The 228,028-nt window shown below is 63.0% G+C and carries 209 protein-coding genes, 2 tRNA genes and 1 pseudogene (2 of these 212 cut by a window edge); 104 read left to right on the top strand and 108 right to left on the bottom strand.

From position 1 onward, the window contains the following. Positions 1-426, top strand: the final stretch of a protein-coding gene (locus KUW62_RS16420) for a PP2C family protein-serine/threonine phosphatase (RefSeq protein ID WP_224816544.1). The gene continues 846 nt to the left of window position 1, outside the view; the window shows 426 of its 1,272 coding nt (coding positions 847-1,272); the start codon falls outside the window, past its left edge; its stop codon occupies positions 424-426. A gap of 3 nt (positions 427-429) precedes the next feature. Here the strand turns inward: KUW62_RS16420 and KUW62_RS16425 are convergent, their stop codons facing one another. After that, positions 430-873, bottom strand: coding sequence for an NUDIX hydrolase (locus KUW62_RS16425; RefSeq protein ID WP_224816545.1), 444 nt, complete (start codon positions 871-873; stop codon positions 430-432). A 96-nt stretch (positions 874-969) separates the two neighbouring features. Between KUW62_RS16425 and KUW62_RS16430 the strand changes: the two genes are divergently transcribed. Further along, positions 970-1,935 carry an SIS domain-containing protein gene (locus KUW62_RS16430; protein ID WP_224816546.1) on the top strand — a complete coding sequence of 322 codons (966 nt, stop codon included), beginning with the start codon at positions 970-972 and terminating at the stop codon, positions 1,933-1,935. Between the two features lie 55 nt (positions 1,936-1,990). Here KUW62_RS16430 and KUW62_RS16435 read toward each other — a convergent pair whose 3' ends face one another. From KUW62_RS16435 to galE, 5 genes are all read right to left on the bottom strand, one after another. Then, positions 1,991-2,323 (bottom strand): hypothetical protein, encoded by a 333-nt coding sequence (locus tag KUW62_RS16435; protein ID WP_224816547.1) that lies wholly within the window; start codon positions 2,321-2,323, stop codon positions 1,991-1,993. A gap of 270 nt (positions 2,324-2,593) precedes the next feature. Further along, the gene (locus KUW62_RS16440) at positions 2,594-3,898 is read right to left on the bottom strand and encodes a UDP-glucose/GDP-mannose dehydrogenase family protein (RefSeq protein WP_224816548.1); all 1,305 of its coding nucleotides are present in this window, start codon (positions 3,896-3,898) and stop codon (positions 2,594-2,596) included. A 78-nt stretch (positions 3,899-3,976) separates the two neighbouring features. Beyond that, entirely contained in the window at positions 3,977-4,372 is a 396-nt protein-coding gene (locus KUW62_RS16445) for a cupin domain-containing protein (RefSeq protein WP_224816549.1), read from the bottom strand. Between the two features lie 18 nt (positions 4,373-4,390). Next, positions 4,391-5,392, bottom strand: a complete 1,002-nt coding sequence (locus KUW62_RS16450; RefSeq protein WP_224816550.1) for an NAD-dependent epimerase/dehydratase family protein — start codon at positions 5,390-5,392, stop codon at positions 4,391-4,393. Continuing rightward, positions 5,389-6,426: a UDP-glucose 4-epimerase GalE gene (gene galE, locus KUW62_RS16455; RefSeq protein WP_224816551.1), complete on the bottom strand. Its 1,038-nt coding sequence runs from the start codon at positions 6,424-6,426 to the stop codon at positions 5,389-5,391. The genes KUW62_RS16450 and galE overlap by 4 nt, the downstream gene beginning before the upstream one ends. Positions 6,427-6,638: 212 nt before the next feature. Here galE and KUW62_RS16460 point away from each other — a divergent pair, with 212 nt between their 5' ends. Further along, positions 6,639-7,763: a polysaccharide biosynthesis/export family protein gene (locus tag KUW62_RS16460; protein WP_224816552.1), complete on the top strand. Its 1,125-nt coding sequence runs from the start codon at positions 6,639-6,641 to the stop codon at positions 7,761-7,763. A gap of 24 nt (positions 7,764-7,787) precedes the next feature. Here the strand turns inward: KUW62_RS16460 and KUW62_RS16465 are convergent, their stop codons facing one another. Beyond that, positions 7,788-9,035: a glycosyltransferase family 4 protein gene (locus KUW62_RS16465; RefSeq protein WP_224816553.1), complete on the bottom strand. Its 1,248-nt coding sequence runs from the start codon at positions 9,033-9,035 to the stop codon at positions 7,788-7,790. 151 nt (positions 9,036-9,186) lie between these two features. Between KUW62_RS16465 and KUW62_RS16470 the strand changes: the two genes are divergently transcribed. Genes KUW62_RS16470 through KUW62_RS16515 form a run of 10 tightly spaced genes read left to right on the top strand, consistent with a single transcriptional unit; the run spans position 9,187 to position 19,285 of the window. Then, positions 9,187-10,188: an Hsp33 family molecular chaperone HslO gene (locus tag KUW62_RS16470; protein ID WP_224816554.1), complete on the top strand. Its 1,002-nt coding sequence runs from the start codon at positions 9,187-9,189 to the stop codon at positions 10,186-10,188. Then, a complete protein-coding gene (locus KUW62_RS16475) occupies positions 10,172-10,759 on the top strand; it encodes a CoA pyrophosphatase (RefSeq protein WP_224816555.1) in 588 nt (195 codons plus the stop codon). Before KUW62_RS16470 ends, KUW62_RS16475 begins: the two co-directional genes overlap by 17 nt. Then, positions 10,759-11,880, top strand: a complete 1,122-nt coding sequence (locus tag KUW62_RS16480) for a CCA tRNA nucleotidyltransferase (protein ID WP_224816556.1) — start codon at positions 10,759-10,761, stop codon at positions 11,878-11,880. Before KUW62_RS16475 ends, KUW62_RS16480 begins: the two co-directional genes overlap by 1 nt. A 1-nt stretch (position 11,881) precedes the next feature. Next, a complete protein-coding gene (locus KUW62_RS16485; protein ID WP_224816557.1) occupies positions 11,882-12,457 on the top strand; it encodes a LysE family translocator in 576 nt (191 codons plus the stop codon). Positions 12,458-12,495: 38 nt separating this feature from the next. Beyond that, entirely contained in the window at positions 12,496-14,352 is a 1,857-nt protein-coding gene (locus KUW62_RS16490; RefSeq protein ID WP_224816558.1) for an ABC transporter ATP-binding protein, read from the top strand. Continuing rightward, positions 14,349-16,208, top strand: a complete 1,860-nt coding sequence (locus KUW62_RS16495) for an ABC transporter ATP-binding protein (protein WP_224816559.1) — start codon at positions 14,349-14,351, stop codon at positions 16,206-16,208. The genes KUW62_RS16490 and KUW62_RS16495 overlap by 4 nt, the downstream gene beginning before the upstream one ends. 40 nt (positions 16,209-16,248) lie before the next feature. Beyond that, positions 16,249-16,752, top strand: a complete 504-nt coding sequence (locus KUW62_RS16500) for an AAA family ATPase (protein WP_224816560.1) — start codon at positions 16,249-16,251, stop codon at positions 16,750-16,752. A gap of 56 nt (positions 16,753-16,808) precedes the next feature. Further along, complete coding sequence (locus tag KUW62_RS16505) at positions 16,809-17,231, top strand: VOC family protein (protein ID WP_224816561.1); 423 nt, start codon at positions 16,809-16,811, stop codon at positions 17,229-17,231. After that, positions 17,224-18,447 carry a class I SAM-dependent RNA methyltransferase gene (locus KUW62_RS16510; protein WP_224816562.1) on the top strand — a complete coding sequence of 408 codons (1,224 nt, stop codon included), beginning with the start codon at positions 17,224-17,226 and terminating at the stop codon, positions 18,445-18,447. The genes KUW62_RS16505 and KUW62_RS16510 overlap by 8 nt, the downstream gene beginning before the upstream one ends. A gap of 22 nt (positions 18,448-18,469) precedes the next feature. Then, positions 18,470-19,285, top strand: coding sequence for an ion transporter (locus KUW62_RS16515; protein ID WP_224816563.1), 816 nt, complete (start codon positions 18,470-18,472; stop codon positions 19,283-19,285). Between the two features lie 30 nt (positions 19,286-19,315). On the opposite strand, the gene dxs (KUW62_RS16520) is transcribed toward KUW62_RS16515, so the two are convergent. The 6 genes from dxs (KUW62_RS16520) to KUW62_RS16545 form a co-directional block, all read right to left on the bottom strand. Further along, a complete protein-coding gene (gene dxs / locus KUW62_RS16520) occupies positions 19,316-21,235 on the bottom strand; it encodes a 1-deoxy-D-xylulose-5-phosphate synthase (protein ID WP_224816564.1) in 1,920 nt (639 codons plus the stop codon). A gap of 15 nt (positions 21,236-21,250) precedes the next feature. Continuing rightward, a complete protein-coding gene (locus tag KUW62_RS16525; RefSeq protein ID WP_370632902.1) occupies positions 21,251-22,117 on the bottom strand; it encodes a polyprenyl synthetase family protein in 867 nt (288 codons plus the stop codon). A gap of 3 nt (positions 22,118-22,120) precedes the next feature. After that, complete coding sequence (locus KUW62_RS16530) at positions 22,121-22,363, bottom strand: exodeoxyribonuclease VII small subunit (RefSeq protein ID WP_224816565.1); 243 nt, start codon at positions 22,361-22,363, stop codon at positions 22,121-22,123. Next, entirely contained in the window at positions 22,356-23,276 is a 921-nt protein-coding gene (locus KUW62_RS16535) for a histone deacetylase family protein (protein ID WP_224816566.1), read from the bottom strand. The genes KUW62_RS16530 and KUW62_RS16535 overlap by 8 nt, the downstream gene beginning before the upstream one ends. 129 nt (positions 23,277-23,405) lie before the next feature. Beyond that, positions 23,406-24,128 (bottom strand): response regulator, encoded by a 723-nt coding sequence (locus KUW62_RS16540; RefSeq protein ID WP_224816567.1) that lies wholly within the window; start codon positions 24,126-24,128, stop codon positions 23,406-23,408. Beyond that, positions 24,125-24,640 carry a MarR family winged helix-turn-helix transcriptional regulator gene (locus KUW62_RS16545; protein WP_224816568.1) on the bottom strand — a complete coding sequence of 172 codons (516 nt, stop codon included), beginning with the start codon at positions 24,638-24,640 and terminating at the stop codon, positions 24,125-24,127. Before KUW62_RS16545 ends, KUW62_RS16540 begins: the two co-directional genes overlap by 4 nt. A gap of 174 nt (positions 24,641-24,814) precedes the next feature. Between KUW62_RS16545 and KUW62_RS16550 the strand changes: the two genes are divergently transcribed. From KUW62_RS16550 to KUW62_RS16565, 4 genes are all read left to right on the top strand, one after another. Then, entirely contained in the window at positions 24,815-25,684 is an 870-nt protein-coding gene (locus KUW62_RS16550; protein WP_224816569.1) for a branched-chain amino acid aminotransferase, read from the top strand. Between the two features lie 73 nt (positions 25,685-25,757). After that, positions 25,758-26,009 (top strand): hypothetical protein, encoded by a 252-nt coding sequence (locus tag KUW62_RS16555; protein ID WP_224816570.1) that lies wholly within the window; start codon positions 25,758-25,760, stop codon positions 26,007-26,009. Further along, entirely contained in the window at positions 26,006-26,305 is a 300-nt protein-coding gene (locus KUW62_RS16560; protein WP_224816571.1) for a CcdB family protein, read from the top strand. Before KUW62_RS16555 ends, KUW62_RS16560 begins: the two co-directional genes overlap by 4 nt. Before the next feature lie 51 nt (positions 26,306-26,356). Further along, on the top strand, positions 26,357-26,692 hold the full coding sequence (locus KUW62_RS16565) for a DUF2794 domain-containing protein (protein ID WP_224817135.1): 336 nt from the start codon (positions 26,357-26,359) through the stop codon (positions 26,690-26,692). Here KUW62_RS16565 and KUW62_RS16570 read toward each other — a convergent pair. From KUW62_RS16570 to KUW62_RS16580, 3 genes are all read right to left on the bottom strand, one after another. Beyond that, positions 26,689-27,525, bottom strand: coding sequence for an NlpC/P60 family protein (locus KUW62_RS16570; protein ID WP_224816572.1), 837 nt, complete (start codon positions 27,523-27,525; stop codon positions 26,689-26,691). The genes KUW62_RS16565 and KUW62_RS16570 overlap by 4 nt on opposite strands. 3 nt (positions 27,526-27,528) lie before the next feature. Next, positions 27,529-28,890: a M17 family metallopeptidase gene (locus tag KUW62_RS16575; RefSeq protein ID WP_224816573.1), complete on the bottom strand. Its 1,362-nt coding sequence runs from the start codon at positions 28,888-28,890 to the stop codon at positions 27,529-27,531. Between the two features lie 64 nt (positions 28,891-28,954). Then, a complete protein-coding gene (locus KUW62_RS16580) occupies positions 28,955-29,359 on the bottom strand; it encodes a hypothetical protein (protein ID WP_224816574.1) in 405 nt (134 codons plus the stop codon). A 166-nt stretch (positions 29,360-29,525) separates the two neighbouring features. Here KUW62_RS16580 and KUW62_RS16585 point away from each other — a divergent pair, with 166 nt between their 5' ends. The 5 genes from KUW62_RS16585 to KUW62_RS16605 all read left to right on the top strand — a co-directional run bounded on the left by KUW62_RS16585 (position 29,526) and on the right by KUW62_RS16605 (position 32,701). After that, positions 29,526-30,176 (top strand): carbonic anhydrase, encoded by a 651-nt coding sequence (locus tag KUW62_RS16585; RefSeq protein WP_224816575.1) that lies wholly within the window; start codon positions 29,526-29,528, stop codon positions 30,174-30,176. Between the two features lie 44 nt (positions 30,177-30,220). Next, positions 30,221-31,201: a sodium-dependent bicarbonate transport family permease gene (locus tag KUW62_RS16590; protein WP_224816576.1), complete on the top strand. Its 981-nt coding sequence runs from the start codon at positions 30,221-30,223 to the stop codon at positions 31,199-31,201. 3 nt (positions 31,202-31,204) lie between these two features. Further along, positions 31,205-31,516 (top strand): transcriptional regulator, encoded by a 312-nt coding sequence (locus tag KUW62_RS16595; protein WP_224816577.1) that lies wholly within the window; start codon positions 31,205-31,207, stop codon positions 31,514-31,516. Between the two features lie 81 nt (positions 31,517-31,597). After that, positions 31,598-32,128, top strand: a complete 531-nt coding sequence (locus tag KUW62_RS16600) for an SRPBCC family protein (RefSeq protein ID WP_224816578.1) — start codon at positions 31,598-31,600, stop codon at positions 32,126-32,128. 39 nt (positions 32,129-32,167) lie between these two features. Continuing rightward, on the top strand, positions 32,168-32,701 hold the full coding sequence (locus KUW62_RS16605; RefSeq protein WP_224816579.1) for a relaxase/mobilization nuclease domain-containing protein: 534 nt from the start codon (positions 32,168-32,170) through the stop codon (positions 32,699-32,701). Here KUW62_RS16605 and KUW62_RS16610 read toward each other — a convergent pair whose 3' ends face one another. Together KUW62_RS16610 and KUW62_RS16615 are read right to left on the bottom strand one after the other, a co-directional pair. Beyond that, positions 32,702-34,375 carry a DUF4139 domain-containing protein gene (locus KUW62_RS16610; RefSeq protein WP_224816580.1) on the bottom strand — a complete coding sequence of 558 codons (1,674 nt, stop codon included), beginning with the start codon at positions 34,373-34,375 and terminating at the stop codon, positions 32,702-32,704. 150 nt (positions 34,376-34,525) lie between these two features. After that, positions 34,526-35,548 (bottom strand): aspartate-semialdehyde dehydrogenase, encoded by a 1,023-nt coding sequence (locus tag KUW62_RS16615; protein ID WP_224816581.1) that lies wholly within the window; start codon positions 35,546-35,548, stop codon positions 34,526-34,528. Between the two features lie 347 nt (positions 35,549-35,895). Between KUW62_RS16615 and KUW62_RS16620 the strand changes: the two genes are divergently transcribed. Further along, a complete protein-coding gene (locus KUW62_RS16620) occupies positions 35,896-37,188 on the top strand; it encodes a DEAD/DEAH box helicase (RefSeq protein WP_224816582.1) in 1,293 nt (430 codons plus the stop codon). On the opposite strand, the gene KUW62_RS16625 is transcribed toward KUW62_RS16620, so the two are convergent. Beyond that, complete coding sequence (locus KUW62_RS16625; RefSeq protein WP_224816583.1) at positions 37,185-38,360, bottom strand: MFS transporter; 1,176 nt, start codon at positions 38,358-38,360, stop codon at positions 37,185-37,187. The genes KUW62_RS16620 and KUW62_RS16625 overlap by 4 nt on opposite strands. Positions 38,361-38,532: 172 nt before the next feature. Between KUW62_RS16625 and KUW62_RS16630 the strand changes: the two genes are divergently transcribed. Then, positions 38,533-39,552 carry an extracellular solute-binding protein gene (locus KUW62_RS16630; protein ID WP_224816584.1) on the top strand — a complete coding sequence of 340 codons (1,020 nt, stop codon included), beginning with the start codon at positions 38,533-38,535 and terminating at the stop codon, positions 39,550-39,552. A gap of 32 nt (positions 39,553-39,584) precedes the next feature. Here KUW62_RS16630 and KUW62_RS16635 read toward each other — a convergent pair whose 3' ends face one another. Both KUW62_RS16635 and KUW62_RS16640 read right to left on the bottom strand, forming a co-directional pair. Beyond that, positions 39,585-40,811, bottom strand: coding sequence for an MFS transporter (locus KUW62_RS16635; protein WP_224816585.1), 1,227 nt, complete (start codon positions 40,809-40,811; stop codon positions 39,585-39,587). A gap of 22 nt (positions 40,812-40,833) precedes the next feature. Further along, positions 40,834-41,499, bottom strand: coding sequence for a hypothetical protein (locus KUW62_RS16640; protein ID WP_224816586.1), 666 nt, complete (start codon positions 41,497-41,499; stop codon positions 40,834-40,836). 18 nt (positions 41,500-41,517) lie between these two features. Between KUW62_RS16640 and KUW62_RS16645 the strand changes: the two genes are divergently transcribed. From KUW62_RS16645 to KUW62_RS16660, 4 genes are all read left to right on the top strand, one after another. After that, positions 41,518-42,324: a DUF4198 domain-containing protein gene (locus tag KUW62_RS16645; RefSeq protein ID WP_224816587.1), complete on the top strand. Its 807-nt coding sequence runs from the start codon at positions 41,518-41,520 to the stop codon at positions 42,322-42,324. 58 nt (positions 42,325-42,382) lie between these two features. Next, positions 42,383-42,988 carry a 3-isopropylmalate dehydratase small subunit gene (leuD, locus tag KUW62_RS16650; RefSeq protein WP_224816588.1) on the top strand — a complete coding sequence of 202 codons (606 nt, stop codon included), beginning with the start codon at positions 42,383-42,385 and terminating at the stop codon, positions 42,986-42,988. A 268-nt stretch (positions 42,989-43,256) separates the two neighbouring features. Continuing rightward, the gene (locus KUW62_RS16655; protein ID WP_224816589.1) at positions 43,257-44,090 is read left to right on the top strand and encodes a hypothetical protein; all 834 of its coding nucleotides are present in this window, start codon (positions 43,257-43,259) and stop codon (positions 44,088-44,090) included. 20 nt (positions 44,091-44,110) lie between these two features. Beyond that, a complete protein-coding gene (locus KUW62_RS16660; RefSeq protein ID WP_224816590.1) occupies positions 44,111-45,100 on the top strand; it encodes an endonuclease/exonuclease/phosphatase family protein in 990 nt (329 codons plus the stop codon). Here the strand turns inward: KUW62_RS16660 and KUW62_RS16665 are convergent. Beyond that, a complete protein-coding gene (locus KUW62_RS16665) occupies positions 45,001-45,960 on the bottom strand; it encodes an epimerase (protein ID WP_224816591.1) in 960 nt (319 codons plus the stop codon). The two genes, KUW62_RS16660 and KUW62_RS16665, sit on opposite strands and share 100 nt — an antisense overlap. Positions 45,961-46,055: 95 nt before the next feature. Here KUW62_RS16665 and KUW62_RS16670 point away from each other — a divergent pair, with 95 nt between their 5' ends. Then, on the top strand, positions 46,056-46,943 hold the full coding sequence (locus tag KUW62_RS16670; protein ID WP_224816592.1) for a LysR family transcriptional regulator: 888 nt from the start codon (positions 46,056-46,058) through the stop codon (positions 46,941-46,943). Positions 46,944-46,996: 53 nt separating this feature from the next. On the opposite strand, the gene KUW62_RS16675 is transcribed toward KUW62_RS16670, so the two are convergent. Next, positions 46,997-47,425, bottom strand: coding sequence for a hypothetical protein (locus KUW62_RS16675; protein WP_224816593.1), 429 nt, complete (start codon positions 47,423-47,425; stop codon positions 46,997-46,999). 700 nt (positions 47,426-48,125) lie between these two features. Here KUW62_RS16675 and leuB point away from each other — a divergent pair. From leuB to KUW62_RS16710, 7 genes are all read left to right on the top strand, one after another. Then, positions 48,126-49,226, top strand: coding sequence for a 3-isopropylmalate dehydrogenase (leuB, locus tag KUW62_RS16680; RefSeq protein WP_224816594.1), 1,101 nt, complete (start codon positions 48,126-48,128; stop codon positions 49,224-49,226). After that, a complete protein-coding gene (locus KUW62_RS16685) occupies positions 49,223-49,687 on the top strand; it encodes a GNAT family N-acetyltransferase (protein WP_224816595.1) in 465 nt (154 codons plus the stop codon). Before leuB ends, KUW62_RS16685 begins: the two co-directional genes overlap by 4 nt. 34 nt (positions 49,688-49,721) lie before the next feature. Further along, the gene (locus tag KUW62_RS16690) at positions 49,722-50,081 is read left to right on the top strand and encodes a hypothetical protein (protein WP_224816596.1); all 360 of its coding nucleotides are present in this window, start codon (positions 49,722-49,724) and stop codon (positions 50,079-50,081) included. Positions 50,082-50,143: 62 nt separating this feature from the next. Then, the gene (locus KUW62_RS16695) at positions 50,144-51,115 is read left to right on the top strand and encodes a DMT family transporter (protein ID WP_224816597.1); all 972 of its coding nucleotides are present in this window, start codon (positions 50,144-50,146) and stop codon (positions 51,113-51,115) included. Positions 51,116-51,162: 47 nt separating this feature from the next. After that, positions 51,163-51,239, top strand: a tRNA-Pro gene (locus KUW62_RS16700). Positions 51,240-51,306: 67 nt separating this feature from the next. After that, the gene (locus tag KUW62_RS16705) at positions 51,307-52,101 is read left to right on the top strand and encodes a phytanoyl-CoA dioxygenase family protein (protein ID WP_224816598.1); all 795 of its coding nucleotides are present in this window, start codon (positions 51,307-51,309) and stop codon (positions 52,099-52,101) included. A 41-nt stretch (positions 52,102-52,142) separates the two neighbouring features. Further along, complete coding sequence (locus KUW62_RS16710) at positions 52,143-53,819, top strand: iron ABC transporter permease (RefSeq protein WP_224816599.1); 1,677 nt, start codon at positions 52,143-52,145, stop codon at positions 53,817-53,819. Positions 53,820-53,850: 31 nt separating this feature from the next. Here the strand turns inward: KUW62_RS16710 and leuC are convergent, their stop codons facing one another. After that, positions 53,851-55,254, bottom strand: coding sequence for a 3-isopropylmalate dehydratase large subunit (gene leuC / locus KUW62_RS16715; protein WP_224816600.1), 1,404 nt, complete (start codon positions 55,252-55,254; stop codon positions 53,851-53,853). Between the two features lie 259 nt (positions 55,255-55,513). On the opposite strand from leuC, the gene KUW62_RS16720 reads away from it, so the two are divergent. Beyond that, on the top strand, positions 55,514-56,929 hold the full coding sequence (locus tag KUW62_RS16720) for a mechanosensitive ion channel family protein (protein WP_370632903.1): 1,416 nt from the start codon (positions 55,514-55,516) through the stop codon (positions 56,927-56,929). On the opposite strand, the gene KUW62_RS16725 is transcribed toward KUW62_RS16720, so the two are convergent. Further along, a complete protein-coding gene (locus KUW62_RS16725) occupies positions 56,926-58,545 on the bottom strand; it encodes a thiamine pyrophosphate-binding protein (RefSeq protein WP_224816601.1) in 1,620 nt (539 codons plus the stop codon). The two genes, KUW62_RS16720 and KUW62_RS16725, sit on opposite strands and share 4 nt — an antisense overlap. Before the next feature lie 54 nt (positions 58,546-58,599). On the opposite strand from KUW62_RS16725, the gene KUW62_RS16730 reads away from it, so the two are divergent. Beyond that, positions 58,600-59,139, top strand: a complete 540-nt coding sequence (locus KUW62_RS16730; protein ID WP_224816602.1) for an NADPH-dependent FMN reductase — start codon at positions 58,600-58,602, stop codon at positions 59,137-59,139. Here the strand turns inward: KUW62_RS16730 and KUW62_RS16735 are convergent. Then, positions 59,136-60,167: an FAD-binding oxidoreductase gene (locus KUW62_RS16735; protein ID WP_224816603.1), complete on the bottom strand. Its 1,032-nt coding sequence runs from the start codon at positions 60,165-60,167 to the stop codon at positions 59,136-59,138. The genes KUW62_RS16730 and KUW62_RS16735 overlap by 4 nt on opposite strands. Positions 60,168-60,221: 54 nt before the next feature. On the opposite strand from KUW62_RS16735, the gene mnmD reads away from it, so the two are divergent. Together mnmD and KUW62_RS16745 are read left to right on the top strand one after the other, a co-directional pair. Further along, positions 60,222-60,887, top strand: coding sequence for a tRNA (5-methylaminomethyl-2-thiouridine)(34)-methyltransferase MnmD (mnmD, locus tag KUW62_RS16740; protein ID WP_224816604.1), 666 nt, complete (start codon positions 60,222-60,224; stop codon positions 60,885-60,887). Further along, complete coding sequence (locus tag KUW62_RS16745; RefSeq protein ID WP_224816605.1) at positions 60,884-61,756, top strand: DMT family transporter; 873 nt, start codon at positions 60,884-60,886, stop codon at positions 61,754-61,756. The genes mnmD and KUW62_RS16745 overlap by 4 nt, the downstream gene beginning before the upstream one ends. Here KUW62_RS16745 and crtB read toward each other — a convergent pair whose 3' ends face one another. Further along, positions 61,757-62,770 (bottom strand): 15-cis-phytoene synthase, encoded by a 1,014-nt coding sequence (crtB, locus tag KUW62_RS16750; RefSeq protein WP_224816606.1) that lies wholly within the window; start codon positions 62,768-62,770, stop codon positions 61,757-61,759. It lies immediately after the preceding gene. 6 nt (positions 62,771-62,776) lie between these two features. Continuing rightward, positions 62,777-64,330 carry a phytoene desaturase gene (locus KUW62_RS16755; RefSeq protein WP_224816607.1) on the bottom strand — a complete coding sequence of 518 codons (1,554 nt, stop codon included), beginning with the start codon at positions 64,328-64,330 and terminating at the stop codon, positions 62,777-62,779. 122 nt (positions 64,331-64,452) lie between these two features. Here KUW62_RS16755 and crtA point away from each other — a divergent pair, with 122 nt between their 5' ends. Genes crtA through bchO form a run of 4 tightly spaced genes read left to right on the top strand, consistent with a single transcriptional unit; the run spans position 64,453 to position 68,742 of the window. Then, complete coding sequence (crtA, locus tag KUW62_RS16760; protein WP_224816608.1) at positions 64,453-65,181, top strand: spheroidene monooxygenase; 729 nt, start codon at positions 64,453-64,455, stop codon at positions 65,179-65,181. Next, positions 65,178-66,197 (top strand): magnesium chelatase ATPase subunit I, encoded by a 1,020-nt coding sequence (gene bchI, locus KUW62_RS16765; protein ID WP_224816609.1) that lies wholly within the window; start codon positions 65,178-65,180, stop codon positions 66,195-66,197. Before crtA ends, bchI begins: the two co-directional genes overlap by 4 nt. After that, complete coding sequence (locus KUW62_RS16770) at positions 66,194-67,882, top strand: magnesium chelatase subunit D (protein ID WP_224816610.1); 1,689 nt, start codon at positions 66,194-66,196, stop codon at positions 67,880-67,882. The genes bchI and KUW62_RS16770 overlap by 4 nt, the downstream gene beginning before the upstream one ends. Further along, positions 67,879-68,742 (top strand): alpha/beta fold hydrolase BchO, encoded by an 864-nt coding sequence (gene bchO / locus KUW62_RS16775; RefSeq protein ID WP_224816611.1) that lies wholly within the window; start codon positions 67,879-67,881, stop codon positions 68,740-68,742. The genes KUW62_RS16770 and bchO overlap by 4 nt, the downstream gene beginning before the upstream one ends. Before the next feature lie 58 nt (positions 68,743-68,800). On the opposite strand, the gene KUW62_RS16780 is transcribed toward bchO, so the two are convergent. The 15 genes from KUW62_RS16780 to bchF all read right to left on the bottom strand — a co-directional run bounded on the left by KUW62_RS16780 (position 68,801) and on the right by bchF (position 84,784). Beyond that, positions 68,801-69,259, bottom strand: a complete 459-nt coding sequence (locus KUW62_RS16780; protein WP_224816612.1) for a cytochrome c family protein — start codon at positions 69,257-69,259, stop codon at positions 68,801-68,803. An 86-nt stretch (positions 69,260-69,345) separates the two neighbouring features. After that, the gene (gene hemA, locus KUW62_RS16785) at positions 69,346-70,560 is read right to left on the bottom strand and encodes a 5-aminolevulinate synthase (protein ID WP_224816613.1); all 1,215 of its coding nucleotides are present in this window, start codon (positions 70,558-70,560) and stop codon (positions 69,346-69,348) included. Then, positions 70,560-71,369: a putative photosynthetic complex assembly protein PuhE gene (gene puhE, locus KUW62_RS16790; RefSeq protein WP_224816614.1), complete on the bottom strand. Its 810-nt coding sequence runs from the start codon at positions 71,367-71,369 to the stop codon at positions 70,560-70,562. The genes hemA and puhE overlap by 1 nt, the downstream gene beginning before the upstream one ends. Next, positions 71,369-72,487: a magnesium-protoporphyrin IX monomethyl ester (oxidative) cyclase gene (gene acsF / locus KUW62_RS16795; protein ID WP_224816615.1), complete on the bottom strand. Its 1,119-nt coding sequence runs from the start codon at positions 72,485-72,487 to the stop codon at positions 71,369-71,371. The genes puhE and acsF overlap by 1 nt, the downstream gene beginning before the upstream one ends. Continuing rightward, positions 72,484-72,819, bottom strand: coding sequence for a hypothetical protein (locus KUW62_RS16800; protein ID WP_224816616.1), 336 nt, complete (start codon positions 72,817-72,819; stop codon positions 72,484-72,486). The genes acsF and KUW62_RS16800 overlap by 4 nt, the downstream gene beginning before the upstream one ends. 2 nt (positions 72,820-72,821) lie before the next feature. Further along, positions 72,822-73,304 carry a photosynthetic complex assembly protein PuhC gene (puhC, locus tag KUW62_RS16805; protein ID WP_224816617.1) on the bottom strand — a complete coding sequence of 161 codons (483 nt, stop codon included), beginning with the start codon at positions 73,302-73,304 and terminating at the stop codon, positions 72,822-72,824. 16 nt (positions 73,305-73,320) lie between these two features. Further along, complete coding sequence (puhB, locus tag KUW62_RS16810; protein ID WP_224816618.1) at positions 73,321-73,965, bottom strand: photosynthetic complex putative assembly protein PuhB; 645 nt, start codon at positions 73,963-73,965, stop codon at positions 73,321-73,323. A 34-nt stretch (positions 73,966-73,999) separates the two neighbouring features. Next, complete coding sequence (puhA, locus tag KUW62_RS16815; protein WP_224816619.1) at positions 74,000-74,782, bottom strand: photosynthetic reaction center subunit H; 783 nt, start codon at positions 74,780-74,782, stop codon at positions 74,000-74,002. A 13-nt stretch (positions 74,783-74,795) separates the two neighbouring features. Continuing rightward, positions 74,796-76,226, bottom strand: coding sequence for a PucC family protein (locus tag KUW62_RS16820; RefSeq protein WP_224816620.1), 1,431 nt, complete (start codon positions 76,224-76,226; stop codon positions 74,796-74,798). After that, the gene (bchM, locus tag KUW62_RS16825; protein WP_224816621.1) at positions 76,223-76,915 is read right to left on the bottom strand and encodes a magnesium protoporphyrin IX methyltransferase; all 693 of its coding nucleotides are present in this window, start codon (positions 76,913-76,915) and stop codon (positions 76,223-76,225) included. Before bchM ends, KUW62_RS16820 begins: the two co-directional genes overlap by 4 nt. After that, complete coding sequence (bchL, locus tag KUW62_RS16830) at positions 76,916-77,836, bottom strand: ferredoxin:protochlorophyllide reductase (ATP-dependent) iron-sulfur ATP-binding protein (RefSeq protein ID WP_224817137.1); 921 nt, start codon at positions 77,834-77,836, stop codon at positions 76,916-76,918. Positions 77,837-77,889: 53 nt separating this feature from the next. Then, positions 77,890-81,426 (bottom strand): magnesium chelatase subunit H, encoded by a 3,537-nt coding sequence (locus KUW62_RS16835; RefSeq protein WP_224816622.1) that lies wholly within the window; start codon positions 81,424-81,426, stop codon positions 77,890-77,892. After that, positions 81,398-82,954 (bottom strand): ferredoxin:protochlorophyllide reductase (ATP-dependent) subunit B, encoded by a 1,557-nt coding sequence (gene bchB, locus KUW62_RS16840; protein WP_224816623.1) that lies wholly within the window; start codon positions 82,952-82,954, stop codon positions 81,398-81,400. The genes KUW62_RS16835 and bchB overlap by 29 nt, the downstream gene beginning before the upstream one ends. 64 nt (positions 82,955-83,018) lie before the next feature. Next, positions 83,019-84,302 carry a ferredoxin:protochlorophyllide reductase (ATP-dependent) subunit N gene (locus tag KUW62_RS16845; protein WP_224816624.1) on the bottom strand — a complete coding sequence of 428 codons (1,284 nt, stop codon included), beginning with the start codon at positions 84,300-84,302 and terminating at the stop codon, positions 83,019-83,021. Next, positions 84,299-84,784: a 2-vinyl bacteriochlorophyllide hydratase gene (gene bchF / locus KUW62_RS16850; protein WP_224816625.1), complete on the bottom strand. Its 486-nt coding sequence runs from the start codon at positions 84,782-84,784 to the stop codon at positions 84,299-84,301. Before bchF ends, KUW62_RS16845 begins: the two co-directional genes overlap by 4 nt. A gap of 321 nt (positions 84,785-85,105) precedes the next feature. On the opposite strand from bchF, the gene KUW62_RS16855 reads away from it, so the two are divergent. The 6 genes from KUW62_RS16855 (at position 85,106) to idi (ending at position 91,330) form a co-directional block, all read left to right on the top strand. After that, complete coding sequence (locus KUW62_RS16855; protein WP_224816626.1) at positions 85,106-85,918, top strand: B12-binding domain-containing protein; 813 nt, start codon at positions 85,106-85,108, stop codon at positions 85,916-85,918. Between the two features lie 108 nt (positions 85,919-86,026). Continuing rightward, positions 86,027-87,409: a transcriptional regulator PpsR gene (ppsR, locus tag KUW62_RS16860; protein WP_370632904.1), complete on the top strand. Its 1,383-nt coding sequence runs from the start codon at positions 86,027-86,029 to the stop codon at positions 87,407-87,409. A 51-nt stretch (positions 87,410-87,460) separates the two neighbouring features. After that, the gene (chlG, locus tag KUW62_RS16865; protein ID WP_224816628.1) at positions 87,461-88,372 is read left to right on the top strand and encodes a chlorophyll synthase ChlG; all 912 of its coding nucleotides are present in this window, start codon (positions 87,461-87,463) and stop codon (positions 88,370-88,372) included. Further along, positions 88,369-89,619: a BCD family MFS transporter gene (locus tag KUW62_RS16870; protein WP_224816629.1), complete on the top strand. Its 1,251-nt coding sequence runs from the start codon at positions 88,369-88,371 to the stop codon at positions 89,617-89,619. The genes chlG and KUW62_RS16870 overlap by 4 nt, the downstream gene beginning before the upstream one ends. A gap of 2 nt (positions 89,620-89,621) precedes the next feature. After that, the gene (locus KUW62_RS16875; RefSeq protein WP_224816630.1) at positions 89,622-90,803 is read left to right on the top strand and encodes a geranylgeranyl diphosphate reductase; all 1,182 of its coding nucleotides are present in this window, start codon (positions 89,622-89,624) and stop codon (positions 90,801-90,803) included. Next, a complete protein-coding gene (gene idi, locus KUW62_RS16880) occupies positions 90,800-91,330 on the top strand; it encodes an isopentenyl-diphosphate Delta-isomerase (RefSeq protein WP_224816631.1) in 531 nt (176 codons plus the stop codon). Before KUW62_RS16875 ends, idi begins: the two co-directional genes overlap by 4 nt. A 22-nt stretch (positions 91,331-91,352) precedes the next feature. On the opposite strand, the gene dxs (KUW62_RS16885) is transcribed toward idi, so the two are convergent. The 13 genes and pseudogenes from dxs (KUW62_RS16885) to KUW62_RS16945 form a co-directional block, all read right to left on the bottom strand. Next, a complete protein-coding gene (gene dxs, locus KUW62_RS16885; protein WP_224816632.1) occupies positions 91,353-93,275 on the bottom strand; it encodes a 1-deoxy-D-xylulose-5-phosphate synthase in 1,923 nt (640 codons plus the stop codon). A gap of 713 nt (positions 93,276-93,988) precedes the next feature. Next, a pseudogene (gene pufC, locus KUW62_RS16890) lies at positions 93,989-95,098 on the bottom strand (photosynthetic reaction center cytochrome PufC); the annotation flags it as partial. A 3-nt stretch (positions 95,099-95,101) separates the two neighbouring features. After that, complete coding sequence (pufM, locus tag KUW62_RS16895; protein WP_224816633.1) at positions 95,102-96,103, bottom strand: photosynthetic reaction center subunit M; 1,002 nt, start codon at positions 96,101-96,103, stop codon at positions 95,102-95,104. 3 nt (positions 96,104-96,106) lie between these two features. Further along, positions 96,107-97,006, bottom strand: a complete 900-nt coding sequence (gene pufL / locus KUW62_RS16900; RefSeq protein WP_224816634.1) for a photosynthetic reaction center subunit L — start codon at positions 97,004-97,006, stop codon at positions 96,107-96,109. Positions 97,007-97,156: 150 nt separating this feature from the next. Next, on the bottom strand, positions 97,157-97,324 hold the full coding sequence (gene pufA / locus KUW62_RS16905) for a light-harvesting antenna LH1, alpha subunit (RefSeq protein ID WP_224816635.1): 168 nt from the start codon (positions 97,322-97,324) through the stop codon (positions 97,157-97,159). Between the two features lie 14 nt (positions 97,325-97,338). Next, positions 97,339-97,488, bottom strand: coding sequence for a light-harvesting antenna LH1, beta subunit (gene pufB / locus KUW62_RS16910; protein ID WP_224816636.1), 150 nt, complete (start codon positions 97,486-97,488; stop codon positions 97,339-97,341). 211 nt (positions 97,489-97,699) lie between these two features. After that, positions 97,700-97,921 (bottom strand): cytochrome PufQ, encoded by a 222-nt coding sequence (gene pufQ / locus KUW62_RS16915; RefSeq protein WP_224816637.1) that lies wholly within the window; start codon positions 97,919-97,921, stop codon positions 97,700-97,702. Next, positions 97,914-99,398: a chlorophyllide a reductase subunit Z gene (bchZ, locus tag KUW62_RS16920; protein WP_224816638.1), complete on the bottom strand. Its 1,485-nt coding sequence runs from the start codon at positions 99,396-99,398 to the stop codon at positions 97,914-97,916. Before bchZ ends, pufQ begins: the two co-directional genes overlap by 8 nt. Next, positions 99,392-100,966 carry a chlorophyllide a reductase subunit Y gene (bchY, locus tag KUW62_RS16925; protein WP_224816639.1) on the bottom strand — a complete coding sequence of 525 codons (1,575 nt, stop codon included), beginning with the start codon at positions 100,964-100,966 and terminating at the stop codon, positions 99,392-99,394. The genes bchZ and bchY overlap by 7 nt, the downstream gene beginning before the upstream one ends. After that, positions 100,963-101,961 carry a chlorophyllide a reductase iron protein subunit X gene (locus tag KUW62_RS16930; protein ID WP_224816640.1) on the bottom strand — a complete coding sequence of 333 codons (999 nt, stop codon included), beginning with the start codon at positions 101,959-101,961 and terminating at the stop codon, positions 100,963-100,965. The genes bchY and KUW62_RS16930 overlap by 4 nt, the downstream gene beginning before the upstream one ends. Further along, positions 101,958-102,899, bottom strand: coding sequence for a chlorophyll synthesis pathway protein BchC (gene bchC / locus KUW62_RS16935; RefSeq protein ID WP_224817138.1), 942 nt, complete (start codon positions 102,897-102,899; stop codon positions 101,958-101,960). The genes KUW62_RS16930 and bchC overlap by 4 nt, the downstream gene beginning before the upstream one ends. 145 nt (positions 102,900-103,044) lie before the next feature. After that, a complete protein-coding gene (locus KUW62_RS16940; RefSeq protein ID WP_224817139.1) occupies positions 103,045-104,184 on the bottom strand; it encodes a methyltransferase in 1,140 nt (379 codons plus the stop codon). Positions 104,185-104,186: 2 nt separating this feature from the next. Then, positions 104,187-105,059 carry a polyprenyl synthetase family protein gene (locus KUW62_RS16945; protein ID WP_224816641.1) on the bottom strand — a complete coding sequence of 291 codons (873 nt, stop codon included), beginning with the start codon at positions 105,057-105,059 and terminating at the stop codon, positions 104,187-104,189. A 113-nt stretch (positions 105,060-105,172) separates the two neighbouring features. Here KUW62_RS16945 and crtD point away from each other — a divergent pair, with 113 nt between their 5' ends. The 6 genes from crtD to KUW62_RS16975 are packed head-to-tail and all read left to right on the top strand — an operon-like array spanning position 105,173 to position 111,707. Beyond that, positions 105,173-106,738, top strand: a complete 1,566-nt coding sequence (gene crtD, locus KUW62_RS16950; protein WP_224817140.1) for a 1-hydroxycarotenoid 3,4-desaturase CrtD — start codon at positions 105,173-105,175, stop codon at positions 106,736-106,738. Then, positions 106,693-107,562 carry a carotenoid 1,2-hydratase gene (crtC, locus tag KUW62_RS16955; RefSeq protein ID WP_370632926.1) on the top strand — a complete coding sequence of 290 codons (870 nt, stop codon included), beginning with the start codon at positions 106,693-106,695 and terminating at the stop codon, positions 107,560-107,562. The genes crtD and crtC overlap by 46 nt, the downstream gene beginning before the upstream one ends. 54 nt (positions 107,563-107,616) lie before the next feature. Then, positions 107,617-108,174: an ATP-dependent protease subunit HslV gene (gene hslV / locus KUW62_RS16960; protein ID WP_224816642.1), complete on the top strand. Its 558-nt coding sequence runs from the start codon at positions 107,617-107,619 to the stop codon at positions 108,172-108,174. Beyond that, positions 108,171-109,259: a hypothetical protein gene (locus KUW62_RS16965; RefSeq protein ID WP_224816643.1), complete on the top strand. Its 1,089-nt coding sequence runs from the start codon at positions 108,171-108,173 to the stop codon at positions 109,257-109,259. The genes hslV and KUW62_RS16965 overlap by 4 nt, the downstream gene beginning before the upstream one ends. Then, positions 109,256-110,566, top strand: a complete 1,311-nt coding sequence (gene hslU, locus KUW62_RS16970) for an ATP-dependent protease ATPase subunit HslU (protein ID WP_224816644.1) — start codon at positions 109,256-109,258, stop codon at positions 110,564-110,566. Before KUW62_RS16965 ends, hslU begins: the two co-directional genes overlap by 4 nt. Before the next feature lie 22 nt (positions 110,567-110,588). After that, positions 110,589-111,707 (top strand): alpha/beta hydrolase, encoded by a 1,119-nt coding sequence (locus KUW62_RS16975; RefSeq protein ID WP_224816645.1) that lies wholly within the window; start codon positions 110,589-110,591, stop codon positions 111,705-111,707. On the opposite strand, the gene KUW62_RS16980 is transcribed toward KUW62_RS16975, so the two are convergent. The 3 genes from KUW62_RS16980 to KUW62_RS16990 are packed head-to-tail and all read right to left on the bottom strand — an operon-like array spanning position 111,704 to position 113,998. After that, positions 111,704-112,315: a Smr/MutS family protein gene (locus KUW62_RS16980; RefSeq protein WP_224816646.1), complete on the bottom strand. Its 612-nt coding sequence runs from the start codon at positions 112,313-112,315 to the stop codon at positions 111,704-111,706. The genes KUW62_RS16975 and KUW62_RS16980 overlap by 4 nt on opposite strands. Positions 112,316-112,318: 3 nt before the next feature. Further along, entirely contained in the window at positions 112,319-113,335 is a 1,017-nt protein-coding gene (locus KUW62_RS16985) for a murein transglycosylase A (RefSeq protein WP_224816647.1), read from the bottom strand. Positions 113,336-113,338: 3 nt separating this feature from the next. Further along, entirely contained in the window at positions 113,339-113,998 is a 660-nt protein-coding gene (locus KUW62_RS16990) for a Tim44/TimA family putative adaptor protein (protein WP_224816648.1), read from the bottom strand. Positions 113,999-114,148: 150 nt separating this feature from the next. Between KUW62_RS16990 and KUW62_RS16995 the strand changes: the two genes are divergently transcribed. After that, entirely contained in the window at positions 114,149-114,622 is a 474-nt protein-coding gene (locus KUW62_RS16995; RefSeq protein ID WP_224816649.1) for an FxsA family protein, read from the top strand. Positions 114,623-114,677: 55 nt separating this feature from the next. Further along, the gene (gene secB, locus KUW62_RS17000) at positions 114,678-115,193 is read left to right on the top strand and encodes a protein-export chaperone SecB (protein WP_224816650.1); all 516 of its coding nucleotides are present in this window, start codon (positions 114,678-114,680) and stop codon (positions 115,191-115,193) included. A gap of 6 nt (positions 115,194-115,199) precedes the next feature. On the opposite strand, the gene dnaQ is transcribed toward secB, so the two are convergent. The 4 genes from dnaQ to KUW62_RS17020 are packed head-to-tail and all read right to left on the bottom strand — an operon-like array spanning position 115,200 to position 117,917. After that, positions 115,200-115,898, bottom strand: coding sequence for a DNA polymerase III subunit epsilon (gene dnaQ, locus KUW62_RS17005; RefSeq protein ID WP_224816651.1), 699 nt, complete (start codon positions 115,896-115,898; stop codon positions 115,200-115,202). 2 nt (positions 115,899-115,900) lie between these two features. Continuing rightward, positions 115,901-116,488: a dephospho-CoA kinase gene (gene coaE / locus KUW62_RS17010; RefSeq protein ID WP_224816652.1), complete on the bottom strand. Its 588-nt coding sequence runs from the start codon at positions 116,486-116,488 to the stop codon at positions 115,901-115,903. Further along, entirely contained in the window at positions 116,485-117,318 is an 834-nt protein-coding gene (locus KUW62_RS17015) for a shikimate dehydrogenase (protein WP_224816653.1), read from the bottom strand. The genes coaE and KUW62_RS17015 overlap by 4 nt, the downstream gene beginning before the upstream one ends. Next, the gene (locus KUW62_RS17020; RefSeq protein WP_370632905.1) at positions 117,315-117,917 is read right to left on the bottom strand and encodes a nucleoside triphosphate pyrophosphatase; all 603 of its coding nucleotides are present in this window, start codon (positions 117,915-117,917) and stop codon (positions 117,315-117,317) included. The genes KUW62_RS17015 and KUW62_RS17020 overlap by 4 nt, the downstream gene beginning before the upstream one ends. Before the next feature lie 546 nt (positions 117,918-118,463). On the opposite strand from KUW62_RS17020, the gene rho reads away from it, so the two are divergent. Genes rho through KUW62_RS17050 form a run of 6 tightly spaced genes read left to right on the top strand, consistent with a single transcriptional unit; the run spans position 118,464 to position 125,216 of the window. Then, positions 118,464-119,735, top strand: a complete 1,272-nt coding sequence (gene rho, locus KUW62_RS17025; protein WP_224817143.1) for a transcription termination factor Rho — start codon at positions 118,464-118,466, stop codon at positions 119,733-119,735. A gap of 13 nt (positions 119,736-119,748) precedes the next feature. Beyond that, complete coding sequence (mnmE, locus tag KUW62_RS17030) at positions 119,749-121,029, top strand: tRNA uridine-5-carboxymethylaminomethyl(34) synthesis GTPase MnmE (RefSeq protein WP_224816654.1); 1,281 nt, start codon at positions 119,749-119,751, stop codon at positions 121,027-121,029. An 11-nt stretch (positions 121,030-121,040) separates the two neighbouring features. Further along, complete coding sequence (gene mnmG, locus KUW62_RS17035; protein ID WP_224816655.1) at positions 121,041-122,906, top strand: tRNA uridine-5-carboxymethylaminomethyl(34) synthesis enzyme MnmG; 1,866 nt, start codon at positions 121,041-121,043, stop codon at positions 122,904-122,906. Continuing rightward, positions 122,906-123,523 (top strand): 16S rRNA (guanine(527)-N(7))-methyltransferase RsmG, encoded by a 618-nt coding sequence (rsmG, locus tag KUW62_RS17040; protein ID WP_224816656.1) that lies wholly within the window; start codon positions 122,906-122,908, stop codon positions 123,521-123,523. Before mnmG ends, rsmG begins: the two co-directional genes overlap by 1 nt. 11 nt (positions 123,524-123,534) lie before the next feature. Beyond that, positions 123,535-124,314: a ParA family protein gene (locus tag KUW62_RS17045; RefSeq protein ID WP_224816657.1), complete on the top strand. Its 780-nt coding sequence runs from the start codon at positions 123,535-123,537 to the stop codon at positions 124,312-124,314. Beyond that, on the top strand, positions 124,314-125,216 hold the full coding sequence (locus KUW62_RS17050; protein WP_224816658.1) for a ParB/RepB/Spo0J family partition protein: 903 nt from the start codon (positions 124,314-124,316) through the stop codon (positions 125,214-125,216). Before KUW62_RS17045 ends, KUW62_RS17050 begins: the two co-directional genes overlap by 1 nt. A gap of 1 nt (position 125,217) precedes the next feature. Here KUW62_RS17050 and hemW read toward each other — a convergent pair whose 3' ends face one another. The 3 genes from hemW to rph are packed head-to-tail and all read right to left on the bottom strand — an operon-like array spanning position 125,218 to position 127,689. Beyond that, a complete protein-coding gene (gene hemW, locus KUW62_RS17055) occupies positions 125,218-126,372 on the bottom strand; it encodes a radical SAM family heme chaperone HemW (protein ID WP_224816659.1) in 1,155 nt (384 codons plus the stop codon). Continuing rightward, positions 126,365-126,979 (bottom strand): RdgB/HAM1 family non-canonical purine NTP pyrophosphatase, encoded by a 615-nt coding sequence (rdgB, locus tag KUW62_RS17060; protein ID WP_224817144.1) that lies wholly within the window; start codon positions 126,977-126,979, stop codon positions 126,365-126,367. The genes hemW and rdgB overlap by 8 nt, the downstream gene beginning before the upstream one ends. Then, positions 126,976-127,689 (bottom strand): ribonuclease PH, encoded by a 714-nt coding sequence (gene rph / locus KUW62_RS17065; protein ID WP_224816660.1) that lies wholly within the window; start codon positions 127,687-127,689, stop codon positions 126,976-126,978. Before rph ends, rdgB begins: the two co-directional genes overlap by 4 nt. Before the next feature lie 95 nt (positions 127,690-127,784). Between rph and hrcA the strand changes: the two genes are divergently transcribed. Beyond that, positions 127,785-128,852, top strand: a complete 1,068-nt coding sequence (hrcA, locus tag KUW62_RS17070) for a heat-inducible transcriptional repressor HrcA (RefSeq protein ID WP_224816661.1) — start codon at positions 127,785-127,787, stop codon at positions 128,850-128,852. Between the two features lie 9 nt (positions 128,853-128,861). Then, positions 128,862-129,434, top strand: a complete 573-nt coding sequence (locus KUW62_RS17075; protein ID WP_224816662.1) for a nucleotide exchange factor GrpE — start codon at positions 128,862-128,864, stop codon at positions 129,432-129,434. A 6-nt stretch (positions 129,435-129,440) separates the two neighbouring features. On the opposite strand, the gene mutS is transcribed toward KUW62_RS17075, so the two are convergent. Then, a complete protein-coding gene (mutS, locus tag KUW62_RS17080; RefSeq protein ID WP_224816663.1) occupies positions 129,441-132,077 on the bottom strand; it encodes a DNA mismatch repair protein MutS in 2,637 nt (878 codons plus the stop codon). 112 nt (positions 132,078-132,189) lie between these two features. Here mutS and KUW62_RS17085 point away from each other — a divergent pair, with 112 nt between their 5' ends. Then, positions 132,190-134,454, top strand: coding sequence for an NADP-dependent malic enzyme (locus tag KUW62_RS17085; protein ID WP_224816664.1), 2,265 nt, complete (start codon positions 132,190-132,192; stop codon positions 134,452-134,454). A 143-nt stretch (positions 134,455-134,597) separates the two neighbouring features. Here the strand turns inward: KUW62_RS17085 and dnaJ are convergent, their stop codons facing one another. Then, positions 134,598-135,767: a molecular chaperone DnaJ gene (dnaJ, locus tag KUW62_RS17090; RefSeq protein ID WP_224816665.1), complete on the bottom strand. Its 1,170-nt coding sequence runs from the start codon at positions 135,765-135,767 to the stop codon at positions 134,598-134,600. Positions 135,768-135,837: 70 nt separating this feature from the next. After that, on the bottom strand, positions 135,838-137,766 hold the full coding sequence (dnaK, locus tag KUW62_RS17095; protein ID WP_224816666.1) for a molecular chaperone DnaK: 1,929 nt from the start codon (positions 137,764-137,766) through the stop codon (positions 135,838-135,840). Positions 137,767-137,931: 165 nt separating this feature from the next. Between dnaK and KUW62_RS17100 the strand changes: the two genes are divergently transcribed. Beyond that, complete coding sequence (locus KUW62_RS17100) at positions 137,932-138,531, top strand: alpha-ketoglutarate-dependent dioxygenase AlkB (protein WP_224816667.1); 600 nt, start codon at positions 137,932-137,934, stop codon at positions 138,529-138,531. Here the strand turns inward: KUW62_RS17100 and KUW62_RS17105 are convergent. Further along, positions 138,528-139,349 (bottom strand): ABC transporter permease, encoded by an 822-nt coding sequence (locus KUW62_RS17105; protein ID WP_224816668.1) that lies wholly within the window; start codon positions 139,347-139,349, stop codon positions 138,528-138,530. The two genes, KUW62_RS17100 and KUW62_RS17105, sit on opposite strands and share 4 nt — an antisense overlap. A gap of 144 nt (positions 139,350-139,493) precedes the next feature. On the opposite strand from KUW62_RS17105, the gene cysQ reads away from it, so the two are divergent. From cysQ to KUW62_RS17145, 8 genes are all read left to right on the top strand, one after another. Next, positions 139,494-140,291 (top strand): 3'(2'),5'-bisphosphate nucleotidase CysQ, encoded by a 798-nt coding sequence (gene cysQ / locus KUW62_RS17110; RefSeq protein WP_224816669.1) that lies wholly within the window; start codon positions 139,494-139,496, stop codon positions 140,289-140,291. Further along, a complete protein-coding gene (locus tag KUW62_RS17115; RefSeq protein WP_224816670.1) occupies positions 140,288-141,085 on the top strand; it encodes a manno-octulosonate cytidylyltransferase in 798 nt (265 codons plus the stop codon). Before cysQ ends, KUW62_RS17115 begins: the two co-directional genes overlap by 4 nt. Beyond that, complete coding sequence (locus tag KUW62_RS17120; RefSeq protein ID WP_224816671.1) at positions 141,082-142,311, top strand: glycosyltransferase; 1,230 nt, start codon at positions 141,082-141,084, stop codon at positions 142,309-142,311. The genes KUW62_RS17115 and KUW62_RS17120 overlap by 4 nt, the downstream gene beginning before the upstream one ends. 93 nt (positions 142,312-142,404) lie before the next feature. Further along, positions 142,405-143,298, top strand: a complete 894-nt coding sequence (gene galU, locus KUW62_RS17125) for a UTP--glucose-1-phosphate uridylyltransferase GalU (RefSeq protein ID WP_224816672.1) — start codon at positions 142,405-142,407, stop codon at positions 143,296-143,298. A 13-nt stretch (positions 143,299-143,311) separates the two neighbouring features. Further along, positions 143,312-144,565, top strand: coding sequence for a glycosyltransferase (locus KUW62_RS17130; RefSeq protein ID WP_224816673.1), 1,254 nt, complete (start codon positions 143,312-143,314; stop codon positions 144,563-144,565). After that, positions 144,562-145,572, top strand: a complete 1,011-nt coding sequence (locus tag KUW62_RS17135; protein WP_224816674.1) for a glycosyltransferase family 2 protein — start codon at positions 144,562-144,564, stop codon at positions 145,570-145,572. Before KUW62_RS17130 ends, KUW62_RS17135 begins: the two co-directional genes overlap by 4 nt. Further along, positions 145,569-147,269 (top strand): beta-1,6-N-acetylglucosaminyltransferase, encoded by a 1,701-nt coding sequence (locus KUW62_RS17140; RefSeq protein WP_224816675.1) that lies wholly within the window; start codon positions 145,569-145,571, stop codon positions 147,267-147,269. Before KUW62_RS17135 ends, KUW62_RS17140 begins: the two co-directional genes overlap by 4 nt. 3 nt (positions 147,270-147,272) lie before the next feature. Beyond that, complete coding sequence (locus tag KUW62_RS17145) at positions 147,273-148,709, top strand: sulfotransferase domain-containing protein (RefSeq protein WP_224816676.1); 1,437 nt, start codon at positions 147,273-147,275, stop codon at positions 148,707-148,709. Here KUW62_RS17145 and KUW62_RS17150 read toward each other — a convergent pair whose 3' ends face one another. From KUW62_RS17150 to KUW62_RS17190, 9 genes are all read right to left on the bottom strand, one after another. After that, positions 148,710-149,174, bottom strand: coding sequence for a PTS sugar transporter subunit IIA (locus KUW62_RS17150; RefSeq protein WP_224816677.1), 465 nt, complete (start codon positions 149,172-149,174; stop codon positions 148,710-148,712). Positions 149,175-149,227: 53 nt separating this feature from the next. Continuing rightward, the gene (gene hpf / locus KUW62_RS17155; protein WP_224816678.1) at positions 149,228-149,803 is read right to left on the bottom strand and encodes a ribosome hibernation-promoting factor, HPF/YfiA family; all 576 of its coding nucleotides are present in this window, start codon (positions 149,801-149,803) and stop codon (positions 149,228-149,230) included. Positions 149,804-150,001: 198 nt separating this feature from the next. Beyond that, on the bottom strand, positions 150,002-150,751 hold the full coding sequence (lptB, locus tag KUW62_RS17160; protein ID WP_224816679.1) for an LPS export ABC transporter ATP-binding protein: 750 nt from the start codon (positions 150,749-150,751) through the stop codon (positions 150,002-150,004). Further along, positions 150,751-151,233 carry an LptA/OstA family protein gene (locus tag KUW62_RS17165; protein WP_224816680.1) on the bottom strand — a complete coding sequence of 161 codons (483 nt, stop codon included), beginning with the start codon at positions 151,231-151,233 and terminating at the stop codon, positions 150,751-150,753. The genes lptB and KUW62_RS17165 overlap by 1 nt, the downstream gene beginning before the upstream one ends. 9 nt (positions 151,234-151,242) lie before the next feature. Beyond that, a complete protein-coding gene (lptC, locus tag KUW62_RS17170) occupies positions 151,243-151,839 on the bottom strand; it encodes an LPS export ABC transporter periplasmic protein LptC (RefSeq protein ID WP_224816681.1) in 597 nt (198 codons plus the stop codon). A gap of 15 nt (positions 151,840-151,854) precedes the next feature. After that, positions 151,855-152,466 (bottom strand): ribonuclease D, encoded by a 612-nt coding sequence (locus KUW62_RS17175; RefSeq protein WP_224816682.1) that lies wholly within the window; start codon positions 152,464-152,466, stop codon positions 151,855-151,857. 123 nt (positions 152,467-152,589) lie between these two features. Further along, positions 152,590-152,676, bottom strand: a tRNA-Leu gene (locus KUW62_RS17180). 42 nt (positions 152,677-152,718) lie between these two features. Beyond that, positions 152,719-156,306, bottom strand: coding sequence for a translocation/assembly module TamB domain-containing protein (locus KUW62_RS17185; RefSeq protein ID WP_224816683.1), 3,588 nt, complete (start codon positions 156,304-156,306; stop codon positions 152,719-152,721). Positions 156,307-156,338: 32 nt separating this feature from the next. Then, positions 156,339-158,138 (bottom strand): autotransporter assembly complex family protein, encoded by a 1,800-nt coding sequence (locus tag KUW62_RS17190; RefSeq protein WP_224816684.1) that lies wholly within the window; start codon positions 158,136-158,138, stop codon positions 156,339-156,341. 148 nt (positions 158,139-158,286) lie between these two features. Between KUW62_RS17190 and KUW62_RS17195 the strand changes: the two genes are divergently transcribed. Further along, positions 158,287-159,270 carry a complex I NDUFA9 subunit family protein gene (locus KUW62_RS17195; protein ID WP_224816685.1) on the top strand — a complete coding sequence of 328 codons (984 nt, stop codon included), beginning with the start codon at positions 158,287-158,289 and terminating at the stop codon, positions 159,268-159,270. 5 nt (positions 159,271-159,275) lie between these two features. Here the strand turns inward: KUW62_RS17195 and KUW62_RS17200 are convergent, their stop codons facing one another. Continuing rightward, on the bottom strand, positions 159,276-160,079 hold the full coding sequence (locus tag KUW62_RS17200) for an undecaprenyl-diphosphate phosphatase (protein ID WP_224816686.1): 804 nt from the start codon (positions 160,077-160,079) through the stop codon (positions 159,276-159,278). A gap of 205 nt (positions 160,080-160,284) precedes the next feature. Here KUW62_RS17200 and KUW62_RS17205 point away from each other — a divergent pair, with 205 nt between their 5' ends. From KUW62_RS17205 to gltB, 5 genes are all read left to right on the top strand, one after another. Beyond that, entirely contained in the window at positions 160,285-161,781 is a 1,497-nt protein-coding gene (locus KUW62_RS17205) for an NAD(P)-dependent oxidoreductase (protein ID WP_224816687.1), read from the top strand. Positions 161,782-161,868: 87 nt separating this feature from the next. Beyond that, positions 161,869-162,606 carry a hypothetical protein gene (locus tag KUW62_RS17210; protein ID WP_224816688.1) on the top strand — a complete coding sequence of 246 codons (738 nt, stop codon included), beginning with the start codon at positions 161,869-161,871 and terminating at the stop codon, positions 162,604-162,606. Then, complete coding sequence (locus KUW62_RS17215) at positions 162,603-163,061, top strand: GFA family protein (RefSeq protein WP_224816689.1); 459 nt, start codon at positions 162,603-162,605, stop codon at positions 163,059-163,061. The genes KUW62_RS17210 and KUW62_RS17215 overlap by 4 nt, the downstream gene beginning before the upstream one ends. Then, complete coding sequence (locus KUW62_RS17220) at positions 163,061-163,597, top strand: DUF4328 domain-containing protein (protein ID WP_224816690.1); 537 nt, start codon at positions 163,061-163,063, stop codon at positions 163,595-163,597. Before KUW62_RS17215 ends, KUW62_RS17220 begins: the two co-directional genes overlap by 1 nt. Next, on the top strand, positions 163,594-168,129 hold the full coding sequence (gltB, locus tag KUW62_RS17225) for a glutamate synthase large subunit (RefSeq protein WP_224816691.1): 4,536 nt from the start codon (positions 163,594-163,596) through the stop codon (positions 168,127-168,129). Before KUW62_RS17220 ends, gltB begins: the two co-directional genes overlap by 4 nt. A gap of 277 nt (positions 168,130-168,406) precedes the next feature. Here the strand turns inward: gltB and serB are convergent, their stop codons facing one another. After that, positions 168,407-169,282: a phosphoserine phosphatase SerB gene (serB, locus tag KUW62_RS17230; RefSeq protein ID WP_224816692.1), complete on the bottom strand. Its 876-nt coding sequence runs from the start codon at positions 169,280-169,282 to the stop codon at positions 168,407-168,409. A gap of 96 nt (positions 169,283-169,378) precedes the next feature. Between serB and KUW62_RS17235 the strand changes: the two genes are divergently transcribed. Next, the gene (locus KUW62_RS17235; protein ID WP_224816693.1) at positions 169,379-170,863 is read left to right on the top strand and encodes an alpha/beta fold hydrolase; all 1,485 of its coding nucleotides are present in this window, start codon (positions 169,379-169,381) and stop codon (positions 170,861-170,863) included. A gap of 26 nt (positions 170,864-170,889) precedes the next feature. Here the strand turns inward: KUW62_RS17235 and KUW62_RS17240 are convergent, their stop codons facing one another. Genes KUW62_RS17240 through KUW62_RS17250 form a run of 3 tightly spaced genes read right to left on the bottom strand, consistent with a single transcriptional unit; the run spans position 170,890 to position 175,007 of the window. Beyond that, on the bottom strand, positions 170,890-171,942 hold the full coding sequence (locus KUW62_RS17240; RefSeq protein WP_224816694.1) for a lipocalin-like domain-containing protein: 1,053 nt from the start codon (positions 171,940-171,942) through the stop codon (positions 170,890-170,892). Then, positions 171,942-174,332: an FtsX-like permease family protein gene (locus tag KUW62_RS17245; RefSeq protein WP_224816695.1), complete on the bottom strand. Its 2,391-nt coding sequence runs from the start codon at positions 174,330-174,332 to the stop codon at positions 171,942-171,944. Before KUW62_RS17245 ends, KUW62_RS17240 begins: the two co-directional genes overlap by 1 nt. Positions 174,333-174,335: 3 nt before the next feature. Next, entirely contained in the window at positions 174,336-175,007 is a 672-nt protein-coding gene (locus KUW62_RS17250) for an ABC transporter ATP-binding protein (protein WP_224816696.1), read from the bottom strand. Between the two features lie 105 nt (positions 175,008-175,112). Between KUW62_RS17250 and KUW62_RS17255 the strand changes: the two genes are divergently transcribed. Next, complete coding sequence (locus KUW62_RS17255) at positions 175,113-175,910, top strand: alpha/beta hydrolase (RefSeq protein WP_224816697.1); 798 nt, start codon at positions 175,113-175,115, stop codon at positions 175,908-175,910. A gap of 3 nt (positions 175,911-175,913) precedes the next feature. On the opposite strand, the gene KUW62_RS17260 is transcribed toward KUW62_RS17255, so the two are convergent. Further along, positions 175,914-176,348, bottom strand: coding sequence for a MarR family transcriptional regulator (locus KUW62_RS17260; RefSeq protein ID WP_224816698.1), 435 nt, complete (start codon positions 176,346-176,348; stop codon positions 175,914-175,916). Between the two features lie 308 nt (positions 176,349-176,656). Between KUW62_RS17260 and KUW62_RS17265 the strand changes: the two genes are divergently transcribed. The 3 genes from KUW62_RS17265 to KUW62_RS17275 all read left to right on the top strand — a co-directional run bounded on the left by KUW62_RS17265 (position 176,657) and on the right by KUW62_RS17275 (position 180,721). Continuing rightward, positions 176,657-177,823, top strand: coding sequence for a phosphoserine transaminase (locus tag KUW62_RS17265; RefSeq protein WP_224816699.1), 1,167 nt, complete (start codon positions 176,657-176,659; stop codon positions 177,821-177,823). 41 nt (positions 177,824-177,864) lie between these two features. Beyond that, positions 177,865-179,460 carry a phosphoglycerate dehydrogenase gene (serA, locus tag KUW62_RS17270; protein WP_224816700.1) on the top strand — a complete coding sequence of 532 codons (1,596 nt, stop codon included), beginning with the start codon at positions 177,865-177,867 and terminating at the stop codon, positions 179,458-179,460. An 82-nt stretch (positions 179,461-179,542) separates the two neighbouring features. Next, on the top strand, positions 179,543-180,721 hold the full coding sequence (locus KUW62_RS17275) for an acetyl-CoA C-acyltransferase family protein (RefSeq protein ID WP_224816701.1): 1,179 nt from the start codon (positions 179,543-179,545) through the stop codon (positions 180,719-180,721). 36 nt (positions 180,722-180,757) lie between these two features. Here the strand turns inward: KUW62_RS17275 and pbpC are convergent, their stop codons facing one another. Together pbpC and KUW62_RS17285 are read right to left on the bottom strand one after the other, a co-directional pair. Further along, entirely contained in the window at positions 180,758-182,803 is a 2,046-nt protein-coding gene (pbpC, locus tag KUW62_RS17280; protein WP_224816702.1) for a penicillin-binding protein 1C, read from the bottom strand. Then, positions 182,800-188,238, bottom strand: a complete 5,439-nt coding sequence (locus KUW62_RS17285) for an alpha-2-macroglobulin family protein (RefSeq protein ID WP_224816703.1) — start codon at positions 188,236-188,238, stop codon at positions 182,800-182,802. The genes pbpC and KUW62_RS17285 overlap by 4 nt, the downstream gene beginning before the upstream one ends. A 166-nt stretch (positions 188,239-188,404) precedes the next feature. Between KUW62_RS17285 and KUW62_RS17290 the strand changes: the two genes are divergently transcribed. Continuing rightward, positions 188,405-190,609 (top strand): ATP-binding protein, encoded by a 2,205-nt coding sequence (locus tag KUW62_RS17290; protein WP_224816704.1) that lies wholly within the window; start codon positions 188,405-188,407, stop codon positions 190,607-190,609. Here KUW62_RS17290 and KUW62_RS17295 read toward each other — a convergent pair. Further along, complete coding sequence (locus tag KUW62_RS17295; protein WP_224816705.1) at positions 190,606-191,619, bottom strand: asparaginase; 1,014 nt, start codon at positions 191,617-191,619, stop codon at positions 190,606-190,608. The two genes, KUW62_RS17290 and KUW62_RS17295, sit on opposite strands and share 4 nt — an antisense overlap. A gap of 176 nt (positions 191,620-191,795) precedes the next feature. Here KUW62_RS17295 and KUW62_RS17300 point away from each other — a divergent pair, with 176 nt between their 5' ends. From KUW62_RS17300 to rlmN, 3 genes are all read left to right on the top strand, one after another. Next, a complete protein-coding gene (locus tag KUW62_RS17300; protein WP_224816706.1) occupies positions 191,796-192,329 on the top strand; it encodes an invasion associated locus B family protein in 534 nt (177 codons plus the stop codon). A gap of 5 nt (positions 192,330-192,334) precedes the next feature. Further along, complete coding sequence (locus KUW62_RS17305; RefSeq protein ID WP_224816707.1) at positions 192,335-192,841, top strand: invasion associated locus B family protein; 507 nt, start codon at positions 192,335-192,337, stop codon at positions 192,839-192,841. A gap of 88 nt (positions 192,842-192,929) precedes the next feature. After that, positions 192,930-194,108 carry a 23S rRNA (adenine(2503)-C(2))-methyltransferase RlmN gene (rlmN, locus tag KUW62_RS17310; protein WP_224816708.1) on the top strand — a complete coding sequence of 393 codons (1,179 nt, stop codon included), beginning with the start codon at positions 192,930-192,932 and terminating at the stop codon, positions 194,106-194,108. Positions 194,109-194,249: 141 nt separating this feature from the next. Here rlmN and KUW62_RS17315 read toward each other — a convergent pair whose 3' ends face one another. The 6 genes from KUW62_RS17315 to mtgA form a co-directional block, all read right to left on the bottom strand. Beyond that, the gene (locus KUW62_RS17315; protein WP_370632907.1) at positions 194,250-194,447 is read right to left on the bottom strand and encodes a hypothetical protein; all 198 of its coding nucleotides are present in this window, start codon (positions 194,445-194,447) and stop codon (positions 194,250-194,252) included. A gap of 277 nt (positions 194,448-194,724) precedes the next feature. Beyond that, positions 194,725-195,207 (bottom strand): murein L,D-transpeptidase family protein, encoded by a 483-nt coding sequence (locus KUW62_RS17320; RefSeq protein ID WP_224816709.1) that lies wholly within the window; start codon positions 195,205-195,207, stop codon positions 194,725-194,727. 61 nt (positions 195,208-195,268) lie between these two features. Further along, positions 195,269-196,126: an SDR family oxidoreductase gene (locus tag KUW62_RS17325; protein WP_224816710.1), complete on the bottom strand. Its 858-nt coding sequence runs from the start codon at positions 196,124-196,126 to the stop codon at positions 195,269-195,271. Continuing rightward, positions 196,123-197,154, bottom strand: coding sequence for a tRNA epoxyqueuosine(34) reductase QueG (gene queG / locus KUW62_RS17330; protein ID WP_224816711.1), 1,032 nt, complete (start codon positions 197,152-197,154; stop codon positions 196,123-196,125). The genes KUW62_RS17325 and queG overlap by 4 nt, the downstream gene beginning before the upstream one ends. Then, positions 197,151-197,816, bottom strand: coding sequence for a glutathione S-transferase family protein (locus tag KUW62_RS17335; RefSeq protein ID WP_224816712.1), 666 nt, complete (start codon positions 197,814-197,816; stop codon positions 197,151-197,153). Before KUW62_RS17335 ends, queG begins: the two co-directional genes overlap by 4 nt. A gap of 51 nt (positions 197,817-197,867) precedes the next feature. Next, a complete protein-coding gene (mtgA, locus tag KUW62_RS17340) occupies positions 197,868-198,593 on the bottom strand; it encodes a monofunctional biosynthetic peptidoglycan transglycosylase (RefSeq protein WP_224816713.1) in 726 nt (241 codons plus the stop codon). A gap of 120 nt (positions 198,594-198,713) precedes the next feature. On the opposite strand from mtgA, the gene speB reads away from it, so the two are divergent. Beyond that, the gene (gene speB / locus KUW62_RS17345) at positions 198,714-199,670 is read left to right on the top strand and encodes an agmatinase (RefSeq protein ID WP_224816714.1); all 957 of its coding nucleotides are present in this window, start codon (positions 198,714-198,716) and stop codon (positions 199,668-199,670) included. Here the strand turns inward: speB and KUW62_RS17350 are convergent. Continuing rightward, a complete protein-coding gene (locus tag KUW62_RS17350) occupies positions 199,667-200,638 on the bottom strand; it encodes a DNA topoisomerase IB (protein WP_224816715.1) in 972 nt (323 codons plus the stop codon). The genes speB and KUW62_RS17350 overlap by 4 nt on opposite strands. A gap of 53 nt (positions 200,639-200,691) precedes the next feature. Continuing rightward, complete coding sequence (locus KUW62_RS17355) at positions 200,692-201,417, bottom strand: class II aldolase/adducin family protein (RefSeq protein WP_224816716.1); 726 nt, start codon at positions 201,415-201,417, stop codon at positions 200,692-200,694. Between the two features lie 209 nt (positions 201,418-201,626). Here KUW62_RS17355 and KUW62_RS17360 point away from each other — a divergent pair, with 209 nt between their 5' ends. Beyond that, positions 201,627-202,532 (top strand): LysR family transcriptional regulator, encoded by a 906-nt coding sequence (locus KUW62_RS17360; RefSeq protein WP_224816717.1) that lies wholly within the window; start codon positions 201,627-201,629, stop codon positions 202,530-202,532. Between the two features lie 173 nt (positions 202,533-202,705). Here KUW62_RS17360 and KUW62_RS17365 read toward each other — a convergent pair whose 3' ends face one another. The 3 genes from KUW62_RS17365 to KUW62_RS17375 all read right to left on the bottom strand — a co-directional run bounded on the left by KUW62_RS17365 (position 202,706) and on the right by KUW62_RS17375 (position 205,148). Beyond that, positions 202,706-203,515 carry an OmpA family protein gene (locus tag KUW62_RS17365; RefSeq protein ID WP_224816718.1) on the bottom strand — a complete coding sequence of 270 codons (810 nt, stop codon included), beginning with the start codon at positions 203,513-203,515 and terminating at the stop codon, positions 202,706-202,708. A 170-nt stretch (positions 203,516-203,685) separates the two neighbouring features. Next, positions 203,686-204,423 (bottom strand): GNAT family N-acetyltransferase, encoded by a 738-nt coding sequence (locus tag KUW62_RS17370; RefSeq protein WP_224816719.1) that lies wholly within the window; start codon positions 204,421-204,423, stop codon positions 203,686-203,688. Next, a complete protein-coding gene (locus KUW62_RS17375) occupies positions 204,420-205,148 on the bottom strand; it encodes a molybdopterin-binding protein (RefSeq protein WP_224816720.1) in 729 nt (242 codons plus the stop codon). The genes KUW62_RS17370 and KUW62_RS17375 overlap by 4 nt, the downstream gene beginning before the upstream one ends. Before the next feature lie 49 nt (positions 205,149-205,197). On the opposite strand from KUW62_RS17375, the gene sfsA reads away from it, so the two are divergent. The 4 genes from sfsA to radC all read left to right on the top strand — a co-directional run bounded on the left by sfsA (position 205,198) and on the right by radC (position 208,382). Beyond that, complete coding sequence (gene sfsA / locus KUW62_RS17380) at positions 205,198-205,926, top strand: DNA/RNA nuclease SfsA (protein WP_224816721.1); 729 nt, start codon at positions 205,198-205,200, stop codon at positions 205,924-205,926. A gap of 75 nt (positions 205,927-206,001) precedes the next feature. Further along, complete coding sequence (gene map / locus KUW62_RS17385; RefSeq protein ID WP_224816722.1) at positions 206,002-206,811, top strand: type I methionyl aminopeptidase; 810 nt, start codon at positions 206,002-206,004, stop codon at positions 206,809-206,811. A gap of 57 nt (positions 206,812-206,868) precedes the next feature. Further along, positions 206,869-207,558 carry a hypothetical protein gene (locus KUW62_RS17390; RefSeq protein WP_224816723.1) on the top strand — a complete coding sequence of 230 codons (690 nt, stop codon included), beginning with the start codon at positions 206,869-206,871 and terminating at the stop codon, positions 207,556-207,558. 119 nt (positions 207,559-207,677) lie between these two features. Beyond that, positions 207,678-208,382: a DNA repair protein RadC gene (radC, locus tag KUW62_RS17395; RefSeq protein ID WP_224817146.1), complete on the top strand. Its 705-nt coding sequence runs from the start codon at positions 207,678-207,680 to the stop codon at positions 208,380-208,382. Between the two features lie 19 nt (positions 208,383-208,401). On the opposite strand, the gene KUW62_RS17400 is transcribed toward radC, so the two are convergent. The 3 genes from KUW62_RS17400 to secA form a co-directional block, all read right to left on the bottom strand. Next, positions 208,402-209,955, bottom strand: a complete 1,554-nt coding sequence (locus tag KUW62_RS17400) for a phosphate ABC transporter substrate-binding/OmpA family protein (protein ID WP_224816724.1) — start codon at positions 209,953-209,955, stop codon at positions 208,402-208,404. Between the two features lie 21 nt (positions 209,956-209,976). Then, positions 209,977-210,954: a hypothetical protein gene (locus KUW62_RS17405; RefSeq protein WP_224816725.1), complete on the bottom strand. Its 978-nt coding sequence runs from the start codon at positions 210,952-210,954 to the stop codon at positions 209,977-209,979. Between the two features lie 161 nt (positions 210,955-211,115). Next, on the bottom strand, positions 211,116-213,824 hold the full coding sequence (gene secA, locus KUW62_RS17410) for a preprotein translocase subunit SecA (protein WP_224817147.1): 2,709 nt from the start codon (positions 213,822-213,824) through the stop codon (positions 211,116-211,118). A gap of 239 nt (positions 213,825-214,063) precedes the next feature. On the opposite strand from secA, the gene KUW62_RS17415 reads away from it, so the two are divergent. From KUW62_RS17415 to KUW62_RS17425, 3 genes are read left to right on the top strand one after another with little or no spacing between them, the layout of a single operon-like run. Further along, on the top strand, positions 214,064-214,906 hold the full coding sequence (locus KUW62_RS17415) for a peptidylprolyl isomerase (RefSeq protein ID WP_224816726.1): 843 nt from the start codon (positions 214,064-214,066) through the stop codon (positions 214,904-214,906). 25 nt (positions 214,907-214,931) lie between these two features. Next, a complete protein-coding gene (gene argJ, locus KUW62_RS17420) occupies positions 214,932-216,323 on the top strand; it encodes a bifunctional glutamate N-acetyltransferase/amino-acid acetyltransferase ArgJ (protein WP_370632908.1) in 1,392 nt (463 codons plus the stop codon). Beyond that, positions 216,320-216,718 carry a (deoxy)nucleoside triphosphate pyrophosphohydrolase gene (locus KUW62_RS17425; RefSeq protein ID WP_224816727.1) on the top strand — a complete coding sequence of 133 codons (399 nt, stop codon included), beginning with the start codon at positions 216,320-216,322 and terminating at the stop codon, positions 216,716-216,718. Before argJ ends, KUW62_RS17425 begins: the two co-directional genes overlap by 4 nt. A gap of 325 nt (positions 216,719-217,043) precedes the next feature. Here the strand turns inward: KUW62_RS17425 and hemH are convergent, their stop codons facing one another. Next, the gene (gene hemH, locus KUW62_RS17430) at positions 217,044-218,102 is read right to left on the bottom strand and encodes a ferrochelatase (protein WP_224816728.1); all 1,059 of its coding nucleotides are present in this window, start codon (positions 218,100-218,102) and stop codon (positions 217,044-217,046) included. Positions 218,103-218,104: 2 nt separating this feature from the next. Continuing rightward, complete coding sequence (locus KUW62_RS17435) at positions 218,105-218,911, bottom strand: SAM-dependent methyltransferase (protein ID WP_224816729.1); 807 nt, start codon at positions 218,909-218,911, stop codon at positions 218,105-218,107. 115 nt (positions 218,912-219,026) lie between these two features. Here KUW62_RS17435 and KUW62_RS17440 point away from each other — a divergent pair, with 115 nt between their 5' ends. The 3 genes from KUW62_RS17440 to KUW62_RS17450 are packed head-to-tail and all read left to right on the top strand — an operon-like array spanning position 219,027 to position 220,558. After that, a complete protein-coding gene (locus tag KUW62_RS17440; RefSeq protein WP_224816730.1) occupies positions 219,027-219,755 on the top strand; it encodes a ComF family protein in 729 nt (242 codons plus the stop codon). Positions 219,756-219,790: 35 nt separating this feature from the next. Then, entirely contained in the window at positions 219,791-220,051 is a 261-nt protein-coding gene (gene grxC, locus KUW62_RS17445; RefSeq protein WP_224816731.1) for a glutaredoxin 3, read from the top strand. Positions 220,052-220,108: 57 nt separating this feature from the next. Beyond that, the gene (locus tag KUW62_RS17450; RefSeq protein WP_224816732.1) at positions 220,109-220,558 is read left to right on the top strand and encodes a MarR family winged helix-turn-helix transcriptional regulator; all 450 of its coding nucleotides are present in this window, start codon (positions 220,109-220,111) and stop codon (positions 220,556-220,558) included. A 29-nt stretch (positions 220,559-220,587) separates the two neighbouring features. On the opposite strand, the gene ubiG is transcribed toward KUW62_RS17450, so the two are convergent. Beyond that, the gene (gene ubiG / locus KUW62_RS17455; RefSeq protein WP_224816733.1) at positions 220,588-221,334 is read right to left on the bottom strand and encodes a bifunctional 2-polyprenyl-6-hydroxyphenol methylase/3-demethylubiquinol 3-O-methyltransferase UbiG; all 747 of its coding nucleotides are present in this window, start codon (positions 221,332-221,334) and stop codon (positions 220,588-220,590) included. Positions 221,335-221,403: 69 nt separating this feature from the next. Here ubiG and pip point away from each other — a divergent pair, with 69 nt between their 5' ends. Further along, positions 221,404-222,393, top strand: a complete 990-nt coding sequence (gene pip / locus KUW62_RS17460; protein ID WP_224816734.1) for a prolyl aminopeptidase — start codon at positions 221,404-221,406, stop codon at positions 222,391-222,393. A 5-nt stretch (positions 222,394-222,398) separates the two neighbouring features. Here the strand turns inward: pip and KUW62_RS17465 are convergent, their stop codons facing one another. From KUW62_RS17465 to KUW62_RS17475, 3 genes are all read right to left on the bottom strand, one after another. Continuing rightward, positions 222,399-225,386 carry an error-prone DNA polymerase gene (locus KUW62_RS17465; RefSeq protein WP_224816735.1) on the bottom strand — a complete coding sequence of 996 codons (2,988 nt, stop codon included), beginning with the start codon at positions 225,384-225,386 and terminating at the stop codon, positions 222,399-222,401. Between the two features lie 117 nt (positions 225,387-225,503). Next, positions 225,504-226,727, bottom strand: coding sequence for a Coenzyme F420 hydrogenase/dehydrogenase, beta subunit C-terminal domain (locus KUW62_RS17470; RefSeq protein ID WP_224816736.1), 1,224 nt, complete (start codon positions 226,725-226,727; stop codon positions 225,504-225,506). A 135-nt stretch (positions 226,728-226,862) separates the two neighbouring features. Then, positions 226,863-228,028, bottom strand: the 3' portion of a protein-coding gene (locus KUW62_RS17475; RefSeq protein WP_224816737.1) for a uracil-xanthine permease family protein. The gene runs 268 nt beyond the window's last position; the window shows 1,166 of its 1,434 coding nt (coding positions 269-1,434); the start codon falls outside the window, past its right edge; it ends in the stop codon at positions 226,863-226,865.

Below are 228,028 nucleotides of genomic sequence, written 5' to 3' on the forward strand. Positions count from 1 at the left end.
GTGCAGACCGATCGCTATTTCACCCTGTGCCTGGGCTTCCTGAACCTGAAGACCGGCCTGTTGCGGCTGACCCAGGCCGGGCATCCGCACCCCATGATCCAGCGCGCCGATGGGCGGGTCGACATGGTCGGTGACGGTGGCATGCCCGTCGGCCTGATCCCCGATGTCCCCTTCGCCACGTTCGACGTGCGGTTGAATCCGGGCGACCGGGTGCTGCTCTATTCCGACGGCGTCACCGAATGCCCGAACCCCGCCGACATCATGCTGGATGAGGACGGCCTGATCCGCATGATGAAAGGGCAGGCGGACATCCGGGGCCCCGATTACCTCGCGACGTTGCGCGCCGGTCTTGTCAATTTCGCGGAAACCTCGGAGTTTCCGGACGATCTCTCGGCCCTTCTCGTGGAATTCCACGGCCGTGTCTGACGGCTACGCGCCGTTCAAGTACCGCGCTACGAAATGTCGGTCGCCCTCAACCGCAAGTTTGTCCAGCGCAACGTCCCACGACAGGAAGACGGCCGTATGCCCCGGCTCCGTCGGGTCGGACACGCGCGGCCCAAGACGAGCCGCGTAGATGTGACACTGTTTTTGGGCGTAACGGTCGTAATCCGGCATGAAGGTGAAGCGATGGCACATGCCAAGGCGGCGCAAAGCGTGGATGCGATACCCGGTCTCTTCCAGCACTTCCCGGTGCAGGGCCGCCACGGCCCCTTCGCCCGGGTCGATTCCGCCGCCCGGCAATTGCAATTCCGGGTAGGGCCGTTCCTGAAATGACGCCAGCAGCCCCTCACCCACATCAATGATTACGTAGGCCCCCGGACGCGGGGGATAGGCGCGATCGGGCTCTGGCGGGGATCCGAAACGGCGGTTCATGGGCAAGCTCTCCTGTCGCGCCGTTCTGCCATGGTGGGGCCGGGGCGGAAAGCCAATCCTCTCGCCAAGGGACGGCGCTTGGGCTAAAGGGCGCATATGGCTGAGACCCCGACCCATTCCCTGCGCGATACCGGCGCGCGCGTCCTGCGAACGGAGGCACGCGCCGTCCGCGACCTGGCGGAAGCTCTGCCGGACGATTTCGAACGTGCGGCGGAGGCGATTCTTGCCACCAAGGGCCGCATCATCCTGTGCGGCATAGGCAAATCAGGCCACATCGCGCGCAAGATCAGCGCCACCTTTGCCTCCACCGGGACCCCGTCCGCTTTCGTCCATGCCGCCGAGGCCAGCCACGGTGATCTCGGCATGGTCATGCCGGGCGATCTGGTCATCGCGATCTCCAATTCCGGCGAAACGACGGAGCTTCGGGACATCGTGGCGCATGTCGCACGCTTCTCGATCCCGATGGCCGCAATCTCCAAACGGCCCGACAGCACCCTTATGCGCGCCGCAGATTTTCGCCTGACCCTCCCGGATGCGGAGGAAGCCTGCTCCCTTGGCATGGCCCCCACCACGTCCACCACGCTTTCGCTGGCCCTGGGCGATGCGCTGGCCATCGCGGTCATGGAACGGCGCGGTTTCCTGCCGGAGCAATTTCGGACCTTCCATCCCGGCGGCAAACTTGGGGCGCAACTGAGCACCGTCGCGCAATTGATGCACGGGCCCGACGCCTTGCCGCTGGTGCGGTCGGGCACGCCCATGGCCGAAACGCTGATTGTGATGTCGGAGAAGAGCTTCGGGATCGCGGGCGTGGTCGAAGAGGGCGCACTGATCGGCGTGATCTCCGACGGCGACCTGCGCCGCAACATCGCCCACCTGACCGACCAGCAAGCGGGCCAGGTCGCCACCGGCAATCCCCGCGTGATCGGGCCCGATGACCTCGCGGCTGAAGCGATGGCGATGATGTCGGGCAACAAGATCACCGCGCTTTTCGTCGTCGATGCGGAGAGACGACCCCTCGGTATCCTGCATATCCACGATTGCCTGCGCGCCGGTCTGGCCTGACACGAAAAGGCCCCCGCCATATCCGGCAGGGGCCATTCCACGCTTGGGTAAGGTCTTATTCGTCTTCAAGCGATTGCAGGCGCAGGCGCTCAAAGATCTCCGCGCCATGGGCCGGATCGGAGGCGATGACGGTCACGAAGCCCGTCTCGCCCCGCAGGTCGGACATCGTCTCCACGCTCATGTTCAGCTGACGGAAGACGTCCGACAGGGTGGAGTCCATCGTCAGGTCGGCCATCATCAGCTCCCCCACGGGGACCATGCGGCGGTCGCTGGCGCTGTCTTCGCTCATGTTGAAATGCATGATGGCGAAGGCGGTCGTGTGTCCATCCGCGAAGGCCGGAGCGGCGACGGAGGCGATCAGGGCGGTGGCAAGTGCAAGGCGTTTCATTGTGTTTATCCCATTTGTTGAGTGTCCCGGTCGCCGACGTGATGCCGATGACCTGAGCGGACGCTATGGGCCGGAACCGGGCCGGAGACAGAGGATTTCAGTCATCTCTCCGGCAGGTGAGCGTCCGTGATCGGATTTGTCACGGGGTGGTGAAACGGGCCACTCCGGGCGTGATTTCGCCGTGAGGATTCGGGGCGTTTTGTAATCGACGGAAGATTGTTGCGCAGCCGCGGACGCGCCGCGCCGTGCTACGCGATTCGCAGACAGCCCCTACCGCCCGACGCCCGCATAGGCCTCGAACCCCGCGCGCTTGGCATCCCTGGGGCTATAGACATTGCGCAGGTCGGCCATGCGCGGGGTCGCCATCTTGCGCGCGATCCGCTTCAGATCCAGCGCACGGAACTCGTTCCATTCCGTCAGGATCACGACCAGGTCGGCATTCTGCACCGCTTTGTAGGCGTCCTCGGCCCAGATCACGCCGGGCAAGAGGTCTTCCCCTTCCCGCCGCCCCTGGGGGTCCACGACCCGCACTTTGGCGCCACCACCCACAAGCGCCGGCACGATGGTCAGCGACGGCGCGTCGCGCATGTCGTCGGTATTGGGTTTGAACGTCACTCCGTAGATTGCGATGGTCTTGCCGTTGAACGATCCGTCACAAAGGTCGCGCAACTTTTCGATCATCCGGTGTTTTACGTCGTCATTCACGCGGATCACCGTCTCCACGATATTCTGCGGCACCGCGTGGTCCTGCCCGATCCGCGCCAAGGCCGTGGTGTCCTTGGGGAAACAGGACCCGCCATAGCCCGGCCCGGCATGGAGGAACTTGTTCCCGATGCGCCCGTCCATGCCGATGCCCTTGGACACTTCCTTGACGTCCGCACCCACCCGTTCGCACAGCGCGGCAATCTCGTTGATGAAGGTGATCTTCGTGGCAAGAAACGCGTTGGCCGCGTATTTGATCATCTCCGCGCTTTCCAGATCGGTCGTGACAACCGGGAAATCCCGCAAGAAAAGCGGCCGATAGATTTCGTCCATCACTTCCGACGCGCGCTCGGTCTGGACGCCCACCACAACCCGGTCGGGCCGCATGAAATCGTCGATCGCCGCCCCTTCGCGCAGAAATTCGGGGTTGGAGGCGACGTCGAATTCCGCATCGGGGCGAGTCTTGGCCACCACCTGTTTCACCTTGCGGTTGGTGCCGACGGGGACGGTGGATTTGGTCACGATCACCGCGTAGCCGGTCAGCGCATTCGCAACCTCTTCCGCCGCGGCCATCACGTAGGTCAGGTCCGCATGTCCATCTCCGCGTCGCGTCGGCGTGCCCACGGCGATGAAGACCGCATCCGCCCCGTCCACCGCCTGCGCAAGGTCCGTGGTGAAGGACAGCCGCCCGGCCTCCACGTTCTTTTCCATCAGCGCGTCGAGGCCCGGCTCATAGATCGGCACCTCGCCCGCCTGCAACATCTCGATCTTGGCGGGGTCCTTGTCGACGCAGATCACGTCATGCCCGAAATCCGAGAAACAGACGCCCGAGACGAGGCCCACGTATCCTGTGCCAATCATCGTAATGCGCATCGTCGTCTTCCCTTGCGGCAATCTGCTGCGTTTGTCTGAGTCACCCGGGCCGGTCCGGTCAAGCCGTGCGGAATGCCCTCAGCCCAGATAATCAGCATCCGCGACATGTTCGGCCCAATCCGCGGCGCTGCCATCAACGGCCTCCTGCACGGCGATATGCTCCATAGCGGACGTTGCGGTGGCCCCGTGCCAATGGCGCTCTCCCGCCTCGAACCAGATTGTGTCGCCGGGGCGGATCACCTGTTTCGCCTCACCCTCTTTCCGGACCCAGCCTTCGCCCTCCGTCACGATCAGAAGCTGGCCAAGGGGATGGGTGTGCCACGCCGTTCTGGCCCCGGCCTCAAAGCGAACCCGCAAGGCCCCGGCGCGTTCCGGTCCTTCCACCTTGTGGAGCGGTGTGATCGTCACGTCCCCGGTGAAATACTCCGCCGGTCCCGGTCCGCCCGCCATGTCGGATGCGCGTGTGATCTTCATGGGTCGATCCTTTCGCCGTCAAACCTGGTAATAGTCGCGATACCATTCCACGAACCGCGCCACCCCCTCCGCCACGGGCGTCTTGGGCTTGTAACCCGTCAATCCCTGCAAAAGGCTTGCATCGGCCCAGGTCGCGGGTACATCGCCGGGCTGCATGTCCATCATGTTCATCTGCGCCTTGCGGCCCGTCGCCTCCTCGACCGCGGCGATGTAATCAAGCAGCGGGACGGAATTGGAATTGCCGATATTCACGATCCGGTGCGGGGCCACCGGCGACAGGCTGTCATTGTCCAACGGGTCCTGCCCGGGAACCGCGTCGATCAAACGGACGATCCCGTCCACAAGGTCCGTCACATAAGTGAAATCGCGCGCCATGTCGCCGTGGTTGTAGACGTCGATGGGCCGATCTTCGAGGATCGCCTTGGTGAACTTGAACAGCGCCATGTCCGGCCGTCCCCAAGGCCCGTAGACAGTGAAGAACCGGAACATCGTCGTCGGCAAATCGTACAGGTGGGCATAGGAATGGGCCATCACCTCGTTCGACTTCTTTGTCGCCGCATAGAACGACATCTGCGTGTCCGCCTTCATCGTCTCGGCATAGGGCATCTGCGTGTTGGCGCCGTAGGCAGAGGAGGTGGAGGCAAGCAGCGAATGCGCGGGCGGAAAGGCCCGCATCGCCTCCAACAGGCGGAAGGTGCCGATCAGGTTCGCTTCGACGTAGCTTTCGGGATTGTCGATGGAATACCGTACCCCGGCCTGTGCCGCCAGGTGTATGACCGCGTCCGGGCGGTGCTTTTCCATCAGGTCATGCAGGACGCCGGGCGTCTCGATCCGAGCGTTCACGGCGTGGAAGCCCGCGTTTTGCTGCAACATCGCCTGGCGGCGTTCCTTCAGGCTGACGTCGTAATAATCCGTGAGGGCGTCCAGCCCGATAATCGTCCATCCGTCGGACAGAAGCCGGTCGCTCAGATGGTAGCCGATGAACCCGGCCGAGCCGGTGATTAATGCCATGCGGCTCATGTGTTGTCCTCTCCGTCAGGGTCTTCCTGGCTATGGGGTCCGGTGATCCACGCCCAGGAGGATGCGCACATCTCATCCAGCGTTTTTTCTGTTCGGAAGCCCAGGACCTCCTCGGCCTTGTCGGCCTTGGCCACGTAGATCGGCACGTCGCCCGCCCGCCGGTCGACCACGCGGTGGGGAATGTCCCGGTTCGACGCGCGCTTGTAAGCCGCAATCATCTCCATCACCGAATGGCCCTCGCCAGTGCCAAGGTTCACCAGGTGGCTCTGCCCGTCTTCAAGAAGGGCCGCGACGGACAGAACATGTCCGCGTGCCAGGTCGTCGACATGGATGTAATCGCGCACGCCGGTGCCGTCCTGCGTGTCGTAATCATCTCCGAACACCTCAAGCTCCTCCACCTCTCCGGCGGCGACCTTGGCTATGAACGGCATTAGGTTGTTGGGCGTGTCGCGCGGGTCTTCCCCGATCAGGTGGCTCTCATGGGCGCCCGCCGGGTTGAAATACCGCAATATGCCGATCTGCCAGCGATCATCGGCCGCGACCAATTGGTTCAGAATCTGCTCACCACTGATCTTGGTCTGGCCATAGGGGTTCATCGCCCGGAATTCCGCCGTTTCCGGTGTGGGCGTCTCATCGGGGACGCCATAAACGGTCGCTGACGAGGAAAAGACGATCTTCCGGCACCCCGCCGCATCCATCACCCGCAGAAGGTTGATGAGCCCGCTGATATTGACGTCGAAGTAATCCAGCGGACGCTCCACGCTTTCACCCACCGCTTTCAACGCCGCAAAATGCACCACCGCGTCGAACACATGTTCCGCGAACAGGCTCGCAAGGGTCGTGGCGTCGCGCACATCTGCCTCGGCCAAGGTCACGGGCTGGCCGGTCAGGTCCTCCAGCCGCGCGATGACGGACCGGTTTGCGTTTTGAAAATTGTCCAAGATCGTGACGTCATAGCCCGCCTCGACGAGGGCAACGTAGGTATGCGATCCGATATAGCCTGCGCCGCCTGTCAATAAGATGCGCTGTGTCATGCGCGGTTTCCCCTGCCCGGTGCCGCTGAATTGATCCAAGCCATTGCCATGGATCATGGTCTTGGTCAAAGGCAAAGCACCTGCCTGCGGCTTTGGTAATTTTGCACCGCTTGGCCACACAAAACCCTCCGCCGCGATTGACGGGCCAGCGGGAGGCTTGCAAACGTCACCGCAACATCTGCTTGCAACGCGATCTCGGGGGATCATCGACGTTGGCCCATCTGCCCGCTTTCGGCAAACTCATCCTGTGCGTGCTGGCCACCCTCGCGGTCGCCGCCTGCGATAACCTGCCCCGTACCGCCCCGGTGGAGCGTGAGGTCGTGGAAGTCGCCAGCGGGGAGGTTGCCGATTTCGCCGTCTACCCCGTCACGCGGGAGTTTCTGCCCATCGTCGCGGCCTGGCCCGGCACCGGCAACCGGCACCTGGGATGGATTCCGACGTCAGGCGGCGCGCGCACCAGCGTGATCGGCACGGGCGATCAGCTGCGGATCACGGTCTGGGACAGCGACAATGACAGTCTCCTGACGAATTCCGACCCGTCCACCGTGATCGAAGCCCTGACCGTCGCCCCCGATGGTACCGTCTTCGTGCCCTATGTCGGCAACGTGGAGGTCGCGGGCCTGACGGAGCAATTGGCCCGCGTCGAATTGCAGGACCGTGTCGATCTGGTGGCCCCCCAGGCGCAAGTCCAGTTGGAGCTTGTGCAGGGTCGCGCGAATTCCGTCGATCTGGTGGGCGGCGTGAACAATGCGGGCCGCTTCCCGATGCCGGACCGGAACTACACCGTTCTGAACCTGATCGCCGATGGCGGCGGCGTGCAGCAGGGGATGGAGAACCCGCAAATCCGCCTGATCCGGGGCGGCTCGATCTATGGCACGTCCATCGACCGGCTTTTCGCGGAACCGGGCCTCGATACGCTTCTGCACGGCGGCGACCGCGTCATCGTGGAGGAGGATCGCCGCTATTTCCTGTCCCTCGGCGCGGCGGGGGAGCAGAACCAGCACCGCTTTCCGCAGGACCACCTGACGGCGCTCGACGCGATTTCCATCATCGGCGGGGTGGAGGGCCGCAGGGGCAATCCCGGCGGCGTTCTGGTGCTGCGCGAATATCCCCATTCCGCCGTGCGCCCCGATGCCCGTGGACCCGATCAGGCCCGCGTTGTGTTCGCATTGGACCTGACGAATGCCGACGGCCTGTTCTCCGCCCGCAACTTCCGCATCAATCCCGGCGATTTGGTGCTGGTGACCGAAAGCCCGGTGACGGGTGTGCAGACGATCTTCGGCCTTGTCGGTTCCGCCTTCGGGCTGGTGAACGCCGCCAACAACGCGACCAACTGACCACCTTCGGACGCCCCGCAACGCTTACGGCACCGCAATCCGCTTCGCCTTGGGCACCAGCTTGTTGATCTGGCGCAGATGCTCCGGCAGGCAGACATTGGTGAAATCGTAATTCTCCACCACATGGGCACGGGCCGCCGGGCCCAGATGGGCGTAGGTGCCGGGCCGCTCCAACACATCGACGACCTTCTGGGCCAGCATTTCCGGCTGGAAGAAATCGGTCAGCAGCCCCGTCTTCCCGTGCTCGATCGCCTCGCGCACCGGGGGGACATCCGCGGCCACGATGGTCGCTCCCATGGACATGCTTTCCAGCAGGCTCCACGACAACACGAACGGCACGGTCAGGTAGATATGGCAGCGGCTGATCTGGATGATCCTCTGGTAATCCTCGAACGGGACCCGGCCCAGGAAATGCACGCGGGACCAATCTACCCGGTCGCCCACTTCCCGCTCCATCTCGGCCCTGTAACCACCTTCGGAGCCTGATTTCTTCCCGTAGGACACGTCCGATCCGCCGATGATCAGCGCGCGTGCTTTGGGCCGTGCGGCAAGAATATGGGGCAACGCGCGCATGAAGACGTGGAAGCCGCGCGTCGGCTCCATATTGCGCGCCATGTAGGTGAAGATCTCATCCTCGCGCGTCACCGATCGGTTCAAACGGCCAAGCGGCACCTCAGCCTTCGGGTCCGGGATCAGCTTGTCGGTGCGGATGCCATCATGTTTGACATAGATGTTCTCGCGAAAGGCTTCGGGAAACGTGTCGCGCTGCCACCGCGTGGGCGAATGGCCCTGGTCGACGGTCTGGATATTGGCGAAGTTGACCGCATTGCGCGCATGCATGGTGAAGGGCGCGTGGGGGCTGGCCGGGAATTCCGGGTCGAACCCGACCGATCCGCCCTGGGCCAGGAAGTAATACTCGAAATACCCGATGATCGGCACATCCGCCCAGACCTGCTTGAGGAAGGTCAATTCCCCCCACCCGACATGGCCAAGGATGATATCGGGCGTGAATCCATCCTTTTTCAGCTTTTCCGCCGCCAGGGCACAACCGAACCCGTTCCCCGTGCATTCCTCCCAATATTGGGTCAGGGCATAGGCATTCTTCGCCGGTTTGTGGTGCGAATTATACTGGACGACCCTTGCCCCCTCCAGCGGCGGCACGTCCTTGCGTTGGGTCAGGAAAACCAGGTCGTGCCCGCCTTGCGCTCGCAGCCAGGAGAACAATTCCCGATACTGACCGGGGAAGTTCTGGTGCACGAAAAGGATTTTCATCGGTCGCAGCCTGCAATTCTTGCTTTGGGTCAGATGTCCCAATCCCATGCGGCAGACGCAAGGCAGAACTGCGGCCAGATGGGGGTTTGGTGTTGCCCCGACCCGTCCTATATGAAATCGACTTCCCAATTGATTAAAGGGGGATCACCCCATGACCCTGACCGCAAAAATTGCGTGGGACGACACCGTTTTGCCGTTCCAGCTGGACCGCTCCGACATAAGGGGCCGCGTGGCGCGGCTCGACACGACGTTGGACCGCATCCTCGCCCAACACGATTACCCCGCCCCGGTGGAGGCGATGGTGGCCGAAATGGCGCTTCTGACGGCGCTGATCGGGCAAACGATCAAGCTGCGGTGGAAACTGTCCCTGCAAGTGCGCAGCGACGGACCGATCCGCCTGATCGCCACGGATTTCCTTGCCCCCGAGGCGGAGGGGGAGCCTGCGCGCATTCGCGCCTATGCCTCCTTCGATGAGGAGCGTCTGGACGTCGCGGCCCCCGCCTTCCCGCAGCTTGGGAAAGGCTATTTCGCGATCCTGATCGACCAGGGCCCGGACATGACACCGTATCAGGGGATTACACCCTTGGCCGGCGGGTCTCTCGCCTCCTGTGCGGAAGCGTATTTTGCACAATCCGAGCAGCTTCCGACCTCCTTCTCGCTCAGCTATGGCGAGGCGCGCGAACCGGGGCAGGACGCCACGTGGCGCGCGGGCGGCGTGATGCTCCAGATCATGCCGGATTCCGCGCTTGAGGCACAGGGCGGCGGCACCGGTGATGACGGGCTTCTGACGGCGGATGATCTGGTCGACGAGGATGCGAGCGAGGATTGGAACCGCGCCAACATCCTTCTGGATACGGCGGACGAGATGGAGCTGATCGGACCCCACGTCGCCCCCACAGATCTGCTGGTGCGCCTCTTCCATGAGGAGGAGCCGCGTGTCTTCGATGCGCAGCCCGTGACCTTCGGGTGTACCTGTTCGGAGGATCGCGTGCGGCAAAGCCTGTCGATCTACTCGGCCAAGGACATTGCACACATGACCACGGATGCAGGTGATGTGACCGCCGACTGCCAGTTCTGCGGCGCCCATTACGTGTTCGATCCCCTGACCCTGGGCTTCGAAGCGGAGAAAGATGTCGATGGGACGCCCCGTTGATCTGAAAACCCTTATGGCCGCGCTGGAGGTTCGCCCGGCGCGGCCATCGTCGGATTACGACCTCAACCCGGGCGTTGTCCTGCCCGAGGGGCGCAAACTTCGCCCCGCCGCGGTGCTGATCGGTGTTTTGGGCGATGACGTTATCCTGACAAAACGCGCCTCCACCCTCAAACACCATCCTGGCCAGATCGCCTTTCCCGGCGGCAAGCTTGATGGGGACGAAACGCCGGTAGAGGCCGCCTTGCGCGAAGCCCATGAAGAGATCGGGCTGGACCCCGAAAATGTCTCTATCCTGGCTGAATTACCCCCGCACGAGACGGTGACGGGCTATTCCGTGACCCCTGTGCTGGCCCGGATCGAGGCGGATTTTGATCCCCTCCCAGAGGCCGGCGAAGTGGCGGAAGTCTTCCGCGTCCCGCTCGCCTTCGTCATGGAGCCCTCAAACTTCGCGGTGGAGGGCCGACGTTGGCGCGGGATGCGCCGCGAATACTATGTCGTGCCATACGGCCCCTATTACATCTGGGGTGCCACGGCACGGATGCTCAAATCCCTCGCGGACAGGGCGGCGTGATGCGGCTTTCTGCGGATTGGCTCACCCATCCCGGCACCGTCGCGGTATTCGATGCGCTTTGTGATCACAGGGCGTGGTTCGTTGGCGGGTGCGTGCGCGACGGCCTTCTGGGGCGCGCGGTCGATGACATCGACATCTGCACCGATGCGCACCCGCACGATGTGATCACATCGGTGGAGGCCGCATCGCTGAAAGTCGTCCCGACGGGCATCGACCACGGCACGGTCACCGTGATCGCCCACGACAAATCGTTCGAAATTACGACCCTGCGCCGCGACATAGAGACGGATGGCCGCCACGCACAGGTCGCCTTTTCCACCGACATTGCGGAGGATGCGGCAAGACGCGATTTCACCATCAACGCGCTCTACGCCACGCGTGAAGGCGACATTCTCGATCCCAACGGCACCGGCCTTCCCGACCTCTCCACCCGCCGCGTCCGTTTCATTGGCGATCCCGATGCGCGCATCACCGAAGATTACCTCCGCATCCTGCGTTTCTTCCGGTTTCATGCCTGGTATGCAGACCCCGCCCACGGCATGGATGCCGACGCGCTCGCCGCCTGTGCCGCCAACCTCCAGGGCCTCCCGCGCCTGTCGAAGGAACGGATCGGCACCGAACTCCTGAAACTCCTCCGCGCGCCCGATCCCGCGCCCGCAATCGCCGCAATGGATCAAACTGGTGTGCTCACCACGATCCTGCCCGGCGCGTCGTCGCGGATGCTGACGATCCTCAGCGGCTATACCGCATCCCCCCTCGCGCGGCTCGCCAGCCTCGGCGGGGCGGAGGTCGCGGACAACCTCCGCCTCTCGAAGGCTGACGCCAAAACCGTCGCGCTCTACCGCGCGGAGATCGGCACCACCACGCAACCCGGCGCGCTTGCTTATCACCACGGCGCGGATGCCGCGTCCGACATCATCGCCCTGCGCGCCGCCGCACAGGAGATGCCCCTGCCCGATGTCCGCGACGCCATCACCAAAGGCGCTGCTGCGACATTCCCCGTCAAAGCTGCCGATCTTCCGCACCTCAGCGGGCCCGCCCTGGGCCAGCACCTCCGCGCGCTGGAATCGCGCTGGATCGACAGCGATTTCACCCTGACCAAGGCGGAGCTTCTGTCCTGATATGGACCCGCTATTCGCCTTCGTCTTTGTCGGCCTCTTCTCCCCCGGTCCCAACGTGATCCTCCTGACGGCCTCGGGCGCGCGGTTCGGGTTTGCCCGCACCCTGCCCCATGTCCTTGGCGTCGCCCTTGGCGTCGGCATCACCGCAGGGCTTACCGGGTTCGGCATCGGCGCGCTCCTCGCCGCCGCCCCGGGCCTGACCCATTTGCTCAAGATCGTCGCTGCGGCCTGGATCCTGTGGATGGCGTGGACGCTCTGGCGCTCCTCCGCTGCCGACGCAAAGGACACCGATGCGCCTTGGGGCATCGGCAAGGCCGCGCTCTTTCAATGGATCAATCCCAAGGTCTGGGCCATCGCCATCGCTGCTGCTTCGGGCTTTCCCGGCGGCCTTTCGCCTGCGGGCGAAGCCCTTCGCCTCGGGGCGACATTCTCGACCATCAACCTCGGCGTCTGCCTGTTCTGGAGCTTCGCCGGCAGCCTCCTCGCTCTCCTGTTGACGACCCCGCGCGCCTGGACCGTCTTCGCACGTATCATGGCAACCGGCCTCGCCGCTTCCGCTATCATGGTCTTTCTCTGAACCACGCGCTATATCTCCCGTCTGGCACGGGAAATGTCATGTTTCGCAAATTCGAAAATCTGGTCGATCCCTATACCGAATACCCGGAACAGGATCAGCCTCCACGCCGTCTATGGCCGTTCCTTTGGGACTATTCGCAGCCGTTCAAGGGCCTCTTCGCCGTGACTGCCGTGATGTCCGTTGTCGTGGCCGCAGTCGAGATCGGGTTGATCTGGTACATGGGCCGCGTCGTGGATTTGCTGAGCGGTGGGGAACCCGCCCGCGTTCTGGCTGACTACGGGATGGAGCTTTTTCTGGCCGCCGCCTTCATCCTGCTCCTGCGTCCGGCATTGCAGGCGTTCGACGTGGCGCTCCTCAACAATGGCATCTTGCCGCAATTCGGCGCGCTGGCGCGTTGGCGTGGCCACAAGCAGGTGCTGCGCCAATCCGTCGGCTTTTTCGAAAATGACTTCGCCGGCCGGATCGCCAACCGCATCATGCAGACCCCCCGTTCGGCGGGGGAGGTGGTGTTTCAATTCTTCGACGCGATCACCTTCGCGCTTGCCTACCTTGTCGGCGCGGCGATCCTTTTGCTTCAGGCCGACGCGCGGCTGCTCCTGCCTCTGCTGGCATGGTTCGCGCTTTACGCGCTGCTGCTGCGCTGGACGATGGCCCGTGTCGGCCCCGCATCCAAGGCCGCCTCCGATGCGCGGTCCGAACTGACGGGTCGGATCGTCGACAGCTACACCAACATCCATTCCGTCAAGATGTTCGCCCATCACGAGATGGAGCTTGCCTACGCCAAGGACGGCGTCGAAAACACCCGCACGACCATCGCGCGCGAAATGCGCATCTTCACGATGATGGACATCATGTTGGTCTCGCTCAACGGGCTGCTGATCGTGGCTGTCGTCGGTTGGGCGATCCTGCTTTGGTCGCAGGGCGCGGCCTCCGTCGGGGTGGTCGCCGCCGCCACCGCGCTGACCCTGCGGCTCAACGCGATGACCGGCTGGATCATGTGGGCGCTGTCGACCTTTTTCCGCGAACTGGGCGTCGTGGCCGAAGGGATGGAGACGATTACGGAACCGGTACAGTTGACCGACGCACCCGACGCGCAACCCCTGCACTTCACGGCGGGTGAGATCACGTTCGACGGCGTCTCTCACCATTACGGGCGCGGCTCGGGCGGTATTGACGGCCTCAACCTCACGATCAAACCGGGCGAGAAGGTCGGCCTTGTCGGCCGCTCCGGCGCGGGCAAATCGACCCTCGTGAAACTCCTGTTGCGGTTCTACGACGCGGAGGCGGGTCGCATCCTGATCGACGGGCAAAACATCGCGGACGTCACGCAAGACAGTCTGCGCCAGCAGATCGGAATGGTGCAGCAGGACTCGTCTCTGTTGCACCGCTCGGTGCGCGACAACATCCTCTACGGCCGCCCCGACGCGACCGAGGCGCAGATGCTGGCCGCCGCGCGCCGGGCCGAAGCCCATGATTTCATCCTCGATCTGGAGGATCCCCAGGGCCGCAAAGGCTACGACGCCCACGTGGGTGAGCGGGGTGTGAAATTGTCCGGCGGGCAACGGCAGCGCGTGACCCTCGCTCGCGTGATCCTGAAAGACGCGCCGATCCTCGTTCTGGATGAGGCGACGTCGGCCTTGGATTCCGAAGTCGAGGCTCAGATCCAGAACACGCTCTACGGCGTGATGGAGGGTAAGAGCGTCATCGCCATCGCCCATCGCCTCAGCACCATCGCCCGGATGGATCGGATCGTGGTTATAGACGACGGTCGCATCGTCGAAGATGGCACCCACAACGCGCTTCTGGCCCAAAACGGGCTCTACGCGAGCTTCTGGGCACGCCAATCCGGCGGCTTCATCGGCTTCGAGCCGAATTCAGAGGAGGCGGCGGAATGAGCTGGATCAAGCGGGCGGGCATTTGGCTCGGCACACTTATCCCGCCGTTCGCCCCGTCCGACGGCCCGCCGCCGCAAACGCTCTGGGCGTTTATCCAATGGTGTCTTTCTGGCGCGTGGCCCATGATCCTCCTGGCCGCCGCATTTTCGGGAATGGCCGGATTGATGGAGGTCGCTTCCGCCTGGTTTCTGGGCGTGATGATCGACAGCACCACGGGCGACAGTGCCAATTACCTGGCCGAAAACGCCCTGTTGATCGCAGCCTATATCGGCTTCTACATCCTTATCCGCCCACTCTTCTTCGGACTGTCCGCCGCGTTTTCCGGCATCGTCTTGCCGCCGAACCTCGCGCCGCTGATCCAGTCTCGGCTGCACCGCTGGACCCTGGGCCATGACGTGACATTCTTCGACAACGATTTCGCCGGCCGCATCGCCCAGAAACAGGCGCAATCGGCCACCGCCCTCGTCAATATCGTGCAGGAGGTCATCTCCGCCGCTGTCTATGCCGTTATTACCATCCTCGGCACTATCGGCCTTCTGGTCGCAATAGATTGGCGCATCGCGGTGCTGCTGGTGGTCTGGATGTGCGTCTATTTCGCCCTGATCCGATGGTATCTGCCGCGCATCCGCATCCGCGCCAAGGCCCGCGCCGCCGCGCGCGCGAACGTGACGGGGCAGGTCGTGGATACGATCACCAACATCAAGACGGTCAAGCTGTTCGGCCATACGGATCACGAGGATACCGCCGCCATCGACGCGATGTCCGGCTATCGCGATGCGGCGTTGCACTTCGGCTATCTCTCCACCTCCTTCCGGTTCGTGCTGATGGCGGTTGCGGGCCTTCTGCCGGTGCTTCTGGTCATCAGCGCGGTGATGCTCTGGCGCACCGGCGCGGTCACGCCCGGCGACATCGCCGCCATCGGCGCAATCTCCATGCGCATCAGCCAGATGACCGGCTGGGTAAGCTTCACGCTGATGGGCATCTATTCCAATGTGGGGGAGCTTGAGGATGGAATGCGCACCCTTACCCCGGCCCACGGCCTGACCGACGCGCCCGACGCCGCCGCCCTCCCGCGGCTCAGGGGTCGGGTGGAATTCGACGGGGTCAGCTTTGCCTATGGCCAGCGAACGGGCGGCGTAGATGGCATCAATCTCGTGGTGGCGCCGGGCCAGAAACTTGGCGTTGTGGGCGCGTCGGGCGCGGGTAAATCGACCCTCGTGAACCTCTTGATGCGGCTCTACGACGCCGAACAGGGTCATATCCTGATCGACGGGCAGGACATCAGCACCGTCACCCAAGACAGCCTCCGCCAGCAGATCGCCATGGTCACGCAGGAAACCGCGATGTTCAATCGCACCGCCCGCGACAACATCCTCTATGGCCGTCCCGACGCGACGGAGGCCGAGGTCATTGACGCCGCCAAGCGCGCCGAGGCGCATGATTTCATCCTCAATCTGGAAGACTTCAAAGGTCGCACCGGCTATGACGCCTTCCTCGGCGAACGCGGCGTGAAGCTGTCCGGTGGTCAACGCCAACGCATCGCGCTTGCCCGCGCCTTCCTCAAGGACGCGCCTGTGCTTGTTCTGGACGAAGCGACCTCCGCCCTCGACAGCGAGGTTGAGGCCGCCATCCAATCCACCCTCGCCTCGGTGATGGAGGGCAAGACAACCATCGCCATCGCCCACCGCTTGTCCACGCTCAGCGCCATGGACCGCATCATCGTGCTGGATCAGGGCCGCATCGTGGAGGACGGCACCCACGCCGACCTGCTTGCGCGCGACGGCCTCTACGCCCGCTACTGGACCCGCCAATCCGGCGGCTTCATCGGCACCGATGACGTGGCCGCCGCGGAATGAACAATGCAACCGCGCTCAAGTCGCCGAAGGCATAAGCGCAATGAAGCGGGTGATGATCATCGGCCAACCCGGATCCGGCAAATCCACCCTTGCCCGTCTGCTGGGTCAGAAAACCGGCCTGCCCGTCCATCACATCGACCAGATCCACTGGATGTCCGGCTGGAACGAGCGCCCGAAGCCCGAGAAGATCGCAATGGCGCTGGAGGTGCAGGAAAGCGATGCGTGGATCCTCGAAGGGGGACTCGCCGCCACCAAAGATCACCGTCTCGCGCGCTGCGACACCCTCATCAACCTCGACTTTCAGCTTCCCCTGCGTGCTTGGCGCGTGGCCAAGCGCACGCTTCTGCACTACGGCAAGACCCGCCCTGACTTGCCCGATAATTGCCCCGAACGGTTCAGCCTCGAGTTCTGGACCTGGATTTGGGAGACGCGGCAAACGGGCCGGCACGCCAACCTCCGTTGGATGGCTGAGGCCGGGCCGAATGTCACCGTCCATCACCTCCGCAACCCCGCCCAGGTACGCCGGTTCCTCCAAACCGTATAGCCGTCCGGGCTCCGACTGCCTTGCCCCGGGCGCGCGAATGCCGCAATCCTCCCGCCATGGATCTTGAAACCGTTTCTGCAGAGGATTTTGGCCGCTCCCTCACCGGTGTCGGCCTCAACCTGTTGACCCGCGATGTCCGTGCGCTGGCCGCCTTCCTGACCGGGACCTTCGGCCTCACCGCCCATCGCCTGTCCGACGATTTCGCCATCATCCGCCATGGCGAAACGCTCATCCAGCTTCACGCGGACGGCACGTACCACTCCAACCCACTGCCCCAATTGATCCCGGAAAATCCGCCCCGCGGCGGGGGTGTGCAAGTCTACCTCTTCGGCATCGACCCCGACGAAAGCGCGCGTCGCGCCGAAGCCCTCGACCATACGATCATCGAGCCACCCGCCGACAAGCCCCACGGCCTGCGGGAGGCGACGATCCTCAGCCCCGAAGGCTACGCCTTCTCGCCCGCGATCCCCCATGGCTGAGGTCACGATCCAGCGTCTGGGCCACCACGGTGACGGCATTGCGGAAGGGCCAGTCTACGCACCCCTGACACTTCCGGGTGAGGTTGTAGCAGGCGACGTTTCCGGCGACCGCATCCCGTCGCCTTCTGTGATCACGCCGTCCCCTGACCGCGTGAAGGCGCCCTGCCCCCACTACAAGTCCTGCGGAGGATGCAGTCTGATGCATGCCTCTGACGCATTCGTCGCGGCTTGGAAGTCTGATGTGATCACAAACGCTCTCGAAGCCCATGACCTGGCCACACCGCTCCGCCCGATCCTCACCTCCCCACCCCGCACACGCCGCCGTGCCACCCTGGCAGGCACCCGGACGAAGAAGGGCGCGCTTGTCGGCTTCCACGCACGAAAATCAGACACGATCGTGCCGATCAGAGACTGTTTCGTGCTGCACCCAAGCCTGCTTGAAACCCTCCCGGCGCTCGAGCAGATCACCCGCATCGGGGCCTCCCGCTCCGCCACGCTGGCCTTCGCGCTGACCCTAACGGATACCGGCATCGACTGCCGTGTGACGGGCGGCAAACCCCTCGACGGCCCCGTCCGTGCGGCGTTGCCAACCTTCGCGCACGCCTTCATCCGCCTGACATGGGACGATGAGCCCGTGTTCATCGAAACCCCACCGACGCTCAGTATCGGTCCGGCCCGCGTCTCCCCGCCCCCCGGCGCATTCCTGCAAGCCACGGCTGAGGGGGAGGCCGCCTTGCAAGCCGCCGTGATGGAGGCCACGCAAGGCGCAAAATCCGTCGCGGACCTCTTCTGCGGCCTCGGCACCTTCGCCCTGCCACTTGCGCGAACAGCCCCGGTCCATGCCGTCGAAGGCGCCCCGGATCTTCTTGCCGCCCTCACTCAAGCCGCCAACCACGCGATCGGCCTGAAACCCATCACGACCGAAGCGCGGGACCTGTTCCGTCGCCCCCTTCTGCCCGACGAGCTTGCCGGTTTCGACGCCATCGTCATCGACCCACCCCGCGCGGGGGCGGAGGCGCAGACACGGCAGATCGCCCGCGCGCGCGTTCCGACGGTCGTCGCCGTGTCCTGCAACCCCGTCACCTTCGCCCGCGACGCGGCGATCCTGAAACAAGCGGGATACGCGCTCCAATGGGTGCAGCCGGTCGATCAATTTCGCTGGTCGCCGCACGTGGAACTTGCGGCAAAGTTCACCCTGCCCCATATCCACACCTGATTTCACGCGGGAGCATTCCTAGATGGCCGTCCAGACTTTCCGAAACCGCATGGCCGATTTTCTCGACCGGCCCGAGGTTCGGAATTTCATCATCGGCGTCATCATCTTCAACGCCATCATCCTGGGCTTGGAGACGTCCGAGCCGATCATGGAACGGTACGGGCCGCTGATCCTTGCGCTCGACCGCCTGTGCCTCGGCATCTTTGTCGCCGAAATCGCGCTCAAGCTCTTCGCGCTCGGGCCACGCTTCTTCCGCAATGGCTGGAACATCTTCGATTTCATCATCGTGGGCATCGCGCTTGTGCCCTCCGGTCAGGGCCTTGCGGTTCTGCGCGCGTTGCGCATCTTGCGGGTGCTGCGCGTCGTCTCCGGCGTCCCGTCATTGCGCCGCGTGGTGGAAGGGCTTCTGACGGCCCTTCCCGGCATGGGCTCTGTCTTTTTGCTGATGTCGATCATCTTCTATATCGGCGCGGTCATGGCCACGAAGCTCTTCGGCGGCGCCTGTCCCGCCTGCAACGCCGAGCAGGCCGCGAATTTCGACGCATGGTTCGGCACGATCGGTCGGTCGCTCTATTCGCTGTTCCAGATCATGACGCTGGAATCGTGGTCCATGGGCATCGTCCGCCCGGTGCAGGACGTCTATCCCTACGCCTGGATGTTCTTCGTGCCCTTCATCATGGTCACGACCTTTGCCGTGGTGAACCTGATCGTCGGCCTGGTGGTCAATTCCATGCAGGACGCCCATTCCGAGGAAAGCAACGCCGCCACCGACAAGTACCGCGACGAGGTGCTGGTCCGGCTGGAGGCGATCGAGAAGAAGTTGAACGAGAGGCCCTGATCCGGTGGCGGGCCAGTCAGGCGCGCAACCTCAAGCCCGCTGGCTCAACACCTCGACCCCAAGCGTCTGCAAAACCTTCGCCTCGATATCCTCGGCGTTCATGCCCGCAACGGCATACATATCGCGCGGACTGGCTTGGTCGATGAAGATGTCCGGCAACACCATGGACCGGTATTTCAGGCCCGTGTCGAACAGGCCACGCTCCGCCAGAAGCTGCGCGACGTGGGAGCCGAAGCCGCCGACGGCGCCCTCTTCCACAGTGATCAGCGCCTCATGATGGCGGGCGAGTTGCAGGATCATCTCTTCGTCCAGCGGCTTGGCGAACCGCGCATCGGCGATGGTAGGTGTAATCCCCTTCTGCGCCAGCGCCTCCGCCGCCTCCTGCACTTCTTTCAGGCGTGTCCCGAAATTGAGCAGCGCCACACGCGACCCGTCGGAGATCATCCGCCCCTTCCCGATTTCCAGCGCCGTGCCGCGTTCGGGCAGGTCGACGCCCACCCCTTCCCCGCGTGGGAAGCGGAATGCGCTCGGGCGATCCTCGATCTCCAGCGCCGTGCGCACCATGTGCCGCAGCTCCGCCTCGTCGGCGGCGGCCATGACCACGAAACCCGGCAGGTTGCTGAGATAGGCGATGTCGAAACTGCCCGCATGGGTGCAGCCGTCCGCCCCCACCAGCCCGGCACGGTCAATCGCGAAACGCACGGGAAGGCGCTGGATCGCGACATCGTGGACCACCTGGTCATAGCCACGTTGCAGAAACGTCGAATAGATTGCCGCAAACGGCTTCAGCCCGCCCGCGGCCATCCCGGCGGCGAAGGTCACCGCGTGCTGCTCGGCAATGCCTACATCGAAACACCGGCTCGGGAATTGCTCGGCAAACAGGTCCAGCCCCGTGCCGTCCGGCATCGCCGCGGTTACGGCGACCACCTTGGGGTCGTCCTCCGCCTCTGCAATCAGGCTCTGCGCGAACACCTTGGTGTAGCTCGGCGCATTGGAGGGTGCTTTCTTCTGCTCCCCCGTCGCGATATCGAACTTCGCCGTGGCGTGGCCGCGATCGGCGCGATGCTCGGCGTATCCCTTGCCCTTCTTGGTGATCGAGTGGATCAGGATCGGCCCATCGGCGCGGACCTTCACGGTGCGCAAGACCGACAGGAGGCTTTCCATATCGTGCCCGTCGATCGGCCCGACATAGGAAAAGCCCAACTCCTCGAACAAGGTGCCGCCCACGGTCGCGGATTTCAGCAATTCCTTCGCCCGCCGCGCGCCCTCCTGGAACGGTTCGGGCAACAGCGACACGGCCCCCTTGGCCGCCGCCTTGAACTCCTGGAACGGCGCACCGGCGTAGAGACGTGAAAGGTAGGACGACATCGCGCCCGTCGGCGGCGCAATCGACATCTCGTTGTCGTTCAGGATCACGATCAATCGCTTGCCCAGGTGGCCGGCATTGTTCATTGCCTCAAACGCCATGCCGCCCGACATGGCCCCGTCACCGATCACCGCAATCGCATCCCCGTGGCCGGTCTCGCAATCGCCCCCCAGATCGCGGGCCACGGCGAAACCCAACGCCGCCGAAATGCTGGTGGAGGAATGGGCCGCACCGAACGGATCGTAGGGCGACTCGCTTCGCTTGGTGAACCCACTCAAGCCATCCTTCTGCCGGATGCTCAGCATCTGCTCCCGCCGCCCAGTCAGGATCTTGTGGGGATAGCATTGGTGGGAGACGTCCCAGATCAGCTTGTCGCGCGGCGTGTCGAAAACGTGGTGCAGCGCCACCGTCATCTCCACCACGCCAAGGCCGGCCCCGAAATGGCCGCCCGTCTGGCTCACGGTCCAGATCATCTCGGCCCTAAGTTCATCAGCCAGTTTGCGCAGATCATGATCCGACAGGTGTTTCAGGTCGGCAGGTCGGCGCACCTTGTCCAACAACGGTGTATTCGGGCGGTCAGTCATCGGCCAATCGTCTCGCTACTTGTCACGGCTCACTATGTAATGCGCCAGATCGCGAAGGGACTGCGCCTTTTCGCCATAGGGCGCAAGCGCCGCATCGGCCTCCGCCACCAGGTCACGCGCGCGCGCCTTCGCGGCATCAAGGCCCAGCAATGACACGAAGGTCGCCTTCCCGGCCTCCGCATCCTTGCGCAGGGCCTTCCCGGCCTTGTCCGCATCACCCTCCACGTCCAACACGTCATCGGCGATCTGGAAGGCCAGACCGATGGCCCTTGCATAGGCGCGCAGCGACGTGGGATCGGCCCCGCCCAGGATCGCACCGGCATGGGCCGGCCACTCGATCAGGCGACCGGTCTTGTTGGCCTGAAGGGCCGTGATCTCCTCCAGCGTCAGGGACCTGTCGGCGCTTTCCGCCGCGATATCCTGCGCCTGCCCCAGCACCATGCCCTGCGCGCCGCTTGCCCGGGCAAGGCTTGCGACCAGCGCCACGCGCGCCTGGTCCGATCCCGCCCTCACGTCACTCAGCAACTCGAACGCAAAGGTCTGGAGCGCATCCCCGACCAGAACGGCCGTCGCCTCGTCCCATTTCCGGTGAACCGTCGGCTGACCCCGCCGCAAATCGTCGTCGTCCATGCAGGGCAGGTCATCGTGAACCAGCGAATAGGCGTGCAGGCACTCAACGGCGCCCGCCGCATACAACGCGCGGTCGACCGGCACATCGAACAGGCCTGCACTTTCCAGCGCCAGAAACCCGCGCAACCGCTTCCCGCCATGGGTGGCATAGCGCATGCCTTGGGCAATCGTGTCGTCCCCGAGCCGTGTCATCTGGTCCGTCAGGAAGTCACCGATGCGCGTCTGCGCCGCGGTCAGGGCGGTCTCGAACACGCCTTACAGACCCTCAACCGGGGTGGCACCCTTAGGTTGCCCGTTCGCGTCCAGCGTGATCTGCGCGACCTTTTCCTCGGCCTCTTTCAGCTTCGCCTCGCAGCGCGCCTTCAGGGCCGCGCCACGCTCATAAAGCTTGATCGAGTCCTCAAGCGCCACGTCGCCGCGATCCAGCTGCGTCACCACAGTCTCAAGCTCCCGGATCGCATCCTCGAAGCTCATCTCCTCGATGGGTTTATCAGCCATTGCGATCCTCCAATTCCGTCACATGGGCCAGCACGCCACCGCCCAACCCTTGAAGATCATACCCACCTTCGAGTGTCGAGACCACGCGCCCGTCGCAGACCTCTTCGGCGACATCCACCAACGCCCGCGTGACCCAGGCAAAATCCTCGTCCTCCCACAGCAGGTTCGCCAGCGGGTCCCGCGCATGGGCATCGAACCCGGCGGAGATCAGGATCAGGTCCGGGTCGAAGTCGCGCAGTCGCGGGAAGACGTGGCTTTCGTACCGCGACCGCATCGCCTGCCCGTCCGATCCCGGCGGCAGCGGCAGGTTCATCACGTTGTCCGACGCGCCGCGCTCATGCACCGCGCCCGACCCGGGGTAGAGCGGCATCTGGTGGCTGGAGATGAAAAGCGCCCTCGGCTCGTCCCACAGAAGATCCTGCGTGCCATTGCCGTGGTGGACGTCGAAATCGACAATGGCGACCCGGTCAAGACCATGCCGGTCCAGCGCATGTTGGGCCGCGATGGCGATATTGCCGAACAGGCAGAACCCCATCGCGCGGTCCCGTTCCGCATGGTGGCCCGGCGGGCGCGTGGCCACGAAGGCGCGCTTATGGGCGCCCGACAGGACCCGGTCGACAGCCAGAAGGCACCCGCCAACGCCTTTCAGCGCGGCTTCCCACGTACCAGGGGAGGCGGAGGTATCGGCGTCGATCTGAACCATGCCGCTGGTCGGCTGCGCATCGCGCATCGCGTCGATATAGGTCTGCGGGTGGCAAAGCGCGACATCGGCCTCGGCGGCTTCCACGGCCTCCTCGCGAAGGGCGTCGACATCCGACAGAACGGCGAAGACCGTCTCCAGCCGCGCAATCCGCTCCGGGTGGCCTTCGGGCATCTCATGGGCAAGCCCAGACGGGTTATTGACGATCAGCATGGCGCATGTCCGTTCGTTGGCAGCAAAGGCTCAAGGCAGGCTTCGGGGTGTTAAAATTCAGTTAATGAATATGGGGTATTGCTTTCTTTTTAGTGGCTTAGCCCATGGTTGCAAGCGTGCAACCGCCCCTCACTCGGGCGACAGCATATACCCTGCGCCGCGCACGGTCTGGAGGTAGCGCGGCTGTTTCGGGTTCACCTCGATCTTGCGCCTGAGCCGCGTGATCTGCACATCTACCGCGCGTTCCTGCACCGGCTCGCCACCCACCTTGTCGCGGTTGAGAAGGCTGACAAGGTCCGCTCGGCTCAATGCCTCCCCCGTCTGGTGGGCGAAGATCCGCATCAGCGCCGCCTCCGTCGCCGTCAGGCGCACCGGCTGCTGGCCTTCCCACATCTCGCCCCGCTCGATGTCATACCGGATCGGCCCGAGGTAGAGGACCTGCGGCGTCGTGGCATCCTCCACCGGCGCAGGCATCCGCCGCAGGATCGCGTTGATCCTCAGCAGCAGTTCCTTCGGCTCGAACGGTTTGGCAAGGTAGTCATCGGCCCCCGCCTCCAGCCCTTCGATCCGGTCCTCCGCTTCCCCCTTCGCGGTCAGCAACAGGATCGGCGTCGCAGCCTCCGCCCGAATGTCCCGGCACAGGCTCAGCCCGTCTTCACCCGGCATCATCACGTCCAGCACGATCAAATCGAAGCTCAACCCCTCCAACAGCTTGCGCGCATGGGCCGCGTCCCGCGCGCCCGATGCCATGAAGCCGTTCCGTGTCAGGAATTTCTGAAGAAGGACGCGAATGCGCTCATCGTCATCCACGATCAGAAGATGCGCCCCGATATCCATATCTGCGGCATTCATGGGGCTTGCTCCATCCCGTCTGCGTAGTGGCGGCGCATCTCCGGGTCCATCATCTCCTCCAACACCGCGCGGAACCCCGCCACGGCCTCCGGCCCCGCATTGCGAAACGCGGCCCGCATCCTGTTACGCTGCGCCTCCGACAGCGCCTGCTCCAACGCCGCGCCGTCATCCGTCAGGAACAGGTGCCGCTCCCGCTTGTCGCGCGTCCCGACGCGGGCTTCCACAAGGCCATCCTCCACCAATGTCCGCAGCACCCGGTTCAGCGATTGCTTGGTCACGCCGAGGATCGACAAGAGGTTGTTCACGGTCGTCCCCGGGGTTCGGTTGATGAAATGCACCGCCCGATGATGGGCGCGACCATATCCTTTCTCGGACAGGATGCGGTCCGGATCGGCCGTAAAGCCCCGATAGGCGAAGAACATCGCCTCGATCCCGCGGCGCAGCTGTTCGTCGGTCAGGAAAAGCAGCGTCTCCCCCCGCCCCATGCCAGCGTTCGCCAAGCGATCAGCCATGTTGACCCTCTTCCGTCGTTTCGGTCACATTATGTCAGCCTTGTTGACTTTCCAAGAATCAATTGCTAGCCAATCGGGCGTTTTGCGTAATTTTATGTCCGAAGCGGACGTATTTTGCGCAACATTCGAAAACTCAGCCCGGGTGGAAGCGGGCATATTGGGGAGGACGGGACCATGGCAGGTGCTTACGACGATCGCGACGGTTTGATCTGGATGGACGGCAAGCTCGTCGATTGGCGTGATGCGAATGTTCATCTTCTCACCCACGCCATGCACTATGCCTCAAGTGTCTTCGAGGGCGAACGAGCCTATAACGGCAAGATCTTCGAGTCCCGGCGGCATTCCGAACGGCTTCATTATTCTGCCTCCTGCATCGACTTCGAGATTCCGTGGACGGTCGAGGAGATCGAGGCCGCGAAATACGAAGTGATGAAGGCCAATAATCTGACCGACGCCTATATCCGCGCGGTCGCCTGGCGTGGTGCGGGCGAGGACATGGGGGTCAGTTCCGCGCGCAATCCGGTCCGCCTGGCCATCGCCGCCTGGGAATGGGGCAGCTATTACGGCGACGCCAAGATGAAGGGTGCGAAGCTCGACATCTCCAAGTGGAAGCGCCCCTCGCCCGAGACGATCCCGGTCCACGCCAAGGCCGCCGGCCTCTACATGATCTGCACCACCTCCAAGCACGCGGCAGAGGCCAAGGGCTGCTCCGACGCGCTCTTCATGGATTACCGCAACTACGTGGCCGAAGCGACGGGGGCGAACATCTTCTTCGTCAAGGACGGGGAGGTGCACACGCCCATGCCCGACTGTTTCCTCAACGGCATCACCCGCCAGACGGTGATCGGGATGCTGGAAAGCAAGCAAATCAAGGTCCACGAACGCCATATCATGCCGGAAGAGCTGGAAAGCTTCGAGCAGTGCTGGCTGACCGGCACCGCGGCGGAAGTCACACCGGTGGGGCAGATCGGCGACTACAACTTCGAAGTCGGCGCAATGACCCGCGACATCGCGCAGAGCTATGAGGATTTGGTGCGGGCCTGACCCTACCACGATTGTGTTGCGGCCTGTGTTGCACTATGTGTAGCACAGGCCTTTCTTGTGCGGAAAAGAAACTATGTCATCTGCGTTGAACATTCGAGACATCGGGGCGGACCGCAAAGCGGCGTTGGAAGCGGAAGCCAAGCAGCTTGGCCAGTCTACGTCAGAAGTTGTCCGGGCGTATATCGACGCCGGTCTCGACCAAGCTCGACGTGAGCGGGAGAAGCAGGAATGGATCGATGCCTCGCGCGCTGGTATCGAAGAGGAGCACGCTCGGCTCAAACGTGATGGACCGTCACTGGCGCAATACAGAAAACTCCGCCGGTGAGCCAAGGGACCATCTACCACACGCGCGACGGCGAAGGCCTTTTGTGTCGTGTTCAATCGGAACCTGGGCTTGAAACGGCGATGATCCTTTTCGCCCCAGTAATGCACCGATCTTATGTCCAAAACACGGTCAAGAAACTCTACATAGATTGCGTCGTGGGTGGAGAGCCCCACCTTGTGTTGATGACCGAGATGATCGCGCTGCCCGCTTCGGATATCGGCGAAGCCGCCAATGCGTCACGTGTTGATCGCGACGCAATAGTTACGGCTGTCGATCTGCTTGTGACCGGCTTTTGACACCGCACACTTGACCCCCACCCCCTTCGCCATCACCATCCCCCCATGGTGATGCATTTCCAGCCCACGGGCCCCTCATCTTCCCACAAGCAAGTCGCGTTTCATCGCACGGAACTTGGCGTGATCCTCGGGCTTTACGGGCGCATGGTCGCGGCGGGGGAATGGCGGGATTACGGGATCAGCCACCTGAGCGACGTGGCCGTCTTCTCCGTCTTTCGGCGCACGGCGGAAAATCCGATCTACCGGATCGAGAAGCGCCCGAAGCTGCGCGACAAGAAGCAGCAATATGCGGTCATCGGCATGGACGGGCGCATCCTGAAGCGGGGCGATGATCTGAAAACCGTCCTGCGCGTCCTCGAACGCAAGCTGATCCGCGCGGTCGACTAGGGCAGGGCCAACCGCTTGCGCGCCGTGATCGGCCCGAATTCACTTGCCTCGATCCGCGCGGCGGCATCCTTCAGGGGCTCGTAAGCGACGGACATATGGTGCGCGTTGGCGTGCAGCAGCATCCGGTCGCTGGCCATCATGCCGACATGGCCCTTCCAGAAGATCAGATCACCGCGTTTCAGCGCTTCGTCCTGGCCGATGTCGTCGCCCAACGCCGCCTCCTGCTGGTCGCTATCGCGTGGACAGTCCATGCCGCAGGCCAAGAGACACGCCTGCACGAGGCCGGAGCAATCTATGCCCCATCGGCTCGTCCCGCCCCAGAGGTAAGGCGTGCCAAGGAACAGATCAGCGATCCCGACCGGGTCCGAGAACCGCGCCTTGATCGGCATCAGGTGCTGGGACGGCATGAAATGCCCGGTGTGGATCCGCTTGAACCCGTTCTTCTCCACCATGACACGGACCTGCGACCCGAAATAGAGGCAGACATCGGGCGCGGCCTTGACGTCGGGCTTGGGATAAAGATGCGTGGCCGGGGAAATGACCCAATGGGTCGCCTCCTCCGCCCCGGTGAGGGCACCGGACAGGATATAGCCGACATAGCCGTCGCGTTCGGACTGCCCGAAGGCAAAGCCATCCTCGGTGTCGAGCACGAGAAACCGCTCCCCGAACACCAATTGGCTGGCCCGTCCGCCGCGCGGCGTATCGGTCAGGTTGGCGATGGGTTGCTGGATCATCATCCAACGGCCCTCGGTGTACCTTTCCGCCTCCACCACGCCCTTGAGGGACGCATGGGCGACGCGGCCATTCGACGGGGTCGTGCGGGGATCGCTCATGGATCAAAGAACCTCCGGTAGGGCATCGAACAGCGCGCGGATACCTTGCCCGACACCGCCTTTGGGACGGGCGGGCGCATTGGCGCGCTGCCAGCCGTAGATGTCGATATGGGCGAAGCGCGGCACCGGGGCGAAGCGGCGCAGGAACAGCGCGGCGGTTATGGATCCGGCCATCCCACCCGACGGTGCATTGTCCAGATCGGCGATGCCCGGTTCGATCATCGGCTCATAGGCGTCGTGGAAGGGCAGGCGCCAGACGGGATCGGCAATTCTGGCACCGGCGGCGGACAAAGCGGCGGCGAGCGTTTCGTCATCGGTGTAGAACGGCGCGATATCCGGGCCGACGGCCACACGGGCCGCCCCGGTCAGCGTCGCCATGCAGATCAGCAGATCGGGAGCGGCCTCAGACGCGAACGCCAGCGCATCGGCCAGGACAAGCCGCCCCTCCGCATCGGTGTTATTGATCTCCACGCTCAGTCCGTTGCGGGCGGTGTAGATGTCGCCGGGGCGAAACGCATTGCCCGCGACATTATTCTCAACCGCCGGGATCAGGACGCGAAGTTGCACCTTGCGCCCACTGTCCATGATCATGCGCGCCAGACCCAGGACATTGGCCGCCCCGCCCATGTCTTTCTTCATGATCCCCATCGACGCGCCGGGCTTGAGGTTCAGGCCGCCGGTGTCGAAGCACACGCCCTTGCCCACAAGCGTCAGGGTCGGGCCTTCGCTGCCCCATGTCACTTCGATCAGGCGCGGCGCCGTGGCGGCGGCACGCCCGACGGTGTGGATCAGCGGAAAATTCTGCTCCAGAAGGGCGGCACCCTCGATCGTGCGCATCTCCGCCCCGAAGGCTACAGCCAGGTCGCGGACCGCGGCCTCCAGTGCGTCGGGACCCATATCTTCGGCGGGCGTGTTGATCAGGTCGCGCGTCAACGCCTCCGCCGCGGCAATGCTTTCAAGGCGCGTGGCATCGACACCGTCCGGCGCGACCAACCGCGCCTTCGGCCCGGATTGCGCCCTGTAGCGGTCGAACCGGTAGCGGGAGAGCAGGAAGCCCAGGGCGATCTCCTCCGCTTGCCCGTCGGGCAACGCGTCGATCTTGTAGGTGGCCTCGGGAAGGGCGGCGATGGCGGCGCCGATTGCGAACCGTTTGCGGGCACGGTCCCGTTCAGTACCGGTGCCGATCAGCACAGCCGACGGGCCGGGCAGGACAAGCGCGCGGCCGATTTGCCCTTTGAAGTCGTGGAACGCGGCCCACTCGGCCTGCTCATCCGGAAGGCTCGAAAGCGTGTCCTCACAGGCGTCGGGACTGACAAGGACAATGGGAAGGGCGACCGAGCTCGGCTCGGCAAACGTCATCGGCATGGGGGTGCGCACCTTTTTCGAGTGGCGTCACCCTAGCGTCACTGTCCTGCGCTGCAAGGCCGGATCATCCCGAAAGATCCTCCAGATCCCACACGGCGAGGATGGAACGTTCGCCCACCCGCTCCAGCCGGGCAAGGGTCGCGGCGAGCGCCACTTCGTTGTGGCGGGTGAAGGAATCCAGCACGTTTTGCGCGACATTGGCGAGGCTGGCCATCCCGATCAGCTCTGCATCCTCGATGATCTGCTCCACCCCGGTGGAGAAGCGGACAGCATCCGTCAGCAACAATTCCGGCAGGCGCGGCAGCATCTCGGACACGCGGTGCAACGCCAGCGCCACTTCCGCCTCGGCGCGCACCTCTCCGATGCTGTGGCACAGTTCCTCCAGCCGGTCGGGATTGAACCGCGCGGGTTCTTCGGGCCGCAACTCAGCAATATCGGGGTGCCGTCTGGCCCCATATGTCCGGATCATCTCTCACTCCACTTTCCTCCGCCCCCACCACAGGACGCCCATCGCGTACGATGACGGCCCCGGTTTGCCCCTACTCCCTGAAGAAACGATTGATCCGGGGACGAAAAGCGCCTCCAATTTGGCGGGAATTCAGGCTAACACCAGGCCAAGCCATCGGGGGACTAGTATGCACCGCGTCAAATCGCTGCCGGATTATCTGCTGGAACGGTTCGAGGATTGGAAAGAGACGTCGTTCCCGGAAAATCGCGACTGGTTCCGCAAGCTGGCCGATGAAGGACAGCATCCCCGCGCCATGGTTATCGCCTGCTGCGACAGCCGCGTGGCGATCAATTCGGTCTTCGGGCAACGTACCGGAGAGTTGTTCGTGCATCGCAACATCGCCAACCTCGTCCCGCCCTACACGCCCGACGGCAACCACCACGGAACCGGCGCGGCGGTGGAATTCGCGGTCAAGCACCTGAGGGTCGAACATATCCTGGTGATGGGCCATTCCCGCTGCGGCGGTGTCGCGGGCTGCATTGCGATGTGTGAAGGCGATGCGCCAGAATTCGACGCGGATGAAAGCCTGATCGGCCGGTGGCTCGACGTCCTGCGCCCGGGATACGAGGTCGTGGCCGATATCGAGAACCCCGAGGATCGCCAGACCGCGCTGGAGAAGGAGGGCATTCACGTGAGCCTCGAAAACCTACTGGGCTACCCCTTCGTGTGCGAGGCCGTGGACGCCGGAACAGTCAGCCTGCACGGGCTGTGGGCCGACATCGCGGATATGGATCTGGAAACCTTCGACGGACGCATCCGGCATTTCGCCCCCGCATGATCTGTGCCAAAGAACGCTCATTCAGGTGACGTAAGGGGAGATTGATGGACGGAATGCTGGCATTGGCCGCCGACAACCTGCTGTCGCCGATCATCCTGTTCTTCGCGCTTGGGCTGCTTGCCGCCTTCGCCCGGTCCGACCTGTCCATCCCCGAGGCCATCGCCAAGGGCATGTCGATCTATCTGTTGTTTGCCATCGGCTTCAAGGGCGGCGCCGCGGTCGCGGCCAACGGGATCGACGCCACGCTGATCCTGTCGCTCGTCGCGGGCACCGTTCTTTCCTTCGCCATTCCGATGGTCGCCTTTGCGCTCTTGCGGGTGATGACCGGCCTTTCCGTCACCGATGCGGCGGCGGTGGCGGGGCATTACGGCTCCATCTCCATCGTGACCTTCGTGGCGGCCTCCTCCGTGATAACGGCCAGCGGTATGGAGTCCGAAGGCTACATGGTTGCCGTCGCCGCGGTGATGGAGGCACCCGCAATCCTGTCGGCGCTCTGGCTGATCGCGCGCTACGACAAGGGGGCCGCGAAAATGGATGCGGGCCTGATCCGGGAAATCCTGCTGAACGGCTCCATCGTGCTGCTGGTCGGCTCCTTTCTGATCGGTTGCATCACCGGGCCAGAAGGATTGGAGCTGATCGCGCCTTTCATCGTCACGCCGTTCCAGGGCGTGCTGTGCCTGTTCCTTCTGGACATGGGGCTGGTCGCCGGTCGGGGCCTGCGAGAGGCACGCGGCGTCCTCAAGCCCGGGCTGTTCCTGTTCGGCGTTCTCATGCCTGTCATCGGCAGCTCGTTCGGGCTGGCGGCGGGCCTGCTTCTGGGGCTCAGCCCCGGCGGCGTGATGCTGTTCATGACGCTCAGCGCATCGGCCTCCTACATCGCCGTGCCCGCTGCGATGCGTGTGGCCCTGCCCGAGGCGAACCCCTCGATCTACCTCACCCTCTCGCTTGGCGTGACCTTCCCTTTCAACCTGACCCTCGGCATCCCGCTCTATCTGGCGGTCGCCACATACGTGACCGGAGGCTGATCCATGCAGACCCACAAGGCAAAACGCGTCGCCGTCATCATCGAAGCCGTGATGCAATCACGCCTGACCGACGCGATGGAAAAAGCCGGCGTGACGGGCTATTCCATCCTTCCGGTTCTGGCCGGCGGCGGACGTTCCGGCAATTGGAGCCGCGAGGGCCAGATCGGGCGCGGTCAGGGCATGGTGCAGGTGATTTGCATCATCTCCCCCGACAAGATCGACGATTTGCTGAACAAGGCCTTCGCCGTGGTTGAAAAGCATATCGGCGTCATCACGGTCAGCGATTGCGAAGTCCTGCGGGCGGAGCGGTTTTGACCCATTTCCGCGCGATCTGGCCCGATTGACGCAACCTGTGGTAGTCTGTCCCCCGATGCATTGAACCGGGGGGAGGCGAAGATGCGCTTGATCCGAAACATTCTGATTGGGCTTGTCGCCCTTGTCGCAGTGCTGGCTGTCGTGGGCATGCTCTTGCCCCGCCAGGTGGTCGTGGAACGGGACATCGTGATCGACGCCCCACCCGAGGATGTGTTCGCCCACGTCAATTCGCTTCAGGCTTTCGCGGAATGGTCCCCTTGGGGCGATTACGACCCCGACATGGTCGTGACCTATTCGGGCCCCGAGACCGGCGTCGGCAACGTCATGGAATGGACGTCCGAACATCCGAATGTCGGTAATGGACGCCAGGAGATCACCCATGTGGTGGAGAATGAGCGCGTGATGACCGCGCTGGATTTCGGGGACATGGGCACGGCGGATGCATGGTGGCAACTTGCGCCCGACGGGGACGGTACCCGTGTCGTCTGGGGTCTGGATGCGGATATGGGCGGCGGGCCGGTGGGCCGATGGTTCGGCCTGATGATGGATCGCTGGGTCGGTGCCGATTACGAACGCGGCCTCGCCCGCCTGCAAGAGACGGTCGAAAGCTGACTTAACCCCGCGTTAACCGGAATCGTCCGAGCCTGGGGCATGGAAATGAATGCCCCGATCCTGCTCGACCTGCCGCCGGAGGTGCTCTCGGCCCTCCGCACGAAGGCGCGAAACACCGGTCGATCCCCGTCCCTTGAAGCGGCCCGGCTGCTATCTCAGGTCTTGATCGGCGACGCGGCGAGGACGCCCGTCCAGGCGGAGGAGCGGCATGACCTCCTCGCGCCCATCCGGGCGCGCCTCGCAGCTGATTTGGCCCAGGCGACCGGATGGCAAGACCTGCAAGCGCGACTTGCGCGGCACGGCTTCACTTTTCGGGAGCGTGGCGGCGGATTGGCGCTCTATTCCACCAAGACGGCGGCCCGCATCTGCAAGGCGTCGGAACTGGGATGGGCCTATGCCGACCTGGTGCGCCGGTTCGGGGCACCGTTTCCGGGCCATTCCCACACCCATGTCGCGGACCGGGTGCTGAATGGACCCGCCCGCCGATCAAGCCGACACCCGAGCCTGTTTCCAGACCCGGGTACCGCGTGGCCGTCGGACGACGACGATCCGATCCTGTTCGAGGATGAATGATTACGGACGCCAATCGAGCAGTTGGCCTTCGGGGAATTCGAACTCCACCCGCATCTCGATCAGCGTTTCCTCACCCGGGGCCACGTCCATGTCCCAAACATGGACGCCGCGCATGTCGTCCATATCCTCTTCGGTCGGGCGCGGTGTCAGGGTCAGGTCCAGCTCCAGATCCTCCTGCTCGGCAAAGGGTGTGGCGTACATGATGCGAACGCTTTCCGGCTCGGTCCCTGTGTTCTCCACGCCGAAGGCAAGCGCGCGGGCCTGGGTGTTGGAGGACACGAACAGCCCCCGATCCCCCTCCGCCAGCGACCGGTCGATCCAGCGCAATTGCAGGTGGTCGAGCGCGCCGAACGCCATCTCCGCCTCAGCGCCCGCGGGGATCATCGGCAGGTAGCCGTCGCCGATCAACGCGCCGTCTCGGTAGAAGATCGCTTCTCCGGGCAAGATCGGCTCCCCGGTCTCGTTCTCGGTCAGCGCGACAAGGAACGCGGTCTCATCAAAGCGGGGCACGGCGCGGTTTTCGGTCTCCACCGCAAGTTCGATCGTATCGAAGGGCAGCAGCACCTGGTTCGTGGTGCCGATTGTGACCGGCGTAGGGTAGGCATAGGTGATCGACAGCCCGTCGAAAGCGGCGGTGACGGCGACCTCCTCCACGATAACGACCGGCTCGACCGCAACGGCAAATCCGCCCTGTGCCATGGGTGCGGGGGCCGCGTCCGTAAGGGCCTCGCCCTCGGCGAAGCGCCCGACGCCGCTCTCGTTCGCTGCGATCAGCCGGGCGGGACGCGGGAATAACGCGCTCGGCTCCCGCTCCCGAAACGGGGCGGCGGTCGAGAATGTGATGGCCACGTCCTGCCACCGCGCCGCGCCGAAGGTTTGCAGCGTCACGTAGCGGTCGACCGACAGCGCCTCCGCCTCGGTGTCGAGGTTGAGTTCGTAACTCGGTGCCCAAGACGCAGACCCCGTGAGGTAGCTCAACGCGATCTCGCCCGTCACATCCTCCGCGGCATTGACGTCGATGGCGAAGACGTTGATCTGCGGGCCGAACGGGCGCAAATCCTGCAAGGCGCGGCTGGCGTTGGCCAGCGCAGTCTGCGCGTCTGTCACGGCCTCCGCCATATCCCGGCGGTCCACGCGGGCCTCCTGCAACTCGCCTGCCAAACGTGCGGTCTCGGCCCCGAGCGTTGACAGAAATTGCGGCACCAGCGCGGGATCATCGGGCATCGCCACGCCGTTTTCCCCGCCGCGCAGGATGGCGGCCACGTAAGCCTGCTGCGTCTCGACTGCGCGGATCAGGGCATCGCCCTCCGCAAGCGCATCCTGCGCCGCTTGCAAGGCATCCTCGGCGGCCTCAAGGTCAGCGCGCGCGGCGGCTTGGGCGGGATCGTCCAGCGCCCCGTCCTCCAACGGCTGATTGTAGAGCGGTTGCGGCGGGCCGAAGCGCACGCCGTCCGGTCCGGTGACCTGCGGCAGCATCGCCGCATCGAGGTCCGGCATCGCGATCAGCAGGCGATGACGCCCGGCGGGGATCGCAACTTCCCCCATCCGGGTCACGTCGGCGCCTTCACCGTAGACAATCGCCTCCGCCAGATCGGCGCGGATCACGATGTCATCGGCATGGGCGACAAGCGGAAGGGTGGCGCAAAGCGCGGTGCTCAAAAGAAATCGGGTCATGAAATCAGGGTCCTTGGAATTGGGTTGGCGGCCATGTTCGCTGGTCCGGTTCACCCTGCCAAAACGGGATTCCCCTACCAACGCCCAAGGCCGTTGATAAGGGTAGGACGCGGGCCGTTGGGAAATCCTTGGCCCGCGCCGAAAAAAATCTCAGGCCTTCTTCAGGACCCGGTTGCCCAACGTCTCCGCGATCTGCACGGCGTTGAGCGCGGCACCCTTGCGCAGATTGTCGGACACGCACCAGAAGTTGAGGCCGTTCTCAATGGTGACGTCCTGCCGGATGCGGCTGACAAAGGTGGCGAAATCGCCGGCGCATTCGACGGGCGTGGTATAGCCGCCATCCTCGCGCTTATCGACGACCATGATCCCCGGCGCTTCCCGAAGGATGTCGCGGGCCTCCTCCTCGTCGAGGAAATCCTCCGTCTCGATGTTGATCGCTTCGGAATGGCCCACGAAGACCGGCACGCGCACGCAGGTGGCCGTGACCTTGATCGACGGATCGACGATCTTCTTCGTCTCCGCCACCATCTTCCATTCTTCCTTGGTGTCGCCGCTATCCATGAAAACGTCGATATGCGGGATCACGTTGAAGGCGATCTGCTTGGTGAATTTCGATGGCGCCACTTCCTGACCCGGGACATACATACCCTTGGTCTGGTTCCACAGCTCGTCCATGCCGTCCTTCCCCGCCCCGGAGACGGACTGGTACGTGGACACGACAACCCGCTTGATCTTCGCCCGATCATGCAGCGGCTTCAGCGCCACCACCATCTGCGCGGTGGAACAATTCGGGTTCGCGATGATGTTCTTCTTGGAATAATCGTGCACCGCCTCCGGATTAACCTCCGGGACGACGAGAGGGACATCCGGATCGTAGCGGTAGAGCGAGGAGTTATCTATCACGATGCACCCCGCCTTGGCCGCGAGAGGCGCGTATTTCTTCGTCGCGTCCGATCCGATGGCGAACAGCGCGATGTCCCAGCCGGTGAAATCGAACGTGTCGAGGTCCTTGGTCTTGAGCGTCTTGTCGCCAAAGCTGCATTCCGTCCCGAGCGAGCGGCGCGATGCAAGCGCCACGATCTCATCGACGGGAAATTGGCGCTCGGCCAGGATATTCAGCATTTCGCGGCCCACATTGCCGGTGGCGCCCGCGACGACGACTTTATAGCCCATGATCTTTATCCTTTGTTGGGATGTGGCGGCACATAATGGAACCCCGCGCCCATGGAAAGAGGGGTGGGACCAAGATCGCTGAACGGTGCCATCACCACCCGTGATCCGAGGGCGGCCTTGACTTGCAGCCCCACCTACGCCATGTGCCACTCACAGATGCTGCACTGCCGCGTGAGCAGTCGTCCGCAAAAATGGACCCTCGGCATCGACAGATTTCCAAGAACCCCATCACGCAGGGCTCTGACGATCGGCGGATGAGCCGCCCGGTCGCATCCTAGCCAAACCGCATGGATATGCGGTGAACCCTCGGTTCGTGCCTCATCCGCGCGAACTCGAAAGGATATGAATTGTTCGATTTCGATATGCTCGGCCTGAAGCCGATCCTGAGCAAGACGCTCAAAACCGCCGGCTTTTCCGAGCCGACCCCGATCCAGAACCAGGCGATTCCGCTTGCGCTGGACGGGCATGACATCCTTGGCCTTGCGCAGACCGGCACCGGCAAGACGCTGGCCTTCGGTCTGCCGCTGATGGAGCATCTTCTGGCGCTCCACGGCAAGCCCGAGCCCAAGACGGCCCGTGCCCTGATCCTCGCACCCACCCGCGAATTGGTGAACCAGATCGCCGACAGCCTGCGGGTATTCACCCAGAACACGCCGATCAAGGTGGCAACGGTTGTGGGCGGCCAAAGCATCGGGCGCCAGATCAGCACCCTGTCGCGCGGCACCGACATTCTTGTCGCCACGCCCGGCCGCCTGATGGACCTGATGGACCGCCGCGCCATTGACCTGAGCACCGTGAAGCACCTTGTCCTGGACGAGGCGGACCAGATGCTCGACCTCGGCTTCATCCACGCGCTGCGCAAGATCGCGCCCACGCTTGGCACGCCACGCCAGACGATGCTGTTCTCGGCCACCATGCCGAAACAGATGGAGGAGCTTTCGCGCGCCTATCTGACCAACCCCAAGCGGGTTCAGGTCTCTCCCCCCGGCAAGGCCGCCGACAAGGTCACGCAAAGCGTGCGCTTCATGTCCAAGCCCGAAAAGGGCGCCGTGCTGCGGGATATCCTGCGCAAGGACCCCGAGGCGCTGGTGCTGGTTTTCGGGCGCACCAAGCATGGCTGTGAGAAGCTGATGAAGGGCCTGGTCGCCGATGGCTTCAACGCGGCGTCCATCCACGGTAACAAAAGCCAGGGTCAGCGCGACCGCGCGATCAAGGCGTTCCGGGACGGCACCGTGAAGATCCTGGTGGCGACCGACGTGGCCGCACGCGGCATCGACATTCCCGGCGTGGCCTACGTCATCAATTACGAGCTTCCCGACACCCCCGACAATTACGTCCACCGCATCGGCCGCACCGCCCGCGCCGGGCGCGAGGGGGAGGCGATCGCCCTTGTCTCCGCGGAGGAGGTCGATCTGCTGACCCAGATCGAGAAGCTGATGAAAATCTCCATCCCCGTGGCCAGCGGCACGCGGCCCGACCCGGTCAAGGTGGAAAAGCCCCAGCGTGGTGGCGGCGGGCGTCGTCGTGGCGGCGGTGGCGGTGGTGGTGGCGGTCAGCGCAAATCGCAGGGCGCGCCCAAAACCAATGCAGATGGCAAGCCCCGGCGTCCGCGCCGCAATCGCCGTCGCAAGGCCGCCTAGTCCGGCCTCTCCTTCGAGAACATGTAGGCGACGAGCCCCAGAAGGATCGCCGCCGCAAAGATCGCGAACAGCGCCCCGTAGGCGGGCTCAGCCCCCAGGTTGGTGCTGAGCGTGGCATAGGTCGGCCCGCTGGCGAATTGCATGACGCCTACCCCGCCCATACCGAACAGGTTCATCAGCGACACGCCGCGTCCCGTCAGATGCGGCGGCAGGAACGTGCGCCCATGGGCCATCAGCAGCGGATAGGACGCGCCGAACAGGCCAATGATGGCAAAAATTCCGATGGCCAGCGGAAGGCCGGATGGCGGCGCTGCAAAAAGCCAGAGGCACATGGCGGCGACGATCAGGTTCCCGCCAATCGCCGCGCGTTTTCGCGTGCCCACAATCCGGTCGGCGGACCCGTAAAGGAAACTCCCCGTGACCATCGCCAGCCCCATGACCAGCGTCGCCGTGCCCACTTGTGACAGGGTGGCGCCGAAGAACTCCGTCACATAGGGCGTGATCCAAAGGCCGCGAATGCCCGCCATCGGCGCGTAGCAGATGAACATGCCCACAAGGATCGGCCAAAGCGCGCGGATGCGCAGAAGCTCTGCGAACGACCCTTTCGCCTCCCCCTCCGGCTTTTGCGGGTCGCGCACGAACAAGACGATCCCCAGCGCGATAATGGCCGTGAAGGCGGCCGTGGCCCACAACGTCTCTCGCCAGCCATAGGCTTCGACCAAACTGGCGAGCGGTGCGGCGGACAGCAGGTTCCCGAGCGAGCTGACGCCGACGGTCACACCGGCCAACGTGCCGAAGATCGCCGCGGAAAACGTGCGCGCGAAGATGAAATAGCTCGACATCAGGATCGGCGCGCAACCGATGCCGATCAGCGCCATGGCCAGGATGATCGCGCCGGGCCCCTGCGCCATGGCGAAAACGACGCTGCCCCCCACCGCTCCGACACTGAACAACACCGACGACGTCCAGCGCGGCCCGATCGTGTCAAGCGCCCACCCCACCGGCAGTTGCATCACGGCAAAGGCCACGAACCAAAGGCCCGACGCCGTGGCCAGATGGCCCGTGGTGAGCATGAGGTCCGATTGCAGCGCAGGTGCCAGGACGGCAAGAAACGCGCGGTAGAACTGGCTCAGACAATAGGCCACGATCAGGAAGGCCAAGCCCACGCGCATCTTACCCCTCCCCCATTTGCTGACCGGACCTTGGCGGTTTCATCGGGCGGGGTCCAGACATGGCGTGACATCGGGAGTCTGATCGTTTTTGTCGGAAAAGGCTTGACGGCCCACGGAAGACGCGCTTCAAAGCACCTGACTGTTTTAGTCAGATACATCCAGGGAGCTGAAAATGACCCGCACGCTGACCGTCCTTCTGGGCACCACGATCTTTGTCTCCACCGCCCTCGCGGCCCAGGCGCAGGAACTCAACCTCTATTCCTCGCGCCATTACGAGACCGATGAACGTCTCTATTCCGACTTCACCGACCTGACCGGTATCACGATCAACCGGATCGAGGGCAACGCGGACGAGCTGATCGCCCGGATGGAGGCAGAAGGCGCGAATTCCCCCGCCGACGTGTTCCTGACGGTCGATACATCCCGCCTGCAGCGCGCCGCCGATCTGGGCCTCCTGCAAGCCGTGGAAAGCGAGGCTCTCGCCGAGCGTATCCCCGAAAACCTGCGCGACGATGACAACCTGTGGTTCGGCTTCAGCCAACGCGCGCGCATCATCTTCTACGACAGCGCCGATGTCGCGGAGCCGCCGCAGACCTACATGGACCTCGCAGATCCGGCCTATGAGGGGATGGTGTGCCACCGCTCCTCCGGCAACGTCTATTCCCAGACCCTGCTGAGCGCGATCATCGAAAACCATGGCGAGGAAGCGGCGCGCGAATGGGCTGCGGGCATGGTCAACAACTTCGCCCGTGACCCCCAGGGCGGTGATACCGACCAGCTGCGCGGCCTCGTTTCGGGCGAATGCGACATCTCGATCTCCAATACCTACTACTTCGCGCGCGCCATCCGCCGTGACGTCGATGGCCTGAACGAAGCCGACCGCGCCAATATCGATTGGGTCTTCCCCGATCAGGGCGGCAACGGTGCCCATGTGAACCTGTCGGGCGGCGGTGTCGCGGCCAATGCGCCCAATGCAGAGGCCGCCGTGGCGTTCCTCGAATACCTCGCCTCCGACCAGGCGCAGCAATATTTCAGCGCCGGCAACGATGAATACCCGGTCGTCGAAGGCGTCCCGGTGGCCGAGTCGGTCATGGCCCTGGGCGAGTGGGAGGCCGATGACGTCGATCTCGCCGTGGTCGCCAACAACGTGCCGCTTGCACAGCAGATCTTCAACGATGTCGGCTGGGAATAACCCACGCCAAGGCTGACATTACGCGGGCGCCCCTAACCGGGCGCCCGTTCTTCGTTTTGCAGCCGCGCCGTCCACAGCATCACCGGCACCATCCCCGCGCTCACGACAAGGCACCACAACCCCTGCGCCACGCCTTGATCCGGATAGGGAATGCCAAGGTCGATGATCCACCCGGTCAACCCCGGCCCGATGGCGGTCGACACGACCATGATCGCGGTCGCAATCGCCCGCACCGATCCAAGGTGATCCGTTCCGAACAGTGTCGGCATCAGCGTTCCGCCCAGGGTCGCCGCGGTGCCCTGCGTGATGCCCACCAAGGCCAACGCCACGGCCCATCCCAAAGGCGTCTCCACCGGCCCAATCAGAAACATGCCAAGCGCCATGGGGACCAATGCGAACGGCAAGAGACGCGCGGGCCCGAACCGATCCACCAAGCTGCCGGAGGCGAAACTTACCGCAACGCTGGCGATCGCATAGGTCGCGTAGCTGGGGCCGAGGTCGATCAGGTCCCATCCCTTCACCTCCGCCACGTGAACGGCGTGGAAGAATACGACCGTGCCGATGAAGCCGGGGGTCAGGAGGAACGGGATGAACGCATAGAACAACGGGTGAGACAGAACCTCGGACCGCGTCCAGTGTCGCCCGTGAAGCCCCGGCGCACCCCGCCCCCCATTCGATCCTTTCGGCGCGCGATCCTGGGACAGCAGCACGACCAAGGTGGGGATCAGGACGCATAGGATGACAAGCGCCGTCCCGCCCCACGTGGCCCGCCAGCCGATCATCGCGACGCTACCGATCACCAGCAGCGGCAAAAGCACTTCGCCCACCGGAAAGCCGAGATTGGTGATCGCCATCGCCCGGCCTCGTGTCGCCACGAACCAGCGCGCCATGGCGGTCGCCTTCATGTGGGTCATCATGCCCTGCCCGCAAAACCGCAGCAGGAACACGGTGAATACCAGCAATCCGACGGATTGGCCCACGGCCATCAGTAAAGCCGCCAATGCAAGTCCCGACACCACGATCACCGCCAGCCGCGACAGGCGCACAGTGTCGGCCCACCCGCCGAACGCGATCAGAAGCGCCGCGGAGGTGAGGGTCGCCATTGTGTAGATCGCGCCCCATTGTCCGTCCGACAGGCGGTATTCGGCCCGGATCTCTCCGGCGAAGAGCGAAATGAAATAGGTCTGTCCGAAGGACGACCCGAACGACAGGAGAAGCCCGGTGGCCAGCCACCTTGCATTGTCGCGCAGGAAGCTCATGCAGGGGCCGGGGCGCGGCGGGTCACGGGGCGCGTCGCCGCCGGATCACCCAGATTGCGACCAGCGCAAGCACCAGGCCCGCCGCAAGCGCCGCGTATTGTCCGACGGCGAAGCCGCCATCGCCTGCCCCACCGGACTGGCGCTGCAATTCCGGCGTCAGTTCGCCCCCGAACAGAAACCCTTCATAGGCCTCCTCCCCGCCGCCGGTCTGGCGCGGAACGAAAGTGCCGAATTGCGGAGCGAGACCGACCTGAACACCGGCATCCCCGTCCGGAAGGTCGGCACCGATCGTCAGCATGGAATCCCGTGGCAATTCCTCGTCACCCACCGGCGGGATCTGAACCGACAGGATCTCTGTCGGCGCCCGGGTACCACCCGATTGCACGATGAAGCCTTCGCTGATCCGGGGCCATGCCTCCCGCAGGGCCGCCTCCAACGCATCGGGCTCAAGCGCGCGCAGTTGATCGTAGATTTGCGCTTCCGGCGCGTCGTCGGTGTTGCCCACCGCGGTCAGGTCGATACCCGCGATCAGCGCCTCCAGCGTGACGCGCATCGACATCGTCATTTGCGTCTGGCCAACCTCGATATCGGCGATGGTGGGGCGAACCTCGTGCGCGGACGCTGGCAAAACCGTGAAGACAAGTGCCATTGACAGCAGCACCTGCCGCAGCATGCTGAACCGACCCATCGGAAGGACCCTCTTGATATGAAACCCGTCTATCTGGCGCTGACCATTGCGGCATTGGCCGTGGCTGGCAAGGCCGGCGCCCATGAATTCTGGATTGATCCCGTTGATTTCACGGTCGCACCCGGTGACACGCTGGCCGCCGATCTTCGCGTAGGGCAGGAATTCTCGGGCGCCGCGATGAGCTATCTTCCCCGCAACTTCACCACCTTCGATGTGCGCATGGGTGAGGCGATCACGCCGGTGGAGGGGCGCTTCGGCGACATTCCCGCCCTTGCGATGGACGGCCTGTCCGATGGCCTTGCCGTCATCGTCCATCAGACGACCGCCAACCAACTGACCTGGTCGGAATGGGAGCGGTTCCTGAATTTCGCCGATCACAAGGATCTGGGCGACGTCACCGCCATGCATGCCGACAGGGGCCTCAGCCAGGAGGACGTGACGGAGGATTACATCCGCTACGCCAAATCGTTAGTGGCGATCGGCGGTGGGGCCGGGGAAGACAGTCGCGTCGGCATGGTCACGGAACTGGTGGCGCTGACCAATCCCTATACCGACGACATCTCCGGTGGGGTGCAGATGGAGCTCTGGTACGACAACGCGCTGCAACCCGACTACCAGGTGGAGCTGTTCGCCGAGGACGCGGACGGCGAGATCACGATCACGCTGCACCGCACGGACGAAGACGGCATCGTGACCCTCCCGGTGGAGCCGGGCGTCACCTACATGGCCGATGCCGTGTTCCTTCAAGCGGTGGAACCTGCGGAGGAAGGGGATGCGATCTGGATCACCCATTGGGCGAACATGACCTTCGCGGTGCCGGAGTGATCTTGTCGGCGGCAACGGGACGGGCTAATCCCTCCCACGACGTCAAGGAGAGCGCCCCATGGACAAGTTCACCCAGCTGACCGGCATCGCCGCACCCATGCCACTGATCAATGTCGATACCGACATGATCATCCCAAAGCAGTTCCTGAAGACGATCAAACGCTCGGGCCTTGGCGTGAACCTCTTTGACGAGATGCGCTACGACGATGACGGCAACGAGATCCCCGATTTCGTGCTCAACAAGCCCGCCTACCGCGATGCGCAGATCCTTGTTGCGGGCGACAATTTCGGCTGCGGCTCCTCCCGCGAACATGCGCCATGGGCGCTGCTCGATTTCGGCATCCGCTGCGTGATCGCGCCGTCATTTGCGGATATTTTCTACAACAATTGCTTCAAGAACGGCATCCTGCCCATCGTCCTGCCGCAAGAGCAGGTGGATATGCTGATGGATGATGCCGAACGCGGGGCCAATGCCGTCGTCACCGTCGATCTGGAAAGCCAGACGATCACCGGACCAGATGGCGGCACGATCACGTTCGAGGTCGACGCCTTCCGCAAGCATTGCCTGCTCAACGGCCTGGATGACATCGGTCTGACGCTGGAAAAAGCCCCGGCGATCAAGGCGTTCGAGGCAGAAGCCGCACAGGCCCGCCCCTGGGTCTGACCGCTTCGTGCGGTGATGCATTTCTGTGACAGGTCAATCCCTTAACCCCGGCGATGCCGCCGCCGGGGGCCCTTGGCCATTGCCAGATTCCGGCAATTTGGGCAAGAATGTGTCAAAATCGTGCCTGCAATGGGGGCGACCAAACCAATTCACATGAAATTGGACGGTTCCCACCGCAAAGCAGGCCAAAAGGCAGAATAAGGCTGTCGGCATGAACCGGCGCCACCATTGAGGTAGAGATGTGCTGTTAAGGCTGTTTGGTGCGCTTATGCGTGCGATCGTCATTATGGTTGTCCTTGCGACACCGGCGATCCTGATCCCCGGAACAACGACCCAGAACGCACAGCTGATCGCCCTGATCGGCCTGATCATGGGGGCGTTCGTGATCGTCGAATACGCTGCCCGCTTCCCCGTCCTCATCGAATTTCGCGACGCCCCGCCCTTCAACCGGGTCCGCGTGATCTCTCTGTTTCTGACGCTCTACGTGCTCAGCATCATGGTCGGCACCGATGAAGCGTCGGAATCGACGCTTTCCATCGTCGTCAAGACAATCGGCCATTTCGTGGGGCGCGCGCTCGATTTTCCCTACAGCCCCCTGCGCCTTGTCCTCGAACACCTGCCGGACGAGCTCAACAGCGCCACCGCGGCGCTCATCCAATCCATGGCGGGTCTGTCGGTGCTGGTGACGACCATCGCGCTGCTCTTTTTCACCTTCATCATGCGCACCGGTCGCTGGCCCAACCGCGATGCGGCCTTCAACGTCTGGATCAACCTGCCGACCTTCGATCCCACCACCGGCGGCGACGTGGTGCGCCGTCTGACCCAGGACGGGCGGGTCAACATTATCTTTGGCTTCTGTAGTCCCTTCGTTATTCCTGTGGTGGCGGTGATGGGGGCCAACCAGATGGAGGTTCCGGTCCTCGGCTCGCCGCATATTCTGGTCTGGGCCATGACGATATGGATGTTCCTCCCCCTCAGCCTGATCATGCGCGGGCAGGCGATGCTGCGGATCGCGGCGATGATCCGCGCGCGGCGGGCGCGGCTGGTGGCTGGCGTGGACGAAGATCACGCCCATGGGGCTTTCCCGTCCTCCGTTCCCTGATCGCAGCCGCCCTTTCGGCCATGCTCAGCGGCCCGGCGGCGGCCGAGACATTCCGCATCGCCAGCTACCACCTTGACCTGACAGGGCGTGGACCAGGGACGGTCCTGCGTGACATCCTGCGCGGCGAAGACCCCGTTCCTGCGCTTCTGGAGGTGATCGTCGCCGCCGATGCCGATGTGCTGGTGCTGCAAGACATCGACTTCGATGCAAACGGCGCGGCGCTGGGGGCCTTGGCCGATGCCCTGTCGGGTCGCGGGGCGGATTACCCTCACCGCCTGACGCTACGCCCCAATACCGGCTGGCCCACCGGTGTGGACCTCGACGGCAACGGGCGCAGTGACGAGCCGCGCGATGCCCATGGGTACGGGCGGTTCAACGGACAAGGCGGCATGGCGCTCCTGTCCCGATTCCCGCTTGGGGATGTGCGCAATTTCTCGACCTTCCTGTGGCAGGACCTTCCGGACAGCGCCGCACCCGGCGTGACGCCCGAGGCCGCCCTGCCGATCCTGCGCCTACACAGTGTCGGGGCCTGGGATGTGGAGGTTCTGGGGCCCGACAGCGCGTTCCATCTGCTGATGTCCCATGCCACGCCCCCCGTCTTCGACGGGCCGGAGGATCGCAACGGGTTACGCAACGCGGACGAGCTGCGGTTCTGGCAGCTCTACCTCGACGGCTGGACGCCGGAGGGGCCGCCGTTCGATGGTGCGCATTTCGCCGTCACCGGCACCTTCAACGTCGATCCGGAGCGAGGTGAAGGATTGCGGCCCGCCTTGCGCGCGCTTCTCGGTCATCCCCTTCTGCTTGACCCGGAGCCTTCCGGCGCGAACGGCCTTGCGACGGTCGACTGGGACGATCCGGTGCCAGGCGATCTGCGCGTAGACTACGTCCTGCCGTCGCGCACATTCACGCTTCACGGTGCCGGGGTGCTTTGGCCTTCGGATGGTCCACTGGTTGAGCTCGTTTCGGCGGCATCGGCCCATCGGCTTGTTTGGGTCGACGTCTCGTTCTGAATCAAAGGCGCGCAGGCCTGCCTCAGGGCATCGTCCAAGGGTGTCGCGCGCAGGTCCGGCAGAAGGTTCCGTAATACCTGACCGTCGATTCGGTGCGGGCGCTGCCAGAGATAGCGCATTTCCAGCAGGTGCTTCGCCTCGGCCCAGAACGGGCGGGCGATCCGGATCGGGAGCCAGTTCATCGGCTTGGCCCGCACCGGTTTCCCCACAACGCGGCCCAGCGCCTCCGCCAGGTCAACACCGGTCATCGTGAAGCCGTCGAAGGTCAGGTCGCTGAAAACCGGCAGATCATCGAGGCGCGCCGCAAGTCCGGCCGCCGCGGCGGCGAGATTGGGCAGGAAGGCCCAGGCATGGGGGACGTCGACGGGGCCGGGATAGGTGATCTTGCCCGACGCGATCTTCGTGGCGATCACGCGGTCGAACCAATTGCCCGAGGCTTCGGTGTCGATAAAATCGCCCGCGCGTAGGATGATGGTTTTCACGCCCGCCTCGCGGTACGCGCGCTCCATCTCGCGGCGGATTTTGCCAAGGGGATGCGTGGCGCGGTGGGGCGTTTCCGGCGACAGGATCGGCGGCAGGTCGGTGCCGTAGACATAGATGTTGCCGGGGATCATCACCGCCGCGCCGGAGGTCTTGGCGGCCTCGATCACCGATGCCGTGAGGCGCGGCACCTCGGTGGCCCATTTCGAATAAGGCGGGTTCCAGGCGTTGACGATCAGGTCGGCGCCAATGGCCGCATCGGGCAGGGTGTCCTTACTGCGGTCGAAAGGGCGGACGTGCCAGCCGTGGCGCTGGAGGGCTTGGGCGACATGGCGGCCGAAGCGGCCATTGGCGCCGAGGATGAGGGCGGTGCGGGGCATGTTGGTTCTCCGTTAGCAAGGTCTCCGGTATCACGTTGATCATTCATTCATGAATAACAATTGCCAGAATCTTGGGGTCTGCTATTCATCTGTGAATGAGCAACGTGATCGACTGGCCCATGCTGCGCGCCATCTTGGCCGTGGCGGAAGAAGGCTCCATGACCGGGGCGGCGAAAGCGCTCGGCACCAGCCAGCCCACCATCAGCCGCCTGATCCGCGCCGCCGAAGAGGTGGCGGGCGATTACCTTTTCTTCCGCGACGAGAGGGGTTTCACCCCCAGTTCCTTCTGCGACACCCTGATCGCCGAGGCGCGAGAGATCCGGGAGGCGTTGAGCCGAGCGTCCCTGAAAGTCGCCGGCGAACAGCCCAGCGCCGAGGGGCGCGTGCGGATCACCGCGTCGGTCTTCGTGACGACCCATATCCTGCCGCCGATCCTGGCGGATATCCGGGCCGCGCATCCGGCGATCAAGCTGGACGTGGTGGCGACGGATTCAACCGAGAACCTGCTGTTCCACGAGGCCGACATCGCGCTCCGCATGTATCGGCCCACGCAGCTCGACACGGTGACGGTGCATCTGGGGGATTTGCCGCTGGGGCTCTACGCGAGCCGCTCGTTTGTGGAGGCGCACGGGATGCCTTCAAGCGTGGATGACCTGCGCGATTTCGGGATGGTCGGGTACGACCGCGATGATCGGATCATCCGCGCGATGCGCGAGATGGGGATGCTTGTGACGCGCAACTGGTTCACGGTGACGACCGACGATCAGGTGGCCTATTGGGAATTCGTGCGGGCCGGGTGCGGCGTTGGTGTGGGGCAGGGAGTGGTGGCCGAGCGGTCACCGGACGTGGTGCAGGTGATGCCGGAGTTGGAACTGCCCTCGCTGCCCGTGTGGCTGACGGCGCATCAGCGGTTGAGGCACCAGCCGAGGGTTGCGGCGGTGTGGGAGATGCTGGCGGAGGAGGTTGGCGGGGTGTGTGGGTGAGGGGAAAGCATACCCGTCGATTTGAAGCCATCCTTTGTGGCGTGAGTTGCGATCTATTGGACGGGTTCGGCCACCAGGATATCGCGGTGTGAAACCACTTGTCCGTCTTCGATACGCGTCGATGTCACGCCAATAAGGTTGCCCCGCCACGACAACACTTCTACTTCTGTCCAATTCTGGAAATCGCCGTCACTCAAAGTGAAAATGAAGTCTTCGGAACGATTGTTGACGACATTAAGAAACCTGCTTGGACAGTATACGGAGTGTGCGGACAGACAGCTCTCAAGGACCTCTGCGGCTCTTGAGGCCAGTTGAACCGTAGCAGGTGTCATTGACTCCAGTATCTCAGGGCTAGCGACGACACCCCAGACGGCCTGAGCCTCAAAAAAGCTGACTGGGCTTTGCAGCGAATAATGTCTTGCCGACAAACAAAAAGATCGGTCGTCCGAAAGGTTCACATAGAAAATACCAGAGGTGTTCAAGTGGCCAGCGGTGCAACAGCCATCAGGCCCGCGCAATTCTGTACCGGACTGCGAAACATCCAACACAGGCATTTGTCGGGCGACTTGGCATTGGTCAGATGTTGGGTCCAGAAATTGAGCAGTGGCACCACCCGCAAAGGAAATTATTGGTGCGACCACAATTGCGACTGCGCTTGAGAAAGACTTCATTCTTGAGACCAATCGTTAGCCATGGCGAATTAGTGTTTCGGATGTGCCTCTTACTTCGAAGCCAAAACATCGAGGTGTCAGTCAAAAACACCAATTTGCACCATAACCAAGCCTTAGCCGAAAGACAGCATGAACGGCCAAGGTCGACGTTCGAGCAACACACCCAGCGGGTTAACAGCGGGCTTGCCCGCCCCGCCATCGACGGGCCTGTCCGGGGCCCGGCGATTTGGTTGGGCTTGGTGCTCCGCTGGTAGGGAGCGATGGTTTGGCTGGGATAAAGTGCCAAGCTCCAAGGTTCGGATCGCCAGTCCCAGGCCCGTCGATGGCGGTGCTCTGTTGCAGGCGGGGCGGCGACACAAGTCCCGCCCTACGGTCCGTGTTTGCCCTCTCGGGATCTTTTTCTGCGAAAAAGACCCTGCCGGGGCTCGGGCAGGCTTCGCCTACCCTTGCTTGAACTTCCGGCATGTGCGGGATACCCGGTGCGAAACTCAGCCATAAGGGAGTCCAAAACATGTCCGACCGCAGCTTGCTTATCCTTCCCGGTGACGGGATTGGCCCCGAGGTGATGGCTGAGGTCCGCAAGGTGATCGACTGGTTCGGCTCGGCGCGGGGGATCGGGTTTACGGTGTCGGAGGGGCTCGTTGGGGGGGCCTCCTATGACGTCCATGGCACGCCGTTGACCGATGAGACGATGGCGCAGGCGCAGGAGGTGGATGCGGTGTTGCTCGGCGCGGTCGGTGGGCCAGCCTATGACGATCTCGACTTCAGCGTGAAGCCCGAGCGGGGGTTGTTGCGGTTGCGCAAGGAGATGGACCTTTATGCGAACCTGCGGCCCGCGCAGTGCTTTGACGCGCTGGCGGATTTCTCGTCTCTAAAGCGCGAGATCGTCTCGGGCCTCGACATCATGATCCTGCGGGAGCTGACCTCGGGCGTGTATTTCGGGGAGCCACGGGGCATCCACAAGGAAGGCAATGAGCGCGTCGGCATCAACACGCAGCGCTACACGGAGAGCGAGATCGCGCGGGCTGCGCGGTCTGCGTTCGAGCTGGCGCGGCGGCGGAACAACAAGGTGTGTTCCATGGAGAAGGCCAACGTGATGGAAAGCGGCATCCTGTGGCGGGATGTGGTGAACGAGGTCCACGCGGCGGAGTATGGCGATGTGGAGCTGAGCCACATGTACGCCGACAACGGCGCGATGCAGTTGGTGCGCGCGCCGAAGCAGTTCGACGTGATCCTGACGGATAACCTGTTCGGGGATATCCTGAGCGATTGTGCGGCGATGCTGACGGGGTCACTGGGGATGCTGCCGTCCGCGAGTTTGGGCGCGCCGATGGAAAACGGGCGGCCCAAGGCGCTTTATGAGCCGGTCCATGGCTCGGCCCCGGATATCACGGGCCAGGGCAAGGCGAACCCGATTGCCTGCATCCTGAGCTTCGCGATGGCGTTGCGCTATTCGTTCGATCTGGGCGATGAGGCGACGCGGCTGGAACGCGCGGTGGAGGCGGTGCTGGCCGATGGGCTGCGCACGGCGGACCTGATGGGGCCGGATGGCGGCAATGCGGTTTCGACGACGGAGATGGGGGATGCGATTGTCGCCAAGCTGGCGGCATGAGTGACATTCGCGTCCGGGCCTTCGCGGAGGGGGACCGGGATGCGTTCCTGTCACTCTACCGCGATTGCCTGCGCCATTACGGCACCGGACCCGCGCGACCGGACATCGAGGCGGAGATCGTGGCGGACCTTGCGGCCCCGCGTGGCATGTCGGCGCACCTTGCGTGGCGGGGTGACGAGGCGCTCGGGTTCACCACCTGGGTCAGGGTCTATCCGGCGATGGACGGGGTCGCGATCTACCTCAAGGAGTTGTACGTCACCGCCGATGCGCGGGGTCTTGGCGCGGGCAGGGCGTTGATGCGCGACCTAGCGACAACCGCGATGGAGATCGGGGCGGTGCGCCTGGAATGGGGCAGTTTCCAGCCGGACGCGTTGGAATTTTACGACGCCCTGGGCGCGGCGCGGAAGGACAAGGTCCACTATTCCGTCGCCGCAGAGGATTTGCACGGCTTCGCGCAATAGGTAGGCTGCCGCTATTGTTTCAAAGGAGATTGCCATGCTTGCCCGATTGACCCTGTGCCTTGCCCTGCTGGCCACGACCGCCCATGCCGACGGATATGCCGTGGGGGACACGATAGAGGACCCGATGCAGATCGCGCGGGAGGCGTTCGAGGGCTTCCCGCCCGATGATGAAGGCCGCCCCGGTGTCGAGGTCAGCGCCAGCACGGATTTCTTCGGTGCGCTGACGATCCTGGTCGCGCAAACCGGGTTTGCCGATGATTCCGTGGCCGGGCAGCGGGAGCAATACGTGCTGAACCGGGTGGACAATATGTGGGAGATCACCTTCCGACGCACCGATTACCTGTGCCGCCGTGGCGCGAATACCGTCACCTGGCAGGGAGATCTTTGCCCCTGACCCCTTGCGCGCGTCGGTCGGTCCAGTATCGCTCGACCTGAAACAGATGGAAGGGACGATCCGTGACACCCAACCTTCGCGGCGCGCTGCTCGGGCTTCTGGCCTTCGGGATATTCTCCACCCACGATATCCTCGTGAAGACCCTTGGCGGGACCTATGCGCCGTTCCAGATCGTGTTCTTCTCGGTCATGTTCGGCTTTCCCATCGTCACCATCTTGCTTTTACGGGACGAGAAGCGGGCGAACCTGCGGCCGCGGCATCCGTGGTGGGTCGCGGCGCGCACGGCGGCGTCGGTGATCGTGGGGATTTGCGTCTTCTACGCCTTCACGGTCCTGCCGCTGGCGCAGGTATATGCGATCATCTTCGCCTCACCGTTGCTGATTACAATCCTTGCGATCCCGATGCTGGGAGAGACGGTGGGATGGCGGCGGGGCCTGGCCGTCGTGGTCGGGCTGGTGGGCGTGGTCGTTGTGCTGCAACCCGGGGCCACGGACTTGTCGCTGGGTCACGGCGCGGCGCTTCTGGCCGCGGTGGCGGGCGCCATTGCCTCGCTGATCGTGCGCAAGATCGGGCGGGAGGAGCGATCCGTCGTGCTGCTGCTTTATCCGATGGTCGCGAATTTCGTGCTGATGGGGGCGGCGATGCCATTCTATTACCAGCCGATGCCGGGAATGGACCTTGCGGCGCTTGCCGTGATCTCCGCGCTGGCCCTGATGGGAAGCGCGTGCCTGATCTACGCCTACCGCGCTGCCCCGGCGGTGATGGTCGCGCCCATGCAATACAGCCAGATCCTGTGGGCGGTCATCTTTGGGGCGCTTCTGTTCGATGAGACATTGGACCTGCCCACGCTTGCGGGATCGGCCATCATCATAGCATCAGGTATCTATATCGTTCTGCGGGAGGAGCGCGGCGGGCGGTCGACCACCACGCCGGTCCTGCGCACCCGGACGCGGATGGGAACGCCCGGTGGATTGCGCATCGCCCCGTTCCTGTCGAGTGAGCGGCGCGGACCGCAACCAAGCGCCGACGGCTGATCCCCCTTGCCAACCGCGTCCGCCCCCGCTATCCCGCGCGGCACGGTCGGGCTGTGGCGCAGCCTGGTAGCGCACCTGCTTCGGGAGCAGGGGGTCGGAGGTTCGAATCCTCTCAGCCCGACCAGATTTCTGCGGACTTTGTCGGGCAAAGGGGCCATTCTGAGCCTCTGACACCGGGAGTTTCACCGCACATGCATCCCCTGCTGACCGAAAGCACCGTCGCCGCGTTCCAACGCGACGGCGTCACCGTGATCCGCGGCCTGTTCGCGGACCATGTGGATACCATCCGCGCCGGGATCACCCGCAACATGGCCGAGCCGGGACCACACGCGGCGGAGAACCTGATGCCCGGTGAAGATGGGCGCTTTTTCGACGATTACGTGAACTGGCAGCGCATCCCGGAATTCGAGGCGGTCATCCGAACCTCCCCCGCGGCAGAGGTCGCGGCCGATTTGATGCAATCGCAAAATGCGCAGATCTTCCACGATCATGTTCTGGTGAAAGAACCGGGCACGTCCAAGCCGACGCCATGGCATCAGGACGGGCCTTACTATTTCGTGGGCGGACGGCAGAATGTGAGCTTCTGGGCACCGGTCGATCCGGTCAGGGAAGCGTCCCTGCGCTGCGTCATCGGCTCTCACCTCTGGGACAAGCCGGTGGTGCCGACCCGCTGGCTGAACGAGGACAATTTCTATCCCGATGACGAGGCCTATATGCCCGTGCCGGACCCGGATGCGGAAAGCATGAACATCGCGGAATGGGCGTTAGAGCCAGGCGATGCGGTCGCCTTCAACTACTGGATTTTGCACGGCGCGCGCGGGAACGAGGCTGCCACGCGCAGGCGGGCCTTCTCCCTGCGCTTCGTGGGCGACGATGCGCGCTACGTCGAACGCGCCGGCCCGACCTCTCCACCCTTTCCGGGCCATGGGATGCGGGCCGGCGACCGCCTGCGTGAGGACTTGTTCCCGGTGGTCTTTCGACGCTGACCCTTGCAATCGCGGCCATTCCTGACAAAAACGCATAGGTTATGGCCAGATCGTCCCGCATTCCATCGCCCCTGGGGCTCGGCACGCTTGCGTGGATCGCGGCGGGCGTGTGCCTGTTGCCGATGCTGGCCGTGGCGATTGCGGCGCTGACCGGGGGGGTGGAGACGTTCTCTCGCCTCGCGGGGACGGTTTTGCCGCGCTACACCGCGACGACGATTGCCCTTGTCGTGCTTGTCGGGTTTGGGACATCGGTGATCGGCACGGGGGCGGCGTGGCTTGTGACGGCCACGCGCTTTCCGGGGCGCAGGGTGCTTGAGATCGCGCTTGCCCTGCCCCTGGCCTTCCCGGCTTACGTGCTTGCCTATGCCTATACGGATTTCCTAGATCACCCGGGATGGGTTCAGACCACCTTGCGCGACCTGACCGGATGGGGGCCGCGCGATTATTGGTTCCCGGAAATCCGGTCCCTTGGCGGGGCGGCCCTGATGCTGATCCTCGTGCTTTATCCGTATGTCTACCTGCTGAGCCGTGCGGCGTTCCTGCAACAAAGTGCGACAGCCTATATCGCGGCGCGCACCCTTGGCCACGGACCGTGGAGCGCGTTTTTCCGCGTCTCCCTGCCCATCGCGCGGCCCGCCATCGCCGGTGGCGCGCTTCTGGCGATCATGGAGACGTTGGCGGATTTCGGAACCGTGTCCTATTTCGGGGTGCAGACCTTTGCCACGGGCATCTACCAGGCTTGGTATTCGTTCTTCGACCGTGGCGGGGCCGCTCAACTGGCCCTGTGCCTGCTGATCGTGGCGCTTGTGATCGCCGCATTGGAGCGCCGACAGCGCCGTGACCAGCGCCAGCACGGGGCCGGGCGCCGGTTCGAGGCGATGCAGAGTGTGCGGCTGACCGGGTGGCGGGCCGTAGGGGCCGCGTCATTTTGCGGTTTGCCGGTGCTGCTTGGCTTCCTGCTGCCCGTGGGGCTGCTCTTGAGCCTGGGATGGGACAGTTTCGAGAACCTGCTGACCGACCGCTACCTGCGGTTCTTGCGCAATTCCGTGATCCTTGCGTCGATTGCCGCCGTTTTCACGGTCGCGGCCGCCGTCGTACTTGGCTTCAACGCGCGGCTGCATCCCACGAGGGGTGCGAAGGCGGCGGTGCGGGTGGCGGGGCTGGGATACGCGGTGCCGGGCGGTGTGATCGCCGTGGGATTGATCGTGCCTTTTGCGGCCTTCGACAATGCGCTGGATGCCTTCATGGAGGCACGGTTCGGGATTGACACCGGGCTGCTGATTACCGGGTCGATCTGGTTACTCGTGGCGGCCTATGGCGTGCGGTTCATGGCCGCCGCGCTTAGTGCCTATGATGCGGGTTTGAGTACCATCAACCCCAACGTGGACGCGGTGGCACGGACGCTAGGGCGGTCGCCGCGCAGCATGTTGCGGGGGGTGCATTTGCCGATCCTGCGCCCGTCCCTGATGACGGCGCTTCTGATCGTGTTCGTGGATGTAATGAAGGAGCTTCCCGCCACGCTGATCATGCGCCCGTTCAACTTCGATACATTGGCGGTGCAGGCGCACAGGTTGGCGGCGGATGAGCGGTTGGGGGAGGCGGCGGTGCCATCGCTGGTCATCGCCGCCGTGGGATTGCTGCCGGTCGTGATCCTGTGTTTCGGATTGGGACGGGAGCGCAGGGCGCGCCGCTTCGTGCCGGAACCGGCGCAGGTCTAGACGGACGCCGGGTGGCGCCCGCCCCACCCGGTTACATCAGGTCGCGCACATCCGTCAGCTTGCCCGTCACCGCCGCAGCCGCCGCCATCGCGGGCGACATCAGGTGGGTGCGTCCGCCGCGGCCCTGACGGCCTTCGAAGTTGCGGTTGGACGTGGCCGCGCAGCGTTCGCCGGGCGAGAGCTGATCGGGGTTCATGGCCAGGCACATGGAACACCCCGCAAGCCGCCATTCGAACCCGGCGTCCTTGAAGATATCGGCCAGCCCCTCCTCCTCCGCCTGGGCGCGGACGAGGCCGGAGCCGGGGACAACCATGGCACGTTTCACGGCGATCTTTTTGCCCTTCAGGATCTCGGCGGCAGCGCGGAGGTCTTCGATGCGGCCATTGGTGCAGGAGCCGATGAAAACCGTGTCGATCTCCACATCCTTGAGCGCGGTGCCGGGGGTCAGGCCCATGTAATCGAGCGAGCGTTGCGCCGCGCCGACCTTGCCACCTTCAAAGCTGTCCGCCGCGGGCACATCCGCCGTGATCGGCAACACATCTTCGGGCGAGGTGCCCCAGGTGACGACCGGTGCAATGTCTTCGCCGCGGATCGTGACGACTTCGTCCCACTGGGCGTCGTCGTCGGAATAGAGCGTTTTCCACCACGCAAGCGCGGCCTCCCACTGCGCGCCTTTCGGGGCGTGGGGGCGGCCCATGCAATATTCAAACGTCTTCTCATCCGGCGCGATGATGCCGGCGCGCGCGCCGCCTTCGATGGCCATGTTGCAGACGGTCATGCGGCCTTCCATGGACAGATCGCGGATCGCCTCGCCCATGTATTCAATGACGTAACCCGTGCCGCCGGCGGTGCCGGTCTTGCCGATGACGGAGAGCGTGATGTCCTTGGCCGTGACGCCGGGCGCGAGTTTGCCCGTGATCTCCACCTTCATGTTCTTGGACTTCTTCTGGATCAGCGTCTGGGTGGCCAGAACATGCTCCACCTCGGACGTGCCGATGCCGTGGGCGAGCGCGCCGAATGCGCCGTGGGTCGCGGTGTGGCTATCGCCGCAGACCACTGTCATGCCGGGCAAGGTCCAGCCCTGTTCAGGGCCGACGATGTGGACGATGCCCTGGCGCACATCGGACACGGGATAATAGTGGATGCCGAAATCCTTGGCGTTCTTGTCGAGGGCCGCGACCTGAATCGCGCTGTCCTCGGTCATGTTTTCCGGGTTTTCGCGGCCCTCGGTCGTCGGCACGTTGTGGTCCGGCACCGCGATGGTCTTGTCGGGCGCGTGGACCGCGCGGCCCGCCATGCGCAGGCCTTCGAACGCCTGGGGGCTGGTCACTTCGTGGACCAGGTGGCGGTCGATATAAAGCAGGCAGGTGCCATCCTCGGCCTCGTGGGCCAGATGGGCATCCCAGATCTTGTCGTAGAGTGTCTTGCCGGTCATGGGGTCGATCCTTTGTCCGGGTGTGTCTTGCTGGTCGAAATCAGGCGATCTGCGCGGCCCATAGCCCGCCGAGCCGCGAGGTGCGGACGCCGTGGAACCGCCAGGGCAGGCGGGCGCGATCGCCGATGTCGAAAAGGCCGGTCATGGAAGGCTCGTTACACCGCCTGCCGGGGCAGTCGCAAGACCGACCCTGCCCCGCGACGGGTTTTGACGCATCCGGTCTGGCGTGGTTTGGTGGGGTGAGCAGCTTGGAGCGCCCATGGCAGGCCATCTCGACTTTCCCGAACCCCCCGGGAGCACCAGCGGACCGGACCCCGTGCCGGAGACGGCGGAATCGGCGGATTTCGTGACCGAGGTCACGACGCTCGGGCTGAGCCTGCTTGAGCGGCTGATGGCGTTCGTCGATACGTTGTGGCGTGCCTCCGTCCTCTACCAGGTGATCGGCATCGCGGTCCTGTTCCTGCTGGCCCATATCCTGAGGGCGTGGCTGGGCCCGCGCATCCGGGAATGGATGGGGACGCGCGAGGGATGGCCGAAATGGCGGATGCGGGTCCTTGTGGTGGTCCATCAACGCCTACGTGCGATTTTCTTCGTGCTGCTCGTCTGGACCGTCTACCTTGTGATGCTGGAAGTCACCTGGCCCTCGCGATCCTATCTGATCGGCATCGCGGCGACGCTTGCGACCGCGTGGCTGTTCGTGGCCTTCGCGACCCGTTTGATACGGTCGGTCTTCCTGCGCCGGTTGGTGCGGTACGGGGCGTGGGCCTATGTGACGCTCTACATCCTTGGGGTGGTGGAGGATGCCGAGCGCATCCTTGACGCGGCGGCGTTCGAGTTTGGCGAGTTCAGGCTGTCGCTTCTGCTGATCCTTCAGGGGGTCGTGATCCTTGGGGCGCTGATCTTCCTTGCGCGGTTCCTGACCACGACCACGTCCAGCCGCATCCAGTCGAATGAAGACATCTCACCGTCGATGCGGGTGCTGATCGTGAAGGTCGTGCAGATCACCTTCTACGCGATGGCCTTCTTCATCGGGGTGCGCGCCATCGGCATCGACCTGACCGGGTTGGCCGTTCTGTCGGGCGCGATTGGTGTGGGCCTTGGTTTCGGCCTGCAAAAGGTCGTGTCGAACCTGGTCTCCGGCGTCATCATCCTGCTCGACAAGTCGATCAAGCCCGGTGACGTGATTTCGCTGGGAGAAACGTTCGGCTGGATCAACTCGCTTGGCGCGCGCTATGTCAGCGTGGTGACACGGGACGGGAAGGAATACCTGATCCCGAACGAGGATCTGATTACCAGCCAGGTGGTCAACTGGTCCCATTCCAACGAATTCGTCCGGCTCGATATCTATTTCGGCACCGCCTATGACGACGACCCCCACAAGGTTCGCGCGCTTGCCATCGAGGCCGCGAAGGGCGTGGACCGGGTGTTGAGCCACCGCGCGCCCGTCTGCCACGTCGTGGGCTTCGGCGATTCCTCGGTCGATTACATCCTGCGGTTCTGGATCAAGGACCCGACCGGCGGCCTGACGAACATCCGCGGCAACGTGTTTTTGGCCCTTTGGGACACGTTTCAAGCCAACGACATCTCCATCCCCTTCCCACAACGGGAAGTGCGGATGCTGGATGATGCGCAATCCCCGTTCGACGCCAAGCCGATGCCGATGCCGGGGGATTAGAGGCTTTTGGTGGTCGCCAGCATTTTCGGGTCGAGCTTCAATTCGATGATGTGAAGCCCGCCTTCGGACGCTTGGGCGAAGGCCTGCGCGAATTGATCGTTTGCGGTGATCGTGTGGCCCGTCCCGCCATAGGCGCGGGCAAGTGCGGCATAGTCGGGATTGAACAGATCGGTGCCGGACACACGGCCCGGATAGGTCTTTTCCTGATGCATTCGGATCGTGCCGTAGCGGCCGTTATTGGCGACAATCACGATGATGTCGGCCCCGTGTTGGCGCGCAGTCGACAGCTCCTGAATCGTCATTTGCAGGCAGCCATCCCCGGCAAGGCAGATGACCGGAGCGTTCGGGTTATGAAGTTTGGCCGAGATTGCAGCGGGCAGGCCGTAGCCCATGGAACCGGACGTCGGCGCCAGTTGCGTGCCGAATTGGCGGAACCGGTAGTACCGGTGCAGGAAGGCGGCGTAATTCCCGGCACCGTTCGTGATGATCGTGTCGGGGCGCGCGTTGTCGCGCAGCCATGTGATCACAAACTCCATCTGCACGTCGCCGGGCGTCGCCTGCGGCTCCTGCCACGCCTCGTATTCCGCGCGCGCGGATTTGGCACCACGATCCTCAGCAGACCCTGAGATGCTGTTTAGAGCCTGCTGAAGTACCGCGTTCGGCGTGGCGGCAACCGCGAATGTGGCGGGATAGGTGCGGCTGACGGCTTCGGGTTCCGGGTGGACCTGAAGGATCGTGGGGGCGTCCGCCGGGTTCAGCACGGTGAAATCGCCTGTCGTGATGTCGTTCAATTCCGCCCCCAGAAGCAAAATGCAATCGGATTGCCCCAGCCGCTGTTGCAGCGCCGGGTTGGCCCCGACGCCCAGGTCGCCCGCGTAATTCGGGTGGTCGTTGTCGATATAGTCCTGCCGCCGGAACGTGACGGCGATGGGCGCGCCGGTCTTCTCGGCCAGAGCCTGCGCCGATTGGCGGTCCCGATCGCTCCAGACCGAGCCACCGCAGAGGATCAGGGGACGTTTCGCGAGGCGCAACGCCTCCAACATCGGGGCGAGATCGTCGGGGTTGACGCTTGCGGGCGCGCGCGCGCCGGGGCGCGTGGCGGGTGCCTCGGTCTCGGCGGAGAGGATATCCTCGGGCAGCGCAAGCACGACGGGGCCGGGGCGACCGGACTGGGCGACGGCGAAGGCACGGTCGATATATTCAGCGATGCGATCCGTCCGCTCCACCTCCGCCACCCATTTTACGAGGGGGCCAAAGAAGGCGCGGTAATCGACCTCCTGAAACACGCCGCGATCGCGATGCTTGAGGGGAATTTGTCCCACGAAACACACCAACGGCGTGGCGTCGTGCATGGCGATGTGCAGACCCGCGCTGGCATTCGTGGCCCCCGGCCCGCGGGTGACGAACAAAACGCCCGGCTGCCCGGTCATCTTGCCGTGGGCTTCCGCCATCATGGCGGCGCCGCCTTCCTGCCGGCAGACGATATTGGGGATGTCGTGATCGTAGAGCCCGTCCAGCGCGGCCAGGAAACTTTCGCCCGGTACGGAAAACACACGCTCCACCCCATGCAGGGCCAATCGGTCGGCGAGAATTTTTCCACCGTGGTGCTTGGTCATCGCGCGCTCTCGTCCTAGGTCCGGGTTACTGAGTTGTGAGACGGAGGCGCTGTGATGTCCAGCGGCAGACTATTCGGGTTGTGCGGATCGCTACGCGCGGCATCCCATAATCGCATGTTGATGCACGACGCGGTGCGGGCCTTCGACCCCGCGACGTTCGAGGAGGGTGATCTGCGTCTGCCGCTTTACGATGCCGATCTGGAAGAGGCCGAAGGCGTTCCCGCCATCGTGCAGACAATCGCGAAGCAGATCGCCGCGGCGGATGCGGTGATCATCGCGGGGCCGGAATACAACAAGGCCATTTCCGGTGTTCTGAAGAATGCGCTGGACTGGATCAGCCGCGCGGACGGTAATCCATGGCTCCACAAACCGGTCGCGATCATGAGCGCGACGGCGGGGCGATCCGGCGGGGAACGGGCGCAAGCCAGCATGCGAGAATGCCTGACCGCGTTCCGCCCGCATCTGGTCCTTGGACCCGCCGTTCTGGTCGGGACGAGTTCGGAAGCGTTCGAGAACGGGCACCTCACCAACGAGATCAACGTAAAGGCGCTGGACGGATTGATGGCGGAGCTGCGCAGGGCGGCGGGGCTTTAGAGGCTCGCCTCCGGTTTGAAATCCGCCGGGATCGTATCGGCCCCGTCGAGGATGAGGGCGGTCAGCATCTTTGCCATGACGGGTGCCATGGCCAAACCGATCTTGAAACCGCCATTCGCGATAAAGGCCCCTGCCCGCGTCGGATGCGGACCCACCATTGGCGCACGGCTGCGCGCGCGGGGACGCAGACCAGCCCAACGTTCAATCACGCGGGCGTCTGAAAGGCTCTGACAGGCGGTTCGAGCCTGTTCGATGAGGGGGTCGAGCAGGGCGTCGGTCTCGGTTGCGTTATCGAATTCCCGCTCCGTCGTGGAGCCGATGGCGACGGTGCCGTCCGCGTGGGGAACGATGTGGAGACCATCGGTGAAGATCTGTGGCGCGCCGCGCATATCCGCCCGCAAGAGCGCTGCTTGCCCCTTGATCGGTGCGCCGATGGGTTTGCCAAGGGCATTGGACATCTCTTGCAGATCCGCCGCGCCTGTGGCCCAAATCTCCACCCCGCGCGTGGGGGCATCGGCCACGACGCTGACGCCGCGCGCGGAGAGCGCCGCGGCCAATGCGGCGCAAGCCTGGCGCGGGTGGATGCGCGCGCTGAGCGTGTCGTGGATCACGAGGCCCGTGGGGCTTTGGACATGGGGCGCGACCTCATCCGCCGGAACAACGCGCCAGTGATACTTGCCCTGCCATAAATCCTTGGCCGTCTTGGCACGCTGTCGGGCAAGGTCCACGGCGGCGGCGTCCGGCAAGGGCTGCACCCGGCCGGTTCTGCCATAGCCGGAGGACAAGCCGCCCACCCGTTCCACCTCTACCCAGAGGGCTTCCGCTTCATCAAGCGCGGCGAATTGCATCGCCTTTTTCGGGTTCCAGTTTTCCGGCACATGGGGGGCCAGTGCGCCGACGATCCCGCCCGATGCCCCGGCCCCGACGCCATGGGGATCGACCACCTGCACCGACGCGCCGCGTTGCGCGAACATCCAGGCGCAGATCAGCCCGGTGATTCCGGCCCCGCGTATGGTGATTTCGGGCATTGCAAACCCCCCTGGCTTCGCGGATCGTCCGCCGGTCAGGTGATAGGGCGCGGGATGGGGCAGGACCAGCACAAGATCGAATGGCGGGAGGGGGTTCCGATCTCCACCCGCTTCGACGACCCATTCTATTCGCTGGATGATGGCCTGGCCGAGACGCGGCACGTGTTTCTGGCGGGCAACGATCTGCCCGGGCGGTTCGCGGACGGATTTCACGTGGCCGAGCTTGGGTTCGGAACCGGGCTGAATTTCCTGGCGACCCTGGCCGCGTTTCGGGACGCGGGCGTGGCAGGCAGGCTGCATTTCACGTCCTTCGAGGCGTACCCGATGGATATGGCGGATTTGCGCGCGGCGCTTTCACCGTATCCCACCCTCCCCGCGGACGCGCTTTTGGCTGCCGCTGCCGACACGCTTCCGACACGGATCGAGGGCGCGGATTTCGTGCTGAACATCATCCTCGGCGATGCGCGGGACACGCTGGCGCGCTGGGATGGGCGCGCCGATGCGTGGTATCTTGACGGGTTTTCGCCCGCCAAGAACCCCGAGATGTGGGGCGCGGAGCTGTTGCAGATGGTCCGGAACAAAACCACGCCGGGCGGGACATTCGCGACCTACACCGCCGTCGGCGACATCCGCCGCGCGCTGGCATCGGCCGGTTTCACCGTGGAGCGCGTGGCGGGGTACGGGCGCAAACGTCACATGACGCGGGGAAGGGTGGAATGAGCGACGACCTCGCCCGGCGCGGCATTCTTCTGATGGTCGCCACGATGTTCGTTTTCGCGATGCAGGACGGCATTTCGAGACATCTGGCGAGTGAATACAACGTCCTGATGGTGGTCATGATCCGGTACTGGTTCTTCGCGGCGTTCGTCATCACCATCGCAACGCGGCAGGCCGGCGGCATCCGCGACGCCGCGCGGACCGAGCAGCCCGTATTGCAGATTTTCCGAGGTGCGCTTCTGGCGGCAGAAATCTGCGTGATGGTCGGCGGTTTTGTCCTGTTGGGGCTGGTGGAGGCCCACGCGATCTTCACCTGTTACCCGTTGCTGGTGGCGGCCCTGTCCGGCCCGATCCTGGGCGAAAAGGTCGGTTGGCGCAGGTGGGTGGCCATCGGGATCGGGTTCATCGGGGTTCTGGTGATCCTGCAACCGGGCATCGCCGTCTTTTCCATCGAGGCGCTGGTCCCGCTTTGCGCCGCGTTCATGTTCGCGCTTTACAACCTGCTGACCCGATTCGCCGCGCGCAAGGATCGGGCCGCGACCAGCTTTTTCTGGACCGGAACAGTGGGCGCCGTGATGATGACCTGCATCGGGGTCTGGTTCTGGGAGCCGATGACACCGGGTGACTGGATCTGGATGGGTGCTTTGTGCATCACCGGGGCGACAGGGCATTTCCTGCTGATCAAGACCTATGAGATCGCGGAGGCATCCTCCGTCCAGCCGTTCGCGTATTTGCAGCTGGTCTTCGCGTCGGCGCTCGGGCTGCTGGTGTTCGGCGAAACCCTGTCCCTGAATATCGTGATCGGCGCGGCGATCGTGGTTTCCGCCGGGTTGTTCACGCTTTGGCGGGCGAAGGCGACCGGCCGGGGCTGATCACTCCGCCGCCACCCCGTGGTCGTTGGATTTCAATTGGCTGAGCGCGCTGAGCACCGGGTCGGACCAGATCGACCGGTTCGGGGTCGGATGTGCGGCGGCGTCCACGAGGAAGGCGGTTTCCGGAAGCGGGCGGGCGAAGATCACCGGGCTTTCCGGCGTGACGCTGACCCAGGCCGCGCGCAGGATCGAAAGGCCCAGAAGGCCCACCTTGTGCCGCGCGGTCGTGGTCGCACGGGCGGAAATGCTGTCATGGCCCATACGCGCCAGTTTCTGGCCGATGGCGTCATAGCAATGGCGGGCCGCGAATATGCCGGGGCGCGCGGATAGGGGAAGCCGCGCGATGCCCGGTTCACTGCGCAAGTATAGACGGTGGGCTTCGGCCAAGAGGCGCTTGGTCATGCGCTGTATCGGGGCGGAGGGTTCGGGCGACTGGAGAAACGCGTCGATGGACAAGTCCGCCTCGGCGAACCAGTCGGTCGGAAGGTAAAGCCGCCCGGCGCGTGCATCTTCGCCCACATCACGGGCGATGTTGGTCAACTGCATCGCGACCCCAAGGTCGCAGGCCCGCGCGAGCGCCTGTTCGTCACGCACCCGCATCAACACGCACATCATGGCACCCACGGCGGAGGCCACACGGGCGGAATAGCCGCGGAGGTCGGACAGGGTGGCGTAGCGACGCTCCATCCCGTCCCAGGCAAGACCCTCCAACAACGCCTCCGGCAGGGCGCGGGGCATCTCGAAATCCTCAATCAGCGCGGTGAAGGCCCGATCCGCGGGCGCATTGCGGGGGCGTCCCTGATAGGCAAGGTCGAGCCGTTCCGACAGGGCGATCACCGCGGCCGGTTTGTCCACACCGAAATCAACCTCATCATCGGCCAGACGACAGAAAGCATAAAGCGCCAAGGCCGGGTCGCGAACCCTGGCGGGCAACAGGCGGGAGGCCGCGTGGAAGGAATAGGACCCTTCGCGGATCGCGTTGCGGCAATGGTCCAGATCGTCGGGCGCAATCATCAGCCGCTACTCCGCCGCCAACCGGGTGACGGGGCGGTCCAGGGGACGCGGCGCATCGGGCACCAATTGGTTCAACACCTCCGACGAGGTCACGACAGACGGGATGCCAGCACCGGGATGGGTGCCCGCGCCGACAAGGTAGAGGCCCGCGACCTCCTCCGACACGTTATGGGGGCGAAACCAGGCAGATTGGAAAATGCGCGGCTCGAGCGAGAACCCGGCCCCGTGGGGGGACAGGTAGCGCGATTCGAATGTCTCAGGCGTGAAGATATGCGACGCGCTCAGATCCGCTTCGAATCCCGGGATCAGGTGTTGGTCGAGAACGCCGGCGAGCCGCTTGCGATAGGTCTCCCCCATCTCCGTCCAATCGACGGCACCGGCGCCATGCAGATTGGGAACGGGGGAGAGGGCGTAGAACGTATCGTCACCGGTCGGCGCGGCGCTGGGGTCGGTGACGGAGGGGCGGTGGAGGTAGATCGACATGTCGTCGGCCAAGTGACGGCGGATGAAGATGTCATCCAGCAGACCCTTGTAACGTGGGCCGTTAAGGATCGTGTGGTGCCCCACATCCGACCATTTGCCGCGCGTTCCCCTGGTTCCGAAATACCAAACGAACAGGCCCATCGACCATCGCGACTGGTTCAGGCGCTTGGGCGTCCAGCGGCGCTTGGGATGGCGGGACAGGAGTTTTTCGTAGGTCGTGCCCGGATCGGCATTTGAGACCACGATGTCGGCGAAGATACGCTCCCCACTCTTGGTGACGACACCTGTGGCGCGCCCCCCGCTTACCGTGATTTCCGCGATCTCTTCTTCCATGCGGACAGTGCCGCCCTGATCCTCGATCACGCGCACCATCGCGTCGGCCATCGCCTGCACACCGCCCATCGCGTAGTGGACGCCGAATTCCTTCTCCAGATGACTGACAAGGATATACATGCTGGTCACGCGGGAGGGATCGCCCCCGATGAAGAGCGGATGGAAGGACAGGGCCATGCGCAGGCGTTCATCCTTCACGCGCGACGCGGCATGGGCATAGACGGAGCGGTCGGCGCGAAGCCGGACGAAGCCCGGAAGCTCCCGCACCAGATCCATCAGCTTGTTCATCGGACGGCGGCCAAGCCCTTCGAACCCGAACGTGTAACGCTTTTCGCTGTCCTTGAGGAATTTGCGATACCCGGGAAGGTCCTGGGGCGACAGGCGGCGGACCTCCGCCTCCATCGCTGCATCGTCCTGGTTGACCGAGAAGTGCGAGCCGTCGCGCCAGCGGATCTCGTAATAGGGATCGACCGGGCGCAGATCGACGTCGGCCCGAAAATCCCGCCCGCATTCCGCCCAGAGCTGCTCGAACACCTGCGGCACCGTCACGATGGTCGGGCCCAGATCAAAGCGATGCCCGTTTTGCGTGATCGACGATCCGCGCCCGCCCGGTCGGTCCAGCCGATCCAGTACCGTGACCTGATATCCCTTCGCCCCCAGACGCATCGCCGCAGACAGTCCGCCAAGGCCCGCGCCGATGACGATGGCCGTCGATGGGCCGGGGGAAGGGTCGTGCGTCGTCATGCTGGGCATCCGATGTCTAGTCTTGTTTACACTATGGCCTGAACGGGATTTTGCAAAGCGGATTTGGCTTCCAAATCAACAATCAATATGTCAGACTAAGTTGACACATGGAAAGACCGGCCATGCAATCGACGACCTTGAGCCTTTACCATTTCGGCTCTGTCCAAGCGCGCCTTTGGGCGTTCGCGCAGATGGGGTTCGCCCGCATTGGCTTGGCCAGAGTGCGCGATATCGGGATGTGGAAATTGTGCGGATCCGGCGCGGGCGAGGGGTTTGACCTGACGCCCAATACCTCCGTCTTCGCGATTCTCGCCACCTGGCCGGACCACGATTCGGCACGGCGCGCGATGTTCGGGACGCCGGTTTTCCGTCGCTACCGCGATCACGCGGATGAGGTGATGACCATCTTCCTCAGCCCTACATCTTCGCGCGGCACATGGGCGGGTGACGCCCCGTTCGACGATGCGACGGACGCCGTTGAAGGGCCCATCGCGGCGCTGACCCGCGCGACCATCGAGCCGCGGATCGCCGCGCGGTTCTGGGGCCGGGTGCCGGGGATCTCCAAAGTGATCGGCGAAGACCCCAACGTTCTGTTCAAGATCGGGATCGGAGAGGTGCCTTGGCTGCACCAGATCACCTTCTCGATCTGGCCCGATGCCGCATCCATGGCGGCCTTCGCGCGCCATGACGGCCCCCACGCGAAAGCGATCCGCGCTGTGCGGACCGAGGGTTGGTTCAAGGAAGAATTATACGCCCGCTTCAACGTCGATGCTGTCGAAGGCACGTGGAACGGCATTCAACCCATCGGCGCCCCTGCGCGGGTGGAAGACATGAGGATGGCAGCGGAATGAAGGATATGAGCGTCGCGGGCCCCTTCCCCTTCTCGGCCATCGTCGGCCAGGACGAGATGAAGCAGGCGATGGTCCTGACGGCCGTGGATGCGGGGATCGGGGGCGTTCTGGTCTTCGGTGATCGCGGCACTGGCAAGTCAACCGCCGTGCGGGGCCTTGCCGCGCTGCTGCCGCAGATCGAGGCGGTCGCGGGCTGCCCGATGAATTCAAGAATCGTCTCTGACGTGCCGGATTGGGTCGAATTGAAGGACGATACCATCGTTCAGAAACCCACGCCTGTCATCGACCTGCCCCTTGGGGCCACAGAAGATCGGGTCGTCGGCGCGCTGGATATCGAGAAGGCCCTGACGCGGGGCGAAAAGGCGTTCGAGCCTGGTCTTCTGGCCCGCGCAAATCGCGGATACCTCTATATCGACGAGGCGAATTTGCTGGAGGATCACCTGGTCGACCTCCTCCTCGACGTGGCGCAATCGGGACTGAATGTCGTGGAGCGGGAAGGGTTGTCCATTCGCCATGCCGCGAAGTTCGTTCTTGTCGGGTCCGGCAACCCGGAAGAGGGGGAGCTTCGGCCCCAACTGCTTGACCGGTTCGGCCTGTCGGTGGAAGTCGAAAGCCCCCGGGATATCGAGGTGCGGATCGACGTGATCCGCCGCCGCGACGCCTATGATCGGGATCCTGCCGCCTTCTGTGCCGAATGGCGCGGGGCGGATGCGGATTTGCGTGGAAGGATCGTGGCGGCCCGCGCCCGTCTGAATGATGTCGACGCAAGCGACGATGCGCTGCGCGATTGTGCGTCCCTGTGCGTGGCGCTGGGGTCCGATGGTCTGCGCGGGGAGCTGACGCTGCTGCGCGCGGCCCGCGCCCTTGCAGCGTTTGACGGCGATACGGACGTGACCCGCGACCATCTGCGCCGCGTTGCGCCCAGCGCTTTGCGCCACCGGCTGCGACGCGATCCGTTGGACGATGCAGGCTCCACCATCCGTGTGACGCGCACGGTGGAAGAGGTGCTGGGGTGAGCGGGGGGGAGGCGCGCTGGCATGGCGTCAACCTTGCCGTCGCGTGCCTTGCGCTGGACCCCGGGGGCCTGGGCGGAATGTGGATCAGGGCGCGTGTAGGACCGGTTCGCGATCGCCTTGAAGATGGTCTCAAAACGGCCTTGCAGGGTCTGAAGTTGCGCCGGATCGCGCCCACGATAAGCGATGATGCGCTTTACGGTGGTGTTGATCTGGCCGCGACGCTGGAAGCCGGAACGCTCAGGCGCACCGGCGGGGTTCTGGCCGATGCCGATGCGCTGATCCTTCCGATGGCTGAGCGCACGCCCGTCGGGTTGGCCGGACGGCTGGCCCACGCGATGGATGGCGATGGAATGTGCCTGATTGCCCTCGATGAAGGGGCGGAGCCGGGGGAGCACGCGCCCGAGGCGCTGACGGACCGCGTCGGGCTGCATATCGACCTAACTGACCATGCCCTGACCGATGCGCCAGCGCTTGCAATCGACCTTGGCGCGCTGGCGGAGGCGCGCCTGCGTCTGCCCAAAGTGACGGTACCGGACGAGATCCTGGCCGACCTGACGCGGGTGGCCGACCGGCTTGGCATTTCCTCCTTCCGGGCGCCGCTCTTCGCACTTGCGGCGGCGCGCGCGTCTGCGGCCCTGTCGGGAAGCGAGGAGGTGGAGGAGCCGGATCTTCTGCTGGCCGTCGAACTGGTCCTGGTGCCACGCGCCACGATCATTCCAGATCTTGAGGCGGACGCGGCGGAAGAAACGCCGCCACCCACCGACACCCTGCCCGAGGATGCCCCGGACACCGAGCCGCAAAGCGTCGACACGCCACCCGCAGAGATCCTGTTGCAAGCGGCCAAGGCGATGCTGCCCCCCGATTTGCTGGCGCGGCTGAAGGCCGGGAAAGCGGCCCGTGCGGCCAATGCCAGCGGCGCAGGCGCGGCGAAGGCCGGAAACCGCCGTGGCCGTCCGCTGCCCGCGCGCGCGGGGCGGATGGGCAACGGGGCGCGAGTTGATCTTGTGGCGACCTTGCGCGCGGCCGCGCCGTGGCAGCCAATGCGCCGCAGCGCTACGGGAGGAGATCCCGACCGCATTCACATCCGCATGTCCGACATCCGCCTGCGCCGGTATCAGGAGACATCGGATCGCGCGATCATCTTCGTGGTGGATGCCTCCGGCTCTTCCGCGATGGCGCGCTTGGCGGAGGCGAAGGGTGCAGTCGAACTGCTGCTGGCCGAAGCTTATTCCCGCCGGGATCACGTGGCCCTCGTGGCGTTCCGAGGCGACACGTCCGAGGTTCTGCTGCCGCCCACGCGGTCGCTGGTGCAGACCAAGCGGCGCCTGTCGAGCCTTCCGGGCGGCGGTGGTACGCCGCTTGCGGCAGGATTGCGCGCCGCGATCGACTTGGCGGCACTTGTTCGGGGCAAGGGAATGACTCCGTCGGTCGCCCTGCTGACGGACGGACGGGCGAATGTGGACCTGTCCGGCGCGGCCAATCGGCCCCAGGCGGCGGAGGATGCGACGATGCTTGCGCGGGTCATGCGCCATGACGGCCTGCCTGCCCTTGTCGTCGATACCGGCTTGCGGCCCACGCGCGGTCTGGACGATCTGGCACGGGAAATGGGCGCGCCTTACGTCCCCCTCCCCCGAGCGGACAGCCGAAGCCTGTCCCGCGCCGTGGACGCGGCGCTTGCCCCTTGAGTGCCCTGCCCCCGTCCGACTGGCCCAATCGCCAGCACAGTCGCATCGTGGAGGTTTCACCCCATCGCTGGCATGTGCAGCAGATGGGCACCGGCTCGGATGCGCTTTTCCTCCATGGGGCCGGAGCATCGGCTCATTCCTTCGATCCGATCAGTTCTGAAATTCAGTCTCTCTACCGCACATTCGTGCCTGATCTGCCCGGTCATGCCCATACGCGCAGCCCCAAGGGCCGGTCGAAGCTGCCGTTGGTGTCGAGCGATCTGGGGCGCCTTCTGAACAGCGAGAACGTGACGCCGGACCTGGTGATCGGCCATTCCGCGGGCGGGGCCATCGCATTGGAAATGGTGCGCCAAGGGCTGATCGCGCCGCGCCACGTCGTCATCATCAATGGTGCGCTTGAGGATTTCAAAGGGGCGGCGGGCGTCCTGTTTCCAATGATCGCGAAGGTCCTTGCCCTCAACCCGCTGACCGGGTTCTTCCTGTCATCCGGGTCGCAGGCCGTGTCCCAGGCGCGCAGCGTGATCCGGTCCACGGGCACGGAGCTTCCAGATGACAAGATCGCCCCCTATGCCCGTCTGATCGGACAGAAATCCCATATCGACGGCACGCTGGCGATGATGTCGCAATGGTCGCTGGCAGAGCTTAACCGGGCGCTTCCGCAAATCGTCACGCCGACCCTGTTCCTGCACGGGGCGAAAGACAGTGCCGTGGATGTGAGCGTTGCGCGGCGGGCCGCGGCGGCCATGCCGAGGGCCGAATTGGTGGTTCTGGACGACGTCGGCCACCTTGCCCACGAAGAAGCGCCCGCTCGGGTGGCCGCGCATATTCTGGATTTCGCCGGACCCGGTTCCGCAAATTGAAACAGGCGGCCCAAGGGGGACCGCCTGTTCATGTTCGGGCCGTCGGAAACGGTTCGGATTATTCCGATGCTTCCTCTTCCTCCGGGCCGCCAAGCGACACGATATAGGCGTAAAGGTTCAACGCATCCTCTTCGGAGCGGACGCGGAAGCTCATCGCGCCGCGCAGGCTGTCGTCGCCCGCCGTTTCGCGAATCCAGCCGGTCGGATCCTGGACGTAGCCAACGAACGCGGCCTCATCCCATTCCATGCCGTCTTCCATCAGCGCCATGAGGCCGTTGGAATAGCGGAAATCCTCGACCGAGCCGATCACGCGACCGTGGATGCCCCACAGGTTGGGGCCGGTCCGCGCATTGCGGCCCGCCAGCGTCTCACCTTCTGCATCGACCACGACGTGGCAGGAGATGCACTGGCGGAACGCGCGTTCGCCCGCCTCCGCATCACCGGTTGCGTGACCATCGGCGAAAGCCGGGGCCGCAAGGAGCGATGCCGTGGTGGCGAGAATGGAAAATCTCTTCATAGGTAGTCTCCCTTGGAAAGTGCTCATGGTTGTATACCTAATATTACAGCAGGAACGTCCACACCTTTTTGTAACACCACAGGGTGTTAGGCGACTGCATGCGCAATCGCGCACTGCTTCCACAGGGTTTTGAGCGCCATGACGAGGTATTCGATATCTTCGTCACTGTGCAGCGGCCCCGGCGTAAAGCGCAGGCGTTCGGTGCCCTTGGGCACGGTGGGGTAATTGATCGGCTGCACGTAGATGCCGAACTGATCCATCAGGATGTCGGACAGCATTTTGCATTTCACCGGGTCCTTCACCATCACCGGGATGATGTGGGACGCATTGTGTTCGTGGGGAATACCTTCGGCATCCAGCCGTGCGCGCAGGCGGGCGACCTGACGTTTCTGCATCGCCCGTTCCCACCCGCTTTCCTTGAGGTGCTTGATGGAGGCCGTCGCAGCCGCCGCCACGGCGGGCGGAAGGGCCGTGGTGAAAATGAACCCGGACGCGAAAGACCGAATGAAATCCACAAGGGCAGCAGAGCCGGTGATATAGCCGCCGACGCAGCCATAGGCCTTGCCGAGCGTGCCTTCGATCAGGGTGATGCGATCCATCAATCCCTCACGCTCCGCAACACCGCCGCCGCGGGGGCCGTACATGCCGACGGCATGGACCTCGTCGATATAACTCATCGCGCCGTGCTTTTCGCAGACGTCGAGGATTTCGGCGATGGGCGCGATGTCACCATCCATGGAATAGACGCTCTCGAAGGCGACAATGGGCGTCGCGTTCGCGGGCAGGGCTGCGAGCTTGCGGTCCAGATCGGCCACGTCGTTGTGGTTCCAGATTACCTTGTCGCATTTCGCGTGGCGGATGCCTTCGATCATGGACGCGTGGTTGAGGCTGTCGGACAGGATGACGGCATTGGGCAAGCGAGAGCCCAGTGTCGACAGAGAGGCCCAGTTCGAGACGTAGCCGGAGGTGAACAGCAACGCCGCTTCCTTGCCGTGGAGGTCGGCGAGTTCCGCCTCCAACAGCTTGTGATGGTACGCGTTGCCCGAGATGTTGCGCGTGCCTCCCGCGCCGGTGCCGCATTCCTGCGTGGTCTTGACCATCGCGTCGATCACGGTCGGGTTCTGGCCCATGCCAAGGTAGTCGTTGGAACACCAGACCGTCACCTGGTCCTGGTCCCCGTTGCCGTGGTTCTTGACCCTTGGGAAGGCGCCGCAGGCCCTCTCCAGCTCAGCGAAAACGCGGTAATTCCCCTCGTCCTTCAGTTGGTCGATCTGGGTTTGAAACAGCTGGTCAAAGTTCATCACGTTTCCTCGCTTAGTCTTGTCGCTTGGGCAGGCTGGGGCCGTTCGGGCAGCATCCATCGCCATAGTTTCTCATCGGGCAGGGGCAGCACCATGAACCAATGCTCCAGCAGGGCGAGCATGGTGAGGGTGCCAAGAAGGGCGAAACCGATCGTGTCGGCGGTCGTGTCGGCCGACCACACACGCTCAAGCCAGCAGGCGGCGGCGAAAGACAGGCCGGTGATCGACATCGGGAACAGCCAGTTCATCCGCGCGGTGCGGAAATGGCTCGGCAGGTGGTTGAGCGGTTCGGGGATGAATTCCACGTTTACCTTCCGCACGCCGAGATAAAGGTTCAGCTTGGCGCTGATCCGGGCGGCGAACAGCACGGCGAAGGTCCACATGCCGAACTGGTTTTCCGTCCCCCAGGACAGCACGATCATTGCACCCATGACCGCGCCCAGAAGCATCTCGTGATAGGCGACGGTGCCCCAGGCGCGGATGAACCGTTCGCCTTCGGACACGTTCGGAACGGAGTGGGAAGTGACGGGGCCGGTGATCGTGCCGGTCAGGAACGTCAGCTCGATCCAGCCCCAGACGGCGAGGGCCGCAAGGAACGCGACGTAAACCGCCGCGATGGACGTGTCGCCGAGGGTATCAATGAAACCCGCCACGCCAAGCACGACGATGGGCAATGTCATCAGACAGGCCCAAAGCCGTGCATGCGACCCGCCCTGATCGGCGCGCCGCACGGCAAACAGGATCGCCCCGGTGGAGAACCACCAAACGAAGAGGGCCACGAGGGCCGCGATCCAGGGCGACGTGAGCATCAGTAGGCGGGCTCCAACCGGACGGAGGCGGGGGCCGCGTGTGTCTTAACCGGGATCGTGTAGAGCCCGATGAACGCCGCGGCGGCCCGAACGGACGCGCCGATGCGCTTGAAGATCTTGCCGTTCTGCTTCGCATCGGCCAGGTCCACATTTGCCCGCTGCATCGCTTCCAAGCCCCGCTGCCAGCGCGGATTGTCGACATCCAGCGTGATCGGGAAGATCTGCTTGGTGATCTCGGACGTCTTGGTGAAGACCTCGTGGGCATACCAATCGGGATCGACGCCCAAAGCCGCGTGGAAGGCGGGCCGCTGATGGTCGCGGACATACATGGTTGAATAGACCGCGGTTAAGAAGAACTTGATCCAGTAGACATTTAGGCCACTGGTCAGTTTGGGGTCCGTCTTCATCAGAAGCGCGAAGGCTTCGCCATGGCTGAACTCATCATTGCACCACTCGCGGAACCACTTGAAGATCGGGTGGAACCGATGCTCCGGATTGGCTTCCAAGTGGCGGAAGATGGTGATGTAGCGGGCATAGCCGATCTTCTCGGACAGATAGGTCGCGTAGTAGATGAACTTCGGGCGGAAGTAGGTATACTTCTTCTTTTGCGTCAGAAAGCCGAGGTTCACGGCGATCCCTGCTTCGCGCAAAGCGTCGTTGATGAAGCCCGCATGGCGCGCCTCGTCCCGCGCCATGAGCTGAAACAGGGTGACGATGTCGTCGTTGTTGCCGCGGCGCTTCATTTCCTTGTAGAGCACGCAGCCGGAGAATTCAGCGGTGCAGGACGACACGAGGAAGTCGATGAACTCGGCCTTCAGCTTGGGTTCCATATTGTCCCAGTCGACGCTGTCCCAATCTTCATTTTTCTTGAAGTGACCCTTGTTAGGATCGCTTTTCATCTGGCCGATGAGCTTGTCCCAATCTTCGCGGACGGACGACACGTCAATGGCATCCATCTCGTCGAAATCGGTGGTGTAGAAGCGCGGCGTCAGCAGGGTGTTCTGCATGGCAAGCGCGGTGGCGCCTTCGCTGTCGACGACGCCTTGATGGTTGTCGGCGGCCAGGGCGGCCTCGACGGTGGTGGCGTCCGCGGAATGGGTGAGGTTCGAGTCTTTCATGCCGTGGCTCCTTCGCCTGTCGCGCGGGGCGTCGCTTGAAGCGTGACGTCCTCGGAGAATGAGAATTCGCAAAGCTCCATGAACTCGAAGTCGCCGGTCATCCGGGTCCAGAGCTGCTCCAGCTTGGAAGCGCGGGTGATGCGGGCCATGCGCTCTTCACGGACAACCTCCCCGTAAGGGGCCATCACGGGCGGTCCCTTCACCTGTACCTCGTCGCCGGGATTGATCGTCGCTCCGTTTAGGAATTTCACATGCGCGTGCAGGCTGTCGAAGCAGTGGCTGACTTCAACCTCGCAGGGCGCCATTTCAAAGTCGCGTGTCAAAAGGCCCATCTCTATTCCTCCAGCAGGCGCGCAAACGCCGCTTCATTGTCCGCGCCGAAGCCCACAAGCTCCGCCCGGAAATCCGTCAGATCGTCGCGCAGTCCAAGGCGGCCATCGGCGAACCGCACAAGGCGGATCGGGTCGGAGGCCAGCGCACCAACGGCGCCGCGTTCACGTTCCAGCACCCGGTAGACACCGGCGATGAACCCGCCTTCGTCCTGTTCGAACGTGGCGATGACGCTGCCGTCGAGGTCGAGAACCCGGGCGGAGCCGTCCATTTCTGCATAGATCTGGATGCTGCGCTCGGTCACGACCGGCACGACATCTTCGGAGGGGGGAACCGCGCTCAGCGGGCGGTCGGTGAGGCTTGCGTAGGTGACGATCACCAAAACGCACAGACACAGGATGAACATCGCGCGGATCAGAACCGTCGGGATCATCTCCTTGTCGCGTTCAACCAGTTTCTGGTGGGCGGCAGTGGAATTGAGGGTCATTGGTCGTTCTCCTCCTTCATTCCGCGGGTTGTGCGGCCATTTCAGGCACGCGGGTGATTTCGATATGGGGGACGGAAACGGCTGTCTGGGCCGCCTCCGACAGGATGCCGGCAACGCGCTTGGCATCGGGGATGCAGCGCAGGGCCGGTTGCGTGTGCTTCATCTTCCAAGGGCGCACATGGGGCCATGTCATGATGTAGGAAAACCAGACGCCGCCTTCGGGGTTCATCTCCAGCGCGATCGACCCATGGCCGGATTTGCGCAGGGCAAGGTTGGCATTCTGAACCTGCTTGAAGGGCAGGTTCAGGGTCAGCGTCAGGGCGGCCCCGATGCGCATGGCCACGCGCCGGTTCGTGATGGTGTAGACCGTGGCCTTGGCCTGGATCAGCGCCACCAGAAGAAGAAGGCCGCAGACAATCGCGCCGAGGACAAGGAAGAACGACGCGGCTGTCGCGCTCTGCACCCAAGTCTCCGTCGCGGCCCCGCCGATGGTTCGCCAGGCGAAGAGAAAGACGAAGTAACCTGCGACCCACCACAGGCTAAGCGCCTCTATCGCCAGCACGAACCAGCTGGGTTGTCCTTGCCAAAGGATCTCCTCCCCCTCCGGCAAGTTCTGCGGAAGTCCACGGACCGGCTCGGTCTGAAAGTCGTCGTGGGACATCGATTCCTCCTCCTGTTTCGGCCAGCCGCCCCGGTCAGAGCAGCGGTTCGGCCCGATCTTCGTCGGCGTAGAGGATCCCGGCGCCGTAGTAGGCAGAGATCTTTTCCTCTTCGAGCTTGGTGATCTGCGTCGCGGATTTGGTCACGGGCACCCCGGCAAAGTGTCTTCCGTGGATCGCGTTGATCGTGACCCGGCGCCAGATCTGGCAGAACTGGATTGGCACAAGCCGCTTGCCGCCGCCGTGATCTGCATCAAGCTCGATCTCCAGGTAGCGGACCAGTTGCTCGGGCGCGTCGATCCACAGGTCGGACACGGTGCCGACCTCTTCACCGTCGCCGCCCCGCACGGTCAGGCCGAGGGGGTTCTTGCCCGCGCTCACGCGGTAACTCTCGGTGCTGTTCATCGGCACGATCTTGGCATGGCCGTGGCCATCAAGCTCCGGCTCATCCCGGCGCGGCGTCCATGCGCCCGAACCGACACCGGCTTTCATGGGGTCGCCCACCGGATCGTAGGGATAGCCATTCGGCACAGCGGTTTCGGCCATCACCTCGTCCAGATCGGTACGGCGATGCTGATCCTCGTTCTCCACGGACGGAACCACGACCTTGCCCCGCCCGTGGGGCAGATCGAAGGTCTTGGGATCGGGCACCGGGAACGGGCCCTGGTTCGGGGCGGGAGAGCCATCTTCGTTCTCCAACGGATAGCCTTCGCGCATGTTCTCCGTCTGGAGGTAGTAGATCAGCAGCGCGAAAAAGATCCAGAACAGCCAGATCGAGAGGCTGGCGAGGTCGAAATTTCCAAAGAATGCGTTTTCCATGGAGTGGGTCCTTTCAAGTGGGGAGGTCGGCGAGGCCGAGTTTGTGCCCCCCGTCTTGGGTGGTGGTCGTTCGGGTGCGCACCAGGGGCCCAAGGGCCACCAGCGTCGCGAAAATCAGCAAAAGTTCGATGTGATAGACGACGGAATATCCCGTCGCGGGGTTCGACAGCGCCTCTCCCAGCCGGTCTGAAGCGACAAGGACGTTGACGAAATCCCGGATCGCGCCGCCAAGCGCGATGGAAAGACCGGCCGCAGTGGCCTGCGCGGCACCCCAGGCCCCAAGCGCAAGACCGCGGCCCGCATTGGCGCTGGTCGGCATAGTCATCGCCGCCGTCAGCGTCGCGACGGAGAAGAGGCCGCCGCCGAAGCCGATGGCACATGCGCCGATGAAGAACAGTTCGAGCGAATTCCAGGGGTTGGAGAAGATCACAGCGGAAAACGCCGCCAGCCCCGCAAGCAGGCCACGCGCCGCCATGCGGTAGGGGTTGATGCCCTGGCCGAGCCAGCGCGCGGCCATGGCAAACCCGACAAGAGCGCCACCGGCCCAGGTTGCGGTCAGCAGCGTTGTGGCAGAAACCGAGAGGCCAAGGATCTCACCGCCATAGGGTTCCAGCAGCACGTCTTGCATGTTGAACGCCATGGTGCCGAGGAACACGACGACCAGCAGACGCCCGGCGGTTCCACCGCTGGCATAGTCGCGCCACGCATCGCGGAAGGTCGGACCCTCCTCCGCGCGCTGCGCCTTGGTCATGGGCAGCACGCGTTCCTGCTTCCACAGGGCGGTCACGTTCAGGATGACGGTCAAAACGGCGGCGCCCTGGATCACCTGGATCAATTCCAGCGGCGTGAATTCGTAGAGCAGCCAGCCGATGACAATCGCGCTGACGCCCATGCCCACAAGGAACATCACGTAGAGCAACGCCACGACGCGCGGGCGCGTTTCGTCCGTGGCGCGGTCGGCGGCAAGGGCGAGGCCCGCGGTTTGCGTCATATGCATCCCGATGCCGGTCATCAGGAACGCGATCCCGGCCAGCGCTTCCCCCGCAAACGGAATGTCATGGGCCACCTGCGTGACATCCCCCCCCAGCACGAGGAGGGAGGCCGGCATGATTGCAAGACCCCCGAATTGCCAGAGCGTCCCGAACCAGAGGTAGGGAATGCGTTTCCACCCGATTGCGGATTTGTAAGTGTCTGATTTGAAGCCCAGAAGCGCGCGGAACGGGGCGATCAGGACGGGCAGCGCCACCATCATCGCCACCAGGAACGCGGGCACCTGAAGCTCCACGATCATGACGCGGTTGAGCGTGCCAAGCAGCAGCACAGCCGCCATCCCGACGGAGACCTGGAACAGGCTCAGGCGCAGAAGCTGGCCCAAGGGAAGCCCCTCGGATGCGGCATCTGCGAAGGGCAGATAGCGAATGGATATGCGCTTGAGCATACTCATGCGGTGTATTCCAGGCAGGTCGAGATGTAGAAACCGCGGCTCACCCGCTCGACCTCGTGGACAGCGCCTGCGGCGCCGGTTCGGGTCGTTTCTTGTGCGATGCGGGCGGGGACGTGCGGGATCATCGTCGGGGACCGGTCCGCGCGCGGGAACACCTTGCCCAAGGCGAAGAACGCCATCAGGAACGGGGTGCGCGGGGCCACGGTAAAGACGATGGACCGGCGGGTCCGTCCGGCCAGGCGCGCGATGGCACGGCCAAGGTCCGGCGCCTCGTAATAGATCATCGAATCCATCGCCAGCACGTGATCGAACTGGCCCAGATCGTCGCTCAGCATATCGCCCGACGCGAAGGTGACGCGTGCCGCCAGATGATCGGGTAGCCGCTTGGTGGCGATGTCGATCAGCTGGGGTGAGATGTCGATGGCCACCACATCCGCGCCGCGTTCGGCCAATGCCTCTGACATCGCGCCGGTGCCGCAACCCGCATCCAGCACACGCCGCCCGTTCAGGTCATTCGGCAAGCGCGACAACATGATGTCGCGCATCCGGTCGCGGCCTTCGCGCACCGTCTGTCGAATACCGGAAACCGGCGCGTCAGAGGTCAACCGTTCCCACGTGCGTGTCGCGGTGCGGTCGAAATAGGCCTCTACCCGGTTGCGGGTGGCGTCATATGTGGGCGTGTCCACCATTCAGTCGAAACCCAGCAGTTCAAAGATGTCACGGTCTTCCAGCGGCGCGGGGGCGAGCGGGTCGGTGCCTGCGTAAAGCGCCTCGGCCAAGCGCACGTATTCGGCGCGGCACTGCACGATGTCCTCGTCATCGGGCATCTCGAAGAGGGTCTTCTTCTTGAGGCGGGAGCGGCGGATGGCGTCGACGTCGGGCATGTGGCCGATCCGCTTGAAGCCCACGACGTCGCAGTAACGGTCGACCTCGTCCGTGTCCTTGGAGCGGTTGGCGACGCAGCCCGCGAGGCGGACGTTGTAGTTCTTGGACTTGGCCTGCACCGCGGCGATGATCCGGTTCATCGCGTAGATGCTGTCGAAATCATTAGCCGTCACGATCAACGCGCGGTCGGCGTGTTGCAGCGGCGCGGCGAAGCCACCGCAGACCACGTCGCCAAGGACGTCGAACAGGACAACGTCGGTGTCTTCCAGCAGGTGATGTTGCTTGAGCAGCTTCACCGTCTGACCCACGACATAACCGCCGCAACCGGTTCCGGCGGGGGGGCCGCCGGCCTCGATGCACATCACACCGTTATAGCCTTCGGTCACGAAATCCTCTGGCCGGAGTTCCTCTGCATGGAAATCGACGCCCTTGAGAATGTCGATGACCGTGGGCTGGAGCATGCCGGTGAGCGTGAATGTACTGTCGTGCTTGGGATCACAGCCAATTTGCAGGACCTTCTTGCCCAGTTTGGAGAAGGCGGCGGAAAGGTTGGAGGAGGTCGTCGATTTGCCGATCCCGCCCTTGCCGTAGACCGCGAAAACCTTCGCGCCCTCGATCTTCATGTCGTCGGTCTGATGCACCTGCAACGACCCTTCGCCGTCCAGACCTTTCAGGATCGGCGGCGATTTCAGCCCCCGCGCCTCAAGCCCGGCAGCTTCGCGCATTGCGGCGCGGGCAGCGGGGGGGTTCTTGTCGTCCAGCATCGGTCGATCCTTCCTTATTCGGCCGCCACGTTGAGGCCCTCTAGGGTATCCTCAAGCTCATCCGCACCGGCCTGAAGGGCGGCGAGGGTCGCGTCGTCGGGTTGCCAGTAATTCCGTTCGTGGGCTTCCAGCAGGCGGTTCGCCATCCGGGCGGAAGCCTGTGGGTTCAAATCCGCCAAGCGGCGGCGCATGTCCTCGTCGAGCACGAAGGTCTCGGACAGGCGTTGATAGACCCATGGATCCACCTGCCCCGTCGTCGCGGACCAGCCAAGCGTGTTGGTCACTTGCGCCTCGATCTGACGAACGCCTTCATGGCCGTGCTTCAACAGCCCCTCGAACCATTTGGGATTGAGGGAGCGGGAGCGGGTTTCCAGCGCCACCTGCTCCTGCAAGGTCCGTACCTTGCCATCCCCGCGTGTCTGGTCGCCGATGAAGACCGGCGCTTCGGTGCCGCCCTTGGCGCGTTTCACCGCGCGGGAGATCCCGCCAAGCGTATCGAAATAGTGGTCCACCGTGGTGACGCCAAGCTCCACGCTTTCGAGGTTCTGGTAGGCTAGGTCAACGTCCTTGAGCGCGCTTTGCAGCATACCGGGGTTCTTGTGGGCCTTGCCGTCGACGCCGTAGGCGAAGCATTTCCGTGCCTCGTAGGCGTCGGCAAGCTCATCCTCCTCCCCCCAGGCGGAGCTGTCGATCAACGCGTTGACGTTGGAGCCATAGGCCCCTTCGGCGTTGGAGAAGACACGCAGGGATGCTTCCTCCATCGAACAGTTCATCTTGGCCGCGTAATCAAGCGCGTGGGCGCGGATGAAGTTTTGCTCCAACGGCTCGTCTGCCGTGGCGGCCTTGTGCGCAGCCTCCGCCAGCATCCGGGTCTGGAGCGGGAGAAGATCACGGAAGATGCCTGAAAGCGTCATGACCACGTCGATGCGCGGGCGCCCAAGCTCCGTCAGCGGGATCAGGTCCGCCCCGCACAGGCGGCCAAAGCTGTCGAAGCGCGGCGCGGCCCCCATCAGCGCAAGCGCCTGGGAAATCGGGCCGCCATCGGATTTGATATTGTCGGAGCCCCAAAGCACCATCGCGACGGAGCGGGGCAGATCCCCCGCGGCTTCCAGCAGCTTGTCGGCTTGCTTCGCCCCGTCCTGCAACGCGAATGCGGTGGGCATGCGGAACGGATCGAAGGCGTGGATGTTGCGGCCCGTGGGCAGAACCTCGGGGCTGCGGATCAGATCGCCGCCGGGGACAGGCTCGATATAATGGGCCGACAGCGCGCGCATGATGGCGGGCAATTCAGAATCTTCACGCAGCAGATGTGCGACCCTGTCCTGCGTGTCAGGATCGGTGTCGGCCATCGCTTTGAGGTGTTCGACAATCTCGTCTTGCGACATCGGGCGCCCGACAACGTGCAAACCGTCGGGGATCAGCGCGTCTTCGGTTTCCAGCAGCGTCAGCCACAGCTTGTCGGGATCGCGTTCGTCCAGGTCGACCGCTTCGGCCTGCGCGTCGATGAGCGCCGCCAGATCCTCCCGCTCCGCCGCGTCGGGAAGCAGCGCGCGCCAGCGGGTCAGGCTGTCCTTCAAATCCGCCAATCCCTTGTAGAGGCCCGATGCGGCCAAGGGCGGCGTCAGATGCGTGATCGTCACGGCATTGGAGCGCCGTTTGGCCAACGTCGCCTCCGACGGGTTGTTGGAGGCATAGAGGTAGACGTTCGGCAAATCCCCGATCAGACGATCCGGCCAATCCTGCGGCCCCATCCCGGCCTGCTTGCCTGGCATGAATTCCAACGCGCCATGCATCCCGAAATGCAGCAGGACATCGGCCTGAAATACCCGCGACAGCCACAGATAGAAGCCGGAGAAGGCGTGGGTCGGCGCGAAGCCCTTCTCGAACAGCAACCGCATCGGGTCGCCTTCATATCCGAAGGTCGGCTGCACCCCGACAAAGACCTTGCCGAATTGCGCGCCGAGCACGAATATGCTGCGCCCATCGGCCTGCACGCGCCCCGGCGCAGGGCCCCAGACGGCCTCCACCTCATCCAGCCACGGCGTTTCCCGCACCAGCCAATCGGCGTCAAGGCGGGCGGCGACATTGGCTTCTTGCCCGGTGATGTCGGAATTGCCTTTCAGCACGGCATGGCGGAGGTCATCGACGGTCGCCGGAACCTCCACGTCATAGCCATCCGCCTTCATCTGGCTCAGCGTGTTGTGCAGGCTCTCGAACACCGAAAGATAGGCAGCGGTGCCGATGGCGCCCGCATTGGGTGGAAAGCCGAAGAGGACGATGCCCACATTCTTTTCGGCGTTTTCCATGCGCCGCAGGCGGGCGCGCTTTGCGGTGCGCGCAACCAGAGCGGCGACCCGTTCCTCGCAGGGGGCCATCGTGCGGTCCGATCCACCATGGCGACCGGCGAAGACCGTGGGACCGGTGGCGCCGTCAATCTCCGGCAGGGCGACCAGCATCGTCGTCTCCACCGGGCCAAGGCCCTGGGCGCTCGCCTCCCATTGTTCGATGGTCTGGAACTCGATCGGATGGGCCGCGATGTAGGGCACGTCGAGGCGCTTGAGCACATCGACCGCCGCGGCACTGTCGTTGTAGGCCGGGCCACCGATCAGGCTGAACCCGGTCAGCGACACAAGCGCATCGACTTTGCCGTCAATGTAAGCGTCAATCGCCGGACGTCCATCCAATCCATGGGCGAAGGCGGGGATGACGGCCAGGCCCGCCGCCTGCATCTGCCGGATCACACAATCGTAATGCGCCGCGTCCGAGGCAAGGATGTAGCTGCGCATCATCAGCAAGCCCACGGTGGCCACCGGATTTTCCGGCTGCGGCAGGTCGGCGGGATCGGTCGTGATGTGGTGGCCGGGCAGATCGGGGTGGTAGAGGCCCACTTCGGCATAATCAATCGGCGCCGACGCCTTGGCCCCCTTGAAGGCGGCATCGCTGGCATAGGTGCCGATCAGGAACCGGATCATCTGTTCGACATTGTCGTCGGACCCGCCCAGCCAATATTGCATGGTCAGGAACCAGGCCCGCAAATCCTGCGCCTTGCCGGGGATGAACTTGAGGATCTTCGGCAGGCGGCGCAGCAGCTTCATCTGCTTCTCGCCGGAATTGGCGGATGGTTCTTTCGTGCCGCGCAGCTTCTTGAGTAGCTTCATCGGCCCACTGGCCGGCTTCATCATGTCGAGGTCGCCCATCCGGGTCAGCTGCACGACTTCCTTGGCGGAGATGATGCCGATCATCGCGTCGCACGCGTCGCGCCGCGCCTCCAGATCGGGGAGGATCGCCTTGATATGTTCTTCGATGAACAGAAGGTTGGTGACGATGATGTCGCCGTGCTTGACGGCCAGCTTCGCTTCTTCCAGCGCGGCCGGGTTTTCGGCCCATTCCGCCGCTGCATGGACGGAGACGTTCAAGCCGGGGAATTCGGAAGACAGGATTTCGGACACACGCGCGGCGGGGCCGGCCACGTGGTGATCCAGCGTGACGATAACGACCCGGTAGCCGGGAATATGATCGCCGTCACCGCGCAAAGTGTGCTTTCGCCTCATAAAGAGTGTCGAGGGAGATTTCGTGCAGGCCTTGGTCGGCCGCGAATTTCTCGGTGTTGCGGCGGGCCTTGCCGCGCACGAAGAACGGGATCTTCTTCAGTTCCATCTCGGCGTCCGCGAGCCAGACCATGACGTCGGAGCCCGTTTCGGGCTGTGCTTCGCTCACGCGCTCCTCCTCCACCCTGTCGGGTGTCCTCGCAGCGTCCACGGGTTTTGGGGCGTGGCCGCCGTGATGGCTCGGGCCCGCTTCGTCGTGGAATTCGAAATCCTCCCGGAACATGGCCAGCAGGTGTTCTTCAAGGCCCATGACCAGCGGATGTATCCAAGTGTCGAAGATCACGTTCGCGCCTTCCCAGCCCATCTGGGGGGAGTAACGCGCCGGGAAATCCTGCACGTGGACGGGGGCGGAGATGACGGCGCAGGGGATGCCGAGCCGCTTGCCGATATGGCGTTCCATCTGGGTGCCGAGGATCATCTCGGGCGCGGCATCCTCAATGGCCTTCTCGACTTCAAGATAGTCGTCGGTGATGAGCGCCGGGACGTTGAATTCCTTGGCCAGCTCCCGGATGGGGCGGGCGAATTCGCGGTTGTAGCAGCCCAGCCCCACAACCTCGAACCCCATTTCATCGCGGGCGATGCGGGCGGCGGCTTTCACATGGGTGGCATCCCCGAAGAGGAACACGCGCTTGCCGGTGAGGTAGGTGCTGTCGACAGACTTGGACCACCAGGGCTGACGGAGGCGAGAGAGGTCCTTGCGCGGCTCCACCCCGCAAAGGGCGGCCACCTCCGCCACGAAATCGTGGGTGGCACCGACGCCGATGGGAACGGTCTTGGTGTAGGGCTGGTCGAAGGTCCGCTCCAGATGGCGCGCGGCGCTTTCGGCGTGTTCGGGGTAAAGCACGACATTGGCATGGGCCGCGCCCAGCCGGGTGATATCTTCCGGCGTTGCGTCGAAGGGGGCCACGACATTGATGCCGATGCCCATCTCAAAAAGCAGGCCCTTGACCTCTTCGATATCATCGCGGTGTCGGAACCCTAGCGCGAGGGGGCCGAGGATGTTGACGGTGACGTCCGGCGTGCGATCCATTGGCGCCGCAAGTGCGCGGACGATCTGGTAGAATGTCTCGTCCGAGCCGAAGTTTTCCTTGCGCTGGTACGAGGGCAGTTCAAGCGGGATCACCGGCACCGGGATCTGCATCGTTTCGGCCAATCCGCCCGGATCATCCTGGATCAACTCGGCGGTGCAGGACGCGCCGACGATCATCGCCTGCGGTTGGAACCGGTCATAGGCTTCCTGGCACGTCACCTTGAAGATACCGGCGGTGTCCTCGCCCAGATCGCGCCCTTCGAACGTTGTGTAGGTCACGGGCGGGCGATGGTCGCGCCGTTCGATCATGGTGAAGAGCAGGTCCGCGTAAGTGTCGCCCTGGGGGGCGTGCAGCACGTAGTGAAGGCCCTTCATCGCCGTTGCGACGCGCATGGCGCCGACGTGGGGCGGGCCCTCATATGTCCAGACGGTGAGTTTCATGGCTTGTTTCTGGGGCTCTGCCCCAGACCCCGGGATATTTCGGGCACATGGAAGACAGGATGCTTCATTCCGCTGCCTCCAGTTTCAGGAGGGCGCGGCGGCGAACGGGGCGGGAAAAGAGGCCTGCGAGGTCGCCTGCCTGTTCGTAAAAGTGGACGGGTGTGAAGACCAGTTCGATGGCCCATTTGGTGGTAAGACCCTCCGCCTCCAGCGGATTGGCGAGGCCGAGGCCGCAAACGGTAAGGTCGGGGCGGGCGGCGCGGACGCGGTCGAGTTGCTTGTCGACGTCCTGGCCTTCGGAGATCGTGGGGCCTGCGGGCATCAGATCAAGGTCGGGGCCGACGAGGCCCTTGTGGATGAAGGGCTGGCCGATCTCGATGGCTTCCATGCCGCATTCACGGGTGAGGAAGCGGGCCAGCGGGATTTCCAGCTGGCTGTCAGGCATGAAGAAGATGGTCTTGCCGTTGAGGTGTTCGCTGGCGTTGGCGATGGCTTTGCGGGCGCGGGCGCGGGGGGCGGCGGTCACGCGCTCGAAGGTGGTCTCGTCCACGCCAAATTCGTCCGCGATGGCGCGGAGCCAGAGCGTTGTGCCTTCTTCGCCGAAGGGGAATGGCGCCTGGATGTGGTGCGCACCGCGCCGGGTCAGGGCGGCGGCGGTATCTCCGAGGAACGGTTGAAGGCAGGCGAAGACGGTGTTGGGGCCGACGCCGGGGGTTTCCGCCGTGCGGGGGGCGGGGAGGACGCGGATTGGGCCGATGCCCATTTGGGTCAGCAGGCTGACGGCCTGGTCTTCGACGACGTCGGGCAGGGCACCGACGAGGAGCAGTTCGCGTTGATCCGTCGTGGGCAGGACGGGGACCATGGAGGCGAGGCAGGCGTCTTCGCCCTGGGTGAAGGTCGTCTCGATGCCGGAGCCGGAATAGTTCAGCACACGGACGTGGGGGGCGTGGACCTGCGTCAGGCGTTCCGCTGCGCGGGCGAGATCGAGCTTGATGACTTCGGAGGGGCAGGAGCCGACGAGGAAAAGCTGCTTGATGTCCGGGCGGCGGGACAGAAGGCGGGCGACTTCGCGGTCCAGTTCCTCGTGCGCGTCGGCCATGCCGGCGAGGTCGGTTTCCTCGAGGATGGCGGTGCCGAAGCGCGGCTCGGCGAAGATCATCACGCCCGCCGCCGATTGCAGCAGATGCGCGCAGGTGCGTGAGCCGATCACCAGGAAGAAGGCGTCCTGCATCTTCCGGTGCAGCCAGATGATGCCGGTCAGACCGCAGAAAACCTCCCTCTGGCCGCGCTCCTTCAGGACGGGTGTATCGCGGCACGTCGTGGCGGTGATCGGATTGGGGGTATTCATGCGCGCACCCCCACATCCAAGCGCGCCATGCGCAGCTTCCACACGAACTGACCGGCGTTGACGACATAAGCGGCATAAGCTGCCAGTGCGATCCACATCTGGGTGTCAGCGGGCCACCGGCTCAGCAGGGCCCAGACATAGGCCAGGTGCAGCGCGATTACGGCGAAGCTGAACACGTCCTCCCAGAAGAAGGCAGGCGCGAAAAGCCATTGGCCGAAAACGACTTTTTCCCAAATCGCCCCGGTCACCATGATGGTCAGGAGAAGCGTGGTTTTCGCGATGATCGACAGGGTCGCGGCGTCGTATCCGGCCCCCGTCAGGAGGTAGCGCGCGACCAGCGCAAGTGAGACAAGGAAAACGAGGAATTGCACCGGCGCCAGAACGCCCTGAACCAGCGTCCAGATGGTCGCGTCCCGTCTTTCCCGCTGTTCCGGTGTATAGAGCTGCGGTCTGGGCAGCTCCGTTAGCGTGTCGCTCGGCATTGCGTTTACGATTCCTTCAGGCCTGCCTCGAAGGTACGGGTGTAAACCTCAAAGTGTCAATCCAAACTTACACTTTCGGCGCTGTCTGCCAGCCGTGCCTGACACCCCGGTAATCGACTCGTTTTGCCTTAGATTACTTGGCATTTGCGCTATCAGGTGATAGGTATGGCGCGACGAATGCGGCCGGAAATGGCGTGGGTGTCAATTTCCTTTGACATTGACCCCGGGACTCAGCGACACTTTCGGCCACCAAGGCTGGCTCACATATGAGCGCAAACGCACGGTGAGACGTGCCTCGTGTGCAAGGATAGTGGCACTACGATGGCAGACGGTGACAGCAACAACCTGTACGAATCCGCGGGAACGGTGCGGGGCGATGTGCGCGATCTTGCGCGCCACGCGATCCGTATTCTCGTGCGCGGTGACAGTACGCCTGAAAACACCCTGACCCGGCGGATGCACGCCCTGTCCGACCTATACCTCGGGTGGGATCCGCAACTTTGGCGTGACGCCATCCACGACTTGCAGCGGGACGGCTTCACCAAGAACGAGATCGTCGACCACATCCTGCCCGAAGTCGCGCGTATCCTCGGGCAGCGTTGGGCCGACGACACGCTCAGCTTTGCGGACGTATCCATCGGTACGGCGCGGGTCCAGCAATCCGTGCGTCAGATCGCCAAGCGAGAGGTGCGTGCCCCGGTGACGGGCAAGGCCGCGAAAGTGCCGCGCCTTCTGTTGGTCATTCCGCGCGGGGAAGATCACACGCTTGGAATTTTCGTGGCCGCCGACAAGTTCCGGCGCTTCGGATACGACGTGGATATCGCCATCGACGATCATCCACGTGACATTGCCGCCATGATGCGTGAAGGCCGCTATTGTATGGTGGGCCTGACAGTTTCCGGCCGTCGAACCCTTGCATCCGCAAGGGAAGTGGTGGAAATAATTCGATCAACGGCAAAGGTTGCGCCGCCAATTGTTTTGGGCGGAACATTATTGTCCGAGAATGAAGATTTGAAGGCCGCGACAGGTGTGGACCATCTGGCGCAGGATGCGAAAGATGCGTTATCGGCGTGTGGATTGGACATCGTGGAGGCAGACCCTCCACTTCGATCAATGTCTGTGCATGCGAAATGAAGGCGAACGATCTGTGACGGGAAAGAGGTTCTTATGAACACGCGCGGATCAGATTTTTGGGATACCCCCTCGACGCCCCCGATCGGGCCCGAGCAATTCAACGAGATCGTGACCACAGCAGCGGATCTGGCCATCGTGCTTGATACGGAAGGCAAGGTGCATTCTGTCGTCACCAACCCACTGAACCCCACCCTGGGCCGGCTGGACCATTGGAAGGACCGCGATATCCGCGAATTCCTGACGGTGGAAAGCCAGCCCAAGATCGACGCACAGCTGACCGCCTATCGCGGCGGACAGAAGGCCAAGGCCGACGCGATTGAGGTGAACCATTTCGACAATGCGAATTGGGAATTCCCGATCCGCTACACCCTGCACAAGACGGGCCGCGACGACATCATCCTGATGCTGGGCCGCGACTTGCGCCCGATTGCGGAGCTTCAGCATAGACTGGTCAAGGCGCAGTTGGCGCTTGAGAAGGATTACGAGAGCCACCGGGACTACGAGACGCGCTATCGCGTTATCATGGAAGCCAGCCGCGATGCGCTGGCCCTTGTTGATGTCGGGTCCGGTCGGATCGTGGACCTGAACGGATCAGCCGCCCAGATCCTCGGGGCCGAAGCGGAAACGCTTGCCGGATCGGCGTTCACCCAGGAATTCGAGGGGCGCCGCCGGGGCGAATTCATCGAGGGGCTCGTGCAAGCCGCGGGCGATGATGCCGCGCGCACCATCACCGCGAAAACGCGCCGGTCCTCGGTCGAGGTTCTGCTGCATCCGATGGTGTTCCGCGCGGCGGGCGACAAGACGCTTCTGTGCCGGATCGAGACGGCGGGAAGCCCGGAATCCGTCGCGGCCGAACTCTCGCAGGTCCTCTCGGCGCTTTACCGCGACGGGGCGGACGCGATTGTCTTCACCGATGCCCACGGAGTTATTCGGTCCGCGAATGATGCGTTTCTCGGCCTGTGTGATGCGGGGCAACTCTCTGACGTCAAAGGGAAATCCCTGGGTGACTTCCTCTCCCGCGGCTCCGTCGATCTCAAGGTCTTGATGGACAATGCATCGCGTAATCGCAAGATGCGGCTTTATTCCACGCGGCTAGACGGGGCGTATGGTTCGCAATTGTCGGTGGAGATGTCCGCCGTTCACCTGACCGCCGCCGGACAGGCCGGATATGCCTACGTGATCCGCGACACCAGCCGGATGGAAGTGGTGCGCGAACCGGCGGGCAATCTGCCCGGCGGACCGGCGCCGATGTCCGACGACGCCATGCGCAACGTGATGGATCTGGTTGGGTCGGCCCCCCTAAAGGACATCGTGTCCGCCACGACAGATGTGGTGGAAAAGATGTGCATCGAAACGGCGGTGGAGCTGACGGATAACAACCGTGTCGCCGCCGCGGAGATGCTCGGCCTTTCGCGGCAATCGCTCTACGTGAAACTGCGCAAATACGGGCTTCTGGCCAAGAACGATTCCGGTACGCCGCCGAAAGCGTAAACCTGCCTTTACACTTGCCGACTCGAGGGGTGTCAGATTAGTCTGACACTTATGAGTGTAACGACCGACCTCAGCACGACAGAACCGACCCGCACATTGCCCGAACCCCGGGCGATCCTGACATTGTTGAAGCCGATCACCTGGTTTCCGCCGATGTGGGCCTATCTGTGCGGAGCCGTTTCTGCCGGTGTCGCGCCGTCGGGCCACTGGCTGGTGCTGGGGCTGGGTGTTGTTCTGGCCGGTCCCGTCGTCTGCGGGATGAGCCAGGCCGCGAATGATTGGTGCGACCGCCATGTCGACGCGATCAACGAGCCCGACCGCCCGATCCCGTCGGGGCGCATTCCCGGACGCTGGGGCCTTTGGATCGCGCTCATCATGTCGGTCTTCGCCGCTTTCCTTGGTCTGACCCTCGGACCCTGGGGCTTCGGTGCGACGCTGGTGGCGATCGCCGCCGCCTGGGCCTATTCGGCGGAACCGATCCGGTTGAAGCGGTCCGGGTGGTGGGGCCCGGGACTCGTCGGCATTTCTTACGAGAGCCTTCCGTGGTTTACCGGCGCCGCAGTGCTGGCCGCGGGCGCGCCGTCCTGGCCCGTTATTATCGTGGCCCTTCTTTACGGCATCGGCGCGCACGGGATCATGACACTCAACGATTTCAAGGCGCTGGAAGGCGACCGCCAGATGGGCGTGAACTCCCTTCCCGTCACCCTCGGCCCGGACCGGGCGGCAAAACTTGCCTGTATCGTCATGGCGCTGCCGCAAGGGGTCGTCATTGGACTGCTCATTTTCTGGGATGGCCCGTGGTTCGCGCTGGCCATTGCCGTGTCCCTGGCCCTGCAACTGGCCGCTATGCGCGTTTTGCTGCGGGATCCCAAGGGCAAGGCGCCTTGGTACAACGGCACCGGCGTATCGCTCTACGTCCTCGGCATGATGGTCACCGCATTTGCGATCCGGGGGCTGATATGACGTTGGGATGGGGCGGCATCGCACGGCTCTGCCTCGCCAACATGGCCATCGGCGGCTTGGCCGCGCTTCCCGTGAACCTCTTCAACCGCCTGATGACCGTCGATCTGTCCTGGCCCGCGATCCTGCCGGGCCTTCTGGTCGCGCTTCATTACGGCGTGCAATTGACGCGGCCTTATTGGGGGCACCGGTCCGATGCGAAGGGCGGGCGCACGCCGTTCATCGTCGGCGGCACGATCTGCGTCGGGCTGGGCCTGATCCTGACCGCCTATGGCATCGCCTACCTGGCTGGCACCGCTGCCCTGGTCGTCTGGATCATCGCCTATGCGCTGATAGGGCTTGGCATCGGTGCGGCGGGCACATCGTTCCTCGCTCTTCTGGCCACCGCATCGGACGATCACCGCAAACCGGCCGCGGCCACTTTCGCATGGCTCACGCTGATCTTCGGGGCCATCGCCGCATCCATCGGCACCGGCTTCGCATTGGAGCCGTATTCGCACGATCGCCTGATGGCGGTGGTCCCCGTCGTCGCGCTGATCGCGACGCTTCTGTCATTGATCGCCACATGGGGGGTGGAGGCGAGGTTGGGTACCGTCCCCGCACCGGCGGAACCGAACCTGCGCCGCGCCCTCGTCGCCACTTGGGCCGATCCCGCCGCGCGCGCCTTCACGGGGTTCGTGTTCCTTTCCATTCTCGCCTTCTACCTTTCCGAGCTGGTGCTGGAGCCCTTTGCGGGCCACATCCACGGGCTGCCACCCGAAGATTCCACCAAGCTTGGCGGAGCCAAGGACGGCGCCGCCTTGTTGGGGATGCTCGCCGCCGGGGCGCTGTCGACCTTTCGGATCGGCAGCCTGCGGGTCTGGGCCGTCATCGGCTGCGTCATGTCAGCCGTCGGCCTGATCGGATTGGGTTCCGGCCTACCGCTTATCCCGTTCACCGTGGTTCTGGGCCTCGGTAACGGGCTGTTCGTCGTGGGGGCTATCGGTTCCATGATGCGCCTGGCCGCCGCCGAAAAGGGCGCCGCCGGAACGCGCATGGGGGTCTTTGGGGCAGCACAGGCCATCGCAGCGGGCCTCGCCGGGCTGATCGCGACTGGCATCCTCGACCTCGCCCGCCTGGCTCTACCGATAGAGGCCGCCTACGGCACCGTCTTCGGGCTTGAGGCGATCCTGTTCCTGACCGCCGCCTTGGTTGCGGGAAGACTTCTTCACACACCGGCCCAACGGCCGACGCTCCAACCGGGGGAATGACCATGAAATACGACGTTGTTGTAGTGGGCGGCGGACCGTCCGGGGCCACAGCGGCCGAGGATTTGGCGCGATCCGGTCATTCCGTGGCGTTCATCGACCGGGACGGGCGGATCAAGCCCTGCGGCGGGGCCATTCCCCCGCGCCTGATCGCCGACTTCCACGTCCCCGACAGCCAGATCGTGGCCAAGATCACCACGGCGCGCATGATCTCCCCCACGAAGCGCCGCGTCGATATCCCGATCGAGAATGGCTTCGTCGGGATGGTCGATCGGGAGCATTTCGACGAGTTCCTCCGCGTTCGCGCGACGGAAGCCGGGGCGGATCGGTTCACCGGCACCTATACCAAGATCACCCGTGACGCCGAGGGCACCCATGTCCATTTCCGTAACAAGCGGACCGGCGAAGACGACAGCGTGACCTGCCAATTGGTCATCGGGGCCGATGGCGCGCGGTCCAACGTGGCAAAGCACGAGGTTCCGGGCGGCGACAAGATCCCCTACGTGATCGCTTATCACGAGATTGTGGAGGCCCCCGGCCCGCGCGGAGAGTATCACCCCGACCGCTGTGACGTGATCTATGACGGCGCGATCAGCCCGGATTTCTACGGCTGGGTGTTCCCCCATGGCCACTCCGCCAGCATCGGCATGGGCTCCATGGTCAAGGATGTGGACCTCAAACAAGCGACGGCGGATCTGCGCGTGGCCTCGGGCCTGGAAGATTGCAAGACGATCCGAAAGGAAGGCGCGCCGATCCCGCTCAAGCCGCTCGACCGGTGGGACAATGGCCGCGACGTGGTGCTTGCGGGTGATGCGGCGGGCGTCGTGGCGCCCTCCTCGGGCGAAGGCATCTATTACGCGATGGTGGGGGGCCGGGTGGCCGCAACTGCCGCTGCGGCCAGCTTGCAATCGGGCCGAGTGAAGGATCTGCAACTGGCCCGCAAGCTTTTCATGCGAGAGCACAAGCAGGTCTTCAAGGTCCTCGGCGCGATGCAGAACGCTTATTACAAATCCGATGAACGCCGCGAACGCTTCGTGACCCTGTGCCACGATGTCGACGTGCAGCGCCTGACATTCGAGGCCTATATGAACAAGAAGCTGGTCAAGGCCCGCCCGCTTGCCCATATCAAGATCGGCATCAAGAACCTTGCCCACCTGACCGGGATCGTATCCGCGAAACGCGCATGAGCATTCACATTCCCACATGGATCGACGGCACGCTTCAACCCGTCGAAAAACTGGAGGCCCATCAACGCGGCCTGCGGCACAAGGCGATCTCTGTCTTTCTGCTGCGCGACGGGCAAGTCCTTCTGCAACGCCGGGCGCTGGGGAAATACCATACGCCCGGCCTATGGGCGAATACCTGCTGCACCCATCCCCACTGGGACGAGGACGCAATGCATTGTGCCGTCCGCCGTCTGGAGGAGGAATTGGGGATCGCCGACGCCACCCTCACCTACCGCGACACGGTCGAATACCGCGCCGATGTGGGTGGCGGTTTGATCGAGCATGAGGTTGTAGACATCTTCGTTGGCGATTTGCCAGAAGGCGTGGATCCGATCCCGAACCCCGACGAGGTGATGGATACGATCTGGACTCCGCTAGACGGATTGGCGGAGGAGGTTCTGCGCGCCCCGGATGGCTACACGCCATGGCTTCGGATTTATCTGCGCGAACACGCGGCGCTGATCTTCGGTCCGGCGTCCGGCACCTGATCCGCCCGCGACCGTCGCACTGTCAGGCCCGCGATTTTCCCTCGAACGCCCCCATTGTGACACCCAGCGCGTCCAGCGCCTGCGCCGCGATGTCCTGCGCGGTCAGACCGGCATCGGCATACATGTCGGCGGGGCTCGCCTGGTCAATGAAACGGTCGGGCAGGTGCATCGTGCGCACGGCGCAGCGTCCGTCCAGTTGCCCGCTTGCGGCCAGATGGTGGAGGACCATGCCCCCGAAACCCAGCATCGCGCCTTGCTCTACCGTTATCATCGCGCTGTGCGTGGCCATCAACCGGTCCACCAATGCGGTGTCGAGCGGTTTGGCGAAGCGCGCATCGGCGATGGTCACGGACAACCCCCGCGCCTCCAGCTCCGCCGCGGCGTCCTTGGCTTCTTCCAGATGCGCGCCGAAGGACAGGATCGCGACATCGCTGCCCTCCTGAATAATGCGGCCCTTGCCGATGGGCAGGACATCTCCCGTTTCAGGCAGCGCCACGCCCGTCCCCTCCCCGCGCGGATAGCGGAGCGCGATGGGGCCGGTATCATGGGCAGCGGCGGTGGCGAGCATATGGACAAGTTCCGCCTCGTCGGCGCAGGCCATGACCGTCATGTTGGGCAGGGCCGCGAGGTATCCGATATCGAACGCACCGGCATGGGTCGGGCCATCGGCCCCCACCAAGCCCGCGCGGTCGATCATGAAGCGCACGGGCAGGTTTTGCAGGGCCACATCGTGAACCACCTGGTCATAGCCCCGTTGCAGGAAACTGGAATAGATCGCGCAGAACGGCTTCAGGCCGCCCGCCGCCATGCCCGCGGAAAACGTCACCGCATGTTGCTCGGCGATGCCCACATCGAAGACACGCGCGGGCATTGCCTTTTGCATCGTGGCGATGCCGGTGCCGCCGGGCATGGCGGCCGTCACGCCGACGATGCGATTATCCGTCTCTGCCATGCGCAACAGGGTCTTGCCGAAAACCCCGGTATAGCTTGGCGCGTTGGGCGCTGATTTCTTCTGGACGCCTGTGGCGACATCGAATTTCGCAACGCCGTGATAACAATCGTCCGACAGCTCGGCAGGGCTGTAACCTTTGCCCTTCACCGTGACCGCGTGGATCAGAACCGGGCCGTCACCTCGGGCCTTCGCGGCGCGCAGGGTGGTCAGCAATTCGCCCATATCGTGCCCGTCGACCGGCCCGATATAGGTGAAGCCCAGATGCTCGAACAACGTGGCCGAGGGCTGATGTCCCGTCACCAATTCCCGCGCCCGTTCCGCGCCTTGGCGGATCGGTTCCGGCAGGTGCTGCGCCACACCATCGGCGATGTCTTTGAGCGTCGCCAGCGGTGAATTCTCCGACAACCCGGTCAGATACCGGCTCATGGCACCCACCGGCGGAGCGATCGACATCTCGTTGTCGTTCAAGATCACGAACAGACGCTTGCCCAACGCGCCGGCATTGTTCAGCGCCTCATAGGCCATGCCCGCACTGATCGAGCCGTCGCCGATCACCGCGATGCCGTCCCCCGTCGCTTCCCCCAGGCCGCTGGCCATCGCAAAACCCAGCGCGGCGGAGATGGAGGTGGAGGAGTGTGCCGCGCCGAACGGATCGTATTCGGATTCCGCGCGTTTGGTGAATCCGCTCAAGCCCCCTTTCTGGCGCAGGGTTCGGATTCGGTCTCGTCGCCCGGTCAGGATCTTGTGGGGGTAGCATTGGTGGCCCACGTCCCAGACCAGCTTGTCATAGGGCGTATTGAACACTGCGTGGATCGCAACCGACAGTTCCACCACACCAAGCGAAGACCCAAGATGACCGCCGGTCTGCGATACGGCGTCAATAACCTCCGCCCGCAATTCTTGGGCGCATTGGGCAAGATCCGCGTCGCTCATCCGGCGCAGGTCGGACGGGTATGTCACACGGTCCAGAACGGGTGTTTCGGGGGTATCCATTGGTCATTCTCCGTCACTTTCGCGCCGGATAGAGCCTTCCGGCAGCATATTGCCCAAGCAGGTGTCTGACGTCTGCCGGGTGGGCCGGGCGGCGAGGCGATTGCCCCGCCACCCGCCTTGGATCATTCGACGGCGGCTTCGATCAACTCAAGGCACGCTTGCGTCATGTCGACACCGGCATCGGCAGCCGCCTGGCAGATCTCCAGGGTGACTGCGATATCCTCTGCCCCTTCGACAACTTCCGCCATGGCGTCGGGATCTTCGGCCTCGATAGCCTCTTCCATCGCGGATTCAACCTCTTCCTCGGCGGCGTCTTCCAGCTCGCCCATATCGGTGGTCTCTTCCTCGGCGCCCGTGTCGGCGGCATCGGTATCGGCGGCCTCTTCCTCGGTCGCCGCGGCGTCCGCATCGGCTGCTGCATCCTCCGTCTCGGCTGCCGCGTCCGCGTCGGTTTCATCCGCATCGACGGCAGTGTCATCCGCCGCCGCTTCCTCGGTTGCTTCAGCATCCGCTTCGACCCCGGCATCCGCGTCGGCAGCACCGTCGTCCGCCGCGTCAGCCTCCGCATCGGTGGCATCGTCTTCCGTCGCCGCTTCCTCAGCTTCGGCACCGTCGTCGGATTCCGGGGCCGCTGCTTCTGGATCGGTATCCTCGGCATCTGCCGTTTCAGGCTCGGGATCAGCGACTGCGACCTGCCATGCCGAGTAATCGGGCGGGCCGTCGATCACGTTCAGCTCGGGCCAGTTCGCGATCACGTTGAGGCCTTGCAACGGCTGCTGGTAGCCTTGGTGACAGGTGCGGCAGGCCGCAAGCGGCGCGTCGCCATAGACCGGGCCAAGACGCTCCTCAGGGTACACGTCTTCCAGCGGAAGCAGGTATTCCGTGATCATCTCCTGAACCATCAGGATACCAAGCGATGCGGTCCCCCATTGCGGCGTGTTCTGACCGCCATCGTAGAACGCGCGGGAATTGTGGCAGAAGACACAGTTCACCCCCAGCGAGTTCGAGATGTAATTCATGAAGCCGTAGGTCCGCTCCGTGTGCTGGATCAATGGATCGCCCGGCTGCTGCTGCACCCGGCTGTCAAGGTCGTGGACCGCGATCTGGTTGTATCCGCCATCCTCCGCCTCGAGCAGGTAGTGCTCCAGGTAATCGGACGGCAGGGAGGTGAAGTTGGACGTCATGGTGGCGCGGTTCTGATTGGCGCTCCACCCTTCCGCGTTCGCGTTCACCGGGCTGATCCGGTACCAGATATTGTTGGGGACCGGCTGACCGCGGTGACAGGTATAGCAGGTGACGCCAACTTCATAATTGGCGTTCACATGGGCATCCCAGTTCACGTTGATGTTGCGGGTCATCAGCAACATGTTCCGCGCGACAACCTTGGTATAGGTATCGTCGTCGGCATATTCGCCATCCGCCGCATTCGCGTGGCAATAGGCGCAGCCCTCGTCCGGCGCGACCCAGAGGGTCATCGCGTTCATCAGGCGGTTGAAGTTAGCGTCGGTCAGATCGCCCAGAACCTGCACGTTTTCGTAGATGTCACCGGCAAGTGCCTCTCCCTCCTCGGGGGGAAAGGGCTCATCGGTGTAGAAATCCGCGACGGTGGGATCACCGGCCGACAGGTCTCCGACGAATTCCTGAACATGCATCCCCGTGCCACGGGGGCCGGTTTGCATCGCCGCGGTGGCAAAGGGTTGCCCCCAGGCGATGATCATCACCGCGACGAAAATCGCCCCGCCGACGGCCCCGACAGCGATGGCCGGGCCGTAGATGTTCGTGGGATTGTCGGTATTCCATGTGTCGAACCACTTGGGAAACATTTCTTATTCCTCCCCACGGGTGACGCCACCGAATGTCTCGTACGATCCGTAGGCTTCATAGCCATAGGGTTCGAGGTATTCGGGTGCGAAGTGATGTTCCTGGGCCCAGATAAACCAGTTATCCACGACCGTGCCGGTCAGAAGGATCCCGATCCCGCCGGTGATGGGGGTCAGGACCGCGAACCACCAGGCCCAGCGGTGAATGCCTTCCATCGTGGCGTTGAAGCCCATGGTCCAGCGCCAGAACAAGCCCGCCCGTTCGGACGCGGTGCCGCGGTCGATGATCTGCTCCAGCTCCCGGTCGCCGCCGTAGCGGGAGACGGCCAGAATGGTTGCGCCGTGCATGGCGAAGAGCAGGACCGAGCCGTAGAGGAACACGATGCTCAGGCAGTGGAACGGGTTGTAGTAGAGGTTGCCGTACCGGATCGAGAACGCGGTGGTCCAATCAAGGTGCGGGAAGATGCCGTAGGGCACGGCCTCAGACCAGCTGCCCATCAGGACCGGCCGAAATAGGCCCAGCACAAGGAACAGCCAGATCGCGGCCAAAAAGGCCCAGGCGATGTGTTTGCCCATCTGGTGCTCGACCGCCAGCATGTAGGTCCTGAGCCACCAGCTCATCACCGAGATCAGCAGGAAGAAGCTGGATATCACGTACCAGCCGCCGTCATTGAGTGGCGGGATCGACAGACCATGCTCTGGCCCCGGCGGCTCAAGCGCCAGCCAGAACAATTGCCGGATGAATTCCGGGATCGACCAATCGACCTGGCTGAGCATGTTGAGGCCCACGATATTGAACCACAACAGCCCTGTTGCAAGGCTGACCAATCCGGCCCAGCCAAGGTAGATCGGGCCAAGCTGTGCATTGCCGAACCAGCCAAGCAGGGTCGAAAACGACGCCTTCTTGGTCCGCTCGCGTGACAGCGTTCCCTGGTCGTCCATGCCGATCTCGGGCTCACCCTGGACCTGCACTTGCGTGAAGATGTTCTGATATTCGAGATAGGCCATGGCTTATTCCCCTCCCACAAGCACGGGAGCGTTGGCGCCGATGGTAGCCGCACCAGTCGTGTCGTAGACCACGCCCTGATCCGGCCAGATCGGCAGATCGAGCCACCAGTTCCACCATTCCGGCCAACCGGACGTCCAGACGGGCCCGGAGATGATGATGCAGACCGCACTCCAGAATACGGCTGCAAGCGCCAGCAGCATGCCGACCCGGTGGATGCCCAGCGTGCCGACCGAATAGCCGATGAAATCCCGGAAGAACGTGTCCTCGTGATCCGGCGTCTTCATGATCGTCCCCTTCTCGGGGTTCGCCGCGGACAGGATCAGGCCACCGTGCAACGCCAATGCGAAAGTGGTGGTGAAGAACAACGTCACCGCCAGCATATGCGCCGGGTTGTAGTGGAAGTGCAGGTAGGCATAGCCCACGTTGCTGACCCAATCGAGGTGGCTGAATATGCCGTAGGGAAAGCCGTGGCCCCATGCGCCCATCAGAAGCGGGCGGAACACGACCAGCGTGACATAGGCCAGGATCGCGAAGCCAAAGGCGAAGGGCACGTGATACCCCATCCCCAGCTTGCGCGCGATCTCCACCTCGCGCAGCGCCCAACTGACGAAGGCGCCGATCGCGCAGAATGTGATGATTTGCCAAAGCCCGCCTTCCAGCAACGGGGCGAAGCCAAGGCCGTAGCTCAAGTCGGGCGGCGCGATGTTGATCAACCACGGGTTGAACGTGCCTTGCATGGCCGCCCCCCAGAAGATCAGGATCGTCCCCAACAAGGCGAAAAACGCTGTCGTGACGCCGAAGAAGCCGACATAGAACGGCCCCACCCAGAAGTCGAACAGATCACCGCCAACCAGCGTCCCTCCGCGGACGCGATATTTCTTTTCGAAGCTCAGCAAAGCCATGCGCTCTCTCCGGTGTTTGGCGGCATCGTTCCCAATTCAGGGCCTCGGATCAGCCGTCAGTGCTATCGTTTTTTGATTTGCCGCGGGCGAGACGGTGAAACCCCGCCCGCAGCTGTTATCGATGCCGTTATGAGGGCAGAGGTCGGGGGCTCACTCGCCGCCGAACCCCATGGTCATTGCGGCGTTCTCAAACCAGTTCAGGCCGGACGACAGAACCACCAGGTGGATCATCGCTGCCAGCAGGAAAAGGAAGACGGCCTGCGCCACGAACACGCGGCGGGGGTCGAAGATGAGCCAGACTTTGTAGAACTTAGCCATGCTTCAATCCTTCCTCAGAACCAGGGCGCCCAGATGTACGTGGCGATATGAGCAACGATGGCAACGGCCGAAAAAAGCCAGAGCCCGCTCATATACACCGCGTGCAATTCTTGCGCCTGCTCGTCGGTGAGACCTGTGAAAGACAGATCAGTATTATCAGCCATATTTTCCTCCGGAACGTCAGACTGATGCCGCAAACCCTGCGGCCGGGCCCCGACAAGGCCTCATTGCCCTGCCGGCATTTCACGCACACATCCTTGCGGATGCCTTTGTGAAAGCTTGGCCCCGGCTCCGGTCGTCACGCCGAGAAAATGTTGGGTCGGAGCGTTCACCTGGGTCTAGACAGGCTGGATCGAACGCGTCCGGCGAGCGGATTCAGGCGGCGAAGATCATCGGTGTGATCATGCCTGCCTGGCTCCAGGCCCGTTTGATCGGGCCCTTGTCGGTCAAGCTGCCTGACTTGATCGCCGCCAAGGCCCACGTCAGCGTGGCCAGCGGCAAGGTCGCCAGGAAGATGATCCCGAAATAGATCATGAACTCCGTCTTCGGCGGCTTGGACCGCTGGTGGACAGGGCTGTTCGAGGTCATGTCACTCATTTGATTTCTCCTCCTCCTCGAAATCAAAACCGGCAGGCGCAAGGCGCTTGACGGTGTCTTCCATCACCCGTTCTGCGCCACCTTCCAGCGCGGCGCGTTCGGCGGCGTCACGCAATGTCTTTGCGGCGGATATGCGGGTGAGAATAGGGTGTTCGGCCACGATGCGATCCAGAAGGCGCTGCGCTTCCGGCTCCCACGGGAAATCGCGGCGAAGCGTGGCCGGGGTGGCCGCGGCGCTGTCCAGGTCGGAGGCCAGCGGCAGAATATGGAAGAGCGCATCGAACAGGCCGTTGCAGACCTCCTGCAACAGATACGTCGCGCCGGCATAGCCCATCATCGGCGTGCCGGTGTGGCGGCGGATGGCGGCACCGGGGAAGCTGGCAGGAATAAAGGCCGATTTCGGCCCGTGCCCCGCGGCCATCTCAGCCAGGTACATTTTCTCGTTGATCGACCCCATCAGCACGAGCGGGCGCTTTTCGCTGACCATCGCGCGGACCTGTTCGTTGTCGGTCTTCTTGCCAGCCACACGGGCGACGGCAAAGGCGCAGGGAAAGCCCAGATCGTCTTCGAGAAATTTGCGAATGCCGCGCGCGTAGGTCTCGTTCGCGACGATCCCGAAGGAAGCGGTGGCGAAGAAATCCTGCGTGACGGAGCGCCAGAGATCCCAGACGGGTTTGATGGTCGAATGCTTCTCCGTCTCGATGAACGGCTCGGGGTCGAGGCCCGTCATCTCGCCCAAAGTGCGAAGGAATTTGGTCGTCGAGTCGATGCCGATGGGCGCTTGCAGGTAGGGCTTACCGAGGACTTCACAAAGGCCACGGCCAAACTCACGGTACATGCAGATGTTGACGTCGGCGTTCATCAGATCGCGCATTTCCGCGACATGGGCGCCGAGCGGCATGACCATGTTGACCTCACACCCGATGCCTTCGACCAGACGACGGATTTCAGCCAGGTCGGAGGGCATATTGAACGTGCCGTACATCGGCCCGAGGATGTTGACGCGGGGGGCGGCGCCCTGTTCGCGCTTCTTTTCCTTGGGCATCCGGCCCTTAGTCATACCGAATTCGGTGAAGATCCAGGTCATCGCGCGGTCCGCACTTTCCCATTGGTCCTCGTCGATGGTGCGCGGCAGGAAGCGCTGGATATTAGTGCCCATTGGCGTGACGCCGCCGCCGATCATTTCGGCGATGGAACCGGTGACGACCACGGCGGGAAGCGCAGGGTCAAGCGTGCCCCAGGCGCGCTTCATGGCACCTTCAGTGCCGTCGCGGCCAAGCTCTTCTTCCGCCAATCCGGTGACGACGATGGGAAGCTCATGGGGCGGCAGACCATCGGTGTAGTGCAGGACGGAGGTGACGGGCAGGTTCTCACAACCGACCGGGCCGTCGATAATGCATTGTAGGCCTTTGACAGCGGTGAACGCGTAGACGCTTCCCCAATAGCCGCCTGCCCTATCGTGATCCTGGATCAGCATTTCACACCGCCATTCGCGGCCATGCGGGCCTTTTCGGCGCGTTCCAGCTTCTTGAGGTTCTGGGCGCGGAATTCAGGGCGCAGGTTCGGCGCGCCTTCCCAGACACCGGCGGTGTCCTTGTGGCCCACGCCTTCGAAGAATTCGCGCATGTGATCCATGCGGTCCTTGTTGGCCATCGCGGCCTTGACGACTTGACCAAGTGAGCCAGCACCCGCCGGACCCATAAGGGGACGCGCAGAGATCAGGTTGGTGAAGTAGAGCGACGGAATGCCAAGCTCCTTGCCCTTCTGCACTACGGGCGTGGTGCCGATGGCGAGGTCGGGTTTGATCGCCTCCATCGCGGCGCAGTCGTCCTCGAGCGAGGCGCGGAATTTGACCTTCACGCCGCGCGACTCCAACCATTCAAGGTCGGGCGCAGACCAGGGCGTCTTGGCGCAGGCGGTGCCGACATAAGGCACATCAGCACCAGATTCGATGAGCAAGCGCGCGACCAGAAGCTCAGACCCTTCGTAGCCCGACAGCGTGATCGTGCCGTTGATCGGAACCGATGCAAGCGCGCCCTTGATCGCGGGCAGGAACGCATTTTGCGCCTCAGCCACTTTTTCGGCGGGCACATTGTAGGCGTCGCCAATCGCGGCGAGCCAGGCGGCGGTGCCATCGTGGCCCACGGGTGCGGAGCCAACCACGGTACGACCCGCGGCTTGGAATTCGCGCACGGCGCTGGTGTAGAAGGGGTGGATCGCGGCCACCACTTGACTATCCAACGCGGAATAGAGCTCACGCCACTCACGGCAGGGAACGACCGGACCTGCCGCCAGACCGAGTGGCGCGAGCATCCCTGCGATTCCCAAGGGATCCGCAGGGAACATTTCGCCCAACAGCGTAACTGTTGGACGGTCTGAAACACCCGAGACAGGAGCCATAACTGGACCGGCCTCCACCTCCTGTCGGGCATAATTGAGCATCGCCCCGGCCAAGACATCTTTCGCCTCGGCATGGGTCGGTACTCCGAAGCCCGGAACGTCGATACCGACGATCCTGACCCCATTGATTTCGTCAGGCAGCAGCCTGAGCGGTACTCCGGACGCGGTCGGCACGCAGAGGTTGGTGACCACGATGGCGTCGTAACGCTCGGGGTCGGCCATCTCGTGCACGGCGTCGCGGATATCTTCGAAGAGCTTCCCGGTGACGAGAGACTCGGAATTGAACGGGACGTAACCCACGGACCGGCGGGCGCCGTAGAAGTGGGACACGAAGGTCAGGCCATAGACGCAGCAGGCGCTACCGCTGAGCACCGTGCCGACGCGGCGCATCCGAAGACCCACACGGAGCGAGCCGAAGGCGGGGCACATCGACTGTGGCTTGTCGTGGGGGCCTTGCGGATAATCCTTGGCGAATTGGTCGAGGATCTCGGATTTTCCGGCAGCACGCGCGGCAGCCTCCATCTGATCCGCGCCAGCGTGACAGCCCATGCCATCGCCGCCGGAGGGCGCGCCAGCGTCGACCGTTTCGCCTTCGATCACGTCAACCTCGGCGGTGGTGTCATATGTCACTTCGCGGTCGGTCATGCGTCGTCGTAGACCACTTCAAGGGATTGCTTGGGCGCCGCATTCTTGCCGCGCATATCGGTATCGCTGGCGGGTACAAGTTCGATCCCCGCCCCGGTTTCAGAGCCGTCGAACAGCTCCAGCAACTCGTCCTGGTTCAGCGCGGTGGGGCGCATCGGCGGGGCGACGGCGACGTTTTCACCGAGGGCCGCGAAGAGCGCGCCCCATTGGCTTTCGGCCGTGCCGACAATTTGGTAATTCGCGGATTTCTTGCGCAGGTCATCGTCCTGGGGGATTGAGGCCAGCACCGGGATGTCGACCGCCTTCGCGAAGGCCTGCGCCTCGCCCGAGCCGTCATCCTTGTTGATGACCAATCCGGCAACACCGACATTGCCGCCCAGCTTGCGGAAATACTCCACCGCGGAGCAGACGTTGTTGGCGACATACAGCGATTGCAGGTCGTTAGACCCGACCAGGATCACCTTCTGCGCCATATCGCGGGCAATCGGCAAGCCGAAGCCGCCGCAGACCACGTCGCCCAGGAAGTCGAGCAGGACGTAGTCGAAATCCCAATCGTGGAAGCCGAGCTTTTCGAGCAGTTCAAAGCCATGGATGATCCCGCGTCCGCCGCAGCCACGACCGACTTCCGGCCCGCCAAGTTCCATCGCGAAGACGCCGCCGCGCTTGAAGCAGACATCGCCGATCTTCACCTCTTCCCCGGCCAGCTTTTTCTTGGTCGAGGTTTCGATGATCGTCGGGCAGGCCTTGCCGCCGAACAGCAAGGAGGTCGTGTCGGATTTCGGATCGCAGCCGATCAGCAGCACGCGCTTGCCCTGCTCGGCCATCATGTGGCTGAGATTGGCGAGCGTGAAACTTTTGCCGATACCGCCCTTGCCATAGATCGCGATGATCTGGGTCTTGGAGGTCGGTTCCCCCTGCGGCACTTCCAGCGTCGGTTCCGCCGCTTCGTCGCGCAGGGTCTGGTCGTAATCCTTGAGGTTGGGAATGTCCTTCACGCGGAGGCCCTCCAGTCCAGAATCATCTTCAGGCAGGCGGGATCTTCGAAAGCCGTCTGGTAGGCCTCCTCCGCATTTTCGGGATCGGCTCGATGCGTGATCAGCCCGTCGAGGCTGAGCGCGCCGTGGTCGATCAGGTCGCGCGTTGCAGCAAGGTCTTCGCGCGTCCATTCGGCGGCGATGCGCAGCCGCGCCTCGCGCATGAAGGCGGGCGGGAAGGCGAAGGACAGGGGCTCCGGGTAGAACCCGGCCAGAACGATTTCGCCGCCCTTGGCAAGACGCGAGATCAACGTGTTCAGAAGATCGGACTGCCCACTGGCATCATAAATGCAGGTATAGTCGCGCCGCTCATCCTCATCGGGATGCAGTACCGCGTATCCCGCGGCACCGGCCTGGCGGTCGGTGTCAATTTCCCAGACGGTTGGCGGCTTGCCCCCGGCGGCGATGGTCAGGCGCGCCAGAAGACGCCCGAAAACGCCGTGGCCGACGATCAGTTCGGGAAGATGCTTGTCGAGGCCGGCCATGGCGTGGCGCGCGGTTGCGGCAAGGGCCAGCAACGCCCCTTCCGCGCCCAGCGCCGGATCTATCTTCACGACGCGGTCAGCGGCGGTGACAAGACGGTTCGACGCGCCGCCGAACAAGCCCTTCACGTCGCCGTAGCAATTCGCGCCGGGCACGAAGACACGATCACCGGGCTTGAAGGCCGTGCCGGGGGGCGCTTCCACGACCTCGCCCGCAGCCTCGTAGCCGGGAACCAGCGGATAGCCCATGCCCGGAAACGGCGGCATGTCGCCGGACCAGAACAGTTTTTCGGTGCCCGTGGAGATCCCGGAATGGGTTACATCGACGACCAGATCCTGGTCGCCCGGCGCGGTCAGGGCGATCTGCCCCAATCCAAGCCGCCGTGGCCCTTCCAAAATGACAGCCGTGCTGTGCAAGCTGCTGATCCCCTCATCATCGGTGGCATTCACCAGCGCCGCGCGGACAGAATCCTTTGGGCGCAATAACCTATGTGTCAGTCTAACTTGACACCTTGATATGTCAACATGAATAGACATGTCGTTTGTAAGGGATCGAAGACGGTCAGGCTTTGCGCGCGCAGATCACGCCGGTGACGAACGGGCGGCTTGTTTTTCGGGCTTGGACGTTCTGAAAGCCCGCCATTTCGAGAAGATGCGCGATCTCCGCTGCGGACCGCGCGCGACCCGTTTGCATCGCCATGCAATAGATGCCGAAATAGGCATCGCCCGGCCGTGTCGGCTGCGCACCGCCAGACATCGGCTCCGCGACGAACAGCCGGCCGCCGGACGGCAGCGCGGCATGAGCCTTCGCCAACAGCATCGCGACCGTGTCATCCGCGTGGTCATAGAGGACGCGCACAAGGCTGATCGCATCGGCGGTATTGGGTAGCGTATCGGTGCGGAACGACCCGGACGTGACCTGCGCGCGGGCCATCATACCTTCGCGTTCGAACCTTGCCGTCGCAGGTTCCACGACCGCTGGCAGATCAAAGAGGTGCAGGTTCAGATTCGGATACATCCCCCCCGCTGCGGCAAGGAACACACCCGTGCCGCCGCCGACATCCAACAACGTCGTGACGTCCGACAGATCGATGTGGCGCAAGGCCTCCTCCGCGACGAGGGTCTGGCTGTCGGCCATCAACTCGGAATAGGTCGTCGCAACCTGTGGGTCGACGTCGCCCGATGCTCCGAATACGTAGGGCCAGAAGGCGGCGAGTTCCGTTGCACTGCCGTCCCGAAAAAACGCCACCGGGTCCGACAGATCGCGGTAGAGGACATCGTGATGGCGGATCATTTGCGCCAATCCGGGAATGCCCGGCAAGGCGGCGCCAAGGCGACCGAGCGCATAGCGCCCGTCCCTTTGTCGCTTCATCAATCCCAGCGCCGCCGCCCCTTGGGCAAGCACGCGCATCCGCAGTTCCGGGACGCCCGTGCGGCGGGCGAGATCCGACAAATCGCGAGGATGGCTGGACAGATGCGTCGGAAGATCAAGGTCCACGAATGCCATCAGAATCTGGCTATGTACGAAGCCCGCAACCAGATCGAACAGAGCTTCCCCATCCTTGCGGGCGATCCCGGCGGCCAGCGGCAGTCGCGCGGCACGTCTCTGGAATGCGCGGGACCCGATAAGCGCCGTGCGCCAGGCATAGAAACGGTCCTTGAGGGATGTGCGGGTTCCGCCCTGGGGATCGGCGAGCGCCACGGTCACTCTGCCGCTGTGACGGACGGCAATACGGGCGTCAGGCGTTCGGCGGTCTTGCGGACCATCTCCGCCAGCATCGCCTCGCCAGGGCATGACGGGATCGAGGAGATCGCACCCGACAGGATGTCTTCCAGTCGCTTGATCGCGCCTCGAACACCAAGCGCGCTGACAGCATTGGGTCGGTCGTGGGTCTCGTCCTGGTGGGCCGGTTTGCCGAGCGTCGCCTCATCGTAGAGCGCGTCACGCAGATCGTCTGCAACTTGGAACGCTTCGCCGATGCGCGCGCCAAGCTCTGTCCATGGCTCAGGATCTTCACCGGCGGCGGCGGCGCCCATGCGCGTCGCAGCGGTGAACAACGCGCCGGTCTTGGCGCGATGATACGCGGAAAGGTCGATCTTCTCCTCACTCTCCCACCCCTGCCCGGCACAGATACCGCCGGGCATCCCGGTTGATTGGCCAAGGATCCGCATCAGGGTGATCGCGCGCATCGGATCGACCTCCGCCACGCGGGTCAGCGTCTCGAAAGATGCGATGATAAGGGAATCGCCGGTCAGAAGGGCCAGTGGCTCACCATAGGCCCGGTGGACCGAAGGCTTCCCGCGTCGGATGTCGGCGTCATCGAAGCAGGGCATGTCGTCGTGGACGAGGCTGGCACAATGGATCAGCTCGATCGCCGTGGCGGCCGCATCGGACAGCATCGGCTGATCGTCGCCGCAGGCCAATGCAACGGAAAGGCAAATCGTGGGTCGGATGCGCGCGCCGCCGGGGCTGACGGCATAGTCAAGGGCCGAGGCCAGTTTGGGCGGCGCATCGCCACCTTGCCCGGCCTGGATTGCGGCAGAAATCGCCCGTTCAATGCGGGGTTTCAGGGGCATGGGGGCACCTCCACCAAGGATTCGGGTCGCCGATTGGACACCGGTTGTGTAAATCAGACTGGACATATTGATCTTGGCTGTCAACATAAGCTGACACTTGGAGGGAATAAGAACTGACCCAAAACGCTTCCCGAGCTGTGGTGATCGGCGCCGGTATCGGCGGGCTTTCTGCCGCGCTGCGTTTGGCGGCAGCGGGCTTGTCCGTCACCGTAGTGGAGGCGGCGAAGTCGGTCGGTGGCAAGATGCGCACGGTGCCGTCCGCAGCGGGTCCGGTGGATGTTGGTCCGACCGTCCTGACGATGCGCCACGTGTTCGAGGATCTGTTCGCAGATGCAGGTGCGCAGCTGGAGGATCACGTAAGCCTGCATCGCAACCCGATCCTGGCCAGACATTTCTGGCGCGATGGCTCAACCCTCGACCTTCACGACGACCCAGACCGAAGTGTCGAGGCCGTTCATGCGTTTGCGGGGTCGAAAGCCGCGAAGCAATTCCGCCGATTCTCCGACCGGGCGAAGCGATTGTTCGAAGCCTTTGACGGACCGATTATGCAGGCCGACGCCCCGACACTGGGTGCCTTGACGGGCTATGTCCTGCGCAAGCCGGCGATGATCCCCGCCATGGCTCCGGGGCTGAGTCTCTCGCAATCGCTGGCTGTGCAGTTCAGCGATCCACGCTTGCGACAATTGTTCGGGCGCTATGCCACTTATGTCGGCGGCTCCCCCTACCAAAGCCCAGCGGTACTCGGCCTGATCTGGCATTCCGAGGCGCTAGGCGTGTGGAGTGTGAAGGGCGGCATGCACGCATTGGCGACCGCGCTATACGATCTTGCGCGGCAACGGGGAGTTGCGTTCTGCTTCGGCCAGGCGGCCACACGGATCACGCAACAGGGAGGGCGGGTTTCGGACGTGCATCTGGCCGATGGCAGCCGAATCCGAACCGAAACCGTGGTTTTCAATGGCGACCCGAGGGCGCTGCGCGCTGGCTTACTTGGCGATCCGGTTCGCCGGGCTGTGCCGTCGCAAGGAACGGAGCCGCGGAGCCTGTCGGCCTTCGTCTGGGGATTCTCCGCCGAGCCGCAGGGTGTGGAGCTTGCCCACCACAACGTCTTCTTCTGCGCTGATCCACGTGTGGAATTTGGCGATCTTGCGCAAGGCCGGATGCCCCGTGACGCAACGCTTTACGTCTGCGCGCAAGATCGCGCCATCGGTGCGCCCGAGGGCCGCGAACGGTTTGAAATCATAATGAATGGCCCGTCGGGACACGCAACCACGAATGAGGAGCGAGAAACATGTCGGACACGCACGTTCGAGACTTTGCAGGACAGGGGCCTGAGCTTCTCTCCTCCGCCGACAACCGCTGCTCTGACAGCGCCAATGGACTTCGGACGGGCCTTTCCCGGGTCGGACGGTTCCCTTTACGGGAGGAGCCCGCACGGGATGACGGCGACGTTTCAGCGGCCGACGGCGCGGACAGCGATCCGGGGCCTTTACCTCGCGGGCGGGGGCGCGCATCCGGGCGCGGGGGTACCGATGGCCTGCCTCTCCGGCAAGCACGCGGCCGAGGCGATCTTGAGCGACCTTGCTTTGACATCGACGTCGCCAAAGATGGTTACGCGTGGTGGTATGTCGACGGGATCAGCGACGATGGTGAGCGGGCGATCTCCATCATCGGCTTCATAGGGTCGGTTTTTTCCCCCTGGTATCGTTGGTCCGGGCGTAAGAACCCCGCCAATCATTGCTGCCTCAACGTCGTCACCTATGGACGCGGCGGGCGGTGGACGATGACCGACCGGGGCGAGGAGGCGTTGGGCCTGTCGCGCGACCGGTTGCAGATCGGGCCGAGCGCGATGGTCTGGAAGGGCGACCGGCTGGAGGTGCAGATCGACGAGATGTCGACGCCCCACGCCCAGAAGGTCACGGGGAGGGTCACGATCCACCCCAGCGCCGTGACGGACCAGGAATTACCCCTGACAGACGATGGAGCCCATGTCTGGCGGCCCTTTGCCCCAACCGCGCGGATTGAGGTCGACCTGAACCGGCCCGGTTGGACATGGTCTGGACATGGATATTTCGACGCAAATTTTGGAACACGCGCGCTGGAGGCTGACTTCAACTATTGGACGTGGGGGCGTTTCCCCCTGCGCGATGGATCGGCCTGCTTCTACGATCTGGAACGGCGCGACGGGACGAAAATGGCCACGGGTGTCGGGTTCAATGCCGACGGCGTGCCGTGTACGATCCCGCTACCCCCGAAACAGAGACTGAAGCGCCCTTTCTGGATGGTCAGGCGCGAAACGCGATGTGACGCGGATTTCCGCCCGCTCCAAGAGAAACCGATGCTGGACGCGCCATTCTATAACCGGGCGGCGGTTCGGACGAAAATCAACGGCGAGGAAACGGTGGGGGTGTTCGAGGCCCTGGACCTCGACCGCTTTCGCGGCCCATGGCTGATGCCGATGCTGGCGGTGCGGGTGCCACGGCGCAGACGCTGGCCCCGGGGGTAACTTGTCGCGCGGCGTGAGGCTGTCCATATAGGGCGTCTATGCATGGAGGCCGCGATGGCAAAAGACGAGTTCCCAGGTTGGCACGGCACCACGATCATCGGTGTCCGCAAGGGCGGCAAGGTCGTCGTCGCCGGTGACGGTCAGGTCAGCCTTGGGCAAACGGTGATCAAGGGATCTGCGCGTAAGGTGCGGCGGCTAAGCCCCGGCGGCTATGACGTGGTCTGCGGGTTTGCCGGATCGACGGCGGATGCCTTCACGCTGCTTGAACGGTTGGAATCGAAGCTGGAAGCGACGCCCGGTCAACTCCAACGCGCCTCCGTCGAGCTGGCGAAGGATTGGCGCACCGACAAATACCTTCAGAAACTTGAAGCGATGCTGATCGTGACGGATGGCTCGGAGCTTTACATCATCACCGGTGCAGGTGACGTGTTGGAGCCTGAACACGGGATCGCGGCCATTGGATCGGGCGGAAACTACGCGTTGGCTGCCGCGCGGGGCATGGTTGACAGCGACAAGGATGCGGAGGCGATTGCGCGGGACGCCATGGCGATCGCGGCGGATATCTGCGTCTACACCAATGGCAATCTGACGGTGGAAAGCATCGAGGGATGAGCGCCGTGACCCGCGATGACCTCCGCGCGGCTGTCGGGGCCGGGCTGATGACGGAAGCGCAGGCCGCTTCCCTCATCAACTTGGCGGAGGAACGAGAGGGCCTTCGCGCCAGGCGCACCGGCCTCGATGAACCGTTCGAGCTCTTCAAGGGTTTCAACGAGATTTTCATCGTCGTTGGCCTTAGCATCCTGTTCGCGGGATGGGTCGGCGTGACGGGTGTCAGCGTCCTGAGCAATTCGAGCGGCTACGTTCTTGGGATGCTCTTCTCCCTCACCGGTATGGGGGCGATCATTCTTCTGGCGCGTTACTTCACGTTGTCGCGCCGCATGGTCGCGCCGTCGATTGCCCTGGCCGTGATGTTCGGATTGTCCGCGCTCACCTTCGGTCTGTCCTTCTCGAACTTCCTGCAGGCGAGTTTCCAGATGGGCTGGACCATCGCCGCAGGGATCGCGGGCATACTCCTTCTACTCTACTACGCCCTGTTTCGCGTGCCCTTCACCGTGGCTTTGATCGCCGGTTCGGTGGTGGTTGTCGCGTTCGGCTTGGCGACGTCCGGTGGCAATGTGCCCGAAACGCCGCAGGACATCTTCCTTCTGTCAGCGGGCGGCCCATTCGCGATCATCACTATCGTTCTGGGCGTGATCGGCCTTTGCATCGCCATGGCGTTCGACATGTCCGACCCCCATCGCGTCACACGGCGTGCGGCATCGGGCTTCTGGCTTCACGTCATTGCGGCACCAGCCATCGTGAACACAGTGGCCCTCACCCTGTTCCAGAATTCGGATGCAGGCTCCAAACTCGCGCTGATCGTATTCGTCGCGGTCATGGCACTGTTCGCCGTGATCATCGACCGACGTTCCTTCCTTGTATCAGGCGTCGGTTACATTGTTGCGCTTTCAATTTCCGTGGTGGAGGGAGAGGGCGCATTCCTTGTGATCCTGCTGCTGGGTGCGGGCCTTGTCCTGCTTGGCGCGCAATGGGAGCGGATGAGGGGCGCGATCATGCGCGCGCTTCCCGTCTTCCCGGGCAAAACGAAACTGCCGCCGTGGAATACAGTCCCGGCAAAACCTGAGGTGTCGCAATGAGTGACCTGACCCCCCGCGAAATCGTGTCCGAGCTGGACCGTTTCATCATTGGCCAGAAAGATGCCAAGCGCGCCGTGGCCGTGGCCCTGCGCAACCGCTGGCGCCGCAAGCAATTGGGCGATGACCTGCGCGACGAAGTCTATCCGAAAAATATCCTGATGATTGGGCCCACCGGCGTCGGGAAGACCGAGATTTCTCGACGTCTGGCCAAGCTCGCCCGCGCACCGTTCATCAAAGTCGAGGCCACGAAATTCACCGAGGTCGGATATGTCGGCCGCGATGTCGAACAGATCGTGCGCGATCTGGTGGATGCGGCGCAGGTGATGATCCGGGAGAATATGCGCGAAGAGGTGAAGGCCAAGGCCCATGACGCCGCTGAGGAACGGGTGATCGAGGCTCTGGCCGGTGACGGCGCGCGCGACCAGACGCGCGAGATGTTCCGAAAGAAACTCCGCTCCGGAGAGTTGGACGACACGGTTATCGAGCTGGAAGTGACCGATAATTCCAATCCGCTGGGCGGGTTCGAAATCCCCGGTCAGCCCGGCATGGGCCAAATGGGCGGGATGATGAACCTGGGCGATCTGTTCAAGGGCATGGGCGGGCGCAAGGTGAAGCGGAGGCTGTCCGTGGCCGCAAGCTATGACATCCTGATTGACGAGGAAGCGGACAAATTGCTCGACCCGGAAATGGTCACGAAAGAAGCCATGCGCGCGGTTGAGCAGAACGGGATCGTGTTCATTGACGAGATCGACAAGGTCTGCGCGCGATCCGACGCCCGGGGCGCTGATGTTTCGCGCGAGGGCGTGCAGCGGGATCTGTTGCCGCTGATCGAGGGCACGACCGTCTCCACCAAGCACGGGCCGGTGAAAACCGACCATATCCTGTTCATCGCATCGGGTGCCTTCCATATCGCCAAGCCCTCGGACCTTTTGCCGGAACTTCAGGGGCGTCTGCCGATCCGCGTGAACCTGCGGGCGCTGACGGAGGAGGATTTCGTGCGCATCCTGACCGAAACCGACAACGCCCTGACCCGGCAATACACCGCGCTCATGGCGACCGAAGACGTCACCGTGGAATTCACCGACGACGGCATCGCATCGCTTGCCAAGATCGCGGCGGACGTCAACGAGAGCGTGGAAAATATCGGGGCGCGCAGGCTCTACACCGTGTTGGAGCGTGTGTTCGAGGAGTTGAGCTTCACCGCCCCGGATCGATCCGGGGATGCGGTGAAGGTCGACGCGGATTTCGTTGAGGCCAATCTCGGCGAATTGACGCGCAGCGCGGATTTGAGCCGGTACGTTTTGTAGCCGCGCACTGGTAGAAGGCTGCATGACACGCCTGACCCTGACACGTCGCCATCTTCTTGCCGGGGCCGCCGCCTATCCACTGTCGGCCTGCGGGTTGACACCGGATGTGCTTATCCGACCAGAAGCGGCCGGGCTTGGTGCGTCGGAGACGGTATTCGTCGCCAGCAATCGCGTGTTCGAGGACGGACGGTTTTCCGCGGCAAGGCAAGATCGCCTTGGCTACACCCGGTTCACCATCAACATTCCGCCGAACCGAGAGGTCGGCGCCGTGCAACCGGGCCGAAGCGCAGGGCGTGGGCCGGATCCCATGTCGGAATTCGTCGCAACGGCGGGCGATCATCTTGGTGCGCGATCCACCTTTCGTGCGACCCTATTGGCGGAGGCGGAGCGAACCGGCACGCGGGAGGTGATGATCTTCATCCACGGCTTCAACACCACGCTTGGGACCGGGCTCTACCGCACCGCGCAGATCAGGCATGATTTCGATATCCCCGGAATTCCCGTCCATTACGCTTGGCCCAGTGCGGGCAATCCGCTGGGATATGCCTACGATCGGGATTCGTCACTTTTCGCGCGCGATGGGCTGGAGGAATTGGTCCGCGAAATCACGGCGGCGGGGCTTGGTGTCGTCCTGATCGCCCATTCCATCGGATCTGCCATCGTGATGGAGGTGTTGCGCCAGCTTCGGATCGCCGGGAGCGCGGATGTATTGGGTCACATCAATGGCGTGATCCTGTTTTCACCGGACATCGACGTGGATGTGTTCCGGGCACAGGCCGCCCGGATCGGGGAATTGCCGCAACCCTTCGTTATTTTCACATCTCAACGGGATCGCGCCCTGACCCTGTCGGCGCGGATCACCGGGTTGCGGGAGCGTGTTGGCAACCTGTCCAATGCCGATGACGTCGCCGATTTCGAAGTGACCCTGATCGACACGAGCGCATTTGCGGGCGGGGTGCGCGATCCGTTGAACCACTTCGCGGGCGCAAGCTCTCCTGCAGTGGTGGAGCTGTTGCGGGATATTGCGCAGGTCAACAACGCGTTCGAGTCGGATCGGAGCCAACAGGCGGGTCTGCTTCCCGGGACGATCCTGACAATCCAGAATGCGACCCAGGTGCTACTTTCACCGATCGACAATTAGCGACGGCGTTTGAGGTAGACGTAGTAGGCCCCGCTTCCACCGTGCCGTTGATTGGCCTCTCGAATATCAAGGACGAGAGAACCCAGCGGCGGCGCCGTCAGCCAGCCGGGAACCTGATGGCGCAGAATGCCACGCCGGATCGGGATCGGTCCGCCGCTGTCGCGATCCTTGCCCTTGCCGGTAATCACCAGAACCAGCCGCTTCCGAGCCTCGACGGCGCTGAAAATGAAGCTCATGAGCGCCGGATGTGCCTCGGACAGGGTCATGCCGTGAAGGTCGATGCGGCCCTCGGGCTTCAACTTGCCCCGGACCATCCGCTTGTGGGTGCCGTGGTCCATCCGAACGGGCGCTTGGGCAAGGCTCAAAGACAGGCTGGGCGCATGGTTGGTCGTACCTCGGGAAAAGGATGCCTTCTCGCCGACCCGGAAAGCGGGCAGACGTGTCGCCGTTGTGGAGGGCTTGGCCTGGGTTCGCGATTTCGGTGCGGGATCGGATTGGTCGGTGATGCGCGGCGCGCCCTTGCGATCCATCGGGTTGGCCGTTTCGGCGACGCGATTCCAGAGAGCCTTGTCATCGTCGGACAGGCCGCGCTTGCCACGCTTCCCCATCGCTCAGGCGTCCGGGATCAGCTGGTGGGCGCGTTCGATCGGCAGCAAGACGAGCATGCGCCCCGGATCGCGGATCACGCCCGCCGCCTCGCCCGCCTCATCTCCGAATCCGAAGAAGATGTCGGCGCGTTGCGGCCCTTGGATCGCGCCGCCGGTGTCTTGCGCAATCATCAGGCGGCGGATCGGGCCTTCGCCGTCCTTTTCGATCCAGACCGGCGCGCCAAGCGGTGTAAAATCGGGATCAACCGCAATCGTGCGGTGGGGCGTGATATTGCGGTTCATCGCGCCCAGGGGTCCTTCATTGGGATCCGCAATCTCCACTTCGCGGAAGAACACGTAGCTGGGGTTGTGGTGAAGAAGGTCCCGCCCCGCAGTCGGGTTGCGGCGGACCCAGGATTGGATCACTTGAGCAGAGACCTGATGCGCCTGATAGACACCGCGCCGAACCAGTTCCTGTCCGACGGAGCGGTATTCATGCCCGTTGCGCCCGCCATAGCCGACCCGGATGAAAGAACCGTCGGTCAACCGAATGCGGCCAGACCCCTGAATCTGCAGGAAAAACAACTCCACCGGATCGTCGACCCACGCAATTTCCAGTCCGCGGCCTTCCAAGACGCCCGATTCCTCGATCTGTTCGCGGGACAGCCAGCGGCCCGTGACTTCGGGTGGCAAGCGATAGACGGGATGCCGAAAGCGACCCGTGCGCCGTAGGGAGCCCGCCAGTTCCGGCTCGTAATACCCTGTGAAAAGCGCTGGATCTTCGCCGCCGATCAGAACCGGTCGGAAGAAAAGCTCGAAGAATGTGCGGGCATCGGGTGCCGTTTCGGCCACAGCGCAAAGCGCCGCCCAATCGGAGCCGTCGAGATCCATGCAGGTATTGCGAAAAACGGACAGGGCAGCGGCGTGATCATCCTCCGCCCAACCATCGAGATCGGTGAAGTCGAGAAGCTGCACAGGCTCATCCGCCGATATGGGCGTCGCTGCAACAAGCAGGGCAAAGACCGCCGCGCGCAGCCTCATCGGTCATCCGTCGGTCGCCACCAGGAGCCAGTTAGGATCATCGGCCCCCATGTGACGCGCAAAGGTCCAAACGTCGCGCTGTCGCTTGATTTCGGTCGGGTCGCCTTCGATCACTTCGCCGTCCGCGTTCTTCACGACGCTGGTCAATTCACCCACGAAGCGCACCGTGATCTCCGCCTCGCTCCGATCGCGGTCGAAGCTTGCGGTTTGCAGGGCAATTTCCCGAACGCCCACGAACTCGGCGTCTATGGTCAGGCCCTGTTCGTGACGTTGGTTGATTACCGTCTCGAAGGTTTCCATGACATCTTCGGCAAGGAAGGGGCGCAGGCCTTCGACATCCCCGCGCTCGAATGCCATCAGGATCATCTCATAAGCCTGGCGAGCACCGGACAGGAATTCGCCGACCTGGAACCCCGGTTCAGCCATCTTCATTGCAGCAAGCGCCTTGGCGCTGTCGGAGCCATCTTCGACATGGTCGATGATGTCTTCATCCGGGCCACCGTCGATGACCTCGAATTCCCGTCTTGGATCGGCGCGGTTCGCGCCAGGCAGGGCGGGGGGCTTTTCAAAACCTTCCCGGCTTCCCAGGACCGAGCGCAGGCGCAGGATCAGGAAAATGGCGATGCCGGCGAGAACCAGCAGGGACAAAAGGGAGGAGTTCATGGCACCTCGGCACAGGGAACGGGTTAAATTTTTGTATCAGGCACATATGTAGGGCAGGGGGTAGGTCAAGTCCATCGCGCCATCGGGCTGCGACCGTGAAACCGCTCAGACGCCGCGACGTGTCGTGGACAATGCTCAAGGATGTTGCAGATGTGGCTGCTGATTTTGTTTATCGCCGTTCCGCTGATCGAGATCGGCCTGTTCATTCAGGTCGGCGGATGGCTCGGCCTGTGGCCCACCTTGGCGATTGTCTTGCTGACTGCGATTGCCGGGACGTTCCTTGTCCGCAGCCAGGGGGCGCAGGCTTTGGCGCAGTTGCGGTCGAGCTTCAATGACCTGAAAGATCCAACGGAACCGCTGGCCCACGGTGCGATGATCCTTTTTTCCGGCGCATTGCTTCTGACCCCCGGGTTTTTCACAGATGCGGTTGGCTTTGCCCTTCTGGTGCCGGCCTTCCGACGTTTCGCGCTGCGCGAGATGAAGAAGCGCATCAACATCCAGACGGTGCGCACCGGGCCGGGCCCGGACGATTGGCGCGCCCGTGACGAAACGATCATCGAAGGCACCTATACCGCCGAGGATGCGGACCGGCCCAGCGGTCCATCGGGGTGGACTCGCCATTGAGGCCCGGACGCACGCCTGATATGGCAGCGCCAAGCTCGAAATAAGGAGAGACCCCATGTCCGACGCTTCGGCAAACGGCGACGCCACCGAAGGGGCCGCACAACCGGCCACGCAACTTCCGAAGATGCAGATCCTCGGCCAATTCATTCGCGACCTGTCGTTCGAAAACGCGGCCGTACAAAATGCCGTCGCCGCGCAAGGCCAACCGGACATCCAGGTTCAGGTGGCCCTCGACGCGCGCAAGCGGACCACGGAAAACCAGTACGATGTGATCATGAAGATGAAGGTCGAATCGCGGACCAAGGAAGATGAGCCCAAGGCGATCTTCCTCATCGAGCTGGAATATGGCGGGGTCTTTCTGATCGAGAACATCGCCGAACAGCAATTGCATCCGTTCCTGATGATCGAATGCCCGCGGATGCTTTTTCCCTTCGTGCGTCGGATCGTGTCGGACGTTACCCGTGACGGTGGCTACCCGCCACTGAACCTTGACCAGATCGACTTCGTATCGCTCTACCGACAGCAGATCGCGGCCCGTCAGGCGCAGCAGGCACCGCAAGGCACCGCCTGACCTGTATCAGCCGAGCTTCCTCCAGAGCGGAGTGTCGCCCAAGCCCTCCACAAAGGCCGCATGTGCGGCCTTTTCCGTATCGGTGATGCGGGAAGGCAGGGGATTGACGCGCGGCTTCGGGCGCCAATTGTCGTCTGTCGCCTGGTCCGATTGCCGCGATTGCGCTTGCGACAGGGCAAAATCCGGCTGTTTACCACCGGTCAGTTCAAGGTAAACCTCTGCCAGGATCTCGGAATCGAGCAACGCGCCGTGTTTTTCGCGGGCGGAATTGTCGATCCCGAACCGGCGGCACAACGCATCGAGCGAAGCGGGCGAGCCCGGGAACCGACGGCGCGCGATTTTCAGCGTATCGAGCGCCTGATCGTTCGGAAGCTGGGGCTTGTTGGCCCATTCCAGTTCCGCGTTCAGGAAGCGCATATCAAACTCGGCGTTATGGATGATCATCCGGGCGTCGGCCACGAAATCCAGGAAATCCTGCGCGATGGTCGCGAAGAGCGGCTTGTCGGCCAGAAAGTCATTGCCGATCCCGTGAACCTCGAACGCCTCGGTCGGCATGTCCCGCTCGGGGTTGATGTATTGGTGGTATGTCTTGCCGGTGGGAACTTGGTTGAAGAGTTCAACCGCTCCGATCTCCACGATGCGGTGACGCGGCGTGTCGTAAGGGTTCAGGCCCGTCGTCTCAGTATCCAGAACGATTTCACGCATCATCAGGGGCCTTTGGTCAGATCAGACACCAAATGTGCCACGGCTTCGCGGGTTTCGTCCAGCGTATCTGTGCGAATGACGTAGGTGGCGCGAGCTTGTTTTTCAGCGTCGGGCATTTGGCGAGACAGAAGGTCATCCAGTGTGACGGGGTCGGTTCCCCGCGCGAGGACGCGACGTCGTTGCTCCTTGGAGTCCGTTGTCACGACGAGGCTTGCGTCGCAATGGGCATCGCCACCGGTCTCAAAGAGCAGCGGGATATCGAGGACGAGAAGAGGACGTTGGGCATGCATCTTGAGGAATTCGGCCCGGTCCGCTGCGACAAGCGGGTGAACGATTGCCTCCAACCGGCGGAGCAGGGACGGATCATCCGCGATTTTCGCCTTCAGCTCAGATCGGTCGACCGCACCGCCGGACACAGCGTTCGGCAAGATCTCGGCGATTCTCGGGACCGCCTGGCCGCCTGGCCCGTACAGCCGGTGAACCGCGGCGTCCGCGTCCCAGACCGGGACACCGAGGTCGCGGAACATTTCAGCCGTGGTGCTTTTACCCATTCCGATGGAACCGGTGAGACCTAGGACAAAGGGGTTCATTCCAGCACCGCCGCGCGAAGATCTTCGTCGACGAACGGGGTGTAGCTGAACCAGCGTTCGAACCCCGGCACCGCCTGATGCAACAGCATGCCCAGACCGTCGACCGTTTCGCACCCGCGTAATGCAGCATCCTTCAGGAGTTCGGTTTCCAGCGGGGAATAGACGATATCTGTGACGATCGTGGGAGGGCGTAACCGCGACAGGTCTATGTTGAGGGGCGCCTGACCCTCCATCCCTAGGGAGGTGGTATTCACGATGAGGGCGCTTTCCCCCACGAGTTGTGGGATTTGGGTCCAATCTTGCGGTGACACGCGCGCACCGAATTGTTCACGCAAGCCATCGGCGCGGGAGCGCGTGCGGTTCGCAACATAGACGGTGCGGGCCCCGTCAGAGATCAGCGCCTGTACGATCGCCTTCGCTGCGCCGCCGGAACCCAAGACGAGGGCCGGACCGGCGGCCGCTGTCCAGCCGGGCAGGGATTGGCGGATGTTCGAAAGAAATCCCAGGCCATCGGTATTGTCTGCCTGGATTTGGCCGTTCGCGGTGAAGGTCAGCGTATTCGCCGCCCCGATCAAGGCGGCGCGATCGGTCACGATATCGGCAAGCGACAGGGCAAGTTCCTTGTGTGGCAGTGTAACGTTCACGCCCACAAACCCCATGCGCGGCATCACGCCCAAAGCCTCCGGCAAATCCGCGTGGTTGATGTGGAGCGGGACGTAATGACCGGGCAGACCATATCGGCGCAGCCAATATCCGTGCAGCCGTGGCGACAGGGAATGGCCAACCGGATCGCCGATCACGCCGGCTAGCGGTACGGTCGGTTTGGTCATGGCGTCAAATCCCCCCGCAGTCGGAGATAGGACAAGACCTCCAACAGGGGCAATCCAAGCACGGAGTACCAGTCGCCGTCTATGCGGGAAAACAATCGAACACCCTCACCTTCCGCCCGGTAGGCACCGACACAGTCGGATACGCTTGGCCAGGTCGCGTCCAGGTAAGCCTCAATCTCCGGCGTCGTGAGCGCGTGCATTGTCATGCGGGCGACACCGACGTGTCGCCAAACGGGCTTCGCGTCCTCGAATATCACGGCAGCAGAATAGAGGTGATGGGTCTTGCCCGAGAGCTGTGTGAGGTGGCCCGCCGCGTCCGAGCGGGTGGCCGGTTTGGAGAAGATATCTTGCTTGAGCGCGAGGATTTGATCGGAGGCAAGGATCAGCCGGTCCGGGTTTCGATCCGCGGCGCGGCGGGCCTTAAATTCGGCGAGCGTATCCGCAATCGACCGAGGATTCGCCCCCTCCGCAACGAGGCTGTCGCGGATCGCATCTTCATCAACGCGGACGGGATGTGATTCGAACGGAACGCCTGCTCGGGCCAACATTTCGCGCCGCGCGCTGGAAGCTGAAGCGAGGATCAGGGGGGACATGGACATAAAGTTCTGGACGGTTCTGTGGGAAAGTCCGGCGAGAAGCCGGGGAGGAGAATTGGGCAAGTTGGGCCTTCTAGGGCCCATCGGGAAGATGCAGGAAACCTACCCAATTGGCCAAGGCGTTTTCCCCGGTGATGCTTTTCGGGCTGGATAAGGTATCGGGTGCTGTCCAAGATCCATTTTTCGCTGTTTTATCTACAGAGATGTGCACCAAACGATACCCTGTTAAGTATATGATTATAAAATGTATTTTGTATTTCGTTGGTCGTTTTCCCCGGAACTGCACAATCTTATTCCGATGTGGCCAAGCCTGTTGGGAAGTTGAGAGCGGCGGGGATATCCGAGAAATCCAAAGCGCTACTTACAACAACAACAAGAATCTTCTTTCTTTATATTTTAGGGGAGCACCACAGTGAGCACCGAGTTGACAGGGGACGGGGAAGTGCTTACCTCCGTCCATGCACCCCGTTCGGGGACCGCATTTTCATAGACCTAGAAGACTTGGGTGGCCTGTCGAGGCCTGCCTTTTCGTCCCGTTGGAATATTCCCATGACAATTGAAACGCTCCGCCTCTCTGACCTGAAGGCGAAATCCCCCAAGGACCTGCTTGCCGTCGCGGAAGAGCTCGAGATCGAAAACGCATCGACGATGCGCAAAGGCGATATGATGTTCGAGATCCTGCGCGAACGCGCGGAGGAAGGCTGGGAGATTTCGGGCGACGGCGTGTTGGAGGTTCTTCAGGACGGATTCGGGTTTCTGCGCAGTCCGGAGGCGAATTATCTTCCTGGTCCTGACGACATCTACGTGTCGCCTGACATGATCCGCCAGCATTCCCTCCGCACGGGCGACACCGTTGAGGGTGTCATCAATGCTCCGCGGGAGAACGAGCGGTATTTCTGCCTGGTGAAAGTTGCGCAGATCAATTTCGAGGATCCGCAAAAGGCGCGGCATAAGGTGGCGTTCGACAACCTCACGCCGCTTTACCCCGATGAGCGGCTGAAAATGGAGATCGAAGACCCGACGATCAAAGATCGCTCTGCCAGGATCATCGACCTCGTCTCACCCATAGGTAAGGGTCAGCGGAGCCTGATCGTGGCCCCACCGCGTACGGGCAAAACGGTGCTGCTCCAGAACATCGCCAATTCCATTGAGAGCAATCATCCCGAGTGTTACCTGATCGTTCTTCTGATCGATGAGAGGCCGGAAGAAGTGACCGACATGCAGCGCTCGGTGAAGGGTGAGGTGATCTCCTCCACCTTCGATGAACCTGCAACGCGCCACGTCGCGGTGTCCGAGATGGTTATTGAAAAGGCAAAGCGCCTAGTTGAGCACAAGCGCGATGTTGTGATCTTGCTGGATTCGATCACGCGTCTGGGCCGCGCGTTCAATACTGTCGTTCCATCCTCGGGCAAAGTCCTGACCGGTGGTGTCGACGCCAACGCCCTGCAACGGCCGAAACGCTTCTTCGGTGCGGCCCGAAATATCGAAGAAGGCGGGTCCCTGACAATCATTGCGACGGCCCTGATTGATACCGGTAGCCGAATGGACGAAGTGATCTTCGAAGAATTCAAAGGCACAGGTAACAGTGAAATCGTGCTCGACCGCAAGATCGCCGACAAGCGCGTTTACCCTGCGATGGACATCCTCAAATCCGGGACGCGGAAGGAGGATCTGCTGGTCGATAAGGGCGATTTGCAGAAGACGTTCGTTCTTCGCCGTATCCTGAACCCGATGGGGACGACCGACGCGATTGAATTTCTGATTTCGAAGTTGAAACAGACCAAGACGAACTCTGAATTCTTCGATTCCATGAACACCTGACCGAGGCGGGATGATGCAAACCATTTTCGCCCAGGCTACAGCCCGGGGGAAAGCGGGCGTTGCGATCATCCGGGTATCTGGCCCGGATTCCGGCCCGATCTGTGATCTGCTGGTCGGTCAACGGCCGGAGCCTGGGCAAGCGTCGCTCCGGTTCGTGCGTGACGTCGACGGCACCGTCATCGATCAGGCCTTGATCCTGTATTTTGAGGGGCCCAAGTCTTTCACGGGCGAAGACGTTCTGGAGCTGCACCTTCACGGCAGTATTGCAGTGGTACGTGCGGTCGAGCGATTGATCAACGGAACAGGCTTGGCGCGGCCTGCCGAGGCGGGCGAGTTCACCCGGCGGGCGTTGATGAACGACACGCTGGATTTGGCGCAAGTCGAAGGTCTTGGGGATCTGATTGAAGCCGAAACGGAAGCCCAAAGGAAGCAAGCATTCGCTGTTTTCTCGGGCGCAGTTGGGGAGCAGACCGAGCATTGGCGCAACCAACTTTTGCGCGCTGCGGGTCTCATTGAGGCCACGATAGATTTCGTCGACGAGGATGTGCCGATTGATGTTTTTCCTGAGGTACGGCAGATCCTTTCATCTGTCAGCGCTGATTTGTCCAAGGAAATTGAGGGATCAATCGTCGCGGAACGTGTTCGGGATGGGTTCGAGGTTGCAATCATCGGAGCCCCCAATGCCGGGAAGTCGACGCTGCTGAACGCCTTGGCGGGGCGAGAAATTGCGATTACGTCCGAAATTGCTGGGACGACGCGAGATGTCATCGAAGCTCGGCTCGACTTGAAGGGCTTGCCGGTGACGTTTCTTGATACGGCCGGATTGCGGGACACGGAAGATGCTGTCGAGGCGATTGGCGTGGACCGGGCCATATCGCGAGCGAAAGCCGCGGATCTAAGGGTCGCGCTTGTGTCAGGCGATTGGATTGATGTGCCCGAGCTGGACGGCCTGATTGATATAAGGGTCGGTGCGAAGGCCGATCTGCATGGGGGTGAAGGTGTTTCTGGTACAACAGGAGAAGGCGTCGAGCGTCTCCTGAGTGAGATATCCGAGCGGCTGTCGCACCGGGTGCGCACAATCGGTGTCACGGTATCGGAACGGCAGCGATCAGGCATGCAGCGTGCAATGCGCGAGTTGGCCGAAGCCGAACGCGTGCTTGCTTGCGAAGAGCCGGTTGAGCTTGCCGCGGAATGCCTCCGCGCAGGGGTGACCGCGCTTGACTCCGTGATCGGGCGTGTGGATGTAGATGATATTCTGGGCGAGATTTTCAGCCGGTTCTGTATCGGTAAGTAGGAGCGTTTCACGTGAAACATCCAGATTTCGACGTTATCGTTGTGGGCGCGGGCCATGCTGGGGTCGAGGCGGCGGATGCGGCGTGCCGCGCGGGGGCCCGGACAGCGTTGGTCACACTGCGTGCATCCGACCTTGGCGTGATGTCGTGCAATCCGGCAATTGGGGGCCTGGGCAAGGGGCACCTGGTGCGGGAGATTGACGCCCTTGGCGGCGTGATGGGGCTGGCCGCGGATGCGTCTGGTATCCAGTTCCGGCTTTTGAATCGCCGAAAAGGCGCTGCCGTACAGGGCCCCCGGACGCAATCGGATCGCGCCCTTTATGCGCGGGCCATCCAAAGCCACGTTTCATCCATTCCGAAGCTTACCTTGGTGGAAGGGGAAGTCGCCGATCTGCTTGATCGTATTGGTGAAATCAGCGGCGTGGTTTTATCCGATGGGAGCACGATCGAGGCGAGGTCAGTTGTTCTCACCACCGGGACGTTCCTGCGCGGTGTAATTCATATTGGCGATCAGCAAATCCCCGGTGGACGCTTCGATGCGGCCGCGACCCATAGGTTGGCGGATCGGATGATGGATCTTGGACTGCCATTGGGCCGCCTCAAGACTGGCACCCCGCCGCGTCTGGCCAGCCAGTCTATTCATTGGGACGTGTTGGACCATCAGCCCGCAGACGAAGATCCAGTCTTCTTCTCTTTTTTGACCCGACATGTTCATGCGAAACAGGTCACTTGCGGCATCACGCATACCAACGAGCGTACTCACGACATCATTCGCGAGAATCTGAGCCGCTCTGCGATGTATGGTGGGCACATTGACGGTGTGGGGCCCAGGTATTGTCCTTCCATTGAAGATAAGGTGGTGCGCTTTTCCGACAAACCGTCCCACCAGATCTTCTTGGAGCCCGAAAGCCTTTCTTCCGACGTGATCTATCCGAATGGCATTTCCACATCTTTGCCGGAAGATATCCAAACCGATTATGTGCGGAGCATCGTTGGGCTGGAACGCGCAGAAATTCTGCAGCCGGGTTATGCTATCGAATACGACTACTTCGATCCGACATCGCTTGATGAAACGCTCGGATTGCGCGCCGCGCCTGGCATGTATCTGGCGGGCCAGATTAACGGAACCACCGGTTACGAGGAGGCGGCGGCACAGGGCCTTGTGGCTGGTCTGAACGCTGCGCATGCAGCATTGGGGCGTGATCCGGTAACGTTCTCCCGGCGCGACAGCTATATTGGAGTGCTTGTCGACGATCTGGTGACGCGTGGTGTGTCGGAGCCGTACCGGATGTTCACCTCCCGCGCGGAGTACCGCCTTTCCCTGCGCGCTGACAATGCGGACCAGCGCCTGACACCGCTGGCGGTATCGCTCGGCATCGTCGACGAAACGCGCAGGTCTGGTTTCGATGAGAAGATGGCGCGATTGTCCGCGGCGCGCGATCTGCTGAACGAGACCACTTTGTCGCCGAACCAAGCCCGCGTGGCGAACCTGGCGGTGAGCCCCGATGGAAAACGCCGGACCCTGTTTGAGCTGCTATCATTTCCAGACGTGGAGTTTGAAAATTTGCTGCCAGCTTGCGGTCTGCTCGACAATGTCGATGCAGAAACGCGGCAACAGATCTCCATTGAGGCAACCTATGCGACCTATGTTGCACGTCAGGCAAGGGACGCGGAGGCCCTCAAACGTGACGAGGCGAAATCAATTCCCCCTGACTTCGATTATGAAGGGGTCGGCGGCCTGTCCAATGAGTTGCGCACGAAACTCGCCCGCGTTCGCCCGACTAGCATCGCGCAAGCCGCCCGGATTGACGGGATGACGCCGGCTGGGCTCGCTTTGATCTTGGCCAAGCTTCGCAATGTCGAGCGGTTGACGGCGTGATGGACCCTGGAGCCAGCAGAGATATCTCGGATCGTGTTTCACGTGAAACGCTCGACCGGCTGACGAGCTACCACGAACTCCTCCTCAAATGGCAGACAACGATCAATCTCGTCGCCTCATCAACGCTTGATGCCGCGTGGAACCGGCATTTTGTCGATGGAATTCAGCTCTGGGACCACGCACCAAACCCTCAAGGGCACTGGCTTGATCTTGGATCGGGGGGAGGATTCCCGGGGCTGGTGGTGGCGGCAATCGCTCACGAGCAGGCACCTGACTTGCGCATCACGCTTGTTGAAAGCGATATTCGCAAATGCGGGTTTTTACGCGAAGCTGCCCGCGCGATGGGCATCAAAGTCAATGTCCTCAGTCGCCGCATCGAGGACATCCCGCCGCAGCACGCGGATGTTATCTCCGCCCGGGCGCTGGCGGGGCTGCCCAGACTTATGGAACTGGCCCTGCCGCACCTGGCCCCTGACGGAGCATTGCTATTCCCCAAGGGTGAAAGCTACGCGGATGAACTTGAAAAGATACCGCCGGAGTGGCACACCACGACAGACGTCCTTCCAAGCATCACGGACCCGTCCGCGGTCATCCTGCGAATCCGCCGACCAGATTGAAAAGCACGAATATGCGTATCATTGCGATCACCAATCAAAAGGGCGGCGTGGGGAAAACAACCACAGCGATCAATCTTGGCGCAGCCTTGGCCGCCCTGAAACACAAGGTGCTGATCGTGGATCTGGACCCACAGGGTAACGCTTCGACAGGCTTGGGTATTGATCAATCTCGCCGCGAGCGGACGACCTACGATCTTCTGATGGATGACGCGGCACTGGACGACGTCTGCCAGACAACCGATGTGGAATACCTCTGGATTGCGCCAGCCACGACCGATCTGAGCTCGACCGATGTGGAGCTTGGGCAGAGGGATAATCGTGTTTTTCGATTGAAGGAGGCGTTGAATGACGCGGCACAATCCTTCGATTTCGTCCTGATCGATTGTCCCCCCTCGCTTAGCCTTTTGACGGTTAATGCGCTTGTCGCGGCCCATGCAGCTCTGGTTCCTCTTCAGGCGGAGTTCTTTGCCCTGGAAGGCCTTTCGCAATTGATGCTCACAATTCGCGAGGTGCGGGAAACGGCGAACCCGAAACTTCGGATTGAAGGCGTAGTCCTGACGATGCACGACACGCGCAACAATCTCAGCCGGCAAGTTGAGGACGATACCCGCAGCACGTTGGGCGACCTTGTTTTCAAGACGATGGTGCCTCGAAACGTCCGGTTGAGCGAGGCGCCGTCGTTCGCGATGCCTGTGATCGCCTACGATCCAGCCTCCAAGGGGAGCCAGGCCTACGTGAGCCTCGCGAGGGAGCTTCTCGCCCGCCAGCAAGCAACATTGGAGGGTGTGTGATGGCCAGAACCCCTGAAAAACGTGGTCTCGGCCGGGGGCTTTCCGCGCTCATGGCCGATATCGAGCCGGAACGATCTGAAACTGACACCTCATTGGATGCAGGATCAAGCGCGCGATCCGCTGAACGCACGGTGCCGATTGACAGTATTGCACCCAACCCCGATCAGCCGCGGCGCGCGTTCGATCAGGCCGCGCTGGATGACCTTGCCGCCTCGCTTCGCCACAAGGGCATCATCCAACCGCTTATCGTTCGCCCGGACCCCGATGATTCCACGCGTTTCCAGATAGTGGCGGGCGAGCGTCGCTGGCGCGCGGCTCAAATCGCGCAATTGCATGACATCCCCGTTTTGGTCCGCGACCTCGACGATACAGAGATGCTCGAAGTCGCGATTATCGAGAATATCCAACGCGCCGACCTCAACCCGATCGAAGAGGCGTTGGGATATCGCCAGCTTATCGACCGCTTCGGCCACACCCAGGAACAGCTCGCGACCGCGATGGGGAAAAGCCGAAGCCATCTTGCGAACACGATGCGCCTATTGCAATTGCCCGATGAGGTTCAGGCCTACGTGAGAGACGGTGAATTGTCGGCAGGGCACGCCCGCGCTCTGGTGACAGCCGACGATCCAATCGCACTGGCGCGTCTTGCTGTATCGAAAAGCCTCTCGGTTCGCGACGTGGAGCAGGCGGCGAAGTCCGGACCCTCGACGTCGCGAAAAGGCAATCGCAGAGCGGCGAGTAAGGACGCCGATACCAAGATGTTAGAAAGCGACCTCTCGGCGGCGCTTGGCATGCTGGTGGTTATTGATCACGACACAGATGCGGGAGGTGGGAAATTGTCGATTAGATACAAAGACTTAAGCCAGCTGGACGATTTAATGCGCCTGCTGAACACAGCGTGAGTCACGCTAACAACTCTCTCAATATCCCGTTCAGCACGAGACGACCCTGTTCGGTTGCGACCAGCCGGTTTGTCCGCTGCTCGACCAATCCAAGCTCGACCAACCCGCCAATACGAGCCTGGTCCAGCGCCCGTCCCCGCAGGGATGCATAACGAGCCATATCGCTCCCCTCGCTGAGCCGCAGGGACATCATCAAGTATTCTTCTGCGTGCTCTTTGTCAGATAGAACCTCTCTCGGCCTTTCGCCCGACCCCTCGGTCGACACAGCGTTCATCCAAGCGTCCGGCATCTCGAACATGCGTGTCGCGTAACGCTGCCCCTGCAGCGTCAACCGTCCATGGGCGCCCGGCCCGATCCCGGCATAATCACCGCCGCGCCAGTAGATCAAATTGTGACGCGACTGAGCAAATTCGGCGGCGTGGTTCGAAATCTCGTAGGCGGGAAGCCCCGCAGCTCCGCAAAGATCCTGGGTCAGCGCGTACATGTCCGCGCTCAGATCGTCGTCGGGCAACCCCGCCAATCCGCCGCGCGCATGGCGCGCACCGAAGGCTGTCCCAGGCTCGATCGTCAATTGATAGAGGGAGAGATGGCCAGTAGACAGCGTGAGGGCGTCCGCCAGCTCCGCCCCCCAGTCGGTCAGGCTTTGGTCTTGCCGCGCATAAATCAGATCGAAACTCACACGGTCGAAGCAGGCATTCGCGATCTCCAGGGCCTGGCGCGCCTCTGCCACCGAATGCAACCGCCCCAAACGGCGCAGGCCATCGTCGTCAAACGCCTGAACGCCTACGGAGACCCGGTTCACACCCGCATCCCGGAATCCCGTAAACCGCCCGGCTTCCACCGATGACGGATTTGCTTCCAGCGTGACCTCCAGATCATTGGCAATCGGCCACAGCCGTCGGATTTCCGTGAGAAAAGATGCCACGCTTTCGGGCGTCATGAGGGATGGCGTACCGCCCCCGAAAAAGACGGAATTCAAGACCCGGTCTCCGGTTTCTTCCGCAACACGACCCAATTCTGCCAGATAGGCGCTCGTCCAGCTGCCCTGATCGATCGCTAGCGCGACATGGCTGTTGAAGTCGCAATAGGGACACTTCGCTTCGCAGAACGGCCAGTGGAGGTAGAGGCCAAAGCCGCCCGCTTGCCAATCATCCATCCCCGAAGACCTCGACAAGCTGCGCCACTGCCTTCGCCCGATGGCTGATCTTGTTCTTCTCCCACCGATCCATCTCGCCGAACGTAAGGTCATAGCCGTGGGGTTGGAAAATGGGGTCGTATCCGTGTCCCTGGTCCCCGCGCATCGGCCAGACGACCTGACCTTCCATCACACCGGGAAAGACCTCATCGTGGCCATCTGGCCAAGCCAGCACCAGGGTGCAACAGAACCGGGCCCTGCGAGGGGCAGGAACGCTCTTTGCTTCCAGCGCATCATGGGCTCGCCGCATCGCCATCTCGAAATCGCGCCCGTTCGGGGTCTCGGCCCAATCCGCGGTATAGACACCCGGTGCGCCGCCCAATGCGTCGATTTCGATACCACTGTCGTCACTTAACGCGGGAAGGTCGGTCGCCTTCGCAGCAGAATGGGCCTTGATCCGGGCATTCTCGACGAATGTCGTGCCGGTCTCTTCCGGCTCCGGCAGATCATGGTCCCTGGCACCTGTGACGGTGATCCCGAAGGGTTCAAGCAGATGTCGCATTTCATCGAGCTTGCCTTGATTGTGTGTCGCGATCAGCAACTCCCTTCCGGTGAAGCGTCGCATCAGGCTGTCGCGGCCTTTTGCGCTGCAACAAGCTCGCCCACACCCTTTTCGGCCAGATCATGAAGCGCGTTGAATTCGTCGCGAGAGAACGTCGCGCCTTCCGCGCTGGCTTGAAGCTCCACGACCTTTCCCGCACCGGTCATGATGAAGTTGCCGTCAGTCCCGGCTTCCGAATCCTCGGGATAATCCAGATCGAGCACGGGTTGGCCCGCATAGATACCGCAAGAAACCGCCGCGATATGGTCCACGATAGGATCACTTGAAATGTCTCCGGCCTTTAACAACTTGTTGACGGCCAGCCGCAGCGCCACCCACCCCCCGGTGATCGACGCGCAGCGCGTTCCGCCATCGGCCTGTATCACGTCACAATCCACCGTGATCTGCCGTTCCCCCAGCGCGGAGCGGTCGATGCCCGCGCGCAGGGACCGCCCGATCAGGCGCTGAATTTCTTGGGTCCGCCCCGATTGCTTGCCCGCCGCCGCCTCGCGACGCATTCGCGTATGGGTCGCACGGGGCAGCATGCCATATTCGGCCGTTACCCAGCCGAGGCCGGAGTTTTTCAGGAACGGCGGCACCCGTTCTTCCAAGGTAGCCGTACACAGAACCTGCGTGTCCCCACATTTGATCAGGCAAGAACCCTCTGCATGGCGCGTCACTCCCGTCTCGATAGAAATTGATCGCATTTCATCTAGGTTTCGACCGGAAGGGCGCATAAATATCTCCTGCTGGAATGGCTGGCACGTTGCGGGCATAATCCGGCGACGGCCCCACCCGCAACCCTTGAATGGGTTCGGCACAAGCGAGTGACATGACGGAACAAGGCAAAATCCTGGACGAATTGAATGATCGCTCGCGCGAGGTGTTTCGCCAGGTTGTGCAAGGTTATCTGGAGACCGGCGCGCCGGTCGGGTCGCGTACCTTGACCCGCACCATGGCGGAGAAGGTTTCCGCGGCCACCGTGCGCAACGTCATGCAGGATCTCGAATATCTTGGCCTGCTCGACAGTCCCCATGTCTCCGCCGGGCGGGTACCGACCCAGCTTGGCCTGCGGATGTTCGTGGATGGCTTTCTTGAAGTCGGCGATGTCTCGAACGACGACAAGCGTGCCCTTGAAGATACGATGGGCGCAAACGCACCTGATGTGCCCGCCCTTCTGGATCGGGTCGGCTCCGCGCTGTCGGCAGCAACGCATGGTGCCAGTCTTGTTCTGGCACCAAAACACGAGGCGCCGGTCCAGCACATCGAATTCGTGCCCTTGTCCGGCGCGCAGGCCCTTGTCGTGCTCGTATTCGCGGATGGCCATGTCGAAAACCGCCTTTTTGCGCCACCTGCGGGGGTCACGCCGTCCGCCATGCGCGAAGCGGCCAACTTCCTGAACGCGCGGATCGAAGGCAAAACGGTGAGCGCCATTCGCGCGGAGCTGGAGAAGGATATCGACACGCGCCGGCGCGAAATCGACACGCTCGCCTCGGGCCTGATCGAATCCGGCCTCGCCGTCTGGGGCGATACCGATGATGATCAAGCTGCGCGGTTGATCGTGCGGGGTCGCGCGAATCTCCTCTCCGACACGCAGGAGGCGGAGGATCTTGAACGTATCCGGCAACTGTTCGACGATCTCGAACGTAAGCGGGACATCACCGAATTTCTCGAATTGACCGAAGGCGGCGACGGTGTGCGCATTTTCATCGGCTCGGAGAACAAGTTGTTCTCACTTTCGGGTTCCTCTGTGGTGGTCTCTCCCTATATGAACGCTGATCGAAAGATTGTCGGTGCGGTGGGGGTGATCGGGCCCACGCGCCTGAACTACGGACGTATTGTCCCGATCGTGGATTATACCGCGCAGCTGGTCGGCAAACTGATTTCGGACCGCGGGTAAGAGGGTAACATGGGCGAACCGAACGAAGAGCAGTTCTACGAAGACGAACATTCGGAGCAGAAGGTGACGCTGGCCGAAGACGGAACAGCGCCGGAGCTGGATGCCGGGACCGAAGCCGTGATTGCAGCACTTGAGGCAGAGCGGGACGAATCCCGCGACCGGATGCTGCGGGCCTTGGCCGAGGCGGAGAATATGCGCAAACGGGCGGACCGGGACCGGCGCGAGGCAGAGCACTACGGCGGCTCCAAGCTGTCGCGGGACCTGCTGCCGGTCTATGACAACCTTCGTCGCGCCCTGGATGCAGCCGAGGACGCGCCCGACGATGCGGCCGGCGGCCTTGTCGAAGGTGTTCAATTGACGTTGAAGGAATTGCTGAGCGTGTTTGCCAAGCACGGGGTCACACTCGTCGCCCCCGAGATCGGAGACAGGTTCGACCCGCAACTCCACCAGGCAATGTTCGAAGCACCCGTTCCGGATACGAAAGCCGGGGACATCATCCAGGTGATGGCGGAGGGCTTTATGCTCCACGACCGACTTCTGCGCCCGGCGCAGGTCGGTGTGTCGTCAACCCCTGCCAGCTGACGGAGTTCACGGTTCGAGCTTGGCTTTCAACTCGTAGAGCAGGTCCAAGGCATCTCGTGCCGTCATCTCATCGGGATGTACGGCGCGAAGCGTTTCTTCAACCTCCGAGGTCCTCGATGGCGTGGGCGCCGGTGCGGCGGCGATGCTGAACAAAGGCAGATCGTCGATAACGGCCTTCCGGTCGCCCCCCTCCCGCTCCCCTTTCTCAAGTGCTTCGAGCACGATCTGGGCTCGCGCGATCACCGCGTCGGGTAATCCGGCCAGCTTCGCAACCTGCACGCCATAGGACCGATCCGCTGCCCCTTCGCGCACCTCGTGCAGGAAGATCACCTCACCTTCCCACTCCTTCACCGCTACTGTTGCGTTGGTCAGCCCGTCCAGCTTCGCAGCGAGAGACGTCATTTCGTGATAGTGGGTGGCAAACAGGGCACGGCAACGGTTGGTTTCGTGCAAATGTTCCAGAGTTGCCCAAGCAATCGACAACCCGTCATAGGTCGCGGTCCCGCGACCGATCTCATCCAGGATCACCAAGGCGCGGTCGTCGGCCTGGTTCAGGATCGTTGCGGTCTCGACCATCTCAACCATGAACGTAGACCGGCCACGCGCAAGATCGTCGGATGCGCCCACACGGCTGAAGACTTGGCTGACAATCCCGATCTTCGCCGAAGTTGCAGGCACGAAACTGCCTGTCTGAGCCAGAATCGCGATCAGCGCGTTTTGCCTTAGATAGGTCGATTTACCGGCCATGTTTGGGCCGGTCAGCAGCATGATCGCCGCACCGTCTTTCGCTGTAAGGTCACAATGGTTGGCCACGAATGAACCACCTTCACGGGCGAGGGCCGCTTCGACCACCGGATGACGGCCGCCCTGGATATCGAACGCCCGATCTTCGGACATTTCGGGACGGGTCCAATCGCCTTCCCGTGCGCGGCGTGCAAGACCGGCGGCAAGGTCCAGTTCCGCCAATCCGCGCGCCGCGTCGCCGATTTGATCCTGACGTTCAAGGATCGCCTGGCGCAGAGACTCGAAGAGCGTGCGTTCGATCTCAAGCGCACGGTTACCGGCATTCAAGATCTTGGTCTCGATCTCCGACAGATCAACGGTCGTGAACCGCACCGCGTTCGCCGTCGTCTGTCGGTGTATGAATTGTGCCGACAAGGGTGGGTTCAGCATCTTGTCGGCATGGGCCGCGGTCGTTTCGATGAAATAACCAAGGACGTTGTTGTGCTTGATCTTCAGCGCGTTGACGCCGGTGATTTCGACATATTCCGCCTGCATCGTCGCGATGACGCCGCGGCCTTCATCTCTCAGCGTTCGCGCTTCATCCAAATCCGCGCTGTAGCCAGCCGCGATCGACCCGCCATCGCGCAATTGTACCGGGGGATCGGCGACGAGCGCGGCGTCCAGTAGTTCGCAAAGATCCCCATGACCCAGCAAAGCCTCCCGTGCACTAGCGAGGGTCGACGGTAATTCCAGCTTACACAGTCGCTCCGACAAGGCCATCGCGCCGGTCAGCCCGTCTCGGATGGCGGCCAGATCCCGTGGTCCCCCGCGATCCAGCGCGAGCCGTGACAGCGCCCGGTCCAGATCGGGAATACGGCGCAGCCACGTCTCAATTTCGTCCCGAACCAGGGCATCAGAGACAAAAAATTCAACGGAATCGTGTCGGTCCCGGATCACGGCCAGATCCGTGGAAGGACCGGTCAACCGCCGTTCCAACAAGCGCGCGCCCCCGGCAGTCAGAGTGCGATCCAAGACTGACAAAAGCGAATTCGCCCGACCGCCTGACAGGGCGTGGGTCAATTCAAGATTTCGCCGCGTGGCCGTGTCCAGTTGCAACAATCGCTCTGCCGATTGTCGACGTGGTGCGCGCAGGAGCGGAAGCGCGCCCTTCTGGGTCAGTTCAAGATAGTCGATTAACGCGCCCATCGCCGACATCTCGGGCCGGTCAAAGGTGCCAAACCCCTCCAGGGTCGCCACGCCGAACAAATCCGCCAATCGCTTTTCTGCCGATGTGCTGTCGAACGAGCCGGGCGACAGCGGCGTGATTGCCGCGCCCAACTCTTCCAACGCATCTTGGCGCGCCGCATCCATTCCGTCGGAAACGAGAACCTCTTTCGGAGCAAGCCGCGCAAGTTCGGGGCCAAGGCGCACGGCGGAACACGGCATGACCCGAAAATCACCGGTCGAGATATCGCACCAGGCTAGCGCACCCAAGCCACGCACATCGGCAAATGCCGCAAGGTAATTGTGCCGGCGCGCCTCTAACAGCGTGTCCTCAGTCAGGGTTCCGGGCGTGACCAGGCGGACCACATCCCTGCGCACAACGGCCTTTGACCCACCGCGTTTCTTGGCGGTGGCCGGATCCTCCATCTGTTCGCAAATCGCGACACGAAATCCCTTGCGGATCAGGGTCAGCAGGTAGCTTTCCGCGGAATGGGCCGGCACGCCGCACATGGCGATGTCGTCGCCATCGTGCTTGCCGCGCTTGGTGAGCGCGATGTCCAACGCCTCGGCCGCCGCGACCGCATCGTCGAAGAACATCTCGTAGAAATCACCCATCCGGTAGAACAGCAGCGCATCGGGATGCTGCGCCTTGATCTCCAGATATTGCGCCATCATCGGCGTTACATGCGCGTTCATCGGTCATCCCCCGCGCCGAATCTACGCAACGCCGCGCCCGGTTTGAAGCGCAATCGGTTGCCCCCGAAGCCCGCGCCCGGCTATCAACCAAAAACCGGGACCGGAGGAACACATGGCGGACAAGCAAAAGATCACCCGCGAGGAAGCGCTGGCCTATCATCTGGAGCCGACGCCCGGAAAGATTGATATTAATGCGTCGACACCGATGGCCACGCAACGCGACCTGTCGCTTGCCTATTCGCCGGGTGTCGCGGTGCCGTGCGAGGTGATCGCTGAAAAGCCCGAAACGGCCTACGATTATACATCCAAGGGCAACATGGTTGCCGTGATCTCGAACGGAACGGCTGTGTTGGGGCTCGGGAACCTTGGCGCGCTGGCGTCCAAGCCGGTGATGGAAGGCAAGGCGGTTCTCTTCAAACGGTTCGCTGACGTGAACTCCATCGACATCGAACTGGATACCGAAGATGTCGATGAATTCGTCAACGCTGTGAAACTGATGGGCCCGTCCTTTGGTGGCATCAACCTCGAAGACATCAAGGCGCCCGAATGTTTCATGATCGAGCAGCAGCTCAAGGAGCTGATGGATATCCCGGTCTTCCATGACGACCAGCACGGGACAGCCGTGATTTGCGCGGCGGGCTTGATCAACGCGCTGCATCTTTCGGGCAAGAAGATCGAGGATTGCCGCATTGTCTTGAACGGTGCCGGTGCCGCGGGGATTGCCTGTATCGAATTGCTCAAATCCATGGGCGCGCGTCACGAAAACTGCATCGTCTGCGATACGAAAGGCGTGATCTACCAAGGCCGGACCGAAGGTATGAACCAGTGGAAGTCCGGTCACGCCATCGCCACCAAGTTACGGACATTGGAAGAGGCGATGGAGGGTGCGGACGTGTTTCTCGGCGTCTCCGTCAAGGGTGCCGTGACGCCGGACATGGTGAAGGCGATGGCCGACAACCCAGTCATTTTCGCCATGGCCAACCCGGACCCGGAGATCACGCCGGAGGAAGCGCAAGCCGTCCGCGCCGATGCGATTGTTGCAACGGGACGGTCGGATTATCCGAACCAGGTGAACAACGTCCTAGGCTTCCCTTACCTTTTCCGTGGCGCGCTGGATGTTCATGCCCGGGCCATCAATGACGAGATGAAGATTGCCTGCGCCCGCGCGCTGGCGGAACTGGCGCGGGAGGATGTGCCGGACGAGGTCGCGATGGCCTATGGCCGCAAGCTCAGTTTCGGGCGGGACTATATCATTCCCACGCCCTTTGATCCCCGGCTGATTTACACGATCCCACCCGCCGTCGCGAAGGCTGGAATGGACACCGGTGCCGCACGCAGGCCGATTATTGACCTCGATAATTATGCCAAGGAGCTTCAGGCGCGGATGGACCCGACCTCCTCCATCCTTCAGGGCGTCTATGCCCGTGCACGAAATGCGCAGGCGCGGATGATCTTCGCCGAAGGGGACGATGTGCGCGTGTTGCGCGCGGCGGTCGCGTACCAGCGGCAGGGTTTGGGTCGGTCGCTGATCGTGGGACGGGATGCGGATGTTCGGGAACGGCTGGACGAGGCGGGGCTTGGCGACGCGGCGCGCGAGTTGGAAATCGTGAATGCTGCAAACACGCGGCATTTGGAGACCTACAAGGATTTCCTCTACGATCGGTTGCAACGGAAGGGATTTGATCGACAGGACATCCATCGCCTTGCCGCGCGGGACCGCCATGTCTTTGCATCCCTCATGCTGGCCCACGGCCACGGCGATGCCTTGGTGACGGGGGCCACGCGCAAGTCGGCCCATGTGCTTGATCTTATAGGGAAAGTGTTCGACACGCGCGCCGAGGACGGGGCCGTGGGCGTGACCGCGTTGATCAACAAGGGGCGCATCGTCCTGATCGGTGACACGCTGGTGCATGAATGGCCGTCGGATCAGGATCTGGCGCTCATCGCGGAGCGCGGGGCGCAGGTGGCGCGAGGGTTGGGCCTGGAGCCTCGGGTCGCGTTCGTGAGCTTTTCCACCTTCGGGTACCCCGTCAGCGAACGGGCGGAAAAGATGCACAAGGCAGCGGCCGTTCTGGACCGGACCGGGGCGGACTTCGAATACGAGGGAGAGATGACGGTGGACGTTGCCTTGAACCCCGCAACGCGGGAGCAGTACCCGTTCAACCGCCTGTCCGGACCCGCGAATGTCCTTGTTGTGCCCGCACGGCATTCGGCCTCGATCAGTGTGAAGTTGATGCAGGAGATGGCCGGCGCGACGGTCATCGGACCAATCCTGACGGGGCTGGATCGACCGGTTCAGATCGCGTCGACCGTCGCGACGGCAAACGATATTCTGAACATCGCGGTCATGGCGGCCTGCGAGATAGGGCAGGTTTGATCGCGCGATTGCCGCGCGGATACCCTTTTGCGATCCTGTGACCTCTCCGCATCGACCGACATGCGGGCAAGAAAAAACCCCCGTCCTGAACTGGCGGGGGTTTCCGTTTGCGTCGAACGACGCCTCTCATACAGCCAACGGGATCATTCCTTGATCGAATCCCAGAAGCTTTTGACCTTGTCGAAAAAGCCTGATGCGTTCGGATTGTTCGACTTCTTCAGGCTCTCGTCGAGTTGCTTGAGCAGGTCGCGTTGATCGCCGGTCAGGTTCACCGGCGTTTCCACCATCAGCTCGATATACATGTCGCCTTCGGCCGCGCCGCGCAACGCAGGCATGCCTTTGCCCCGCAAGCGCATTTGCCGCCCGGATTGCGAGCCTTCGGGCACCCGCACGCGAGAGCGGCCACCGTCAATCGTCGGCACTTCGATCTCCCCACCCAAGGCGGCTGAGACCATGGAAACCGGTACGCGGCAGAACAGGTCAAGACCGTCGCGCTGGAACAGTGCATGATCGGCCACTTCCACGAAGATGTAGAGGTCCCCGGTCGGGCCGCCACGCAGGCCCGCTTCACCTTCACCGGACAGGCGGATGCGGGTACCCGTTTCAACACCTGCCGGAATGTTCACGCTCAACGCACGTTCTTTTTCTTGGCGTCCGGCGCCACCACAGGTGCGGCACGGGTTTTTGACGATCTGACCGATGCCGGAACAGGTCGGGCATGTCCGCTCCACCGTGAAGAAGCCCTGTTGCGCACGCACTTTGCCGATGCCGGAACAGGTCGGGCAGGTCTGCGGTTCTGCCCCCGCCTCCGACCCGGTGCCGTCGCAAGAGGTACAGGCAACGGAAGACGGCACTGTGATCTGCTTGGTGAGGCCGGTATACGCCTCCTCCAGCGAAATTTTCAGGTTATAGCGCAGGTCCGAGCCGCGTGATGCGCGGTTGCGTCCACCGCCGCGTCCACCGCGTTGCTGGCCACCCATGAAGTCGCCGAACAGATCCTCGAACACGTCCGAGAACGCGGAGGCGAAATCGCCCTGACCTTGCGCGCCGCCATAGCCGCCGGCCCGTGGACCGCCCGCCATGCCGCCGTCGAATGCCGCATGTCCGAACCGATCATAAGCCGCCTTCTTGTCTGCGTCCTTCAGGACGTCATAAGCTTCGTTCGCTTCTTTGAACTGGGCCTCAGCGTCGGGGTTGTCGGCGTTGCGGTCGGGATGCAGTTCCTTGGCCTTCTTGCGATAGGCCTTCTTGATCTCGTCTGCACCGGCGCCCTTGGCGACACCTAGCACGTCATAGTAATCGCGTTTTGCCATGGTTTTCCTTTCCGGAAACGCATGAACCGGCCCGCTTTAAGGGCGGACCGGTCGCATGGGTCTTACGCGATTAACCGCGCTTGCGGTCGTCGTCGAGGTCTTCGAAGTCGGCATCCACGATATCTTCATCGACACCGCGCTGTTCGTCTTCGTCGCCACCGTCTTCGTCACCGGAGGCGGCTTCCGACTTCTCCTGCTCGGCCTTGTAGATGGCCTCACCCAGGCGCATGGCCGCTTCGGTCACGTTCTGGATGCCGCCCTTGATCTTGGCCGCATCGTCGGTTTCGACCGTCTCTTTCAGGGCATTGAGCGCCAGTTCGATCGCTTCCACGGTGGAGGCGTCGACCTTGTCCCCATGCTCTTCCAGCGACTTTTCGGTGCCGTGGATCAGGCTTTCGGCCTGGTTCTTGGTTTCCACGAGTTCCTTGCGGTCCTTGTCGGCTTCGGCATTCTCTTCCGCCTCGCGAACCATGTTCTCGATGTCCTCATCGCTGAGGCCGCCGGAGGCCTGGATCGTGATCTGCTGCTCCTTGCCGGTGCCTTTGTCCTTGGCGCCGACCGACACGATGCCGTTGGCGTCGATGTCGAACGTCACTTCGATCTGCGGCACGCCGCGCGGGGCGGGCGGTATGTTTTCGAGGTTGAACTGGCCGAGCATCTTGTTGTCAGCGGCCATCTCACGCTCGCCCTGGAAGACGCGGATCGTCACGGCGTTCTGGTTGTCTTCCGCGGTCGAGAAGATCTGCGACTTTTTCGTCGGGATCGTCGTGTTGCGGTCGATCAGGCGGGTGAAGACACCGCCAAGCGTTTCGATGCCAAGCGACAGGGGCGTGACGTCGAGAAGGACCACATCCTTCACGTCGCCCTGCAGAACACCGGCCTGAATGGCGGCACCCATTGCGACGACCTCATCGGGGTTCACACCCTTGTGCGGCTCTTTCCCGAAGAAGTTGGTCACTTCGGCGATCACCTTGGGCATGCGGGTCATACCGCCGACCAAAACGACTTCGTCGATGTCACCCTTGCTGAGGCCCGCGTCTTTCAACGCGGCGGCGCAGGGCTTGAGCGACGCTTTGATCAGATCGGAGACAAGCGATTCCAACTTGGCACGGGTTAGCTTCATGACCATGTGCAGCGGCTGGCCGTTGGCCCCCATTGAAATGAAGGGCTGGTTGATTTCGGTCTGCGACGCGCTCGACAATTCGATCTTCGCCTTCTCCGCCGCTTCCTTCAGGCGCTGGAGCGCCATCTTGTCTTGCGTCAGATCGACGGAGTTCTCTTTCTTAAACTCCTCGGCGAGGTAATTGACGATGCGCATGTCGAAGTCTTCACCACCCAGGAACGTGTCCCCGTTGGTGGATTTCACTTCGAACAAGCCGTCGTCGATTTCCAGGATCGTCACGTCGAACGTACCGCCGCCAAGGTCATAGACCGCGATCGTCTTCGTCTCATCCTTGTCGAGGCCATACGCAAGCGCGGCTGCCGTCGGCTCATTGATGATGCGCAGCACTTCGAGGCCCGCGATCTTGCCCGCGTCTTTCGTGGCCTGGCGCTGGGCGTCATTGAAATACGCCGGCACGGTGATGACCGCCTGGGTCACATCTTCGCCGAGGTAGCTTTCCGCCGTCTCTTTCATCTTTTGCAGGATGAAAGCAGAGATCTGGCTGGGGGAGTATTTCTCACCCTTGGCCTCGACCCATGCGTCGCCGTTGCCGCCGTCCACTATCTTGAACGGCAGGTTCTTCTTGTCCTTCTCCAGATGTTCGTCGTTGATCCGACGACCGATCAGGCGCTTGACGCCGAAGATGGTGTTTTCCGGGTTGGTCACGGCCTGACGCTTCGCGGCCTGACCGGCCAGGCGTTCGTCGTCCGTAAACGCAACGATGGAGGGCGTGGTACGTGCGCCTTCCGCATTTTCGATAACCCGCGGTTGCGAGCCGTCCATGATGGCAACACAGGAGTTCGTGGTGCCGAGGTCGATACCAATGACTTTAGCCATGTGCGTGTCCCTTTCTTACAAGCGAACCGGCAGGTGCGGGTCCTTCGCGGCCCCCGCGCCGCCATTCCAAACACTGTAACGGACACCAGAGGTGCCCGCGTGAGTTCGGACGGTATATAAGTAGGGGGTTTTGGGGCTGCAAGCGCCGGGAAAAAGGAATCTTCGATGCAGGTGAACGTGGGCGGGATATTTGTGCATCAGGGCTATATCGACCCGTCGGATCAGGCGGAATTGCTGGATCAGGTTCGCCGCGTTGTGCGCGCGGCCCCGCTCTACCGGCCCGAGACGAAGACCGGGCGAAAGATGTCGGTGCGCATGACCTCTGCCGGGACCTACGGCTGGATGTCGGACCGGAAAGGCTACCGGTACGAGAGGCGACATCCCGAAGGCATGGAATGGCCGCCTATCCCGAAGCTCGCCAAACGGATCTGGCGTGACGTGGCGGGCGTTCCGCGGGAGCCGCAAAGTTGCCTGATCAACTTCTACGATGCCGATGCGAAGATGGGCCTGCACCAGGATCGGGATGAAGCGGATTTCGAGATGCCGGTCCTCTCCATCTCTCTCGGGGATGACGCGCGGTTTCGCGTGGGTGGGCCTGAGCGTGGCGGGAAAACGGAAGCGATCTGGCTCCGCTCCGGCGATGTGGCGCTTATGGGTGGCGATGCGCGACTGAACTTCCACGGGATCGACAAGATCCGCGCAGGTTCAAGCAGCCTGTTGCCCAATGGCGGGCGGATCAACCTGACGCTTCGGGTCGTGGATTAGCGTTTCGCGTCCCAGCTGACGGAGGCGAATTTGCGGGTCCGGTGCTCCAGCATCATACCGATCAAGAGGGCCACGAGCGTGAAGTAGAACGGGTAATGGGCGTTCGTCACATGGGGGAAGTAATTCACGAAGATATGCCCGCGGGCCTGGTCGATCACGTGGAACAGCGGATTCCATTCAAACGCCGGGAGCATCAGGGACGGCATCATGTTGGCGACGAACATCTTGCCCGAGAAGATCATGTTGGCGCGGATATAGATCATGGAAATGATCTGCACTGCGTCGGGTGCCCAGGGGCGGACGGCCATGAAGATGATGCCAAGGGTCACGCCGGTGCCCCAGGCCAGAAGATACATCCGGAACGCGCCTTCCCAATTCGCGATCTCTACCGGCTCGACCAGCCCGTGGATTAGCAACAGGACGCAGAAGAGCGAAATCGTCTGGGTGTAGAGGATAGACAGGGCGGTAGAGACGATAGAGACGAGCGTATTCATCGGCGCGTGCTGCATCATCGAACTGGTCGACCCTTCCGCACTCATCATCTGACGCACGGTCTGAATGTGGGTCAGGTACAGGAAGATCCCCGACATCAGGTACATCATGAAGTTGCCTCGGATCGCCGCCGCGCGGGTGCCGAGGATGGAAAACATGAAATAGAAGGCCGCGATGAATACGAGGCTCTGGAATACCGACAGGGCGATCGACAGCACGGCATTGCCGTGGGTTTTGCGCACCTTCCGAACGGTGGCATAATAGGTCACTTCGAAGAAGTTGAAGACCAATGCACGCATCGTGCGCGCCTGCGATTGTTCGAACATGTCGCGTCCTTGCCTGTCGGCGGTGCCCCCGCCCCCGTGAGTGGCCTTTGATCTGAGCCACCTTTAAGGCGGCGCTTGCCGTTCTCACGCCATCGGTTGATAAACCCTAAAGCGTTAATTTTCAATTCAACCTCGGGTGAGGCGATGGATCATCAGAAACTTGTTGCCGTGATGCGCGAAGCCGCGCTGGAGGCCGGTGCCGCGATCATGGAGATCTACGAGGCCGATGATTTCGACGTGAAGGTCAAATCCGATGACAGCCCGGTCACGGAAGCGGATGAGGCGGCGGATGCCCTGATCTCCGCCCGGCTGCGAGCGGCCTTCCCCGACATGACCCTGATCACCGAAGAGCAGGCCGACAGCCACGACCTTAGCGCGCGCACTTTTCTGATCGTTGATCCGCTGGATGGCACCAAGGAATTTATCAAGCGGCGCGGCGACTTCACGGTGAACATTGCCTTGGTCGAGGACGGGGTGCCGGTGCGCGGGATTGTCTATGCACCGGCGAAGGGGCGGCTGTTCTACACCAAGGCGGATGGCACATCGGTGGAGGAAGCGGGTCCGTTCGACCCGAATTCGCCCGGTCGGCTCGATCCGATCAGCGTCGCCACCCCTGACAATGATGCGTTGCGCGTTGTGGCCTCGAAGTCGCACCGCGGTCAGGCGACAGATGACTACATCAACAAATACGCCCATTCAGACATGAAAAGCGCGGGATCGTCCCTGAAGTTCTGCCTTGTCGCCACGGGGGAGGCGGATCTTTACCCCCGCCTTGGTCGCACGATGGAATGGGATACTGCGGCAGGCGATGCTGTTTTGCGCGGGGCAGGCGGTGCGATGGTCCGGTACGACGATCACGGGGCCTTCACTTACGGGAAGGACGGTTTCGCCAACGGATTTTTCATCGCCCACGCGCCCGGCGTGACGTTGATGGCACCGTGACCGTCGTATGCGTGATCCCTGCGCGTTACGCATCCACCCGGTATCCAGGTAAGCCGTTGGCCATGCTCACCGGTGCAACCGGCAAGGCGCGCAGTCTGATCGAGAGATCCTGGCGCGCGGCGCAAGATGTGGACGGGCTCGACGCTGTTTATGTCGCGACCGATGACGACCGGATCGCTGACGCGGCGAAAAGCTTCGGTGCGGAGGTTTTGATGACCTCGTCCGAGGCGCGCAATGGAACCGAGCGTTGTGCGGAAGCCTTGGAAATCCTTGGCGACGTGGAGATGATCGTGAACCTCCAGGGCGACGCCCCGCTGACGCCCCATTGGTTCCTGGAAGAATTGGTTGAAGGCCTTCGTTCAGACAGTCAGGCCGCGATCGCCACCCCTATCCTGCGCTGCGATGGGGAAACGTTGGCCGCACTGAAAGCGGATCGGGCAGCCGGGCGGGTCGGTGGCACGACCGCCGTCGCGGATAGCAAGCGCCGCGCCCTCTATTTCTCCAAGGAAGTGGTGCCCTACACGGCGGACCCTTACGACATTGACGCGCCGACGCCGGTCTTTCACCACGTTGGCGTGTATGCATACCGGCCTTGGGCACTACTGGCCTATCCCCACTGGCCGGTTGGCCCGTTGGAGACATTGGAGGGTCTTGAGCAGCTTCGCTTTCTGGAGGCCGGGCACCCGGTTTTGTGCGTGGAGGTCGAGGCGCGGGGCGCGAAGTTCTGGGAACTCAACAATCCCGAAGACATTCCCCGGATCGAGGCAATGATGCGGGATATGGGGACGCCGTGAGCGCGCCGAGGCTGAGCGTCATCGTGGTCAGCGTCGGGCGACCCGATGCGCTGCGACGCTGCCTGCTTGGTCTTTGGCAGCAATCGCGTGCGGGGGTCGAGGTGATTGTCGTGGCCGACGCCGCCGGTTCGAACGCAGTCCGGACCCTGCCATTCGCTGACCGCATCAAGATGGTCCCGCAAGCGGAGCCCAACATATCACGTGCGCGCAACCTCGGGATCGCACAGTCCACGGGCGACCTTTTGGCGTTTATCGACGATGATGCCGTCCCTGTGCCGTCATGGACCCACGCCATAGGCAATGCCTTCGCTGAGGAGGAATGTGCCGCCATCACCGGCCCGGTTCTGGGGCGCAACGGAATTTCCCTGCAATGGGGGCCCTTGGCCGTGAACGGATTGGCCGAGGATATACCGACAGACCCGAAAGCGCCGGTCAGAGACGGTTTTGCCCGGAAATTGCAGGGAACGAATATGGCTATGCGCCGGAGCGTACTTGAACGGCTTGGCGGCTTCGACGAGGCATTCAGATTTTATCTGGACGACACGGACCTCGCCTACCGGATCGGGCAGGCGGGCATGAAGACCGCTTGGGTCGGCAAGGCCATCGTGCATCACGGGTATGAAGCAAGCAGCCGTCGGACACCGGATCGTATCCCGCTCAGCCTGTTCGATATCGGCGCATCTTCTGCCGTTTACCTGCAAAAATACGCTGCAAATGGCGACGTGACGGCCGCTTTGCGCAAGGTCGAGGCCTCCCAAAGCTCCCGCCTTTTGCGGTTGGCGAAGGCGCGAAAGTTGGATGCGGGAAAGATGAGAGAGCTTCTTGAGACGCTGAAGGAGGGGATTGCGCACGGGATGGAACGGGCGAGCGCGCAACCGCTCGTTCGTCCCCCAACGGTCGAATTTCTGCGATTGAGGGACGAAAACCCACCGCAGCCGAAGGTTATTTCGGGGCGGTCCTTTCAGCTTTCGAGCCTACGCGCCCAAGCAGCTGAGGAGGTTGCGAAGGGACAGCCGGTGCGCCTTTTTTGCTTCGGCCCAACGCCCCGCAAGCACAAAGTCCGTTTCACCGATGGCGGCTGGTGGGAGCAGACAGGCGGGCTTTTCGGGCCGTCGGAGCGGGACGAGCCGCGATTTCAGCTTCATAGTTTCAAGGCACGCGTCGCTGCGGAAGTCCGTCGCATTTCTGCCACTGACCTGCATACAGCCAGCGGTGAGAGGAATTGACCGTTTCCCCTCCCCTGATCTTTCGTTAATCTTTACGCCATAACAAAGAACGCAGATCGCACCGCAAAGGGCACTGCGCACGCGAGGCAAGGCATGAAGAAGAAAGTAACCAAGGCGATCTTTCCGGTCGCGGGTCTCGGAACCCGTTTTCTTCCGGCTACGAAATCCATTCCCAAGGAAATCATGACGCTCGTGGATCGCCCGCTGATCCAATACGCGATTGATGAGGCCCGGGCCGCCGGAATCAAGGAATTCATTTTCGTAACGAGTCGCGGCAAGTCGGCGCTGGAAGACTATTTCGACCATTCGCCCGAGCTTGAGAATATCCTGCGCAAGAAGAAGAAGCCGGAGCTTCTGAAGACGCTGAAGAACACCAACATGGAAAGCGGCGCAATCGCCTATATGCGCCAGCACAAGGCGCTTGGCCTCGGCCACGCCGTGTGGTGTGCGCGGCGGCTTCTGTCCAATGAACCTTTCGCCGTCATCCTGCCCGATGACGTGATCGCCGCAGAGAAGCCGTGTCTGCAGCAGATGGTCGAAGCCCATGCGGAAATCGGCGGCAATATGGTCGCCGCCATGGAAGTGCCGGACGACAAGACCTCGTCCTACGGGGTGTTGGACGTAAAGGAAGACATGGGATCGGTCGTGTCGGTCAAGGGCATGGTCGAGAAACCGGCAGCAGGGACCGCACCATCTAACCTTGCCGTGATCGGGCGCTACATCCTGACCCCGGACGTCATGGGCCACCTCAACCGCATCAAGTCCGGCGCGGGGGGAGAGATCCAGCTGACCGACGCGATTGCCCGCGAGATCACCGATGCCGACAATGTCTACGGCTATCGGTTTAAGGGGCAGCGCTTCGATTGTGGATCGAAGGCCGGCTTTCTACAGGCCACCGTCGCCTTCGGCCTTGGTCGCGAAGACCTGCGCGATGAATTCCAGGATTACCTGGCCGACATGATGTCGGTTCGCAGCGCCGCACAATAGTTTCGAGGATCAGATGGGCGCGTTCAGCCACATCCCGGACCTCTGGTTGGATGTGACGCGTCTGCTGACGCGTGTCGGACGTGGCGCGCTGACCGGTATCGACCGGGTCGAGCTTGCGTATCTGCGAGAGGCCTATGCCTCGGGCTGCAACCGCTACCTTTGCCGAACGACGCGCGGATATTTGTTGCTGGATCGCCGTGGCGCAGCGCGGTTGATCGGCATGGTCGAGGGCGCCTCACCAATGGGGCCAGCGGACTGGTTTTCCAGAATTACGTTTCGCGGCAACCGCCCGCGGCACAAGGCGGAAGCGGCCTTGCGCGAGGTCGCCATTGATCGCTGCCGGCCGTCTACCCTGCCAAACCTGCTGGATAGAGCCACTGAGGCCGGGCTGACCTACCTCAATGTCGGGCATTCCAATCTCTCGGAGGCGACCCTTTCGGCGATATCGGCGCGCAGCGACACGCGGATCGCCGTCATGATCCACGACCTGATCCCGATCACCCATCCCCAATACGTGGCCGATGGACAGCCGGAAAACTTCGCTGGTCGGGCGGAGCGGGTTCGGACCCACGCGACCCACGTCATTTCCAATTCCCAAGCCACGTCGGACAGTCTGGACCGCCATTGGGCAGACAAGGCCGCGCCACCTCACCGCATCGTTGCGCATCTGGGCGTGGACGGCACGCCGAGAGGATCGAGACAGGCCCGTGATCCATCCCTGTTCGTCATGCTCGGCACGATCGAGGCGCGCAAGAACCACGCATTGATATTGGACGTGTGGGACCTTCTGGCCGAAGAACTTCCACCCGGCGACATGCCACTTCTCCACATCATCGGGGCCGTTGGCTGGAAGGTCGATACCTTCATGGAGCGGCTGAACTCGCATCCGCTAATGGAGCAAAAAATCATTCTCAATGGCCCCGACGGACTGCTTTCGGACAGCGCCGTGCGGGATCAACTGGCGAAGGCCGCAGCCCTGCTGTTCCCGTCCGTCACAGAAGGTTTCGGTTATCCGCCGATCGAGGCCGCGATGGCGGGGGCGGTTCCGATCTGTTCCGACCTGCCCGTTTACCGCGAAACCTTGGGCGATTGTGCCGTTTACGTGGACAGTGGTGACGCGTATCAATGGAAAGAAACGATCAAGCAATGTTTAAACGGTACAGGTGTGATGCCAGATCTGACCCAGCTGAAGGTCCCGACGTGGCAGGAGCATTTTGAGACCGTGGTTGATGCCCTTACCTCGACATTGTCGCGGACGCGCAAATGAAAGCGGTCCGGCGATACGGTTTGCGCCTTGAACGCAAGCGATATCTCGTGCGCGCGTGGCGAAAGTCGCGGCGGCTGGAAGAGATCGCCAACCGCACCGACACGATCCGCGACGGCGACGTGCTGTGTTTCTGCACGCTGCGGAACGAGAAGATTCGCCTGAAATACTTCCTTGATTACTACCGGGATCGAGGCGTCGATCATTTCTTGTTCGTGGACAATGACAGCGGCGACGGAACCCGCGAATACCTGACGGAGCAGAAGGATTGTTCGGTCTGGTGGACAGACGAATCCTACAAGCGCGCCCGGTTCGGGATGGATTGGATCAATCGACTCATGCGGCTTCACGGGCACCGTCACTGGTGTCTGACGGTCGATCCCGACGAATTCCTCGTCTACCCGTTTTCCGACACGCGCCCGATCCCCGCGCTGACAGATTGGCTCGACGCATCTTCGATAAAATCCTTCGGGGCGATGCTGCTCGACATGTATCCCAAGGGGCCGATCACCACGCAGCCCTACCGCGACGGGCAGAACCCCTTTGAAATTGCGTGCTGGTTCGATGCCGGAAACTACTCCATCACGCGGAACTGGGAATACGGGAACCTCTGGATCCAAGGCGGCCCGCGGGCGCGGGCCTTCTTCGCGGACACGCCGGCACGCGCTCCGGCCCTCAACAAGACGCCGTTGGTGAAGTGGCAAAAACACTACGCCTATGCATCGTCCACCCACATGTTGCTGCCGCGCGGCCTGAACCACGTTTACGACGAATGGGGGGGTGAGAAGGCTTCGGGCGTTTTGCTCCACGCGAAATTCCTCGACACATTCACCCAAAAGGCCGCGGAAGAGCTTGAGCGGAGGGAGCACTACGCCGCATCCGCCGAATATCGCGCCTACGCGGATGGCTTGCGGGAGAACCCGGATTTCTGGACGAAATGGTCCGAAAAATACATCAACTGGCGGCAGCTGGAGATCCTGGGCCTGATGTCCAAAGGCAATTGGGCATGAGCACACTTGGTTTCATCATGATGTGCCACACCGCGCTGGACCGCGCGGCTCAGGTGGCGCGCCATTGGGCCGAGCGTGATTGCCCCGTCGTCATCCATGTGGACAAGCGCGTGTCGCGGGACCGATTCAACGGCCTGAAGCGCGCCGTGGGCGATCTGGAGAACGTCAAGTTTTCCCGCAGGCACAAATGCGAGTGGGGAACATGGTCCCTCGTCGCGGCCAGCCAGACGGCGGGCGAGATGATGTTGGAGGAGTTTCCAGGCGTCCGGCACGTCTATCTCGCTTCCGGTTCCTGCCTTCCGCTGCGCCCGGTGGATGAATTGCGCGCCTACCTCGCCGCGCGTCCGATGACGGATTTCATCGAAAGCGTCACGATCCGCGATGTGGATTGGACGATCGACGGCCTGAACACGGAACGCTTCCAACTGCGCTTTCCCTTCTCTTGGAAACGGCACCGGTTCCTGTTTGATCGTTACGTGGAATTGCAGCGCCGCGTGGGCTTCAAGCGCAAATTGCCCGAGGGGTTGCAGCCGCATCTGGGCAGCCAATGGTGGTGCCTCAGCCGCCAGACGCTCAGCGCGATCCTCCACGATCAACGGCGGCAGGATTTCGACCGGTATTTCAAGCTCGTTTGGATCCCCGACGAAAGTTACTACCAGACGCTTGTGCGCAACTATTCCCGCAACATAGAAAGCCGGTCCCTGACCCTGTCGAAGTTTGATTTTCAAGGCAAACCCCACGTGTTCTATGACGACCACTTGCACCTGCTTCGTCGGTCAGACTGTTTCGTGGCGCGCAAGATCTGGCCCAAGGCGGACCGTCTCTATCACACGTTCCTGAGTGACGAGGGGGCGAACGCGCGGATGGCCGAACCGACGCCGGGCAAGATCGACCGGGTTTTCGCCAAGGCGCTGGAGCGTCGGACGCGTGGGCGGCCCGGTTTGTACATGCAAAGCCGCTATCCCAACAACGATTGGGAGAACGGCAAGACCGCGGCGACATATTCGGTTTTCCACGGGTTCAACGACTTGTTTCTGGATTTTGAGCCCTGGTTGTCGCGACGGCTCGGTGCATCGGTTCACGGCAACCTGTTCGACCCAAAACGGGCTCGATTCGCAGGGGACGCGGATACCTATGCAGGGTCCCTGTCCTGCGCGCCGGCCTTGCGGGATTACAATCCGGAGCGGTTTCTCACCAATCTGATCTGGAACACGCGCGGGGAACGGCAGGTCTTCATGTTCGGCCCGCAAGACAACCAGCGCCCCGGCGCCTTCATGGCCAGCGACAGCAATGCCCAGATCAGCGTGATAACCGGGGCCTGGGCCGTTCGCCTGTTCACGGCCAATCGCAATTTTGGGGATATCCGGACGGAAGCCGCCCGCCTGCAACGCCGAGAGGTGGAGTTCGTGAATACGCTCCGCCACGTGCGCAGCCGCGCGGAAATCCGCATCTGGTCCCTCGCGGAGTTCATCGAGGAACCGATGGAAAATCTGCAACGCATCCTTGATGCGATGGAAGGCGCGCAGGCCAGCCGCCTGACGGAAGCGCCGCGGATGGCAAACCTAGATGGATTGCCGAAGTTCCTGCAAAACCTCAAGAACCAGGGGATGAACCCCTTCGCCGTGGGGGATTTCCCGCAAGAGGGCATGGCCCCGCTTCCGACCGATGCCGACAGCCGCCCTTACCTGGTGAGATAATCCATGACCCGCCGCTACGACGCCTTTGTTTTGTTCGCAGAGATGCGCACCGGGTCGAATTACCTTGAGGATTCGCTCAACGCCTTCCCGGATATCAATTGCCTGGGGGAGGTTTATAACCCCACGTTCCTTGGCCATCACAACACGTTCGAGCTTCACGGCTATGACATGGACCGAAGGGAGCAGGACCCCCTTGGCCTGTTGCAAGCGATCATCGAGAATGCGGATGATGCCCTGCCCGGTTTTCGCCTGTTCCACGACCATGACGATAGGGTGGTGGAGCGGATCTTGCCCGACCCGCGCATCGCCAAGATTATCCTGACCCGCAATCCTTTGGACAGCTATGTCAGCCGCAAGATCGCCAGCGCCACGGGGCAATGGCGCCTCACCGACATGAAGCACGCGAAGACCGCGAAGGTGCGGTTCGACGCGCCGGAATTCGCGGAGATGCTGAACAAGTTGCAGGCCTTCCAGGACCACCTGAGGCGCGGGATGCAGACAAGTGGCCAAGTGCCGTTCCTGATCCGGTACGAAGATATCAACGACCCTGATGTCCTCAACGGAATGGCGGCATTCCTTGGGTCGGAACACGTGGTCGAAAGCACCTCCAAGAAGCTGAAAAAGCAAAACCCCAGCCCCCTGCGCGACAAGGTGGATAATTACGACGAGATGGTCGCAGCGATCGGGGATCTGGATCGGTTCGGGCTCGACACCTCGCCAGAATTGGAACCGGACCGCGCCCCGCAGGTGCCGAATTTCGTGGCCCACCCGACGCGCGGCCTTCTCTTTTGCCCGATCAAGGGAGCGCCAGAAAACGCGGTGCTCGACTGGATGGGCAAGCTCGACGGCGTCGGCAGGGACAAGCTGATCCGCAAGATGAGCCAGAAACAATTGCGCCAATGGATGAAGGACAATCAGGGGTTTCGCAGCTTCAGCGTCCTGCGGCATCCGGTGGGCCGCGCTTACGCGGTCTTCAACCGCTTCATCCTGCCCGATGATCGGCCCATGTATGCCGATCCGCGCAAGACGTTGCGGCAAAGATACAAGGTGCCGATCCCCAACAAGGCACCGGGCGGCGATTGGTCCGACAACGACCAGAAGGCCGCGTTTCTTGGCTTCATCGGGTTCTTGAAGGGGAACTTGGCGGGTCAGACCAGCGTAAGGGTCGATCAGGCCTGGGCCACGCAAACGGCAATCCTGCAAGGGATTTCACAGGTGATGATCCCGCAGCATCTGATCCACGAAGACCAGATGAAATCGTTCCTGCCGGAGCTTGCGCGGCAAGTAGGTGTTGAGGATGTGCCGGACGTTGTTGGTGAAGCGATGCCGGGCGCGCACCCGCTGAAGTCCGTCTATGACGGCAAGATCGAGCAGCAGCTAATCGACATTTACCGACGCGACTATATCGGGTTCGGATTTCCCCGCTGGAACCGGCAATAGTCAGGCGGCGGCGCTCGTCTCGATGTCGGTCAGAAGTGTGTAGAGCGTGCTGGGGTCGTTATTGGCGCGGAGTTTTGCGCACAGATCCTCGTTGCGCAGGGTGCGGGAGACGAGCGCGAGCGCTTTGAGGTGGTCTACGCCGGAATCCACCGGCGCAAGCAGTGTGAAGATCAGGTCGACCGGTTGCCGGTCGGCGGCGTCGAAATCAATCGGGCGGTCCAGCCGCACGAATACACCGAAAACGTCCTCCAAACCCGCAAGGCGGGCATGGGGCAGGGCAATACCGTGGCCCACACCGGTGGGGCCAAGGCTTTCCCGTTCCTGAAGCGCGTCGAAGATCCGTGCTGCGGGGATGTCGGCGCGCGTTTCGGCCAGCTCCGCGAGGGCTTGCAGGAGGCGTTTTTTGCTGCTGACGTCCGAGACGACTTTCACAGCCTGCGGTGCAAGCAAGGTCGAAAGGTCCATGTCCAATTCCCCACGTGTCTGGCATGCGGAGGGACCGTTCGGCCCCTGGCGATTTAGCTGGTCGAAGGGTCAATCCAGCCGACGTTCCCGTCATCCCGGCGGTAGACCACGTTGACCCGGTCGTGTCCTTCGTTTCGGAACACCAGAAGCGGCGCGCCGGCAATTTCCATCTGCATCACCGCTTCCCCGACGGAGAGGGACGGGATGGCGGTCTCCATCTCGGCCACGATGATCGGTTGCAGAGATTCGGGTTCCGCATCTTCGTCGGCCCCCTCGGATGAGGCGAGGATATAAGAGGCGCCGCCGTAGACATCAATGGGTTGCTGGCGCGCCTTGTGATGATCCTTCAGACGCCGCTTGTAACGGCGCAACTGCTTCTCCAGCTTGTCGGCCGTCGTCTCAAAGGCGGCATAGATTTCGTGGGCGTGTCCTTTCGCTGATGCGGTCAGGCCGGTGGACAGATGCACGGTGGTTTCACACACGAATTCGGACCCGGACTTGGAAAAAATTACCGTCGCATCGGTCGGGCGCTCGGCGTATTTCTCCGCGATGCCGCCCAGGTTGTCCTGCACATGGGTTTGCAGAGACTGGCCGATCTCGATCTGTTTTCCGCTGATCTGATACCGCATGAAACCTCCGTCTTTTGTGGGTGTTCACAGACATGTGCACGCGTGCACAAAACTGCAAACTTTTGATTTTTTTGAATTTTCAAGATATAGGTGATCCGGTGCATTCGCAAGGCGGCACCAATCGGACCTGGATGAAGCAAATGCAACCATCACCCTCATTTGGCGACGAGTCGGGACCGTCTGTCAACGAAAACCGGGTTAAGATATGCGGAAGCTCTGGCCGAGATAGACGCGTCGCACGTTCTCGTCCTTGACCACTTCGTCCGCCGTGCCGGACATGATGATCGCCCCGTCATGGAGGATGTAGGCACGATCCACGATGGCGAGCGTCTCTTGCACGTTGTGGTCGGTAATCAGAACGCCAATGCCGCGGGTCTTCAATTCCGCCACGAGCGCGCGAATGTCACCCACGGCAATGGGGTCCACGCCCGCGAAAGGTTCATCCAGAAGGACGTAGCGGGGATCGGAGGCAAGGCAGCGCGCGATTTCCACCCGGCGACGTTCGCCCCCGGACAGGGACAGCGCGGGCGCGCGGCGCAGATGTTCGATCGAAAATTCGCTCAACAAGGCTTCCAGCCGGTCGCGCCGTTTTTTGCGCTTGGGTTCAACAACTTCGAGGATCGCCTTGATGTTATCCTCGACGCTGAGGCCCCGAAAGATCGACATTTCCTGTGGAAGATAGCCAACGCCAGCCCGTGCGCGGCGGTACATCGGGAACAGGGTCACATCCTGCCCGTCGATGGTCACGCGGCCCCCGTCGGGCGTGATCAGTCCAGCTATACAGTAGAACGACGTCGTCTTGCCCGACCCGTTAGGCCCAAGAAGGGCGACAACCTCGCCCCGGTTCAACTCAAGCGTGACGTCGCGGATCACGGGTCGTTTGCGATAGCTTTTGCGCAGCTTGTGGACGCGCAGGCCCGCAGAGCCTTCTGTGACGTCGAGCGTCATTATTCGCCGCCGCCCAGAACCGTGCGCACCCGCCCATCGACCGACCCGTTCCCGGTCGTCATGTTCACGACCATCCGGTCACCTGCAATTGCCGTCGGTCCCTGCGTCACAAGAACATCGCCGGTCAGCGTAAGAAGCGCGGAGGCGACATCGAACCGGGCCGATCCCCCTTCGGCTGCATCCGATCCGCGGGTCACGAGAACACCGCCTGTGGCAATCACTTCGCGCACGTCCTGGGTGCCGTCAGTAGCATAAACAATTCGCACGGACCCTGCCGCCATCCGCATATCGCCCTGCACAACGATCACATTGCCGGAAAACACCGCCTCGCCGGTGGATTGGTCCACGGACAGGCTATCGGCGGTTACTTCGACGGGTTGTCGACTGTCATAGGCGACGCCGCCGAACCCGATATTGACCTGTGCCGAAACGGGAGCCGCGATCAAAAGGGCCAAACCCAAAAGAGCAATGAAACGGTGCATGAAAACCTCTTAACCCTGCGGGTCGTATAGCATCCGGACGGAGCCGTTGAAACGCACGATTGCTTCACCTTGATCGCCGGAAAGCTCCATGCTGTCTGCCGTGATCTCCAGCCCCGGTCCGGTAACGATGACAGGCGTGGGCGCGGACAGGTCGACGCGGTTGAGCGCCACGAGCAGCCGATCACTGTTCATCCGGTAGCCGAGGGAGGATTCCAGCGTCACACCATCGGAAAGCGTCGCCACCTGACGGGCCATGTCGATATTCCCAAGCGCGGCGATGACGCTGACATAATCCTGCTGGTTGAGGTCCAGGCGCCCCTCCACCCCCTGGGCGCGGATCTGTTCGGTCTGTCCGGATGCGGCGGACACGGCCTCGGCCACCAAGACAAGCGCCTGATCGTCGCCAAGCACCCCGGCGAAACGCGGCTCCGTCACGCGTTGTTCGCGCGTGATCTGGTCGATATCGACCTCCGCATAGGGCAGTGCCGCGTCCGGGTCCGGCGAGCCGGAGAGCAGGAAAAGGCTCGACAACAGGGCCAACGCGATCAGCGGCAAGGTGACTTTCACCCAGACGACGGCGTTGGAATAGAAGTTGTCGCGGGCCATCACACGCGCCCCTGATCAGTGAGAGAAGATGTCCATCTCGGGCCACCCGGCAAGGTCGAGTTTCGCACGGGTGGGCAGAAACTCAAAACACGCCTGCGCGATGTCGGTCCGATCCTCTCGCGCCAGCATCGCATCCAACTTCTCCTTTATGGCGTGAAGGTAGAGCACGTCGGAGGCGGCGTAGGATTTCTGCGCCTCGGTCAACGTGTCCGCCCCCCAGTCGGAGCTTTGCTGCTGCTTGGAAATGTCGATGGCCAGCAATTCCTGGAGTAGGTTTTTCAGGCCATGGCGATCGGTGTAAGTGCGGACGAGTTTGGACGCGATTTTGGTGCAATAGACGGGCGCGGTAAGGGCGCCGAAGGCGTGGTACATCACCGCGATATCGAAACGCCCGAAGTGAAAGAGTTTCAGCGTATCGGGATCTTCCAGAAGGCGCGCAAGGTTGGGGGCCGCATCCTGACCCTTGGCGACCTGGATCAGATGCGCGTCGCCGTCACCGTCGGACACTTGGATCACACAGAGCCGGTCGCGGTGGGGGTTGAGGCCCATCGTCTCACAATCAATGGCAACGATTGGGCCAAGCGACAGGTCATCGGGCAGATCGTTCTGATACAGATGGATCGTCATGGTCGCGTCCCCTCCGTCGGGAAATGGCAATCGAAACGGTGGACGGGGAAGAGTTGGCCTTTCGGGACAATTTCCAAGAAAATTGCCCTGCTGGCCCCTGACACTTTCTTCGAAAGTGCAGGTTGGTGCCCAGGAGAGGACTCGAACCTCCACGTCCATACAGACACCAGCACCTGAAGCTGGCGCGTCTACCAATTCCGCCACCTGGGCAGGTGTCGTGAGAGCGGCTGATATATCCGGTTTGCGGGGCCGTCAATAGTCCTGCTCGAAGAAGATGCCGATGCTGGAGCCGCCGCCCGATCCGACCGACCCGCGGGCGGTGATATTAGGCGTGAGATCGATGTTGAGCGACAAATCAGCCTCCCCCTCCGCGTTGATCGTGACATCGGTATAGATGTTCTCGGACAGGTAGCGGCCCGCGGTGACGGCGGCGTTGCCCTCCGCGTCGGTGCTGAGGTCCAGATCGTCGAGACCCAGCCCGTCACGCAGCTCCGCAATGAACCCCGAATTGGTGGAGCCACCGGCAAGGGAAGTTGCGGCATCGGCCAGTTGCAACAGTTGCAGTGGGGACAGGCCCGAGACCGACCGCCCGAAGAGCAGTTGGGCCAATACCTCATCCTCTGGCAGGGCCGGATTCGAGGAGAATGAGATTTCAGGCCCTGAGATGGGGCCTGTCATCCTGACGATGACCTGGTACCCCGATGCCATGCTTACCGCGGTCAGGCGCAAGTAAGGATTGAAGCTTCCCTGAAGCGTCACCGAGCTGTCGATGAAGTCCAGACGTGTTCCGAGGATGGAGAGCCGACCCCGGATCAGCTCGAATTGACCTGTCGGAATGACATTGGCCGCGGTGCCGAATATCCGGAGTGTTCCGCCGAATTCCGCGTCGATGCCGCGTCCGCGCAGGAAGATGCGCCCTGGCGCGTTGACTGTAATGTCGAGGCCGGTTGTCGCGCTGCCACGCCCGCCGCCACTGCCCCGCCCCCCCAGAAGACCGGCGAAGCGGCGGGTCTGCCGTTCGGCGGGGGTTTCGCCCAGGTGGCGGATATCGGGAATCGCGGCGCTTCCAGCTAGGCTTGCTTCCGGCACGCGGATCTCCGACTCGCCCAAGGTGACGGTGCCGCTGATCTGCGGTCGCCGGGCGATCGGGCCGGAAACGGTTAGATCAGCCGTTTCGATACGCGCATCGTAAAGTGTCGGGTCGACAAGCCGCGCATCGCGCAGGCCGACATTGATCTGTCCGTCAAGACCGGGGGAGGCGAGGTTGATGGAGCCGGCGGCCGTTACCTGCCCGCCCGTCGACAATGTGCCGTTGGCGTTCAAGGAAAGGCGCCCGCCCGAAACCTGACCATTCAGCCCGACATTTTCGATGGCCAGTGCGTATGTCGGCACGGCGATCCGCGTATTGCCGGACGACAGCGTGCCGGAGACAGCGCCAAGGCCGGGTTGTCCGCGCATGGCGAGGTTGAATGACAACGTTCCGCGGATGGAACGGGGACGGATGAACCGATTGGCCAGCGCAAGGGGCGCGGTGCCTGTCGCCGTGATGTTGACGCTGCCATCGGGGCGACCGACCTCCCCGTTGACGGAGGCTTGCATTCCGCCGGGCCCGCCAAGATCGGCGTCGATGTTCCAGGGGCCGGTCCCCTCCCGCGTGATCATGGCATCGGCAGAGACAGGACCGGAAAGCGCGTCGGTGAACAGCCCTACATTCGCAAGGCGCGCGTTGACGTCAGCACGGCTGCTGTTCGGACCGATCTGCGCTGTGCCGTTCACGTTGAGCGCGCCGTTGGACAGCGTGAGATCCTGCAAGTCCAGTACCCCGTCGCGCCGGGTGGCGGTGGCCGTCAGCGTCGTACGTCCCGCCGTAAGGCCCGCCGGAATCGCATCGCCCAGATTCAGGTCCCGAGCGGATGCATCAAGGTCCAGCGCGAAGTCGGTCGTTTCCGCATCGAATGTGCCAGAGATATCGGCAGCGATCTCGTTCGGGCCGGACAGTGTGGCGGTCACGTCGAAGGGGGCCGTACCCTCCCGCGCCACATCTGCGGCAATCGTGACGGGACCGGACATTACGTCAGTGAACAACCCCACATCTTCGAGGGCAAATTGCACCGAAGCGCTGGTATCTCCGGAAGAGAGAGAAGCCGCCCCCGTCAGGGTCAGTTCCGCGTTGTCGAGCCGAATTGCCTGCGCTTGAAGCCCCTCGGTGTCACGGACGACCTGCGCGGCCAGGCGTGTCTCCCCTGCGAACAATTCGGGTGGCAAGCCATCGACGAATTGCATGTCATTCCCGGTTCCGCCAATCGTCAGATCGAATTGCCCGGACAGCGGCTTCACCTGGCCGGACACTGTCAGTGCCGCGCTGCCCGCCAATGGCTGCCCGGCAATCGCGGCGAACCGCTCCAGCGCGCCGATACTGGCCGTCAGATCAAGCCCGACACTGATCTCCTCACCCACCGTCTGGCCCGATGCGCCACCTTCGAGGGTCACATCACCGGCCACGACGGACAGGTCCGACAAGATGACGGGAGCGTTCGTGACCCACGACATCTGCGCGCTGATCCCGAGGGTCCCGCCAAGGGCTTCCGCCATGGCGGGATCGGCATGTTCGACGCCGTTCAGAGCCGTGTTGAAATTCGCCGTCGCGGCCTCGATGCCCGCGGATGTCAGGGCGACCGCGCCCTCAAGGGACAGGGCCGCACCGGCGATGGACAGGTCGTCGATTGCGAGGTTGTCCAGATCGGCGGTCAGGGCATATTCGTCCCCGTCATTTCGATCATAGACCAGGGCAAGGGACGCGCCGGAAATCCGGGCATCGGCCCCGCCGGACGGAAGACGGACGACATTCCCGTTGGGGGGCCGGATCTCTCCCGTCAGGTTGACCCGTTCCGGCAGACCCTGGCCATTGATGGCAAGGTCCCCCTCCAGGGTCAGCGCGGCGGAGGTCAGGCGCAACGCCTCAAGCTCCACCCCGCCGCTCAGGGTCTGGCGAACCTGCGCTTGCAACTGCACATCGTTGCCGAAGAATTCCCGGTAATCGGGCAAAAGCAGCGGGGAGATATCGCCCCCGATATCCGCGACAATCAATTGCTCACCCGCGTCGCTGCGCGCGGAGATGACGGTGCCCGTAATCCGGTCGCGTCCGTCGGTGGCCAGCGCAATCTCTGCCGTGAAGTCGTCCACCGGGCCTTCACCGGCAATCTGCAGGCGCAAATCGGGCCGACCGGGAAGGCCGATCAGCTCCGCCACCAGCCCGTTTTCCTCCTCCACCAGTAGCAGGTCGAGGGCGAGATTTCGCGTCGCGTTGTCATAGGACGCATTGAGCTCGAATTGGCCCTGCGCACCGTCAAGACGGTTGAGCGTGATCTGCGCCTGCCCTTCGCCGCCCGACAGGCTGGCGGACCCCTGGATCGTCAGGCGTGCGGCAATACCGATGACCGGCTCACCCAGAACGACTTCGTTGATGGAGACCTCGCCGATATCGACACTGACTGGTAATTCGGGAAGGGAAAATGGTTGTGCCTCCACATCGGGAAGATCGACCCCTTCCGATGGGAGCGGCGGGCGCAATATTTCAAGGCGCGCGGCCGATAGCTCATCAATCTCGATGGAGCCGCGGAGCACCGCAGATCGGTTCCAATCCAGAACCGCATCTTCCAGAATCAGCCACACCCCTTCGGCATCCGAGATGGTCAGCCGGTCCAGGCGCGCCTCCGACGACAGCGCGCCGCGGAAGCCCTCGATCCGGACATCGCGGTTTCCGTCATCCGAGAATTGTTCTTCGAGGAAACGGGTCAGGCGGGATCGGTCATCCTCCTGCGCCCAGACCGCGACCGGCATGAGGATCAAGCAAAGGATCGCAATGCAGCGGATCAAAACGAATGCCCGATGCCGATATAGAGGTAAACGTCCTCTCCCACGCCCGGACCGCGCACCGGTGTGGCAAGGTCAACGCGGATCGGACCGAAGGGCGTTGTGTATCGCACGCCAAGGCCCGCGCCGGCATGCCAATCCCCGGCACCGCCCAGCGTGTCCGCCCCGATCCAGCCGGCATCGGCAAAGGCGACGAGGCCGAGATTGGTCTCACCGATATCCTGCCGGAATTCTGTCGACACGCCTAAGAAGCTACGCCCACCGGAGGGGACACCGTTCTGAAGCGCGCCGAGGGATTGGAACTCCTGCCCGCGCACGGTGCCTGCACCACCGGAATAGAAAAGGAAGCTCGGGGGGATCTCCGTGATCTCTCCGCCGAGGACGCTGCCCAATTGCACACGCGCGGCGATGCGGCTGGCGCGATCCTCCCCAAAGCCGAAATAGACGCGACCATCGGTATAGACCCGCGCGCCCCCGCTGCCCTGATCGGTCAGGAACGGCGTGGCCGTCGCATCAAGGTAGAACAGCCGCCGCGCATCGAGTGGATCTTCGCGGCGGTCCCAAGTGATACCGACGGGCACCGAAAGAAGCGTAACCTCCCGCTCGCCGAACGCATCCTCGATATCGAAATAGGTCAAGCCAAGGCCAAGCGACCCGGTCAAGCGACGGGTGAAGCGATGCTCAACCCCCGCTTCGGCCCCGAACGTGGTGAGGCTGAAGGCAGGCTCATCAAGGTACTCGCCTGATAGCTCTGCGTAGAACGTGGTGTCGGGCGTGAAGGTGGCGGGTCGCGAGAAGCGTACGCCGACCGCGGCGTCGATACCTTCCGTCGCCGTGGCGCCGGACACGGCCTCTGACCCGATACCGTTGATCTCCCCCTCGATGCGGAGCCGTTCCGCGCCGCCGAAGAGGTTGCGATGCAGCCAGTAGGCGCTGAGTGCGGCACCGTCGTCGGTGGACAGTTCCGCGCCGAAGCCGAAGCGTCGCGGTTCGCTTTCCACAAGCGTCGCGGTAATATCCATCTCCCCGTCTGGGCCGACCTCCCCTTCCTCCAGCGCGATGGCGGAGAAGACGCCGGTATCCTGAAGCCGCGCCTCCACTCGGGCGAGGGTCTCGGGGGAAAACGTCGTACCCTCTGGCAGCCCCGCAATGGCGAGGATGCGTTCAAGGCGCATCCTTTCCTGGCCCTGCGGGATAAGCGTGCCGAAGCGCACGATCTGGCCCGGGTCGATGCGCACCCGCACGTCAAGCACCGCATCGCCGTTGCGCGCGGTGATCTGCTGGTCTGCGACTTCGGCCACGGCATGCCCCCGTTCGCGCCAACCCTCGATCGCGGCGCTGGCCGTATCGCGTAGCAGGGGGGTGGAGGCGGGGCCACCGGGGCGAAAATCGTCCGGCAGATCGGTGTCTGGGGCGAGTGGCCCGATTTCGGCTGTGCCAAGCTGGAAGGCTGGACCGGGTTCGACGGAGATCGTGATGTTGGAAATGCTGCGAGGCGCGCCGAAGGGCGGGATGCGCGCCGCCTCTCTCCCGTCCACGCTGATGCGCACGACCGGAGAGAAATAGCCCTCGTTATAGAGCGCCGCGACCAGTCGCCCGTAATCGGCGCGCGCGGCGGCGACAAGATCCTGAGCCGTCCGCTGCTCCTCCGTTTCCTGCAACAGCAGGGAGGCGGCGCGCAGACGGTCGCTCAGATCCTCCTCTACGTTGGGGGCCGAAAGCCGGATATCCTGTGCCGCGACCGAAGTCGTGACGGCACAAAGCGCCAAGGCTAAGGGGGTCAGGCGGGACGCGCGCATAACTTCGTGGTAAATCCGTTCGTTTGGGAACGCCAGCGTTATGCGTATGGTTCCCGGCTTCTGGCGGAAAGTTGAGACGTTTTGCGCCTTGCCGCGTTTCCGCCCGCCCCGTATCACCAACGCGAACACGACCGGAGGAGCCTTTGTCATGGCCAAACTCGTCACCATTTTCGGCGGATCGGGCTTTGTGGGCCGGTATATCGCGCGGCGCATGGCGAAAGAGGGCTGGCGCGTTCGCGTGGCCTGCCGCCGTCCGAACGAGGCGCTTTTCGTGAAACCCTACGGGGTTGTCGGTCAGGTCGAGCCGATCCTCGCCAATATCCGCGACGATGATAGCGTGCGCGCGGCCCTCGGCGGGGCCGATGCCGTGGTCAATTGCGTGGGTACGTTTGATGCGCGGGGCAAGAACAACTTCCACGCGGTGCAAACGGAAGGCGCGGCCCGGATCGCCCGTATTGCGGCGGAGGAGGGGATCGCAACGATGGTCCATATCTCGGCCATTGGCGCCGACGAAGATGCCGCCAGCGACTACGCCCGCAGCAAAGCCGCGGGGGAGGCGGCGATCCTGGACGCCATGCCAAACGCGATGATCCTGCGCCCGTCTGTCGTGTTCGGGCCGGAAGATGCGTTTTTCAACCGCTTCGCCGCCATGAGCCGCCTTGGCCCGGTCCTGCCCGTGGCCGGGGCGGAGACGAAGTTTCAGCCCGTCTACGTGGATGACATCGCCCGCGCCGCCGTGAAGGGCGTTATGGGAGAGGCGCGTGGCATCTACGAGCTTGGCGGTCCCGACGTGGAAACGTTCCGCGAATTGATGAACCGCATGTTGCGGGTGATCCGCCGTCGCCGTCTGGTCCTGAACATCCCGTTCTTTGTGGCCGGGATCATGGGCGCGGTGCTCGACTTCATGCAATTGATTACAGGCGGGTTGTTCCACAACGGCATCCTGACCCGCGATCAGGTGCGCAGCTTGCGGACGGACAACGTGGTGCAGGAGGGCGCGCGAACGCTCTCGGACCTCGGGATTGAGCCGACGGCGATGGATGCGGTGCTACAGGATTATCTGTGGCCGTACCGCCCCTCCGGTCAGTATTCCGAGATCAAGGAAAGCGCGCGTAACCTGCGCGAGGGCTGAACGCCCTAGCCATAGGCGATCCACAGCAGGATGATGCCAAGCACCACGCGGTAGATCACGTAAGGCGTGAAGCTGACGCTTTTCAGCAAGCGAAACATCAGGACCAGTGCGGCCAGCGCGGCGACGAACGACAGTCCTGCGGCGATTGCGCCGTCGCGGGCGGCTTGCGCATCGGCCGTCGCGATCACCTCCGCCCCCGCGAAAACGCCGGACGCGATAATCGTGGGGATCGACATCAGCATCGACAGGCGCGCGGCGCTTTCCCGGTTGTAGCCCAGGGCGCGCGCGGCGGTGATCGTGATGCCGGACCGGGACGTACCTGGGATCAGCGCAACGGCCTGCGCCACGCCCATCACCATCGCGTCCTTCAGGTTCCAATCGCCCGCCGCCTTCGCTTCAACCCCGCGCTGGTCCGCCCAATAGAGGACAAGACCGAAGATCAGCATCGTCCATCCGATCACCGTGATGGAGCGGAGGCTGTCATAAAGACCGGTTAGTTCCAGCAACAGGCCGAACAGGATTACAGGGATCGTCGAGAGCACCAGCAGGAACGCGAGCTTCGCGCCCGGGGTGTCCAACTTGCCCGTTAGCATGCGCGGCATGCCGATGAGGGCGGCTTTCACATCGGTCCAGAAGTAGAGGATGACGGCCCCCAATGTGCCGACATGGACCGCGACGTCGATGACCTGCCCCTGATCCTCCGCCCCTGTGAGATTCGGCAGGAGAATCAGGTGACCGGAGGAGGAGATCGGCAGGAACTCTGTGATCCCTTGGATCATCGCCAACAGGAAGAGATGCAGGAGGCTCATATCATGGTTCCCGGCACACGCCATACTGTGCTGATTTCAAACGAATAATATTCATATAGGGAAACCATGCTGTCGTACTTGTTCGTTGTTTCCACCGGGCCAGAAGCAAGTTCTCAGAGATAAGGACAAATAGGTCAGCAAAACTGTCTTTTTATCCCGTGACCGCGCCGTTATACGGTCCGTCGGAGAGCTAGGGAGCGGTGGATTGGCTAAGCAACCCATGTTGAAATTCGTATCCGTCGGTAAGGAGATGCCCGAAAAGCGGGCAGCCGACCAGCGGAAAGAAGATTTCGCCGAGATCTACGGTGAGTATGCGCGCGAGAAAGCGGCGGAGCAGGCAGGGCGGTGCAGCCAGTGCGGCGTGCCCTATTGCCAGTCCCATTGTCCGCTCCACAACAACATTCCCGACTGGCTGAAACTGACTGCCGAAGGTCGTTTGCGCGAAGCCTACGACGTGAGCCAGGCGACCAATACGTTTCCCGAGATCTGTGGCCGCATCTGCCCGCAGGATCGCCTGTGCGAAGGCAATTGCGTGATCGAGAATTCGGGCCACGGCACCGTAACCATCGGCTCGGTCGAGAAATACATCACGGACACGGCCTTCGATGAGGGTTGGGTCATGCCCATCGCGCCGTCCGAGGAGCGGCCGGAGTCTGTCGGCATCATCGGCGCCGGCCCCGGCGGGCTGGCCGCCGCCGACATGCTGCGCCGCGCGGGTCTGCAAGTGACGGTCTACGACCGGTATGACCGGTCTGGCGGGCTGATGATGTACGGCATTCCCGGCTTCAAGTTGGAAAAAGACGTCGTGATGCGCCGCAACAAGCAGCTGGAGGAGGGCGGCGTCGAATTCGTACTGAATTGCAACGTGGGTGAAGACATCACGTTCGACGCCATCCGCGAGAAGCATGATTTCGTCGTGATCGCCACTGGCGTCTACAAATCTCGCGAATTGCCGGGACCGGGCGCGGGGGCGACCGGCATTATTCGGGCCATTGACTATCTGACCACATCGAACCGGAAATCCTTCGGGGATGCGGTGCCGGAATTCGACAACGGAGAATTGAATGCCGAGGGCAAGCGGATCGTGGTGATCGGCGGCGGCGATACGGCGATGGATTGCGTGCGCACCGCGACGCGGCAGGGCGCGACGAGCGTCAAGTGCCTCTACCGCCGGGACCGTGCGAACATGCCGGGATCGCAGAGAGAAGTGCAGAACGCCGAGGAGGAAGGTGTCGAGTTTGTCTGGCTCTCCGCCCCCAAAGGGTTCACGTCGGGCGGTCCTGCCGGGCGAGAACCGGCCGCATTAGAAGGTGTCGCGATCGAGGGCGCGCATCCCGAGAGTGTCGAAGGCGTGATGGTCCAGAAGATGCGCCTTGGCGCGCCGGACGTGACCGGCCGCCAGTCGCCCGAAGTGATCGACGGCGCCGACTACATCGAAGATGCCGACATGGTGATTAAGGCGCTGGGCTTCGAGCCGGAGGATCTTCCGACGCTTTGGGACACGCCCGAGCTTGCCGTAACCCGCTGGGGAACCATCAAGGCCAAGCCGCTGACGCACGAGACCGATATGGAAAATGTATTTGCGGTGGGCGACATCGTGCGGGGTGCGTCCCTTGTGGTCTGGGCGATCCGCGACGGGCGGGAGGCGGCGCAAGCGATCCTTGAACGGGTCGCGATGGGTAAGACGATCGCGGCGGAATAGCCGAAACTTCTTAGGACAACAGCGCCGAGGAGACGTCCGCACCGACGCGGGGGTCCCAGGCCGGGAAACGACAGGATAGCCGACCTCATGTGGTCCATTCGGAAACAACTTCTGATCGCCGGTTTGCTGTGTGCGGCAATTTCGGGTCCTGCGTCCGCCCAGGGCGGCGGGGAACGGTTTCAGGTGCTGGATGGCTGCACCGCGTTCCTTACGGTCCAGTCGCGATCCTGCCTCGTGTCCCATCACTGGCGGTGTGACGGCGATCCCGACGGCACCCATTGGCGTGCGACGCTGGATCAGGACGGGGCGTTCTACCTCAACTTCACCGATGCCGAATTCCGTTGGCTGCGCGCCTTCAACCTGCGCAACGGAACCACCGACACGATCATCGAGCCCGAGACCGACCCCGCCAGCCTGACTGAACTGCTGGAGACCGGAAACGACACGATGGTTTTCTCGATCCGGGAAGACTCGAGTGCCGGGACATTCCAGCGGGATTACACCGGCTTCGACCGGCTGACCGGCGTGACGGTGAATATCGACGGCCACGATTTGGACGTGACGGATTTTGCCTATCAATGGGAGACGGGGGGCGGCCCCCGCGCGACGGAAGGCACGCAATTCGTCAGTCGCGAGTGGAACCTGTTCTTCGGTGGGTTGGAAACCGTCACGACTCCTGGCGGAGAGACCTTCGAGGGCAACTACTCTCCCGTGGAATTCGCCGAACCCGGGGAGCCGGGGTTCCTTGCCACCCAACCGCTGTATGATTGCGGCGACATGATGAGCGCGCTTCCCTTGGCCCCGATCCAGAGGGTGTCGCAATGAATATCGACGCGTATCGCAGGACCGGACAATTTGACGGCGAATGCCTTTGCGGTGCGGTCCAGATCCGCGTCGATGGCGATTACGTCGCCGCAATTGGCATCTGCCATTGCAGCCTGTGCCAGAAATCCAACGGCGTGGTCTGGGGTGCCTTCTTGGCAAGCGCACCGGCGGTTCACGTGACGGGGCAGATTGCCCGCTATGCGTCCACCTCGTTCTCGGAACGCACCTTCTGTCCCACATGCGGCAGCAATCTCTGGCTGCGCGACACCGACCGGGACGAGGCGGATTACGAAATGATGCCGGCCCTCTTCCCGGCGGCGGCGGAGTTTCCGCTGATCTCGGAAATCTATACCGATCGCGCACCTGCCTATGCCCCGCTGTCGGGCGACCATCGCCGCGCCACACGCGCGGAATACGAGGCGAAGAACCGCCACGTTTCAGGCGGGGGGTCGTGATGGCGGCTCTCCCCTATGACCTGAACAAGACGGCGCGGATCGACGGGATCGGGGTAATTGTCGCTGCGGGCTTCCTTGTGGTCTTGCTCGCTACCTACATCGCCTCTGGCATGTGGATCTATCGCGCGGCGGCCAATGCGCAGGCGGTCGATCCGGACCCGGACCGGATCAAACCGGGCTGGGCCGTTGGCTGGTTCTTCGTGCCGATTGCAAACCTGTGGATGCCCTACAAGTCCTATGGCCAGACCTGGGCCAGCCTGCATAACGGCGCGTCGCTTCCAAGCTGGGCTATCGTTTGGTGGCTGTGCTGGATCGCTGGCAATTACACGGCGTGGATCGCCACGCGTCTGAACTTCAGCGCGGACACGATCGACGGGTTCCGCACGGCCTCAACCCCCGACATCGTGTCTTCGCTGGTCTCAATCCCCGCGGCGCTGATGTTTCGCAAACTCATCTTCGACGTGACGCAGGCCAGCGCCCAGGCGCAGATGCCCGCAACCCCACCCCCGCTCAACTCCAAGGAGGGACATCCATGACCCAATACGATCAAGACTGGGCCGCCGCCGAAGCAGCGAAGCGCAAGTGGATGGAAGAAAACGGCATGTTCCGCGAGGAGCATGAGCACTCATCCTGTGGCGTGGGCCTTGTGGTCGCCAAGGATGGCAAGCCGTCGCGCAAGGTGGTGGAAAACGGAATCAACGCGCTCAAGGCGATCTGGCATCGCGGAGCCGTCGACGCTGATGGCAAGACAGGCGATGGCGCGGGTATTCACGTGCAGATCCCCTACAAATTCTTCGGTGAACAGGTGCAGCGGACCGGCCACGAGATGCGGGACGAATTGCTCGCCGTGGGGCAGGTCTTCCTGCCGCGCAGCGATTTCGGCGCGCAGGAGGTTTGCCGGACCATCGTGGAAAGCGAAGTCCTGCGCATGGGGTATTACATCTATGGATGGCGCCATGTGCCGGTTGAGGTGTCGTGCCTGGGTGAGAAGGCCAACGCGACCCGGCCCGAAATTGAGCAGATCATCATCTCCAACGCCAAGGGCGTCGATGAAGAGACGTTTGAACGTGAACTCTACGTAATCCGCCGCCGGATTGAGAAAGCGGCGCAAGCGGCAGGTGTACGGGAATTGTACCTGTGTTCGCTCAGCTGCCGGTCGATCATCTATAAGGGCATGATGCTGGCCGAGCAGGTGGCGGAGTTCTATCCCGACCTGCAGGATGAGCGGTTCGAGAGCGCGTTCGCGATTTACCACCAGCGCTATTCTACGAACACCTTCCCGCAATGGTGGCTGGCGCAACCCTTCCGCATGTTGGCCCATAACGGGGAGATCAACACGCTCAAGGGCAACCTCAATTGGATGAAAAGCCATGAGATCCGCATGGCGTCCTCGTTCTTCGGCGAGATGGCGGAAGACATCAAACCCATTGTCGCGGGCGGGTCGTCCGATTCCGCTGCGCTGGATGCGGTGTTCGAAGTTCTGGTGCGCGCGGGACGCAACGCGCCGATGGCCAAGACCATGTTGGTGCCCGAAGCGTGGAGCCAGACAGCCACGGAACTGCCGCAGGCGTGGCAGGACATGTATTCCTATTGCAATTCCGTGATGGAGCCGTGGGACGGCCCCGCCGCATTGGCCATGACCGACGGGCGCTGGGTCTGTGCCGGTCTGGACCGGAACGGCTTGCGGCCGATGCGCTACGTCGTTACCGGCGACGGCCTGCTGATCGCGGGGTCCGAGACGGGCATGGTGCCGGTGGACGAAGCGATGGTTGTGGAAAAGGGCGCGCTTGGCCCCGGCCAGATGATCGCCGTCGATATGCAGGAACAACAGCTCTACCACGATACCGAGATCAAGGATGCGCTGGCCGCCAGTCGCCCGTTCGGGGAGTGGACCGACAAGATTACCGATCTGGAGGCCGAGATGGCGGGCGCGTCGGAGACGACGTTGTTCAGCGGCGGCGACCTGCGCAAACGCCAGATTGCGGCGGGCTATTCCATCGAGGAGCTGGAGCAAATCTTGGCTCCCATGGCCGAAGACGCGAAGGAGGCTTTGGCGTCGATGGGGGACGATACCCCCTCCGCCGTTCTGTCCTCCCAATACCGGCCTCTTAGCCATTACTTCCGGCAGAATTTCAGCCAGGTGACGAACCCGCCCATCGACAGCCTGCGGGAATACCGGGTGATGTCCCTCAAGACGCGGTTCGGGAACCTCAAGAACGTGCTGGACGAGGATTCGTCCCAGACAGAAATCCTCGTGCTCGACAGTCCGTTCGTGACCAACGCGCAATTCGACAAGATGGTGAGCTACTTCGAGAGCTCCGTCGTGCAGATCGACTGCACCTTCGACGCCGGCGGGTCCGCAGGTGCATTGCGTGCCGGGCTCGACCGCATCCGGGAAGAGGCGGAGGATGCCGTGCGCTCCGGCGCGGGCCACATCGTTCTGACCGATCAGGGACAGGGTTCGGATCGCGTGGCGATGCCGATCATCCTGGCAACGTCCGCCGTGCATTCGTGGCTGACGCGAAAGGGCCTGCGCACCTTCTGCTCGCTCAACGTCAGGTCGGCGGAGTGTATCGACCCCCATTACTTCGCGGTCCTCGTGGGCTGCGGCGCGACCACCGTAAACGCCTACCTGGCACAAGACAGCATCGCGGACCGGATCGAACGCGGGCTCATCGACAGCACCCTGACCGAGGCGATGGCGCGGTATCGTGCGGCCATTGATGCGGGCCTGCTGAAGATCATGGCGAAGATGGGGATCAGTGTGATTTCTTCGTATCGCGGTGGTCTGAATTTCGAGGCCGTGGGGCTGAGCCGTGCGATGGTGGCGGAATTCTTCCCCGGCATGCTCAGCCGGATCAGCGGTATCGGCGTCACCGGCTTGCAACGTAAGGTCGAGGAGGTCCACGCCCGCGGCTGGATGGGCGCGCAGGACATCCTGCCGATCGGCGGATTCTACAAGGCCCGCCGTTCGGGGGAGACCCATGCGTGGCAGGCGCAGACCATGCATATGCTGCAAACCGCCTGCGACCGCGCCTCCTTTGCGATGTGGAAGGAATATTCCAAGAAGATGCGGGCCAATCCGCCCATTCATCTGCGCGATCTGCTGGATATCAAGCCGCTTGGCGTACCCGTCGCGATCGAGGAGGTGGAAAGCATCACCCAGATCCGCAAGCGGTTCGTGACGCCGGGCATGAGCCTTGGGGCCCTGTCGCCCGAAGCGCACAAGACCCTCAACGTGGCGATGAACCGGATCGGCGCGAAATCGGATTCCGGTGAGGGCGGGGAAGACCCCGCACATTTTCACCCGGAGCCCAATGGCGACAACCCGTCTGCAAAGATCAAGCAAGTCGCCTCTGGCCGTTTCGGTGTGACGGCGGAGTACTTGAACCAGTGCGAGGAGCTGGAGATCAAGGTCGCCCAGGGTGCCAAGCCCGGTGAGGGCGGGCAGTTGCCCGGCATGAAGGTGACAGACCTGATCGCGCGGCTCAGGCATTCGACGAAAGGGGTGACCCTGATCTCTCCGCCGCCGCACCACGACATCTATTCGATCGAGGATCTGGCGCAGCTGATCTACGACCTCAAGCAGATCAACCCGCGCTGCAAGGTGACCGTAAAGCTTGTGGCGTCCTCCGGTGTCGGCACGATTGCTGCCGGTGTGGCGAAGGCCAAGGCCGATGTGATCCTGATTTCCGGCCATAACGGCGGCACGGGGGCTTCGCCCGCCACGTCGATCAAGTATGCGGGCCTCCCTTGGGAGATGGGCCTGACCGAGGCGCACCAAGTGCTGGCCATGAACAACCTGCGAAGCCGCGTGACGCTTCGGACCGATGGCGGATTGCGCACGGGCCGCGACATCGTGATGGCCGCGATGATGGGGGCCGAGGAATACGGTATCGGCACCGCCGCGCTGATCGCCATGGGCTGTATCATGGTACGTCAATGCCAGTCCAATACGTGTCCCGTGGGCGTATGTACGCAAGATGAAAGCCTGCGGGAGAAATTCACCGGAAACGCCGAGAAGGTCGTGAACCTGATCACCTTCTACGCCGAAGAAGTGCGGGAAATCCTCGCCTCCATCGGGGCGCGGTCGCTCGATGACGTGATCGGGCGGGCGGATCTGCTGTCTCAGGTGTCGCGTGGATCGGCGCATCTGGATGATCTGGATCTTAACCCGCTGCTCATCACAGTCGATGGGTCGGACCGTATCCTCTATGACCGGGACAAGCCGCGCAACGCCGTGCCCGATACGCTCGACGCGCAGATCGTGTCCGATGCCCGCCGTTTCCTCGAGGATCGCGAAAAAATGCAGCTGTCCTATGCCGTGCAAAATACGCTGCGGACCATCGGCACGCGCACATCGAGCCACATCGTGAAGAATTTCGGGATGCGCAACGATTTGCAGCCCGATCACCTGACGGTGAAACTGAAAGGTTCCGCCGGTCAATCGCTGGGTGCCTTCGCGGCACCGGGCCTGAAGCTGGAAGTGTCGGGCGATGCCAATGACTATGTCGGCAAGGGCCTGAGCGGCGGGATTGTGGTGGTGCGTCCGCCGATGGCGAGCCCGCTTGTGGCTTCCGACAACGTCATCATTGGCAACACCGTGCTTTACGGCGCAACCGACGGGCACCTTTTCGCCGCCGGCCGCGCCGGGGAACGGTTCGCCGTGCGCAATTCTGGCGCGAAGGTGGTGATCGAGGGCTGTGGCTCGAACGGATGTGAATACATGACCGGCGGCATTGCCGTGATCCTTGGACGGATCGGGGCCAATTTCGGCGCGGGCATGACCGGTGGGATGGCGTATCTCTACGATCCCGACGGCGAGGCGATGGTCAATCTGAACCGGGAAACCCTCGTGACCTGCCCCGTGGCGGTCGATCATTGGGAGGCGCAGCTGAAGGATCTGGTGGAGCGTCATGCAGCCGAGACCGGAAGCGCCAAGGCACGTGACATCTTGCAGCATTGGGACAGCGAAAAAGCGCATTTCGTGCAGGTCTGCCCGAAGGAGATGCTGGACAAACTCCCTGTCGGACTGGGCGCGGAAGAGGCGGCGGTTCCGGCGGAGTGAGGCGAAGCCCTCCCGCCCGGGACGCGACTGCCTTCGGCAGCCGGTCCCGGTTGGGCGTGGCGCGCGGGGTGGCCCAAGGGCCACGTCCGCGCGGACTGCGCTTCGATGGTCGCTTTCGGGATTTGCGGACGGAACTTCGATTCTGCTGAGAGGCCGTTTGCGGGCAGGTTTGCCGCAAACAGGCCTGTGCAAGGCTGGTCTGCGAGTCGCCGCGCGCCTCAAGGACGCCTTTGGCGCCGCGCGAGCGCGGTCTGTGATCCTTGACCCGCCCGCCGACTCACGGGGTGACGAACTCCGATTTTGCGTAGCCCTGTATGAATAGGAGTGCTGTCAGGTCGCCGTGATTTATCCGGATCTTCGCCTGCTCCTGCACCGATGGCTTGGCGTGGAGCGCCACGCCGGTGCCGGCCTTGTCCAACATGCCGAGATCGTTGGCCCCGTCGCCGACTGCAAGCACATCTGCCGGCGTCAGGCCGCGCGCGGACGTGATGTCTTCCAGCGCCTCCACCTTTGCGGCGCGGCCCAGGATCGGGCGAGCCACGTCGCCTGTCAGCTCTCCGTTTTCGGACAAGAGCGTGTTGGCGCGATGCTCGTCAAAGCCAAGCCTAGCGGCGATGGCAGAGGTGAAAGCCGTGAACCCGCCGGAAACCAGAGCGCAATAAGCACCGTTAGCCTTCATCGTCGCCACCAGAGTTGCGCCGCCAGGCATGAGGGTGATCCGCGTTTCCAGCACCCGCGCGATGGTCTGTTCCGGCAGACCCTTCAGAAGTCCGACCCGTTCCAGGAGCGCGGCCTCGAAATCCAGCTCTCCATTCATCGCGCGGGCGGTGATGTCGGACACCCGTTCGCCCATTCCGGCCTCCGCGGCCAGTTCATCAATACATTCCTGCCGGATCATGGTGCTGTCCATATCGGCCAAGAGCATCCTCTTTTTCCGGTTGCCCGCCCGCTGTACGACGAGGTCCACACCTTCCGCGCTCAGACTCTCCCACACGGTGCCGATATTCTTGGGGATCTTCGGCGCCTCAAATTCGGCGGCGTGGTTCGGGTCAAGCCAGATCGCATCGCCACCCCCCATTGCATTGCGCAGGTTCGTGACCAGCCCCGGATCAAGATACATGGCCGAGTTGGTCATCAGGGTAACAACGTGCATCTGGGTCGTGCCTTTGGTTTTTTGGGCACTCTAGGCGCGACGATCGCGCGGGGCCAGAGGATTGGCGGGATCGGCCGGGCGCGCTAGGTGCGGGGAATGATGGGACGCGGATGGAACTGGGCCTTCGGGGCCGTGGCGATCGTGGCGCTGGTGCTGGGTATCGTGCTGTTGGAGCGTGGCCGGGCGGGGCTGGAGATCCGCCACGATGCGGTGGGCCGGACGCCCGTGACCGTGACCCAACTGCCGGATGCCGAGGGTCCGGTGGTCGTCATCGTGCACGGATTTGCCGGGTCAAGGCAGATGATGTCGGCGTGGAGCGAGAGTTTCGCGCGCGCCGGGTACATCGCCGTCGCACTCGACCTTGAAGGCCACGGCCGCAATCCGGTGCCGATGTCGGGCGATGTGACGGTGATCGAGGGGACCACGCGGCTTTTGCTGGAAGAGATCACCCGCGTCACGGATTGGGCAATGGCGCTGCCCGGTGCCGACGGACGTGTCGCTCTGGTGGGGCATTCGATGTCTTCGGACCTCGTCGTGCGACAGGGGATCGCCGATCAGCGGGTCGAGGCCGTGGTCGCCCTTTCGATGTTCTCGGGCGCGGTCACGGCGCAAGAGCCGTACAATCTCCTGATCCTCAACGGCGCGTGGGAGCGCGCGCTGCGGGAGGAGGCGCGCCGCGTAATGGCGGAGCTTGGCGCGGGGGAGGGGGATACCGTCGGCGAACCCGGTGGCAGCTTCGCGCGCCGCGCCGTGGCCGTGCCGTTTGCGGAGCACGTGGGCATCCTGTTCGCGACCACCGGTTTGCGGGAAGCGGTCGGCTGGCTCGACGCCAGCTTTGGGCGCGAGAACGATGTGGTTGTGCCGGTTCTCGGTTGGGGGATCATCCTGATGCTGAGTGGCGCGGTGATGCTGGCCCGGCCCCTCGCGCAACTGTTGCCGGAGGGACCGGTGCCGGAGCCCCTTCCAAGGCGCGTCTTCTGGAGCCTCGCGCTGCTGCCCGCCCTGTTGGTTCCACCCGTTGCGGTGAGTATCGAGGTGGGCCTTCTCCCGGTCCTCGTGGCGGATTACCTGGCGATCCATCTGGGTCTCTACGGCGTGGCGATCCTTGGCGGCGCGGCCATTGCCGGATGGCGACCGGCGATGCGGGGATGGTTCTGGGGCCTGACCCTCGCTGTCTTCGGGATCAGCGTGTTCGGCCTCTTGATGGACCGGTATGTCGCATCCTTCGTGCCGCATCCGGGGCGGTTGCCGATCATCGCGGCCATCGCGCCGGGCGCGATCCTCGCGCTCTGGGCGGATGCAGTTCTGACCCGAGCGACCATGGCTCCGCTGTGGCAACGGATCGTGGTGCGGGGCGCATTCCTCGGGTCGCTGGGCATCGCGGTGGCGCTGGATTTCGAGCGGTTGTTCTTCCTCGTCCTGATTTTTCCGGTGATCCTCCTCTTCTATGGCACGTTCGGGATGATGGGGCGCTGGGTCGGGCGACAGACAGGCTCGACCCTCGCGGTGGGGATCGGCCTCGGGCTGTTGCTTGGGTGGGCGCTGGGCGTGAGCTTCCCGATGTACGTGGCGGGCCGCTAGACCGACCCAAACCTGCGGGATCGGGACTATTCATAGCCCGTCATCTCAAGATATCCGCGCCCGGTATGGGAGCCTGTAAACGTGATCGGGCCTTCCCAGTACGGGAAACTGGTGTTCATCCAAGATTGCGGGTTGATCGGCCGTGTTGTGATGTCGAGCTCGCGTTCCGGGAATTCAACTCGCCACTCGGTCGGCACGTCACGTCCCGCGACCGATGTCGTGCCGAGCGGCGTCAAGATCACCGCAGTGTCGCCGTAGCTTTGGGTCGTTCCGTCACTCTCGATCCACGTGGCGGATGTGAACGTCGTGCCATCGGTGGCGCGCAGGCCAAACGCCATCATTCGCGCACCATCGGAGAATTGGAGGGAGAACCAATCCCACCCGGCCTGATCCTCCGACAACGGTTGGGAAGACCACTCGCGGTCCAACCACGCGGTTCCCGTCACCTCCACCGGACCCTCGGGAAGCTCCAGCGTGCCGGTCACGGCATAGAACGGCTGCGAATAGTAATAGCTCGCCTGCCCCTCGGCGCTTTTCACGGAATACCCGCCATCCCCGTGGAAGATCAGCGGGCCATTTGCGGTCAACGCCAGGTCATAGGCGAAATCCATGCCGCGGGCCGACAGGGCAAGGGCGTCCAGCGCATCGCCCTCCGTCACGGTGGATCGCATCCGCCAATCGTCGATGTGGGCGACGAAAGGTACGGCAGTGACACCGGCCTGCCCGATGCCGCCACGTGCCAGTCTTTCCGCGCTGAAATGTGCGTCTTCCGTCGTCAGGCCCGCATGTCCCATGAACAGCTGCGGCGCGCCCCACCCCTCCGCCGTGACCGGGGCAAGCGCGCTGCGGAACAACGTCCATTGCACGCCGTAATCCCGCCCGTCCGCACCTTCCAGCGTCGCGGTCAGATACCACCATTCGATGCGGTACTCCGGGTGTGGCCCGTGATCGTCGGGGAAGGAGAACTCAGGATCGGGCGCGGGAATCGCAAACCCCGGCGCGTCTGTGCCAAGGCCGGCAAATCCCTGGCCGTACAGCGGCGCGGCAAGGGCAATCAGGGCAATGAAAGTTCGAAGCATCAGCGTTCCTGTGCGAAAATCTGTGTCAAACGGGCGGGCGGAATGCGGGCAAGGCGAAGCGTCGGGCCAAGTGCGGCCAACCCCGCCGCAAGAAGCGCCAAAAGAAACAGGCGCAGCCATTCGCCGGGGAACACTTGCATCGGCAGGCGCCATCCGAATGCCTCCACGTTCACCAGTGCCAGCAGCACCCAAGCCAGCGCAAGCCCGACGGGCAAGGCGAACAGGAACGTCACGCAAGCAAGGGCCAAACTTCGCGCCATTTCCACGCGGGCCAGCGTGGCGCGCGACGTCCCGATGGCCCAGATCGGGGCCAGTTGCGGAAGGCGAAGGTTGGCCAGTGTCAGAAAACTTGTCAGAAGCGCGATCCCCGCAACGCCAAGGGTCAGAACGTTCAGCGCCCCGGTCACGCGGAACGTCTGATCGAACACGTCGATGGAGAAGGCCTTGACCTGCGCCTGATTCGTGACCGCGTCCGTCGGCAAACCGAAGTCGGTGCGCAATCGCGTGGCCAGGGCCGGTGCGTCTCCCGGCGCGATACGAATGGCGAAGCGGAAGGGGCGGATATCAGGATAAGTCTCCGCCAAGCGCGTTAAGGACACAATCGCCTGTCCGTTTGGATTGCCGTAATCGGAGTAAATCCCGACAAGCGGAAGACCACCTGCGATGGGAATGATGTCCCCAAGGGCAAGCCCCTCCCGCCGCGCGGTTTGCTCGTTCACAAGGATCCCGGTCCCTGCGGCGACCTCTGCCCACGCGGTCGGCCTGGCGCTGAGGAACGGCCAGGCGTCGCGATAGGTGGCGTGGTCGACGACTCCGAAAACATCCGCGGGCCGCCCATACAGACGCACGGGCGCGGACACGATAGGCAGGATCGCGTCAACTTCGGGTCCCAGGGCCTCCATCAGGATCGCGGCTTCGTCGGCACTGGGCGCGGTCACGTAAAGCTCGGAGGCAAGTCGCTGATCGAGCCAGCCCAGGAACGTCGCGCGGAACGATCCGACCATCGTGGATACCCCGATATTTGCCGACAGTGCCAAGAGCAGGGCCATGAGGGCCAATGACAAGCCCGGTATCTGCTGGCGCGTATCGGCCACGACCCACTCCGCGAAGGGTGATTTGGGTCGGATTAAGCGCAAGAGCCCGGTCATTAAAGACGGAAGCGCGAGGGCAGCCCCAATCAACAGCGCAGCGAGACAGGCGAAGGCGGCGTAAAGGCCCGTGCCGAAGGCAGCGAGGCAGAAAGCCGCCGCGAACAGGCCAAGGGCGGAGAGGCCCTGAAATCGCAACGTCCGCCCCGAGGCCTGCGCCCAGGCCCGTGGCATGGCTGGTGCAAGCAATGGCATACGCGCGGTCCTTGCCATTGCCTGCGCCGCCGCAACGGCCGCGCCGAGAAGTGTGATCACAAGTGCGGCGATGGCCCAAACCGGATCAAAGCGGAGGATCCCCTCAATCTCTGCGCCGTAGAGACCCCGCAAGGTCCCCGCGACGCCGGGCATCAGGCTGGCGGCGATCAGATAGCCAAGAATTGTGCCTATCGCGCCGGACAGGGCCGCAATCAAAGCAAGTTCCAAACCCAACGCGGCCAGTACGGTCCTCAGCGGCACGCCCAGCGCGCGCAGGGTGCGGACCGCCGCGCGTCGCTGCTCGAATGCAAGGCCGATGGCTGCATGAACGATGAAAAGGCCGACCCCGAACGATAGAAGCCCAAAAGCGGTGAGGTTCAGGTGAAAGCTGTCGGTCAGCCGCGCGATGTCGCTGCCTGTCTCGGGCGGGCGAAGCACCAGGTCGGTTGCATCGACCAGCGCGGGCAGCCCGAACGGTTGCTCAGGCGCGACCAGCAGGTAGGAGGGATCGGATTGCCCAAGCAGGCGCGCGGCGGTGGAAATGTCCGTGATCGCGGCGGCGGGGGGAATATCCTCCCCCACGCTCAACGGCGGAAGCCCTTCGGGTAAGGGGCCGGAAAGCGTTTCTTCCGACACGAACAAGAAACCAGGCGCGGTGAAAAAGGCGGCGAGGTCAAGCGATTCATCCAGCGCGGGCGTTTGAGCCGATGGCGGCGCCGTCAGCGGGTCGATACCGAGGATACGCAATTGCCCATTCCCGTCCCGTACTTCGCCGGAAATCACGGGTGAAACGAGATAGCCTTGGCCGCGCAGGGACAGGTACTCGGCTACCGGGATCGGTGTTCCGTCGTTCCGCTCCAACCGCGCCAGTTGATCCTGCCCCAGGACCGCCGCCGCGCGGTCATAGGCGGCGCGCGCCTCGGCATTGATGGCCTGCACCCCGGACCAAAGCGCCGTGGCGAGCGCCAGCCCAAGCGCCAGCATCAGAAGCTGGCCGGGATGGCGGCGCCAATGGGATGACAGGGTCTGAAGTGCGGTATAAAGCATCAATCAGGCCACGCTCAACGCGCCGAGGGTCAGGTGCATCCGCCGAGACAGGCGATTGGCCAGACGCGGCGAATGGGTCACCATCAGAAGGCCGGCGTCAGTTTCCCGAACCAGATCGAGCAGCAAGGTGAGCACGCTGTCGCCCGTCGCTTCATCCAGATTACCGGTCGGCTCATCGGCCAGAATGAGGGCCGGGCGCGGGGCGAGGGCGCGGGCGATGGCCACGCGCTGCTGTTGCCCACCGGACAATTGCTCCGGATAGCGGTGCAGCAAATCGGACAAGCCAAGCCGCCCGGAAAGCGCATCGCAGAACGCCGGATCATGGCGATCTGCAAGCCGCGCCTGAAGCGCGATGTTGGCCCCGACTGTAAGCGACGGGACAAGATTGAACTGTTGGAATACCAATCCGACGGAGTGCCGCCGAACCGCCGCGCGCGCGGCGTCATCCATATCGCTGATGTCGCGACCGCCCAGCAGGATTTCCCCGCTGTCGGGCTGATCCAATCCGCCGGCCAGGTGCAGGAGCGTCGACTTGCCCGACCCACTCTCCCCGGTAAGGGCCAGGGTCTCACCTGCGTCTAGGTGGAGAGAGACGCCGTTCAGTACGTGCTGCGGTCCGTCATCGGATGGGTAGGATTTGCGGATGTCACGCATATCAAGAAGTGTATTGGCCATGGCTGGGATGTAGCAGGCGAACGCGGTCAAGAAACCCCTCACCCAAGACCGATTGCGGGGAAGGACGGAATTGCCGCAGATTGCGCAGATGAGGAGGCGAAAGACGTGATCACGGATTGGGACGATGCCTATGCCAATGGCGCGCATATCGACGGGGCCGATGACATCGTCGCCGATTGGTCCCGGCGCGCGAGTGCCTTTCGTTCCGCGACGGAGAGTGAGCAGATCTGCGGCGACGCGAACACCCGCCCCTTCGTTGACCTCTATCGGCCCAAATCGCCAACGCAGGGTCTGACGATTATCGTTCACGGTGGATATTGGATGGCGTTTTCCGGTCGGGATTTCGCCCACTTGGCCCGTGGCGCCTTCACACGGAAGCAGGCCGTGGCAATGGTGACCTACCGGCTGGCACCCGAGGTGTCCGTGCCCGCCATCACGCAGGACGTCGCGCGGATGGTTTGCGAAGCGGCGAAGCGCGTCAATGGGCCGATCCGGTTGGTCGGCCATTCCGCCGGCGGGCATCTGGTTACCCGGATGCTGTGCGCGGGCGTCCTGCCGAACGACATATATGCGCGCATCGCCCACGTGACCTCCATCTCTGGCCTCCACGACCTACGGCCATTGATGCGCACCGCGATGCGCGACACCTTGCACCTGACCGGCGACATCGCCTGCACCGAAAGCCCTGCGCTGCTGTGCCCCGTCCAAGGCGCGCGCGTCACCTGCGTTGTGGGCGAGAGGGAACGTCCGGAATTCATCCGGCAGACGGCGTTGCTGGCGAATATCTGGCATGGATTGGGTGCGAGGATGCGAGACGTTCGCATCGACAACGCGCATCATTTCAACGTTATCGACGGGCTGGAACAACCCGATAGCGCTCTGATGGACCTGGTCTTGAGCTGAGTGTCAGAGGCGCTCGTAAAGGCCGCTTACCGCGGTCTTGAGTTGCGCCCGATCCTCGGGGCCCAGCGCGTCCAGCATCTTGCTTTCGGCGGCGTGGGCCGCTGACCGCAGGCGCGTGACCTCCACCATGCCCTTTTCGGATAGGCGCACGACAAGCCGACGGCGATCCGATTTGTCCCGGATGACCGAAATCATGTCCAGATCCTCAAGCCGGCGCTGGGCGCGGCTGACCCGGGCGGCATCCATGGCGGTCAGGATGCACAAGTCGTGAGAGGAACAGGGCTGATGCGTCGGAAGGGTCATCATGATGCGCCATTCCGGCACCTGAAACCCGGCGTCTTCCATCACTTGCCCGAACAGGTTCGAGGCGATGACGGACATCTGGAAAGGCAGAAATTCCGTCAGATCGAAGGTCAGGGATTGGGATTGGTCTTTCACGGCCGGGACCTCATGATCGTGCGCCCGAGGGCCAATACAACTTTAACGATAGCGGATATCGGCCATACGGCGCAAGAAAAATGTAAACCTGGCTAGACAGATCGGCGGATCTGCGACCTTCGCCGCGCGCTTGCTCCTTTCGGCCCGTGAATTCGGGTGTTTCCGATCGGGAACACGGATCTGCGGTTTTTGGCCGAAACCGACGCTTTGGACGCGCATTCCGTCTTGCGAGCCGGGGTCCACGCCCCTATCCCGATCCGTGGGACACCCCTCCCCAACGAGGGGCGCATATCTGTGAGGATACCAGTATGACTACCACCAACCCGGCCACGCGGCCGGATCGCAAGCCTGCGAATCCACGTTTTTCGTCGGGCCCTTGCACCAAACCCCCCACCTGGACACCGGACGCCCTCCGCCAAGCCCCCGTTGGACGCTCGCACCGCGCCGCCGTCGGGAAAGGGTTGCTGAAATCCGTGATCGACACGACCGGCCAAATGCTTGGTGTGCCGGAAGGCTACAAGGTTGGCATCGTTCCGGCGTCCGATACGGGTGCGATGGAGATGGCGATGTGGTCGCTGCTGGGCGCGCGACCTTGCACGATGCTCGCCTGGGAAAGCTTTGGCGCGGGCTGGGTCACGGATGTGGTCAAGCAGCTGAAGTTGGACGCGACGGTGACCACTGCCGATTACGGCGAATTGCCTGATCTGGCCGCCGTGGATTGGGACACGGATGTCGTCTTCACCTGGAACGGCACAACCTCGGGCGTGCGGGTGCCGAATGGCGACGTGATCCCGGCGGACCGGGAAGGCCTGACGATTTGCGATGCAACGAGTGCCGCCTTCGCGCAGGACCTGCCGTGGGGCAAACTCGATGTCACCACGTTCAGCTGGCAGAAGGTGATGGGGGGCGAAGGTGCCCACGGGATGATTATCCTAAGCCCGCGCGCGGTTGAGCGGTTGGAAAGCTGCGCGCCTGCCTGGCCGCTGCCAAAGATCTTTCGCCTAACGAAGGGCGGTAAGCTGATTGATGGGATCTTCGAAGGCGCAACCATCAACACGCCGTCCATGCTGTGCGTTGAGGATTACCACTTCGCGCTGGAATGGGCCGAAAGCCTTGGTGGCTTGCCGGCGTTGCACGCGCGAGCGGATGCGAATGCAAAAGCTGTCTGGGATTTTTGCGAGGCGCGGGACTGGATCGAGAACCTAGCTGTCGATCCGGCGACGCGGTCGAATACATCCGTTTGTCTGAAATTCACCGATCCCCGAATCCAGGACGGCGCGGCCTTCGCCAAGGGCGTTGCGAAACGGATGATGGAGGAACATGCGGCCTTTGATGTTGGGGCGTATCGAGATGCCCCTCCGGGTCTGCGCATCTGGTGTGGTGCGACGGTCGAGCTCTCGGACATCGAAGCGATGCTGCCGTGGCTCGACTGGGCGTTTCACGTCGAAATCGACGCGCAAGCCGCCGCTGCCTGAACTCAAATAACCCAGATCCAATCTTTGAAGGAGTGCCTGACATGGCCCCCAAAGTCCTCGTCTCAGACAAGCTGAGCGAAACCGCCGTCCAGATTTTCCGCGACCGCGGCATCGACGTCACGTTCGACCCCACCATCGGCAAGGATAAGGACAAGCTTCTGTCCGTGATCGACCAATACGACGGCCTCGCCATCCGCTCCGCCACCAAGGTGACGGAAAAGATTATCGCCGCCGCGACCAACCTCAAGGTCGTGGGCCGGGCAGGCATCGGGGTCGATAACGTCGACATCCCCGCCGCATCGAAAAAGGGTATCATCGTGATGAACACGCCCTTCGGAAACTCCATCACCACCGCCGAACATGCCATCGCGATGATGTTCGCCGTCGCCCGCCAAATCCCGGCAGCCAGCGTCTCCACCCATGACGGTAAGTGGGAGAAGTCGAAATTCATGGGGGTGGAATTGACCGGGAAGACCCTTGGCGTGATCGGCGCCGGCAATATCGGCTCAATCGTCATCGCGCGTGCCTTGGGTCTAAAGATGAAGGTGCTCGCCTACGACCCGTTCCTGGGAGAGGAACGCGCGACGGAGATCGGCGTGACAAAAGTGGAGTTGGAAGAGCTTTTGAAGCGCGCCGACTTCATCACGTTGCATGTGCCGTTCACCGAGAAGACGGCAAACATCCTGTCCGCCGAGAATCTCGCCAAGACCAAGAAAGGCGTGCGCATCGTGAACTGCGCGCGCGGAGGCTTGGTGGACGAGGCAGCCTTGGCCGACCTGCTGAAATCCGGCCATGTGGCGGGGGCCGCATTCGACGTGTTTGCGCAGGAACCGGCCACCGAGAACCCGTTGTTTCACTTGCCCAATGTCGTCGTCACGCCCCATCTGGGCGCGGCCACGACCGAGGCACAGGAAAACGTGGCCCTGCAAGTGGCCGAGCAAATGTCGGACTATTTGCTGACGGGGGCGGTTTCCAACGCGTTGAACATGCCGAGTGTCACCGCCGAGGAAGCCGCGATCATGGGGCCTTGGGTGAAACTGGCTGAGCATCTGGGGGCTTTCGTGGGTCAGTTGACCGATGAGCCGATCCAGAGCATCGAGGTGGTGTATAACGGCGTCGTCACGGGCATGAACCTCAAGGCGCTCGATTGTGCCGCGATTGCCGGTGTGATGAAGGCGACGAACCCCGACGTGAACATGGTATCCGCGCCCGTTATCGCCAAGGAGCGGGGGATCGACCTGTCGCAGACGACACAGGACAAAACCGGCGTGTTCGACGGCTATATCCGGCTTGTGGTGAAGACCGACAAGCGGGAACGGTCGATCGCCGGGACGGTGTTTTCCGACGGCAAACCGCGCTTCATCCAGATCAAGGGCATCAATATCGACGCGGAGATCGGGTCCCACATGCTCTACACAACGAACGAGGATGTCCCCGGCATCATCGGCGCGCTTGGGCAAACGATGGGCCAGAACGGCGTGAACATTGCTAACTTCACCCTGGGCCGCTCCGCCCGGGATGGGGAGGCGATTGCGCTTCTTTACCTGGATGAACAGCCACCGGCGAAAGCATTGGAGGACCTGATGGCGACGGGCCTGTTCCAGCAGGTGAAACCCTTGCAATTCGACGCTGCCTGACACGCGGGACGTCACGTCCTATTGGCGTGGCCCCCGATTCTGCGCTCTAACCCTCCGCAACAGACACGCGGAGGGTTTTTTCATGGACGATATTGTCATTCTGTCGGGCGCACGCACGGCCATCGGCACATTCGGCGGGTCGCTGGCCAATACGCCGCCCATCGAATTGGGGAGCATTGCAGCGAAGGCCGCGCTGGACCGCGCCGGGGTGGACGGGGGCCAGATCGGCCATGTGGTCTTCGGCCATGTCATCAACACGGAACCACGCGACATGTACCTGAGCCGCGTGGCCGCGATGCAGGCGGGCGTGCCCGACACGGTGCCAGCGATGAACGTGAACCGCCTTTGCGGGTCCGGCGCGCAGGCGATTGTCTCTGTCATCCAGTCGCTGGCGTTGGGCGATGCGGAGTTCGGGCTGGCGGGCGGGGCCGAAAGCATGAGCCGGTCGCCTTACGTGATCCCGCAGGCGCGGTTCGGCCAGAAGATGGGGGATGTGAAGACACTCGACATGATGCTGGGCGCGCTGAACTGTCCGTTCGGGACCGGGCATATGGGTGTCACGGCGGAGAATGTCGCGGATGAGCATAATGTGACGCAGGAGCAGATGGATGCCTTCGCCATGGCATCGCAGGAGCGCGCGGCCAAGGCAATTGATGAGGGCCGCTTCGCTGATCAGATCGTACCGGTGGAGGTTCGCGTGAAGCGGGACATGGTGCCGTTCGAAGTGGACGAGCATCCCAAGGGGACGTCGCTGGAGGCTTTGGCCGGTTTGCGCGCGGTGTTCCAGAAGGACGGGCGCGTTACGGCGGGGAATGCCAGCGGTATCAATGATGGTGCCGCGGCCTTGGTCCTCGCCCGCGCGGAGGCCGCGGAGAATGCGGGCCTCAAACCCAGGGCACGGGTGCTCGGCTACGCCCATGCCGGTGTACGGCCTGAGGTGATGGGCATTGGTCCGGTTCCCGCTGTAGAAAATCTACTGTCGAAGACGGGGCTTTCGGTAAGTGATTTTGATGTGATCGAATCGAACGAAGCCTTCGCGGCGCAGGCGATCGCGGTGAATAAGGGCCTTGGCCTCGACCCGGATAAGGTGAACCCAAATGGCGGGGCGATTGCCTTGGGTCATCCGGTCGGCGCGACGGGGGCGATCATCACGGTGAAGGCGCTCTACGAATTGGAGCGGATTGGAGGCTCCAAGGCACTAATCACGATGTGCATCGGCGGCGGTCAGGGCATTGCACTGGCCATTGAGCGGATCGAATAAGGCGGAGGCCGGAGAACCGGCGGGGCCGGTCACGCCTTAGGGTGCGATTTCCACCGCGCGACGCTGTGCGAGACCATCGGCGTCGATCACTGTCAGCTCTCCGAAGCCGAGGCCAATATCGTCCAACGGAACCTCCCGATCGTGCCAGCCCACCGCAAGCGGCGCACCGTTCCAGAGCCATGTGAAGGGCGGCGTGCCATCGGCCACCCGTGCGATGATCGGCAGACCGGGTTGCCACGCCAACACCGCGCCCTCGGGCGGGAAGCTGATTTCCGGCCCGCCGGTATCGGCAAGGTCCGCGGCCGGATCAAACCGGCGCAATGTTATCGGCAGTTGGGCATTCGAAAGGGTGAGCGCGCCGGGTGGCGGCGCAGGGCGTGGGACCAGTTGGTCACCGATCCGGCTAAATGCCTCGAACAGGAGGGGTGCCGACAGGTCAGACCCGAAGGCCCCCGGCACGGAGGCGCCATCCGCCCGTCCCATCCAGATGCCGATGACATAGCGCCCGTCAAACCCGAACGCCCAGGCGTCGCGGTGCCCATAACTTGTCCCGGTCTTGAAGCTGAGCCCCACGCGCGGCGCGTTGGGTGGTGGGATCACATCGGCCAGCACATCGCCCAGATACCACGCCGCCGTCTCTGACAAGATGCGCTGACCGGCTTCCGGAGCCTCCCCCGTGCGCCAATGGTAGGGTGCCGCAACGCCACCCCGCGCAATCCCGGCGTAGAGGCGCATCACATCTTCCATCCGGGTGCCGATGCCCCCAAGGGCGATGGCGAGGCCGGGTTCTTCGCCCACGGGCAGATCGAATTGCATGTCCGCGCGCCCCATGGCGGCAAGCATCTGGTGCGGTCCGATTTCCGAAAGCAGCGTCACGGCGGGGATGTTGAGGGACAATTGCAACGCCTCGGATGCCGTGACCTCTCCCCGGAACAGCTGATCGAAGTTTTCCGGCGCATATCCCGCGATGGAGATCGGGCGATCCTCCACCAGAGTCTCGGGATGCAAAAGCCCCGCATCGAAGGCGAGACCGTAGATCAGGGGTTTCAAAGCCGATCCGGGGGAACGGACGGCCTGCGTCATGTCCACGAAGCCCTCGCGCCCCCGGTCGGTGTAGTCAGGCGACCCGACGGAGGCCAGGAGCGCGCCCGTCTCATGGTCCATCACCATGATCGCGGCGGACATCTGTAGGCCAAGATCGGCGATGGCACCCGCGGCAAGGCGTTCCATCTGCGCTTGAAGGTCGGCGTCGAGCGTCAGGTGGTGGGTGCCGCGGGTGGGCCGTTCCGTGATGGCGCGGTCGGCCAAATGGGCGGCCAATGCGGGAAAGGCGCGCCGCTCTGTCGGGATCGGTTCCGCCCGCGCCCAGGCGATCTCCGTCTCCGTCAGATTGGTGTAGCGGACCGCCCGGCTGAGAACCCGGTTGCGGGCAATTTCGGCGGCTTCGGGGAAGCGGTCGGGGCGGCGAGAGGACGGGGCCTGCGGCAAGGCCACAAGCAGGGCGGATTGTGCGGCGGTCAGGCGGTGCGGTTCCGTCCCGAACCAAGTGAGCGTAGCGGCGCGCACACCTTCGATGTTGCCGCCATAGGGCGCGAGGTGAAGGTAGAGCGTCAGGATCTCTTCCTTGGTCAAGTGCCGTTCTAGCGCTAGGGCAAGGCGGATCTGGCGCAGCTTTCCACCCCACGCTCCGGTGCCCGAATCTTCCAGCAACCGTGCGACCTGCATCGTCAGGGTCGATCCGCCCGATACGACGCGGCCATGGGCGACCCGCTGCCACGCGGCGCGGGCGAAGGCACGGATATCGACGCCCGGATGGGACCAGAACCGGCGATCTTCAAACGCGACCAGCATGTCGATGAAACCGGGGTCGACGGCATCGTAGCTGACCGGCAGACGCCAACGCCCGTTTTCGACCGTGTAGGCGCGAAGAAGATCACCATCGCGGTCCAGAACCTCCACCCCCGTCTCCAGCGTCAGCGGCGGAAGCTCCGTCCGGTCGATCCACTCGTCCACCCAAAGTGCCGCGCCCACGCAAAACGTGACGAGCAGAAGGGTAAGAATGGCCGCGATGCGTCGGGTCATTCGCGGATTTCTACGGTGCCGGATGCGGTTTGGGCGCGGAAGGTGGGGCGATACATATCCTCCACCGACGCGGCGGGGTGGTGGAAGTCCCCGGGCGTGACGGCCCGCACGATATAGGCAAGCCGGGCCAGGCTGGCACCGCCCCGCATGTTGATGGCCGACAGGAAGCGTTCGGCCCGAAATTCCGACATTTGCGGCGTGACCGGGAAATCGACGCCCTGCAGGGCCGCCACATCGCCCGATTGCAGCAGGTTCGGATTGTCGATCTCGAATCCCGCGGGCAGCGGATCGTTGACCATCAAGCGCCCGTCCGGCGCGCCGGTGCGGCGAATTTCCAGCACGACGACGAGGCGGGTTCCCTGGATAACCTCGGTAGGATCGACCGGATCGCCCTCCAGCGTGTAGTAGATCCGGCGGATCTGGTAGCCGTTGCCGAATGCCTCCGTCGCGCCGTCGGGGCGGCCAAAGCGCGTGAGCGTCACGACCTCATTCCGGTCGCCGGTGTTTCGCAGGATGCGGGGCTGCGTGATCGGCCCCTCCATCACTTCGATGAAGGGGCCGGTGAACGGCTCCCCATCGAAGGTGAGCGCAACGGCCGCCGGATTGTCGATCAATGCATGGGCGGCAAGGAGCGCCCAGACCGCCTCCTGGGTAGATGCATCCTCGGCGGCCGGCACGATATCGATGGCGTTGGCGTGTACGTTGATCGTGTCGGACCCGGCAGCGGCGGCAAGGGCCACCAGGCCCGCCGCGTCACGCCTGCGGCTGCCATAATCGGCGCGCCAGCGCGGCGTATCTTCGCCAAGGCCGGGCAGCGACAGGCGGCTGAACCCGGCCAGGAACATCGCGTCGGCACGCGGCTGGTCGCCGTACATCGCAAGTGCCGCGCCCAATTGTCCAAGGGCCAGCGGAGTAGCGAAATAGGTGGCCTTCACATCGGCGTAATAGCGCAGATCACCCATGCTGGCCTGCCCTTCGCGGGCCAGAACCATGAGCGCATAGGCAAGCCCTTCGCCGCCATCCTCGAAATCGGGATGGGAGGCAACGGCGTTGGCCAGGTTATCCAGCGCGCTCTGGAAAGGGATCGCGGGGACGTCATGCCCTTCCGCGCGCGCCCGAGAGAGGAAATCGGTCACATAGGCATCCAGCCAAAGATCGCCGGAGGAGGCGCGCCACAGGCCGAAGCTGCCATTGGCCGATTGGTTGGTCAGGATCGAAGCGATGGAGTCGGCGATGCGCGTATTCAGATCGTCCGATGTCCCAAGCTCCAGCACTTCAGCCACGGAGGACAGGTAGAGAAGCGGCAAAGCGCGGCTCGTGATCTGTTCTGTGCAGCCATACGGATAGCGATCGAGCGTTTGCAAAAGCCCCGGCACATCGTAGCGCGCCAGTGGCCCGGCAGACAGGATCGCGCGGACGCTTTCGGGGTGGAAGCCCGTCAACATGGCGTTGTCCATGGTGAAGCTTTGCCCGGGCTCCAAGGTCGGGCGCGTGGTTTCCGCGACCAGCGGATCATTCGCTTGAACCGGCAGCGTCACCACGCGAGTCAATTCGGTTCCATCGGGCATGGCGAGGCTGAACGCGGCCCTGAGCGTCCCGGTGCGGTCCGGCGCGGTCAGGAAGGGCAGATTCAGGCGAACCGTTTCCCCCTCCGCCAGGGTCACGCTCTCGGGCAGCTCACCCCATTGGTCGATCATCGCGGAACTGCTGACGCTCAACGGGAAGGTGCCGGTGGGGCCCTCGCTATGGGTCAGCTCCAGCAAGATCCGCGCCTGATCGCCGGGGGCGAGAAAGCGAGGCGCGGATGCGGTGATGACGATCGGGTCGCGGACGATCACGTCAGCCTCCGCCTGCCCGACCCCGGTCGCGGACCACGCCACGGCCATCAGCCGCACTGTGCCGTTAAAGGCCGGAATGTCGAAGGAGGTGCGCGCAAAGCCGTCTTCGCCGACGGTCAGCGGGCCGGAGAACAGCGCCACAAGCTCCTCCGTCGGGGGATTGGCATTGGCGCGCAAACCGGCGGCGGCGTCGCCACCTTGGCGAATGCGCCCTTCTGCCCCGTCACGGCTGTCGATCAGGCGACCGTAGATATCGCGGAACGCGACCCCGAGACGACGCTGGCCGAAATAGTAGTCTTGCGGATCGGGGGACGCGAAGGACGTGAGGTTGAGAATACCCAGATCGACGGCTGAGATCGTTGCGTGAACGACCTCCCCCGGCAAAGCGCCATCGACGCGAAGGGCGACGTCGACAGGACCATCCGGTCGCGCAACCTCCGGCGCCTGCAGCGTGACGGAAAGGGCGCGATCGCCCGGATCGACATCGGCATGGACAAGGCCGAGGGCGCGGGCCGGGACCGGGCCGGACACACTCTCCAACGGGCGGATCAGGCTTGCCGTGACGTAAGCCCCGGCCCCCCATTCCTCCGTCACGGGGAGGGAGATTTCCACGGGATCATCGCCAAGTTCCACCAATTCCATGTCGATCAACCGGTTGGAGACGACCTGGACGAGGGCTAGGCCGCCCTGGCGCGGCACGATACGGAGCGTCGCGGTGTCACCCGGTGCATACATTTCTGAGTCGAGTGACACGTCAAGGACATCGGGCGTGTCCGTTCCATCGTCGGCGCCGTAATACCCGGCGCGGAACCCGGCGGAGCTGATGGTGAAGCCGCCCTCGGCGCTTTCGATCCGCAATTCGTAGCTGCCCCAATCAACGGGCAGGCTCAGCCGCTGTGCCACGTTCGACAGGGTCATTTCCCCTTCGGCGAGCCGTTCACGGGTCGTCACCGGATCCCAGGACCAATTGCCGCCCTGGCGATACCATTGGTAGCGCCGTTCGACCCGGTTGAAGGTCCAGCGCACCGGCAGCGCATCGGAGCCGGTGGCGATCAGGTCAAACGCCGCGTCGGACGCTTCCGGCAGAACGCCATCGAACAGGGGCCGGATGCCGATCATCGGCGCGGACGGCAGGACCGTAACGGTCTCCGCCCGTTCAACCGGGCGGCCGGAGCCCTCGGCAATCTGCGCGGTCACGGTCATCTGCGCGGGCTGCGGGGGGCCTTCGAGCACTGGGAATTCCAGAATTGCCGCCGCGCGACCCTCGCTGTCGGTGGTAATGGCGGGAAAGCTGCTGAACGCGGCCTCGGGCGTTGCGTCATGGCGTCCGAAGACATAGCCGGGAAAGTCGGGAAGCGACCGTGACGGACGCAGGGCCATCCGACCGGTGATCGACAGGTCGGACGCCGGTGCGCCGAACAGGTAGCGCGCGTGGAAATCCGTGATCGGGCTGGCGCCTTCCGCAAATGTATCCGACGGCAGGTCGATCACCAGGTCGAGCCGTTCAGGCAGAAAATCCTCCACCAGAAGCCGACTCTGGGCCAAAGGTGCGGCGTTCGGATCGGCATGGATCGCCAAGCGCCATGTGCCGCGCGGGACGTCCTGTCCTAGCTCTAGCGAGAGGACGTATCCGCCCGCCCCGACATCGCTCAGCACCTGCCTTGTATATTCGACCCCGTCGGCGCGGGTGAGGATCGCGGTCAGCGGAAGGTCTGCGATGGCAAGCGCGCCGGGATCGCGGGCAAGGGCGGTGACGTGGATCGTCTCACCCACGCGATAAGCGCCGCGATCGGTGGTCAGGAACACGTCGATCGGCCCTGCCGGTTCGCGCCCCTCGACACCCCGGTCGGAAAGATCGAACTCCGCCCCGCGCAGCGACAGGAACGCCAGATCATCCGACCCGTGGCGCAGCGTCAGAAGCGCTGGCGCTGCGCCATCCGAGCCTGCGGACAGACCGGCGGGGAAATGCACGTAGCCGTCCTCATCGGTCTCCAACGTCTCCAGCACGCGGTTCGATTCTGAGATCAGGTCGACCCGAACGCCCGCATAGGCACTGGTATCGGCTAGCGACCGGACGAGAACATGAACACCGTCAGATCCGCTCATGGCGGTAACGCCAAGATCGCTGACAAGAAACCATTGGGTGGCCCCGTCGTCACTGTTGCCTGCGCCACCCACACGAGCCTCTAGCGCATAGAGGCCCGGCGCGCGCCCCTCCAGCACTTCACCGATGGGAAGGCGCGTGGTGACGCCCCGGTTCTGCTCCATGGCGATGTCGGCTTCACCGGTCCAGACGGCTTCCCCGACCTCTTCGGCGAAGCGGTCCACCTGCCATTCGGCAAGCGGCCGCCCGAAATACTGTTCCTGCAAGGTGCGCAGAATGTTGCGGTCAGAGACGTGGAACAGGCGCAGGTCCACAACGTCCGTGTTCACACCCACCAGCGGGATCGTTCCGCCGGCGCTGGCCGGCAGGATATAGGCGCGCCCGGCAAAGCGGACCGAAGGCGCGCGGTCGCGTACATATTGGCGCAGGGGCGTGGCTGCATGGAGGACCTCGCCCGAGGCTGCGGGCAGGCCGGCCCGAAGGGTGAACTCATACCGCTCCCCGTGGCGGATGCCAGACAGGCAAAGCTGCCGACCTTCGACTTCCACCGCGACGCCGGGGATCGTGGATTGCACGAAATCGCCGTAGATCACGCCGCCCGCGGCCAGAGGTTCGGAGAAGATGGCGCAGATCCGGGGGAAATCCGCCTCCACGTCGACGCGGGTATCGGTCACGCGAAACCCGTAAAGGCCGAGGACCCGGTCTAGTGCAGAAGCGCGCGCGCCGCTCGGAGCATTGGCGATGGCAAGACGAAGTACCGGGATCGTGTCTTCGCCCCGTCCCCGCCGTTCCAGCGCGGTGGCCAGCACATCGAGCGCGCGGGCGAGTTCCTCCCCGGCATCTGCCCGCAGGGCGGCGTTCGTGGCGGCTTGTAGGGCCCGTATCTCGAATTGCCGACGCTCGGACGAATTCTCACCGTCGAGCGCGAGCAGATAATCTGCGTAGGTCGTCCAATCCCCGGCCAGATCGCCCCGCGTCACGGCAGCCCCCATCATCCGCATTGCGCCAAGGGGGTTGTCGTTGTCTGCCGCGCGTTCCGCGGAGATACGCCACTCTTCCGCGCTGAAACGGCCCGCGTAGTGGGTCAGGCCAAGGGTCAGGGCCTGATCGTAGGCCGCGGAGATGTCGCTGGCGCTCAGCACGTCAAGCTCCGCGCGGCGATCTTCTGCACGGGCAAGGGCGCTGGCGTCGGTGGCTTGCAAGATGCCCGACAAGGCACCGTCGTAGCTTTCGCCGTCGCCCGCAGCGGTTTTCGGGAAACAGGTGCCGTTGCGGGTGTTGAAGGTGAAAGCGTTGCATTGCGGATCGGCGCGGCAGGTCGCTTCGCAATCGGGAAGCGTCGTGTCGAAGATGGGGCGCAGGTCATTCCCCGGCAGGTCAGTGTCACGGATTATGGAGGTGTAACGCTCCGGCAGGATGTCCTGTGCCAGGGCGGGGCCGGCAGGTAGCGAAAGCAGTCCAAGTCCAATGACCAGCGCAAGCAACCGTTGCATGAAAGCTCCCCAAAAAAAGACTTCGATCAAATGTCGCACAAGGGTGGCACGGGGGGCGGATCACTGTCCACGATTCCCGCTGTCAAGGTAGGGGTTAACGCAATATTCAGCGCGGTCGCCGACAAGTTGGAGAGAGTTTTGGAATCCCTCGGTTGAGGGTTTGGTTATGGCCGCAAACAGCTTGAATTCTCGCTTGGCACAGGAAAGACGTGCGCGCCTGCAGGCGGAGCAATTGCTCGCCCTGCGGTCGGAGGAGCTGTATTCCGCCAACCGCAAACTTGCGGAACACGCGAACGCGCTGTCCAGTCAAGTCATTGAACAGAGAGAAGAAAACGAGGCGCTCAAGGGGCAGACGACCCAGACCAAGGCGCAGCTTGAGGTTGCAACAGAACGCGCCGTCACCGCGCAAAGGCGGCTTTGGGACGCGCTGACCGCGACGGAGGATGGCTTTGCCATTTTTGACCGGGACTGGCGACTGGTGGCGGCGAACCCGGCCTTTTTCGATGTGTTCGACGGAATAACCGATGTGGCGGAGGGCGCCAGTTACGAAGCGATTCTCCGCGTTGCCGTCGATGAGGGCGTGGTGGACCTGCAAGGTGAAGATCCCGATGATTGGGTCGACCGCATGATCGCCCGTTGGGAAATGACGCCGATCCCGCGCGCCGATATCAAATTGTGGAACGGGGCTTATATCCGCCTGAACGACAAGCAGACGCCGCAGGGTGATTTCGTGTCCCTCGCCGTTGACGTGACCCCCAACATCCGCCGTGAGCGCAAGTTGCGCGCCGCACGGGATGCCGCCATGGCCGCCAGTCGCGCGAAATCCACTTTCCTCGCCAATATGAGCCACGAAATCCGGACGCCAATGAATGGTGTCGTTTCCATGGCGGAGCTTCTGCGTGAGACCGGTCTGGATGAGGAACAACAGTTGTTCGCCGACACCATCCGTAACTCGGGAGAGGCGTTGCTGGTCATCATCAACGACATCCTCGACTACTCGAAGATCGAGGCGGGCAAACTGGAATTGCGGGAGGAGAGCTTTGACCTCAACGCCATGGTGCGGGAGATTTTCCGCCTGCTTCAACCGGGCATTGAGGGTAAACAGATCGAGCTGCGGCTCGACTACGACATTTTCCTTCCCGACCGGATGATCGGTGATCGGGGCCGCGTACGGCAAGTGCTGACCAACCTGATCGGCAACGCCGTCAAATTCACGCAAAAGGGGAATGTCACCGTTCACGTTCTTGCAGGACCGCCGGGTGCTGAAACCGACGATCTGAATGTCAGTATCGTCGTGGAAGATACCGGCGTGGGCATCGCGGAGGACAAGCAGGCCCACGTGTTCGGGGAATTCAATCAGGTGGAGGATGAGGCGAACCGAAAACACGACGGGACCGGCCTTGGCCTCGCGATATCCCGCAGGTTGGTGGAGCTGATGGGGGGCGAAATGTGGCTGGAATCCACGCCCGGAAAGGGGTCTGCATTTGGTTTCGTCGTGCGGCTGAAAGCGGATCCCGACGGTCGCCTTGACCCGGTTGCGGGTCTTCCCGTGGATCGAAACCGGGTGCTTGTGATCGGTGGCAAGGGCGACCAGGAGGATGAGGTTCTGGACGCGCTTGGCCGCTTGCATGCGGAGACGACCCTGTTGCGGCGTGTACCTTCCCAACGTGATCTGGATGGCACGCAGGCCATCATTCTGTGTGACGGCGGCGTAACGGCGGACGACGTGATGACGGCGCTTGATGAGGCTTCGTTCACGGGCGCGCGGCTTGCCCACCTGTCAGACGGCAGCACGCCGGACGGGTACATGTGTTGCCCCCTTCATGACGGTCTGTCCGCCTTGCGCGCACAGCTTCTGGAAACCGCGCCGGTCGCCGACCCTGCGCCGAACGCGGCGGATGACCTTGGCAAGCATGGTGAGATTGAGGAAACGGCGTCAGACGTATTGCCGGAGCCTGAGCCATCGCCCCCGTCGCGAACCCGCCCGCGCCTTCTGGCGGCGGAGGACAACAAGACCAACCAATTGGTTTTCAAGACGATGCTCAAGGGCCTCGATCTGGACATCGAGATTGCGAATAACGGCCTCGAGCTTCTGGACGCTTACAAGCGTGACCGGCCCGATCTGGTGATGACGGATATCTCCATGCCCGAAATGGACGGGCTGGAGGCGTCGAAACTGATCCGCGCGTTCGAGGTGGAGAACGGGATGGACCGCATTCCCATCATCGCCATGACGGCTCATGCGCTGGAAGGGGACAAGGACCGGATCTTGCAGGCGGGCCTGGATGAATATGTGACGAAACCCCTGAAAAAAGCCGTGATCCAGAAGATGGTGCAGGGCCGGCTCGGTGACGGGGTCGTCACGGATTAGGGGCGCCACCCCGCCAGATTGTCCGCGATGCGGTAATGCCCCGTCTCGATCCCGTTCCAGTTGCGGATCGGGCCGTGGGTGAAGGCCCGCGCTTCGGGGTGGTTCGGGTCCAGAACGCCCAACGCGCCCAAGATCTGGGTAATCGCGGCCTCGGACCCGCGCGTGGCACCGTCGCTGATCTTGAGCGCGACGCCGACGGAAAGCTCCGGCACGATGGCGATGAAAACGCCTTCCGCCCCGGTCTTGATCGCGGCGCGGCCCTCCATGACCCGCATCAACCTTGTGCAGGCCCGCCCCTCTCCCGCCACAAGGTCCGGATGCCGCATCATTGCGTTGCGCAACCGGACCATCGCCGCTTGCCGCGCCCCGCCATCCTCTCGTGCGGCGGCGAAGGCTGCCATGGCTCGGGCCAGACCTGACAGCCGCGTGGCGAAGTTCGGGGCGGAGCATCCGTCGATCGCGAAATCGGGGTTCGCCTCATCCGTGACGTCGTCCCACGCCTCCGAAATCGCGCGCTGCAAGGTATGGGACGGATCATGGTATTCCGGCCCGGCACCGACATGTTTGGTGAAGGTCAGAAAGCCCGTGTGCTTGCCAGAACAATTGTTGTGGCGTTGATCCGGCCCGCATTGGGAACAGATCAACCCGTCGCGCGCCGGGACGTCGCTGGGCCATTGCACGCCGCATCGCAGATCGGCCTCCCCAAGATCCAGATCATCCAGCCAGCGCGTCACACGATCGGTATGGATCGCCGCGCCCTGATGTGAGGCGCAGGCCAGCGCCAGGTGCTCGTCCGACAGCCCAAAGGCATTGGCCGCCCCACTTTCCACCAGCGGAAGCGCCTGAATCATCTTCGACGACGACCGGGGCAAAATGCGCTTGTCCGGCTCTCCCCACGACCCGATCATCCCTTCGCCGTGACGCCAGATCACCGCGTGACCGCCATGTTGAGATTCCAGAATTGGACCGCGATGGACCTCGACCAAAAGCTCTGCTGCGTTCTCTGCCATGGTGTTTTCGTCCCAATCCCTTCACATCCCGGCGAATTTCCGCCATCGGGGCTTTTTTCAACGAACCGTTTCGGCTAGTTTATCCCCGATTACGGCTCGGACGCCCTCATCTGTTTGATGACGCAAAAAAAGGGTGCCGACCAGAGGCAGCGATGGGGCTGGAGGCTCTGACAACAATGAAGACATATCTTGCTGGTATTCTGGCGGGCGCGATTGCCATTTCAGGCACGGTCGCAATCGCGCAGGATGGTGAAGAATCCACCAACCGTGTGAACGCGGAAACCGATTGGTCCGTGTTCGTCGAAGATGACCCGACGCAATGCTGGGTCGTGTCGACACCGTCTGAAACCGTGAACACAAGGGATGGGCGTGTCGTATCCGTGCGGCGTGGCGAAATCCTGATGTTCGTGTCGTTCTGGCCGGGCCAGGAACGTCTGGGTGAAGTCAGCTTCACCGGCGGCTATCCCTTCGCCGATGGCTCCACCGTCACGATGGAGATCGGGAGCACGTCCTTCGAGCTGTTCACCGAAGGTGAGATGGCGTGGGCCGCGTCCCCGCAGGACGATGATCGGATCATCACCGCGATGAAGCGCGGGGCCGAAGCGGTTCTGACAGCCCGGTCCTCCCGTGGCACCCAGACACAGGACACGTTCAGCCTTCTGGGCTTCACGGCCGCCGTCGAGGATGCAGAGACCCGCTGCGGGACCTGATCGACATGCGATTTGCTTTCTGCGCCTTCGGGTTGCTGCTTTGTGCTGCCGGGTCGGCAATGGCCCAGGTGCAGGACGCGCCTTGGCCCGTTTACGTTCAGGAGGATCCGACACGCTGCTGGATCACGTCCGATCCAAGCGGAACAGTGGCCACGCGTGACGGGCAAGACGTGTCGGATGCCATCAATCGCGATGAAGCGCTGATCTTCGTGTCGTTTTGGCCGGACGACGGACGTGTGGGTGAGATCAGCTATACAGGCGGATATCAGTTCGCGAATGGAAGCACGGTGGCGCTGGCCATCGGCGATGCCGTGTTTGACCTGTTCACGGAGGGCCCGATGTCCTGGGCCGGATCGCCGGAGGTCGACGCGCAGATCATCGCGGCAATGCGCGACGGGGCCGAGATGGTGGTGACGGCTACGTCGACACGCGGGACGGAGGTTGTGGACACATTCAACCTGCAAGGTTTCGCGCTTGCCATGAATGATGCGGAACTACGCTGCGCGAACTGATGTGGACCTGCCACGGGTCCGGGGTCAACGGGTTTGCGTGTGCGCCGACGGTCCTATATGTGACCCCAACCTCACTAGGATCACCCCGATGCCCGCCTCCGCGCCGATTACGCAAGACGTTGCCACGATCAAACGCAAGCTGCCCGATGGGCCGGTCAACCTGATTGGGCTGACCCGCGATGGGCTTCGCGCCGCCCTGATCGACGCGGGTACGCCGGAAAAGCAGGCGAAGATGCGGACCGGCCAAATCTGGCAATGGCTCTACCAGAAAGGCGTGCGCGATTTCGCGGCGATGACGAACCTCAGCAAGGATTACCGAGCCATGCTGGCGAGCACCTTCGCGGCGGACGTGCCCGAGGTCGTGTCCAAGCAGGTCAGCGCGGATGGCACCCGCAAGTATCTGGTTCGGATCGCGGGCGGGCATGAGGTTGAGGTCGTCTATATCCCCGAGGTTGATCGCGGGACGCTCTGTATCTCCAGCCAGGTTGGCTGCACGCTGACCTGTTCGTTCTGCCACACCGGCACACAGAAGCTGGTCCGTAACCTGACGGCGGGGGAGATTATCGGCCAGGTCATGCTGGCCCGCGACGATCTGGATGAATGGACGGCAGCGGGCGAAGGCTCGGACGCCAAGCCGCGCCTTGTGTCGAACATCGTGCTGATGGGCATGGGGGAGCCGCTCTATAATTTCGAGAACGTGCGCGACGCGATGAAGATCGCGATGGACCCCGAGGGGATTTCCCTGTCCCGGCGGCGCATCACGCTTTCCACATCGGGCGTGGTGCCAGAGATTGCGCGCACGGCGGAAGAGATCGGGTGCCAACTTGCGGTGTCGTTTCACGCCACGACGGACGAGGTGCGCGACAAGCTGGTGCCGATCAACAAGCGGTGGCCGATTGCGGATTTGCTCGACGCGCTGCGCGCTTACCCCAAGGCATCGAACAGCGAGCGGATCACGTTTGAATACGTGATGCTGAAGGATGTGAACGACAGCGATGAGGATGCGCGGCGGCTGGTGAAGTTAATCCAGGGCATTCCGGCGAAGATCAATCTGATCCCCTTCAACGAATGGCCCGGCGCGCCGTATGAGCGGTCCGATTGGGAGCGGATCGAACGGTTTGCCGATATCGTCTACAAGGCGGGATATGCCTCCCCCATCCGCACACCGCGTGGCGAGGACATCATGGCCGCCTGTGGTCAGCTGAAGTCGGCGACCGAGCGTGCGCGGAAGTCGCGCAAGCAGATCGAGGCCGAGGCGGGCCTGTAACAGGCGTCTCGTTTTTCTTTTTCTGAAGGAGGAACCCGTTCGGGCGCACCGCGTTAGTGGGCGCCGCAATGCCGTTGTGGCAAAAGAAAAGGCGCCACCCGAAGGCAGCGCCAATTCAATGTCGTGTAACCGATCCGCGGATCAGTTGTGGTGCAATGCCAGAACCAGCAGGAGCACGGCGATGGCGGGCACCAGGATGCCGCCGGCCGAGGAGCCGGTGTCTTCAACGATGACCACGGGCTCGATGTGAGCCGGTTCAACGTAACCGCCTGCAAATGCGCCAGTGGCGACAACAGACAGAGCAGCAGCGAGAGCAAGTTTCTTCATAATATCCTCCAAGATACGCCCCTTTCACGCACAATGCGCAGGTTAGGGCACCCAAGACTGTACCTCGTGTTCAGGTTTAACCAGCAACGTGGTGCGATTGCAATGGGAGTGAATTTCATCTCCGGACATGATTTCGGGTATGTCGTCAAAAAAGCAACACTTCCGGGCCGGTCCGGGCGAAAGAGCGCCGTGAGTCGCGATTTTCCCGTTCTTTAGCGCGGTACCACAGCAGGGTTTTCCGCCATTCGGAAGGCGAATCAACGTGTTAAGCGCCGATTCGCTGCCTGCCTTAGGGGTAGATCGAAATCGGCGTTCCGTTCTGAACCATGGCGTAAATCTGGCGCATCTCGGCATTCGTCACCGCGATGCACCCAACGGTCCAGTCATCCACGCGCCGAAATGGCCGCGGCGTGCCGTGAATGAAGATGTCGCCACCGGGACTGACGCCGCGTGCGCGGGCCTGGGCAATATCGTCCTCGTTGGGATAGCTGATGCCGATCGACAGATACCATTGGCTGTTCGGATTGCGCCGGTCGATGATGTAGTCGCCCTCCGGCGTCCGTCCGTCGCCTTCTTCCAACTTGTGGCCTTCCGGGGCAAATCCAAGCTCGATCTCATAGGTCTCAAGCACTTCATCGCCGTGGTAGAGGAACATCAGCCGCTCGTTCTTGAGGACGACGACACGCGTGACCTCTGGCCCGTCATAGTCGATGAAGCGAGAGCAGCCTGACAGGACCGCAAGGCTGAGAAGGGCAATGAGAAGAAAACGCATGGATCTGTCCGCTCGAATATTTTTCGATGTGATACACCGATAACCCCGCCCAAGGCGAGGGTCAGGTGCCCGCTTCGGCAGAAAGAAGCTGGGCCAGCGCGCTGCGATAATCGGGGTAGAGGAGCGTCACGCCCAACTCCTCCTTGATCCGTTTGTTGGAGACGCGCTTCGATTCGGCATAGAAGCTTCGGCCCATCGGCGACATCTCTGCCTCCTCGAACGGGATGGCGGGCGGGATCGGCAGGTCGAGCAGCTTCGCCGCATGGGCAAGCACGTCCTGCGGTGGGGCCGGATCGTCGTCACAGACATTGTAGGCGGCACCGGGATTGGGCCGCGCGATGGAGGCGCGCAGGACCTGTGCGATGTCGTCCACATGGCATCGACTGAACACCTGTCCCTCCTTGATGATTCGCCGCGCTGTGCCGTTACGCACCTTGGCGAAAGGACCGCGGCCAGGCCCGTAAATGCCCGCAAGGCGAAAGATGTGAACCGGCAGACCGTGTTTGCGGTGCAGGTCCATCCAGTCCTTTTCCGTCGCCACCCGGGCCTGTCCCCGTTTGGTGGCGGGGGTCAGGGGGGTCGTTTCGTCAACCCAGCCGCCGCCATGATCGCCATAGACGCCAGTGGTCGACAGGTATCCGATCCAGTCCAGATGCGATGCATCGGAAAACGCATCGCGCAATTCAGCCAATACCGGATCGCGCCCATCCTGCGGTCCCGCAGAGATCAGGACATGGCTTGCCTGCGCCAGATCCGCGCGCAGGTCGTCGCCGGGGAATATCCGCGGGGTGACACCGTCGGCGCGGATCGTACCCGCCTTCTCGGCCGAACGCGTGGTCGCCGTGATCTGCCAATCGCTGTTCAGGGATTGTGCGAAGGCCCGCGACGTGAAGCCGTATCCGAAGATCAACATTCTCATGCCAGCTGCTCCAATGCCCATTCTGCCGCATCCGCGATGGCCACATCCGGGTCGCCCAAAAGGCCGCGCGCAACCTCCGCCAAGGCAGGCTCCCCGGAATTTCCGATGGCGTAAAGGACGTTCCGCACGAAGCGATCCCGCCCGATGCGCTTGATCGGAGAGCCGGAGAACAACGCCCGGAACCCGACATCATCAAGCGCGGCAAGCTCCGCCAGTTTCGGCGATTGCAACTCCGCCCTCGGCGCATACCGCAAATCCCTGGCGGCTTGGGCGAACTTGTTCCACGGGCAGACGGCCAGACAATCGTCGCAGCCATAGATACGGTTGCCCATCTTCGCCCGAAGCTCCGGCGCGACAGGGCCTTTGTGCTCGATAGTGAGGTAAGAGATGCAGCGCCGCGCATCGAGCTTAAAGGGCGCCGGAAACGCGTCGGTCGGACAGATATCAAGGCACGCGGTGCACGTCCCACAATGGTCCACTTGCGGTTCCTCAACGGGCAACTCGACGGTTGTGAAAATCGCGCCCAGGAAGAACCAATTCCCCATGTCGCGGGACAGAAGATTGGTGTGCTTGCCCTGCCATCCCAGCCCTGCGGCCTGCGCCAGCGGCTTTTCCATGACCGGCGCGGTATCCACGAACACTTTGATCTGTTCGCCCGGGCATTGATCCAGAAGCCAGCGCCCGACCCGTTTGAGGCGCTTCTTCACGACGTCGTGGTAGTCGCGGTTTTGGGCGTAGACACTGATCGTTCCGCAATCACGCGCATCCAAAGCGGCCAGCGGATCGACCTCCGGCGTGTAGGGCTCGGCCAGCATGACGATGGAGTTCGCTTCTGGCCACAGGATGTCGGGCGCGCCGCGCCAATGCATCCGTTCGGCCATCCAGTTCATCTGTCCATGGTGCCCGGCGGCGACGAAGTCGGCCAGGCGCGCGCCAAGCTCGGGCAGGGCATCGGGCTTGCAAACGCCCATCTTCGCAAACCCCGCCTCCCGGGCCTCGCGCAGAAGGGCGTCCTTTAGGCCGCTCAAAAGTCGAGGTCGGCGTAATGGGCCGGCTGTGGGAACCCGAAAATCTGGTCCGCCAGGATCGACCGGAACGCGGGGCGCGATTTGATCGTCGCGTACCAGTCCTTCACCGGCGCGCTCAGGCTCCAGTCCACGTCGGAGATGTAGTCGAGGCACGATAGCTGCGCGGCGGCAGCGAAATCGGCCATCGTCATCCTGTCGCCCGCCAGCCAGCGGCGGTGATCCAGAAGCCAGTCCATATAGCGCAAGTGAAACTTGATGTTTGTCGCCCCGGTCTTGACCGCGCGTCCATCAGGGTATCCGCCGCGCATCAGCTTCTTGTGGACCCTTTCGTGGACCAGGTTGCACGTGACCTCGCGATGAAACTTGTCGTCGAACCACGCCACCAGACGTCGAACCTCCGCACGGCCGGCGGGATCGCGGGGCAAAAGCGCGGGCTCCGGGACGGTTTCCTCAAGGTATTCGCAAATTGCCTGACTATCGCTCAACGTCATGCCGTCGATCTTCAGGACCGGCACCTTGCCCGCCGGGTTGCGGCGCAAGAACTCCGTGGTCGGCTCCCAATACGTCTCCTCGACCAGCTCCACCTCTATCTTCTTTTCCGCGAGGATCAGGCGCACCTTCCGGCAGAAGGGGGACAGCGGGAAATGGTAGAGGCGGTTCATGGGATTGCTCGTGTCGTTGCCCCCCGTCTTTGCAAGAGGGTTTGGGAAAAATCAATTCGCAAAGCAGGCATCGCGTCCATCGGCGCGGATCGTCGCCGCCCCGTTTGCAATGGATCGCGCGCGGCGGTCCACGGAATTGGACGGCGCGCTGGCATTGCGCTGTTGCGGGTTGGGCAGGACTGCGGCCAGAAGCGAGGCTTGGCGCGGGGTAAGATCCACGGCGGAGATACCGAAATGATGCTGCGCGGCCGCCTCGGCCCCGAACACGCCGGGCGCGAATTCGGCAACGTTAAGGTAAACTTCCAACACCCGACGCTTGGGCCAGATCAGTTCCATCACGGGGGTAATAACGGCCTCCAACGCCTTCCGCACCCACGATCGCCCGTGCCACAGGAAGGCGTTCTTAACCGTTTGCTGGCTGATCGTGGAGCCGCCACGCGCCGCGCCATCGGCAATCGCGTCGCGGATCGCGGACATGTCGAAACCCCAATGCAGGCAGAAATTCGCATCCTCTGCCGCCACGGCAGCCCGCGCCAGATGGGGCGAGATGTCTTCCATGGGGACCCAATCGCGTTCCACCCCGCCAAGTCGTGCGCGTTCTTGCAGGATGTAGATCGTCGTCGGCACCGGCACGAAAGCGTAGAGGACGATCCACAAAAGCATCAGTGCCACGGCACCGAACAGGCCACGCCAAAGCCATCGCCGAAACGTCCGCGCCCATCGCCGCGCCCGCGACTCGGTCTTCTTCTTTTTCGTTTTCCGTGTGCGCTGCGCCAAACTGCTCTCACGAGGGATAGCCCATATTTGCGTTTCAAATACCTCCGCTGGCGGCTCCGACGCCAGCCCCACGCGCAACATCCGCTTGAAGGCGCGTCCCATTCGCCGCACCTTGGCCCCATGTCACATGGATATGACCGAGGCCGCCTGAATCTGCCCTTTGTGGGGATCGCCACTTTCGGCAAGTACGATTACGTGTCCGACTGGTCCCGCATCGACGCCGATATCGCGGTGCTGGGTGCGCCGTTTGATTTCGGCACGCAATGGCGCCCCGGCGCACGCTTCGGCCCGCGCGGGATCAGGGAGGCGTCGACGCTTTTCGCTTTCGGCCATGACGGCGCCTACGATCACGAAGATGATGTCACCTATCTTGGGCCCGGAACGAAGATCGTGGATATGGGGGATGCGGACATCATCCACACCGATACCGAAGCCTCCCACGCCAATATCGAGGCGGGCGTGCGCGCCGCGTTGGACGCGGGCGCAATCCCCGTCACGCTTGGCGGCGACCACTCAATCAATATCCCCTGCATCCGCGCGTTTGACGGTCGTGGTCCGATCCATGTAGTCCAGATCGACGCGCATCTCGATTTCGTGGATGAGCGGCACGGCGTGCGCCACGGCCATGGCAATCCGATGCGCCGCGCGGCGGAGCAGGACCACGTCTCGGGCCTGTCGCAATTCGGCATCCGAAACGTCAGTTCCACCGCAAAGGATGGATACGAGGATGCCCGCCGATTTGGGTCAGACATCCAGTCGGTTCGCCAGTTTCGCATTTTGGGAGTGGACGCCGCGGCCGCGCGGGTACCGCCTGATACGGACCTCTACATTACGATAGACATTGACGGTTTCGATCCGTCCATCGCGCCGGGCACGGGCACGCCTTCCCACGGTGGGTTCCTTTACTACGAGGTCTTGGAGTTCCTCGCCATCCTTGCCAAGCGCAACAGGATCGTCGGTGTCGATCTGGTGGAGGTCGCGCCGGATTACGACCGGGATGGCACAACGGCGATTCTTGCCGCGCAGCTTCTGTTCAACCTCATGGGGCGCATTCTTCACGCGCGGGGCGGGGCCTAGTCGATCAGGTTCAGCAAAGCCCGCTCGGCCTTGCGCAGGCGGGTTGGCGTGGTCGCCTCGGCAAGTTGCTGGCGGTTCTCAAGACCCTTCTCCGAAAGCGCGATGACTTCGGGATGGATGTAGCTGTTGCGCGCCATGCTCGGCGTATTGTTAAGCCGTTCCGCCGCGGCCTCCGCCATCAATGCGATCGTCAGGTCATCCTCTCGCAAGGCGACCTCCATCGCGGCCACGGACCCGTTCCACGTGCGGAAGGTCTTCGGCGTCAACCCGTCTTCCCCGGTGACATCGGCCATATACGCGCTGAGCATGTCGGGTGAGACGTTGCGGACCTGGCCGTTATCAAGCCATGTCGCGATCGGCGCCCCCGGCAGGTCGTCAAGCTTGTGCAACGCGCGGGCAAGGGTCTTGTCCCGCAAGGTTTCGTTGACTTTCTTGCCGCCCTTGGCGGTGAATTTCAGCTGTGTGCCGTCCTCGTCAGCCGATAGGTGGCGGGACCGCAGGGTCGTCGCTCCGAAACTGCCATTGGCTTCCGCGTAATCAGGGTGCCCGGGGCGCAGCGACAGGCGGTCGATCAGGCCAAGGACGGCCGCGATCACGAAATCCCGCGTTCCCGGTTCCTCCTCCAGCCCCGACCGGATCGCGGCGCGCAGGCGCGGCAGGGCAAGTCCGAACCGGGGCAAATCCTCGAACTTCCGCTCGGCCCGGAATGTCGTCCAATCGGGGTGGTAGCGATACTGCTTGCGTTGGGCCGCGTCGTATCCGGTGGCCTGAAGGTGCCCGTTCACACGCGGGCTGATCCAGACATGGCGATAGGCGGGCGGCACGGCCAGCGCCTCGATCCGCTTGCGCACCGTTTCGTCGCCGATTGTCGTGCCGTCAGGCGCGCGGTAGCTGAACCCGCGACCGGACCGCCTGCGGGTGATCCCGGGGCGGTCATCGGGGTAGTAGATCAGTCCATCGGGTATCATGGCCCGTCAACGCCGCGCGGAAAGGGGCGGTTCCCGACGATCTTACGTTAACGTCAAGCCGCGTAGTCGGACCCTTCGCGATCCAGCACGTCCCGGATCCCACGCATCAGATCCTCATCCGCGCCGTGGTCCTCCTCCAATTGCCGCGCGGTACGCTCTGCCACGTCCTCCGGCAAAGTCCGCAACGGGCGCCCGGTCTGAAGGGCAAGCATGTAGTTCCGCGCCGCGCGCTCGAAATGATACATGCGCATGAATGTCTCGGCCACGGTCTCCCCGATGAACAGCACGCCGTGATTGCCCATGATCATCGTCCGCACACCGGGGTCCTGGAACATCTGAGCGCAGCGCGTGCCCTCGTCTTCCAACGCCAATCCGCCATATCCCTCGTCCACGATCTGTCGGTTGTGAAACATGGCGGAGTTCTGGTCGATGGCCGGAAGCCGGGATTCGGCAAGTGATGCCAGCACGGTCGCGTAGGTCGAATGCACATGCATCGCACAGCGCGCATGGGGGACGTGGCGGTGAAGTGCACCGTGCAGGCCCCACGCGGTCTGGTCCGGCGCGTCATCGCCTTTTGCGCTGTCAGGGTCGTCGGCCTGCACGACCCAAAGGTCGGACGCCTTCATGATCGAAAAATGCCGCTTCGGATTGATGAGAAACTCGGTGCCCGCATCGTTGACCGCGAGGGAGAAGTGATTGGCCACGCCTTCGTGCATGTCCTCACGTGCGGTCCAGCGGAACGCGGCGGCCAATTCGGCCCTTTGGGTCGCGTAGTCCATCGCTCGGCCCCCGTTTGACTGAACCCCATTGGTGTCGCTGGACGCTAACGGCCCCGCTGCGGCTCCTGCAATCGTAAATATGGGCTTAACGTTTGTTGCCATGCCATGAACGATCCGCGGAATAATCCCGGTTTGGACAAAGCCCCATCCCATTTGCGCCCCAATTTGACGCGACACCTAGGTCCGAGCAGTAAAAGGCAGATCGCGTAATGGATCGACTAACGGAAATGGAAGCCTTCGCCACGGTTGTGGATCAGGGCGGATTTACAGATGCAGCGAAAAAGATGGGGATCTCGAAATCCGCCGTCTCCAAACACGTCTCCTCGCTTGAGGCGCGCCTGGGTGCGCGATTGTTGAACCGCACGACGCGACGGGTCTCTCCGACGGAGATCGGCCTTGCCTATTACGACCGCGCCCGCCGTGTCCTGAACGACGCGGGCGAAGCAGACGCCCTTGTGACTGCGATGCAATCCGCGCCGTCGGGTACGTTGCGCGTGTCGATTGCGACCGATTTTGGCGTCAACCACGTCTCTCCGATCCTTGGTGAATTCCTCCATGCGTTCCCGGAAATCACCGTGAACATGGTCCTCAACAACCGCTACGTGGAGCTGATTTCCGAAGGTTTCGACATGGCCATCCGCGTGGGAGAGCTGGAAGACAGTTCCCTCATGGCGCGCAAGATCTGCGAAACCCAACGCCGCATGATCGCCGCCCCGTCCTATTTCGAGGAATATGGCCGACCCGAGCGGATCGACGACCTCAACGAGCACAAGCTTCTTCATTATTCGAATTCCTCCTCCGGCAATGTCTGGAAGCTGACCGCCCCCTCGGGTGAGTTGCGGCAGGTGCGCACCGCCGGGTGGCTTACGGTGAATGACGGGCAGAGCCTTCTGAACGCCGCGATCGGCGGCCTTGGCATCGCTTACTTGCCCTCGTTTCTCTACGCCGATCCGATGCGTGAAGGGTTGTTGCAGGATGCCATGCCGGATCTGCCGGTGGATGTGCAGGGCGTTTATGCCGTCTACCCGCCGGGCCGCTACATCCAACCCAAGGTCCGCGCCTTCATCGACTACCTCGTGGAGAGTTTCCGCGACAAGGGACCGGGCGACTGGTGATCCCCTAAGCTTACGATTTGCCGTGCCTCGTGTCTTCGAATTGCCTGATGACACGAAGCCCACCTTGTCCCGGGTTCGAAGCTTCCATGCTTCCGCCCGGGATTTTTTTGTTTGGTTTGCGGCTCATCTGCGGGCCGCCAAGAGGTGCGCCGCGCCTTTCCGTGTCGGCAGGTTCAGCCCGGATCGGCCAGGACCACCTCCACGCGTCGATTGGATTCGCGCCCTTCCGCCGTGGTGTTCGTGGCCCGCGGGGCAAGGAAGCCGATGCCTTGCGCCTCCACTTGGGATGCACTTACACCCAGTTCCTGGGTCATGAAACGGCGCACGGCATTCGCCCGGGCCTCCGACAATGCGATGTTGCCGCTGAGCGATCCTTCAGCATCCGAATGACCCACAAGGACCACGCGTCGTTCCGGGTCCTCGGCCAGGTAGTTCGCCAGGGCCAGGAGCGACGCGTACCGCTCCCCCGACAGGGCGGAGGCACCGGTCTGGAATTGCAGGTCGTCCAAGGGGGCCGACCCGATGCGTGTCAGCTGTCCGATCAGGTCCTCCGCCACAATATCTGCATCGGTAAGGGCCGGGTCCGCGTCCAGTTCCGGAATGCTCGTGGACGCCACGACAGGCGGGGCCGCCGAGCTCGCGGGTTGAACAAGCGCCAGATGCACGAACCCGGTCGCGCCACCTTGGCTGATCATCAACGCAAGGTGTTCTTCGCCATCCTCCCGCTCTGCCCGGGCCGTGAGGTATCGGAAGTCCCCAAGGTCCACATGCATCTCGGGCGCGTTGCCCACGGGGAGGGCGTGGCGGAAGTCAAAGCCGCCGCAGGCCCGGTCGGCGCAGGAAAACCCGATGTCGAATCCCTGGGCCTCCAATTGATCCCTCAACGTCATGAGAAGCGTCGTAGTGGACACGCCGTCGCCGCTGATCTGCCAGATGAATTCCTGTACCATCCCCTCTGCCTGCGCCGTTGGAAGCCCGTCCATACTCCATGGACCGGACGCAAGGGGGTGCTGGCCGCGCACGGCGTCGGTGCTGTGGGTCAACTCAGCCGTGCCAGGAAAGTCGAGGTCAAGCGCACTTGCGGCGGCGGGCAAGCACAGGGGCAGGATACACAGCAATGCTGCGCCGCAAACGTGCTGCGTCCCTGCAATGCTCACTGGGCCGTTCCGCCTTCTTTCTCTCGATAGACGTAGGTTCCCACAGGTTTCATTCCCAAGGAAGTGTAAAGCCGCCGCGCCGTGACGTTTTGCTGCGTGACGAGGACGCAAAGCCACAAGGCCCCCTGATCGGCGGCCCATTTCGCCGCCATGCGCATCATGTGGGAGGCTAGACCCTTGCGGCGGCCCTCCCTGAGCACCTCTAACGCGTGGAGCATTGCGATTTCGTTATGGCACCCGATATAGGCCGCGCCGACGGGTCTGTCGTTGATCCGCCCGAACAGTGACGTCTTGGGACAGGTCGCGCGCGCCATCACCGCTCGACGCGCGGCGTCGATCCCGCTTTGCTCCCAAATCTCGGTCTGGATGGCGAGCGGCGGCCAGATGTCGAAGGCCGTGACGGGCGGAGGAGTGCGCGCGAGGGAAGCGGCCTCGACCAGCAGAAAATCCGTGTGATCCCGCGCGATGTAGCCACGTTCGTCCAACGTGTCCGACAGCGCCCCCTGATGATCCAGCACCTGTAACAACGGCGTCCGCCCCTGCGCTTGCATCGCGGCTTCCACACGTTCCACCGCATCTACGCTGGCTCCCGTGGCTGTCGCATCGGCAAGGCGAGCGGCGCTTACGCGGTTGCCACCGGCATCGGGACTTGGAACGGCGAAGCCATCAATGACCTCCGACGAAACGGGCGGCCACGTGGCGGCGACGGTGGGGAAAATCCGGGCTGCGTTCATGGGGCTGCCGGAAAGAGGTCGCGCAACACTGCCATGACCCGCGCCACCGCTGCCGGGTCTTGGGACCGCACGACGACGTTGGAGCCATGCAAACCGTTTTGCGTGAACGGATAGGACCCGATGGAGACCTCCGGATACCTATCCGCCAAATTCCCCAAGGGGCCCGCGATGTCGCCCTCCCCCTGCTCAACACGCAGGCTATCGGACACCATGGGTGCGCCGCCTGTGAGCGTGGGCAAAATACCGGCAAGCATCGCTTCGAAAATCGTCGGGACACCGGCCATGACATGCACGTTTCCAAGGGTGAAACCGGGCGCCGCACTGATCGGGTTGTCGATCAGGGTCGCGGTGTCGGGAATACGCGCCATGCGAAGGCGTGCCTCGTTCAGCTCCTGCCCCGACCGATCATAGTGCCGTTGAAGGATCGCACGCGCGTCATCCCGAACGCTGCACGCCACGCCCATCGCCTCCGCCACCGCTTCTGCCGTTATGTCGTCGTGGGTCGGCCCGATCCCACCGCTCGTGAACAGGTGGTCGTACGCCCCGGCCAGCTGCCGGACATGTCGGACGATGCCCTCGTGATCGTCTGGGATCATCCGCGCTTCCACCAACGCGATGCCATGTTCCGTCAAGGCCCCGGCCAAATGGTGCATGTTGCTGTCCCGCGTCCGGCCTGACAGGATCTCATCCCCGATGACCAGCATCGCGGCATTGGGGTTCGTCATGTCTCGCGCTCCCTTGGACAGTATCGTGCAACGGTATAGGTCCCGTCCCATGCGCTTTCCATCCCCCCTTGTCCCCGCACGCCTTTTGCGCCGCTACAAACGCTTCCTCGCCGATTGCGTGCTGGATGACGGTCGAGAGGTGACGGCCCATTGCCCCAATCCCGGCGCGATGCTGGGGCTGAAGGATGACGGCGTGCGGATCTGGCTTCTGCCGAATAGCGATCCCAAGAAGAAATTGAAGTTCGGCTGGCGCCTGGTTGAGCTGGAAGGAGGCCATTTCGCGGGCATTGACGCGGGCCTGCCCAATCTTCTTGTGAAGGAGGCGCTGGCAGAGGACCGGATCGAGGCCCTCAAAGGCTATTCCGTCATCAAGCCGGAACAACGCTATGGCGATGAGAAAAGCCGGATCGACTTCCTCCTGTCCGAACCGGGCCGCCCGGATGCCTATGTAGAGGTCAAAAATTGCCACCTGCGCCGCGATGGCGATTGGGCTGAATTCCCCGATTGTGTGACCGCGCGTGGGGCCAAGCATCTGCGCGAGTTGGCGCGGATTGCGGAGCAGGGCGGGCGCGCGGTCATGCTCTATGTCGTGCAACGCACCGATTGCACGCGCTTTCGCCTCGCCCCCGATCTGGACCCGGCCTATGCTCTGGCCTTCGATGCGGCCCGCGCGGCAGGCGTTGAAATCCTGTGCCATGGCACCGATATCTCGCCGGGCGGGATCACGTTGACCAACCCCCTGCCGGTTGACCCCAAGCCTCAGGCACTGCCCGGCTGATCCGTCGCAACCTGACTGGCCATTTTGCGTTTTCGGGCGTATTTTGGGCCTAAGCTTCTACCGGAGAAACCAGCCTTGGACGATTTCACTGGCCGCCTGACACGGGATGGCATTCGCATCCACAACCCGGACGACTTCGCCGGAATGCACCGCGCGGGGGCGCTGGCGGCTGAGATCCTCGACCGAGTTGCGCCCATGGTGGAACCCGGTGCCACGACAGGCGCAATCGACGCGCAGATCGAGGCATGGGTGAAAGAGGCCGGTGCGACGTCGGCCACGATCGGATATCGCGGCTATCAGCACGCGTCCTGCATCTCGGTGAACCACGTGGTGTGTCACGGTATTCCCGGTGAAAAGAAGCTCAAGAACGGCGACATCCTGAACATCGACGTCACCGTGATCGTTGATGGCTGGTTCGGCGATACGTCGCGGATGTATGTGGCCGGCACAATCGGGCGCAAGGCGGAGCGGTTGGTGCAAGTCACCCACGATGCGCTGTTCAAAGGGATCGAAGCGGTCAAACCCGGCAACACGTTCGGCGATATCGGCCACGCCATCCAATCCTACGTGGAAGCGCAGCGGATGAGCGTCGTGCGCGATTTCTGCGGCCATGGTCTGGGGCAAGTGTTCCACGCGCCGCCCAATGTCGTCCATTACGGACGCCCCGGCAAAGGCCCGGTGCTGGAAGAAGGCATGTTCTTCACGATTGAACCGATGGTGAATTTGGGTCGGCCCGAAACCAAGGTGCTGGCCGATGACTGGACGGCCGTGACCCGCGACAAGAGCCTGTCGGCGCAGTTCGAGCATTCCATCGGCGTCACCGCGGACGGGTTCGAGATCTTCACCCTGTCGCCTGCGGGGAAGTTCCACCCGACCTGGGCCTGACTTGACGGCATTGGACCAAGGCCCCTAGCCTTCCGGTCTTTGCCCGAAGGCCATTCCATGAAGCTCATCTTGTGTCTTGCCATGTCGTTCCTGGCCCTGCCCGCCCACGCGCAGGCCGATGATCCGACCCTGTTCAACCCCGTGACAGCTTCGCAATTCGAGGACCCACGCATCTTCCCGCTCGATGCCGCGTTCGGTGCGGAACATGGTGTGGCGATCCCGGCGCCGTCGGACCTCTACCTGCCGCAACATGACCAGCTTCATGTCCGCATCATCCCCACGCCCGTGCCCGGTGGGGCCGAAGTTCTGGCCGTCGAGTTTTCCGCCATCGGTGCGTCGGAGGATGACCTGACATTCCTTGAGAACATCCAGATCACCGATGCACGCATCCCGATGTTCGAGGATCAGGACGACCCCCTGGTCGCGCGCCTTAACCTTGCCGCAAGTCTGTTGCAGCAGCAATTCTATCCCGCGTGGCTTGCGGCCTTTCCCGATGCGGAACCGGTCGGGTTCGAAGGGGTGGAGCTTGGAAATTCGGCGGCTGCCGTTCACCTGATGATCACCTATCGTGACCCGCGCCAACAGGCCATCATGCTGACGCGTGCCGTGGTGCTTCTGCATCCCGACCAGCCGGAAAGCCTGTTCGTGACGGCGAACATCGATCTGGACCGGGTTCCGGTGACGGATGCGGCATCGCTCGCGGGAACCCTGACGAGTCGGGTGCTCAACGCTTGGACATTTCACTGACGATTGAAGCGATCCGGCTAACCAATGGTTAACCTTTTGGCGGCACTCTCTGTCCCATGCCCGATCAACCTGCCTTTTCCTTTGAAGAAGTCTCGCCGCGCTTCGTGAAGGCCGTGCCGATGCGCAAGGCCGGTGGCCCCTCCAAGGGGGCGGAGGCGCATCGTCACAATCATCGTGACCGCCTGCGCCAACGCTTCATTGATGGTGGGGCCGATGCTGTCCCGGATTACGAATTGCTAGAGATGGTGTTGTACGGCGCGATCCTTCGCGGCGATACGAAACCGCTGGCGAAACGACTTTTGGCTCAATTCGGCGATATCAATCACGTCCTCGCCGCGCCCGAGGCAAGGCTAAAGGAGGTTGAAGGCGTCGGCGATAAGGTCGTGTTCCAGCTCAAGCTGATGCAGGCCGTGGGGCATCGCATGGCCCGCGCCAAGGTAATGCAGAAACCGATCCTCAGTTCATGGGACGCGCTTCTGATCTATTGCCAGACGGCCATGGCCCACCGTGATCTGGAGCAGTTTCGCGTCCTCTACCTCGACCGCAAGAACGTGCTGATCGCGGATGAGGCTCAGGCCGATGGCACCGTGGACCATGTGCCCGTCTATCCTCGCGAGGTCGTCAAACGTGCGCTGGAGTTGAACGCCACGGCGCTAATCCTTGTTCACAACCACCCGTCCGGTGATCCCACGCCCAGCCAGGCGGACATCGACATGACCTTCGCGATCCGTGACGCGGCGGAGGTTCTGGGGATCACGATCCACGATCACCTTGTCATCGGCAAAGCGCGCGAACTGAGCTTCCGGGCGGAAGGCTACCTCTGACCACTCGCGGTTGCAGGCATCAATCCAACCAGACCTCCACACGTCGGTTCACCGCCCTGCCCCAATCTGTGTCGTCGCAGGCCATCGGCATCGCCTCGCCGAATCCATGTGTCACCATCTCCACCCGGTCAGGCGCGGCGGCACCGGCTGCCGCAAGCAGCGCGTCCTGCACAACACCGGCCCGGCGGAGTGAGAGCCTTGCGTTAATCGTCGAGGGGCCATTGCCGTCGGAGAACCCTGCGAAAATCAGGCGCCGTCCATCGAAGGCTCCCCGTTCGATTGCCGCGGCCAACCGCGCGATGGAGGCGCGGGACTGAATATCCAAATCGGCCCCGCCAGGATTGAAGCGGAACGTGGTCGACAACCGCTCCGCGTGGCCCAGAACCTCCACCACCTCCTGCAGATCCGACAGTTCCACGTCTTCGCCCGCCGCCCGGATCGCGTTGGTCAGCCGCTCACCTTGCAATGCCAGCGGGGTGCGCGTCAGCGTCTGGTCGACGAACCCGGCCTCCCGCACGCGCCGCTCCGCCTCCTCTGTCTCGGTGAAGGCCAGGAATTGGCGCACCAGCAAGGGAAGGCGGCGCGGTGCGAGGTACATGTAGACAGGCGCAGTCAGGGGATAATCTTCCGCCTTCACGGCGTCGCCCGTGGCGCTTTGCGGGAAGCCGCAGGCTCCGATCAAGGGAAGCGCCCGGGCCGGTCCTTCGCCGGATCTGGCCGTTATACCGACAGCATAGGCATCCGCCGCGACCGCTTCGGCCAAGGCTTCCGCCGTGTCGTGCCGGATCACGTCCTGCGACAGGCCCGCATCGGACGGCAGCAATACGCGCGCCGCAAAGGCCTGCGCCAGACCGAGGCCCGGCGACAGAAGGTGCAGGGCCACCGGCGCGTCCGGTCCATCCAATTCCTGCCAATTCGTCATTTCGCCGGAAAACAGGCGCGCAATATCCGGCAAGGACAGCGTGTCTATCGGGTTCTCGGCGGAGACGACGGGAACAAGCGCGTCAAGGGCCAAGACGCGCACGCGGTCGTCCAGCGGCGGGTCCTCCGGTGCTACGGTTTCCGCCGCGCGCACCTCCGCCACGCTGGGCTCCCTCAGGGCCAAGGCGATGTCGGCCTCGCCATTTAGCAGTGCGAGAAACCCGTCATCGGTGCTTCCGGGGTTCACGAAGAATCTGGCCGCGTCGGATCCGTCAGGGCGGCGCAGAACATAGATCGGGTTGCCATCGGAGATCTCTTCCCCCACCGCCATGCCCTGCGTGTCCGCGAATGCCTCCAGCAAGGCCGGCAGCAGCCCTTCGGTGATGGTGGCCGCACCCGCGATCCGCGCTTCCGCCACGAAAGTCGCAAGGTCCGGGCAGCCCGGCCCGGCGCAGGACACCCCTTCGGCCGAGACCGTCAGCGCGCCATAGACCGTGTCGAGCCGGTAGAACGCGCCATCATAGGAGATCAGGTTGCCTTCAAGCTCCACCGTCCCGTCGAGCGAGCGCAGCTCCACGTCCTGGGCGAAGGCGCAGATGGCGGGGAACGTGAAAAGGGCGGCTCCGATGGCCGCCCCGATCCATTTCGACATGGATATATCCGGTGTGAAACCTCAGTTGGATGCGAGTCTCAGGTCGTCCAGAAGGTTTTGCAAGACCAGAACGTCGCCGACCGCGTCGCACGAAGGGACCGTGAAGGTTAGTTCCCTGACATCCACGGGTCCGCCGCCCTCTGCGCGCAATGTGCGGGCCACGACGTCGCGGGTGCAATTGGCCTCCGTCACCGGCGCGTCGATGGACAGGCGCACGCTGTCGCCTTCACGCAGGGTTGCGCGGGGCAAGGTGTAGATCTGGGCAAAGCTTTCACCGGCCTCGATCACGCTCAGGAAACCGCCGCTGCCATCCATTGCAGCATCCGGGCTGGCCGGGGATTCCTGCCAGACATGCCCATCATCGCCAAACGCCGCGCCAAACTCCATCGCGTGCAGCTCAAGCCCCATGTTGCCTTGCCAGCCAAGGCCGATACGGTCGTAATCACGCAGGTCCGGAAGGCCGACAAGAACGGTTTCCTCGGTGCCATCGCCGAAGGTCACGGAAAAGAAGGCGGGGGTTTCGAAGGCGGGGATGTCCAGCGTCAGAAGTCCAAGGGCATCCGTGCGCGCCGTCAGAAGCAGACCGGCATGGGCGATCTCAACCGCAGCCTCTGCCCGGCAGGGCGCCATGACGTCCAGTGCGACCATCGCCGCGGGCATCGGGCTGGCCGACACGGTCACGTCGCACGGCAAGCCAAGCGGGCTGAGTTCCGTCGCCTCGGTCAAAGGTGCATTCGGAACATCCGGCGCGGCGTCGGGAAAGCCGGTGGGTGCGGTCAGGGCCTCGGGCGCGATTGGTTCCGCCGCCATGGGCAGGCGCACGTCCGAACTGACCACAATTTGCGGCAGGATCGGGCCAGCCCCCTCGGGCCGGGAGGACGACACGAGCGTACGCTCCTCCGCGATCTCGGTTCCGGCATGGGCGGCCTGCGCGTCGCGGAAGCGGTCAAGCGCGCCGGATTGTGCGGCGAACAGCACCAAGCCAGTCACCAAAATCATTCCGGCCGAAATCTTGATAACAATGGAATTCAACGTCATCGGACACACTCCGCCTATGGTCAGGCTTCGATGTATCGACCACGAATAGGGCGCGATTGTGCCGGAATTGGAGGAAAACCGGGGCGATTTCCCTCCACTGTCGTCAAATGGGGATCAGCCGGTCAGCTCAGCCGCCCGTGGCAATGCTTGAACTTCTTGCCGGACCCGCAGGGGCACATATCGTTGCGCCCCGGATTGCCCCAGGTCGTCGGATCTTCTTCGACGAAACCGGGGGCCGCATCGGCGCTTGGCGCGGGCGCATCGCTTCCCACATTGGCACCGGCCAGCTGCTTCTGCGCCGCCTCCTGCTGCTGCTTGAGTTGCGCCAGAAGCTGCTCCTGCTGTTCGGGGGTGAGCGGCTGGATACGGGCGAGCTTTTCCGTCACGTCGGCGCGTAGCCCGTCCAGCATGCCTTCGAACAACTGAAAGCTCTCGGTCTTGTATTCGTTCAACGGGTCGCGCTGCGCGTAGCCGCGGAAACCCACGACAGACCGCAGATGTTCAAGCGTCAGAAGATGCTCCTGCCATTTCTGGTCGATCGTCTGCAGCAGCACCTGCTTTTCGATGTTGCGCATCTGTTCGGGCCCGAATTGCACGGCCTTGGACGCCATGTATTCGTCCGCCGCGCGTTCGAGCCGCTCGGTCGCTTCTTCCTGGTCCAGACCGTCTTCATCCGCCCATTTCTCGATATCCATGTCGACGCCAAGCACCTTTTGCGCCGCCTCTTTCAGGCCCGCGACGTCCCATTGGTCGGCATAGGTCTTGGGCGGCATGTAGGTGTCGATCATGTCCTCGATCACCTGGTCGCGCATGTCCTTGGCGACCTCGGCGATGTCTTCGGCGCCCATGATGTCACGGCGCTGACCGAAGACGACCTTCCGCTGATCGTTCATCACATCGTCGAATTTCAGCAACTGCTTGCGGATGTCGAAGTTGCGCCCCTCGACCTTGGCCTGCGCGCGCTCCAGCGATTTGTTTACCCACGGGTGCACGATAGCCTCGCCTTCCTTCATTCCAAGCGTCGACAGCATCTTGTCCAGCCGTTCGGACCCGAAGATGCGCATCAGGTCATCTTCAAGGGACAGGAAGAAGCTGGACTTCCCCGGATCGCCCTGTCGGCCCGACCGGCCGCGCAGCTGGTTGTCGATCCGGCGGCTTTCGTGGCGCTCGGTGGCCAACACGTACAGCCCCCCCGCATCCTTGACCGCCTGTTCATCGGTCTTGTGCTCCGCTTCGATGCGCGCGCGGATGTCCTCGGGATCGCCATCGGGGTCCGCGGCGATGGCCTCCATGATCTTGAACTCGACATTGCCGCCCAGTTTGATGTCGGTGCCGCGACCGGCCATATTCGTCGCGATGGTGACCGCACCCAACTTGCCCGCGTTGGCGATGATCTGCGCTTCCTGTTCGTGCTGGCGCGCGTTGAGAATATTGTGCGGCAGCCCCGCCTTGGTCAGCAACTGGCCCAACATCTCGGACTTTTCGATGGAGGTCGTGCCGACAAGGACCGGCTGGCCCTTCTTGTGAGCTTCCTCGATCGCTTCGACGATGGCATCGTATTTCTCCCGGCTGGTGCGGAAGACGGCGTCATCCTCATCCTCGCGGGCGATGGGTCGGTTGGTGGGGATCTCCACCACGCCGAGGCCGTAGATGGACGCGAATTCCTCCGCCTCCGTCGCCGCCGTACCGGTCATCCCGCCCAACTTGCTGTACAAGCGGAAGTAATTCTGGAACGTCACGCTGGCCAAGGTCACGTTTTCCGGCTGGATCTTGCAGCCTTCCTTGGCCTCGATCGCCTGATGCAGGCCTTCGGACATGCGGCGGCCCGGCATCATGCGGCCGGTGAATTCGTCGACGAGCACGACCTCACCGTCGCGCACGATGTATTCCTTGTCCTTGTGGAACACCTTGTGGGCGCGGAGCGCGTTGGTGATGTGGTGAACGATGGTTGTGCTTTCGGGATCGTAAAGCGACTGACCCTCCGGCAGGATCCCCTGTTCGTGCAGGACCTCTTCCAGAAAATCATTTCCCTCGTCGGTGAAGGTCGCCTGACGTGTCTTTTCGTCGAGCGTGAAGTGCTCTTCCTTCACATGGGGGATCACCTTGTCGATGGAGACGTAAAGCTCCGAGCGGTCCTGCGTCGGGCCTGAGATGATCAGCGGCGTCCGCGCCTCGTCGATCAGGATCGAATCCACCTCATCGACAATCGCGAAGTTATGCCCGCGCTGCGCCATCTCCGCGATGGACCCGCGCATATTGTCGCGCAGGTAATCGAAGCCCAACTCGTTGTTGGTGGCATAGGTGATGTCGCAGGCATAGGCTGCGCGCTTTTCCGGCTCGGGCTGGCGCGGATAGACAACGCCTGTGGTCATGCCGAGCGCGCTGAACACATTGCCCATCCATTCGCTGTCGCGCTTGGCCAGGTAGTCGTTGACCGTCACCACGTGGACGCCTTCGCCCTTCAGCGCGTTGAGGTAGGCGGCGAAGGTCGCCACGAGTGTCTTGCCCTCCCCCGTCTTCATCTCGGCGATATTGCCCTGATGGATGAACAGGCCACCGATCAACTGCACATCGAACGCCCGCAGGCCAAGGGCGCGCTTGGCACCCTCGCGACAATTGGCGAAGGCTTCGGGCAGCAGATCGTCCAGGCTCTCGCCATCCATGGCGCGCTTGCGGAATTCCTCGGTCTTGGAGATCAGGCCCTCGTCACTCAACGCTTCGAATTCGGGTTCCAGGGCGTTGATCTGGTCGATGATCGGACGGACGGCTTTCACTTTGCGATCATTCGGCGAGCCGAAGACCTTTTTTGCAATAGATCCCAATCCGAGCATGTCGTTCAACCTCTTCCACGGCCCGGTCTGGCGGGCCGAATTCATCTAACCATATCGTGTTGGGTTCCCGGGTTGTTCGACCCATCGCGGCGGTCTATTTACCAAGGCAACGGCCAAGGCCCCGATGCGAAACCCGTATGCGAGATAAGGGGCGGTCCGATGATAGTCAACGTAAGGCGATCCCGCCCCCGGCAACGTGATGTACGGGTGGGTCGCAACCAGACAAAGGATTTTCCCCAATGAAGACGTTTTTCGCCTCCGTCGCGATGGCCGCGTGCCTCGCTGTTCCGGCCTATGCCGATGGTCATGTCAGCGGTGATACAGTGCTGGCGACCGTGAATGGGTCCGAGATCACGGTGGGCCACCTGATCGCCATGCGCCAGATGCTTCCAGCTGAATATCAGCAACTCCCCGATGCGGTCCTGTTTGACGGAATGTTGGAGCAGTTGGTCCAGCAGCAGGTTCTGGCCGACGCGGCAGAGGCCGCAGAGCTGACACCGGAAATGCGCCTTGGGCTTGAGAACGAGCGCCGCGCGTTTCTTGCCGCGCTCTACATGGACGATGTCGCGATGGCCGAACTGACCGAAGAAGAGCTTCAGGCCGAATACGACGCCATCTACGGTGAGGCCGAGCCGGTGGTCGAAATGAACGCCGCGCACATCCTTCTGGAAACCGAGGAAGAGGCGCAGGACATCATCGCGCAACTGGGCGAGGGCGCGGATTTCGCGGAATTGGCAGCAGAGCATTCCATCGGCCCTTCGGGACCCAATGGCGGCGCGCTGGGTTGGTTCACCGCCGGCATGATGGTACCCGAATTCGAAGACGCCGTCGTCGCGTTGGAGCCCGGCGAAGTTTCCGCCCCCGTCCAGACGCAATTCGGCTGGCACGTCGTGCTTCTCAATGAAATTCGCGAGCAGCCGCTGCCGACGCTGGAGGATGTGGCCGCCGAATTGGAAGAGGGTCTGCGCCGCGCGCGCGTAGATACGCGCCTGGAAGAACTGACCGCCGAGGCAGAGATCGACCGCCCGGAACTTGACATTGACGCCGCAGTCATCCGCAATCTCGACCTGATCGCCGAATAATCGGCTCAAACGTCGGGAGGGGCCCTTGGCCAAGGACAAGAAGAAGAAAAAGAAAGCGGACAAGTCCGACGACGTGAAGAAGAAAAAGGGGAAGGCGGGGAAATCCGCCTCTCCGAAGCCCGACAAGGCGGGCAAGGTGAAGACCAAGCTGGCCGTGGCGACGGGCGGGACCAAGCTCAAGGTCTCGCCGCTTGCGCCGGACGCCTTTCCCGACCTTCCCGTGATCGAAGGGGTGCGCTTTGCCGCCGATGCGGTGGGCGTCCGCTACAAGAATCGTGTCGACGTCATGCTGGCCCATATCGCAGCGGGATCGACCATTGCCGGGGTCTTCACCACGTCGGCCACGCGGTCGGCCAACGTCTTGGATTGCCAGGCCAAGCTCGCTCGCTTGGGTGAAGAGGCTTCGGACGGGTTCGCAATCGTTGTGAATTCCGGCAATGCCAATACCTTCACCGGTCAACGCGGCGTGTCGGATGTCGACGCAATCACCAAGGCCGCCGCGAAGGCGCTGAAACTGCCCGCCGACAATATCTTCACCTCCGCCACCGGTGTCATCGGGGAGCCTTTGCCAGCCCACAAGATCACCGATGCTATGCCGGCCATGGCCAAAATGCTGAAGACTGACGCGGCTGAGGCGGCCGCACGCGCGATAATGACCACTGACACGTTCCCGAAAGGGTCCGTCGCAACCTGTGATGTCGGCGGTGTCCCGGTAACGATCATGGGATTCGCCAAAGGTTCCGGCATGATCGCACCGGATATGGCGACGATGCTTGGCTATATCTTCACCGACGCCGCCGTCACCCAAGACGGTCTGCAAGCGATGCTGAGCGCGTCGACCAAAGGCAGCTTCAATGCCGTGACCGTGGACAGCGACACCTCCACATCCGACACCGTTCTGATGGCCGCCACCGGTGCCGCAGGCAACGTGCCGCTTGCGTCGGGCCGCTCGATGGAGGGGAAGGCCTTTGCCGCCGCGCTCGACAAGGTGATGCTGGATCTGGCCCATCAGATTGTGCGCGACGGGGAGGGCGCCACGAAATTCGTAGAGGTCCGCGTCAGCGGCGCAAAATCCGCCCGCGATGCCGACAAGGTCGCGCGTTCCATCGCCAATTCCCCGCTGGTGAAAACCGCCATTGCGGGGGAGGATCCGAATTGGGGCCGCATCGTCATGGCCGTCGGCAAATCCGGTGCCACGGCGGACCGGGATCGCCTGACCATCCGGTTCGGCGACGTTCTGGTGGCCGAAAACGGATGGATCGCGGAAAGCTACAAGGAGGCGGACGGCGCCGCCTACATGAAGCAGTCGGATCTTCTGATTGACGTGGACATGGGCCTTGGCCGGGGCAGCGCGACGGTTTGGACCTGCGACTTGACGCACGCCTATATCGACATCAACGCGGATTACCGTTCGTGAAGACCGTCCTGGTGTCTGCCGTCGCCCTGATCGACGCTGACGGACGGGTTCTTCTGGCCCAACGGCCCGAGGGAAAATCCATGGCGGGCCTGTGGGAATTTCCCGGCGGCAAGGTGGAACCGGGGGAGACGCCCGAAGCCGCCCTGATCCGGGAGCTTCAGGAAGAACTCGGGATCGACACCTGGCAAAGCTGTCTTGCTCCGTTGACCTTCGCCAGCCATTCCTACGACGACTTTCACCTGCTCATGCCGCTCTTCGCCTGTCGGAAATGGGACGGCGTTCCGCAATCGCGGGAAGGGCAGGTCTTGGCCTGGGTGCGGCCGAATGCGCTCCGCGACTATCCCATGCCCGCCGCCGACGTCCCGCTGATCCCGATTCTCCGCGACTGGCTTTGATACGCGAATGCGGGAGCGATTACCGGTCTGGCTGTACTCAACGTCCGCGAAATGCGCCTAACGGCGCGAAAATCGGCAGAAAGTGGAAAACAATCACCATTTTTTAAGTGATTTGTTAACCGATATTGCTAACATTAAGGGAACATTCATCCGGGGGGAATTGATTGTGCTCACAACCGTCGTGATTGGGACATGCGTGTCCATCCAAGGCAATTTCGTGAAACGCCTGTCGAACGGCTTCGTCACCGTGCGTGTCGGTGAGCAATTGTTCACCGGGCGTCCCGTGGGGTCTGCCCAAGCGGCCTGAGCCGCCGCGCGGCCCGGATCAGTCCAGCCAACCCTTCAAATTTTCCTCGACCACCGTGGACAAGGCGCCCATATGGGCGTCGTCGTCGTTGAGGCAGGGGATGTAGGTGAAGTGCTCCCCACCCGCATGCTCGAAGCTTTCGGCGATCTCTTCGTTGATCTCTTCCAGGGTCTCGATGCAGTCGGCTGAGAATGCGGGGGCAATCACCGCGATCCGCTTCTTGCCTTGCTCCGCCAGGCGCGCAACCTCCTCGACCGTGTAAGGCTGCAACCATTCCTCCGGGCCGAACCGGCTTTGGAACGTTGTAACGATATCCGTGTCGGCCCAACCCAACCGCTCCCTCAACAGGCGCGTCGTCTTCTGGCATTGGCAATGGTAGGGATCGCCTTCCATCAGGTACCGCTTCGGCACACCGTGATAGCTGGCGACAAGCACATCGGGCTTCACCTCCATCTGCCCATAGGCACGCTCGACCGACTTCGCGAGCGCGTCGATATAGAGCGGATGTTCATAGTACGGCTCCACCGTGCGGACCTGCGGCTGCCACTTGATGTTCTCTAGGCTGCGAAAGAACTGGTCGCAGGCTGTGGCCGATGTCGCGCCCGCATATTGCGGGTATAGGGGAAAGAAGAGGATCTTCGTGCAGCCCTGGGCCACCAATTCATCCACCTTGGATTTGGTGGACGGATTGCCGTACCGCATACAGAAATCGACGATCACGTCATCGCCATAACGTTCGGCCATCAGTGCCTTCATCTTGGCTGTCTGTTGCTTGGTGATCGTCATCAGCGGGCTTTCCCCCGCTTCCTCGTTCCAGATGCTCTTGTAGGCCGCGCCGGATGAAAATGGCCGCTTTGTCAGGATGATAAGCTGCAAGAGAGGCTGCCAGATCCACGGGCTGTAATCTATGACCCGCTTGTCCGACAGAAATTCGTTCAGATACCGGCGCATCGACCAGTAATCGTGATTGTCGGGCGTACCGAGATTGGCCAGAAGGACGCCGACTTTTCCGAATGTCACCTTGGGGTGATCGGCAGGGGCATGGCTCAGGGCTGGCGCGGGGGTCGCTTGCATCATGTTCATTTGCTGTTCGGGCTTTCGTCGTCGGGCCGGTCATGGACCGGATTGGCGGCCTCGTCAAATTCGGTTGTGCTCAGCGCGTCGGCCAAACGGGACGTCGCCGCACCGGGCCGCAGGGGTTTCTGCTGGCTCTCATGGGGCGCCCATCCTGTAAGGAATACGAATTCAAACGTCGCTTGGATGCGATTTTGTTCTGCCGGAAACGACTCGGCATAGATCGCGGCGGCCGTTGGGAACAATGCGCGGGGCGGAATTGCCCTGTGCCGGCCGGCCAGGGCATTTCCCTCGCCCATGGCGCGCAGATCATGCATCAGCGCGATGGCGTTGGAATAGGTCACGATCTTGCGGAAGCTGTCGGCCACCGGAAGTGCCAGACCCGCCCGTTGCAAAAGGCCGCCCATTTCTCGGATTTCTGCCATTGGCGCGACGCGCGGGCTGAGCCCGCCGGTCACGCGCGTCTCGGCCTCCGCCAGGGCCGCGCGAAGCTCCTGCAGGGTGGCGCCACCGAAGGCGACCGAAAGAAAAAGTCCGTCAGGTTGCAGGGCGCGGCGGCATTGCACGACCTGCCCCACCGGGTCATCGGCCCAATGGAGCGACATGGCGTGGAGCACGAGGTCATGGTCACCCGCATCCAGATCCAGCACCTCCGCCATCGGTACGATCCGCGCGTCCGGCATCAATTCCTGCCAGATTTTCGGAAAATCCGTCACGATCGCGGGTGCTGTAAACGTTCTGTTAACGTCTTGCAGCCTCTCCTGCACTTCAGACATCGCCTCGTCGTGGAGGAAGCGGGCGTCGTCGGACATGCGCGCGCGGCGTGCGGCGAGGGCTCGCGGATCTGTCAGGGAAGGAGTTTGGGATGGGATCTGCACGTTCTGCCTGCCGGGCCAAGGTCAACCCGCGGCAATCTAGGAGCCGCTGGTGAGATTGCAATCAATCCTACACGCGGTCTTCCCGCCCGAATGCCTGAATTGCGGAACGATGGTGGAGGATTCCTTTGCGATTTGCGGCGCGTGCTGGGGCGACACGCCGTTCGTGCTCGGCGCGGCTTGTGACCTGTGCGGCACCGGCCTACCCGGGCAGACCCCGGACCGGGGGGAGGCTCTGACCTGCCGCGATTGCGAACGTATCGCCAGACCCTGGGACCACGGGCGCGCGGTCTTCGCCTATGACGGTGTCGGGCGAAAACTTGTGCTTGCCCTGAAGCACGGGGATCGGGCGGAGGTCGCGCGCGCCGCCGGTCCGTGGATGGCGCGCGCCATTGACGATGTACCCTTGGACGATCCTGTTCTGGTGCCGATCCCCCTACATTGGACAAGGCTCGCGCGCCGACGCTTCAATCAGGCGGCGCTGCTGGCCCATGCCCTGTCCCGGCACATCAATGCGGAGGTTGCCCCGATGGCGCTGCTGCGGGCACGGCTTACCCCGACCCAGGACGGACGAGACCGTGAAGCGCGTTTTGCCAATCTCGACGCGGCGATTACGCCCCACCCACGCCATGCGGCAGCGTTGGACGGGCGCGACGTGGTGTTGATCGACGATGTCATGACCTCCGGCGCGACGTTTTCCGCGGCCACCCAAGCCTGTCGTCGGGCCGGTGCCAAAAATGTGTGCGTCCTTGCCCTAGCGCGCGTCGGACCAGACACATAGGTTATCCCGGCAACACCGTCGGGAGGCTCTGGGACATGCCCATGATCGAAATCTACACATCGCCGCTGTGCGGTTACTGTCATGCTGCCAAGCGGATGCTGAACGACAAGGGCGTCCGTTTTTCCGAGGTGGATGTCGCCGCCGATCCCGCCAAGCGGCAGGAGATGATGGGCCGCGCCAACGGGCGCCATACGGTTCCACAGATCTTCATAGATGACAGCCATATCGGCGGCTACGACGACCTTGCAGCTCTGGACCGGTCGGGCAAGCTGGACCCGCTGCTCGCGGCGGAGTGACCCAGCGGCAAGGTTGAGGGTTGCGTTACGCCGCGCTGCGGCGTTTTTATCCGGCCCATGTCGACCTCCGATGATCCCCTCTCCGTCGCGCTGTTCAGCGAGGTTTTCATGGTGGGTCAACTGGCCCGGGCGCGGTTGTCCAAGGCGCTGCCTAAGGGGATGGAGTTGAGCCACTTCTCCGTGCTCAACCACCTCAGCCGCGTGCAGGACGAAAAGACCCCTGCGGAACTGGCGCGTGCCTTTCACCTCACCCGGGGGGCTATGACGAACACGCTCAACCGGCTGGAATGGGCGGGCCATATCCATGTGCGGCCTGATTGGGACGATGCACGGCGCAAGATGATCTCCATCAGCCCTGCTGGCCGCCGTGCACGCGATGCCGCGATCTCGGCCATCGCGCCGATCCTTGCAGAGGCGGTGTCGGAGATCGGGGCGGACAAGGTGCGCTCCACCCTGCCGGTCATGCGCGACATGCGCGTCAAGCTGGAGGGCGACGGGGAGATGTAGGATGGGCGTCCTTGCGCATCATCGCGACCTCACCGCTTCACGGATGCCGTGACGTAGTTGACGCTCAGATCCCGGTCGCTCAATCCCCAGGTCCACAGGATCGGGTTGAAGACGAATCCTTTGCGGTCCACCGGGTCCAAACCGGCCTGTCCGATGAGGTCGAACAACTCGTCCGGAGTGATGAATTTCGACCATTCATGGGTGCCCTTGGGAAGCCAGCGCATCACATGTTCCGCCCCGATGATCGCCATGAGGTAGCTTTTCGGGTTCCGGTTGAGCGTAGAGCAGATCATCAACCCGCCAGGCTTCAGAAGTTGCTGGCATGCGGTCAGGTAGGCCAACGGATCGGCCACGTGTTCGACAACTTCCATGTTGAGGACGACGTCGAATTGTTCACCCGCGTCAGCCAGCGCCTCCGCCGTGGTGTGGCGATAGTCGATCTTCAATCCCGATTGTTCCGCATGAACCTGCGCCACGGGGATGTTCCTCTCCGCCGCGTCGGCACCGACCACGTCCGCCCCAAGCCGTGCCATCGGCTCTGCCAGCAAACCGCCGCCGCACCCGATATCGAGGATGCGCAGGCCCGCAAACGGCGCGTTTGCCTTCAGGTCGCGCCCGAACTCCGCCGCGATCTGGCTGGTAATGTAATCCAGCCGCGTGGGGTTGAGCATGTGGAGCGGTTTGAATTTGCCGTCGACATCCCACCATTCGGCGGCCATCGCCTCAAACTTGGCGATCTCGGCGTCATCGACGGTTGTCTGAGGTGCGGCGCTCATGAAAATCCCTCGCTCATCGTGCAATTCCGGGCGTGTCGTTCCCGACCCAACGGTCTATATAGGAGGACAATGGATAAGTTCTCCGGCCAAAAGCGCGCAGCCGCGCATTTGTTCCCGCCGATCGACCCCTTCGATCAGCGCATGCTGGATGTGGGCGACGGCCATCACATCTATGTGGAGCAATGCGGCAACCCGCGCGGTGCGCCTGTCGTGGTCCTCCATGGCGGGCCGGGCGGTGGATGCAGCCCCGCGATGCGGCGCTATTTCGATCCCGATGTCTGGCGCGTGATCCTGTTTGACCAGCGTGGATGCGGCCGGTCGCGGCCCCACGCCTCGACCAAGGGCAACACGACCTGGCACCTTGTCGCGGATATCGAGCGCATCCGGCACACCCTGGGCATTGATCGTTGGGCCGTGTTCGGCGGATCCTGGGGTGCGACCCTGGGCCTGATCTATGCGCAGGCGCATCCAGGCCCGGTGGCGTATCTGGCCCTGCGCGGCGTGTTCTTGTCGATGCAGCGAGAACTGGACTGGTTTTATGGCGGCGGCGCGGGGCAATTCTGGCCCGATCAATGGGCGCGGTTCGTCAGCCTTGTCCCGGAGGAGGAAAGGGGCGACCTGATCGCGGCCTATAACCGGCGCCTGTTCTCCGGTGATCTGATGGTGGAGACGCGGTTCGCCCGCGCCTGGGCCGCGTGGGAAAATGCGCTGGCGTCGATGGACAGTGACGGCCATGGCGGCGAAAGCCCCGCGGATTACGCGCGCGCCTTTGCCCGGTTGGAGAACCACTATTTCGTCAACAAGGGCTTTCTTGAGGAAGACGGCCAGATCCTGCGCGATCTGCACCGCATCGCCCACATCCCCGGCACCATCGTGCAGGGCCGGTACGACATGATCTGCCCCCCGATCTCTGCCCATACGCTTGCGCGGGGTTGGGCCGCGGGCCGCCTGCACATGGTGCGTGGTGCCGGCCATGCCCTGAGCGAGGCCGGGATCAGCCAGGAACTCGTACGCGTGATGAAGGCCGTGGGGGACAAGCGCCCGAAATTCGGGTTGTGACGCCGTCACTGTAACGTGGCGGTTCCGATCGCGTTGGGTGCGGGCAAAGCCGTGCGAGGTTGAGGTTTCTCTTCCGTGTCGATTTCGACCTTTGCTGGGGCCACGGGTTCCAGAAGCCTTGGATCAATCCCCGGGCTCAGCCGGTCGCGGATCAGGGCCACGGGATGGGTCCTGAGCGTCAGCCGCATCGACACGTAATCCTCCACCACTTGCTCCCCCTCACTCATCTGCGGCAGCAAGACCGCTTGCTCCACGATCCCCTCGCCATCCAGATCGCCCGCGAACAGGGGCAGTTCGTTGCGCGGCGTCAAAGCACGGGCGGCCCAGAGCGCGTCGCGCCGCGACAGGCCGCAGGCCGCAAAGGCATCGGCCTCGGCCAGTATCGTGAGGATGCGAGCATCGACCCCTGCACGCCGCCAGACATCCTCCACCGCGTGATAGCCATTGCCCCGTGCCGCGACGACCCACTCGGCTTCATCCTCGCGCATCGACTTGATCTGCCGGAACCCCAACCTGAGCGCCAGGTCCCCGGCCTCCGTGCGCTCCATGATGTTTTCCCATTTCGACTGGTTCACACAGACGGGCCGCACCTCCACCCCGTGTTCCCGCGCGTCCCGCACGATCTGGGCGGGGGCGTAGAACCCCATCGGTTGAGCATTCAGAAGCGCGCAGGCGAAGATGCCGGGGTGGTGGCATTTCAGCCAGCTCGACGCATAGACCAGCAGGGCGAAACTCGCCGCGTGGCTTTCGGGAAACCCGTAAGAGCCAAAGCCTTCGATCTGCGAAAAACACCGCTCCGCGAAGTCGCGCTCATAGCCCTTGTCGCCCATGCCCTTCAGGAACCGCGTGCGGAAATCGCTGACATTGCCGTGCTTCTTGAACGTCGCCAGTGACCGGCGCAGGCGGTCTGATTCATCGGGGGTGAAGCCCGCCCCGGTGATGGCGATCTGCATCGCCTGTTCCTGGAACAGGGGCACCCCGAGGGTCTTGCCCAGAACCCGCCCCAACTCGTCTGAAGGGAAGCTGACCTCTTCCTCCCCGTTCCGGCGGCGGATGAACGGATGCACCATGTCGCCCTGGATCGGGCCAGGGCGGATGATGGCGACCTGGATCACCAGGTCATAGAAGCAACGCGGCCGCATTCTGGGCAGGAAATTCATCTGCGCGCGGCTTTCCACCTGGAACACCCCAAGGGAATCGGCCCGGCACAGCATGTCATAGACCACCGGATCCTCGGGCGGCAGGGTGGCCAGCGTGTATGTCGTTTCGTGATGCTCCACGAGCAGATCAAAGCCCTTCCGGATGCAGGTCAGCATGCCCAGGGCCAGCACATCCACCTTCAGGATGCCGAGCGCGTCAATGTCGTCCTTGTCCCAGCAGATGACCGTGCGATTGGCCATCGTGGCGTTTTCGATCGGCACCAGTTCATCCAGACGCCCTTCGGTGATGACAAAGCCGCCGACATGCTGGCTCAGGTGCCTCGGGAAACCGATGATCTCCTCGATCAGGTGAATGGTCTGGGCCAGGCGCGGACTGTCCGGATCAAGGCCGATCTCGCGCATCCGCTCCATCTCCGGCCCGGTCTTGGACCACGACCCCCAGATCTGGGAGCTGAGCGCCGACAGGATATCTTCCGACAGGCCCATCGCCTTTCCGACCTCCCGCACGGCGCGCTTGCCGCGGTAATGAATCACCGTGGCGCACAGGCCCGCGCGCTCTCGGCTATAGCGTTCGTAGATGTGCTGGATCACCTCCTCGCGACGCTCGTGTTCAAAATCCACGTCGATATCGGGGGGCTCGTTGCGGGCCTCCGACACGAAGCGTTCGAACACCATTGTCCCGACCTCGGGGCTGACCGATGTGACGCCAAGCGCGTAGCAGGTGATCGAATTGGCCGCCGATCCCCGCCCCTGGCACAGGATGTTCTTGGATCGCGCGAAGGCCACGATGTCATGCACCGTCAGGAAATAGGGCTCATAGCCGAGCTTCTTGATCAGTTGAAGTTCATGGTTCAGCTGCCGCTCCGCCCGTTCGGGCACGCCCTTGGGATAGCGCCATCGCAGCCCCTCAATGGCAAGGCGGCGCAGACGCTCAGCGGCGGTTTCGTTGCCGGTGATCTCGGACGGATATTCGTAGCGCAGGCTTTGAATGTCGAAACGCAGCCCGTCGACGACCTCCATACTGCGCGCAACGGCGTCTTCATGGCCGTTGAAGATGTTGCGCATCTCCGTCTCGCTGCGCAGGCGTTGTTCGGCATTGGCCTGCGCGGCGGTGCCCAGATCCTCCACCCGAATACCCTGGCGGATACAGGTCAGAACATCGCTCAGGCGACGACGGCGACCATGGTGCATCAGCGGACGGGCGGAGGCGACGGTTCTCAGGCCCAGGGTTCCGGCGATCCGTGTCTGCGCGCCAAAGCGAACGCTGTCCTGCCCGTCATAAATCGGTGACAGGCACAGATAGGGGGACAGGGGGGCGATCCGTTCGGCCGCACGCAGCCAGCGTTTCGTGACCCGCCTCGGCGCATGGAGCAGCAGGGTCAGCCCGCCATTCCGCTCCATAAGGTCGTCCAGTCTCAGGTCGCACTTCCCCTTCTCCGCCCTGAGCCTGCCGGTCGACAGCAACCGGCACAAAGTGCCCCAGCCCTCGCGATCCCTCGGCAGGGCGGTGATCTCCATCCCGTTGTCGAAGACCAGGCGACTGGCAGGCAGAAGACGCGGCACATGGTCGATCGGCGCGCGCGGCGCCGGGGGAACGTGATCGGGGCGCGGTGGGCCGATCGGATCAGCGGCGGCGGCTTTCGCGTCGTCTATCTCCTGCTGGATCTTGCGCAATTCCGACCAGGCGCGAACGACACCGGCGACGGAGTTCGCATCGGCGATGGCAATGGCATCCAACTGAAGAAAAGCGGCACGTCTTGCATATTCCTCGGGGTGAGAACCGCCCGTGAGGAAGGTGAAGTTGGACGTGATAGAGAGTTCCGCGAATCCCATAGGCGCGGAGTATATTCACGTTTTGTTCTTGTTGGGAGTGGGTTGATCCGAAACCATGTGGACAGTCCCCAGGGTCAAGCTCAGCATTAAAACGAGCAAGACGCGCAAAGCCCCCCTTCACTCCCCGTCTTTGCGCGTCAATCCGTAACGCTCAGCCACGCGCCAGACATGCTCAGGCACCATGTTCTTGACCCGGGCGGGATGGGCGCGACGCAGGTGCAGGATCGTCTCGATGGCTTTCATCTCCACCCGCGCCCGGGCGAATTCGAGGCCCCGTGGCCCGATCCTTGGCTGGAGGAAAGACACCACGGGACGCAGCCAATCGGGCATGGAGCGCAACGGCATCCCGCCCGCCGCCCGCTCCGTGTTGGCGAGAAATCCCTTCACCGCGCCCTCGCGCTTGCCCTTGTCTGTCAGCGGACGGATGGCCACCCGATCTGAAATCGCCTCCCACATCTCCGCCCCGCTTACATTGCGGGTGATGACCCATTGATCCCCATCGCCGCCCATATAGCCCACGGTGATGTCAGCCAGCCGGTTGGTATAATCCACGCATGTCTTGCAGGTCAGGGGGAAGAAATCGGGCGGCAGCTTTGAGATCGGCAATTGCAGGAACGGCACCACGCGGGTCGGCCTTCCATCGTCAAAGCGCAACTCCACACGATAATCGGCTCGGAATTCGAGGTAGCTGATCGCATCGGGCCGCTCGTCCAGAAGCGCAAGAAAATCGTGGAATTTCTCGGTGGTCGTGTTGTCCGAACACGGGGTTCCGATGACGTATAGACGCTCCAACCCCAAATCCGCCTCGATCTGCCGAAGTGCGTAGACCTGGCAGGGGATTCCGATCACCGCGATGCGCTTGTGCCCGGCCTCCATTGCCGGCTCCAGCGCCGCCAGCGTGGGGCCAAACCCCATCCGCATCCCGCGGCATTGGGCCAGCCCCTCGGGTTCCGTCACGATGACAGGCAGGGGCTTCCAGCGATCCTCCGGGTCCGGGGCGACCGTAAGCACGGCGGTCACGGTGCCGGAGCGGAGCAGTTCAGCCGCCAATTCCGTGGTCAGGCCCGTCCATTGCGCACCGGAGGCGGGAACGCGCAGACGGGCACGGTGCATGGCTTGGGTGACGCCAAAAAACGCCTCTTCCCCTCTATCGGGGTCCGTGACACGCCCATGGACGCGCCGTTCCGCGCCCGGATAATCGGGCTGGATGAATTGGCAGGCTTTGCCACATGCCTTGCCGTCCCCCATCCGGCTGATCCCGCAATCGGTGCACAATCCCGGCCGCGGCCCGCCGCCAAGCTGCGGGGCAATGGGGATATCTGCACGGGTGTCTCGGGGCATGGGGATGGCTTTCGGACAACGACGCATCTTCTGCCCGATAGGGTGTGCAAGTCAACTTGAGCGTGTGTGCCCCAATGAAAGAGGCAGCCCCGATCCGCACCGGAGCTGCCTATGGCAAACGATTTTCCAAGTGCCTCAGCTTTTGGGCAAGCTGCCTTCGCCGTGACCCGCCATGCCGCCCGATACCTCTTCGGTGGATTCGGCGGCCAGCTCCTCCGGCAGAACGAGGTTCAGCACGATCGCGATCAATGCCGCGGGAAGAAGGCCCGAGGTCATGAGGATGCGCAGCGTCTCGGGCAAGTATTGCACCGCCTGCGGGTCAAGTTGCAGGCCCAGACCAACGGACAGCGAAATCGCGAAGATCACCATGTTCCGGCGGTTCCAGTTCACGTCCGACAGCATCGAGATGCCTGCGGCCACGACCATGCCGAACATCACGATGACACCACCGCCCAGAACCTCGATCGGGATGGTGCGGATCACCGCGCCGACCTTCGGCACAAGACCGCACAGGATCAGGAACAGCGCGCCGATGGTCACGACATGGCGGCTCATCACGCCGGTCATGGCAATCAGTCCGACATTCTGGCTGAAGGAAGTGTTGGGGAAGCCACCGAACAGGCCCGCAATCGCGGTGCCGACACCATCGGCATAGGTCGCGCCGGAAATTTCCTTGTCGGTCGCCTCGCGCCCCGCGCCACCCTTGGTGATGCCCGACACATCGCCGACGGTTTCGACCGCCGACACGAACGCCATCAGGCAGAAGCCGACAACCGCCGCGATCGAGAATTCGAAGCCGTAGCGGAAGAGCTCGGGCAAGGCGAAGGGTGCGGCGCGACCCCAAGAAGTTCCGATCCCCTCGAACGTGACCATGCCGAACATCAGCGCATAGATGTAGCCCGCGATGATGCCGATCACAACGGCGGATACCGACAGCATGCCACGCGCGAAGAATTTCAACCCGAGCGTCACGAAGACGACCACAAGCGCCGCGCCCCAGTTCAGAAGGCTGCCGTATTCCGGCTGGGTGATCGCCGGAACACCGCCGGCTGCGTATTGGATGCCGACCTTCACCAGCGCCAGGCCGATCATCGTAACGACAAGGCCGGTGACAAGCGGCGGAAGGGCGAAGCGGATCTTGCCGATGAACGTCGCCAGAACGGCGTGGAACAGACCGCCCACGACGACCCCGCCGAACAGTGCCGGAAGCGCCTCGACCCCCTGACCTGCGACAAGCGGGATCATGATCGGAATGAAAGCGAAAGACGTGCCCTGGACGATCGGCAGGCGCGCGCCCACGG

Source organism: Hasllibacter sp. MH4015 (assembly GCF_020177575.1).
Taxonomy (GTDB): domain Bacteria; phylum Pseudomonadota; class Alphaproteobacteria; order Rhodobacterales; family Rhodobacteraceae; genus Gymnodinialimonas.

Excerpts from the sequence above, each read along its gene's own strand:
- hslV (WP_224816642.1), top strand. The coding sequence starts at position 107,617 with ATGGCAAAAGACGAGTTCCCAGGTTGGCACGGCACCACGATCATCGGT.
- KUW62_RS17415 (WP_224816726.1), top strand. The coding sequence starts at position 214,064 with ATGAAGACGTTTTTCGCCTCCGTCGCGATGGCCGCGTGCCTCGCTGTT.
- KUW62_RS16555 (WP_224816570.1), top strand. The coding sequence starts at position 25,758 with ATGTCATCTGCGTTGAACATTCGAGACATCGGGGCGGACCGCAAAGCG.
- KUW62_RS16485 (WP_224816557.1), top strand. The coding sequence starts at position 11,882 with ATGGACCCGCTATTCGCCTTCGTCTTTGTCGGCCTCTTCTCCCCCGGT.
- KUW62_RS16745 (WP_224816605.1), top strand. The coding sequence starts at position 60,884 with ATGAGCGACGACCTCGCCCGGCGCGGCATTCTTCTGATGGTCGCCACG.
- KUW62_RS16720 (WP_370632903.1), top strand. The coding sequence starts at position 55,514 with ATGGCAGGCCATCTCGACTTTCCCGAACCCCCCGGGAGCACCAGCGGA.
- KUW62_RS16710 (WP_224816599.1), top strand. The coding sequence starts at position 52,143 with ATGGCCAGATCGTCCCGCATTCCATCGCCCCTGGGGCTCGGCACGCTT.
- hpf (WP_224816678.1), bottom strand. The coding sequence starts at position 149,803 with ATGCGGTATCAGATCAGCGGAAAACAGATCGAGATCGGCCAGTCTCTG.
- KUW62_RS17245 (WP_224816695.1), bottom strand. The coding sequence starts at position 174,332 with ATGCTTTATACCGCACTTCAGACCCTGTCATCCCATTGGCGCCGCCAT.
- puhE (WP_224816614.1), bottom strand. The coding sequence starts at position 71,369 with ATGCTCACGTCGCCCTGGATCGCGGCCCTCGTGGCCCTCTTCGTTTGG.
- KUW62_RS17195 (WP_224816685.1), top strand. The coding sequence starts at position 158,287 with ATGGCCAAACTCGTCACCATTTTCGGCGGATCGGGCTTTGTGGGCCGG.
- KUW62_RS16430 (WP_224816546.1), top strand. The coding sequence starts at position 970 with ATGGCTGAGACCCCGACCCATTCCCTGCGCGATACCGGCGCGCGCGTC.
- KUW62_RS17325 (WP_224816710.1), bottom strand. The coding sequence starts at position 196,126 with ATGAGAATGTTGATCTTCGGATACGGCTTCACGTCGCGGGCCTTCGCA.
- KUW62_RS16835 (WP_224816622.1), bottom strand. The coding sequence starts at position 81,426 with ATGAGGCGAAAGCACACTTTGCGCGGTGACGGCGATCATATTCCCGGC.
- KUW62_RS16545 (WP_224816568.1), bottom strand. The coding sequence starts at position 24,640 with ATGGCTGATCGCTTGGCGAACGCTGGCATGGGGCGGGGGGAGACGCTG.
- KUW62_RS17335 (WP_224816712.1), bottom strand. The coding sequence starts at position 197,816 with ATGAACCGCCTCTACCATTTCCCGCTGTCCCCCTTCTGCCGGAAGGTG.
- KUW62_RS16755 (WP_224816607.1), bottom strand. The coding sequence starts at position 64,330 with ATGACGACGCACGACCCTTCCCCCGGCCCATCGACGGCCATCGTCATC.
- KUW62_RS17275 (WP_224816701.1), top strand. The coding sequence starts at position 179,543 with ATGGACGATATTGTCATTCTGTCGGGCGCACGCACGGCCATCGGCACA.
- KUW62_RS16800 (WP_224816616.1), bottom strand. The coding sequence starts at position 72,819 with ATGGGCCTTTTGACACGCGACTTTGAAATGGCGCCCTGCGAGGTTGAA.
- leuD (WP_224816588.1), top strand. The coding sequence starts at position 42,383 with ATGGACAAGTTCACCCAGCTGACCGGCATCGCCGCACCCATGCCACTG.
- mutS (WP_224816663.1), bottom strand. The coding sequence starts at position 132,077 with ATGAACGCGCATGTAACGCCGATGATGGCGCAATATCTGGAGATCAAG.
- KUW62_RS16575 (WP_224816573.1), bottom strand. The coding sequence starts at position 28,890 with ATGCCGATGACGTTTGCCGAGCCGAGCTCGGTCGCCCTTCCCATTGTC.
- KUW62_RS16610 (WP_224816580.1), bottom strand. The coding sequence starts at position 34,375 with ATGACCCGATTTCTTTTGAGCACCGCGCTTTGCGCCACCCTTCCGCTT.
- KUW62_RS16945 (WP_224816641.1), bottom strand. The coding sequence starts at position 105,059 with ATGCCCCTGAAACCCCGCATTGAACGGGCGATTTCTGCCGCAATCCAG.
- KUW62_RS17300 (WP_224816706.1), top strand. The coding sequence starts at position 191,796 with ATGAAGACATATCTTGCTGGTATTCTGGCGGGCGCGATTGCCATTTCA.
- KUW62_RS17240 (WP_224816694.1), bottom strand. The coding sequence starts at position 171,942 with ATGCTTCGAACTTTCATTGCCCTGATTGCCCTTGCCGCGCCGCTGTAC.
- KUW62_RS16550 (WP_224816569.1), top strand. The coding sequence starts at position 24,815 with ATGGCAGGTGCTTACGACGATCGCGACGGTTTGATCTGGATGGACGGC.
- hemW (WP_224816659.1), bottom strand. The coding sequence starts at position 126,372 with ATGGATGATTGGCAAGCGGGCGGCTTTGGCCTCTACCTCCACTGGCCG.
- KUW62_RS17140 (WP_224816675.1), top strand. The coding sequence starts at position 145,569 with ATGAGCACACTTGGTTTCATCATGATGTGCCACACCGCGCTGGACCGC.
- KUW62_RS17130 (WP_224816673.1), top strand. The coding sequence starts at position 143,312 with ATGGGCGCGTTCAGCCACATCCCGGACCTCTGGTTGGATGTGACGCGT.
- KUW62_RS17465 (WP_224816735.1), bottom strand. The coding sequence starts at position 225,386 with ATGGGATTCGCGGAACTCTCTATCACGTCCAACTTCACCTTCCTCACG.
- KUW62_RS17285 (WP_224816703.1), bottom strand. The coding sequence starts at position 188,238 with ATGCAACGGTTGCTTGCGCTGGTCATTGGACTTGGACTGCTTTCGCTA.
- crtB (WP_224816606.1), bottom strand. The coding sequence starts at position 62,770 with ATGATTGCGCCCGACGATCTGGACCATTGCCGCAACGCGATCCGCGAA.
- grxC (WP_224816731.1), top strand. The coding sequence starts at position 219,791 with ATGCCCATGATCGAAATCTACACATCGCCGCTGTGCGGTTACTGTCAT.
- hrcA (WP_224816661.1), top strand. The coding sequence starts at position 127,785 with ATGACGGAACAAGGCAAAATCCTGGACGAATTGAATGATCGCTCGCGC.
- KUW62_RS16580 (WP_224816574.1), bottom strand. The coding sequence starts at position 29,359 with ATGATCCGGACATATGGGGCCAGACGGCACCCCGATATTGCTGAGTTG.
- speB (WP_224816714.1), top strand. The coding sequence starts at position 198,714 with ATGTCACATGGATATGACCGAGGCCGCCTGAATCTGCCCTTTGTGGGG.
- KUW62_RS16665 (WP_224816591.1), bottom strand. The coding sequence starts at position 45,960 with ATGCCCCGCACCGCCCTCATCCTCGGCGCCAATGGCCGCTTCGGCCGC.
- KUW62_RS17135 (WP_224816674.1), top strand. The coding sequence starts at position 144,562 with ATGAAAGCGGTCCGGCGATACGGTTTGCGCCTTGAACGCAAGCGATAT.
- serB (WP_224816692.1), bottom strand. The coding sequence starts at position 169,282 with ATGCACGTTGTTACCCTGATGACCAACTCGGCCATGTATCTTGATCCG.
- dxs (WP_224816564.1), bottom strand. The coding sequence starts at position 21,235 with ATGACTGACCGCCCGAATACACCGTTGTTGGACAAGGTGCGCCGACCT.
- pufB (WP_224816636.1), bottom strand. The coding sequence starts at position 97,488 with ATGGCTGATAATACTGATCTGTCTTTCACAGGTCTCACCGACGAGCAG.
- puhB (WP_224816618.1), bottom strand. The coding sequence starts at position 73,965 with ATGTCCCACGACGACTTTCAGACCGAGCCGGTCCGTGGACTTCCGCAG.
- gltB (WP_224816691.1), top strand. The coding sequence starts at position 163,594 with ATGACCCAATACGATCAAGACTGGGCCGCCGCCGAAGCAGCGAAGCGC.
- radC (WP_224817146.1), top strand. The coding sequence starts at position 207,678 with ATGCGCAAGGCCGGTGGCCCCTCCAAGGGGGCGGAGGCGCATCGTCAC.
- KUW62_RS16515 (WP_224816563.1), top strand. The coding sequence starts at position 18,470 with ATGGCCGTCCAGACTTTCCGAAACCGCATGGCCGATTTTCTCGACCGG.
- KUW62_RS16470 (WP_224816554.1), top strand. The coding sequence starts at position 9,187 with ATGACCCTGACCGCAAAAATTGCGTGGGACGACACCGTTTTGCCGTTC.
- KUW62_RS16845 (WP_224816624.1), bottom strand. The coding sequence starts at position 84,302 with ATGAATACCCCCAATCCGATCACCGCCACGACGTGCCGCGATACACCC.
- galE (WP_224816551.1), bottom strand. The coding sequence starts at position 6,426 with ATGACACAGCGCATCTTATTGACAGGCGGCGCAGGCTATATCGGATCG.
- KUW62_RS16670 (WP_224816592.1), top strand. The coding sequence starts at position 46,056 with ATGAGCAACGTGATCGACTGGCCCATGCTGCGCGCCATCTTGGCCGTG.
- lptB (WP_224816679.1), bottom strand. The coding sequence starts at position 150,751 with ATGACGCTCGACGTCACAGAAGGCTCTGCGGGCCTGCGCGTCCACAAG.
- KUW62_RS16870 (WP_224816629.1), top strand. The coding sequence starts at position 88,369 with ATGACGTTGGGATGGGGCGGCATCGCACGGCTCTGCCTCGCCAACATG.
- KUW62_RS17370 (WP_224816719.1), bottom strand. The coding sequence starts at position 204,423 with ATGAACGCAGCCCGGATTTTCCCCACCGTCGCCGCCACGTGGCCGCCC.
- KUW62_RS16570 (WP_224816572.1), bottom strand. The coding sequence starts at position 27,525 with ATGAGCGATCCCCGCACGACCCCGTCGAATGGCCGCGTCGCCCATGCG.
- KUW62_RS17250 (WP_224816696.1), bottom strand. The coding sequence starts at position 175,007 with ATGGCCAATACACTTCTTGATATGCGTGACATCCGCAAATCCTACCCA.
- rho (WP_224817143.1), top strand. The coding sequence starts at position 118,464 with ATGACAATTGAAACGCTCCGCCTCTCTGACCTGAAGGCGAAATCCCCC.
- KUW62_RS17075 (WP_224816662.1), top strand. The coding sequence starts at position 128,862 with ATGGGCGAACCGAACGAAGAGCAGTTCTACGAAGACGAACATTCGGAG.
- KUW62_RS17190 (WP_224816684.1), bottom strand. The coding sequence starts at position 158,138 with ATGCGCGCGTCCCGCCTGACCCCCTTAGCCTTGGCGCTTTGTGCCGTC.
- pufQ (WP_224816637.1), bottom strand. The coding sequence starts at position 97,921 with ATGAGTGACATGACCTCGAACAGCCCTGTCCACCAGCGGTCCAAGCCG.
- KUW62_RS16985 (WP_224816647.1), bottom strand. The coding sequence starts at position 113,335 with ATGAGGCTGCGCGCGGCGGTCTTTGCCCTGCTTGTTGCAGCGACGCCC.
- KUW62_RS17020 (WP_370632905.1), bottom strand. The coding sequence starts at position 117,917 with ATGTCCATGTCCCCCCTGATCCTCGCTTCAGCTTCCAGCGCGCGGCGC.
- rsmG (WP_224816656.1), top strand. The coding sequence starts at position 122,906 with ATGGACCCTGGAGCCAGCAGAGATATCTCGGATCGTGTTTCACGTGAA.
- pip (WP_224816734.1), top strand. The coding sequence starts at position 221,404 with ATGGATAAGTTCTCCGGCCAAAAGCGCGCAGCCGCGCATTTGTTCCCG.
- KUW62_RS16540 (WP_224816567.1), bottom strand. The coding sequence starts at position 24,128 with ATGAATGCCGCAGATATGGATATCGGGGCGCATCTTCTGATCGTGGAT.
- KUW62_RS16600 (WP_224816578.1), top strand. The coding sequence starts at position 31,598 with ATGCGCTTGATCCGAAACATTCTGATTGGGCTTGTCGCCCTTGTCGCA.
- galU (WP_224816672.1), top strand. The coding sequence starts at position 142,405 with ATGAAGAAGAAAGTAACCAAGGCGATCTTTCCGGTCGCGGGTCTCGGA.
- KUW62_RS16730 (WP_224816602.1), top strand. The coding sequence starts at position 58,600 with ATGTCCAGCGGCAGACTATTCGGGTTGTGCGGATCGCTACGCGCGGCA.
- secB (WP_224816650.1), top strand. The coding sequence starts at position 114,678 with ATGTCCGACGCTTCGGCAAACGGCGACGCCACCGAAGGGGCCGCACAA.
- KUW62_RS16425 (WP_224816545.1), bottom strand. The coding sequence starts at position 873 with ATGAACCGCCGTTTCGGATCCCCGCCAGAGCCCGATCGCGCCTATCCC.
- KUW62_RS16685 (WP_224816595.1), top strand. The coding sequence starts at position 49,223 with ATGAGTGACATTCGCGTCCGGGCCTTCGCGGAGGGGGACCGGGATGCG.
- KUW62_RS17150 (WP_224816677.1), bottom strand. The coding sequence starts at position 149,174 with ATGGACCTTTCGACCTTGCTTGCACCGCAGGCTGTGAAAGTCGTCTCG.
- KUW62_RS17045 (WP_224816657.1), top strand. The coding sequence starts at position 123,535 with ATGCGTATCATTGCGATCACCAATCAAAAGGGCGGCGTGGGGAAAACA.
- bchI (WP_224816609.1), top strand. The coding sequence starts at position 65,178 with ATGAAGGATATGAGCGTCGCGGGCCCCTTCCCCTTCTCGGCCATCGTC.
- KUW62_RS17265 (WP_224816699.1), top strand. The coding sequence starts at position 176,657 with ATGACTACCACCAACCCGGCCACGCGGCCGGATCGCAAGCCTGCGAAT.
- pufA (WP_224816635.1), bottom strand. The coding sequence starts at position 97,324 with ATGGCTAAGTTCTACAAAGTCTGGCTCATCTTCGACCCCCGCCGCGTG.
- cysQ (WP_224816669.1), top strand. The coding sequence starts at position 139,494 with ATGGATCATCAGAAACTTGTTGCCGTGATGCGCGAAGCCGCGCTGGAG.
- KUW62_RS17365 (WP_224816718.1), bottom strand. The coding sequence starts at position 203,515 with ATGGACGGGCTTCCAACGGCGCAGGCAGAGGGGATGGTACAGGAATTC.
- KUW62_RS16530 (WP_224816565.1), bottom strand. The coding sequence starts at position 22,363 with ATGGCTGATAAACCCATCGAGGAGATGAGCTTCGAGGATGCGATCCGG.
- leuB (WP_224816594.1), top strand. The coding sequence starts at position 48,126 with ATGTCCGACCGCAGCTTGCTTATCCTTCCCGGTGACGGGATTGGCCCC.
- KUW62_RS16535 (WP_224816566.1), bottom strand. The coding sequence starts at position 23,276 with ATGCTGATCGTCAATAACCCGTCTGGGCTTGCCCATGAGATGCCCGAA.
- KUW62_RS16975 (WP_224816645.1), top strand. The coding sequence starts at position 110,589 with ATGACACGCCTGACCCTGACACGTCGCCATCTTCTTGCCGGGGCCGCC.
- KUW62_RS17360 (WP_224816717.1), top strand. The coding sequence starts at position 201,627 with ATGGATCGACTAACGGAAATGGAAGCCTTCGCCACGGTTGTGGATCAG.
- KUW62_RS16490 (WP_224816558.1), top strand. The coding sequence starts at position 12,496 with ATGTTTCGCAAATTCGAAAATCTGGTCGATCCCTATACCGAATACCCG.
- idi (WP_224816631.1), top strand. The coding sequence starts at position 90,800 with ATGAGCATTCACATTCCCACATGGATCGACGGCACGCTTCAACCCGTC.
- KUW62_RS16565 (WP_224817135.1), top strand. The coding sequence starts at position 26,357 with ATGCATTTCCAGCCCACGGGCCCCTCATCTTCCCACAAGCAAGTCGCG.
- secA (WP_224817147.1), bottom strand. The coding sequence starts at position 213,824 with ATGCTCGGATTGGGATCTATTGCAAAAAAGGTCTTCGGCTCGCCGAAT.
- KUW62_RS16855 (WP_224816626.1), top strand. The coding sequence starts at position 85,106 with ATGGCAGACGGTGACAGCAACAACCTGTACGAATCCGCGGGAACGGTG.
- dnaQ (WP_224816651.1), bottom strand. The coding sequence starts at position 115,898 with ATGCGTGAAATCGTTCTGGATACTGAGACGACGGGCCTGAACCCTTAC.
- pbpC (WP_224816702.1), bottom strand. The coding sequence starts at position 182,803 with ATGACCCGACGCATCGCGGCCATTCTTACCCTTCTGCTCGTCACGTTT.
- KUW62_RS17320 (WP_224816709.1), bottom strand. The coding sequence starts at position 195,207 with ATGCGTTTTCTTCTCATTGCCCTTCTCAGCCTTGCGGTCCTGTCAGGC.
- KUW62_RS17405 (WP_224816725.1), bottom strand. The coding sequence starts at position 210,954 with ATGATTTTGGTGACTGGCTTGGTGCTGTTCGCCGCACAATCCGGCGCG.
- KUW62_RS16875 (WP_224816630.1), top strand. The coding sequence starts at position 89,622 with ATGAAATACGACGTTGTTGTAGTGGGCGGCGGACCGTCCGGGGCCACA.
- mnmD (WP_224816604.1), top strand. The coding sequence starts at position 60,222 with ATGGGGCAGGACCAGCACAAGATCGAATGGCGGGAGGGGGTTCCGATC.
- hemA (WP_224816613.1), bottom strand. The coding sequence starts at position 70,560 with ATGAACTTTGACCAGCTGTTTCAAACCCAGATCGACCAACTGAAGGAC.
- KUW62_RS16635 (WP_224816585.1), bottom strand. The coding sequence starts at position 40,811 with ATGAGCTTCCTGCGCGACAATGCAAGGTGGCTGGCCACCGGGCTTCTC.
- KUW62_RS16450 (WP_224816550.1), bottom strand. The coding sequence starts at position 5,392 with ATGAGCCGCATGGCATTAATCACCGGCTCGGCCGGGTTCATCGGCTAC.
- KUW62_RS17470 (WP_224816736.1), bottom strand. The coding sequence starts at position 226,727 with ATGCCCCGAGACACCCGTGCAGATATCCCCATTGCCCCGCAGCTTGGC.
- bchM (WP_224816621.1), bottom strand. The coding sequence starts at position 76,915 with ATGGTGGACACGCCCACATATGACGCCACCCGCAACCGGGTAGAGGCC.
- crtA (WP_224816608.1), top strand. The coding sequence starts at position 64,453 with ATGCAATCGACGACCTTGAGCCTTTACCATTTCGGCTCTGTCCAAGCG.
- KUW62_RS17355 (WP_224816716.1), bottom strand. The coding sequence starts at position 201,417 with ATGGACTACGCGACCCAAAGGGCCGAATTGGCCGCCGCGTTCCGCTGG.
- ubiG (WP_224816733.1), bottom strand. The coding sequence starts at position 221,334 with ATGAGCGCCGCACCTCAGACAACCGTCGATGACGCCGAGATCGCCAAG.
- rph (WP_224816660.1), bottom strand. The coding sequence starts at position 127,689 with ATGCGCCCTTCCGGTCGAAACCTAGATGAAATGCGATCAATTTCTATC.
- KUW62_RS17145 (WP_224816676.1), top strand. The coding sequence starts at position 147,273 with ATGACCCGCCGCTACGACGCCTTTGTTTTGTTCGCAGAGATGCGCACC.
- KUW62_RS17375 (WP_224816720.1), bottom strand. The coding sequence starts at position 205,148 with ATGACGAACCCCAATGCCGCGATGCTGGTCATCGGGGATGAGATCCTG.
- KUW62_RS17175 (WP_224816682.1), bottom strand. The coding sequence starts at position 152,466 with ATGACGATCCATCTGTATCAGAACGATCTGCCCGATGACCTGTCGCTT.
- KUW62_RS16645 (WP_224816587.1), top strand. The coding sequence starts at position 41,518 with ATGAAACCCGTCTATCTGGCGCTGACCATTGCGGCATTGGCCGTGGCT.
- KUW62_RS16605 (WP_224816579.1), top strand. The coding sequence starts at position 32,168 with ATGGAAATGAATGCCCCGATCCTGCTCGACCTGCCGCCGGAGGTGCTC.
- KUW62_RS17295 (WP_224816705.1), bottom strand. The coding sequence starts at position 191,619 with ATGGCAGAGAACGCAGCAGAGCTTTTGGTCGAGGTCCATCGCGGTCCA.
- KUW62_RS17450 (WP_224816732.1), top strand. The coding sequence starts at position 220,109 with ATGTCGACCTCCGATGATCCCCTCTCCGTCGCGCTGTTCAGCGAGGTT.
- chlG (WP_224816628.1), top strand. The coding sequence starts at position 87,461 with ATGAGTGTAACGACCGACCTCAGCACGACAGAACCGACCCGCACATTG.
- rlmN (WP_224816708.1), top strand. The coding sequence starts at position 192,930 with ATGCCCGCCTCCGCGCCGATTACGCAAGACGTTGCCACGATCAAACGC.
- KUW62_RS17210 (WP_224816688.1), top strand. The coding sequence starts at position 161,869 with ATGTGGTCCATTCGGAAACAACTTCTGATCGCCGGTTTGCTGTGTGCG.
- KUW62_RS17085 (WP_224816664.1), top strand. The coding sequence starts at position 132,190 with ATGGCGGACAAGCAAAAGATCACCCGCGAGGAAGCGCTGGCCTATCAT.
- KUW62_RS16735 (WP_224816603.1), bottom strand. The coding sequence starts at position 60,167 with ATGCCCGAAATCACCATACGCGGGGCCGGAATCACCGGGCTGATCTGC.
- KUW62_RS17165 (WP_224816680.1), bottom strand. The coding sequence starts at position 151,233 with ATGCACCGTTTCATTGCTCTTTTGGGTTTGGCCCTTTTGATCGCGGCT.
- KUW62_RS16505 (WP_224816561.1), top strand. The coding sequence starts at position 16,809 with ATGGATCTTGAAACCGTTTCTGCAGAGGATTTTGGCCGCTCCCTCACC.
- KUW62_RS16995 (WP_224816649.1), top strand. The coding sequence starts at position 114,149 with ATGTGGCTGCTGATTTTGTTTATCGCCGTTCCGCTGATCGAGATCGGC.
- KUW62_RS16725 (WP_224816601.1), bottom strand. The coding sequence starts at position 58,545 with ATGACCAAGCACCACGGTGGAAAAATTCTCGCCGACCGATTGGCCCTG.
- KUW62_RS16510 (WP_224816562.1), top strand. The coding sequence starts at position 17,224 with ATGGCTGAGGTCACGATCCAGCGTCTGGGCCACCACGGTGACGGCATT.
- hemH (WP_224816728.1), bottom strand. The coding sequence starts at position 218,102 with ATGATGCAAGCGACCCCCGCGCCAGCCCTGAGCCATGCCCCTGCCGAT.
- pufM (WP_224816633.1), bottom strand. The coding sequence starts at position 96,103 with ATGGCCTATCTCGAATATCAGAACATCTTCACGCAAGTGCAGGTCCAG.
- KUW62_RS16630 (WP_224816584.1), top strand. The coding sequence starts at position 38,533 with ATGACCCGCACGCTGACCGTCCTTCTGGGCACCACGATCTTTGTCTCC.
- KUW62_RS17015 (WP_224816653.1), bottom strand. The coding sequence starts at position 117,318 with ATGACCAAACCGACCGTACCGCTAGCCGGCGTGATCGGCGATCCGGTT.
- KUW62_RS17235 (WP_224816693.1), top strand. The coding sequence starts at position 169,379 with ATGATGGGACGCGGATGGAACTGGGCCTTCGGGGCCGTGGCGATCGTG.
- serA (WP_224816700.1), top strand. The coding sequence starts at position 177,865 with ATGGCCCCCAAAGTCCTCGTCTCAGACAAGCTGAGCGAAACCGCCGTC.
- dnaK (WP_224816666.1), bottom strand. The coding sequence starts at position 137,766 with ATGGCTAAAGTCATTGGTATCGACCTCGGCACCACGAACTCCTGTGTT.
- bchY (WP_224816639.1), bottom strand. The coding sequence starts at position 100,966 with ATGACCGACCGCGAAGTGACATATGACACCACCGCCGAGGTTGACGTG.
- KUW62_RS16435 (WP_224816547.1), bottom strand. The coding sequence starts at position 2,323 with ATGAAACGCCTTGCACTTGCCACCGCCCTGATCGCCTCCGTCGCCGCT.
- KUW62_RS16990 (WP_224816648.1), bottom strand. The coding sequence starts at position 113,998 with ATGAACTCCTCCCTTTTGTCCCTGCTGGTTCTCGCCGGCATCGCCATT.
- puhC (WP_224816617.1), bottom strand. The coding sequence starts at position 73,304 with ATGACCCTCAATTCCACTGCCGCCCACCAGAAACTGGTTGAACGCGAC.
- puhA (WP_224816619.1), bottom strand. The coding sequence starts at position 74,782 with ATGGAAAACGCATTCTTTGGAAATTTCGACCTCGCCAGCCTCTCGATC.
- KUW62_RS17435 (WP_224816729.1), bottom strand. The coding sequence starts at position 218,911 with ATGTCCGACGACGCCCGCTTCCTCCACGACGAGGCGATGTCTGAAGTG.
- KUW62_RS16590 (WP_224816576.1), top strand. The coding sequence starts at position 30,221 with ATGGACGGAATGCTGGCATTGGCCGCCGACAACCTGCTGTCGCCGATC.
- KUW62_RS16965 (WP_224816643.1), top strand. The coding sequence starts at position 108,171 with ATGAGCGCCGTGACCCGCGATGACCTCCGCGCGGCTGTCGGGGCCGGG.
- bchB (WP_224816623.1), bottom strand. The coding sequence starts at position 82,954 with ATGAAACTCACCGTCTGGACATATGAGGGCCCGCCCCACGTCGGCGCC.
- dnaJ (WP_224816665.1), bottom strand. The coding sequence starts at position 135,767 with ATGGCAAAACGCGATTACTATGACGTGCTAGGTGTCGCCAAGGGCGCC.
- KUW62_RS17105 (WP_224816668.1), bottom strand. The coding sequence starts at position 139,349 with ATGTTCGAACAATCGCAGGCGCGCACGATGCGTGCATTGGTCTTCAAC.
- KUW62_RS16500 (WP_224816560.1), top strand. The coding sequence starts at position 16,249 with ATGAAGCGGGTGATGATCATCGGCCAACCCGGATCCGGCAAATCCACC.
- KUW62_RS16440 (WP_224816548.1), bottom strand. The coding sequence starts at position 3,898 with ATGCGCATTACGATGATTGGCACAGGATACGTGGGCCTCGTCTCGGGC.
- lptC (WP_224816681.1), bottom strand. The coding sequence starts at position 151,839 with ATGGCCCGCGACAACTTCTATTCCAACGCCGTCGTCTGGGTGAAAGTC.
- KUW62_RS16655 (WP_224816589.1), top strand. The coding sequence starts at position 43,257 with ATGCGTGCGATCGTCATTATGGTTGTCCTTGCGACACCGGCGATCCTG.
- bchZ (WP_224816638.1), bottom strand. The coding sequence starts at position 99,398 with ATGCTGATCCAGGATCACGATAGGGCAGGCGGCTATTGGGGAAGCGTC.
- KUW62_RS16660 (WP_224816590.1), top strand. The coding sequence starts at position 44,111 with ATGCTCAGCGGCCCGGCGGCGGCCGAGACATTCCGCATCGCCAGCTAC.
- KUW62_RS16705 (WP_224816598.1), top strand. The coding sequence starts at position 51,307 with ATGCATCCCCTGCTGACCGAAAGCACCGTCGCCGCGTTCCAACGCGAC.
- KUW62_RS17185 (WP_224816683.1), bottom strand. The coding sequence starts at position 156,306 with ATGCCGGTCGCGGTCTGGGCGCAGGAGGATGACCGATCCCGCCTGACC.
- KUW62_RS16980 (WP_224816646.1), bottom strand. The coding sequence starts at position 112,315 with ATGGGGAAGCGTGGCAAGCGCGGCCTGTCCGACGATGACAAGGCTCTC.
- mnmE (WP_224816654.1), top strand. The coding sequence starts at position 119,749 with ATGCAAACCATTTTCGCCCAGGCTACAGCCCGGGGGAAAGCGGGCGTT.
- KUW62_RS17100 (WP_224816667.1), top strand. The coding sequence starts at position 137,932 with ATGCAGGTGAACGTGGGCGGGATATTTGTGCATCAGGGCTATATCGAC.
- KUW62_RS17350 (WP_224816715.1), bottom strand. The coding sequence starts at position 200,638 with ATGATACCCGATGGACTGATCTACTACCCCGATGACCGCCCCGGGATC.
- KUW62_RS16465 (WP_224816553.1), bottom strand. The coding sequence starts at position 9,035 with ATGAAAATCCTTTTCGTGCACCAGAACTTCCCCGGTCAGTATCGGGAA.
- KUW62_RS17290 (WP_224816704.1), top strand. The coding sequence starts at position 188,405 with ATGGCCGCAAACAGCTTGAATTCTCGCTTGGCACAGGAAAGACGTGCG.
- KUW62_RS17305 (WP_224816707.1), top strand. The coding sequence starts at position 192,335 with ATGCGATTTGCTTTCTGCGCCTTCGGGTTGCTGCTTTGTGCTGCCGGG.
- KUW62_RS17050 (WP_224816658.1), top strand. The coding sequence starts at position 124,314 with ATGGCCAGAACCCCTGAAAAACGTGGTCTCGGCCGGGGGCTTTCCGCG.
- KUW62_RS16595 (WP_224816577.1), top strand. The coding sequence starts at position 31,205 with ATGCAGACCCACAAGGCAAAACGCGTCGCCGTCATCATCGAAGCCGTG.
- KUW62_RS16475 (WP_224816555.1), top strand. The coding sequence starts at position 10,172 with ATGGGACGCCCCGTTGATCTGAAAACCCTTATGGCCGCGCTGGAGGTT.
- KUW62_RS16585 (WP_224816575.1), top strand. The coding sequence starts at position 29,526 with ATGCACCGCGTCAAATCGCTGCCGGATTATCTGCTGGAACGGTTCGAG.
- KUW62_RS16615 (WP_224816581.1), bottom strand. The coding sequence starts at position 35,548 with ATGGGCTATAAAGTCGTCGTCGCGGGCGCCACCGGCAATGTGGGCCGC.
- KUW62_RS17200 (WP_224816686.1), bottom strand. The coding sequence starts at position 160,079 with ATGAGCCTCCTGCATCTCTTCCTGTTGGCGATGATCCAAGGGATCACA.
- KUW62_RS16690 (WP_224816596.1), top strand. The coding sequence starts at position 49,722 with ATGCTTGCCCGATTGACCCTGTGCCTTGCCCTGCTGGCCACGACCGCC.
- bchL (WP_224817137.1), bottom strand. The coding sequence starts at position 77,836 with ATGCGCGAAGCTGCCGGGCTTGAGGCGCGGGGGCTGAAATCGCCGCCG.
- KUW62_RS17220 (WP_224816690.1), top strand. The coding sequence starts at position 163,061 with ATGGCGGCTCTCCCCTATGACCTGAACAAGACGGCGCGGATCGACGGG.
- pufL (WP_224816634.1), bottom strand. The coding sequence starts at position 97,006 with ATGGCTTTGCTGAGCTTCGAAAAGAAATATCGCGTCCGCGGAGGGACG.
- KUW62_RS16820 (WP_224816620.1), bottom strand. The coding sequence starts at position 76,226 with ATGAGTATGCTCAAGCGCATATCCATTCGCTATCTGCCCTTCGCAGAT.
- dxs (WP_224816632.1), bottom strand. The coding sequence starts at position 93,275 with ATGGATACCCCCGAAACACCCGTTCTGGACCGTGTGACATACCCGTCC.
- KUW62_RS16495 (WP_224816559.1), top strand. The coding sequence starts at position 14,349 with ATGAGCTGGATCAAGCGGGCGGGCATTTGGCTCGGCACACTTATCCCG.
- leuC (WP_224816600.1), bottom strand. The coding sequence starts at position 55,254 with ATGACCGGCAAGACACTCTACGACAAGATCTGGGATGCCCATCTGGCC.
- bchF (WP_224816625.1), bottom strand. The coding sequence starts at position 84,784 with ATGCCGAGCGACACGCTAACGGAGCTGCCCAGACCGCAGCTCTATACA.
- KUW62_RS16780 (WP_224816612.1), bottom strand. The coding sequence starts at position 69,259 with ATGAAGAGATTTTCCATTCTCGCCACCACGGCATCGCTCCTTGCGGCC.
- KUW62_RS17400 (WP_224816724.1), bottom strand. The coding sequence starts at position 209,955 with ATGTCGAAATGGATCGGGGCGGCCATCGGAGCCGCCCTTTTCACGTTC.
- coaE (WP_224816652.1), bottom strand. The coding sequence starts at position 116,488 with ATGAACCCCTTTGTCCTAGGTCTCACCGGTTCCATCGGAATGGGTAAA.
- KUW62_RS16640 (WP_224816586.1), bottom strand. The coding sequence starts at position 41,499 with ATGGGTCGGTTCAGCATGCTGCGGCAGGTGCTGCTGTCAATGGCACTT.
- KUW62_RS17215 (WP_224816689.1), top strand. The coding sequence starts at position 162,603 with ATGAATATCGACGCGTATCGCAGGACCGGACAATTTGACGGCGAATGC.
- acsF (WP_224816615.1), bottom strand. The coding sequence starts at position 72,487 with ATGAAAGACTCGAACCTCACCCATTCCGCGGACGCCACCACCGTCGAG.
- KUW62_RS16480 (WP_224816556.1), top strand. The coding sequence starts at position 10,759 with ATGCGGCTTTCTGCGGATTGGCTCACCCATCCCGGCACCGTCGCGGTA.
- sfsA (WP_224816721.1), top strand. The coding sequence starts at position 205,198 with ATGCGCTTTCCATCCCCCCTTGTCCCCGCACGCCTTTTGCGCCGCTAC.
- hslU (WP_224816644.1), top strand. The coding sequence starts at position 109,256 with ATGAGTGACCTGACCCCCCGCGAAATCGTGTCCGAGCTGGACCGTTTC.
- KUW62_RS16625 (WP_224816583.1), bottom strand. The coding sequence starts at position 38,360 with ATGCGCGTGGGCTTGGCCTTCCTGATCGTGGCCTATTGTCTGAGCCAG.
- KUW62_RS16445 (WP_224816549.1), bottom strand. The coding sequence starts at position 4,372 with ATGAAGATCACACGCGCATCCGACATGGCGGGCGGACCGGGACCGGCG.
- KUW62_RS17390 (WP_224816723.1), top strand. The coding sequence starts at position 206,869 with ATGAAGCTCATCTTGTGTCTTGCCATGTCGTTCCTGGCCCTGCCCGCC.